219 protein-coding genes, 2 pseudogenes and 3 riboswitches (2 of these 224 only partly in view) are annotated in these 230,686 nt (G+C 37.4%); of the genes and pseudogenes, 59 read left to right on the forward strand and 162 right to left on the reverse strand.

Annotated elements, in window-relative coordinates:
• The 4 genes from AC5WOF_RS13655 to ligD form a co-directional block, all read right to left on the reverse strand.
• Positions 1-538 carry the 5' portion of a recombinase family protein gene (locus AC5WOF_RS13655; RefSeq protein WP_496050733.1) on the reverse strand. 14 nt of this gene lie to the left of the window's left edge, so the window shows 538 of its 552 coding nt (coding positions 1-538); it begins with the start codon at positions 536-538; its stop codon lies off the left edge, out of view.
• Between the two features lie 338 nt (positions 539-876).
• On the reverse strand, positions 877-2,169 hold the full coding sequence (locus AC5WOF_RS13660) for an amidohydrolase (protein ID WP_496050498.1): 1,293 nt from the start codon (positions 2,167-2,169) through the stop codon (positions 877-879).
• Between the two features lie 10 nt (positions 2,170-2,179).
• Positions 2,180-3,679: a DUF6056 family protein gene (locus AC5WOF_RS13665; protein ID WP_496050499.1), complete on the reverse strand. Its 1,500-nt coding sequence runs from the start codon at positions 3,677-3,679 to the stop codon at positions 2,180-2,182.
• Between the two features lie 84 nt (positions 3,680-3,763).
• On the reverse strand, positions 3,764-4,645 hold the full coding sequence (gene ligD / locus AC5WOF_RS13670; RefSeq protein WP_496050500.1) for a non-homologous end-joining DNA ligase: 882 nt from the start codon (positions 4,643-4,645) through the stop codon (positions 3,764-3,766).
• Between the two features lie 85 nt (positions 4,646-4,730).
• On the opposite strand from ligD, the gene AC5WOF_RS13675 reads away from it, so the two are divergent.
• Positions 4,731-4,925, forward strand: coding sequence for a hypothetical protein (locus AC5WOF_RS13675; protein ID WP_496050501.1), 195 nt, complete (start codon positions 4,731-4,733; stop codon positions 4,923-4,925).
• Positions 4,926-4,951: 26 nt separating this feature from the next.
• Here AC5WOF_RS13675 and AC5WOF_RS13680 read toward each other — a convergent pair whose 3' ends face one another.
• The 7 genes from AC5WOF_RS13680 to AC5WOF_RS13710 all read right to left on the reverse strand — a co-directional run bounded on the left by AC5WOF_RS13680 (position 4,952) and on the right by AC5WOF_RS13710 (position 14,604).
• Positions 4,952-5,860, reverse strand: a complete 909-nt coding sequence (locus tag AC5WOF_RS13680) for an ATP-dependent DNA ligase (protein ID WP_496050502.1) — start codon at positions 5,858-5,860, stop codon at positions 4,952-4,954.
• A 3-nt stretch (positions 5,861-5,863) separates the two neighbouring features.
• Positions 5,864-6,982 (reverse strand): GerAB/ArcD/ProY family transporter, encoded by a 1,119-nt coding sequence (locus tag AC5WOF_RS13685; RefSeq protein ID WP_496050503.1) that lies wholly within the window; start codon positions 6,980-6,982, stop codon positions 5,864-5,866.
• Positions 6,983-7,000: 18 nt separating this feature from the next.
• On the reverse strand, positions 7,001-8,107 hold the full coding sequence (locus AC5WOF_RS13690) for a GerAB/ArcD/ProY family transporter (protein WP_496050504.1): 1,107 nt from the start codon (positions 8,105-8,107) through the stop codon (positions 7,001-7,003).
• A 199-nt stretch (positions 8,108-8,306) separates the two neighbouring features.
• Entirely contained in the window at positions 8,307-9,500 is a 1,194-nt protein-coding gene (locus AC5WOF_RS13695; RefSeq protein WP_496050505.1) for a Ger(x)C family spore germination protein, read from the reverse strand.
• Positions 9,497-11,008 (reverse strand): spore germination protein, encoded by a 1,512-nt coding sequence (locus tag AC5WOF_RS13700; protein WP_496050734.1) that lies wholly within the window; start codon positions 11,006-11,008, stop codon positions 9,497-9,499. The genes AC5WOF_RS13695 and AC5WOF_RS13700 overlap by 4 nt, the downstream gene beginning before the upstream one ends.
• A 658-nt stretch (positions 11,009-11,666) precedes the next feature.
• Positions 11,667-12,872, reverse strand: a complete 1,206-nt coding sequence (locus tag AC5WOF_RS13705; protein ID WP_496050506.1) for an MFS transporter — start codon at positions 12,870-12,872, stop codon at positions 11,667-11,669.
• Between the two features lie 628 nt (positions 12,873-13,500).
• Complete coding sequence (locus AC5WOF_RS13710) at positions 13,501-14,604, reverse strand: GerAB/ArcD/ProY family transporter (protein ID WP_496050507.1); 1,104 nt, start codon at positions 14,602-14,604, stop codon at positions 13,501-13,503.
• A gap of 584 nt (positions 14,605-15,188) precedes the next feature.
• Here AC5WOF_RS13710 and AC5WOF_RS13715 point away from each other — a divergent pair.
• Both AC5WOF_RS13715 and AC5WOF_RS13720 read left to right on the forward strand, forming a co-directional pair.
• A complete protein-coding gene (locus tag AC5WOF_RS13715) occupies positions 15,189-16,703 on the forward strand; it encodes a spore germination protein (protein WP_496050508.1) in 1,515 nt (504 codons plus the stop codon).
• Between the two features lie 16 nt (positions 16,704-16,719).
• The gene (locus AC5WOF_RS13720) at positions 16,720-17,895 is read left to right on the forward strand and encodes a Ger(x)C family spore germination protein (RefSeq protein ID WP_496050509.1); all 1,176 of its coding nucleotides are present in this window, start codon (positions 16,720-16,722) and stop codon (positions 17,893-17,895) included.
• A 373-nt stretch (positions 17,896-18,268) separates the two neighbouring features.
• Here the strand turns inward: AC5WOF_RS13720 and AC5WOF_RS13725 are convergent, their stop codons facing one another.
• On the reverse strand, positions 18,269-18,460 hold the full coding sequence (locus AC5WOF_RS13725) for a hypothetical protein (protein ID WP_496050510.1): 192 nt from the start codon (positions 18,458-18,460) through the stop codon (positions 18,269-18,271).
• A gap of 261 nt (positions 18,461-18,721) precedes the next feature.
• Between AC5WOF_RS13725 and AC5WOF_RS13730 the strand changes: the two genes are divergently transcribed.
• Positions 18,722-18,895, forward strand: coding sequence for a hypothetical protein (locus tag AC5WOF_RS13730; protein WP_496050511.1), 174 nt, complete (start codon positions 18,722-18,724; stop codon positions 18,893-18,895).
• Between the two features lie 42 nt (positions 18,896-18,937).
• Here the strand turns inward: AC5WOF_RS13730 and AC5WOF_RS13735 are convergent, their stop codons facing one another.
• The 4 genes from AC5WOF_RS13735 to trxB all read right to left on the reverse strand — a co-directional run bounded on the left by AC5WOF_RS13735 (position 18,938) and on the right by trxB (position 23,880).
• Positions 18,938-19,312, reverse strand: a complete 375-nt coding sequence (locus AC5WOF_RS13735) for a group I truncated hemoglobin (RefSeq protein ID WP_496050512.1) — start codon at positions 19,310-19,312, stop codon at positions 18,938-18,940.
• A 122-nt stretch (positions 19,313-19,434) separates the two neighbouring features.
• Positions 19,435-20,469, reverse strand: a complete 1,035-nt coding sequence (locus AC5WOF_RS13740) for a ribonucleotide-diphosphate reductase subunit beta (RefSeq protein WP_496050513.1) — start codon at positions 20,467-20,469, stop codon at positions 19,435-19,437.
• A 16-nt stretch (positions 20,470-20,485) separates the two neighbouring features.
• Positions 20,486-22,690 (reverse strand): ribonucleoside-diphosphate reductase subunit alpha, encoded by a 2,205-nt coding sequence (locus AC5WOF_RS13745; RefSeq protein ID WP_496050514.1) that lies wholly within the window; start codon positions 22,688-22,690, stop codon positions 20,486-20,488.
• A 245-nt stretch (positions 22,691-22,935) separates the two neighbouring features.
• Complete coding sequence (trxB, locus tag AC5WOF_RS13750; protein WP_496050515.1) at positions 22,936-23,880, reverse strand: thioredoxin-disulfide reductase; 945 nt, start codon at positions 23,878-23,880, stop codon at positions 22,936-22,938.
• A gap of 279 nt (positions 23,881-24,159) precedes the next feature.
• Here trxB and AC5WOF_RS13755 point away from each other — a divergent pair, with 279 nt between their 5' ends.
• Together AC5WOF_RS13755 and AC5WOF_RS13760 are read left to right on the forward strand one after the other, a co-directional pair.
• Positions 24,160-24,930 (forward strand): alpha/beta fold hydrolase, encoded by a 771-nt coding sequence (locus AC5WOF_RS13755; RefSeq protein ID WP_496050516.1) that lies wholly within the window; start codon positions 24,160-24,162, stop codon positions 24,928-24,930.
• 27 nt (positions 24,931-24,957) lie between these two features.
• Complete coding sequence (locus tag AC5WOF_RS13760) at positions 24,958-25,155, forward strand: CDGSH iron-sulfur domain-containing protein (protein WP_496050517.1); 198 nt, start codon at positions 24,958-24,960, stop codon at positions 25,153-25,155.
• A gap of 38 nt (positions 25,156-25,193) precedes the next feature.
• Here the strand turns inward: AC5WOF_RS13760 and AC5WOF_RS13765 are convergent, their stop codons facing one another.
• Positions 25,194-25,598, reverse strand: coding sequence for a GNAT family N-acetyltransferase (locus tag AC5WOF_RS13765; RefSeq protein ID WP_496050518.1), 405 nt, complete (start codon positions 25,596-25,598; stop codon positions 25,194-25,196).
• A 105-nt stretch (positions 25,599-25,703) separates the two neighbouring features.
• Between AC5WOF_RS13765 and AC5WOF_RS13770 the strand changes: the two genes are divergently transcribed.
• Positions 25,704-26,036 carry a hypothetical protein gene (locus tag AC5WOF_RS13770; protein WP_496050519.1) on the forward strand — a complete coding sequence of 111 codons (333 nt, stop codon included), beginning with the start codon at positions 25,704-25,706 and terminating at the stop codon, positions 26,034-26,036.
• 220 nt (positions 26,037-26,256) lie between these two features.
• On the forward strand, positions 26,257-26,778 hold the full coding sequence (locus AC5WOF_RS13775) for a Pycsar system effector family protein (RefSeq protein WP_496050520.1): 522 nt from the start codon (positions 26,257-26,259) through the stop codon (positions 26,776-26,778).
• A 70-nt stretch (positions 26,779-26,848) separates the two neighbouring features.
• Here the strand turns inward: AC5WOF_RS13775 and ku are convergent, their stop codons facing one another.
• Together ku and AC5WOF_RS13785 are read right to left on the reverse strand one after the other, a co-directional pair.
• Entirely contained in the window at positions 26,849-27,652 is an 804-nt protein-coding gene (gene ku / locus AC5WOF_RS13780; RefSeq protein WP_496050521.1) for a non-homologous end joining protein Ku, read from the reverse strand.
• Positions 27,653-27,665: 13 nt separating this feature from the next.
• Positions 27,666-29,042, reverse strand: coding sequence for a tetratricopeptide repeat protein (locus AC5WOF_RS13785; protein ID WP_496050522.1), 1,377 nt, complete (start codon positions 29,040-29,042; stop codon positions 27,666-27,668).
• Positions 29,043-29,179: 137 nt separating this feature from the next.
• Between AC5WOF_RS13785 and AC5WOF_RS13790 the strand changes: the two genes are divergently transcribed.
• Entirely contained in the window at positions 29,180-30,142 is a 963-nt protein-coding gene (locus AC5WOF_RS13790; protein WP_496050523.1) for a helix-turn-helix transcriptional regulator, read from the forward strand.
• Positions 30,143-30,152: 10 nt separating this feature from the next.
• On the forward strand, positions 30,153-30,647 hold the full coding sequence (locus AC5WOF_RS13795) for a GNAT family N-acetyltransferase (protein ID WP_496050524.1): 495 nt from the start codon (positions 30,153-30,155) through the stop codon (positions 30,645-30,647).
• 39 nt (positions 30,648-30,686) lie between these two features.
• Here AC5WOF_RS13795 and AC5WOF_RS13800 read toward each other — a convergent pair whose 3' ends face one another.
• The 14 genes from AC5WOF_RS13800 to AC5WOF_RS13865 form a co-directional block, all read right to left on the reverse strand.
• Entirely contained in the window at positions 30,687-31,427 is a 741-nt protein-coding gene (locus tag AC5WOF_RS13800) for an SDR family oxidoreductase (RefSeq protein WP_496050525.1), read from the reverse strand.
• A gap of 143 nt (positions 31,428-31,570) precedes the next feature.
• Positions 31,571-32,182 (reverse strand): alpha/beta hydrolase, encoded by a 612-nt coding sequence (locus AC5WOF_RS13805; RefSeq protein WP_496050526.1) that lies wholly within the window; start codon positions 32,180-32,182, stop codon positions 31,571-31,573.
• Positions 32,179-33,129, reverse strand: a complete 951-nt coding sequence (locus tag AC5WOF_RS13810) for a ring-cleaving dioxygenase (RefSeq protein ID WP_496050527.1) — start codon at positions 33,127-33,129, stop codon at positions 32,179-32,181. The genes AC5WOF_RS13805 and AC5WOF_RS13810 overlap by 4 nt, the downstream gene beginning before the upstream one ends.
• A 108-nt stretch (positions 33,130-33,237) precedes the next feature.
• Positions 33,238-33,678, reverse strand: a complete 441-nt coding sequence (locus tag AC5WOF_RS13815) for a MarR family winged helix-turn-helix transcriptional regulator (protein WP_496050528.1) — start codon at positions 33,676-33,678, stop codon at positions 33,238-33,240.
• Positions 33,679-33,960: 282 nt separating this feature from the next.
• Positions 33,961-34,344, reverse strand: a complete 384-nt coding sequence (panD, locus tag AC5WOF_RS13820; protein ID WP_496050529.1) for an aspartate 1-decarboxylase — start codon at positions 34,342-34,344, stop codon at positions 33,961-33,963.
• The gene (gene panC, locus AC5WOF_RS13825; protein WP_496050530.1) at positions 34,289-35,203 is read right to left on the reverse strand and encodes a pantoate--beta-alanine ligase; all 915 of its coding nucleotides are present in this window, start codon (positions 35,201-35,203) and stop codon (positions 34,289-34,291) included. The genes panD and panC overlap by 56 nt, the downstream gene beginning before the upstream one ends.
• Positions 35,190-36,041: a 3-methyl-2-oxobutanoate hydroxymethyltransferase gene (gene panB / locus AC5WOF_RS13830; protein ID WP_496050531.1), complete on the reverse strand. Its 852-nt coding sequence runs from the start codon at positions 36,039-36,041 to the stop codon at positions 35,190-35,192. Before panB (AC5WOF_RS13830) ends, panC begins: the two co-directional genes overlap by 14 nt.
• 376 nt (positions 36,042-36,417) lie before the next feature.
• A complete protein-coding gene (locus AC5WOF_RS13835; protein ID WP_496050532.1) occupies positions 36,418-36,888 on the reverse strand; it encodes a hypothetical protein in 471 nt (156 codons plus the stop codon).
• A gap of 136 nt (positions 36,889-37,024) precedes the next feature.
• Positions 37,025-37,999 (reverse strand): biotin--[acetyl-CoA-carboxylase] ligase, encoded by a 975-nt coding sequence (locus AC5WOF_RS13840; protein ID WP_496050533.1) that lies wholly within the window; start codon positions 37,997-37,999, stop codon positions 37,025-37,027.
• Positions 37,977-39,218: a CCA tRNA nucleotidyltransferase gene (locus tag AC5WOF_RS13845; RefSeq protein ID WP_496050534.1), complete on the reverse strand. Its 1,242-nt coding sequence runs from the start codon at positions 39,216-39,218 to the stop codon at positions 37,977-37,979. The genes AC5WOF_RS13840 and AC5WOF_RS13845 overlap by 23 nt, the downstream gene beginning before the upstream one ends.
• A complete protein-coding gene (gene bshA, locus AC5WOF_RS13850) occupies positions 39,219-40,340 on the reverse strand; it encodes an N-acetyl-alpha-D-glucosaminyl L-malate synthase BshA (protein ID WP_496050535.1) in 1,122 nt (373 codons plus the stop codon).
• Between the two features lie 12 nt (positions 40,341-40,352).
• Complete coding sequence (gene bshB1 / locus AC5WOF_RS13855; RefSeq protein ID WP_496050536.1) at positions 40,353-41,051, reverse strand: bacillithiol biosynthesis deacetylase BshB1; 699 nt, start codon at positions 41,049-41,051, stop codon at positions 40,353-40,355.
• A gap of 10 nt (positions 41,052-41,061) precedes the next feature.
• Positions 41,062-41,841, reverse strand: coding sequence for a 4-hydroxy-tetrahydrodipicolinate reductase (gene dapB / locus AC5WOF_RS13860; protein ID WP_496050537.1), 780 nt, complete (start codon positions 41,839-41,841; stop codon positions 41,062-41,064).
• Positions 41,842-41,856: 15 nt separating this feature from the next.
• Positions 41,857-42,180 carry a nucleotide pyrophosphohydrolase gene (locus AC5WOF_RS13865; RefSeq protein ID WP_496050538.1) on the reverse strand — a complete coding sequence of 108 codons (324 nt, stop codon included), beginning with the start codon at positions 42,178-42,180 and terminating at the stop codon, positions 41,857-41,859.
• 123 nt (positions 42,181-42,303) lie between these two features.
• Here AC5WOF_RS13865 and AC5WOF_RS13870 point away from each other — a divergent pair, with 123 nt between their 5' ends.
• Entirely contained in the window at positions 42,304-43,155 is an 852-nt protein-coding gene (locus AC5WOF_RS13870) for a YitT family protein (RefSeq protein WP_496050539.1), read from the forward strand.
• 34 nt (positions 43,156-43,189) lie between these two features.
• On the opposite strand, the gene AC5WOF_RS13875 is transcribed toward AC5WOF_RS13870, so the two are convergent.
• The 13 genes from AC5WOF_RS13875 to AC5WOF_RS13935 form a co-directional block, all read right to left on the reverse strand.
• Positions 43,190-43,876: a sporulation protein YpjB gene (locus AC5WOF_RS13875; protein WP_496050540.1), complete on the reverse strand. Its 687-nt coding sequence runs from the start codon at positions 43,874-43,876 to the stop codon at positions 43,190-43,192.
• A gap of 129 nt (positions 43,877-44,005) precedes the next feature.
• Positions 44,006-44,632, reverse strand: a complete 627-nt coding sequence (locus AC5WOF_RS13880) for a DUF1405 domain-containing protein (protein WP_496050541.1) — start codon at positions 44,630-44,632, stop codon at positions 44,006-44,008.
• A 64-nt stretch (positions 44,633-44,696) separates the two neighbouring features.
• Complete coding sequence (locus AC5WOF_RS13885; RefSeq protein WP_496050542.1) at positions 44,697-45,491, reverse strand: c-type cytochrome; 795 nt, start codon at positions 45,489-45,491, stop codon at positions 44,697-44,699.
• 24 nt (positions 45,492-45,515) lie between these two features.
• Positions 45,516-46,187, reverse strand: a complete 672-nt coding sequence (gene qcrB, locus AC5WOF_RS13890) for a menaquinol-cytochrome c reductase cytochrome b subunit (protein ID WP_496050735.1) — start codon at positions 46,185-46,187, stop codon at positions 45,516-45,518.
• Positions 46,188-46,216: 29 nt separating this feature from the next.
• Positions 46,217-46,708, reverse strand: coding sequence for a QcrA and Rieske domain-containing protein (locus AC5WOF_RS13895; RefSeq protein ID WP_496050543.1), 492 nt, complete (start codon positions 46,706-46,708; stop codon positions 46,217-46,219).
• 173 nt (positions 46,709-46,881) lie between these two features.
• On the reverse strand, positions 46,882-47,304 hold the full coding sequence (locus tag AC5WOF_RS13900; protein ID WP_496050544.1) for a DUF2487 family protein: 423 nt from the start codon (positions 47,302-47,304) through the stop codon (positions 46,882-46,884).
• Between the two features lie 58 nt (positions 47,305-47,362).
• Positions 47,363-47,911 carry a ReoY family proteolytic degradation factor gene (locus tag AC5WOF_RS13905; protein WP_496050545.1) on the reverse strand — a complete coding sequence of 183 codons (549 nt, stop codon included), beginning with the start codon at positions 47,909-47,911 and terminating at the stop codon, positions 47,363-47,365.
• A 55-nt stretch (positions 47,912-47,966) separates the two neighbouring features.
• The gene (locus tag AC5WOF_RS13910; protein ID WP_496050546.1) at positions 47,967-49,091 is read right to left on the reverse strand and encodes a hypothetical protein; all 1,125 of its coding nucleotides are present in this window, start codon (positions 49,089-49,091) and stop codon (positions 47,967-47,969) included.
• Positions 49,092-49,374: 283 nt separating this feature from the next.
• Positions 49,375-50,244 (reverse strand): agmatinase family protein, encoded by an 870-nt coding sequence (locus AC5WOF_RS13915; RefSeq protein WP_496050547.1) that lies wholly within the window; start codon positions 50,242-50,244, stop codon positions 49,375-49,377.
• A 16-nt stretch (positions 50,245-50,260) separates the two neighbouring features.
• Entirely contained in the window at positions 50,261-51,049 is a 789-nt protein-coding gene (locus AC5WOF_RS13920) for an ABC transporter permease (protein WP_496050548.1), read from the reverse strand.
• Positions 51,039-51,869, reverse strand: a complete 831-nt coding sequence (locus AC5WOF_RS13925; RefSeq protein WP_496050549.1) for an ABC transporter permease — start codon at positions 51,867-51,869, stop codon at positions 51,039-51,041. Before AC5WOF_RS13925 ends, AC5WOF_RS13920 begins: the two co-directional genes overlap by 11 nt.
• Positions 51,866-52,978, reverse strand: a complete 1,113-nt coding sequence (locus AC5WOF_RS13930) for an ABC transporter ATP-binding protein (protein ID WP_496050550.1) — start codon at positions 52,976-52,978, stop codon at positions 51,866-51,868. The genes AC5WOF_RS13925 and AC5WOF_RS13930 overlap by 4 nt, the downstream gene beginning before the upstream one ends.
• On the reverse strand, positions 52,954-54,003 hold the full coding sequence (locus tag AC5WOF_RS13935; protein WP_496050551.1) for an ABC transporter substrate-binding protein: 1,050 nt from the start codon (positions 54,001-54,003) through the stop codon (positions 52,954-52,956). Before AC5WOF_RS13935 ends, AC5WOF_RS13930 begins: the two co-directional genes overlap by 25 nt.
• A 387-nt stretch (positions 54,004-54,390) precedes the next feature.
• Here AC5WOF_RS13935 and AC5WOF_RS13940 point away from each other — a divergent pair, with 387 nt between their 5' ends.
• Positions 54,391-55,131 carry an IclR family transcriptional regulator gene (locus tag AC5WOF_RS13940; RefSeq protein WP_496050552.1) on the forward strand — a complete coding sequence of 247 codons (741 nt, stop codon included), beginning with the start codon at positions 54,391-54,393 and terminating at the stop codon, positions 55,129-55,131.
• A gap of 55 nt (positions 55,132-55,186) precedes the next feature.
• The gene (locus AC5WOF_RS13945; RefSeq protein WP_496050553.1) at positions 55,187-56,815 is read left to right on the forward strand and encodes a M20/M25/M40 family metallo-hydrolase; all 1,629 of its coding nucleotides are present in this window, start codon (positions 55,187-55,189) and stop codon (positions 56,813-56,815) included.
• 38 nt (positions 56,816-56,853) lie between these two features.
• On the opposite strand, the gene aroA is transcribed toward AC5WOF_RS13945, so the two are convergent.
• From aroA to aroC, 12 genes are all read right to left on the reverse strand, one after another.
• Positions 56,854-58,137: a 3-phosphoshikimate 1-carboxyvinyltransferase gene (gene aroA / locus AC5WOF_RS13950; RefSeq protein ID WP_496050554.1), complete on the reverse strand. Its 1,284-nt coding sequence runs from the start codon at positions 58,135-58,137 to the stop codon at positions 56,854-56,856.
• Positions 58,118-59,254, reverse strand: a complete 1,137-nt coding sequence (locus tag AC5WOF_RS13955) for a prephenate dehydrogenase (protein ID WP_496050555.1) — start codon at positions 59,252-59,254, stop codon at positions 58,118-58,120. The genes aroA and AC5WOF_RS13955 overlap by 20 nt, the downstream gene beginning before the upstream one ends.
• Positions 59,251-60,357, reverse strand: a complete 1,107-nt coding sequence (hisC, locus tag AC5WOF_RS13960) for a histidinol-phosphate transaminase (RefSeq protein WP_496050736.1) — start codon at positions 60,355-60,357, stop codon at positions 59,251-59,253. The genes AC5WOF_RS13955 and hisC overlap by 4 nt, the downstream gene beginning before the upstream one ends.
• Before the next feature lie 313 nt (positions 60,358-60,670).
• On the reverse strand, positions 60,671-61,468 hold the full coding sequence (gene trpA, locus AC5WOF_RS13965) for a tryptophan synthase subunit alpha (RefSeq protein ID WP_496050556.1): 798 nt from the start codon (positions 61,466-61,468) through the stop codon (positions 60,671-60,673).
• Entirely contained in the window at positions 61,465-62,652 is a 1,188-nt protein-coding gene (trpB, locus tag AC5WOF_RS13970; RefSeq protein WP_496050557.1) for a tryptophan synthase subunit beta, read from the reverse strand. The genes trpA and trpB overlap by 4 nt, the downstream gene beginning before the upstream one ends.
• Positions 62,633-63,256: a phosphoribosylanthranilate isomerase gene (locus AC5WOF_RS13975; protein WP_496050558.1), complete on the reverse strand. Its 624-nt coding sequence runs from the start codon at positions 63,254-63,256 to the stop codon at positions 62,633-62,635. Before AC5WOF_RS13975 ends, trpB begins: the two co-directional genes overlap by 20 nt.
• Entirely contained in the window at positions 63,253-64,053 is an 801-nt protein-coding gene (gene trpC, locus AC5WOF_RS13980; RefSeq protein ID WP_496050559.1) for an indole-3-glycerol phosphate synthase TrpC, read from the reverse strand. Before trpC ends, AC5WOF_RS13975 begins: the two co-directional genes overlap by 4 nt.
• Positions 64,043-65,071: an anthranilate phosphoribosyltransferase gene (gene trpD / locus AC5WOF_RS13985; RefSeq protein WP_496050560.1), complete on the reverse strand. Its 1,029-nt coding sequence runs from the start codon at positions 65,069-65,071 to the stop codon at positions 64,043-64,045. The genes trpC and trpD overlap by 11 nt, the downstream gene beginning before the upstream one ends.
• A 21-nt stretch (positions 65,072-65,092) precedes the next feature.
• Positions 65,093-66,589, reverse strand: coding sequence for an anthranilate synthase component I (trpE, locus tag AC5WOF_RS13990; RefSeq protein ID WP_496050561.1), 1,497 nt, complete (start codon positions 66,587-66,589; stop codon positions 65,093-65,095).
• Between the two features lie 231 nt (positions 66,590-66,820).
• The gene (aroH, locus tag AC5WOF_RS13995) at positions 66,821-67,183 is read right to left on the reverse strand and encodes a chorismate mutase (protein WP_496050562.1); all 363 of its coding nucleotides are present in this window, start codon (positions 67,181-67,183) and stop codon (positions 66,821-66,823) included.
• A complete protein-coding gene (aroB, locus tag AC5WOF_RS14000; RefSeq protein ID WP_496050563.1) occupies positions 67,184-68,284 on the reverse strand; it encodes a 3-dehydroquinate synthase in 1,101 nt (366 codons plus the stop codon).
• Positions 68,285-68,287: 3 nt separating this feature from the next.
• Positions 68,288-69,448, reverse strand: a complete 1,161-nt coding sequence (gene aroC / locus AC5WOF_RS14005) for a chorismate synthase (RefSeq protein WP_496050564.1) — start codon at positions 69,446-69,448, stop codon at positions 68,288-68,290.
• Positions 69,449-69,833: 385 nt separating this feature from the next.
• On the opposite strand from aroC, the gene AC5WOF_RS14010 reads away from it, so the two are divergent.
• The 5 genes from AC5WOF_RS14010 to AC5WOF_RS14030 are packed head-to-tail and all read left to right on the forward strand — an operon-like array spanning position 69,834 to position 73,873.
• Positions 69,834-71,894: a carbon starvation CstA family protein gene (locus tag AC5WOF_RS14010; RefSeq protein ID WP_496050565.1), complete on the forward strand. Its 2,061-nt coding sequence runs from the start codon at positions 69,834-69,836 to the stop codon at positions 71,892-71,894.
• 2 nt (positions 71,895-71,896) lie between these two features.
• On the forward strand, positions 71,897-72,079 hold the full coding sequence (locus AC5WOF_RS14015) for a YbdD/YjiX family protein (RefSeq protein WP_496050566.1): 183 nt from the start codon (positions 71,897-71,899) through the stop codon (positions 72,077-72,079).
• A gap of 34 nt (positions 72,080-72,113) precedes the next feature.
• Entirely contained in the window at positions 72,114-72,497 is a 384-nt protein-coding gene (locus tag AC5WOF_RS14020; RefSeq protein ID WP_496050567.1) for a VOC family protein, read from the forward strand.
• 57 nt (positions 72,498-72,554) lie between these two features.
• Complete coding sequence (locus tag AC5WOF_RS14025) at positions 72,555-73,472, forward strand: L,D-transpeptidase family protein (RefSeq protein ID WP_496050568.1); 918 nt, start codon at positions 72,555-72,557, stop codon at positions 73,470-73,472.
• An 11-nt stretch (positions 73,473-73,483) separates the two neighbouring features.
• The gene (locus AC5WOF_RS14030) at positions 73,484-73,873 is read left to right on the forward strand and encodes a VOC family protein (RefSeq protein WP_496050569.1); all 390 of its coding nucleotides are present in this window, start codon (positions 73,484-73,486) and stop codon (positions 73,871-73,873) included.
• A gap of 48 nt (positions 73,874-73,921) precedes the next feature.
• On the opposite strand, the gene AC5WOF_RS14035 is transcribed toward AC5WOF_RS14030, so the two are convergent.
• Entirely contained in the window at positions 73,922-74,701 is a 780-nt protein-coding gene (locus AC5WOF_RS14035; protein WP_496050570.1) for an alpha/beta fold hydrolase, read from the reverse strand.
• A gap of 163 nt (positions 74,702-74,864) precedes the next feature.
• On the opposite strand from AC5WOF_RS14035, the gene panB (AC5WOF_RS14040) reads away from it, so the two are divergent.
• Positions 74,865-75,707: a 3-methyl-2-oxobutanoate hydroxymethyltransferase gene (gene panB, locus AC5WOF_RS14040; protein WP_496050571.1), complete on the forward strand. Its 843-nt coding sequence runs from the start codon at positions 74,865-74,867 to the stop codon at positions 75,705-75,707.
• A gap of 182 nt (positions 75,708-75,889) precedes the next feature.
• Here panB (AC5WOF_RS14040) and AC5WOF_RS14045 read toward each other — a convergent pair whose 3' ends face one another.
• Together AC5WOF_RS14045 and AC5WOF_RS14050 are read right to left on the reverse strand one after the other, a co-directional pair.
• Positions 75,890-76,411 (reverse strand): contact-dependent growth inhibition system immunity protein, encoded by a 522-nt coding sequence (locus AC5WOF_RS14045; RefSeq protein WP_496050572.1) that lies wholly within the window; start codon positions 76,409-76,411, stop codon positions 75,890-75,892.
• Between the two features lie 148 nt (positions 76,412-76,559).
• Positions 76,560-77,786, reverse strand: a complete 1,227-nt coding sequence (locus AC5WOF_RS14050; protein WP_496050573.1) for an MFS transporter — start codon at positions 77,784-77,786, stop codon at positions 76,560-76,562.
• Between the two features lie 275 nt (positions 77,787-78,061).
• On the opposite strand from AC5WOF_RS14050, the gene AC5WOF_RS14055 reads away from it, so the two are divergent.
• Complete coding sequence (locus tag AC5WOF_RS14055; protein ID WP_496050574.1) at positions 78,062-78,889, forward strand: squalene/phytoene synthase family protein; 828 nt, start codon at positions 78,062-78,064, stop codon at positions 78,887-78,889.
• 29 nt (positions 78,890-78,918) lie between these two features.
• Here AC5WOF_RS14055 and AC5WOF_RS14060 read toward each other — a convergent pair whose 3' ends face one another.
• The 3 genes from AC5WOF_RS14060 to AC5WOF_RS14070 all read right to left on the reverse strand — a co-directional run bounded on the left by AC5WOF_RS14060 (position 78,919) and on the right by AC5WOF_RS14070 (position 81,984).
• Positions 78,919-79,377, reverse strand: a complete 459-nt coding sequence (locus AC5WOF_RS14060; protein ID WP_496050575.1) for an SgcJ/EcaC family oxidoreductase — start codon at positions 79,375-79,377, stop codon at positions 78,919-78,921.
• 172 nt (positions 79,378-79,549) lie between these two features.
• The gene (locus AC5WOF_RS14065) at positions 79,550-80,680 is read right to left on the reverse strand and encodes a P-loop nucleotide/nucleoside kinase family protein (RefSeq protein ID WP_496050576.1); all 1,131 of its coding nucleotides are present in this window, start codon (positions 80,678-80,680) and stop codon (positions 79,550-79,552) included.
• A 143-nt stretch (positions 80,681-80,823) separates the two neighbouring features.
• Complete coding sequence (locus AC5WOF_RS14070) at positions 80,824-81,984, reverse strand: aminotransferase class I/II-fold pyridoxal phosphate-dependent enzyme (protein ID WP_496050577.1); 1,161 nt, start codon at positions 81,982-81,984, stop codon at positions 80,824-80,826.
• A 131-nt stretch (positions 81,985-82,115) separates the two neighbouring features.
• Positions 82,116-82,223: riboswitch (SAM riboswitch) on the reverse strand.
• Positions 82,224-82,562: 339 nt separating this feature from the next.
• Positions 82,563-82,673: riboswitch (SAM riboswitch) on the forward strand.
• Positions 82,674-82,748: 75 nt separating this feature from the next.
• Here AC5WOF_RS14070 and metH point away from each other — a divergent pair.
• Both metH and AC5WOF_RS14080 read left to right on the forward strand, forming a co-directional pair.
• Positions 82,749-86,201, forward strand: a complete 3,453-nt coding sequence (metH, locus tag AC5WOF_RS14075; protein ID WP_496050578.1) for a methionine synthase — start codon at positions 82,749-82,751, stop codon at positions 86,199-86,201.
• Between the two features lie 36 nt (positions 86,202-86,237).
• A complete protein-coding gene (locus tag AC5WOF_RS14080) occupies positions 86,238-88,070 on the forward strand; it encodes a bifunctional homocysteine S-methyltransferase/methylenetetrahydrofolate reductase (RefSeq protein ID WP_496050737.1) in 1,833 nt (610 codons plus the stop codon).
• 69 nt (positions 88,071-88,139) lie between these two features.
• On the opposite strand, the gene AC5WOF_RS14085 is transcribed toward AC5WOF_RS14080, so the two are convergent.
• From AC5WOF_RS14085 to AC5WOF_RS14105, 5 genes are all read right to left on the reverse strand, one after another.
• Positions 88,140-89,030: a L,D-transpeptidase family protein gene (locus AC5WOF_RS14085; RefSeq protein ID WP_496050579.1), complete on the reverse strand. Its 891-nt coding sequence runs from the start codon at positions 89,028-89,030 to the stop codon at positions 88,140-88,142.
• A gap of 165 nt (positions 89,031-89,195) precedes the next feature.
• The gene (locus AC5WOF_RS14090; RefSeq protein ID WP_496050580.1) at positions 89,196-89,705 is read right to left on the reverse strand and encodes a hypothetical protein; all 510 of its coding nucleotides are present in this window, start codon (positions 89,703-89,705) and stop codon (positions 89,196-89,198) included.
• Between the two features lie 110 nt (positions 89,706-89,815).
• Positions 89,816-90,646: an aldo/keto reductase gene (locus tag AC5WOF_RS14095; RefSeq protein WP_496050581.1), complete on the reverse strand. Its 831-nt coding sequence runs from the start codon at positions 90,644-90,646 to the stop codon at positions 89,816-89,818.
• 83 nt (positions 90,647-90,729) lie between these two features.
• Complete coding sequence (locus AC5WOF_RS14100; RefSeq protein WP_496050582.1) at positions 90,730-91,383, reverse strand: YdcF family protein; 654 nt, start codon at positions 91,381-91,383, stop codon at positions 90,730-90,732.
• A 125-nt stretch (positions 91,384-91,508) separates the two neighbouring features.
• The gene (locus AC5WOF_RS14105) at positions 91,509-91,781 is read right to left on the reverse strand and encodes a hypothetical protein (RefSeq protein WP_496050583.1); all 273 of its coding nucleotides are present in this window, start codon (positions 91,779-91,781) and stop codon (positions 91,509-91,511) included.
• A 160-nt stretch (positions 91,782-91,941) separates the two neighbouring features.
• Here AC5WOF_RS14105 and AC5WOF_RS14110 point away from each other — a divergent pair, with 160 nt between their 5' ends.
• Entirely contained in the window at positions 91,942-92,091 is a 150-nt protein-coding gene (locus AC5WOF_RS14110) for an SOS response-associated peptidase family protein (protein ID WP_496050584.1), read from the forward strand.
• A gap of 34 nt (positions 92,092-92,125) precedes the next feature.
• Here AC5WOF_RS14110 and AC5WOF_RS14115 read toward each other — a convergent pair whose 3' ends face one another.
• The gene (locus AC5WOF_RS14115) at positions 92,126-92,755 is read right to left on the reverse strand and encodes a YIP1 family protein (protein ID WP_496050585.1); all 630 of its coding nucleotides are present in this window, start codon (positions 92,753-92,755) and stop codon (positions 92,126-92,128) included.
• 145 nt (positions 92,756-92,900) lie between these two features.
• On the opposite strand from AC5WOF_RS14115, the gene AC5WOF_RS14120 reads away from it, so the two are divergent.
• Positions 92,901-93,395 carry a DinB family protein gene (locus tag AC5WOF_RS14120; protein WP_496050586.1) on the forward strand — a complete coding sequence of 165 codons (495 nt, stop codon included), beginning with the start codon at positions 92,901-92,903 and terminating at the stop codon, positions 93,393-93,395.
• Positions 93,396-93,435: 40 nt separating this feature from the next.
• Here the strand turns inward: AC5WOF_RS14120 and AC5WOF_RS14125 are convergent, their stop codons facing one another.
• The 8 genes from AC5WOF_RS14125 to AC5WOF_RS14160 all read right to left on the reverse strand — a co-directional run bounded on the left by AC5WOF_RS14125 (position 93,436) and on the right by AC5WOF_RS14160 (position 102,626).
• Positions 93,436-94,194, reverse strand: a complete 759-nt coding sequence (locus tag AC5WOF_RS14125; protein ID WP_496050587.1) for a MerR family transcriptional regulator — start codon at positions 94,192-94,194, stop codon at positions 93,436-93,438.
• A 125-nt stretch (positions 94,195-94,319) separates the two neighbouring features.
• Entirely contained in the window at positions 94,320-94,685 is a 366-nt protein-coding gene (locus AC5WOF_RS14130) for an MmcQ/YjbR family DNA-binding protein (protein WP_496050588.1), read from the reverse strand.
• A gap of 27 nt (positions 94,686-94,712) precedes the next feature.
• Positions 94,713-94,934: a YdbC family protein gene (locus AC5WOF_RS14135; RefSeq protein ID WP_496050589.1), complete on the reverse strand. Its 222-nt coding sequence runs from the start codon at positions 94,932-94,934 to the stop codon at positions 94,713-94,715.
• Between the two features lie 22 nt (positions 94,935-94,956).
• Positions 94,957-95,355, reverse strand: coding sequence for a GNAT family N-acetyltransferase (locus AC5WOF_RS14140; RefSeq protein WP_496050590.1), 399 nt, complete (start codon positions 95,353-95,355; stop codon positions 94,957-94,959).
• A gap of 121 nt (positions 95,356-95,476) precedes the next feature.
• The gene (locus AC5WOF_RS14145) at positions 95,477-97,636 is read right to left on the reverse strand and encodes a DNA gyrase subunit A (protein WP_496050591.1); all 2,160 of its coding nucleotides are present in this window, start codon (positions 97,634-97,636) and stop codon (positions 95,477-95,479) included.
• A gap of 23 nt (positions 97,637-97,659) precedes the next feature.
• The gene (locus AC5WOF_RS14150) at positions 97,660-99,615 is read right to left on the reverse strand and encodes a toprim domain-containing protein (RefSeq protein WP_496050592.1); all 1,956 of its coding nucleotides are present in this window, start codon (positions 99,613-99,615) and stop codon (positions 97,660-97,662) included.
• Positions 99,616-99,807: 192 nt separating this feature from the next.
• Positions 99,808-100,308, reverse strand: a complete 501-nt coding sequence (locus AC5WOF_RS14155) for an RrF2 family transcriptional regulator (RefSeq protein ID WP_496050738.1) — start codon at positions 100,306-100,308, stop codon at positions 99,808-99,810.
• 485 nt (positions 100,309-100,793) lie between these two features.
• Positions 100,794-102,626 (reverse strand): ankyrin repeat domain-containing protein, encoded by a 1,833-nt coding sequence (locus AC5WOF_RS14160; protein ID WP_496050593.1) that lies wholly within the window; start codon positions 102,624-102,626, stop codon positions 100,794-100,796.
• A 147-nt stretch (positions 102,627-102,773) separates the two neighbouring features.
• On the opposite strand from AC5WOF_RS14160, the gene AC5WOF_RS14165 reads away from it, so the two are divergent.
• Complete coding sequence (locus AC5WOF_RS14165) at positions 102,774-103,160, forward strand: VOC family protein (RefSeq protein ID WP_496050594.1); 387 nt, start codon at positions 102,774-102,776, stop codon at positions 103,158-103,160.
• Positions 103,161-103,200: 40 nt separating this feature from the next.
• On the opposite strand, the gene fabV is transcribed toward AC5WOF_RS14165, so the two are convergent.
• Entirely contained in the window at positions 103,201-104,391 is a 1,191-nt protein-coding gene (gene fabV, locus AC5WOF_RS14170) for an enoyl-ACP reductase FabV (RefSeq protein WP_496050595.1), read from the reverse strand.
• Positions 104,392-104,672: 281 nt separating this feature from the next.
• Here fabV and AC5WOF_RS14175 point away from each other — a divergent pair, with 281 nt between their 5' ends.
• The gene (locus AC5WOF_RS14175) at positions 104,673-105,830 is read left to right on the forward strand and encodes an MFS transporter (RefSeq protein WP_496050596.1); all 1,158 of its coding nucleotides are present in this window, start codon (positions 104,673-104,675) and stop codon (positions 105,828-105,830) included.
• Positions 105,831-105,959: 129 nt separating this feature from the next.
• Here AC5WOF_RS14175 and AC5WOF_RS14180 read toward each other — a convergent pair whose 3' ends face one another.
• Positions 105,960-106,640 carry a serine/threonine protein kinase gene (locus AC5WOF_RS14180; protein ID WP_496050597.1) on the reverse strand — a complete coding sequence of 227 codons (681 nt, stop codon included), beginning with the start codon at positions 106,638-106,640 and terminating at the stop codon, positions 105,960-105,962.
• A 121-nt stretch (positions 106,641-106,761) separates the two neighbouring features.
• Here AC5WOF_RS14180 and AC5WOF_RS14185 point away from each other — a divergent pair, with 121 nt between their 5' ends.
• Together AC5WOF_RS14185 and AC5WOF_RS14190 are read left to right on the forward strand one after the other, a co-directional pair.
• Entirely contained in the window at positions 106,762-107,301 is a 540-nt protein-coding gene (locus tag AC5WOF_RS14185) for a ribonuclease FAU-1 family protein (RefSeq protein ID WP_496050598.1), read from the forward strand.
• A gap of 24 nt (positions 107,302-107,325) precedes the next feature.
• Entirely contained in the window at positions 107,326-107,889 is a 564-nt protein-coding gene (locus AC5WOF_RS14190; RefSeq protein WP_496050599.1) for a class I SAM-dependent methyltransferase, read from the forward strand.
• On the opposite strand, the gene AC5WOF_RS14195 is transcribed toward AC5WOF_RS14190, so the two are convergent.
• The gene (locus tag AC5WOF_RS14195) at positions 107,879-108,640 is read right to left on the reverse strand and encodes an MBL fold metallo-hydrolase (protein WP_496050600.1); all 762 of its coding nucleotides are present in this window, start codon (positions 108,638-108,640) and stop codon (positions 107,879-107,881) included. The two genes, AC5WOF_RS14190 and AC5WOF_RS14195, sit on opposite strands and share 11 nt — an antisense overlap.
• A gap of 84 nt (positions 108,641-108,724) precedes the next feature.
• Between AC5WOF_RS14195 and AC5WOF_RS14200 the strand changes: the two genes are divergently transcribed.
• A complete protein-coding gene (locus tag AC5WOF_RS14200) occupies positions 108,725-108,919 on the forward strand; it encodes a helix-hairpin-helix domain-containing protein (RefSeq protein WP_496050601.1) in 195 nt (64 codons plus the stop codon).
• Here the strand turns inward: AC5WOF_RS14200 and AC5WOF_RS14205 are convergent.
• A complete protein-coding gene (locus AC5WOF_RS14205) occupies positions 108,916-109,443 on the reverse strand; it encodes an HAD-IIIA family hydrolase (RefSeq protein ID WP_496050602.1) in 528 nt (175 codons plus the stop codon). The genes AC5WOF_RS14200 and AC5WOF_RS14205 overlap by 4 nt on opposite strands.
• A 437-nt stretch (positions 109,444-109,880) precedes the next feature.
• Between AC5WOF_RS14205 and AC5WOF_RS14210 the strand changes: the two genes are divergently transcribed.
• On the forward strand, positions 109,881-110,096 hold the full coding sequence (locus tag AC5WOF_RS14210; protein WP_496050603.1) for a helix-turn-helix domain-containing protein: 216 nt from the start codon (positions 109,881-109,883) through the stop codon (positions 110,094-110,096).
• 589 nt (positions 110,097-110,685) lie between these two features.
• Here the strand turns inward: AC5WOF_RS14210 and AC5WOF_RS14215 are convergent.
• From AC5WOF_RS14215 to AC5WOF_RS14225, 3 genes are all read right to left on the reverse strand, one after another.
• Positions 110,686-111,156 (reverse strand): Cif family virulence factor, encoded by a 471-nt coding sequence (locus tag AC5WOF_RS14215; RefSeq protein WP_496050604.1) that lies wholly within the window; start codon positions 111,154-111,156, stop codon positions 110,686-110,688.
• Between the two features lie 134 nt (positions 111,157-111,290).
• Positions 111,291-112,667 carry an MFS transporter gene (locus AC5WOF_RS14220; protein WP_496050605.1) on the reverse strand — a complete coding sequence of 459 codons (1,377 nt, stop codon included), beginning with the start codon at positions 112,665-112,667 and terminating at the stop codon, positions 111,291-111,293.
• A gap of 172 nt (positions 112,668-112,839) precedes the next feature.
• The gene (locus AC5WOF_RS14225; RefSeq protein WP_496050606.1) at positions 112,840-113,271 is read right to left on the reverse strand and encodes a MarR family winged helix-turn-helix transcriptional regulator; all 432 of its coding nucleotides are present in this window, start codon (positions 113,269-113,271) and stop codon (positions 112,840-112,842) included.
• Between the two features lie 165 nt (positions 113,272-113,436).
• On the opposite strand from AC5WOF_RS14225, the gene AC5WOF_RS14230 reads away from it, so the two are divergent.
• Positions 113,437-114,765, forward strand: a complete 1,329-nt coding sequence (locus tag AC5WOF_RS14230) for a hemolysin family protein (protein WP_496050607.1) — start codon at positions 113,437-113,439, stop codon at positions 114,763-114,765.
• A 371-nt stretch (positions 114,766-115,136) separates the two neighbouring features.
• On the opposite strand, the gene AC5WOF_RS14235 is transcribed toward AC5WOF_RS14230, so the two are convergent.
• Together AC5WOF_RS14235 and AC5WOF_RS14240 are read right to left on the reverse strand one after the other, a co-directional pair.
• Positions 115,137-115,919, reverse strand: coding sequence for an SDR family NAD(P)-dependent oxidoreductase (locus AC5WOF_RS14235; protein ID WP_496050608.1), 783 nt, complete (start codon positions 115,917-115,919; stop codon positions 115,137-115,139).
• Between the two features lie 2 nt (positions 115,920-115,921).
• Positions 115,922-116,116 (reverse strand): ATP-binding protein, encoded by a 195-nt coding sequence (locus tag AC5WOF_RS14240; protein WP_496050609.1) that lies wholly within the window; start codon positions 116,114-116,116, stop codon positions 115,922-115,924.
• Between the two features lie 330 nt (positions 116,117-116,446).
• Between AC5WOF_RS14240 and AC5WOF_RS14245 the strand changes: the two genes are divergently transcribed.
• Together AC5WOF_RS14245 and sucB are read left to right on the forward strand one after the other, a co-directional pair.
• Positions 116,447-119,254, forward strand: a complete 2,808-nt coding sequence (locus AC5WOF_RS14245; protein WP_496050610.1) for a 2-oxoglutarate dehydrogenase E1 component — start codon at positions 116,447-116,449, stop codon at positions 119,252-119,254.
• A gap of 26 nt (positions 119,255-119,280) precedes the next feature.
• A complete protein-coding gene (gene sucB, locus AC5WOF_RS14250; protein WP_496050611.1) occupies positions 119,281-120,516 on the forward strand; it encodes a dihydrolipoyllysine-residue succinyltransferase in 1,236 nt (411 codons plus the stop codon).
• A gap of 63 nt (positions 120,517-120,579) precedes the next feature.
• Here sucB and fumC read toward each other — a convergent pair whose 3' ends face one another.
• A complete protein-coding gene (gene fumC / locus AC5WOF_RS14255; protein WP_496050612.1) occupies positions 120,580-122,037 on the reverse strand; it encodes a class II fumarate hydratase in 1,458 nt (485 codons plus the stop codon).
• A gap of 141 nt (positions 122,038-122,178) precedes the next feature.
• On the opposite strand from fumC, the gene AC5WOF_RS14260 reads away from it, so the two are divergent.
• Positions 122,179-122,532 (forward strand): L,D-transpeptidase, encoded by a 354-nt coding sequence (locus tag AC5WOF_RS14260; RefSeq protein WP_496050613.1) that lies wholly within the window; start codon positions 122,179-122,181, stop codon positions 122,530-122,532.
• Positions 122,533-122,634: 102 nt separating this feature from the next.
• Here the strand turns inward: AC5WOF_RS14260 and AC5WOF_RS14265 are convergent, their stop codons facing one another.
• On the reverse strand, positions 122,635-123,147 hold the full coding sequence (locus tag AC5WOF_RS14265; protein ID WP_496050614.1) for an NUDIX hydrolase: 513 nt from the start codon (positions 123,145-123,147) through the stop codon (positions 122,635-122,637).
• A gap of 211 nt (positions 123,148-123,358) precedes the next feature.
• On the reverse strand, positions 123,359-123,643 hold the full coding sequence (locus AC5WOF_RS14270) for a YbyB family protein (RefSeq protein WP_496050615.1): 285 nt from the start codon (positions 123,641-123,643) through the stop codon (positions 123,359-123,361).
• A 277-nt stretch (positions 123,644-123,920) separates the two neighbouring features.
• Here AC5WOF_RS14270 and AC5WOF_RS14275 point away from each other — a divergent pair, with 277 nt between their 5' ends.
• A complete protein-coding gene (locus AC5WOF_RS14275) occupies positions 123,921-125,180 on the forward strand; it encodes a 4-hydroxybenzoate 3-monooxygenase (protein WP_496050616.1) in 1,260 nt (419 codons plus the stop codon).
• A gap of 54 nt (positions 125,181-125,234) precedes the next feature.
• Positions 125,235-125,756, forward strand: coding sequence for a chorismate--pyruvate lyase family protein (locus AC5WOF_RS14280; RefSeq protein WP_496050617.1), 522 nt, complete (start codon positions 125,235-125,237; stop codon positions 125,754-125,756).
• Positions 125,757-125,882: 126 nt separating this feature from the next.
• Here the strand turns inward: AC5WOF_RS14280 and AC5WOF_RS14285 are convergent, their stop codons facing one another.
• Both AC5WOF_RS14285 and AC5WOF_RS14290 read right to left on the reverse strand, forming a co-directional pair.
• Positions 125,883-126,236, reverse strand: coding sequence for a hypothetical protein (locus AC5WOF_RS14285; RefSeq protein WP_496050618.1), 354 nt, complete (start codon positions 126,234-126,236; stop codon positions 125,883-125,885).
• A gap of 36 nt (positions 126,237-126,272) precedes the next feature.
• On the reverse strand, positions 126,273-127,430 hold the full coding sequence (locus AC5WOF_RS14290; protein WP_496050619.1) for a GNAT family N-acetyltransferase: 1,158 nt from the start codon (positions 127,428-127,430) through the stop codon (positions 126,273-126,275).
• 382 nt (positions 127,431-127,812) lie between these two features.
• Between AC5WOF_RS14290 and AC5WOF_RS14295 the strand changes: the two genes are divergently transcribed.
• Positions 127,813-128,907, forward strand: coding sequence for a peptidoglycan DD-metalloendopeptidase family protein (locus AC5WOF_RS14295; RefSeq protein WP_496050620.1), 1,095 nt, complete (start codon positions 127,813-127,815; stop codon positions 128,905-128,907).
• Between the two features lie 78 nt (positions 128,908-128,985).
• Here AC5WOF_RS14295 and AC5WOF_RS14300 read toward each other — a convergent pair whose 3' ends face one another.
• From AC5WOF_RS14300 to AC5WOF_RS14310, 3 genes are all read right to left on the reverse strand, one after another.
• Positions 128,986-130,662, reverse strand: coding sequence for an NAD-dependent malic enzyme (locus AC5WOF_RS14300; RefSeq protein WP_496050621.1), 1,677 nt, complete (start codon positions 130,660-130,662; stop codon positions 128,986-128,988).
• 252 nt (positions 130,663-130,914) lie between these two features.
• Entirely contained in the window at positions 130,915-132,006 is a 1,092-nt protein-coding gene (locus AC5WOF_RS14305) for an NAD(P)H-dependent flavin oxidoreductase (protein ID WP_496050622.1), read from the reverse strand.
• A 170-nt stretch (positions 132,007-132,176) separates the two neighbouring features.
• Positions 132,177-133,169: an NAD(P)/FAD-dependent oxidoreductase gene (locus AC5WOF_RS14310; RefSeq protein ID WP_496050623.1), complete on the reverse strand. Its 993-nt coding sequence runs from the start codon at positions 133,167-133,169 to the stop codon at positions 132,177-132,179.
• Between the two features lie 922 nt (positions 133,170-134,091).
• Here AC5WOF_RS14310 and AC5WOF_RS14315 point away from each other — a divergent pair.
• Positions 134,092-134,508, forward strand: a complete 417-nt coding sequence (locus AC5WOF_RS14315; protein ID WP_496050624.1) for a hypothetical protein — start codon at positions 134,092-134,094, stop codon at positions 134,506-134,508.
• 210 nt (positions 134,509-134,718) lie between these two features.
• Here AC5WOF_RS14315 and AC5WOF_RS14320 read toward each other — a convergent pair whose 3' ends face one another.
• The 3 genes from AC5WOF_RS14320 to AC5WOF_RS14330 all read right to left on the reverse strand — a co-directional run bounded on the left by AC5WOF_RS14320 (position 134,719) and on the right by AC5WOF_RS14330 (position 137,330).
• Complete coding sequence (locus AC5WOF_RS14320) at positions 134,719-135,381, reverse strand: TVP38/TMEM64 family protein (protein WP_496050625.1); 663 nt, start codon at positions 135,379-135,381, stop codon at positions 134,719-134,721.
• A gap of 30 nt (positions 135,382-135,411) precedes the next feature.
• A complete protein-coding gene (locus AC5WOF_RS14325) occupies positions 135,412-136,584 on the reverse strand; it encodes an MGDG synthase family glycosyltransferase (RefSeq protein WP_496050626.1) in 1,173 nt (390 codons plus the stop codon).
• 65 nt (positions 136,585-136,649) lie between these two features.
• Entirely contained in the window at positions 136,650-137,330 is a 681-nt protein-coding gene (locus AC5WOF_RS14330) for a phosphatase PAP2 family protein (protein ID WP_496050627.1), read from the reverse strand.
• A gap of 178 nt (positions 137,331-137,508) precedes the next feature.
• Here AC5WOF_RS14330 and AC5WOF_RS14335 point away from each other — a divergent pair, with 178 nt between their 5' ends.
• Genes AC5WOF_RS14335 through AC5WOF_RS14345 form a run of 3 tightly spaced genes read left to right on the forward strand, consistent with a single transcriptional unit; the run spans position 137,509 to position 140,463 of the window.
• Positions 137,509-138,225, forward strand: coding sequence for a response regulator transcription factor (locus AC5WOF_RS14335; RefSeq protein ID WP_496050628.1), 717 nt, complete (start codon positions 137,509-137,511; stop codon positions 138,223-138,225).
• A complete protein-coding gene (locus AC5WOF_RS14340) occupies positions 138,215-139,819 on the forward strand; it encodes a HAMP domain-containing sensor histidine kinase (RefSeq protein ID WP_496050629.1) in 1,605 nt (534 codons plus the stop codon). The genes AC5WOF_RS14335 and AC5WOF_RS14340 overlap by 11 nt, the downstream gene beginning before the upstream one ends.
• 32 nt (positions 139,820-139,851) lie before the next feature.
• A complete protein-coding gene (locus tag AC5WOF_RS14345; protein WP_496050630.1) occupies positions 139,852-140,463 on the forward strand; it encodes a hypothetical protein in 612 nt (203 codons plus the stop codon).
• A gap of 124 nt (positions 140,464-140,587) precedes the next feature.
• Here the strand turns inward: AC5WOF_RS14345 and AC5WOF_RS14350 are convergent, their stop codons facing one another.
• The 17 genes from AC5WOF_RS14350 to AC5WOF_RS14430 form a co-directional block, all read right to left on the reverse strand.
• Positions 140,588-141,139, reverse strand: a complete 552-nt coding sequence (locus tag AC5WOF_RS14350) for a hypothetical protein (protein ID WP_496050631.1) — start codon at positions 141,137-141,139, stop codon at positions 140,588-140,590.
• A 72-nt stretch (positions 141,140-141,211) separates the two neighbouring features.
• The gene (locus tag AC5WOF_RS14355) at positions 141,212-141,892 is read right to left on the reverse strand and encodes a hypothetical protein (protein WP_496050632.1); all 681 of its coding nucleotides are present in this window, start codon (positions 141,890-141,892) and stop codon (positions 141,212-141,214) included.
• A 329-nt stretch (positions 141,893-142,221) separates the two neighbouring features.
• Positions 142,222-143,163 (reverse strand): EamA family transporter, encoded by a 942-nt coding sequence (locus tag AC5WOF_RS14360; RefSeq protein ID WP_496050633.1) that lies wholly within the window; start codon positions 143,161-143,163, stop codon positions 142,222-142,224.
• Positions 143,164-143,456: 293 nt separating this feature from the next.
• Positions 143,457-143,657 (reverse strand): hypothetical protein, encoded by a 201-nt coding sequence (locus AC5WOF_RS14365; protein WP_496050634.1) that lies wholly within the window; start codon positions 143,655-143,657, stop codon positions 143,457-143,459.
• Between the two features lie 147 nt (positions 143,658-143,804).
• Positions 143,805-144,911 (reverse strand): M24 family metallopeptidase, encoded by a 1,107-nt coding sequence (locus AC5WOF_RS14370; RefSeq protein WP_496050635.1) that lies wholly within the window; start codon positions 144,909-144,911, stop codon positions 143,805-143,807.
• A 232-nt stretch (positions 144,912-145,143) separates the two neighbouring features.
• Positions 145,144-145,533, reverse strand: a complete 390-nt coding sequence (locus tag AC5WOF_RS14375) for a DUF1259 domain-containing protein (protein WP_496050636.1) — start codon at positions 145,531-145,533, stop codon at positions 145,144-145,146.
• A 258-nt stretch (positions 145,534-145,791) separates the two neighbouring features.
• Complete coding sequence (locus AC5WOF_RS14380) at positions 145,792-145,944, reverse strand: hypothetical protein (protein ID WP_496050637.1); 153 nt, start codon at positions 145,942-145,944, stop codon at positions 145,792-145,794.
• A gap of 339 nt (positions 145,945-146,283) precedes the next feature.
• Complete coding sequence (locus tag AC5WOF_RS14385) at positions 146,284-147,384, reverse strand: LCP family protein (RefSeq protein WP_496050638.1); 1,101 nt, start codon at positions 147,382-147,384, stop codon at positions 146,284-146,286.
• 297 nt (positions 147,385-147,681) lie between these two features.
• The gene (locus tag AC5WOF_RS14390; RefSeq protein WP_496050639.1) at positions 147,682-148,437 is read right to left on the reverse strand and encodes a GTP cyclohydrolase II; all 756 of its coding nucleotides are present in this window, start codon (positions 148,435-148,437) and stop codon (positions 147,682-147,684) included.
• Positions 148,438-148,699: 262 nt separating this feature from the next.
• Positions 148,700-150,166, reverse strand: coding sequence for a proline--tRNA ligase (proS, locus tag AC5WOF_RS14395; protein WP_496050640.1), 1,467 nt, complete (start codon positions 150,164-150,166; stop codon positions 148,700-148,702).
• Positions 150,167-150,439: 273 nt separating this feature from the next.
• Positions 150,440-150,925, reverse strand: a complete 486-nt coding sequence (locus AC5WOF_RS14400; RefSeq protein WP_496050641.1) for a hypothetical protein — start codon at positions 150,923-150,925, stop codon at positions 150,440-150,442.
• A 77-nt stretch (positions 150,926-151,002) separates the two neighbouring features.
• The gene (locus AC5WOF_RS14405) at positions 151,003-153,150 is read right to left on the reverse strand and encodes a collagen-like protein (RefSeq protein WP_496050642.1); all 2,148 of its coding nucleotides are present in this window, start codon (positions 153,148-153,150) and stop codon (positions 151,003-151,005) included.
• 249 nt (positions 153,151-153,399) lie between these two features.
• A complete protein-coding gene (locus AC5WOF_RS14410; RefSeq protein ID WP_496050643.1) occupies positions 153,400-153,801 on the reverse strand; it encodes a cytidine deaminase in 402 nt (133 codons plus the stop codon).
• A 107-nt stretch (positions 153,802-153,908) separates the two neighbouring features.
• Positions 153,909-155,210 carry a pyrimidine-nucleoside phosphorylase gene (locus AC5WOF_RS14415; protein ID WP_496050644.1) on the reverse strand — a complete coding sequence of 434 codons (1,302 nt, stop codon included), beginning with the start codon at positions 155,208-155,210 and terminating at the stop codon, positions 153,909-153,911.
• A 16-nt stretch (positions 155,211-155,226) separates the two neighbouring features.
• The gene (locus AC5WOF_RS14420) at positions 155,227-156,408 is read right to left on the reverse strand and encodes a NupC/NupG family nucleoside CNT transporter (RefSeq protein WP_496050645.1); all 1,182 of its coding nucleotides are present in this window, start codon (positions 156,406-156,408) and stop codon (positions 155,227-155,229) included.
• 220 nt (positions 156,409-156,628) lie between these two features.
• Positions 156,629-159,826, reverse strand: coding sequence for a bifunctional cytochrome P450/NADPH--P450 reductase (locus AC5WOF_RS14425; protein WP_496050739.1), 3,198 nt, complete (start codon positions 159,824-159,826; stop codon positions 156,629-156,631).
• 91 nt (positions 159,827-159,917) lie between these two features.
• A complete protein-coding gene (locus tag AC5WOF_RS14430) occupies positions 159,918-160,091 on the reverse strand; it encodes a hypothetical protein (protein WP_496050646.1) in 174 nt (57 codons plus the stop codon).
• 237 nt (positions 160,092-160,328) lie between these two features.
• Here AC5WOF_RS14430 and AC5WOF_RS14435 point away from each other — a divergent pair, with 237 nt between their 5' ends.
• Positions 160,329-160,895, forward strand: a complete 567-nt coding sequence (locus tag AC5WOF_RS14435) for a TetR/AcrR family transcriptional regulator (RefSeq protein WP_496050647.1) — start codon at positions 160,329-160,331, stop codon at positions 160,893-160,895.
• Positions 160,896-160,979: 84 nt separating this feature from the next.
• On the forward strand, positions 160,980-164,081 hold the full coding sequence (locus tag AC5WOF_RS14440; protein ID WP_496050648.1) for an MMPL family transporter: 3,102 nt from the start codon (positions 160,980-160,982) through the stop codon (positions 164,079-164,081).
• A 198-nt stretch (positions 164,082-164,279) separates the two neighbouring features.
• Here AC5WOF_RS14440 and pdxR read toward each other — a convergent pair whose 3' ends face one another.
• Positions 164,280-165,659, reverse strand: coding sequence for a MocR-like pyridoxine biosynthesis transcription factor PdxR (gene pdxR / locus AC5WOF_RS14445; RefSeq protein ID WP_496050649.1), 1,380 nt, complete (start codon positions 165,657-165,659; stop codon positions 164,280-164,282).
• 142 nt (positions 165,660-165,801) lie between these two features.
• Between pdxR and AC5WOF_RS14450 the strand changes: the two genes are divergently transcribed.
• Both AC5WOF_RS14450 and AC5WOF_RS14455 read left to right on the forward strand, forming a co-directional pair.
• Entirely contained in the window at positions 165,802-166,428 is a 627-nt protein-coding gene (locus AC5WOF_RS14450; RefSeq protein WP_496050650.1) for an FMN-binding negative transcriptional regulator, read from the forward strand.
• 142 nt (positions 166,429-166,570) lie between these two features.
• Positions 166,571-167,281, forward strand: a complete 711-nt coding sequence (locus AC5WOF_RS14455; RefSeq protein WP_496050740.1) for a B3/B4 domain-containing protein — start codon at positions 166,571-166,573, stop codon at positions 167,279-167,281.
• A 297-nt stretch (positions 167,282-167,578) separates the two neighbouring features.
• On the opposite strand, the gene AC5WOF_RS14460 is transcribed toward AC5WOF_RS14455, so the two are convergent.
• The 12 genes from AC5WOF_RS14460 to AC5WOF_RS14515 form a co-directional block, all read right to left on the reverse strand.
• On the reverse strand, positions 167,579-167,920 hold the full coding sequence (locus AC5WOF_RS14460) for a DUF1048 domain-containing protein (RefSeq protein ID WP_496050651.1): 342 nt from the start codon (positions 167,918-167,920) through the stop codon (positions 167,579-167,581).
• A gap of 70 nt (positions 167,921-167,990) precedes the next feature.
• Positions 167,991-168,311 carry a PadR family transcriptional regulator gene (locus tag AC5WOF_RS14465; protein WP_496050652.1) on the reverse strand — a complete coding sequence of 107 codons (321 nt, stop codon included), beginning with the start codon at positions 168,309-168,311 and terminating at the stop codon, positions 167,991-167,993.
• 453 nt (positions 168,312-168,764) lie between these two features.
• Positions 168,765-169,910, reverse strand: a complete 1,146-nt coding sequence (gene kdpDN / locus AC5WOF_RS14470; RefSeq protein WP_496050653.1) for a KdpD-like non-kinase potassium sensor — start codon at positions 169,908-169,910, stop codon at positions 168,765-168,767.
• A gap of 14 nt (positions 169,911-169,924) precedes the next feature.
• Positions 169,925-170,494 carry a potassium-transporting ATPase subunit KdpC gene (kdpC, locus tag AC5WOF_RS14475; RefSeq protein ID WP_496050654.1) on the reverse strand — a complete coding sequence of 190 codons (570 nt, stop codon included), beginning with the start codon at positions 170,492-170,494 and terminating at the stop codon, positions 169,925-169,927.
• Positions 170,495-170,510: 16 nt separating this feature from the next.
• A complete protein-coding gene (gene kdpB, locus AC5WOF_RS14480) occupies positions 170,511-172,547 on the reverse strand; it encodes a potassium-transporting ATPase subunit KdpB (protein ID WP_496050655.1) in 2,037 nt (678 codons plus the stop codon).
• 17 nt (positions 172,548-172,564) lie between these two features.
• The gene (gene kdpA / locus AC5WOF_RS14485; RefSeq protein ID WP_496050656.1) at positions 172,565-174,250 is read right to left on the reverse strand and encodes a potassium-transporting ATPase subunit KdpA; all 1,686 of its coding nucleotides are present in this window, start codon (positions 174,248-174,250) and stop codon (positions 172,565-172,567) included.
• Between the two features lie 30 nt (positions 174,251-174,280).
• Complete coding sequence (gene kdpF, locus AC5WOF_RS14490; RefSeq protein ID WP_496050741.1) at positions 174,281-174,361, reverse strand: K(+)-transporting ATPase subunit F; 81 nt, start codon at positions 174,359-174,361, stop codon at positions 174,281-174,283.
• 275 nt (positions 174,362-174,636) lie between these two features.
• A riboswitch (cyclic di-AMP (ydaO/yuaA leader) is annotated at positions 174,637-174,788 on the reverse strand.
• Between the two features lie 346 nt (positions 174,789-175,134).
• Positions 175,135-176,964, reverse strand: a complete 1,830-nt coding sequence (locus tag AC5WOF_RS14495; protein WP_496050657.1) for an APC family permease — start codon at positions 176,962-176,964, stop codon at positions 175,135-175,137.
• Between the two features lie 421 nt (positions 176,965-177,385).
• Positions 177,386-177,838 carry a MarR family winged helix-turn-helix transcriptional regulator gene (locus tag AC5WOF_RS14500; RefSeq protein ID WP_496050658.1) on the reverse strand — a complete coding sequence of 151 codons (453 nt, stop codon included), beginning with the start codon at positions 177,836-177,838 and terminating at the stop codon, positions 177,386-177,388.
• 53 nt (positions 177,839-177,891) lie between these two features.
• Complete coding sequence (locus AC5WOF_RS14505) at positions 177,892-178,245, reverse strand: DoxX family protein (RefSeq protein ID WP_496050659.1); 354 nt, start codon at positions 178,243-178,245, stop codon at positions 177,892-177,894.
• 310 nt (positions 178,246-178,555) lie between these two features.
• Positions 178,556-179,542: an ATP-grasp domain-containing protein gene (locus AC5WOF_RS14510; RefSeq protein ID WP_496050660.1), complete on the reverse strand. Its 987-nt coding sequence runs from the start codon at positions 179,540-179,542 to the stop codon at positions 178,556-178,558.
• 366 nt (positions 179,543-179,908) lie between these two features.
• Positions 179,909-180,532 (reverse strand): LysE family translocator, encoded by a 624-nt coding sequence (locus AC5WOF_RS14515; protein ID WP_496050661.1) that lies wholly within the window; start codon positions 180,530-180,532, stop codon positions 179,909-179,911.
• Positions 180,533-181,165: 633 nt separating this feature from the next.
• On the opposite strand from AC5WOF_RS14515, the gene AC5WOF_RS14520 reads away from it, so the two are divergent.
• The gene (locus AC5WOF_RS14520; RefSeq protein WP_496050662.1) at positions 181,166-182,254 is read left to right on the forward strand and encodes an AbrB family transcriptional regulator; all 1,089 of its coding nucleotides are present in this window, start codon (positions 181,166-181,168) and stop codon (positions 182,252-182,254) included.
• Positions 182,255-182,301: 47 nt separating this feature from the next.
• On the opposite strand, the pseudogene AC5WOF_RS14525 reads toward AC5WOF_RS14520, so the two are convergent.
• The 16 genes and pseudogenes from AC5WOF_RS14525 to AC5WOF_RS14600 all read right to left on the reverse strand — a co-directional run.
• A pseudogene (locus AC5WOF_RS14525) lies at positions 182,302-182,382 on the reverse strand (gamma-carboxymuconolactone decarboxylase); the annotation flags it as partial.
• Between the two features lie 14 nt (positions 182,383-182,396).
• On the reverse strand, positions 182,397-183,323 hold the full coding sequence (gene iolE / locus AC5WOF_RS14530) for a myo-inosose-2 dehydratase (protein WP_496050663.1): 927 nt from the start codon (positions 183,321-183,323) through the stop codon (positions 182,397-182,399).
• A gap of 17 nt (positions 183,324-183,340) precedes the next feature.
• Positions 183,341-184,231 (reverse strand): class II fructose-1,6-bisphosphate aldolase, encoded by an 891-nt coding sequence (gene fba / locus AC5WOF_RS14535; protein ID WP_496050664.1) that lies wholly within the window; start codon positions 184,229-184,231, stop codon positions 183,341-183,343.
• On the reverse strand, positions 184,225-185,676 hold the full coding sequence (locus AC5WOF_RS14540) for a CoA-acylating methylmalonate-semialdehyde dehydrogenase (RefSeq protein WP_496050665.1): 1,452 nt from the start codon (positions 185,674-185,676) through the stop codon (positions 184,225-184,227). The genes fba and AC5WOF_RS14540 overlap by 7 nt, the downstream gene beginning before the upstream one ends.
• Positions 185,673-186,680 carry a 5-dehydro-2-deoxygluconokinase gene (iolC, locus tag AC5WOF_RS14545; RefSeq protein ID WP_496050666.1) on the reverse strand — a complete coding sequence of 336 codons (1,008 nt, stop codon included), beginning with the start codon at positions 186,678-186,680 and terminating at the stop codon, positions 185,673-185,675. Before iolC ends, AC5WOF_RS14540 begins: the two co-directional genes overlap by 4 nt.
• Complete coding sequence (gene iolB, locus AC5WOF_RS14550; RefSeq protein WP_496050667.1) at positions 186,677-187,501, reverse strand: 5-deoxy-glucuronate isomerase; 825 nt, start codon at positions 187,499-187,501, stop codon at positions 186,677-186,679. The genes iolC and iolB overlap by 4 nt, the downstream gene beginning before the upstream one ends.
• A 40-nt stretch (positions 187,502-187,541) precedes the next feature.
• Complete coding sequence (gene iolD, locus AC5WOF_RS14555; protein WP_496050742.1) at positions 187,542-189,410, reverse strand: 3D-(3,5/4)-trihydroxycyclohexane-1,2-dione acylhydrolase (decyclizing); 1,869 nt, start codon at positions 189,408-189,410, stop codon at positions 187,542-187,544.
• Positions 189,411-189,435: 25 nt separating this feature from the next.
• Positions 189,436-190,443 (reverse strand): inositol 2-dehydrogenase, encoded by a 1,008-nt coding sequence (gene iolG / locus AC5WOF_RS14560; protein ID WP_496050668.1) that lies wholly within the window; start codon positions 190,441-190,443, stop codon positions 189,436-189,438.
• The gene (locus AC5WOF_RS14565; protein WP_496050669.1) at positions 190,440-193,121 is read right to left on the reverse strand and encodes a glycoside hydrolase family 38 N-terminal domain-containing protein; all 2,682 of its coding nucleotides are present in this window, start codon (positions 193,119-193,121) and stop codon (positions 190,440-190,442) included. Before AC5WOF_RS14565 ends, iolG begins: the two co-directional genes overlap by 4 nt.
• A 59-nt stretch (positions 193,122-193,180) precedes the next feature.
• Positions 193,181-194,296 (reverse strand): PTS fructose transporter subunit IIC, encoded by a 1,116-nt coding sequence (locus tag AC5WOF_RS14570; RefSeq protein ID WP_496050670.1) that lies wholly within the window; start codon positions 194,294-194,296, stop codon positions 193,181-193,183.
• A 27-nt stretch (positions 194,297-194,323) separates the two neighbouring features.
• Positions 194,324-194,638, reverse strand: a complete 315-nt coding sequence (locus AC5WOF_RS14575) for a PTS fructose transporter subunit IIB (RefSeq protein WP_496050671.1) — start codon at positions 194,636-194,638, stop codon at positions 194,324-194,326.
• Positions 194,631-195,119, reverse strand: coding sequence for a PTS sugar transporter subunit IIA (locus AC5WOF_RS14580; RefSeq protein WP_496050672.1), 489 nt, complete (start codon positions 195,117-195,119; stop codon positions 194,631-194,633). Before AC5WOF_RS14580 ends, AC5WOF_RS14575 begins: the two co-directional genes overlap by 8 nt.
• Positions 195,120-195,123: 4 nt before the next feature.
• Positions 195,124-197,061 (reverse strand): BglG family transcription antiterminator, encoded by a 1,938-nt coding sequence (locus AC5WOF_RS14585; protein WP_496050673.1) that lies wholly within the window; start codon positions 197,059-197,061, stop codon positions 195,124-195,126.
• Positions 197,062-197,183: 122 nt separating this feature from the next.
• Positions 197,184-198,146, reverse strand: a complete 963-nt coding sequence (gene manA / locus AC5WOF_RS14590; RefSeq protein WP_496050674.1) for a mannose-6-phosphate isomerase, class I — start codon at positions 198,144-198,146, stop codon at positions 197,184-197,186.
• Between the two features lie 319 nt (positions 198,147-198,465).
• On the reverse strand, positions 198,466-199,566 hold the full coding sequence (locus AC5WOF_RS14595) for an LCP family protein (protein WP_496050675.1): 1,101 nt from the start codon (positions 199,564-199,566) through the stop codon (positions 198,466-198,468).
• A gap of 474 nt (positions 199,567-200,040) precedes the next feature.
• Complete coding sequence (locus tag AC5WOF_RS14600) at positions 200,041-200,856, reverse strand: tyrosine-type recombinase/integrase (RefSeq protein WP_496050676.1); 816 nt, start codon at positions 200,854-200,856, stop codon at positions 200,041-200,043.
• A gap of 325 nt (positions 200,857-201,181) precedes the next feature.
• Here AC5WOF_RS14600 and AC5WOF_RS14605 point away from each other — a divergent pair, with 325 nt between their 5' ends.
• The gene (locus tag AC5WOF_RS14605; protein WP_496050677.1) at positions 201,182-201,916 is read left to right on the forward strand and encodes a thermonuclease family protein; all 735 of its coding nucleotides are present in this window, start codon (positions 201,182-201,184) and stop codon (positions 201,914-201,916) included.
• Positions 201,917-201,985: 69 nt separating this feature from the next.
• Complete coding sequence (locus tag AC5WOF_RS14610) at positions 201,986-202,933, forward strand: sporulation protein (protein WP_496050678.1); 948 nt, start codon at positions 201,986-201,988, stop codon at positions 202,931-202,933.
• Between the two features lie 91 nt (positions 202,934-203,024).
• Here the strand turns inward: AC5WOF_RS14610 and AC5WOF_RS14615 are convergent, their stop codons facing one another.
• Positions 203,025-203,705: a zinc metallopeptidase gene (locus tag AC5WOF_RS14615; RefSeq protein WP_496050679.1), complete on the reverse strand. Its 681-nt coding sequence runs from the start codon at positions 203,703-203,705 to the stop codon at positions 203,025-203,027.
• A gap of 323 nt (positions 203,706-204,028) precedes the next feature.
• On the opposite strand from AC5WOF_RS14615, the gene AC5WOF_RS14620 reads away from it, so the two are divergent.
• Complete coding sequence (locus tag AC5WOF_RS14620) at positions 204,029-205,189, forward strand: hypothetical protein (RefSeq protein ID WP_496050680.1); 1,161 nt, start codon at positions 204,029-204,031, stop codon at positions 205,187-205,189.
• Between the two features lie 381 nt (positions 205,190-205,570).
• A complete protein-coding gene (locus AC5WOF_RS14625) occupies positions 205,571-206,737 on the forward strand; it encodes a cytochrome P450 (protein WP_496050681.1) in 1,167 nt (388 codons plus the stop codon).
• Positions 206,738-206,892: 155 nt separating this feature from the next.
• Here AC5WOF_RS14625 and AC5WOF_RS14630 read toward each other — a convergent pair whose 3' ends face one another.
• The 6 genes from AC5WOF_RS14630 to AC5WOF_RS14655 all read right to left on the reverse strand — a co-directional run bounded on the left by AC5WOF_RS14630 (position 206,893) and on the right by AC5WOF_RS14655 (position 212,329).
• Positions 206,893-207,933, reverse strand: coding sequence for a hypothetical protein (locus AC5WOF_RS14630; RefSeq protein ID WP_496050682.1), 1,041 nt, complete (start codon positions 207,931-207,933; stop codon positions 206,893-206,895).
• Positions 207,934-207,985: 52 nt separating this feature from the next.
• Complete coding sequence (locus AC5WOF_RS14635; RefSeq protein ID WP_496050683.1) at positions 207,986-208,408, reverse strand: MarR family winged helix-turn-helix transcriptional regulator; 423 nt, start codon at positions 208,406-208,408, stop codon at positions 207,986-207,988.
• A 441-nt stretch (positions 208,409-208,849) separates the two neighbouring features.
• On the reverse strand, positions 208,850-209,629 hold the full coding sequence (locus AC5WOF_RS14640; protein ID WP_496050684.1) for a helix-turn-helix domain-containing protein: 780 nt from the start codon (positions 209,627-209,629) through the stop codon (positions 208,850-208,852).
• 25 nt (positions 209,630-209,654) lie between these two features.
• Complete coding sequence (locus AC5WOF_RS14645; RefSeq protein WP_496050685.1) at positions 209,655-210,230, reverse strand: LysE family translocator; 576 nt, start codon at positions 210,228-210,230, stop codon at positions 209,655-209,657.
• Between the two features lie 354 nt (positions 210,231-210,584).
• Complete coding sequence (locus tag AC5WOF_RS14650; RefSeq protein WP_496050686.1) at positions 210,585-211,136, reverse strand: undecaprenyl-diphosphatase; 552 nt, start codon at positions 211,134-211,136, stop codon at positions 210,585-210,587.
• Positions 211,137-211,693: 557 nt separating this feature from the next.
• Complete coding sequence (locus AC5WOF_RS14655) at positions 211,694-212,329, reverse strand: FMN-dependent NADH-azoreductase (protein WP_496050687.1); 636 nt, start codon at positions 212,327-212,329, stop codon at positions 211,694-211,696.
• Between the two features lie 200 nt (positions 212,330-212,529).
• Between AC5WOF_RS14655 and AC5WOF_RS14660 the strand changes: the two genes are divergently transcribed.
• The gene (locus AC5WOF_RS14660; RefSeq protein ID WP_496050688.1) at positions 212,530-213,114 is read left to right on the forward strand and encodes a TetR/AcrR family transcriptional regulator; all 585 of its coding nucleotides are present in this window, start codon (positions 212,530-212,532) and stop codon (positions 213,112-213,114) included.
• A gap of 101 nt (positions 213,115-213,215) precedes the next feature.
• Here AC5WOF_RS14660 and hisJ read toward each other — a convergent pair whose 3' ends face one another.
• Positions 213,216-214,034, reverse strand: coding sequence for a histidinol-phosphatase HisJ (hisJ, locus tag AC5WOF_RS14665; protein WP_496050689.1), 819 nt, complete (start codon positions 214,032-214,034; stop codon positions 213,216-213,218).
• 256 nt (positions 214,035-214,290) lie between these two features.
• Here hisJ and AC5WOF_RS14670 point away from each other — a divergent pair, with 256 nt between their 5' ends.
• Positions 214,291-215,022, forward strand: coding sequence for a hypothetical protein (locus tag AC5WOF_RS14670; protein ID WP_496050690.1), 732 nt, complete (start codon positions 214,291-214,293; stop codon positions 215,020-215,022).
• A 386-nt stretch (positions 215,023-215,408) separates the two neighbouring features.
• On the opposite strand, the gene AC5WOF_RS14675 is transcribed toward AC5WOF_RS14670, so the two are convergent.
• On the reverse strand, positions 215,409-216,785 hold the full coding sequence (locus tag AC5WOF_RS14675) for an aminotransferase-like domain-containing protein (RefSeq protein WP_496050691.1): 1,377 nt from the start codon (positions 216,783-216,785) through the stop codon (positions 215,409-215,411).
• A 161-nt stretch (positions 216,786-216,946) separates the two neighbouring features.
• Between AC5WOF_RS14675 and AC5WOF_RS14680 the strand changes: the two genes are divergently transcribed.
• The gene (locus tag AC5WOF_RS14680) at positions 216,947-217,849 is read left to right on the forward strand and encodes a DMT family transporter (protein ID WP_496050692.1); all 903 of its coding nucleotides are present in this window, start codon (positions 216,947-216,949) and stop codon (positions 217,847-217,849) included.
• Positions 217,850-218,160: 311 nt separating this feature from the next.
• On the opposite strand, the gene map is transcribed toward AC5WOF_RS14680, so the two are convergent.
• From map to AC5WOF_RS14705, 5 genes are all read right to left on the reverse strand, one after another.
• On the reverse strand, positions 218,161-218,907 hold the full coding sequence (gene map, locus AC5WOF_RS14685; protein WP_496050693.1) for a type I methionyl aminopeptidase: 747 nt from the start codon (positions 218,905-218,907) through the stop codon (positions 218,161-218,163).
• A 263-nt stretch (positions 218,908-219,170) separates the two neighbouring features.
• Positions 219,171-219,656: a MarR family winged helix-turn-helix transcriptional regulator gene (locus AC5WOF_RS14690; protein WP_496050694.1), complete on the reverse strand. Its 486-nt coding sequence runs from the start codon at positions 219,654-219,656 to the stop codon at positions 219,171-219,173.
• Between the two features lie 589 nt (positions 219,657-220,245).
• Positions 220,246-220,389 (reverse strand): hypothetical protein, encoded by a 144-nt coding sequence (locus tag AC5WOF_RS14695; RefSeq protein WP_496050695.1) that lies wholly within the window; start codon positions 220,387-220,389, stop codon positions 220,246-220,248.
• Positions 220,390-220,521: 132 nt separating this feature from the next.
• A complete protein-coding gene (locus AC5WOF_RS14700; RefSeq protein ID WP_496050696.1) occupies positions 220,522-220,722 on the reverse strand; it encodes an FAD binding domain-containing protein in 201 nt (66 codons plus the stop codon).
• Positions 220,723-220,797: 75 nt separating this feature from the next.
• Positions 220,798-222,186 (reverse strand): aminotransferase-like domain-containing protein, encoded by a 1,389-nt coding sequence (locus AC5WOF_RS14705; RefSeq protein ID WP_496050697.1) that lies wholly within the window; start codon positions 222,184-222,186, stop codon positions 220,798-220,800.
• A 229-nt stretch (positions 222,187-222,415) separates the two neighbouring features.
• On the opposite strand from AC5WOF_RS14705, the gene azlC reads away from it, so the two are divergent.
• The 4 genes from azlC (at position 222,416) to AC5WOF_RS14725 (ending at position 225,085) form a co-directional block, all read left to right on the forward strand.
• Positions 222,416-223,132 carry an azaleucine resistance protein AzlC gene (gene azlC / locus AC5WOF_RS14710; RefSeq protein ID WP_496050698.1) on the forward strand — a complete coding sequence of 239 codons (717 nt, stop codon included), beginning with the start codon at positions 222,416-222,418 and terminating at the stop codon, positions 223,130-223,132.
• On the forward strand, positions 223,129-223,455 hold the full coding sequence (locus AC5WOF_RS14715; protein WP_496050699.1) for a branched-chain amino acid transporter permease: 327 nt from the start codon (positions 223,129-223,131) through the stop codon (positions 223,453-223,455). Before azlC ends, AC5WOF_RS14715 begins: the two co-directional genes overlap by 4 nt.
• Before the next feature lie 161 nt (positions 223,456-223,616).
• Positions 223,617-224,522 carry a DMT family transporter gene (locus AC5WOF_RS14720; RefSeq protein WP_496050700.1) on the forward strand — a complete coding sequence of 302 codons (906 nt, stop codon included), beginning with the start codon at positions 223,617-223,619 and terminating at the stop codon, positions 224,520-224,522.
• 107 nt (positions 224,523-224,629) lie between these two features.
• Positions 224,630-225,085, forward strand: a complete 456-nt coding sequence (locus AC5WOF_RS14725; RefSeq protein WP_496050701.1) for a PaaI family thioesterase — start codon at positions 224,630-224,632, stop codon at positions 225,083-225,085.
• Between the two features lie 392 nt (positions 225,086-225,477).
• Here AC5WOF_RS14725 and AC5WOF_RS14730 read toward each other — a convergent pair whose 3' ends face one another.
• Positions 225,478-226,644: a cytochrome P450 gene (locus tag AC5WOF_RS14730; RefSeq protein WP_496050702.1), complete on the reverse strand. Its 1,167-nt coding sequence runs from the start codon at positions 226,642-226,644 to the stop codon at positions 225,478-225,480.
• Between the two features lie 349 nt (positions 226,645-226,993).
• Between AC5WOF_RS14730 and AC5WOF_RS14735 the strand changes: the two genes are divergently transcribed.
• Both AC5WOF_RS14735 and AC5WOF_RS14740 read left to right on the forward strand, forming a co-directional pair.
• A complete protein-coding gene (locus tag AC5WOF_RS14735) occupies positions 226,994-227,383 on the forward strand; it encodes a hypothetical protein (protein WP_496050703.1) in 390 nt (129 codons plus the stop codon).
• A 139-nt stretch (positions 227,384-227,522) separates the two neighbouring features.
• Positions 227,523-227,630 (forward strand): annotated as a pseudogene (locus tag AC5WOF_RS14740) (site-specific integrase); the annotation flags it as partial.
• Between the two features lie 1,199 nt (positions 227,631-228,829).
• On the opposite strand, the gene AC5WOF_RS14745 reads toward AC5WOF_RS14740, so the two are convergent.
• From AC5WOF_RS14745 to AC5WOF_RS14755, 3 genes are all read right to left on the reverse strand, one after another.
• Positions 228,830-230,122 carry a hypothetical protein gene (locus AC5WOF_RS14745; RefSeq protein ID WP_496050704.1) on the reverse strand — a complete coding sequence of 431 codons (1,293 nt, stop codon included), beginning with the start codon at positions 230,120-230,122 and terminating at the stop codon, positions 228,830-228,832.
• The gene (locus AC5WOF_RS14750) at positions 230,119-230,316 is read right to left on the reverse strand and encodes a topology modulation protein (RefSeq protein WP_496050705.1); all 198 of its coding nucleotides are present in this window, start codon (positions 230,314-230,316) and stop codon (positions 230,119-230,121) included. Before AC5WOF_RS14750 ends, AC5WOF_RS14745 begins: the two co-directional genes overlap by 4 nt.
• A gap of 145 nt (positions 230,317-230,461) precedes the next feature.
• Positions 230,462-230,686: the 3' end of an alpha/beta hydrolase gene (locus AC5WOF_RS14755; protein WP_496050706.1), read on the reverse strand. Its footprint extends 564 nt past the window's final position; only the last 225 of its 789 coding nucleotides appear in the window; its start codon lies off the right edge, out of view; the stop codon is at positions 230,462-230,464.

Raw genomic sequence — 230,686 nt, forward strand, 5'->3', positions numbered from 1 at the left:
CCTCTTGTTCATCTTTGGCTCTACGGTATAGCGTCATTCTTGAAATCCCAGCTTTTTCAGCGGCTTCTGTGATCGTAGATCCTTGATCAACCAGATATAATGCGTATTTAATTTTTTCTGGATCGACAGGAGGTCTACCCGGATTTTTTCCTCTTTGTCTAGCAGCAATAATTCCTTCTTTGGTTCTCTCTGCGATCAAATCTCGTTCAAATTGGGCCATTCCAGCAAAAAGGGTAAAGAGCATTTTTCCATGAGCAGAGGTGGTATCTAACCAAGACTCCTTTAAACTTTTGAGATTCGCTCCTTTCTTTGCGATCAGTTCCGCAATCTCCAACAAATCTTTCGTCGAACGGGAGAGACGGGTGAGATCTGTAACGATGACGGTATCTTCAGAACGAAGGAACTCTAAAAGTCGCTCTAGTTCAGGTCGATTCCGCTTTGTGCCCGTCACCTTCTCGAAAAAAATACGTTCACAGCCTACTTCTCTTAATTGTTTCTCTTGCCGATCCAAATGTTGATCCATGGTGGAAACTCGCATATAACCAAACTTGACTGAACTCAAAAAATCCCTCCTGATCATGGAAACGATGTTCCAATTGTACCAAAAAGGGAGTTTAGGAAGTATAGTGACAAAACAATATTGTTATATATTTTCGTGACAATCATTTTGCGGGTTTGAAGGTTTGAGTAGGATTCGTGCAACACAATTATAACCAGGAACGAATTCAGGAAAAATTAAACTACCTGTCTCCCTTTGAGTATAGGAAACAGGTAGGATAGGTGTTTTTTCTTTGTCCCAAAAATGGGGTTCAGATCAAGATATGGGGAGTTTTTCTATAAATAAAAGAGTAGGAAACCGTAATATTTGTAGATAGTTTAAATGGTAAGATCAAAGAAAGATTGATTAGCTTCTGCACTTACTTTTTCTTCATCAATTGTGGTCAACTCTTTATTTCTCATCAGTGCTTTACCGTCTACAAACACATCTACAATATCACTGCGAGAAGAAGCATACACAATATGTGATACGATATCATGAGCAGGCTGCATATGGGTACCCGTTATATCTATCGTGATAAAATCTGCTTTTTTTCCTTTACTTAAGGTTCCGGTTATGTTTTCTAAAAATAACGCTTCAGCTCCATATGCTGTTCCCATGAGTAGAGCCGTTCCTGCCGGAACAGCAAGTGGATTTTGGTTGACACCTTTATGGATAAGAGCTGCCAATTGGATTTCTTCCAATAAATCTAAATTGTTGTTACTAGCTGAACTATCCGTTCCAAGAGAAGGTCGTATACCCGCATCTAACATCTTGGTAATAGGTGCGATACCACTTCCTAATTTTAAATTGCTTCCTGGATTATGAGAAACCTTAACATTTTTGGAGACAAGTAGATCAATTTCTTCTTCAGTTAGATGGACTGCATGAGCAACCAAAGAAGGAAGATCGAAAAACCCGAGAGAATCCAAATGCTCCACTGGCCTTTTTCCGTAATCTTCAACATTTTGGGCTACTTCCCTTGCTGTTTCAGACATATGTGTATGGATAGGTACCCCGATCTCTAGTGCCTTTTCAATAAATTGAGCGATATAGTCTGGTGTACATGTGTAGGGAGCATGAGGAGACATCATGGTACTAATGCGTCCCCCTGCTGCTCCATTCCAATTTTTTGCAAAGTTTGTCGCTTCCATTAATTTGTTTTTTCGTAAGGCATCATCACCAAAACCAATACAACCTCGACAAAGCGATGCCCGAATTCCTGTTTGCTCTACCAATTCTGCCACTGCATCCATATGATCATACATGTCTAAAAAGCAAGTGGTGCCAGAACGAATCATTTCCGCAATAGACAATGCAGTACCAGCAGTGACTTGTTCCCGTTTGTATTTTGCTTCCAAGGGCCACATTTTTTCTTCTAGCCATTCTTGTAGTGGTAAGTCATCCGCATAACCGCGTAGTAAACTCATTGCAGTATGGCCATGAGTATTTATGAATCCAGGGAGTATAACTTTATTACCCATATCCACTGTATGATCAACAGCCATTGGAAATGATTTCCCTTCAAAAACCCCTAAAATCGTATCATTTTCAATAACAAGTGTTCCTAAAAAAGGAGAAAAATTAGGTTCCATTGTCAATATTATTGCATTCATATAAGCTGTTTTCATGTTACCTCCATTATTTCAAAAGAATGGTGACATTCTCGTTTATCCGATAATAATTTTTGAAACCTCGCATTACATATTCTTGGTCGTTTAGTTCATAACCTGCAGCAGATCGATTCTTCAATTTTGGTAATACTAGCTCCCCTGTTCTCATGTTTTGGTGTTGTTTTATAATAGAAAGTCTTTTTTCTTGGGTATTAGCATTATGACGATATTCATAGTATAAGTTATGATAATTGAGCATGGCAAAAAAAAGAAGTAGTATCATCAGTTGTTTTTTGATTCCCAAACTATGTATCGCTTGAAAAAGTAAAATAATACTTCCCATTGCAAGAGGGATTGCAGGAAAAGCAACTCTCCCACCTGTTAGACTTGGGGTAAATATAGTAGCTATGTTAATTAAAATAAACCCTGATGGAAATATCAAATACACATAATTTCGCAATCGGACAGTTACATAAATAGACATCGCAACTAGTGTACAAATTAGTATGATACCATATAAGCTCAAATAACCTTTATGCAAAAACCAATGATCAAATGGATTAGCTTGTCCAAAAAACGGTATGGACATTAAAAACGGGAGTAATATGATAGGAGCTGCTAGTAACCAATACCATTTTTTCGAAATTTGGTACCCGATTATGGCAAATAAGATTATGACAAAAACAGTAAAAATTGCTTGTTGATGAATAAAAGAATTGATCATAGCTGGAAAGGTTTGTTTTAATTTTACAATAACAGATAACTGATTGTAAGTAGCAATTGCTTTTGATTCACCACGTGCTTGTACGCCTGGAGATAAGTATAATCCAAAAAAACCAATTAAACTGGTGAAAAAAAACGCTGCATATAATAATTTTATTTTTCTGTTTATTATATACTCTTTGCAAATCCAAAAAATTATGAAACCTAAAGTCAATAAGGACACTTGCTCTTGTGACCAACCTAAAAGAAAAGCAAGGCATAAAAATAAAGTGATAATAGCCTTATGTTTAATAGGCTTGTGGTTATCAATGCGACGGAAAAAAGTAGCTAATAGCATCAATCCCAACATAGGATAAACATAATTAAATGATCCTACAGCATAAAATAAAGTTTGTCTTGCGATATAAATATGGACCAAAAAAAACAAGGACACCAAGGTCCACGCAACCATTTCATCTCCATTTCTAGGAAAGCGAACAAAAACAGCATAAAAAATAACATAAGCTAAAAGTGTAAGGAGAAATGGATTTACCCATCTCCAAAGTTCAATACCATGAACTAGCATATAGATGGTAGAAATATTAATAAAAAAACGACCATTTACATGGGTATAGTCATACATCTGGTTTTCAATGACTTGTGTAAATGAAAAAGTACTACCTCTAAAATGAGGAAACAAACTAAAGTAAGTAGCATATCGGTAATCGTCACCATACATGTATATAAAGCGGCTAATCATGAACATGCATATAAAAAGGAAAAAGAATGGAACATGAGGAAGAATCCGCTGGCAGTTTATTTTCATTTACACTCTCCTATCAATAAAACTGAGCTTTGAGAATAAACTTATCACAATAAGTAAAAAGTAATCAAAATCTAACAAATTTTTTTAAAGATGATCTTTCATTAAATGTAACATTGGGGAAAGATTGTATTTTGATCCATTATAGATAGAAGAAAATAAATCTCCTTTATTCTGCAAACGTTCGGCAATATTCATCAGAGTAAAATCAGTTGGTAAAATATCTGTCTCTAATTCGTTCCATTCAAGTGGTGTAGATACGGTAGCTTCTTTTCTAGATCTTGGTGAATAAGGGGCAATTAGTGTTTTTCCTCTCCAATGCTGTAAGTAATCGAAATATACTTTTGTTCCTCTGTCTTTTACTCGTCGTTCGATAGTAATTAAATTTGGATATTTCTCTGATAAGTAACGAGCCATGAACGAACTAACTTTGCGAGTCTCTTCAAATGTATGAATCGGCTCTAAAGGTATATAAATTTGTAAACCACTCGCTCCTGAAGTTTTCACTACCCCATCTAAACCCATTTCTTTCATCAATGATCTTGTATGTAATGCAACTTCTTTTACTTGTTCAAAAGGTGATCCTGTTGGATCAAGGTCAAAAACCAATTCAGTTGGTACATTTATATCACTATATAGGTGGAAAGAGGTATGAAACTCTAAACAAGCAAGATTAGCTAACCATATTAATGTTGGTACATTTTGTAACATTATATACTGCGTGTTTTCTGCCTTCGAAGTTGCTACAAAATCCGGCTTAGATGCGGGGACATTTTTTTGATAAAAGGATTCTCCGAAAACTCCATCTGGAAAACGGATGGTTGTCAATAAGCGATTATAACAGTATTTTAATAAGTAGGGACTTAAGATACCAAGATATTGGACATAATTCCATTTTGTTATGCCTGGAAAAAGTTCTTTATCTGGATTAGAGATTTTTACTTCTTCATCCTGTATTCGAACATACATATCGCCTAATTACCTGCTTTCCATGAGCAAATAGATATTTATCACATACACTGCTGTATATACCCAAACCAAGGAGGAGTTTCTTATGTTCAACAAAACAATCGACTATGATGCTTTATGGGACGAAATCGAAAATGAAGTAGACACAGACGTAACAATCGATGAATTTCAAGAACATCAAGACATCTATCCATCTCAATATGTACCAGGTTATTATCGTCCTGTTGCTTATGATCCTGTACCCTTTATCTTTTTCCCACATCGTCGTCGTTTCTTTTAAATAAATAGCACCTATAGGGGTGCTATTTATTTAGCCAACTGAAAACTTTCAATTACTGGATTTCTCAATGTCAAATCCGGTGTCCATTCTAAAAAACGAATTTTAACCTGCATATTTGGTGGAAACCAGCGGATTTCTTCTTCCCGAAAAGGGGGAATAGCTGTTATAGGATTAGGGATAGCTAAAGAACTACTGTACATGGTTAATATTCGTTTTTCTTCTGCACTCAATCCAGAAGACACTCTTCCTATATATTTCCAATTCCCTTCTTCTTTTATTCCTAATAGCAGGGAATACACACTTCCTGATTTTAAAGTTACTCCTAAGATAAATGCATTTATGTATTGAAAATGTTTTACTTTTTTCCACGTGCTATGTTTTTCTCCTATGTGATACTTTCCTTCCCTTTCTTTTATTACGATACCTTCTAATCCAAACTCTTTTGTAAACTTAAATAAGGCATTCCCATCATCTGTTGTAGGACATATTTGTATTTGCTCGGATGCATCTAGTATATTTTGCAAAATGGAGAGACGTTGATGTAGAGGCTTGTCTACTAGCCAATGATCATATTGCAGAACATCAAATATCACATAGTTGACTGGTATTTTTGAAATAGATCGTTCAATCTTATTCTCTGTTTTCATTCGATCTCTTTTTGCTACGAGAAAAAAGTTAGGTTTTCCATTTTGGAGAGCTATCATTTCTCCGTCTAAATAAATTGTTTGATTGGCAAACTTGTTTGCAAGTATAGATGCTATTTCAGGATATATTGCAGTACGGATATTGCCATGTCTCGTATGTAAATTTACTTTCCCGTTTTCTATTTTTGTTAAGATTCGTATGCCGTCCCATTTTATTTGATAAAGATAATCTGATTCTAACAAGAGTTCTTTAGACAAAATTGGTTCCATGGGTTTTATAAATACTGTCATTCCTTAATTCCTTCCACTCTTCTTTAAAAATCGTAAACGTATCCACCCTATCCCTATGATAAGTATAGGCAGAATCATAAAAATTAAGATTAAAAGTCCTATCAGATGTGTGACTGTAGTAAGGTAAGTTGCTACATTTGGAGTAAACCATAAAGATACAGGTATTAATAACATTCCAAAAGGAATAGAAACAATAGATCTATCTTTTAGATGAAATATTTGTTTTACACTGGTTGTTGTCACATGCATCAGAATCGACAATTTGAAGAAAATGGAGATAAACCATATTCCAGCCATAATGACTTCTACTCGTTGAAACACAGCAGCAAAATCAATTTTCTTTGCCAATGTATAGGCTGGATACGTTGTCCATATAGCTGCTCTAGGTCCAAGAATCAGAATAGAAAACAGCACAGTAATCAAGATGATTATCCCGCCCAATATTGCACCTGACATAAAGTAACGCTTTATTTTTTTATGTTGTTCTTTGCTCTTTTTGATATAAGGTATAATCATAAAAAAAACAAATAACTCACCAAATACAACGATCATATATTGTATACTCGATTCCCATACAGGATACATTCCAAATTCTAGTATTGGTTTTATATTATTTATTTCTATTTGTGGTAACAAACCAATAGTAAACAACCCAAATAAAATTAAAAATAAAGGTAATAGAGCTTCAGCTGCTCTTGCTAATACCTCTATTCCTAAAATATTCCCAAATACTACTAAAGCTACAAACATATACTCAATCGGAACAATTGGAGTATAAATCAATATTGTGCTACTAATGAAATGACCAATATTCATTAAAACCAAAGAAGATAAAATAACCAAAAAAACAACAAAACATAAAGAAATGATGGAACCAATCCACTTCCCCAAAACCAATTGCATCATTTCTACTAATGTTTTTTCCAAAAAGTGTTTTCCTAAAGTAGTATATATCCAGATAAGTACTGTACCCATTAGTAATCCTAAAATCGCTGAAATCCAACCATCTTGATATGCAATAAGTGTTGCTAATCGCGGGCCAACAATAATAGAGGTACCGATGGTAAAAAGAAGTACCAAAATAAAAAACTGCCTTATCCCTATTTGCTGATGGTTAAGCATATACTTCCTCCTTTCTATTTAGGTTTTTTTATTTTTTTCACTCCATTTTTTTCTAACAAAAAAAACTCCCAATGTAAGAAAAGGAATTGCCATAATAGAATAAGTAAAATACATCATCCAGCGTTCCGTGTGGATTTGAAAATCGGCTGCATTCGGGCTAAACCATTGCGATAGTGGGACAAGACTAAGTGCAATCGGGATGAACAAGCAGTTTATATCACGAAGACGAAATAATTGTTTTATACTAAGGGCAGTCGTATAAACACCTATCGATAATTTCGCAAAAATTGAAAACATCCATATTCCTGCCACTATGACCTCTATTCGCTGAATAACTCCCCCAATTTCGATATTCTTAGCGATAGTAAATGCTGGATAGGTGTTAATAGCTGTTCCTTCTCCACCTAAACTTAGAATGGATAAAATGATTACTAATATGAGGACTATCCCTGCCATGAAAGCACCTAATACATATCCTCTTACAATTTTTTGTCGTTTCACAATGAATGGAGTAAGCATAAGAAAAAGAACTAATTCGCCAAATGGAAGTGAAATAAATCCATAGCTCGCTTGAAAAATATCATAGAAACTATGTTCGAAAATTGGTCTTATATTATCAATCGAAATTTGAGGCAATACAGCGATGATAAGAAGAAAAAACAATATGCTAAAAATGGGAATCAAAGCTTCCGTTGATCGTGCTATTGTTTCAATTCCTAAACGCACACCAAACACAATTACAACAATAAAAATATATTCCACTGCATCTAGTGGAGTACCTACAAGCAATCGAGAATTGACAAAATTACCTATGTTGGAAAGAACCAGACTTGACAATACTATCCCAAAGCTAGTGAAAAAGAGTCCTATCACAAAACCTAAATATTTGCCAAAAGAAAAATTTATTGCTTGGATTAAAGTTTGATCCATAAAATATTTGCCTACAGCTCCAAAAGCCCATACAATAAACAAAGCAACCGCAAATCCGAAAAGACCAGAAATCCAACCATCTTGCTTCACAGAAGCTGCGAGCAGACTTGGAGAAATGATGATAGAAGGTCCAATCGTAAACAGAAAAACAAGTATGGCGAATTGTCGATGCTCAATTTTTTCTTTTCCTATCATATTCTATCCTCCATTTACTACCTAGCATTTAAAAATAAAGAAATTTCATCACATTTGCAGCTGTTGCTAGGAGGAGAAAAAAAGAGAAGAACCATATTTCTTTGATATATCCTAATTTCTTCAATCGTGGTACCTCAAACAAAGCCACTATTATAGCCACAAGAGAAACAAATACAGATTGCCACAATGCTCATCACCCCTATTCTAAACTAGGTGTAGTTTTATTTACCTTACCAAAGTTACGTATCTCCACTTTTACCTCTATCTTTACAGGCATGGTAGAGAACGTTTTGCCCCAATCTTTCTTTAGTTTTTTCCACTCTTTTGGATTAGATTGATGAATATTGTTCCCAAAACCAAAAATATCAGCATGGTATACTTTTTGGGCCTTTTGCAAAGCTTTGACTATCTGATGTTTAATTTCTTTTTCTGTTTTCGTTTCCAGAATATCAATCACATTTCGTTTCAATAAATCCGCTTGACATTGGAGCTCTGCAACATTTGCTTCTGTATGAACTTGTACTATGGCTGATGGTTTATGATTCTTTACTCGTGTTCGTATTGTCGTTTTAGAATGAATAATTTCGGTAACATCTTTGTGATATTTGCTGCAAGGCATATCAATCACAGTACTTTTCACTTTATTGATGACATATTTGTAGCCAGAAGCTTCTGTTTCCTCCAAAAAACCAACCAACTTATCCTTGCGAAGTACTCCTAAACTGGTATATTGCAAATAATTTTTTAATGCTATGTTCTCTACATTTTTCTTCTGTTCCCCTTCTTTTAAACTTCCTTTTACTTCGATTGCTGAGATAACAGCTTCTTTTCCATCACTTGCAATATCATTATCCAATTGATCAATTTTTTGCGTCGTGTACGCGGTCCAATATTTTTCTGCATGTTGAAGCATTGTATACATATAAGTCGATGGTACTTTCTCAAGAGGTGTGACCATCGTTAGTACATCTTGTGCTTTGCTATTTCTTGTCATGATGATAAAAAAATCATTTCTTAATTCATGATCCCTTGTTATAAAATCGAGTACAGGAGCTGTTCCATCTTTTACGACAGATTCCCCAATTACAAACATACGTAGATGGGATAAGTATAATTTTCGAGGTGTAGAGCTTGTCAGCTTTCGGACTGCACCTATTAAAGTACGTGCTCTTGTCTTGTAGGTGACTACAGGAACCCTTCCGCTGCCTCCTTTTGAAGCAATTTCACCTGGATCTACTACTTGGGTAGATAAAATATAGTCTTCTCCAACTTTATCTACACCTAAACCGATTACTAGAGCTATGTCATTTAGTTCCTTACGACTCCAACATCCAGTTACCATCACAGACACTATGAGAATTAGTATTAGAAGGAGATTTTTTATTCTCATCATTTACTCTTCCCTTTTGCTTTCTGTTTCGTAGGCGGTGAGTTATTTCCACGTATCACATCTTCGGAAACCAAGCTGGTTGGACGCTTATCCATCATCCAATGAGGCAGCCGTACGACACTATCTTTAAATTCAGAGGAAATATATGGTCCATAAGGTGTCATATATGGAATACCAAAAGAACGAATGCTGCATAAATGAAGTACAATCACAATAATTCCAAGCATCACACCATACAAACCAAATCCAGCCGCAATCATCATAAGAATAAAACGCAATATGCGTAATGCGATTGACATGTTATAGGCTGGAATAACAAAACTAGAAATCGCAGTAATCGCTACCACAATAACCATTCCTGCGGATACAATCCCTGCTTCTACTGCTGCTTGACCAACGACTATCGCACCTACAAATGAAACGGTTTGACCAACAGCTTTTGGTAATCGAACTCCTGCTTCCCTGAGAATCTCAAACATGAGCTCCATCATAAATGCCTCTACAAAAGCTGGGAAAGGAACTGCTTCCCTTTGCACCATTAAGTTTACAAGCAGTGGGGTTGGTAACATCTCTTGATGGAAAGTAGTTACTGCAATATAAACTGCTGGTGCCAGTAAAGAGATAAATAAACAAATAAAACGAAGAATCCGAATCAAACTAGAAATAAGTGATCGTTCATAATAATCTTCTGCAGCTTGAAAAAACTGGTTAAACAACGCTGGCACAACTAAAACAATTGGAGTACCATCCACAATGATTGCTACTCTACCTTCTAATAAAGCAGCAGCTACGACGTCTGGTTTTTCTGTGTTATGAATTGTCGGAAATGGAGAATATGCTTCGTCTTGGATCAATTCTTCTATGTATCCACTTTCTAAAATCCCATCAATCTCAATTCGATCAAGACGCTTATGTACTTCGTCTAAAACCTTATCATCTACTAGTCCATCGATAAACATAATGCTTATCTCTGTTTTTGTAATACCCCCAATGGTCTTCCCTTCTACTCGCAAACGCGGACTATTGATTTTCCTTCTGACTAAAGCAGTATTTGTTCGCATTGTTTCACTAAAACTTTCCCTAGGCCCACGAACAACACCTTCAACTTCTGGTACTCCTCGGTCTTTCCAGGATTTAAAGCATAATCGGTACCCTATTTTGCTTCCTTCCAAAAGGAAAATAATCTCTCCAGAAAGCATGGAAGTAAACAATTCATCAAAGTTTTCGACTTGTACTATCCCACCAACAGGCATTAGCGACCTTTGTATAAACGGAAACCATGATTCAGGAGAAACATCAAAGTTCTTCCAATCATTTTCTTTTAGATATATCATCAGAGGTTCTAAAACGAACTGGTTGAAAGCGTTGGAATCAGTCAAACCTTGAGTAAAAAAGAAACAAGCGCTTAATTTTTGTTTTTCTCCAAAATGAATCTCTCTAACAACAATATCCTGACTTCCCCCCGTTTCTTCCTTTATATACCGAATATTAGTACGTAACGAAGCGGATATAGGCTTTGATTTCTTTTTTTCTTCCTGTCCTTCTTCCTCTTTCTGAGATTTATCACTTGTTTCTGAACCCTCTTGGTTTGTATTCTCTTCATTTGGATCTTTTTCTTTGATTGATTGATCATCGGATGTGTCTTTGGTACTACTTTCTAGATTTTCTTGCTTCTCAGTGTCATTTTTCAATCCACTATCTTTGGTCAATTGCTCATCAGTTATATCTTCGCTGTTACTTTGTCCTTGCTCATGCTCTGGACTTATTTCACTTTGTTTGTTATCTTTGTCTATCTGCTCATTAAATTTATCATTTGAATAACTTCGTGCATCTTCTTCGGAATTTGATGGATTTTCCGTTTTATCTTGCATTTTCTTCCCTTTAAAAAGTGCCTTGGTTCTCTTATATAGGTTTTCATTATTACTTTTATCATTAATGGTTATATCTTGTGACGTTTTATGTGGTTTATAGGGTGATTTTAAACGTTTTTTCTCTCTTTTCTTGTTCTTGTCTCCATTTGATTTCATACCGATCCCTCATGTTCTATATTTTCATAAGAAGTTACATAAATTTTGCTCCAGATGAAGAAATTTCATGCATCGAATGATTATCGAATATATTCATGAAAACAAAAAAAGCCTGCTCCTTGTAAGGAAACAGGCTTTGCATCTAATTTAATTCCATCATATATTTTCGTCCAGAGTAAAGTACTAATAATCCAACCAATACAGCAAATGCTCCAAAATAAAATGGAATATGCGGATTAAACCATTCGGATAATTTTCCCGCTAACCAAGGTGCTATTGCCCCTCCAACAAATCGAACAAAACTATATGCAGAAGAAGCGACAGATCTTTCAACAGGAGAGACTTCCATCACAGCCGTTGTGATCAGCGTATTGTTTATTCCGAGTAATCCACCTGACAGAACAATACATATAATAAGTACTGGAACATATTTTATTGATAACCCCATTACTAAAAGAAGTATCGAAAATAGCAATAAGACCATGTACATAACTTTTTTCGTACCAAAACGTTCTTGAAGTTTTGGAGCAATCACTACAGACGATATCGCTAAGAAAACACCCCAAAAGAAAAAGACAAACCCAATTCCGTGTGCATCTAGACCAAGAACGAAAGGTGAGAAAGCGAGTAGAGTAAAGAAACCAAAATTATAAAACAACGCTGTAAGTCCGATCGATAATAATCCTCCATGTCCCAATGCACGGATAGGATCGAGAATAGAGCTTTTCTTTGCAGGCTTTGGTACTTTGTCCAATAAAATAAACACTGCCACAAAACCGATAACCATCAAAGCTGATACACCTATAAATGGACCTCTCCAACTAATACCTCCTAAAAGTCCTCCTAGTAATGGTCCTACTGACATACCTAAACCGAGTGCTGCCTCATATAAAATAATGGCACTTTCAGTCCCACCAGTTGCCACACTGACAATTACTGCTAATGCAGTAGAGATAAACAAAGCATTACCGAATCCCCATCCAGCACGGTAACCGACAATCTGTCCAACCGTCTCCGACAGACCACCAAGCAGAGAAAATAAAACAATTATAAAAAGCCCTACAAGTAGAGTAGCCTTTGGCCCAATACGACTGGACAGCCAACCAGTAATGAGCATCATCACACCGGTAACTAGCATGTAGCTAGTAAATAATAAGGATACTTGACTCGGAGTAGCATGAAGCTGCTTCCCAATTGCTGGTAAAATGGGATCTACCAAACCTAGACCCATAAAAGCAACCATACAAGCAAAAGCTACTGCCCATGCTGGTTTTGGTTGCTTAAAAATAGATTTGAGTGAATGTGGTGGCTCTTCCACCACTACCACTGTTTTTTCTGCTGCTTCCATATGACAAAAACCCTTTCTGTATACAAATATTTCGGTTTGCTAAATTAATTATAACATACATTTTTGTAGTTTATTATTACTTCATCACGTCTTTTTATTGGAAACAATTTTCCCAAAGAAAAAAGCAAACAACAAATTCATTGTCTTTATACCACAAAAAAAGAGCCCTGATAGGACTCTTTGGTTTTCCGATCCGCCCCTTGGACTGAAGTTCAAGGGGCGGGAGTCACCTTACCATGATCACTTCATTGTGTGATCCGTAGGGTGACACATGAGACACTTTCCACATCCTCTAACGCTACACACCCTGGCACTGTTGTTACAGCCAGAGCACCTGCCGAATTCGGCGAGCGTAATGATCCCTGGGTTCTGCAAGACAACTCCTATTGGAGTCGGAGAACCTGCACTGAGTAGAACCGGTATACCGGCTCCCTGTGACAGAGGTAGTGGAGTGTACAAGGTTGCGCCTTTCCTCGCATGGAAAGCGATTTGCTCTCCATCTTTTATTATATTCTGAAATTTCATTTTACAAAAGACCTTTTTACAATTTATTGTAAAAATAAAGAATACGCTATGAAATAGACTTATTGGGGTAATACCAGCGAACATAGTCTGTGACCGGTTACGGTCATGAATGTTTTGTTTTCTTAAATTTCTTGCACCAGAATCCAATTAAGTAAATCAAAGGAATCAGTTTGATAAATAATAAGAATCCTTGAAAATAAACAGAGATAACAAAGGCATGAAAAAACATAGCTTTATTCGAAAAAATAATGGCAAGTATGTCACTGAATATAACCAAGATAAATAGGAGATATTTGCTTCCTCTTTCTCGTATGTGAAAAGCATTTGCTAAGAGTTTTGTGGCAATATAAAGTAATAGGCATAATTTAATGAATATGGTAAATAACAAAACCGTCATGGGAAATTGATCGATATTTCTCAAAAAACCTCCTGTAGTAAGAAGTCGAAGCCATTCTATAAATGAAAATTGTAGACGTTTCCCCAAATGAATTCCAAACGATAGAAAAGTAAACAACCATATCATAGTAATAACAAAAAAACCTGAGGAAACGGCTATCGCTAAAGCTATGATCGGCGATTTTTTGGTTTTAAACTCCGGTGCCAAAAATAAAAACAGAATCACGTCTCCTGTCCAACTCAACATAAATAAGGAAGAGAGGTCGATCTTATTCCAATCAAAATGGAGAACCATTCTAAGCATCGAATAGTCAAGTTCAGGTATTTTCAAAATGAACACGATACTAACAATATTAGTTACACCAATAATAAGGAAAAGAATATCGAGTACGTAAATGACTGATTTTAACCCAGGAGATACAATAATTGCTACACAAATCATCAATGCGATCTCGAAAATGTAGTTGGGGATAGTCGGGAAATAAATTGAAGTAAAAAAGTCAATGCCCTGTTGCATAAGGACTGCGCTAAATGTAAGACAATATAGAACTACCATCAAAATAAAAAATCCATGTAACTGCCTACCGAGTAGATTCTTCCCGTAATCGATCCATTCTTGATTAGGATGTAGTTTCGCCAAACAAAATACAACGTAGGATAAAAAAACACTTCCAATAAATGCAAAAAAGATGGAAATCCAACCTTCATATCCAGCCATTCGAAACAAGTCCGGCAGGATGAATAATGAAGAAGAATGGATATACGTAAAAAATAGTCTACCTAATTGTCCTGAAGAGAATTTTATTTTCATGGAATCTCCGTATATTTTACTAATAATATTTATTTTCCCCCAAAAAGGTATACACCCTACTTAACAAAAGAAACTTTCCCACATAAATCTATTAGATCTGTTCAAAAAGCACTCTCTCCGTTTGAAGACAAATGAGAAATTCAAAGTTGGAAAAAAGGTAGAATAGAATCAAGAAATCCATTCTGGTTGGTGTATATTTCTTTTTTTCATACCGCACTTATGTACAACAGATGATGAAATAGATAGGAATCCTTCCCTACTGTATCTTATCTCCCAATTTACCATCGCAGCGTTTGACAGGTACGATGATCCCGAAACAGTATGTATTCTCTTACATTACTGAATCCTAGTTTCTCCCCATGCTGGTATTCTTAATCTTGAATAGTAGGATTTTTAATCTTTCGAATATCAAATGTGCTATTTCTACCGTAATATTGAAAAAACTCCCTCCATTTTGCTGCTAGAAAGATTTTCTCATGGTGGTTTGGTTTTCAGAGGTGGGGAGAGTTTGGCGCTTACGTATATTGTGACCTCTATATCCATAAGCTACCCATTAAATACTATTGTAAAGGAGCTGTGTTATTTTGAAATGGTCATTTAAAAACAATCATCCATCCATTAAGAATGATGGATCAGAAAAACCAAATGATCATCCTCCAAATACCCCTTTACTTGAGTATATACGCATAAAATTAAACTTTTGTTCTGACATTAATTACCATAGAATTCAAATAACAGATGAATTACATTGTACACTTGTTTATTTTGATACGATCATTGATGGGAAAGTCTTGAAAGAGTCTATCTTGACGCCTCTTGTAAATCAAGTACAGACCAATCAAGACATGTACTCACTAATTACCCAAATTAGAAATGGATCTATTTTTCCTCTTCAGTTAGAAATTATGGATGATCCAGATAAAGTAATCGCTGCTATTTTAGAAGGTAATGTAGCACTATTCTTTGAAAAACTCGATTTTGTTTTTCTCTTTCCAATAAAAGATTATAAAAAAAGGGCTATTACTGAGTCAAAAACTGAGTTGGTAGTAGAAGGGCCACAGGACGCCTTGATCGAAGATTTAGATTCCAATCTATCATTGCTTCGATCTCGATTGAAGCATCCTAATTTTAAAGTAAAAAATCATATTATAGGCGAATTTACCAAAACATCCATTTGTATTCTCTACATAGAAGGCTTATGCCAACAGGATCTCTTAGAACAAGTAGAAAATAAATTAAATCAGATTCAAATCCAAGGTGTATTAGGGGTAGGTTACTTAGCAGAATTTTTAAAAAACACTTCTTATTCCCCTTTCCCAGAGATTCAATATTCCGAACGTCCCGACACCATTGTAGCTGCATTGCTGGAAGGAAGAATTTCTATGCTTGTAGATGGTGTTCCCATTTCGATGATTGTTCCAGTTACTTTTGCCTCCTTGCTGCAAGCTGCTGAAGATTATCATCAACACTATATTATAGCCACATGGATTAGATGGATACGTTTCCTGTTTGTCACTGTTTCGTTTTTGACGCCTTCTGTTTATGTAGCCATTGTTACATTTCACCCTGAAATGATACCTCCAGATCTGCTTACTACAATCGCATCTGCGAGGGAAGCGATTCCATTCCCTACATTATTGGAAACATTGATCATGGAAATTACTTTTGAGGGCTTACGTGAAGCTGGCAGTCGTGTCCCGAAACCAATTGGTCAAACGATATCAATTCTTGGGGCAATCGTAATTGGCCAAACCGCTGTGCAGTCCGGAATCGTTTCTTCTCCAGTCGTAATCATTGTTTCCATCACGGGGGTTGCATCTTACATTATTCCTCATTATGAATTAGGCCTAGTCTTTCGCTTGCTCCGTTTTCCCATTTTACTATTAGGAGGATTCTTGGGGTTATTTGGAATCGTACTTGGTATACTTCTACTCTTGGGTCATTTAGTTAACCTTAGCTCTTTTGAGATTCCCTATATGAAACCTTTTGGCCCCTTTGATTGGCAAGGAATGAAGGATACATTAATACGATCTTCATGGAAGAAAATGAGACACGGAAATCAATTTTATACAGATAATAAACAGAGGCAGCGACCATAAAATGAGAGTAAGAAAAATGACCATTGTAATAGTTTTAGTTTTATTTACATTTTTTTTGTCAGGTTGTGGATGGGGTCAAGAACTCAATAATCGTACATTTGTCACAGGAATTTTTATCGATCAATCCGAATCACCTAACCAAGTGGAAATCACCATAAGTTCGCTTCTCCCGAATAGACTAGGTTCCACAATTCAATCAACAAGCAATCAGGGAAAATCCTATTCATCTGTTACTAAATCGGCTAAAACTATCCCAGAAGCAATCGATAAAATTCAAATAGATCTTAGCAGATCCCTTACTTGGGGTCATACGAAAGTTATTGTGATTGGAAAAAAATATGCAGAAAACAATGGAGTATCTCCTTTGTTTGATTGGGTTGCCCGAGACCCTTCCTTTTTTATCAAAACTCCTATTTTTGTGGCCTCAGGAAAAGCTAAGGATGTGATCAGTATGGCCCCTGTGTATGAAAACACCCCTTCAGAAGTACTTAGTAATGTAGCGAGACTGAATATGACTTTCACATCGACGATAAGGGATTTTCTAATCGGTACTATTCAAAACCAAGGAGCCACTACTACTTATCTCTCTTTGAGTAAAACACCTTTAGTAAGTGAAGAAAAACAGTTAAGTAAATGGACAGGAATACAAGGGGGCGCCCTGTTTTCTTCTAACAAAATGGTGGGAACAATCAATGAAACACAGGTGAAACTGCTTGCATGGGTTAGCAATAGGCTTAGAGAGAAAATTACGGCACCCGTTTTAGTGGTTTCAGTAGGGGAAGAGAATAAGTTTATTAATATTGGATTAAGAAAATTTAAAAGTTCAGTTCGTCCAATTTTGCAAAAAAATCGAATTCATTACCACTTCAACTTGGCTGCCGAGGCTGAAATTGTATCAGGAGATATTGATTTGCAGGATTTAAAAGAACCAGATTTCTCAAGAATAGAAAACCAAATCAAAAAAAAATTATCGAATGAGCTATTTAAAGCTTTAAAGAAAAGTCAAAGACTTCAGGCCGATGTACTCCAATTAGGAAATCGCTTGGAAATATACAATCCAAAAAAATGGGAAGAACTAGAGTCTAGATGGAAAAATATTTACCAAAATCACGTAGATTTTGCTATAGATATAAAAATACATCTGCAACGGATCGGGGCAATGTCTGCTCCACTTACTTCTAACGAAGAGTAAGCGTCCATAGCCCTCACCGAATACACAGGTGTGGGCTTGGATCTGATCCCCGTCTTCAGTTGTTACTGTCCATAAATGAATCAAATGATTCATGCAATTGATACTCGGTATACTCAGTTTGGAATAGGCAGATGCAAAAAACCTTTCTTCAAATGAATGAATAATGGAACGAAGAAAACAGATCATCATCCTCCTACAAAAGGAAAAAAAACAAAAGAACACATATTTCTAAAAATTAAAATAAATGGAATCTACTTTGCGGGTAATGACACGTTCACTGGTATTACCCCTTATTAACATTTGAATTTTTTGCTTTTGATACATAAAAAAGCAAGGGATTTATTTCCCTCACTTTGCATTCAACTAAAATCCTTTATTCACTCTTTTGGGCTTTCTTTTTTTCTTTGAGTTCTGCTAGTCTCTGTTCAAATTCAGGCCGATATGGATTTAGTTCCGGCCGATCACTATTGAGCAACTTTTCTAGTTTTCGTATCATTTGTTCTTCATCTTTACCTTCATAGTCTAATAAGTCAAAGAACTTTTTATCGTCCATTCTATCAGCCATTGATAACACCTGTCCTTCCCTGTGAAATCTCATACTCCTCAAAACCTTAATAGCCATTTTATCATAATGAGCAACTTTTTTTGTTCCATCAAACACATTTTAAAACGAATTTTATCTTTCTTATTCTTTATATGATTTCTCTTTTTCTTATGCCCGATCACTTTTGTAGAATATTTCATATTTTATAATGGGAGTATTTTGTTTCCCATTACTCATAATTCATCTGTAAATTGAATAAATTGCCTTAGGAGGTGAATGACAATGCCATTGCTCTTATTACAACTTTCTCTAATTGTCATCTTTATTCATGCTGTTTATCATGCTGTTCTTGATGTTCAAAATGGGTTAAAAACATTTTCTGATTGGATTGAATTCCTGTATCAACTTGCTATTGCGGTTGCAGCTGTTTGGTTTTATTATGCATATACGTTTTGACAGTAAAAAAATGCAATTCTCCTTTTCGGAGAATTGCATTTTTTATTGATGTACAATAAAATATTTCAGAGTTCGCATACGAGCAACAAAAGCTGCACGATCCTCAAGATCAAGGTTAAAATATCTGCAAGAATCATCTAAATGCTGAATAAATCGATTAAAATGATCTTCGGTTACACCTAAGTTAGTATGGGCAGATTTTAAATTCGCACCATTATATGATCTTTTTGAACCTAGTATGTAAGACATAAACAATACTTGGTGTTTCCGTAAAACATTCATATCTACGCCTACAAAATAAGACGCGAGTTCCGAGTCACTCAATATTCGATTGTAACAATCATTCACTATCGCAGTTATCGTTTGAACCCCATACTTATCATATAGAGTAGATGCAAAATTGCTTAAGGGTTGCAATAAACTTCCCTCCAGAGACTTGAAATACAGTTAGAAATAAATATTTATGAAAACAATACAATTATACTACTGGCCTACAAAAAAAGAAACGGATAAAGCGGTATCCGTTTCTTTTTTAGCTCTTACAGATCATTAAAATCTAAAGAACTCGCTTTTGTATAATTGGTCACTTTTTGTTCAAAGAAATCTGTTTTGGTTGCATTTAAGTTAGAGAAACTCTCTACCCAGCGCATCGGATGTGCAGTGATTTCTGGATATAAGATTGGAAGACCTAACCGACCTAATCTTTCGTTAGACAGGAATTTAATATATTTCTCAATTGTCTCATTGTTTAAACCAGCTATTTGATTTGCTGTAATATATTGACCCCATTTAATCTCGTGTTCCACTGCTGTTCGAGTCATTTCCCTTAGTTCTTCTTTAAAGTTGTCATCAAATAAATCTGGATTTTCATTTTGCAACTCTTTAATCATGTTTTGAAAAAGAACAACATGGGTTAGCTCATCCCTTTGGATATATTTGATGATTGTTGCAGTTGCAGTCATTCTACCCTGACGTGCTAGTGCATAGAAGAAGGAAAATCCACTATAAAAATACAAAGACTCTAAAAGGAAGTTAGCCATACAGGTACGAATAAATTGTTTATCATCTTTCTGGTGAACGAATTGCTCGTACAAATCGGCAATAAATCGGTTACGTTCTAATAAGTGTTCATCATTGCGCCACTCATCGTAAATATTTTCACGGGTTTCAGGAGAACAGACACTATCCAAAATATAACTGTATGATTGGGCATGTATCTCCTCTTGAAAAGCTTGAATATTCAATAAAGACGAAACTTCTGGTGCAGTTACATACTCATTGATGTTCGGCAAGTTTTCTCCTTGAATGGAATCCAAAAAATTAAGAAATGAAATCGTCTTATCAAAAGCGTGTCTTTCTGCTCCTGTTAATTGTTGAAATTCTTTAGCATCACTTGCTAAAGGGATTTCTTCTGGAATCCAAAAGTTGTTTAGCATGGTACGATATAACTTATGTGCCCAATCATATTTGATGCGATTCCATTCCCTAAGATTCGTTGTATTACCATTGATCAAGCGCTGTGTGCCACGTTGGCCTGATTCATTAAATATTTTTTTTCGATTTAGTTTTTCCATTTTTATGCTCCCTCTCTTATGACGAACAACTTACACATTCTTCAATTTCAACAGATTGGTTTCGAACATAGTAGACTGTTTTTAATCCTGCTTCCCATGCAGTGATATACAACTCTAAAAATTCTTTTGCATTAGTTTCTGGAGTGATATATAGGTTAAATGATTGAGATTGGTCAATATGCTTTTGTCTCTTTCCAGCTGCTTGTATGCTGTACCACTGATTGATTTTATGTGCTTCTTTGTAATACCAAGTGGTGCTTGGAGATAGATTCGGTGCTGTCTGGGGAATAGAAGCACCACGTTTTTCTTCTACAAAATACTTAGCATATACCGGATCAATCCCAGCGGTCGAACCTGCGATAAGTGAAGTGGAGCCAGTAGGTGCCACTGCAAAAACCCAAGCATTTCGCATGCCATTTTCTTTAATTTCATTTTCTAATTCTTGCCAACGTTTACTTGTATAGTTACGACGTTCAAAGTACTCTCCTGTTTCCCACTCACTACCCTCGAATACAGGATAACTTCCTTTTTCTTTTGCTATCTCCATAGAAGAACGAATGGCTTGATATGCCAGCTCTTCAAATAATTTGTCCGCTTCTTCTAGATGTTCTTCCGATTCCCATACGATCTGATGTTGAGCAAGATATTGATGGTATCCACTTGTTCCGAGTCCAACAGCCCGATATTTTTTATTAGTACGTTCTGCTTGTTTAACAGGATACATATTCAAATCAATGACATTATCCAACATTCTCATTTGAACAGGAACTACTCGGGCAATATCTTCATATGTACGAACCTTACCCAAGTTTATGGAGGAAAGATTACATACTACAAAGTCACCAGGTTTCTGCTTTGTAATAATTACTCCATCTTCTAACTCTTCACTTACTAATTCAGTAGGTGCCATGTTTTGGCAAATTTCTGTACATAAATTAGATGAATAGATCATACCTTGATGCTTATTTGGATTTGCTTTATTAACCGTATCACGGAAAAAGAGAAAAGGAGTTCCTGTTTCAAAGGCACTAACCATCACACGCTTCATGATATCAATTGCAGGAATTTCAATCTTTTCAATCCCTGGATGCTCCACACATGCCAAATAACGATCTTCCCACTCTTTCCCGAAATAATCTTCTATGGAAAAGCCCATTACTTCCCGAACTTCATGTGGATCTAATAAGTACCAATTCTCTCTTGTTCTCACCTTTTCCATAAATAAATCTGGAATACAGACACCTGGAAAGATATCATGTGCTTTTAAACGGTCATCTCCATTGTTCGTTTTTAAATTTAGAAAATCAAAAATATCCGCATGCCAAACATCTAAATAAATGGCAAATGCACCACGTCGAACACCTAATTGATCTACTGCTACCGCAGTATTGTTGTAGTTTCGAATCCATGGCACCACTCCACCTGATGCACCTTTGTGTCCACGAATTTTAGAACCTTTGGAACGCACTTTACCGAGATAAATTCCAACTCCACCACCGTACTTGGATACTTGGGCAGTAGATGAGTTTGTTTGGTAGATGGACCATAGAGAATCGTCCACTGTATCAATAAAACAAGAAGATAGTTGATGTAGAGGCTTTCCAGCATTAGCTAATGTTGGAGTTGCTACTGTTAGCTCTAAATTGGAAAGAACTTCATAAAATGCTTTTGCCCAGCGCACCCGATCTGCTTCTTTCAAAGCCAAATGCATGGCAATGACCATAAATCTCTCTTGTGGTAACTCCATTACTTGACTGCCAAATGTCCGAACCAAGTACCGATCAGCTAACACCTTAATACCAATATAGTTAAATAATTTATCTTTCTCTGGGAAAATCGAGCGCCCTAATTCTTCGATTTCTGCTTTTGTATAAGTATCCAATAAATAAGTGCCATATAACCCACTATTTGTTAAGGTATGTAACAAAGAATAAAAATCGCCATAAGAGCTTGTTTCCATATAATTTCGGTTTGCTGCAGCCTGTTTGTACAATTGATAATGAAAAAGACGAGCTGCTACAAACTGCCAATCTGGTTCATCTACACTTGTTTTTTCCACTGCTACTTGTGTCAAAACAGCAAGCATCTCATCATTTGATTTTTTATTCAATAATTGGAGTCTCGCTTCCTCGATTAACTCCTCCATCGACAAATGAGGAAAATCTGCACATGCTGCCCGAACTTGCTCTTCATATGTAACTTGGTCTCTAGCCTCAATCATCTCGTTCACGTCCGATCTATATATAGTTGCTATTAGAGTATAACTCATACCATATCTTGTGGAAAGACGAAAATTGAACGAGAAAAATCTCTTTTTGTGTGCAAAATCAGATTTACCGTTTAATATGTAACTCAATCTCTTTTGTTCATCTTTTTTTAATAGTTGACGAAAACACAGAACATAAGTTTCTACATATATAAAAGAAAGCCTACTTCTCACACAAGAGAGTAGGCTTTCTTTTTCACTTAAAGGGATTTGCTCCAGTCATGAACCGCACTACCTTCTAAAAACCTTTCGCAATCTAAAGCTGCCATACACCCTGTTCCAGCAGCGGTAATTGCTTGGCGGTAGACATGATCTTGCACATCACCACATGCAAATACCCCTGGAATATTGGTTTCAGTGGTACCAGCTTTCACGTCTATATATCCCAATTCATCTAATTTGATTTGTCCATCCAAAAACTCCGTGTTAGGCTTATGTCCGATAGCTACAAAAATACCTTCGGTCTCTATTAGCTCTTCTTGGCCAGTTTCATTGTTTTTTACTTTTAGTCCTGTTACCCCGTTTTTGTTACGAACAACTTCAAGAGGAGTTTTATTTATGCCCCAAGTTATTTTCTCATTTGCCCGAGCACGATCTTGCATAATTTTGGATGCACGCAATTCTTCCCGGCGATGGACAATATGAACTTCTGATGCAAAACGAGTTAAGAAGTTCGCTTCTTCCATTGCCGAATCACCGCCACCTACGACAATAATCTTTTTCCCACGGAAGAAAAATCCATCACAAGTTGCACAAGTACTTACACCAAGCCCAATGTTTTCACGCTCTCCTGGAATACCAAGCAATTTCGCTGTTGCGCCAGTAGAGAGAATCAAGGACTCTGTTTGGATTTTTTCTTCACCTAGAAATAAGGTAAAAGGCCTCTCCGATAATTCTACTTTTTTGACCCAGCCTCGACGAAAAGTTGCTCCAAAGCGTTCTGCTTGTTTTCTCATATTTTCCATAAGTTCTGGACCCATAATACCTTCTGGGAAACCAGGAAAATTTTCTACCTCTGTAGTGGTTGTAAGTTGGCCACCTGGCTCAGGACCTTCAATTACCAATGGTTCTAAATTAGCACGTGCTAGATAAATTGCTGCTGTAAGTCCTGCTGGTCCGGTACCCAAAACGATTGCTTTATACATAAGATGATTATCCTCCTAGACGAAAAATAAAAAATTTCCACTCCACATTTATACCCTATTTTATAGGTAGTAAACCAGCCCTACTTTTTAAGTAATTTCCACAATTCCTCCAGTAATCTGTTTCGAAGCCTGTAAGATTATCAACTAATTGAACAAGAGCATCATCCAAAGTTCGGATAAAATCTTTTCCTATTAACACTTCATGACCTAACAAAGGGATAAGTCGAGAAGAAAAACGATAAAATAATATTGCATAATATCCAACTAGGAGTTTTCAAAATGCCTACACTTGAAGTAAACAATACCAATTTATATTACGAAGTAATTGGAAATGGAGTACCGATTATTTTCATTCATCCTCCTTTGTTATCCAGTTCTAATTTTTACTATCAGCAGCTAGAACTAGGGGAACAGTTCAAAATTATCACCTTTGATATTCGTGGACATGGCAAAAGTTCTTCTGGTAGTAAAAATCTTACATACCCCCTAATTATCGAAGATATGGTGGGATTATTGGATACTTTGCAAATCGAACAAGCATATATAGCAGGTTATTCTACAGGTGGTTCTATCGCACTGGAAGCAATGCATACACATAGTAACCGGTTTTGTGGTGGAATCTTGATCAGTGCAATGGTAAAGCCATCAGGCTTTTATCTAAAAAGCATTATTCAATTGGCTGCAATTCTTTCTAATAAGGCAACCCTTTCAATATTAGCTAAAGCCATATGCAATAGTAATTCTGACTGTATACCTACCTATCAAAGGTTATATTATGAAGCGATAAAAGGAAATCCTAATCGAATACAAGAATACTACCACTATAGCCTTTCCTTTGATTACAGTGGAAAACTTTCAAATATTGAACAGCCTTCTCTTCTTTTATACGGTGGAAAAGATAAAAATTTTCAAGCAGACAAGCAATCGCTCCAAGAAAAACTGTCAGATCATACACTCGAAATGATAGAAAATGTTACCCATCAACTTCCTACAAAAGCAGCGAAAACAGTGAATGCATCTATTGCTAATTTTATCCACCATCATGCATAATAAAGGAACAGATATAGGAGGTAAAAGATGAGTAAAGCAAAAATCACCGTTCGTGACAATGGATCTTTGTTAATACAAGGAGATTTTGAATTAGTAGATGCACAAGGGAATGAATTTGAAACGAAACCAGCTATTTCCCTTTGTCGATGCGGTTTGTCTGACAATAAACCATTTTGCGATGGTAGTCACAAAGGAAATTTCGAAAGCGTTGTCAGGGCAAAATAGTACATACAAAAAAACACCTTTATGAAAAGGTGTTTTTTTCATCCTTTGCGCATTAACAAAGTGGTTGGTAAAGTCGCAAATCCTAACTTCTCATAAAAAGCTACTTTGTCCTCTTTACAATACAGTTCTACCCGCTCAATATGAGAAGTTTCATCTATAATATTATTCATTAATTTCTTTCCTACTCCAGAGCCTCGCAAATCTTCATCCACTATCACATCAAAAATGATAGCACGGTAGACATGATCGGTCAGCACTCTTGCAAATGCTGCTAATTTATCCACTTGCTTATCCCAATATGCAAATAGCAAATCACTAGAAGCAAGCATCTTTTTTATATCTGCTAGAGTCCGCTCGCTTGTCCACCATTGACGAGTATATAGTTCATGTAACTGGGGAATTTGTTCTTCTTCCAATTGACGAAGTAATTGATAACCGGACATGTCTAACCTCCTCTGCACATAATCATATTTAGTGTAGACGATATCCACATGATTCGAACAGAGCACAAAATCTGCCATCTTATCATTCATAAAAGGAGGAATGGTATGAAACATATAAAAGTTTCTCTTATTGGTACTTTTGTTTTTGTAAATCTTGTTTTAATCCTTTTCTTATGGGAAAGAAATGCAGTCCACATAGAAAGTGATGTACCTTCGATAGCAGAAGTAAACACACCTACAACTAGAAGTGAAATCCTATCCGAGAAGGTGAAGACTACAAAACAAGGAGATTACATTGTTGAGGATTACGAAGCAATCGAAGTTTGGTATGACCAAAAAGGAAAAGAAATAAAACGAAGTCCGACTGGGGATCACACTTATTTGCGTTATTGGAATTCCAAAAAAGGAAAAGTCATCGTAGATGATCAAGGAGAATAAGAAACCAGACCAATTTATATTGATTGGTCTGGTTTCATTATATGTATCCAAGCAAAACGTCTCAATCCACTTGAAAATAAAAAATCCAACGAACCAAAAATAAGGAAATATTGTAAATTAATAATTTATTTTGATATTTGGTTCTGAATTCATTATAATGAATATGGTATTTGTAATCACCCTTTGACAGCATGGGTGACGGACTCTCTCGGAGACAATCATGACTGATCGGAACGTCGACTTCTCCAGCCTGAACCTCCAGCAGATGCAGGAGTCGATCGAGAACGTGCAGAAGGCCGTCCAGAAGGAACTGGAAAACATCCGCGCAGCAGATTCGAAGGCAAACTTCCTGGGTACCGTAGGCGGTACCGTCGCTATCGCTGTTGCGACTCTGGTCGGCAGCTCTCCCGACAGCCTTTCGAACCTGATGAAGGGATTGCTGCTTGCATCTGCCTTGATCATGATGGTGGCTGTTGTAGCCACCCAGATCGCGGTTGACCCGCGAACGAAGGGGATGTCCAACAAGATCTCCAAGGAAGACCTCAGCAAGCAGATGCTCGCGAAGAACACGACTTCGCACCTCGAAAACAAGTACGACAACCTGCTGAATGAGTGCCTCTACCTCACGACGCATGTCTTCCCGACCAAGAACAAGTGGATCAGGATCAGCATCCGGATCGGCTGGATCGGAATGTCCGTTCTGGCAGTAGCCATCGTGATTTGGTGGACCGCCCTCGTGTGAGCCACCTCCCCCGATGCTGTCAGAGGGCCGCCGCGTATCGATCTCATCGGTATGCGGCGCCTGCTTTTTATTAGGAACTCGCTCGCTGTCCCTCATCAGATGGCTTCTTTTTTGCTGCTTCTAAGCTAGCTTTTAATGCTTCCATCAGATCCACCACTTTTTCATCCCGTACTTCTTTGACTTCTACTATCTCCTCCCCTTGGATTTTCTTCTCAATAACTTCTTCTAATGCAAGGCGATATTCATCTTGGTACTTACTCGGATCGAACTCAGTAGTCAATTGTTCAATTAACTGATTCGCCATCAAAACTTCTTTTTCATTGAGCTGTAAATCTTGTGGAACATCAGGGACTAACCCAACATCACGGACTTCATCTGGATAAAAAATAGTTTCCATGACCAAACAATCCCCATAGACCCGAACAACAGCTAATGTTTGTTTGGAGCGGATCGTTATTTGGGCAATAGCTATCTTCTGTGAATCTTGTAATGCTTTTCTCAGCAGAGCATACGCTTTACTTTTTGCATCTTGCGCACCTAGGTAATATGTTTTTTGATAATAAATCGGATCTATTTCTTTGAGGTCGACAAAATCTAATATTTCTATCGTTTTCCCTTGATCAGGTAATAATTTTTCTAACTCCTCTTTTTCCATTACCACAAATCGATCTTCTTGGTATTCATAGCCTTTGACCACTTCAGACCAAGGGACTTCTTTTTTACATTTTGGACAAGTGCGCTCCATTTTGATAGGAGTTTGACATTCTTTATGCAGCGATCGAAATCGCACAGGCTTCTCTTCCGTAGCAGCGTACATTTTCACAGGAATATTGACAAGACCAAAACTGATAGAACCTTTCCACATCGTATGCATTTTTGATCATTCCTTATGTTATATTGAGCTGTTCCCAGCATGCTAATGTTTGCTCTGGCCTGCCCTCTAGCAAATGACAAACCCCTTCGTAAAATAATGGTTCTTGCCACTTTGCTGCCCTTTGTCTCGCCAACTGAAAATGCTCCATCGCTTGAGGAATTTGGCCAATTTCTAGCATCGATCTTCCTTGATGATAATATCCCATCGCCTGAACCATCGGTTTCTCCTGATCAATTAACGATTGTGCCATCTCCTGCACTTCTTCATGCCTACCTGATTTAGTGGAAATACGCATTTTCATCGCTTGCCAAATGGGTTCTGTTTTCACTTCATCCGGTAACATCTCGTAAGCTTTTTCAGCTCGCTCTGTATTACCTTCGGCAAGTTTGATCCACATAAAAGTAAAGAGTAAATCAGGATCATTCGGATATAGAGTTAAACCTTTTTTTACCCATAACTCCGCTTCTGTCTTCTTTTTCATGGTCCAATAATTCCAACTCAATCCGTGATATGCTGCACGTTTATGCTCTGAATGAGCCAATAATTTTCGATACCAGATGATAGCTTGATCAGCTTGATCCATTTCTTCATAATCATGAGCTAAAGATAACATTACTAAAGGATGGTTCGTTTTCTCTAAAGAGGCTAATCTCCAATAAGTCACGCTCTTCCATTCTCCATAATGGCGATAACAACTAGATAAATAATACATCGATTCCCAATCATGCTCATTTAACGCTAAACAATGATAAAAAGCAGGGATTGCATCCGAATATAGTTTCAAACGAAAATATGCAGCACCTAAATTAAACCATGCATCGACATTTTCTTTATCCTGTTCAATTGCTTGTTGAAAGGAGCGGATCGCAGCCGTTTCATTCCCTTGTTTTACACGAATACATCCGATCATATGATGAGAAAATGCCGAGAAAGCTGCCTGCGTAGCTGTAGCTGAAACCAATTGAAAATGCTGTAATGCCATTTCCCATTCTTTTCGATGAAATTGACTTAATCCTAAATATACACGACCTAGCAGAAAATCAGGTTCTTCCTCTACCACTTCTGAAAAAAAGCCTTCTGCTTCTTGAAACATCGTTAAACCATAATAGCCTTGCCCCTGTCGGAATTGCCGAACAACAGACTCATCTAACCAAAATTCCTCTTCTAACTCTATCTCTTCTTCACCAGATAATTCAGGATGTTCAGCTGTAATCGCTGCCATTTTATCTTCTATTTTTGCCCATGTTTCCAATAACAAATGAGAAGCCTGTTTTAACTCAGAAAAACGTTTCCGCCATTTACATTTGTCGTCAGAAGAAGAATGAGGATATTTTTTCTTTATTTCGTCAATCTGATCTTCCATTTCTTGAAGCCAACTTTCATAAATCATTACTTACCCTCCCGTACAAACTACTGATTATAAGAAAGTATCTCCTTTATGAAGAAATGTATGCTGCTTGTTTGTTGTAGGGAGTATGAATGTTATGTATACTTACGGAAAGTAGACACATAGAACGAGGGAATATGATGGCAAAAGCAGATAACATGCTAGCAATTCTGTGGTTATTGATTTCCAGACATCGAATGACTGCATCTGAGCTCGCTGAACGCCTAGAAACAAGTGTACGTACTATTTATCGTTATATTGATTCTTTATGTGCTAGCGGAGTCCCCATCATTGCAGAATCTGGGCATGAAGGTGGGTATCGATTATTTAACAAGTTTATAGAAACTCCTTTGTTTTTTGATACAGACGAGCGAAAAGCCCTATATTACGCTTCCCTATTCGCCAAACAAGCTGGCTATCCGTATGAAGGCTCACTAGAAAACGCACTTCAAAAAATTAAATATCAAATGAGCGAAGACCAACAAAAAGAATTATCTAATTATACTCGTGGATTTGATGTCGTAACTTCAGCTATCATGAAGATAGATGATCAATTATTGCGTACGATAGAAGAAGCAATTGCGTCTTCCAACAAGCTAACACTCCATTATCAAAAGACAGGATCTAATTCTCTTGAAAATAGACAAATAGACCCTTATGGTATCATCCATTGGAACCGAAAATGGTATTTGGTTGGTTATTGTCACTTACGTGGCGAAAATAGAACCTTTCGATTAGATAGGATAGCAAACTTAGAAATAGAACCATCCACTTTTAACCGTCCAGCAAACTTTGTGGCAGCGGATTTTTTTTTAAGTTGGCTTGCCCCTAAACAAAATCAAGGAAATTTTGTACCATTGACAATTCATGGAAAAAAAGAAGCCATTGCGTACCTGCGCCATCATTGGCAACTGCAATATTATTTCGTCCATCAAACTGAAACAGAAATTCAATTTTTAGTAGAACGAGAAAGTTTGGAAACGTATATTCCTGATTTTTTATTCACCTATGGAACTTCTATAAAAGTAATAGAACCTGTTTCTTTAAAAAAATCATTAGTCGTACTCGCTCAAAAATTAACCAAACACTATCAACAGGATTAGGAGTAATGACATGGATAAACTTCAGCTAGAAACTTGGACCGAAGAGTGTCTTTCCCTGCTCTATCTCCAAAACACACCTAAAATGACAAAACACTTGGGAGGACCAGAAACAGAAGATCAGGTTATCTCTCGACATAATCGGTATTTGAATATGGATGATACTGGAACCTTCTATCGCATCATTTTCGAAAAAGAAACAATTGGTTCAGTTGGCTACTGGGAACATTCATGGAAGGGTCAGATGATTTATGAAATAGGTTGGGCCATACTTCCCGATTTTCAAGGAAAAGGTTTAGCAACACTTACAGTAGTCAAGGCTATCGAAAAAGCAAAACAAGAGAATAAACATAGCTTTATTCACGCTTTTCCCTCCATAAACAATCCAGCATCGAATGCTATATGTCGTAAACTACATTTCACACTTGTAGAGCAATGCGAATTTGAATATCCGATTGGCCAATTTATGCAGGCAAACAATTGGCAACTCCAAATATTGGGTAAATAATTATTGTTATTAGCCTCTTTGCAGAGGCTATACTTCTTATTATCTACGTAAAAACCCACCCTCTGAATGAATAACCTGTCCTGTTATCCAGCCAGCTTCTTCACTTGCTAGAAACGCTATTAGACGTGCTGCATCTTCTGGCTGTCCCAGCCTGCCCATAGGAAATTTTGTAGTGAGTTCCCCCTTTATTTCATCTGTCATCCAACCCGTATCTGTAGGACCAGGGTTGACTGCATTAACCGTAATACCAAGATGAGCTAACTCTGCCGATAAAGTTAAAGTAAAAGCCGTGATAGCACCTTTAGAAGCTACATAAGCCAATTCATTTAACATCGGTCCTTGTGCTTGTCCGGAGGTAAGGTTAATGATTCTGCCCTCCCTGATAGTTGATTTTTCTAATTGTTTCGCAAACTGAACACTAAGTAAACAAACCGCACGAATATTTACTTCATAATGCCGATCTAATGTATCTGCATTTAGCTTTTGATAACCATCTAAACTTGAGTAAGCAGCATTATTAACTAATATAGTAGGTGTTCCTAAGTGAAGGATGACTTGATCCATAATAGTATCAGCTGCCTGTTTATCTCCCAGATTGATTTCGAATGATTTACATCGAACACCTTTGTTTCTAATCTCATCAGTGAACATATTGGGCCAATTTTCATCTGCTTGCCAATAGGTAAAAAAGATATCAACACCATTTTCAGCGAGCCTTCGACAAATAGATGCCCCAATTCCTTTAAAATGACTGACACCTGTAACAATAGCTATATCCATTCCACGCCTCCATGCATAAATTAGTCGTCTAAATCAAACTTGTCTTATATTTAGTTCTATATTACAAAAAGTAAACAGAATAAAAATATAATCACTAAAAATGAAAATAAAAAACAGAGAGTACCATGTACCCTCCGTTAACATTACTTTGCAAAATGCTCTTTATACCATTTTGCAGCAGCAAGTACTTCTGATTGAGTTAACTGGTGTCCAAATGTCTCCCAATGAACACTGACAGAAGCTTTAGCTTCTAGTAATAATTTTTCTAATTCCTCTGTCTCTTGTGGAGCACAGATGGGATCATTCATTCCTGCACCAATGAAAATGTTGGTACCTGATAAATCAGGCAGCTTGAGTCCTCGAAGGGGAACCATAGGATGGTGTAAAATTGCTGCTTTTAAAGCGTTTTGATATTGAAAAAGTATACTAGCAGCGATATTTGCCCCATTAGAGTATCCTAAAGCAACCACATTGCTTCGATCAAAAGAGTATTGCTCTGCTGAAGTGTCAATAAACTCCTTTAGTTCTTTTGTTCGAAACTTCAAGTCTTCTTCATCGAATATTCCTTCAGCTATTCGTTTAAAAAAACGAGGCATACCATTTTCGAGCACATTACCTCGCACACTTAGTACGGAAGAAGTTGGCGAGATGATCTCAGCGAGAGGAAGCAAGTCCCTCTCTGTTCCCCCTGTACCATGTAAAAAGAGAAGTACAGGAGCCTGCTTATTTGAGCCTTCACGATAAATATGTTTCACTGAACATCCTCCTCTACTGTTCTAACTTCAATATCTGGCAAGTTGCTTTCGATTTCATGACGATATTTTTCAAACCAAGCTGGAAGCATCAATTTTTCACCCAAGTGTTCTGTCGTTTCATCGTTTGCAAATCCAGGAGGATCTGTTGCGATCTCAAACAAAATTTCTCCATGCTCACGGAAATAAATCGCATGAAAGTATTGTCTATCAATGATTTTCGTTGGATGATATCCACTATTTTCTACATGTGTTCTCCATAATGTGTGCTCTTCATCCGTTTGAGCTCTCCAAGCAATGTGGTGAACAGTACCAGCACCACCTATCCCAGCATAGGTCACTGATCGATCAATATCGATAATATTGCCAATATCTCCTGTAGCTTGATAACGGACGAATGAGCCTTCTTCGCCAATTCGTTCTAATCCCAGTACACTTTCCAAAGTTTCAGCTGTTTTTTCGGGAGCTTTGCTATAGAGAACGGCTCCTCCAAACCCTTTAATTGCTTTATCTGTTGTTACATTCCCAAATGACCAGTTGCTATTTTCACCACTTTCACGTTCTACTATCTCAAGGAGCAACCCTTCTTTATCTTGAAATTGAAGATATTTTTCTTGAAATCGCTCTACTTCCGTCACTTTTACGTTAAAACTCTCCAATCGCTGTTTCCAAAAATCCAAAGAATTTGGAGGAACTACATAAGTTGTAATACCAACCTGTCCCCCGCCAATCTGTCCTTTTCGTGACCCAGCCCATGGAAAGAAGGTAATAATTGTTCCAGGCTTGCCGTTTTCACTACCGAAATACAAATGATATACCTCAGGAGCATCAAAATTAATAGTTTTCTTCACTAATCTTAATCCCAAAACCCCCGAATAAAAATCTACTGTTCCTTGTGCGTCTTGTACGAATGCGGTGATATGGTGAATTCCTGCTGTTGGTTGTCTCATGTTAAACACTTCTCTCTTTTTATTTTTAGGATATCCAAAAGAAATCTCAAATATTTCATGTTTAAAAATCTTAAATTAAAGATATTAGACAATAAAAATATCCTAGTACTAATAATGCTCCTGTGCATATAAACCTAACTTTTTTAATAACTGACTTACAGTCTTTTGTTCTTCCTCTGTGAGTCCTTTTACTGCATTTTTAATCACTTCTGTATGATGAGGGAAAACTTCTTCGATAAATTTTGTTCCGTTATCAGTGATTTCTGCATAAATAAGACGACGGTCACTAGATGAAGACTTTCGACAAACTAAATTTTTCTTTTCTAACTTATCGACTACATAGGTGATATTTCCACTGCTCATTAACACTTTCGTACCAATTCTTTGCAAGGGTTGTGGACCTTTATGATACAATAATTCCAAAACTCCAAATTCAGTGCGGTTTAATCCTAACCTTTTAATATCCCGGTCAGCATGAGCATTTACCCACTGTTGAGCACGAGATAAAGCAATGTATAGGTTTAATGCGTTGTTTTTGGTTGTATCCATCAGAGTCACTCCCTTTCCTTACGACTTTGTTTATTTATCTTAAATTTAAGATATAACAATTGAGATTAATTGTCAAGCACTAAATTTCACTAAAATAAAAAGTTTCATCGTTGATATAGTATAACATAAACAAATAACACAATATATGTAATAACTGCGCTGACCATTTACACTAACATTTAACGATCTCAGATTGCCCTCTGGTTGTGTAAATATCTCAAGAATTCCACAAAAAATACAATCAAGATTTCATTCAAAATGGAAACCTTGATTGTATTTAGCTCAGCAACTGGTTCCTGCAATTTCTTGGCCTAGAATTTGTTCAATTTGATTATTCTCATTAAGAATTGCAACTTTTGGATGGTGTTTTCTCGCTTCTTCTTCACTCAACATAGCATAACCGATAATAATGACATTATCTCCAGGGTGAACGAGTCTAGCAGCTGCACCATTGAGACAAATAACGCCACTGCCTCTTTTCCCTTTAATCACATAAGTTTCAAATCGAGAACCATTATTGTTATTTACAATTTGAACTTTTTCATTAGGCAGCAAGTCCACTGCATCCATTAAGTCTTCATCTATGGTCACACTGCCTACATAGTGAAGATTAGCTTCTGTTACGGTGGCTCGATGCAATTTGGATTTCATCATCGTTCGAAACATGACTTTCACCTTCTGCTGAGAATAAAATATTGTCAATGAGTCTAGTTTTGCCAAAATAAATGGAAAGGGCTACTATAATTTGTTTGTCATACAAACTAGTTGGTATTTGTAAATTCGGATGTTCCAATGTCTCTATGTATTGTAGTTTTGCTAATGATTTCGTAGATATTCTACCTCTTACATATTGATTTATTTCATCTGGTGTATTCCATTTTCTTGATATTAATCCATCACGAACTTCAATTAGTGTTTGAGAAAGAATAGAAGCTTGCTCTCTTTCCTCTTCAGACAAATAAACGTTTCGCGAGCTTAATGCCAAACCATCTTCTTCTCTCACTGTCTCGCAAGGTACAACTGTTACCTGAAATGACAAATCTTTGACCATTTGTGTAATAATCGCCAGTTGTTGTGCATCTTTTTGACCAAAATAAGCACGATCTGGGTTTATTTGATTAAACAATTTAGCTACAACAGTTGTCACTCCATCAAAATGGCTCTCACGATATTTACCACACAATACATTGGAAATTTTATCCGAAACTTTTGTCGTGATCAGCGGTTCACTTGGATACATCTCTTTGACATTAGGATGATACAAAACATTTACACCAGCTTGACGAGCTAACTCAAAATCGCGCTCTAAATCTCTTGGATATCTATCTAAATCTTCGTTTGGACCGAATTGCAGCGGATTTACAAATATGGACATCACAATAAAGTCACATTCTTTTTTTGCTTTTTTAACTAAACTCAAATGCCCCTCATGCAGATATCCCATTGTTGGAACAAAGCCAATGATACTATTTCGGTGCATTCGTAAGGCATCATTTAATTCTTCTACTGTTTCAACTAGTTCCATCCACTCTTCCCCCGTATAAAGCTAATTTTACTTCTTCATTTAAATGGATAACGTGTTCTTCACTAGGAAATGTTTGGCCCTTTACTTCTTTTACATACTGATTCAACCCTGTTTGCATAGACTTACCCACAGAAGCAAACCGTTTTACAAATGACGGTGCCCAATCTCCTCCAATGCCTAAGAGATCATGTACCACTAACACTTGACCATCTGTATATCTCCCTGCCCCAATTCCGATAACTGGAATAGACAACATATGACTAATCTCTTCTGCAATTTCCTCAGGAACACACTCCAATACCAAAGCAAAAGCTCCTGCCGCTTCTACTGCTTTTGCATCTAATCTCAACTGTTTAATTGCAGGCTCTTCTCTTCCTTGTATGACATATCCACCTAGTTGATTTACCGATTGAGGAGTAAGCCCAAGATGTCCCATTACAGGTACACCTGCTTCCGTTAACACTTCAATCTTACCTATAACAGGCTGTCCTCCCTCCAGTTTCACACCATAAGCGAAACCTTCTTGCATCAGTTTACCAGCCGCTTTTAATACATCATCATTAGAAAGATGACCAGTAAGAAAAGGAAGATCTGTAATTACCATCGATTGTTTTGCTGCTCGTGTAACTGCTTTGGTATGATGCAACATGTCTTCTAATGTTACTGGAATAGTAGAATCATAACCAAGCACTACCATTCCAAGAGAATCTCCAACTAAAAGTATCTCCGCCCCTGCTTCTTCCGCAATCTTTGCAGTTGGAAAATCATAAGCAGTTACCATAGCTATTTTTTCACCTTGTAACTTCTTCTTATCTAACGTTCTTCTTGTTACACCCATCCGAAAAACCCTCCTAAGGCAATATGCGAACCTATGGGAAATAAAAAAAGCTCTTCCCTTTAAGGCGAGAGCTGGCTGGTGCAAGTAGCCGATACATACGGAACCTGTGTAGTAAAAACAGATTAAACCAGTAATGCATGTTTTGTGTATCGCTCCATTATTGGATGCAATCACCTGCTCTATGCTTAGAGTAGCCAAAATAGCATAAAAAAACAATAGGAAATTATTATTTAATTGGTTGAAATTATCATTTTTATAAATAAAAGTAATACCATCTCCTTTAGAAAGATGATAACACTTCTAAAAATAGATCTATATCTTCTATCATTGTAATCTTGCGACCACGAGGAGAGAAATCCTCGTGGTCGTGTGGCGATCAGGAACAGACAGGACACACTTCCCCATTCACATCATCGATCTCACGCCTCAAGTCGACATGATACGCCAATCCAGTGAAACTAAGCCATGCATTGGCCTGCTTGGCAAAGATTTGATCTGGATAGTGCGGAGGTGCCGTCCTACGAGAGCTCACTCGATAACCAGAGATGGAAGTGAAAACCTCTCTCACACAGTACTGGTTTTCTTCGCGATCTTTACCGTAGATGTGAAATCGTTTCCTGTGGAAAAAACACCCTTCCTCACCAGAAATAGCACATCGTGAGTAGACCTCAGTGAATCCAAGGAAGTATCGCAACGCTTCCGCCGGATTCTGGTAAGAACCCTTCTGCATCGGTTTTAAAGATGTGATCCTGTATTCGTGCTCAGGAGAGAAGATTTCCATAAGGCAGATCTTCTCTCCATTACTGTCTTCGCCACAAATGTGAAGTCGCTGTTTATGCTGCTTCATCAGAGTACCTCATCTTTCGATCAGCGGACTCTATCTTTTATATTATCAAAGAACTAATTTTATATTCAATTCAAATCATATATTCCCATTATATTGAAAAAGAGCACACTTTCGTTGTGTACTCGTTCATTTTTATCTACTTATCAATATCAGCAGAATATATCTTAATTAATTCTTCTCCAGATCTCACTAGGAGGGACCCATCCGAACTCAAACTTTCTGCTACTCCCACTACTTCTTTTTGAGGGGTTCTAGCTGTTATTTTTTTCCCGATTAAGTTTGATAAAGACTCCCACTTATTACGGATCGGTTCAAATCCTTTTTCTAAATAAAGATGATAATAATACTCTAACTCTTTCATCACTTCTGCAATGAGACTTGCCCTCGAAAAAATATGATTTCCTTCAACAGCCAAAGAAGTCGCTACTTCTCTTAACTCGGATGGAAAATGTTCTGCTTGTTGATTTACATTTATTCCCATTCCCAGAACGACATAATCAATTTTATCTTGATCCCCACGCAACTCTGTTAAAATGCCACAAACCTTTTTCCCATGTAAAAGGAGATCATTTGGCCATTTAATTTGGATCGGTAGATTGGTTTGATTCATAATTGCCCTACTTACACCAACAGATGCCAATAGAGTAAGATGAGAAGCCTGTTGAATCGGAATAGATGGACGGAGAACAAGACTCATCCAAACACCTGTCTTTGGTGGAGAATACCAAACACGGCCAAGTCTTCCTTTACCTTCTTTCTGCTCATCAGCAATGACGAGTGAACCTTCCAGTGCCCCAGCTCTAGCCCACTGATGAGCTAAGATTTGCGTTGATTTTGCTACTGGTTCATATCTTATTTGTTGTCCGAAAGCCAAAGTTTGTAATTCATTTTGAATCTCTTCTGCTGCTACCCGATCTGGTCGATAGATTAACTGATAGCCTTTTCTTGGTTTAGCATCTATCTGATATCCTTCATTTCTTAATTCTTCAATGTGCTTCCAGATCGCAGCCCTGCTAACTCCAACTCGTTTACTAATCTCTTCTCCAGACAAGAATGTAGTACTATCTTTCAGCAGGACGGATAAGATTTTATGACGTAATTCCTGCCCCATATTTTCCGCCTTCCTTTTCTAAAACCTGTTTCTGATTTTGAATATAACCAAATGCTACTTGATGAAATAAATACTGTAAAGTCTCTCTTATCCAAGGACCAGGAGTTCGTTCTGTAACTCGTAATAAATCATTTCCGTTAATAGCTAATTCGGAAAATTGATGGACAGGCATTTCCATCCACCATTTTTCCAACGGCAGAGATGATTTTCTCTTTGAAATAATTTGCCATAATTTTTCTGCTAATTGTACCCTTTTAAAGTAATGCTTTAATAATAGAAGTTTTCCTTCTTCCACTTTTATATACGGGTTCCATGATGCAATCAGGTTAATTGTGTTGAATATTGCTTTTTTCTCTGAATTGGAGAATTTGAATTTCGGCAAAATATCGATTATGTTTGTTTTGCAAACCTGTCTGCAATCTTTATTCTCGCGAAAAACAAGATAAAAAAAGTAAACCCATTTTTCCAAATTGGATTCAAATCTATCGAGATTTTTCCATTCTATCTGCTGAATATCTGGCAATATCGATGTGTCACAAAATGGTGGCAATTCGCCCAACAAACCTGTTTCCAATAAAGGGATTAAACTTTTAGATGGGTGATTTGTTTTCCAGATTTTCGTAAACTCTGCTACAATTCTTTCTACTGCTAAGTGATTTGCAAAACGTCTGCCAGTTTTTATGGCTACTTTTGTTGATTCTTCAATTTGAAAAGAAAGTTGTGCTGCAAAACGACATGCCCTCATCATTCGAAGCGCATCTTCCTCAAACCTCTCTGTTGCTTTTCCAACTGTTCGAATTAATCCCGTTTTCAAATCTTTACGACCATTAACATAATCGATCACATTTCCATCTCGATCCATCGCCAGCGCATTGATGGTAAAATCCCTTCGCATCAAGTCATCCTTCAGATTAGAAACGAACTTCACATCCTCTGGCCTGCGGTGATCTTCGTATATTCCATCTACTCGAAAAGTGGTAACCTCTACAACTGTTTTATTTTGTATCACACTTACTGTACCGTGTTGTAACCCTGTAGGAATAGTCCGTGGGAATATTTTTTGTACTTCCCTTGGAAGGGCATTAGTTGTGACATCATAGTCTGCTGGTTCTCTATTAAGCAAAGTATCACGCACACATCCTCCCACCAAATATGCTTCATACCCAGCTTTTTCTAAGGCTTCTAATACTTTTTGGGCAGCTATAAACTGCTCACTCATTTATTCTACTCCTAACACACGCTTGTATAGTGCTTCATATTGATCTACGATCCGATCTGCACGAAACTCTTGGTCTACTCGATGAAGACCATTTTGCACAAATAGCTTATGTTTGGACTCATCCTGTAAAAGATGAATAGCTTGTTTTGCCATATCATCTACATCTCCTAGTTCAGAAAGAAATCCTGTTTCTCCATGCACTACTACTTCCGGAATTCCACCAATACGTGCTCCTACAGTAGGCACGCCACAAGCCATTGCTTCCAACGCAACCAATCCAAAGCTTTCTTTTGCAGATGGTAATAGAAGTAAATCTGCTATAGACATAAACTGTGAAACATCATCTTGTCTTCCAAGAAAATTCACTTTATCTGTTAAATCGAGTGATTGCACTAACTGATGAATAGCCGACCATTCAGGACCTTGCCCAACAAGTAATAATCTTGCCGGCATTGCTTTTTGGATTTGATCAAACACACGTATGACATCTTGAGGTCGCTTTACAGCCCGGAAATTAGAAATATGAATGATTAATTTTTCATCAGGGCAAACATAATTATCTCGCAAGTATTGAACGTTTCGAGGATGATATATTCGTTGATCCACAAAGTTATAAATTCGTTCTATCTTTTGTTCAGCAGAAAATAGGTCTCTTGTTTGTTGTTTTAAACTTTCGGAGACAGCTGTGACAGCATCACTTTGTTTCATGCCAAAACAGATAATGTTGTGTAGTGTTGGATCTTCCCCCAGTACCGTAATATCCGTTCCGTGCAAAGTAGTGACTATCTTTAATTTTTCTCCAACCATTTGTTTAGCTAAGAAAGCAGACACCGAATGCGGAACAGCATAATGCACATGCAACAGATCCAACTCATATAATTTGGCTACTTGAGCCATTCGACTAGCCAAAGTTAAATCATATGGGGGATATTTAAATAACGAATATCGGCTTACCTCCACCTCATGGTAAAAAATATTTTGTTGAAAGCCTCCTAATCGAAAAGGCATATCGTACGTAATAAAATGAATATCATGGCCACGTTCTGCTAATAATTTTCCAAGTTCTGTCGCAATAACACCAGAGCCACCGTGGGTGGGATAGCAAGTAAAACCAATTTTCATGACGGATTCCCCTTATAAAAGGTAACTTAATGAAATAGGGCGTGCACTGACCAAGGCTTCACCATACATCACGCCGATTTGTTGTCCCCATAACCGATCTCGTCCTTCGATCATTCCAAAAAAGTTTGGTGTATTTAAAGGTGTTTTAGCATTGTTTCCCTGTTGTCCAAATTGGCTTTTATATGCTTGAAAAGCTGCAATTTTTTGTTGGTACACAGAACCAATGTCTACAATGACATCCGCATCACCGAGGTCATTGATGAAATAGTGATACACTTTTGTCACACGATGTATTTCTTCATCCCCAGGAGTAATAATTTTTTTAATAGCCGCATCAAAGATAGCTTCTTTTACTAATTGATTACATGCTACATGATCAGGATGGCGATCTTTAAAATAAGGTGAAAAGATTATTTTAGGTTGAAGCTGGCGTATAATCTGAGTTATCTTTAAAATCTGTTCTTTTGACCCAGTGAGACCTCTATCAGGGAAACCTAAACAATACCTTGCTGTCAAGCCAAGTGCATGCGCCGCTTTTTCTGCTTCCATTTGGCGATTCTCCACTGTACCATTGGAAGACAGATCTGCATAAGTAAGATCGCAGATTGCAGTTTTAAATCCTGCCCTTGCATGTTTTGCTAGAATTCCACCTGCGCCCAATTCCACATCATCAGGATGTGCTCCAAATGCTAATATATCAATTTTATTCATAATACTACCCCTATACTTCTAAAATATTTTCTAAACCATATATCAGTTCATTTAATTTTAATACTCTCTCTACAGCTAATTGTACCCCGGGCATAAAAGACTCACGATTCAAAGAATCATGACGAATTGTCAATAACTGCCCTGTTCCTCCAAATAATACTTCTTGGTGTGCAACCAATCCCGGTAAACGAACACTATGGATGCGAAATCCATGATACTCTGCTCCCCTCGCTCCTTGCCACATCTCCGTTTCGCTTGGATGACCTTGTTTTAATTGCTTTCGACTCTCCGTAATCAATTCAGCCGTTTTAAGTGCTGTCCCGGATGGTGCATCCAATTTACGATCATGATGAGATTCGATGATCTCTACATGAGGCAGATATTTTGCTGCTTGAGCAGCAAATTTCATCATGAGAATAGCACCTATGGCGAAGTTTGGCGCGATTATTCCACCCAACTTATTTTGTTTGAACTCTACCGTTAATGCATTAAGTTCATCCCCCGTAAGACCTGTAGTTCCTACTACAGGTCTTACCTGATAAGCACAACAAATTTGTAAATGTTTCATAATCGTTTCTGGGCTAGTAAAATCAACTACCACATCTACTTTAGTAGCTTCGATTCCTTCTTTTAAAGTCGCATAATACTTTGCATCTGAGGTTATTTCTTGTTCAGCGTATGTACGTGAAACAGCCCCAACTAACTGAAAATGTTCGGTTTGTTCAATCAGTTTAACAACCTCTTGACCCATTTTCCCTGAAGCGCCTGCCACGATGATGCGAATCGTCATGATGTATATCTCCTTCTATTTTCTCGTCCATCGATCTTTATCTCGAGTATTGTATTTTTGCATAACCTGTTCAAAAGAAGTCTCTAAATTAATTTCTAGTGAGTTGGCAAAACAGGAAATAATAAAAAGTAGATCTCCTAACTCTTGTTCAATCGTATTTTCATCTTCACTCGCTTTTTTTGGTTTTTCACCATATCGATGATTTACCTCTCGAGCGAGTTCTCCAACTTCTTCCGTCATTCTGGCTAACATGGACAATGGATGAAAATACCCTTCTTTGAACTGGCTTATATATAGGTCAACATCTTTTTGCATTTCATTTATTGTTTTCTGAGCCATACATTCTCCTCCTTACCCATCCATGTTAGACCACTAATTCCATCTCGGCAACCATATTGCGTGGAATTTTGGGGAATCTATAGTAAAGTAAATAGGTAACAGCATAAGGAAGGGGCGAAAACGTTGCAAAAATTTCTCATTCATCTACGTAATATATTAACCATTTTTGTTGGAGGTTTCATCTATTCTCTTGGAATCAATAGTTTTGCTCTTGCAAATAAGCTAGCAGAAGGTGGCTTTACAGGAATTGCTTTGATGCTTTACTATTTTTTTAAATGGTCTCCTGGTATAGTAGTATTCCTTTTGAACATTCCTTTGCTTATCGTTGGATACAAAGTTTTTGGCAAAAGAACATTTTGGTATACTGTCATAGGCATATCATCCGTATCGGTATGCTTGGAATTAACCAAAACTTGGCAAAAACCTACCGATGATCTCCTGCTTGCCGCTCTATTCACAGGTGTCTTAGTAGGTATAGGTGCTGGTATGATGTTCCGTGTTGGAGGTACTTCAGGTGGTGTTGATATAATTGCTCGTTTGATGGATCGATATTTTGGCTGGAACTTAGGTCGTACATTCTTGATGTTCGACTGTACGGTTATCCTCATATCTATATACTTAATTGGACTCGATAAAGCAATGTACACCTTAGTAGCCGTTTTTGTGGGCTCCAGGGTCATAGATTATGTGGTCGAAGGCGGGAAAACAGCAAAAGCTGCCTTTATTATATCCCATTCTCCTCAAACAGTAGCAGATCAAATTACAGAAAAAATGGATCGTGGTGTGACAATGTTAAAAGGAACTGGCGGTTACACCGGACATGAAAAAGAAGTACTATATGTAGTTGTATCCCTTAGGGAAATGCCGAAGCTAAAATCAATTGTACATAAAATCGATCCACAAGCGTTTATTGTTGTAAATGATGCCCGAGAAGTTCATGGTGAAGGTTTTTCCTTTGAGCGGACATCGATCTAAAAAGATAGGCTGAATTAGCCTATCTTTTTTAATATCAAGCAACAGTAGACTGCATTTTTTTTCGCCAAGAAACAAAAGTCAAAATCCCAATAATAATAACACTAATAATCGATAAGAAAGTAGAAACAGGTACTTTACCATCTGGATTTGTAACTGCTAATACATCTTGTTCAGAACCATAAAACAAAGGATACCAGAGCATACGGAGTTGATTTAATGCTGCCAATTGATGATCTTTATTTAAATCACGTTCTAAAAAAAGAAACAAAGAATCCACTTTCTGTACGGTAATAGGCGTTTTTGTTACAACTAATGCAGGTCGTAAAATCACATAATGATTATGCAAAATATTTCGTTCTTCTCTTATGTCTTTCCCTTGTTTAATATCCGAAATCATTTTATCAACTTGTCTTTTCAATATAGGATAATAAGATTTCCACATTGGTTGATAAGGATGACCTATTGCATCAAACGTCATTAATAATCGCTTTGCATAAAAGTTTAACTCACTTGGATTTGGTGTTATTCGATTTAATCTTCCTTCTAAATCGATGATAGAAGTTGATAAAGCTTGAATAGCTTGGACACTCAACTCTTTTTCTGCAAAATTCGAATGAGAAAAATGTTTTGCTAACTCCTCTAATTTTTGCCTTGCTTCTACATATCGACCAGCATCTACTTCTTTGGCAATTTGTGTAGCAGAGGACACCCACAACTGCATGTCGGATTCACTCCACATTTGCTTAGCCTGTACGAAATTTGGATAAAGAAACAAACTCATCATTACCATACAAAAAAAACGTACCAATAAGATCACCTTTTTCGGCCTTATTGATACAAATTTATGCTTCTATGTCTCGAAATTAGAAGTCATATTTGCTTTTCTTTTTTCTATAAAAATCGAAAACAGAAAAATAGTGGTGAAACTCAGTAATAATGTAAACCATCCGACTAAATGATCATAGACCTCTAATTCAGGAGTAAGCCAAGGATGTATATCTAAGCCATAGTCTAAAGCATCATTTAATAATGTCCAAATAGATGCAATCACTAACTGACGATACCCAAAACGAAAAATGGGAGCATAGAGTAATGCTTGTACAGCCATACCAAGGTGAGAAAACATCAACATATAATGTTCCCAAGTGAGAGAGGAAATAAAACCGTTTGAGTCTAAAGCTGCTCCCCATAAAATCATTACTACTGCCCAGATACCGTATTTGAATAACGTTATTGCTGCAAATGCCTCAAGTAGTTTGCTTTTCTTATTTAAAATATATAAGAATATAACCACAGTAAAAAATAAGCTAGCTGTAGGACTATCTGGAACAAAAATAAGTAGTTTCCAATCTGTCTGCTGCATTTGGTTTCCATACCAATAATATCCATAGATTGTACCTAAAAAATTAATAACAAAAAGCGTCCATAAAAACCAACGCTGCTGCCTCCAACTGAGAAATACCTGTAATGCATACATTTTATTCTCTCTCCTATTAGAAAGAAACCCCGGAAAATCCGGGGTTTTTGTCAAACATATTTTGTTACTTCTGTTTTTGTTTCATCAACCAATTTACTAATATCTGCTGTTGTTCAGGTGAGCCTTGGAACATTCCAGCTGGCATTACGCCACCTTTACCATCGTTGATATACTCGTTAATCTGTTCCGCAGTTCTACGATTACCTACTCCTAATAGAGGAGGTCCGTTTTTACCTTGGAGTTGGTCACCATGGCAGCGGATACATGCATTTTCTTGGTAAAGTTTATGTCCTTCCGAATCTGCATCTACAACCTGCTTATTTTTAGTAGGACTACCTACAGCAGATTCTAATTGTGTTTCATGCTCTGCTTCTGCTGCCCAAGTGAGAGCGCAAACAGAAACGATGCAAACAATCATCAAACCAATGGTGACTGGTCGTTTCGATGGACGACGCTCTTTACTTCGATCTAACCAAGGTGCGAGAATGAGCGATGTAAACAAAATTCCTGGTAGTACGAGTGTGCCAATTACTACAAATGGACCTGACGCCCATTTATATTTTAATAACTGATACATAAACAAGAAATACCAGTCTGGTACTGGTAAAAATCCAGTATTAGTTGGATCGGCAATATCACCAAGTGGCGGATCTTCAGCCATTACTAATGTCATAAAACCTACTAAAAATACAGCTGCTACCATCCACTCTTTCAGAAGAAAGTCGGGGAAAAATGCCTCCGATTTATGAGGAAACTCCGTATAGTCCGGGGGATACATCTTCTTCCGGTTAGCACGTACGCGAGAGTCTCCGACATAGTGGACTTGTTCTTTATGGTTTCCATCTTGATTATGTGCCAAGTGGATTCCCTCCTCCCGCGAAGTTTATAGTGGTCCGGAAATTCCTTGACGACGAATAAGTATAAAGTGTGCTCCAAGTAGCGCAAGAAGTGCTGCAGGGAAGAAAAATACATGTAGAGCGAAGAAACGAGCAATTGTCTGAGCACCTACAATGTCTCCACCTTGCAAAAATGTAGCAATGTAGGGTCCAAGATATGGAACTGATGCAGCAATCTGCACCCCTACTTTAGTTGCAAAATATGCTTTGTTATCCCATGGTAAAAGATAACCTGTAAAACCAAGCCCTAACATCACAAAGAAAATCAACATGCCTACTACCCAGTTAAATTCACGTGGGTGTTTGTATGAACCTGTAAAGAAAACTCGAAGTGTATGTAGGAATAACATCACTATGGCCACACTCGCTCCCCAGTGGTGCATACCTCTAACAATTGCGCCCATAGCTACTTCATTTTGTAAAAACTTAACACTCGCATGTGCATTAATAATATCAGGAACATAATACATTGCTAGAAACATTCCAGATAAAATCTGAATGACGACAACAAAAAAAGTCAGTCCGCCAAAACAATAAATAAACGCCGAAAAGTGATGGGCTGGGTTCACGTGTTCAGGAACCTCGTGATCTGCAACATCACGCCAGAGAGGCGTAATATCTAATCTCTCATCCACCCAGTCGTAAATGGCGCGTATCATAAGCATGTCACCTCCAATCAGAAGAACAATTATGTCTGCATTAATGGTCCAATCAAAAGTTTTCCATTAGCTTCTTTCGTTTCATAGCGGTCAAGTGGCTTCGGTGGTGGCGTTCCAGGAACGTTTGTACCATCTTTGGTATAACGACCAAAGTGACAAGGACAGAAAAAAGTATTAGGATACTGTGGATTTGCTTCCCAAGACACCGTACATCCAAGGTGCTTACAAATAGGAGAAAGAGCAATAATTTTACCTTTATCCCGTAAAACCCATGCTGTCAATACCTCGTCAAAAGAATACCAGCCATCTTTTTTGTGTACTTTAAACTGAACTGATTTTGGTTTATCTGTTACTTCTGATAGTGGTAAATTCACATCTATAAAATTACCACCTTGTCCCTTTTTTAGAGCAGGGTCAACAGCAAAACGCACCATAGGAAACAGCATTCCCGCACCTAGGAAACCCGCCGTACTGCCTAATGTATACGTTAAAAACTGCCGACGGGAAATTTTCTTGCTCACAACATATCTGACCTCCCTCTATAACAACATCACCGTCCAACGGACTGGAACCTTACTTTATTAGGACACGTAAATACTTTACTAGGACATATCCATGATAGCGAAACGATAAAACAAAATCAAGGAATCCGACAGGATGTTTTCAAAAATGAAAAATGATATTTTTTCTTTCTTTAAACAGATTGCCAGATATGTAAAATTTCTTCATACAATCGTCCCAGTTCCACTTCTTTGTCGACATCTTTTTGAACTGATAGCAGATGAAAAGATGTATCCAATTTATTTTTGCCCCAAGTTTCTTCTAGTATTACCAAGAACCTATAATGAAATCCACTATGTACCAATTCTTTATCAAAACTTGTAATAACAGATTGCAATAGCTTTTCATCTTGACCTATCAAACTATAAGCTGGTAATAACAGCATTCTTCCTATTAATTTTTTTTCTAATTCCTCTGTTATATACTCGATCAAATTCGCTTCTTCCAAATGTAACTTTTTTTGTATCATTTGATACTGATATACAGGCAGACAAACCGTATCCAAAAAAGGAGCGATAGATGTCCAGTTTGCCTCATTTTGTTCTAGTAGTCTCATGCAGTATCCTCCGAAAAAACAAGCAAAGCTCAGCTATGCTGAGCTACTTGTCGTTTGCTTACTTGCTCTCATCAAGCAGTTTATTTAATTCTGTGCTTAATTCTAGAAACGCATTTTTATCTTGATTTTTTAGTGATTCATCTATTCTAGCGTACAATTGGTTTTTTTGGAACCGGCGTACCGCTTGGTCGAGAAGCATCTCCGCAAACAGACTAAGCAATTGGTCTTGCACCAAGTCTTGTCTTTCCATGGGATTACCCTCCAATACGGCGGCAAATTTAGGACATGTCGTCCTATCCTGAAAATACAACCCAATGTATATCTCTTCATCCGGGAAAAGCTGTAGATCATAAAATACAGATTCTACATCTGTACCAACACGCTTTTTTCGAGAAAACTGAAAAGGTGGCATGTCTGAACATCTCGTTGAAATAACGATTGATTTTGGCAGTTGAGAAACATGTTCTACAAAATGAACTCTCTCAAGTAATTCATCCTTAGACGATAAATAACTTAGCAACCATGCAACTTCCCTTTTTCGGAGTTCATGATGCCCTAAAAACCAATGAATAAACTCCTTTTTCTCTGAAACGCTTATGATGCTCAATACCCACCCTCCCAAATGATAGTCACCAGTAGTTATTTATTCGACAATTAACGATTCAATCCCTACCTTGAATAAAAGCTACATCGATGACTTTTTCTTGGAAAGCGGATACATCTGAAAAGATCTTTATACCTGTAGGAGTGAGTGTTAAAAACCGTTCGCCTGTACTTTCCTCTCCGATTTTCAGTACGCCTAAATGAGCGAGCATCTTGAGAAGTCGAGTAAACAGCGATTCTTCTGTTTCATAATAAAAGGGGCGAATCCAAGGGTGAACTACCTTCTTGATTGTCTCTACAGGAAACCAACCTAAGTGTGCAAGTGACCCTATCCATTTCAATATAATTGGCAAGTTAGGAATGGGACGTTTATACAATCGAATCCAAAACCGGTAAAGGGATAAAATCAAATCTGCCTCATCGGTATTGGATATATTCCCGAAATTTTGTTCTGCTAAACACAAATATCCGCTGGGAGCCTCAACTAAATATTTTTCATAAAAAGCGAAATCATACAACAGAGAAAAACGATCTGGATATAGGTGATAACTTCTTCCGAATCCGAATCGAGGACCCCTGCCATTTAAAATCTCTTCTGATACAGAAAAAGTATCCATCATCTGCCGCAATTGATTCCTGTAAATCCCTCCCCCATCTGTTGTACGAACAATGTGCTTTCCTAGAAATTCTAAAAACATTTTTAAGTCATGTATCATTTGTTGTTCTTCATCTCGATAGTACAATGGAGGTCGAATCATTACTTCTTCATAAAAGGGACTGAGGAAACAATCAATCATTTGCTTTCTTGTATCGCTAGGAACATAATAAAGATATTGTGTATGATGGGAGTAACCTTGAAATAACCAACCTCTTTTGACTGCCTGTACCACAAGTGAACGTGGTTCTCCTTCTCCCTGACAAAGCGCAGCCCTTCCTTTGGCGAGCAATTCTTCCATCGTAAAGGAGGGGGAGGTGTCAAATACAAGTAACTGCAAAAAACGATACTCTATGTCCGATAGTATACTTAATTGTTCTTGATAGCTTCCTTTTCTTCCTAACTTAGGTAATAAAGAGCGAATCAGATCATACTTAGAATGTGTAATTAACTCTTCACCATGATAAGTTCTGCTAATTTGCCTAAGTTGTTCCATACTGGTATACGTTAACCATTCTGCGATACGCATATTGATACTCCCTTCCGACCAAAGCTTCACAGCACCAGTTTGGCCGAAAAAGCGGAAAACTAGACAAAAAAAGAACCGCTTCTTCCGAAAACGGTTACATTTATATGTATTATGGAAAGGAATAGAGAGAAACCATACTGTAGGGAAAATTATAATGGGTATATTGGGAAAAATCAAGATATTATTTTTAAAATTGGCGATCTCTGCCCTAAATAGGGCGAAGATCAGTAAGGTCATAATTAGTATGTGATATGAACACAGCCTAATGTAATTGAACACCCTATTATCTTTTGGTAAAGCAATCAAAGAGTAATTTAGCAGCAATACTAACCGTTATATCTTGATGATCATATAACGGATTTACTTCAGCGATATCCATCGCATGTATATGTTTGTACAGACCATCTAATATTTCGAAGCACTGCACTGGTGTTAGACCTCCAGGTTCATTTGCTCCTGAACCTGGAGCGAATGCAGGGTCTAATACATCAATGTCAAAGGTTAGATAAATGGCGTCTACACCTCTACAAGCATATAAAGCCTTAGCTATAACCTCCTGAGATGACATATGATGAACTTCTCTTGCCGTTATTTGTACAATTCCTTGATCTGCTAAATATTTAGCATACCAAGGGTAATTGTAACTTCTAACTCCAATTTGAACGATATTTTCAGGAGATATATTTGGCAGTTCAAGTGCCCGACGCATTTGGCTGCTTTGCGAGTATTTTCCTTGGATTGGAGAATCATCTACCAAATCAAGATGAGCATCAAACTGAATAATACCTACATTACCATTCGAATAATCATGCAAAGCTTTTATTCCAGGATAAGAAATAGAATGGTCTCCACCTAATATAAAAGGAAAAGCACCATCTCTTAATATTTGTTCCACTTTTTTTTCTGCATTTGCAAAGGTCGATTCGGTACTATATGCAACAATGTCAATATCCCCATAATCAATCATCTGCAAGTCTTTTAAATCAATTAATTTTCTGCTTTCCACATCATAAATTTGGTTATCGGTTATTCGATTATGTAGCCACTTTGCCGATTCTCGAATTGCTTTTGGTGCGTATCGGGCTCCTGGTCTCCCTAAAGAAGCACCTCCATCCCATGGAAAACCTAAAATCCCAAAGTTTTTCTGCAACATATTCTTGACCCTCCTATTATAGATACTTATGGATATTGAGCCTCTTTTCTAAGATAGTAATAAGTACAAAGGCAAGCACTACCATAACACTTGCAAGTGCAGTTACAACTGGATTAATATCTACAGATACAAATTGATATATTCGCAGAGGAAGAGTGATGGTGTCAGCTTGTGATAAAAATACCGTTACTGTATACTCATCTAACGAAACTAAAAAAGATAAGATTGCTCCTGAGAAAAGGGCAGGTGTTAACTGCGGCAGAACAACTGTTAAAAAAGTATACCAAGGTGTAGCACCATGTACGATTGCTGCTTCTTCTTGAATCGGATCAAATTGGCGCATTGAAGCGATTAAAATTCGTATCATATAAGGAGAAATAACAACAGAGTGTGCTAATATGATGGCCAAAGGAGTTCCCGCTATCCCTAATGGGACGAATATCAGTAAAAATCCAATACCTGTTGTAACCAATGGCACAATCAAAGGGCCTAGAAATAAAGTTTCGAATATATGCTTCCCTGGTAGTCTTCCTCGTACAATTCCAACTGCCGCACATAAGCCGATTAGGCTAGCAATTAAAGTGGCTACTATACCGATTAAGACACTCAGTCCAATAGAAGAAAGTATACGATCATCTTGGAAAAGCTGTGTGTAGTTATCCAAACGAAAATTATCTGGAGGAAATAAAAACATATTGGTCGGATTAAAAGAAACGAAGAGAATCATCAATAGAGGAGCTAAAATAAAAATAAGGATAAGACTTATATAAATAAAAGTAAAAGCCTTATTCATCTTAGTTAACATGTTGTCCCCTCCTCTCCAATGCACTCATCCCCATTAAAACGATCACAATGATGATCAGCAGTACAAAAGAAATAGCCGATCCTAATCCCATGTTTCCAACTGTTATTGTCGAATTGTAAGCAATATTGGACATAAGACTGTCTTTCGGCCCTCCCAGTACTGTTGGCACAAGAAAAGTGCTTGCTGCTAGTGAAAAAGATAAAGATGCACCAGCGTATACTCCTGGTAAAGAAAGTGGAAAGATCACTTTCCAAAAGGTGCGAAAAGCTGATGCGCCTAACATAATAGAAGCCTCAGAAAGTGTTGGATCTATTTTTTTTAGTGCTGTATATATATTCAGCACCACAAAAGGTAAGACAAAATGTACAATCCCAATTATTACAGCAGTTGGAGTAAACATTAGTTTCAGGTCAAATATATCTCCAAAGAAAAAATGAAATAGTTTTACTACAGGACCTTGTTCCCCAAGAACAATCATCCAACCAAATAATCGAACAGTTAAACTCATAAACATCGATGCAATAACGATCATCAGCCAAAATCCTTGTTGATTTGCAGGTCGTTTGGATATAAAGTTTGCTAAAGCATATCCAACTATAAGTGTAATGACAGTACTAATCATGGAGATCCAGAGTGTCTTTATTAACACTTGTGTATAAAGTGATGTAGCAAAAATCTCCTTGTAATTCGCTAAAGAAAATTGTCCATTTATCCATACACTTGTCATTACCACTTTTAGAACAGGATAAATAAACATTAGACACATATACAAAACAGCAATCCAACCTAGGATGGAATAGAATCTTAGCATTCGATTCATGATAAACTGTCTCCTTTATAGAAACAGATTGAATCTCTTAAAAATTGTACGTGTACGCGGTCTCCTTCTAAAGGCAGTGGAGTTAACATTTGTGTCAGTTTCACAGTCAATTCTTGTTGGATAGAGCCTAATATAAACAATCTAAGTTCCGTTTCATCACCTAAGTAACGACAATCGCGAATTTCTGCTTCCGTCCACAACTGATCAGTTGATGATTCACCTTGGAACTCTAAAATTCGAATAGAATTCAAACGCAATAACAAAAATCCTTGATCATTAGGCTTAACATTTCCCCCTAAATGTCCAATAGGAATCTTTACATCTCCAATTTGAGCAGTTTCCTCATTAACCAAAATCGCGTGATCCAGTCGGTTTGTGTATCCAAAAAAATCAGCAACAAATGCAGTAGCTGGATTTTTTAATATCTCTTCTGGAGAGGAGAATTGTTCGATCTTCCCTTTATTAAGTACTGCGATTTTATCTGACAAATATAGTGCTTCATTTTGATCATGGGTCACATAAATAGCCGTAAAGCCTAGTTCACGATGTAGATTGCGAATTTCCTTTAACATTTGTTCCTTTAAGCGAACATCTAGGTTTGAAAGAGGTTCATCAAACAATAACACTACTGGCTCTACCGATAGAGCACGCGCAAGACTCACTCTTTGTTGCTGACCTCCAGATAACTCTCGAGGTTTTCGTAAAGACAGATGTTGCAAATCAACGAGTTCCAAATATTTCAGTACTTTCTCTTTGATTTGCTTCTTTGGTAATTTCCGCGCTTTTAACCCATAAGCAACATTCTCTTCAACTGTCATATGCGGGAAGAGTGCATACTGTTGAAATACCATTCCCATATTTCGCTTATTAGGGGGAGTGAAACTAATGTCTTTCCCCCGAAGTATTACCTTACCTTTATCTGGAGTAATTAATCCCGCTACCATCCTCAAAAGAGTTGTCTTTCCTGATCCACTGGGACCTAATAAGGACAGAAATTCCCCTTCTTTTAACTCCAGATTGATATGATCAATAACCGTATTTTGTTGATATATTTTTGTAATGGAATCTAATGAAATAGAAGTACTTAACGAGATGTAACTTCCTGCCATTTTAGCAACCATTCCTCTCGTTTTGTAAAAATTTTGTTCCAATCAGGAGTAGTTAAAGCACTAATTTTATCTTTCCCATAAACAACATCTTTGGCCAAAGAATTGTCTAATTTAACAGTAGAATTCGTCGGACCATAGTAAAGCTCTTTTGCAAATCCCTGCTGAGCTTCTGGACTCATTGCAAAGTCAATCAGTTTTTTAGCCAATTCTTGCTTCGAACTACTTTTTAATACACTCATCCCACTTCGAATCAGGATGCCGCCTTCTTTTGGAAGAACAAAATCAATAGGAGTACCTGCTTTTTTCAAAGCTAATGCCCGACCATCAAACCATGAAGCCATCACTACTTGATTGGACTTAAATAAGGCTTCCGGAGCAGAAAAAGAGTTGTAATATTGGGCAATTGATGGGGTAATAGTACGATATGCACTCCATACAGGTTCCATATTCTCCATCGTTGCATTTGTTGCTTTTTGTGTCATTAGGATATCAGGAATCCATTGGCTCATCATGGCCACTTTGCCTTTCACATCTGATCTCCATAAATCATTCCACGAGGTAGGCTTTTTTGTTTTTTCTGGGTTGTAGGCAATCCCCCATGCTCCAAATACGTTCGTCAATCCAAATACCTTGTTTTCTTTACTATTTAAAAATGCTTGTGGATAAAGCTTGTCCCAATACGTAAAATCTTTTTTCTCTAAAGGAGATAGGAGACCTTTATTCGCAGCATCAATGATATCGAAATCATCTAGCTGTACAACATCAATGGAAGAACCTCCTCCCTGCGAAAGCTTAGCAATTCCTGTATAAGGAGCCAATTTCACCTTTACGCCGGGATTTTTCTCTTCAAATGGTTTTACCACATATTTGGTAAAAACTTCATCATACTTACCCCCGAAAGAAGTGACAACAATTTCTTGTGTATCAGAAGACCCGCAGGCTGTAAGCGTCAACATAATAGCCACCATAATTCCAAAAACCAAAGACCAGTGCTTCAGTTTCATTTTTTCTCGAATACGATGCATGCTTTTATCTCCTTTTTTATAAACAGTTTGTACAATTATTTTCTCTGAAGCCACTTTCTGATATGCGGAAAACCATTCTGATAGGTGGATAAAAAAACACTTCCTCTCTCCAGTGATCAAGAACCTAGTTAAAGTAACTAGATTCTTTTGAAATTATTGCTGTCTTATTTTTCTAACAAAAAATTTATATTCATTTCGTTAATAATATTATACAAAAAAGAGGTAGTCAATTCAAAAACCCTCGTAAATTTATCATCTTCTTTGTAGATTTATTATTTTTTTATAATTTATTAAATATTTTCACGATAAATACTTATATTGATTTTGAATATGAGTATGTGTTACAAAGAATAGGAGCAATACAATTTTATTCAAAGGGGTAACATAATGGTTCAATCCATTGATCGAGCGATGAAAATCATTCAACTCCTGATTTCTAATCCACATAAGCCTTCTTGGCAAATTTCTGAAATAGCTGACCATGCTGAACTTCCACTAAGCACTACTCATCGCCTGGTCAGCAGTTTGATTCGTTATGAATTAGTCACTCAACTTCCTGAAACAAAACAATATAAAATCGGGAACAAATGGATGGAAATAGGTCTAGGAATGTTGGAAAATCTAGATTTTCGTGTAGTTGCTCGGCCTTATATGGAGCAATTAGCACTCGAAGTAGAGGAAAGTATCTACTTGAATATCCCCAATCAAACCGACTCTATTATTATTGAACGAGTAGATAGTCCTCTAAAGGTAAGAATCATTGATAACTTAGGAGAACGCATCCCACTAAACGTCGGTGCAGCAAACAAAACCATTTTAGCCAACATGCCAAAAGATAGAGTAGTTGGAATTTTGAATCAATTGATCAAAGACTCTCTTACTCGTACAACATTTATTGATCAGCTGAACAAGATCCATGAATCAGGATATGCACTGAGCTATGGGGAAAAAACAGAAGGAACCGCATCTGTTGCAGCGCCGATCATCGGATATCATAATCAAATTATTGGTGCACTAAGTATTGGAATTTTGAGTTATACCATCACAGAAGAAAGACTATCTTACCTTATTTCACAAGTTCAAAAAACAGCAAGCGAGATATCTGTGCGGCTAGGGAAACAAAAATAATTTTTTTAGTCATATAACGGAAATTGTTTCCGATATTCGGAAAAGGAGAGAGAAAATGAGTAGATGGCAGACCAAAGAGCAGTTAATCGATCTTCTATGTGATTTAGTTGCAATTCCCAGTGTGACTGGAACCGAAGCAGAGATCGTATTTCCGAAATATGTACACCAACAATTGAACTCCTTATCTTATTTCCAGCAACATCCCGATCATCTACAGTTATATCCAACAGGTGATGGGCGGGAGTTTCTTGTCGCAATGGTTAAACCAAAACCAAATATCCAAAAAACCGTTATTCTCGTCAGTCATTTTGATGTAGTAGACGTTGATGATTATGGCCTTTGGAAAGAAAGCGCTTTCGACGCGAAACATCTCACCCAAATGTTTTATGAAGAGAAAGAGTCATTACCGGAAGATATTCAAAACGAAATGAATGCTAGTGAATTGCTTTTTGGTCGAGGCACAATGGATATGAAGTGTGGATTAGCCATTCATATGTCAATGATGGAACAAGCTATCGAAGGTGAATTCGATGGAAATCTTATTTTGTTAACAGTTCCAGATGAAGAAGTAAACTCAGTTGGCATGAGAGCTGCCGTCCCCTCTCTTTTGGAACTAGCTCAAACCTATCAATTAGATTATAAAGCAGTATTGAATTCTGAATCGATGTTCACCCGTTTCCCAGGAGACCAAAATAAATATATTTATACAGGAACAATAGGGAAAGTACTCCCAGGATTTTTGTGTTATGGAGATGAAACACACGTGGGAGAACCATTTTTAGGATTGAATGCCAATTTCATGGCATCTCAGCTCACCTGTGAATTAGAATTAAATACCGACTTCTGTGAAGTAGTAGAAGGAGAAGCATCTCCACCTCCAACTAATCTCATTCAGAAAGGGCTAAAAAAAGACTATTCCGTTAAAATCCCTCACCGGGCTGTTACTTTATTTAATCTTTTTGTCTTAGAGAAAAAAATGGATGAAATTGTCCATTCTTTATTAGAGAGCGCACAAAAAGTGGCAACAGACATTAAAAGAAACTATGAAAGACAAGCAAAAAGTTATGTGCAATATGAACCATATACGCCACAATCGGTTGAAATACGAACTCTTACTTATCAAGATTTGCTGCAATATGCGATCAACAATCATGGACTAGAGCAAGTCCAACAAATCGAAAAACGCGTAATGAACCAAAAAGTCCAAGAAAACGATGAGAGGGATTTAACAATTGAATTAGTAGACCAATTAGCTATTTTGTGCAAAGAACTAGCACCAATGATCGTACTTTTCTTTGCACCTCCCTATTACCCTGCCATTTGCTCACGTGATAATAGCTTAATAAAACAAGTTACATCTGAGATGATAACCTACGCAAGAGAAAAACATGATATCTCCTTGCAGAAAATTAATTATTTTGGTGGTATCTCGGACTTAAGTTATGTTGGTTTACAATATCCAATTACTTCTATACAACCCTTTGTTATCAATATGCCATTATGGGAAAAGGGATATTCCGTCCCACTTAAAGAATTAGAACAATTCAACGTTCCTGTCATTAATTTAGGTTCAGTCGGAAAAGATGCTCACCAACGAACAGAACGTCTTGATGTAACCTATACAGTAGAAATATTAACGGACCTACTTCCTACTTGTATTCGCAAGCTGTTAGCAGCCACGTAAATAAAACCCCCGAATTATAGGGGGTTTTTCTTGTATCATTATAGTTGTTTCAATAACTCATAAAAACCTGGGAAAGATACTTGAATCGCCTCAGCACCATCCACTACTACTGGTTCCTCGGCTGCAAGCCCAGAAATTGCCATTGCCATTCCAATACGATGATCTCCATGACTACTGCAAATAGCTCCATGAAGTGGAGTTTTTCCTTCAATGATCAAACCATCCTCGGTCTCCTCCACTTGAGCCCCTAGTTTCCGCAATTCATTTGCAGTAGTAGAAATTCGGTTAGTCTCTTTCACCTTTAATTCTGCTGCGTCTCGAATAATTGTTTTTCCTTTTGCTTGAGTTGCTACTACTGCAATAATTGGTATTTCATCAATTAACCGAGGAATAAGATCCCCGCCAATTTCAATACCTTTTAATTCCTCACAAGTTATGGTGATGGAACCGATTGGTTCACCAGAGGATTCTTGTTGTTCCTCCACTGTTACCTTTGCACCCATTGCTTTAAACACATCGATAATACCAGTACGTGTCGGATTTAATCCAACTTTCTCAATCGTTATCGTGCTTCCTGGTACCATTAAAGCAGCTGCAAGGAAAAAGGCAGCTGAAGATATATCTCCTGGTACGATAACCCTTGTAGCTGTAAGCCCTTGCCCACCTTCGATACTTGCACCATTATCGAAGCGATCTACTTTCACCCCAAAAGCACCTAACATTCTCTCGGTATGATCGCGGGAAGTCGCAGGTTCCAACACTGTTGTTTTTCCAGATGCTGATAAACCAGCTAACATAATTGCTGATTTTACTTGAGCACTAGAAACAGGGCTTTCATATGTAATTCCTTGGAGTGATGTACCTTCAATCGTCAGAGGCGTAAACTTTCCATTATCTTTTCCACTAATTTTTGCCCCCATCATACGCAATGGTTTGGCAACTCGATCCATTGGTCGTTTTCCAATCGAGGCATCCCCTTCAAGTGTGCTCGTAAAAGAGGTACCAGCTAATATCCCCATCATGAGACGGATCGTTGTACCAGAGTTACCAACATCGAGTGTAGATATTGGTGCTTGTAAACCATCGATTGATTTTCCTATGACTCTTACACTAGTAGCAGAAATTTTCTCTACCTGTACTCCTAGCTTTTTAAAACAAGCAATGGTTGAGAGGCAGTCTGCTCCAGGAAGAAAACCTTCGACTGTAGTAATACCTTTTGCTAATGAACCGAACATGATAGCCCGATGTGAAATAGACTTATCACCAGGAACGGTAATCACCTTTCGAAACGGTTTGATTCGATTACTTGTTAAGGTTGACATGCTGAGCCTCCTTTTCATTTTCCGTATACGTGGCATACCCTGCTTCATCTAAAACCGGAAGTGCTCGTTCATAGTCAGCCAAACGGCGAAAAGTCAACCGAAGAATACCGTGCACTTCTTCTCTATTTTCCATGATACTAATATTACTCAAATTTATTTGATGTGCTCCGAGTAATGTAGCTATTTTTCCAATCAATCCTGGTTCATCGGGAATATTAATATAACATTCATAGATCGGAGCAAGTAAACCACGTTTCTTTTCCGGAAGCCTTTGACGGAGGTCACGAGAGCGAGCAAAAATTTTTTCAATCCACTTTGCATCCTCTTTTTCGATCGCATGTTGAAAATCAGTCATTTGTTTAATCCAATCCTTTAACAGCATAGACATCTCTTTTCGATTGCTTAGAAGAATATCTCTCCACATGATGGGATGACTCGCGGCAATCCGTGTTAAATCGCGAAATCCACCTGCTGCTAAGCGATGAAACCAACCATTTTCATCATTATAATTTCCTACTTGAGCAACAAGTCCAGTTGCGATGACATGAGGCAAATGGCTGATAGCTCCAACGACTTTATCATGATATTCAGCGTCCATTATCACTAATTGCGCATGAGTTGCACGCTCGAGCAGATGACTCAATCGCTCTACATCTGTAAGTGATGTATCTGGTTCTGGAGTCAACACATAATAAGCATTTTCAAACAAAAGAGAATGTGCGGCTTGTACTCCGGATCGGTGCGACCCCGCCATTGGATGTCCACCGATAAAGGTGCAACCCTGTTCCTTAAGAATTTTGCCATATGTTGTGATCTCTGCTTTTGTACTGCCTACATCGCTAATAATTACCCCAGGTTTTAATTTCAAGTTTGCAAGCTGATTGATATAAATTCCGATCTGACCTACAGGCACAGCAATGAAAATATAATCTGCATTTATAACTGCATGAGAAAGTGTGGTAACTCCTTCATCGATAACTCCCAAGTTTAAAGCTTGTTGTACAATATCAATATGTGAATCAAAACCGATTACATGATGATTGGTTCTTTCTTTAAAAGACAAGGCGAGAGATCCTCCAATTAATCCGACGCCTAAGACAGCTACTTGCTTTCTCATTGTGACACCCTACTCTTTTTTTCCTGTAAAAAATTACTTAATCCAGAGAGAAATGCTTCATTTTCTTCCTTTTTTCCTATTGTAACTCGTAAATAAGTCGGAAAACCTAGTGCCCTTCCTGAACGAACAATAACTCCTTGCTTCAGCAAGTAAGAAAAGGCTTCATCTCCATCGAATCCAGTATCAATCAACAGAAAGTTGGCTTGAGATGGATAGTACGCAATCCCCCACTCGTCCAAACGTTCCATTATTTGCTTCATACCCATTCGATTTTGATTTCGACAATAAAGTACAAAAGTTTCATCCGAAACAGCAGCTAATGTAGCCGCTTGTGCTAGACGATTTAAATTAAATGGTTCACGAACTCGAGATAATTGCTGCACTATTTCTGGATGAGCAATTCCATATCCAGCACGAAAAGAAGCTAATCCATAAATCTTAGAAAAAGTACGTAGAACAATAATTCTTGGATTGTAATCTATCAGAGAAAGAGCATCTGGAAATGTATCGTCTGTTACATACTCTACATAAGCCTCATCCAAAACCACAAGGACATGTTCCGGTAACTGATCAAGGAAGTTGCTCAATGTCTCATGATCAACAAATGTTCCAGAAGGATTATTAGGATTGCAAACCCAAACCAATTTTGTATTTTCATTAACTGCTTCTAACATTGCATCTAAATCATGTTTCCCTTCTCGCAATGGAACCTCTACAGGAACTGCTCCTTCGATTTTCGTCGCCGTTTCATATCGGGGAAAAGTAGGAGTAGCCATCACAGATTCTGTACCTGGTTCTAAGTATGCACGTGCTATCATTTGGATGACTTCATCCGAGCCATTTCCAAATATTAATCTGCGCTCATCAACTTCTAATGACTCTGCTAATTTTTGACGTAATAAAGGAGCATCGTCCTCTGGGTATAAATGAAATTGATCTTTTATTTGAGTGAGAGATTCCCATACTTTAGGTGAACAACCAAATGGATTCTCATTCGATGCTAATTTGATAACTTGTCCTAATCCAAGCTCCCGTTTCACTGCTTCCAACGATTTACCTGGTTGATAAATTGGTAAGCCTTGGATAGATTTTTTGGCTGATATCATAATAATCCCCCAACATTTTTACTTTCTATCTTACAACAATTATCGGCTGAAAGCCCACAATTTAGACGATATTGCTCGAAAAACCCCAAAAAAAAAGGGTGGCAAATGGATACGCCTTCCACCGAATAAAACCTTTAGAGGTAGGAAAGAACTAGAACGCTGGTAAAAGGCGTTCGCCCATGTTCGTACACTTCTAACTGCATGGGACGGGGGTGATGGCACACCCCTTAACTTAAGCGTTATTCAAAACGGAAACGGATTTCGGACGCTAACGACTCAAGAATCCCACTGGCTTTAGCCTTGTGGAGTTTCAATAGCTCAATAGCCCCTTGATAAATATGCGGATCTGATCAAGTGATTTTTGTTTCTCTTCTTCCTTGCAAAGCCCTTGCTCCAACTCCATCACTTGTTTTACTAGTGCACTGCCAACGATGACGCCATCTGCTTTTTTCTGTAATTCTTGTACTTGAGATGCCTTGGAAACACCAAATCCAACCGCTGTTGGTACAGGGCTGTTCGATCGAACTTGCTGTAGAAATGAATCTAGATTTGAAGCAAACGACTGTCTAACTCCTGTTGTACCTAATGAGGATACGCAATATACAAATCCTTTTGCTGTAGCAGCAATCTTTGCTACCCTTTCTTCAGAAGTAGGTGCTACTAATGGTACTAGATCAATATTCAGTTGTTCCAATTGATTACGAAGTTCACCACTTTCTTCATAAGGCAAATCCGGGACAATAAATCCTGCAAAACCTGCTTTAGCTGCATCGCGAGCTACTTGATCCAATCCATAAGAAAGCAACGGGTTGTAATAAGAAAATAAGACTAGCGGAATATGATTTCCTTGCTCACGTACAGTTTGGGCAATCGAAAAAACATCTGTTAAAGTGACACCATTAGCCAAAGCTTTTTCGGCAGCTTGTTGGATGACAGGCCCATCTGCTACAGGGTCAGAAAATGGAACACCTAACTCAATAGCTGTAACACCTTCTTCGGAGAGAAGATGAATAAGATCAATAGTCGCTTGCTTTGATGGATATCCTGCGACTAAATAAGGAATTAAATTCGTTTTATTAGACTGAAAAGACTTTGCTAATGTAGTCACTCGGATACCCCCTGAAAATATTCTCGGATTGTGTCCATATCTTTATCTCCACGACCAGAAAGGCATACCAGTATTTTCTCTGCTGCGCTACCGTTTGAAGCTAAACGGATGGCTTCTGAAAGGGCATGTGCTGATTCAATAGCTGGAATAATTCCTTCTAATTCACATAGTTGCTTCACTGCTACCATCGCTTCTTCGTCCGTAACTGCGGTATACCGCACTCGTCCAATTTCTTTTAGATGAGCATGTTCGGGTCCCACACCTGGGTAATCCAGACCTGCTGAAATCGAGTGCGCAGGAATAATCTGACCATGCTCATCATGAAGAATATAACTATAAGATCCATGCAATACCCCAGGTCTTCCTAAACTAAGACTCGCAGCGTGTTCTTTCGTATCCAACCCTTTTCCTGCTGCTTCTACCCCATGAATTTTTACAGCTTGATCATCGATAAATGCAGTAAACATCCCTATTGCATTGCTTCCACCGCCGACACAAGCGACTACATCTGTTGGCAGACTACCTGTTCGTTCTAACATTTGCGCACGTGCTTCATCCCCGATGACACGTTGAAAATATTTAACCATTTGCGGATAGGGATGTGGTCCAACAGCAGATCCAATAAGATAAAAGGAGTCTTCCACAGCAGCAACCCATGCACGCATCGCTTCGTTTGTTGCATCTTTTAGTGTTCGAGAGCCAGATGTAACAGGAATAACCTCTGCTCCTAGTAATTCCATTCGAAAGACATTTGGTGCTTGTCGACGTACATCTTCTTCCCCCATATAAACTTTGCACTCCATACCAAGTAAAGCTGCAATCGTGGCAGAAGCGACACCATGCTGACCTGCGCCAGTCTCTGCAATCAATTTTCTTTTGCCCATTCGTTTTGCTAATAGAGCTTGACCAATCGTATTGTTAATTTTGTGTGCTCCAGTATGATTTAAATCTTCTCTTTTTAGATAAATCTCTGCTCCTCCAGCATACTCAGTCAATCTCTTTGCAAACGTAAGCGGTGTAGGTCTTCCTGAATAATTCACTAAAAGATCACGCATCTCTAGCTCAAAAGTGGGGTCATCTAAAATTGCTTCAAATCCTTTTTCCAGTTCCAGTACAGCATTCATCAACGTTTCTGGTACAAATCTACCACCAAAAGAACCAAATCTACCATTCGACTTTGTCATGCTTTTTCATCCTCTCTACTAAACTGATCATCTTCTGATTATCTTTTCTTCCATTACTTTCTATTCCCGAAGAGAGGTCCACTCCATCTAATTCATAATTACTGCACAGGCTATCAATATTGGACTCATTCAAGCCACCTGCGATCCACAAAGGAAGATGAAGAGATTCTGTTACCTGTTTTGCCTGAGGGATATAGCTCCAATCGATTGGCTCACCCATCCCACCAGCAGCATGGTCCAATAAAACGATATCTATTACATCTTTATAAGATGGTATCTCTCGTAACTGAGTTTCCGAAAATACTTTGATAATGGAGATCTGCCAACTTTCCTTTATTTGTTTGCAAAACGCTGGCGATTCATGTCCATGTAGTTGTACCATGGATAAACCTAGAGATACAGCATTACCTATTTCCTCCAGGCTAGGATTTTGAAAAACGCCAACCCGCCAAATAGAATCAGGAATAATAGGTAATAGGGATGCCAATTGCTCCAATGAAACTGTCCGCTTACGGTTCGGAACAAGAATAAAACCAATTGCTTGTATAGGTAAAGTAGAAGCGAACTTCACTTCTTCTATCGCTTTAAATCCACAAAATTTCATTGCGATTTGGTTAATTGTTGTTCACCTACCCTCTTTAATTCGGCGACTGCTTTCGCTGGTTCCGGATGACGCATGAGAAATTCACCCACTAACACACCATTGATGCTTGCATCTGCCATTACTTTCGCATCTTCTAAAGTGAGTATCCCACTTTCACCAATTACAGGAACAGGAGAGGTTATCATGGGCCTTAACTTGGCTGTAGTTTCTAAATCTACTGCTAAAGTGTGGAGGTTACGATTGTTTATTCCAATAACATCAGCATTTACCTGTAAAGCTACTTCCACCTCGGATTCTTCATGAACCTCAACCAAAACTTCCATCCCCAATTGGTGAGCTAAGTTGGAAAGTTGTGTACATCTTTCCTGATCCAGAAATGCAACAATAAGCAAAATTACATCAGCACCTAGAAATTTGCTTTCTAATACTTGTAGAGGATGTAAAATGAAATCTTTTCGCAAAACTGGGATAGACACTGCTTTTTTGACCTTTATGAGAGACTCAGGACTTCCATGAAAGTATTCTGTCTCCGTCAAAACCGATATGACATTTGCCCCGCCTTTTTCATAATTTAAACCTTGTTCGACCGGATTTACATTACTTGCAATAACACCTTTTGATGGGGAAGCCGGCTTTACTTCCGCTATCACAGCAAACGGTGATGATTCAACAGCAGCACGAAATGTACGACCTTTTGGCATAGAAGTAGCAGAATCCCAGTAAGAAACATTGTTGTACTTTTGTTCTAAAAGGGCAATTTCTTTTTCCTTAATAGCCTTCATCTTTTCAAGAAACATTTGCTTTCACCTCTTGGGAACTTTTCGCTACTTGTTCTAATTTTTGCAGTGCCAAACCAGTATCAATAACCTCTGAAGCTAGTTGAACTCCCTTTTGCAAGCTGTCTGTTTTTCCAGCAACATAGAGAACAGCTGCGGCATTTATTTCCACAATAGAACGTTTTGCACTTTTCTTCCCTTGTAAAATATCTCGAATAATAGCTGCATTTTCTTTTGGTGATCCACCTTCTAAATCTTCGATCGTGCAAGGGGATAATCCAAAATCTTGAGGAGAGATAGTGTAAGTATTGACCTGTCCAGCCTTTAGTTCGCTTACTTGTGTTGGTGAAGTGAGGGAGATTTCATCCAATCCATCTAGTCCAGAAACAATAAGTGCATGATTGCTACCTAGAGCCTGTAATACTTTTGCCATCTTCTCTGTGTACTTAGGTGAGAATACCCCTATCAATTGACGTTTTACACCTGCAGGGCTAGCCAATGGACCTAGTAAATTAAAACAAGTACGAAATCCTAAAGCTTTACGTGTTGGATTGACATATTTCATCGCAGGATGATACTGAGGGGCGAACAAAAAACAAACTCCTGTATCATGCAGCTGTTTGCTAGATTCATCTGGAGTTAAATCCAGGGTTATACCAAGTTCCTCTAATACATCCACACTCCCGCTTTTGCTAGATATAGCCCGATTTCCATGTTTGGCAACGGATACCCCCGCTGCTGCGGCAACAAAAGTCGTAGCAGTAGAGATATTAAATGTTTTCCCTCCATCTCCACCTGTTCCACACGTATCCACACTGTCCACTACTACATGAGGCAGAGGAGTTGCATGTGCTCTCATCCCCTCTACTAATCCAATCAATTCTTCCACTGTTTCTCCCTTAATACGCAGTGCCGTGAGTAGGGACGCAATCTGTACATCATTGAGTGAACCACTCATCATCTGTTCCATTAAATAAAAGGTGTCTTTTTGCGTCAGGTCTTTCCCCTCTAGTAATTGATTGAGTAAAGTTAAAAACATCTGTTTACTCCTCCCCTTCCCCTAATTCTTTTTCTGAGGTGATTTGGCTAATTGGATCGCAAGTAACATCGCACTTGCTTTATGACGTGTTTCTTCATATTCCTTATTCGGATCAGAATCATAGACAATCCCTGCGCCTGCTTGCACAAATGCCTTATTATCTCGAAAATAGATCGTTCGAATAGCAATACATGTATCTATGTTCCCAGCAAAATCAAAATAACCTACTGCTCCCGCATAAATCCCACGTGCTTCAGGCTCTAATTCTGCTATGATTTCCATCGCTCTAATTTTCGGTGAACCAGACACAGTTCCTGCTGGAAAACATGCTCGAAATGCATCCAATGGTGTATGTTCTTTTGATAATTCTCCCGTTACTTGCGAGACCAAATGCATGACATGGGAATATCGCTCAACGTGTTTAAATGCTGTTACTTGAACAGTCCCATAGGTAGATACACGACCAACATCGTTTCTTCCTAAATCCACCAACATGAGATGCTCGGCATTTTCTTTTGGATCTGCAAGCAATTCCTTTGCTAACTCCTCATCCTCTACAGCGTCTTGACTTCTCGGCCTAGAACCTGCTATCGGCCTTGTCTCAACTAAGCGATCTTGAACCCGAACCAGAATTTCCGGAGATGTACCAACAATCTGCTCTTCACCCATTTGTAAATAATACATATAAGGAGAAGGATTTAAATATCGTAAAATGCGATAAACCATCATGGGATCCGCAGTGCCCTCAACGGTATACTTTTGAGAAGGAACCACTTGAAAAATATCACCTGCACGGATATAATCCTTCGCATTTTCCACTGCCCTGCAAAAAGTATCACGTGTAAAATTAGAGGTAATATGGCTGAAATCCACTTCTTCACGAACTAAATTGGGCAATGGCTCAATGAGGGGATGTGTCTTTTGCAGACGATCCTTCCATTTATCCAATTGATCAACTACTTTATCGTAATCCATCACTTTCCCATTTTTTGCTTTCACATGCATAACCAAGTATAAGACTTGTTCTAGGTGATCAAATACGATCAGACGATCGTAAAAAGCAAGATGTGTATCATATGCTTTCGTCTTACCTGCCGAATTGACAAGTAAAGCGTTTGGTTCGAATGCTTGAACCAATTCATAACTAAAGTATCCTACAGCTCCCCCAAGAAAAGGTGGAAAACCATCATATTTAGGAGAAGTACTTTCATCCATTAAATCTTGTAGAAAAGGCAATGAATCATCTGCTGGGAAAACTTTAATTTTATCGGCAGCAGTGACGGTAAGCATACCTTCCTTACCAGTTAATATACGATAAGGCTGAGATCCCATAAAGGAATAACGAGAAAATTTTTGATTTCCTTCTACACTTTCCAATAAAAAAGAGTACTCATCTTTATCTAACGCATGGAATAACTGAATTGGTGTTACAGTATCTATTTGGATTTTTTTACAAATGGGAATATGGGAATATTGTTTGGCTAAAGCCTCTACTTCTATTTTGGTTGGATAGATCAATTGACTTTTTCCCTCCTAATGAGGTAGGAGAGAGAAGGATATAGAGGGATAATAAATATAAAAAACCAAAGCACCGGATGCTTTGGCTGTGGTTTGTCATCTGTAAACTCAGCTCTACTCCGCTAACTATATCCTTATCTCTACTCTACTCATCTACTCATTCTCAATCTCGCTAAAATAACTACTAATTCATACTCTATATGAGGACAATCTTCCCTGTCAATGATAACTTTATGATTCCAAATCTGGTCGTAACTTTACCGCTTCATTCAAATAAACATGTCGAATCTTATTTGCTGATTTATCGGTATTTACGAGGAGCATCATACGAATGCAAAGGGCTAATCCATTTGGGACATCTACTTCACTAGCCCCCATCAAAGGTACCAATTCCCAACCTTTCAGAGCACGTATGGCGGCAGCAGGAAAAGCAGCATTTAAGTCAGGCGTACTTGTTATCAAAATACTGGCAACATCATCTGCTTGTAAATCATTACGTTCGATAAGAGCTAAAGATAGCTCTTTTGTCGCTGCTAATATTTCCTCTTTTGTGTTTGTTGAAACTGTCGTAGCCCCACGAATCCCTCGAACCACTTAAGTACTCACCTCTTTAAGCTTTTTTATTACTTTTCTGATCTTTGCTTCTGGAATCTCATTTACTACTTCCACGTGTCCCAGTCCTCTACTCAATACAAAGGTGTAGTTCCCCTGTTTGGCCTTCTTATCTCGCTTCATTATTTGCAGCAAAGTTTCATCTGACCAAGACTCTTCTATTCGAATCGGCAAAGAAAAACTTTGCAGCAAAGACTCCGTATCTTGGATTAATTGAGCAGGAGCATCCAACATCTCTACACTTAGCATAGCTGCCCCCACCATACCAATCGATATCGCTTCTCCATGGGTATAATGGGTGTAATTCGAAATAGACTCTAGGGCATGGCCGATAGTATGACCATAATTTAAAATAGCACGCTTTCCTTTTTCCGTTTCATCCTCGGAAACCACATTAATTTTCACTTTACAACCACGGTAGATTGCTTCTTCCAAGATAGGAAGAGTTCTCGCTATTAATGCCTGATTATTTTCCACTAACCAAGAAACAAATGCTTTGTCCCAAATCAATGCATGTTTCACTACCTCAGCAAATCCAGAAGTAAGTTCTCTAACAGGCAAAGAAGATAAAAGACTGACATCAAATAAAACAAACAACGGCTGGTGGAAAGCACCCATATAATTTTTGCCCAATCTATGATTGATACCAACTTTCCCACCAATACTGCTATCATGAGCTAATAAAGTTGTTGGCAGTTGAATAAATGAGATGCCTCTCATGAAACTAGCAGCAAAAAAACCAGCTAGGTCTCCTACTACCCCTCCCCCGAGTGCTAGTACTACACTCGATCGATCTAAACCAGCTTTAATCCCTTCTTCATAAAGCTGATCAAGGGTCTCCAAAGATTTACTGCTCTCTCCAGCTGGAATGACCGCGAGTGTAACATCATATCCAGTCGAACGAAGCGATTCTAATAATGGCTTGGCATATAAGGCAAAGACATAGCTATCTGTTACGAGAAACAGCTTTTGAGTTGTTTCGATCTTATGTTGAATAAGTAACGATGGTAATTTTGTTAATAACTCAACTCCGACATAAACCGAATAAGTTCGAGTTTTCGTTTGAACTTGTAGCTCTCTCATTACTTAAAACCTCTTCGTTTTTTCTCTGTATTGAGTAACTTGTTCAATCAATTCGCCAATCGTATCAGCTGGAAACTTCTCCAGCAATGCTTGTGCTACTTCCCACGCTACTACATTTTCAGCTACTACGCTTGCAGCTGGCACCGCACAACTATCGGAACGTTCTATGCTTGCAGCAAAAGGTTCTTTGGTGTCTATATCCACACTCATCAATGGTTTGTACAATGTGGGAATTGGTTTCATCACTCCGCGAATAACAAGCGGTTGTCCTGTTGTCATCCCACCTTCAAAGCCACCTAAACGATTAGTTGCTCGACCGAACCCTTGTTTTTCGGACCAAGTAATTTCGTCATGTACCTGAGAACCGGGACGTTTGGCTGCTTCAAAACCGATTCCGAACTCTACACCTTTAAAAGCATTGATGCTGACTATCGCTCCAGCAATTCGCGAGTCTAACTTGCGATCCCAATGCACATAGCTTCCAAGTCCAATAGGAACGCCTTCGACAATTACCTCAACAATACCACCTAAAGAATCTCCTTCTTTCTTTGCTCGATCAATCAAATCTTTCATTGGCTGCTCTGCATTTGGATCAACACAGCGAACCGAAGATTGCTCTGAACGGGTTATTAATTCATCTAAACTGAGATCTATTCTCTCTGCTTCAACTTCTCCAATCCGAACCACATGACCACCAATACGAATTCCACATAGCTCTAAAATCTGCTTCGCTACTGCACCAACTGCTACCCGTGATGCTGTCTCTCTTGCACTCGAACGTTCCAAAACATCACGCATATCATGATGATTGTATTTGATTGCTCCATTTAAGTCTGCATGACCTGGACGTGGACGGGAAATCCGACGTTTACCGGCCTCCTCAGGATCAGCTAGTGGATTCATGATTTTTTGCCAATGAGTCCAGTCTTTGTTTTCAATTACTAGGGTAACTGGAGCTCCAGTTGTTTTGCCAAAACGAACACCAGCTAGGATTTGAGCTTGATCTGTCTCAATTTGCATCCTTCGGCCACGACCGTGTCCTAACTGCCTTCTATGTAATTCATTGTCCAATTTTTCTTTGGAAAATGGTAATTGACTTGGTAAGCCTTCAATAATAATTGTCAATTGGGGTCCATGTGACTCTCCCGCTGTTAAATACCTCATCCTATACTCTCCTCATCTATACATATAAAAAATCGTTACCTGTAAGTGTAACAAATAAACTGCTGTTTGGGCTAGAGCTGAAACAAAAAAGAGTTTCCTAACTTTTTAGTACAGAGGAAATCAATATTAATAAGAGGATTGGCGGCTTTTAATGCTCTTTCTTCTTATTCTTTCCCTTCTAAATCATTTTTTCTTTCTGTTTTTCCTCCCAATAATGTACTCATCATAGACATTACTATGAATGTAATGGATTGATATTACATCTCATGATAAGTGCAAAAAGCTTTTCCTCATTTGTATATGTATCCAAAAATGAATAATTTGTATTAGAATAGGATTTCATAAATAATTTTTTGAATAATGGTAATAAGAAAGGAATGAAATGATGAAAAAACACTGGAAATCTTATCTTATTTGGACTTTCATTTCTATACTCGGTGCAGGATGTTTTGCAGTCCTTGCCTTAAATCGAGGAGAAACCGTCAATTCCATCTGGCTTTTAACTGCTGCTGTATGTACATATGCAATCGCTTATCGATTTTATAGTCTGTATATAGCCAAAAGAGTACTACATCTTGATGATCAACGGAAAACACCTGCTGAAGTCTATAATGATGGAAAAGACTTTGTGCCTACTAATAAATGGGTTTTATTTGGTCACCATTTTGCTGCAATTGCCGGTGCAGGTCCTTTAGTTGGTCCAATCCTTGCCTCACAAATGGGGTATTTACCCGGAACACTCTGGATTATTATTGGAGTAGTGATTGGTGGAGCAGTCCAAGATTTTATTATCTTATTTGGCTCCATACGGAGAAACGGAAAATCGCTTGGTGATATCGCTCGTGAAGAAATAGGTCCTGTTGCGGGATTTACTTCTCTTATTGCAATTATTGGAATTATGACCATTTTACTTGCAGTTTTAGGATTAGTTGTAGTCAAGGCGCTCGCAGAAAGTCCTTGGGGAATGTTTACGATTGTATCGACTATTCCAATTGCTTTATTCATGGGAATCTATATGCGTTATCTTCGTCCCGGAAAAATACTCGAGTCATCTCTAATCGGATTTTTTCTTCTCTGTATCTGCCTTTGGAGCGGTTCATTCATTGCAAATCATCCAGCATTAGGTCCCTTGTTCACTTTTGAAGGAACATCCATCGCTTGGATGTTGATTTTATATGGATTTATTGCTTCCGTCATTCCTGTATGGCTACTCCTTGCTCCTCGCGATTATTTGAGTACTTTTCTTAAGATCGGTACTATTTTAGGATTAGCAATCGGGATTTTACTGGTAATGCCGGAACTGCAAATGCCTGCTCTAACCAAATTCATCAATGGGACAGGCCCAGTATTTTCAGGAAATCTATTTCCTTTTGTTTTTATTACTATCGCCTGCGGATCTATTTCTGGTTTCCATGCACTCGTATCTTCTGGAACAACCCCAAAAATGATCATGCGTGAGTCGCAAGCACGATTGATCGGTTATGGTGGTATGATTACAGAATCCTTCGTTGCCATCATGGCGCTGATCGCTGCCTGCATTATTACGCCCGGAACATACTTTGCCATCAACAGTCCTGCTGCCATAATTGGTACAGATGTGAACAGTGCAGCGAAAGTTGTGTCTGAGTTAGGCTTTTCCATAACTCCTCATGATCTATCGAATCTAGCAAATCAAATTGGTGAGAAATCCATTTTATCACGGACAGGTGGAGCACCAACTCTTGCAATTGGAATGGCTACTATATTTTCATCTGTCATAGGTGGAAAAACGTGGATGTCTTTATGGTATCACTTTGCCATCCTATTTGAAGCAGTCTTTATTTTAACAACAATCGATGCTGGAACAAGGGTGGGTCGATTTGTATTGCAAGGTTTACTTGGCAGAATATCTCCAAAACTAGGGAAAACAGATTGGTACCCTGCCAATATTTTAACAAGTGCAATTATAGTTGGAATGTGGGGCTATTTTCTCTATCAAGGGGTAGTAGACCCACTTGGGGGAATTAACACGCTATGGCCTTTGTTTGGAATTGCCAACCAAATGTTAGCGGTTATCGCTTTAGCTGTAGGAACAACGATATTGATCAAAATGGGAAAAGCCATTTATGCTTGGATTACTACTGTGCCTCTCATTTGGTTAACTATCATCACCATGACTGCAGGTTGGCAAAAAATATTTGATCCAAGCCCAGCAATTGGCTTTTTGGCAGCAGCCGACAAATATCAGACTGCCGTGTACAGCGGTAAACTTCTAGGCCTTGCCAAAAATATGGATCAAATGAAACAAATTGTTTTCAACAACAGAATTGATGCAGTGTTAACAGGCATCTTTATTCTCTTTATCTTGATTATTCTGTTTGATTCTCTACGTGTATGGTACATCGTACTAATCAAGCGAGAGTCCCTTCAGCTCCACGAATCAAAGTATATAAAAAATGAGGTGTAACCATGAAATGGCTGAAAGTAATTGCAAATTACCTAAATGAAATAGCGGGTGTACCGAATTATAAACGCTATCTGGTTCATTTTCAAAAACACCATCCTGATGGAACACCTCTTCCTGAAAAGAAATTTTACCAAAAAGCAATAGATGAAAAATATGGGAATGGTAGTATCCGGCGTTGTTGCTAGTCTATATCAATTCACTCAGAAAGGAAGGCATGAGATGAAAGGCTTTAATCACCTTACCTTACGTATTAGCGATCTTCAAAAAAGTCTTCCTTTTTATTGCGATGTACTCGGAATGACATTGATCCATCTAGCTCGTACCGATGCTTACCTTGAATGGGGAACGGCTTGGATATGTCTATTGGAAAAGAGAGATCAAAAATCCCCTAATGAAGGCTGGGGAATGGATCATGTCGCATTTACCGTAGAGGAACCTGATTTTCATCGATTAGTAGATCATATTAAAAATAAAGGAATCCCTATTATAAGAGAACCTATAAATCGCGGAGGTGGACTATCCTTTCAATTCCAAGATCCAGATGGTATTGTATTAGAAATTTTTACTGGCTCACTAAAAGAGCGAATGAAAAATTGGCAATAACAGTACTTTTCCCTTTTCCGTATGGATAATTCACATAATTAACTATATAGTGAATAAATGGAAAGGGGTGTTACTATTAAATTTTTACTTTCTTTATCTTTATTATTGACAACTTGGCTAACTTTGTTTTCGAACGACTCCTATGCAACTCAAGAAGAACCTATCTACTATCAAATTGAAATAAACAAAGAGACGAACAAACTTTATTTGTACGCTGATGGAAAAGTAAAAAAAACGTATCCCATTGCAACAGGACGATCAAATGATTTAACCCCAGAGGGAACTTTTCCTTTGGTAGTGAAAATAGTTGATCCTAAATGGAAGGATACTCCAGGCGGTGATCCAAAAAATCCCTTAGGACCAAGATGGCATGGCCTAGAAGTAAATGGAGATCGCGGACGCACCTATGGTATTCATGGAACTAACGATCCAGATTCCATCGGTAAACATGCATCGAGTGGATGTGTTCGTATGCATAATGAGGATGTCAAAGAACTCTATCAAATTGTGAACGAAGGCACTGCTGTATGGATACATAGCGGAAAAAGTGATAATCATTGGCGAGGCGATGCATCGGTGGGGTTACAAAAAGAAACAGGAACGGTGACCATACCTCGAACCAAAGTGAAGTTATGGACAGGTCCTAATATTGGTTCGTTTATCACTACGGCAAAAAACAAATCTACTACACTTGAAAAAACAGGAATATCCGGAGATTGGATGCAGGTAAAACTAGGGAATAACAAATACGCTTTTATTCAAAAAAACTTCCTTAGTCCAGCAGAGAAGTCTACTATTATTGTAGATGTTGACTTGGCAAACATCCGCACAGAACCAAATACCTCATCTACAGTTCTACAGAAAGTAAAATATGGGACTATTTTAACTTACAAAAGTCTGAAGGACGATTTCTATCAACTGCAATTAAAAGACCGAAAAACAGGATATATCAGTAAAACTACTGTACAAGAATAGGGGCAGATATAATGGCTATTCAAAAAATAGAACATGTAGGGATTATGGTTCGAGATCTAGAACACTCTATTGCATTTTATCGTGATGTGATCGGAATGGAACTTCGAGGCACATTGGTGCATACTGATCCAAGCATCACACTGGCATTCTTTTCTTTTCCAGGTTCTTTGGAAACAGAAGTAGAGCTTATACATGGCTTTAGAAGTGATCTCCCAAAAGAAGGAGTCGTAAATCATCTAGCATTTGCAGTTGACAACATAGAGAAAGAAATAGAGCGTTTAAAACAACTTAAAGTACCTTTTGCCGATGAAGAAATTACGATTCTACCTAATGGAGCAAAATATATCTTTTTTTATGGACCTGATAAGGAATCCCTTGAGTTATTCGAATCCCCTAAATAAAGTCGTATGCCCCCTTGATATATACAAGGGGGCAATTTTTAAACGAAATTATCCTAGAAATTCTTGTAACTCACGGATTAATTCCTCAGGAGCCTCATACATACTCATATGACCTACTGATGGAATAACTACTTGTTTAATATGATCTCCTTTTATTGCAAATGCTCGTTCAGCTGGAACCACTTTATCATCACTTCCAGCCACAATAAGAACAGGAACAGTTGCGGTTGCTAACACAGCTGATAAATCCGGTCTGTTGCGCATTGCTTCCAAAGCTACTATTGCACCTTCTGTTGAAGTTTGATAACCAATCTTTTTCGTAATTTGTTCGTGTTCCATAAGATGATTAGGAGCAAATAATTTAGGAACAAGACCATCGACAAATATTCGCAAACCATCTGATTTGATTTTTTCCATTCCAGCAAGTCTACCTGCTTTTGCTTCTTCCGTATCTGGAAGAGCAGTAGAATGAACAAGTGCAAAACGATCTAACAAAGAAGCATACTTTTTGGCAAAAGCCACAGTAATATACCCACCTAATGAGTGTCCAATTAACGATATTTTCGTAAGGTTCAGTTGCTGAACAAGGCTTGCAACCTCGTCGGCATAATCTTCTGTAGTAAAAGTTTCATCAGATAAAGAAGAACTCCCATGTCCGGGTAAATCTATTACGATTACTCGATAATGTTGTGAGAGTGGCTCTATCACATGATCCCAGTAATGCAGATCCCCTACAAAACCATGAATCAAAACTACTGGCTTTCCCTGTCCTTTATCTGTAAAGGAAATCGTTGTCTCTTTATTGGTTTTTATTGTTTTTATCGTCATATATATACCTCCCATTAATAGAATCAAACACTCTTAATAAAATACGCTATAATTAACTATAAGGGGATATCCAAAATGGAATCTCACTTATTTTTTGTTTCTCATAATGTAAGTACACCACAACACTTGGATCCTTTTAAGGACTGAGATGGAGGAATGAATTATGGTGAAGGATTTAAAATATTTACAAGCACAAAAATCAAAAAGAAAGATTTCAATGCTAACTTGTTACGACTATCCCACAGCAGTTTTGCTCGATCAAGCAGATATTGATGCTGTATTGATTGGGGACAGTGTAGGTACCAACGTGTTAGGATATCACAGTGAAAAAGAAGTTACGATTGAGGATATTCTTCATCATGTGAAAGCAGTCCGTCGTGGTATTTCCAAAGCATATGTTGTTGCTGACCTACCTTATCAAACCTACCAAAACCCAGAAATAGCACTTAAGAATGCAAAAAAATTGCAATCAGCAGGGGCTGATGGCATTAAATTAGAAGGAGCTCACGAAGAAATTATTCGCCATCTAACTTCAAATGGAGTAGAAGTATGGGCTCATCTTGGATATAATGCACAATTTCAGCCAAAAGCAGCAATTCAAGGAAAAATATTTTCCGAAGCTAAACAATTGATATTAGACTCCATACGAGTGCAACAAGCAGGTGCTAAAACATTAGTTTTGGAATTAGTTCCTGAAGAAGTTTCAACCGAAATAACGAAAAAACTAAGGATTCCTACTATTGGCATTGGTGCTGGACGTTATACGGATGGTCAAGTTTTGGTCGTACATGATTTATTGGGCATAACTCCGCACTCATTCCGACATGCAAAAAAATACGCCAATTTGCGAATAGATATATTCGGGTCCTTTCAACGATACATCCAAGATCTTCAGATTGAAAAATTTCCTACAGAAGCAAATTTTAAACATATGCATCCTGATGAGCTACAACAATTTAAGATGTGGCTTGAAGAAGGGATAGAGCTTGACCAATTTAAAAAATAACTAAGACTTGAAAACCTATTGAGACTCCACATGGCTCAGGTACTGGGATGACTATCGCTCATGCGTTCTAAGATGCAAAATATTTGTTGCTCTTTCAACACTTTTTTGGAGTTTCGAGCAATGCCACCTTTCAGCCCACGATTCAAATCGTGGGCTTTCAGTCAGCAAAAATCTGTAAACTATCACCTCCATAATCTCATCCGCAATCCTTTTTTCCTAGGCTCTTCCATGATCTTATTCCCTAGTTCCAATTCTTGAATCAAAGGATACAACGAATCCAATATGTATTTGTAATCATTTGAAGTTATTTTGTTAGATTTTAAAGCCTTTAAAAGGAGCTTTTTTTGAAAAGTTTTAGAAAGTAACTTCTTCACTTCTTCTTTTAATGCTAGATCTTGTTCCCAATGTTTTTGTAACAAACCAATCCCGGTTAATAACTCTCCATTTCGAAAATAACCTAACAAGATATCGTTATCCAATCGATAAAGTATTTCCCAGCCTATGTAGTCCAAAAAAATATCTTGTCTTAACCCTCTGGACAAGTCAGAAACCGTTAATTCAGCCAATGTTTTATTTCTAATTCGGTTATACCATTGTGGTAAAGGATATTTATTTGATTCTTCATTATTGAATTCATCATAGTTAAATCCTTTAATTTTTTCTATTTCTTCAAGTGTTAATCGACATATTTCTTCTCTTGTCATCTTTTCACCCCCTTGACCCATAAGAACATTTATATACTAATAGAAATTATACAAGAATCATCTTCTCATAGGTTATAAAAAGGGAATAAATATAATAATCTGATTTTTTAACCGTTCCATGTTAAAAAGGATGCTATGTGCATCCTTTTTAATGTTTGTGTACTTCCGCTAATTTTTTTTCAGAAGGTAGAAAGAATCCTAGAACACCTAATATAGGCAAAAATCCAACGATCGTTATGGTTTTCGTTATACCGATCAAGTCTGCTAGATTTCCAAATAAAACTGAACCGATTGCACCTAATCCAAAAATAAAACCAACTGTTAATCCTGACATGGTTCCAATCTTACTTGGAACTAATTCTTGTGCATAGACAACAGATACAGAAAAACTGGTCATCATAATAAATCCTATTAAAAGCAATAAAATAAAACTACTGATAGGTCCAGCATAAGGAAGTAAAACAGTAAAAGGCGTACTTCCTAAAAGAGAATACAAAATTACATTTTTCTTCCCAAAACGATCTCCAAGTGGTCCACCAAAAAATGTTCCTACTGCACCACTGATGAGAAACGCAAATAGATATGCTTGTGCAGTAGTAATGGAAAAGTGATACGTTTTTATAATATAAAAACTGTAATAATTGGTCATACAAACAATGTACAACGAACGAGCCAATAAAATAAACATCGTCAATATAAGGGCAATCCATACCGTTTTACTTAAATTAGTTGATCCTATTGTCACTTTTTTCTTTGTCATCACACGTACTTGAAGTTCTTTTCGATACCATCTTGCAATATATGCTAATAATAAGACAGCCAATGCAGCTGCAAAAGTAAACCAGATAGCACCAAACTGCCCAAATGGAACTAAAATAAGAGCTGTAATCAAAGGGGCTAAAGCTTGGCCTGAGTTTCCTCCCACTTGATATATGGATTGAGCCAGACCTTTTTTGGAACCAGCTGCTAAATGTGCTACTCGGGAACCTTCAGGATGGAATACAGCAGATCCCATGCCTACAAGTGCCACACTAAAAATAATCCAGCCATATTGGGGGATAAGTGCCAGCATCAACATTCCTAACAAAGAACACGCTAGTCCGAGCGGTAATGCATAGGGTCTTGGTTTCTTATCAGAAAACCAACCAATCACAGGTTGAAATAAGGAGGAAACGATATTTAAAACTGCTGCAATCACCCCTAATTGGGTAAAAGTAAGGCCCATCTCCTTTTCTAAAATAGGAAACATTGCTGGAACCACTGCTTGGAGGGTGTCATTTAAAAGATGACAAATACTAATGATAAACAATATTTTATAGGTAGTCAGTGCAATATTGTTAGATTCAGTTGTAGTTACTGAGACGGGAGAAGACATCATTTATACTTCCTTTCTTTCCTTCATCCATTTTGTATAATAACATTTATAAATAAAATTAGAAAGGTTTCAAAATAACATTTTTTGTTTTATTAACCTGAAGATGGTCAATACTAGCAAGAAGAAATTTCCACCAGATCGTTTTATATTATTTATGGGAATCTCCTTTCGTGTCTCGGTGAATAAAGTATAATGAAAGAAGTTATGCTTCTTTCTAAATAACTTGTATATAAAAGATGTTTGAAAATACAGATACAAAGGGTGACCATGGCATTATGATTAAACCAAGCGCAAGCGCTTTATATAAGGAAGCATTTGAAGTTTTAGAAAAAACAAGTCGAACATTTTCTATTCCCATTAGTTATTTAACAGACGGATTAAAAGAAGCTGTAGCATCTGCTTATTTATGTATGAGAGCTATTGACGAAATCGAAGACCATCCTGACCTTCCATCTGCTACAAAACATGATCTTCTAGTGAAAATTAGTAAATTATTACATGCTGGAGACATGGATATGTGCGCTTTGAACGACCTCTATAAGCCTTATGAATCGAGACTTCCTGAAGTAACCCTTCGATTGGCAGATTGGCTGAAAATATGTCCTCCAGCACTCCAAACACGCATTAAAGAAGCGACATCCATCATGGCTCAAGGGATGGCAGAATGGGTAATGAAAGATTGGCAGATCAAAACCGAAAAAGATTTAGATGACTATACATACTATGTTGCTGGGTTAGTTGGTGTCATGCTCTCAGACATATGGGAATGGCATGATGAAACGAAAACGGATAGAGATTTAGCCATTGCTTTTGGAAGAGGCTTACAATCGGTGAACATACTAAGAAATCGTTCAGAAGACAAAGATCGTGGAGTCAATTTTTTCCCAGATGGTTGGGGGGAAAAAGAAATGTTCGATTATGCAAAACGTAATCTCGAATTAGGAGATACATACATCGAAAGCTTAAATCCAGGATCGATCCTCCACTTTTGTGAAATTCCCCTAGCTCTTGCTCATGGTACATTGGATGGTCTGGCTCATGGAAGAGAAAAAATTAGTAGAGCTGAAGTAAAAGAAATTGTTAGCAGAGTAGTCACGGAATAAGAAAAATAAAAATAATAAAAGAGTGTCTCTCAATAGGCACTCTTTTCTATTCTCTGGTTCTCCAATTCTGCTGTCATCTGTTCTACTAACTCTGGTCTTCCATGAAATTGAGCAGGTGTATTTTGAAACAGGGCTACTTCCCACTGTCCTTTTGTCTGTTTCGCTACTAATGTCTGTACTGCATTTAATGCAGGATTTAACGTTGACTCTCCTTCTGGAACCATCCCTGCAATCGCCCGTAAAATTGCAATTTCGGATTGCAAAAAACGAATATTTTTGATGATACAAGTAAAAGGCGGGGTTGGATGATGAGCAAAAATCTCATCTAAGTGTACCAATATAAGTTGACGTCCAGAGATGCAGCTTCCATCAAAACCAATCATCTCACCTGCTGGTTCAAAGACAGATGACATCTGCTTCGCATCGCGATCGTTCCATGCTTGTATTAACTTTAGATAGAGTCCACTTACTGATTCTTCACTTTTCATTTAGATTGCTCCTCTCATGCTCGGATGAGCAAGAATAAAATATATCATGTATAATCTAATTTTCTGCAAAAAAGCTGTTTCTTTATTCATGTTTGGATATTTGTCCTAAAACAGCTGTGGCGACAACAGAAAGTAATGTTGCCGCCACTGATCTCCTCAGACACAGGGATATTTACTTCCATTCCCATCTACGCTTCGGAGAATGGTCAGAGCAGAGAAAGCCAAGATGAGACTGTTGATGAAAATAGTCCATCCGTGGCAAAGTCACTCTCTTACAACACTCTATCTCACGTGGAGTACATTGATGAGAGCAGCGAATCCCAAATGGAGAGACATAGGAACAGCGATATAGCTCGCTCTCTAGTCCTCGATACAAAGAAGAGCTAACATCTACAATCTCCCAAGTACCAGAAGGAGGAATTCCTTCGGTAGATTCATCTTCGTTCAAGCTCCTAACGTATCGAGACATCGACTGGAAGGTTTCTTCCACCTTGTTGGAGCATTCCAGCCAATTTTCAAGGGAGACTTTCCGCTTCCGAGTCTGGTTACGTGCAAGAGCTTCCAAAGGAGGACAATCGACTAGTGCATAATGGATATGACAAGTAGAACGAAGCTGACCAATTAGCCGAATCATCGCTTCACGTTGACCTCTGTTGTCACCAGCATCTGTAATGATGACCCAACCACGATTATTTAGAACCCTTCTAAGTTTATCAAGGGCTTGTCTCATCGTTGGATCGATCAACTCGATAGGGACTTCTCCAATCCATTCTCCCCCTTGGAGAAACTCATCAGGGTCAATTTCATAAATCTCAGCTAGAGGTTCATAGACAAGACCTGCTCTACTCGCCCTCAATAGTTGGTGCTCTGCCATAGCAGAACGAACTGCCTTGATCAGGGTACTTTTTCCTGCACCGCATCGACCTGTCAAGAAGACGACAATACTTTCACCAAAAAGATAAAACATCTTGTCTGGTGAGGAAAGTAGGTTGAGCTCCCATCCTTCTCTAGCTATTTCTTCTTTGGTTGTTAGAGCCCAAATGCGACGCTTCTCTGCAATAGCTACTGCTTCTTCACACATGTCAAGCATCTCTACTGAGTTCGGAAACTCAATCGATACCCTTAGTACCTCAGACATATAACGGTACGCGCTTTTAAAGGGAATCTCGCAATTGTTTCTGAGATCATCCGGAAAATAAGCGTTACTGTTAGGCCTAAGCTTCCCTAGTCGCTGATCCAACAGAAACCGAATGGCAGTCTGTCGTATTATCTTATGCTCTTCTAGGCTAGCTACTCTCGTCATCTCTCCCTCGCTTCATAGAAATGCTGTATAGTGTAATTATATTAATATATCTTAATAAAAAACAGCAGGTTTAAACGTTAAAATTTACTTATAGCGAAAAAGACCATTGTATATAATGGTCTTTCATGTCAACACTTTTCTTTTTATCTCACAGCAGCAAAAGAAATTCTCGAATCCAACGCTTGGGACAGATCGTCCATAAGGTCTTCTACGTTTTCCAAGCCTACGGAAAAACGGAGCAATCCATCTGTTATCCCATGTTTTAATCTAACTTCTTGTGGCATTGCCGCATGGGACATCAATGCAGGATAAGATAGAATACTTTCTACAGAACCTAAACTAACGGCAACGATAGGCAGTCGAATCTTTTGAAGTAGTTTCCTTACTTTTGTTCCACTTCCTACATCAAAAGATAATACTGCGCCATGACCACTAGCTTGTTTACATTGTATACGATGACCTTCATGTTCCTCTAAACCGGTATAATATACTTTCTCCACCTCTTTATGCTCTTGTAACCACACTGCTAACTTTTCTGCATTTTTGGAAGATATGTCCAACCTCGCTTGCAGGGTTTTCAATCCCCGTAGAATTAGCCATGAATCTTGCACTCCTAGTACTGCTCCAAACGCATTTTGAAGAGTCTTGATTTGATTTGCTAATTGTTCATCTCTTACCGCTACAAGTCCTGCCACCACATCACTATGTCCGCCCAAAAACTTCGTTGCGCTATGCACAACGATATCGAATCCAAATGCTAATGGACGCTGATAATAAGGTGTTAAAAATGTATTATCGACAATAGATAATAATTTATTTTCTTTTGCTACTTTTACTATCTCGCCTAGATCTGTTACTTTTAGGGTTGGATTGGAAGGAGTTTCGATATAGATTGCTTTCGTATTTGGACGAAGTGCTTGAGTGATAGCTTCTGTTCTGGTTGTATCGACAAAAGTACTGTCAATCCCAAATCGACTTAGCACTTGCGTTAAAATACGATACGTACCACCATAAACATCCTGCGAAACAATGATATGGTCTCCTTTGGACAATAACAGAAACACAGTAGATATTGCTGCCATTCCGGAAGCAAAAGCGAAGCCTCGACAACCACTCTCTAGCTTTGCAATGGTATCTTCCAATGCTTGGCGTGTTGGATTTCCACTTCGGGAATAATCGAATTGCCCCGGATTATCGATATCAAACTGATGAAAGGTAGAAGCTTGATAGATGGGAACACTTGAAGCCCCTGTCTGTGGATCTAACTCATTTCCATTATGCAATAACAATGTCTCTATTCTCATCCAAATCACTCCCCGTTTCGTTTTACTAGGCACGTATTCGTATAAACTACTGAAGTCCTTGTCCTATTTTTTTGCATCAAAAAACCTCTTCTCCTAAGAGAAGAGGCCAGTTTTATCCATCGTTTCCTCTTCCCTTATCTATCAGGAATATACTTCCTGCAGGAATTGGCACCTTATTGATTAAATCAATTGGTTGCCGGGCTTCATCGGGCCAGTCCCTCCGCCGCTCTCGATAAGAGAATTATCAAAATATTATTTTATTCAAGATTTGCACTAGTTATTTTTAGGTTATCCTACATCTGAATAGAAGTCAAACACGAAAACAAAATTATCCGATATTATTGTAAATTGGGGTTCTACACTGGTTGACACCAAATGTAAGTTAATATAACTCCTAAGCAAAAATAATTGCAACTTTTCATAGATTATTATATATTCATCCAAAAGAAAATCCTTAAATCCAAAAGCAAGTACTCGAAAATATCCTGTAACAAATAAACAATCTTCTTTTTCTCCTAACCTTGTAGTATAATCAATAATTGGGAGTAACAATATTAACCAAATACAAATGAATCTTTCTCTTATCAAGAGTGGTGGAGGGACTGGCCCGATGAAACCCGGCAACCAATTGATCTATGGATCAATATGGTGCCAATTCCTGCGGATTATTGGATTCCGCGAGATGAGAGTTGACGATACAATCGTTCACCTTTCATCTTACCCAGATGAAAGGTTTTTTTGATCTTACACAAAGGATGATAGCAATGAACAGAACACCCATTGAAGAGCGACTGAAAGAAAAAATACTTATCATTGATGGAGCGATGGGAACAATGCTTCAACGTGCTCAGTTAACCGCAAAAGATTTTGATGGTGAAGAATATGAAGGGTGTAATGAAATTTTAAATCTAACCCGTCCGGATGTAATTCTTAATATTCATAAATCATATTTAGATGCTGGTGCCGATATCATTGAAACCAATACATTTGGGGCAACTTCTGTTGTTTTAGCGGAGTATGATTTACAAAACCGAACAACAGAAATCAACCAAGCAGCAGCACGCATCGCTTGTACAGCGCGGGATCATTTTAGTACAACAAATCATCCTCGTTATGTAGCTGGCTCTATCGGTCCCACGACCAAAACCCTTACCGTGACAGGCGGAATTACTTTTCATGAGTTAGCCCACTCATACTACGAACAAGTTGAAGCACTTTTGATGGAAGACATTGATCTTCTTTTATTGGAAACCTCACAAGACACCTTGAATGTAAAGGCTGCTTGTATCGGAATGGAACGCGCTTTTAAAGCGAGTAAAAGAAGTGTTCCGATTATTATCTCTGGAACAATAGAACCAATGGGTACCATGCTGGCTGGTCAAAATATTGAGGCTTTTTATTTGTCGATCGAGCATCTAAATCCTCTTGCAATTGGATTAAACTGTGCAACAGGGCCAGAATTTATGAAAGATCATATCCGCACATTATCCACTCTTGCTACTTGTGCTGTCTCATGTTATCCAAATGCTGGTCTACCAGATGAAGACGGTAATTACTTGGAAACTCCATCGGCTCTGGCAAAAAAATTAAGCGAATTTGCTTCGGCTGGGTGGCTTAACCTAGTTGGTGGTTGTTGTGGCACGACACCTGAGCACATTCGTGCTATTGAACAAGCTGTTGCCGCCTTTCAGCCACGTACCCCTGCCCCCTCACACCTTCCTGCTGTTTCAGGTATAGAATCTGTCTATGTTGAGGAAGACAATCGACCCCTACTTGTTGGAGAACGCACCAATGTGATTGGATCACGTTTATTTAAATCATGGATTGCAGAAGAAAAATACGAGGATGCATCTGAAGTTGCTCGCAAACAAGTAAAAGGCGGGGCACAAATCATCGATATTTGCCTTGCAGATCCTGATCGTGATGAGCTAGAAGATATGGAACGATTTTTGAAATTTGTGACAAAAAAAGTGAAAGTACCACTGATGATAGATTCTACAGATCCAAAAGTTATCGAAATGGCTCTATCCTACTCCCAAGGTAAAGCGATTATTAATTCCATTAACCTTGAAGATGGAGAAGAACGTTTCGCAGAAGTTGTCCCATTGCTTCATCGTTTTGGAGCTTCTGTAGTAGTTGGTACCATTGACGAGGAAGGAATGGCTGTGTCAAGAGAACGAAAATTGGCAGTAGCCCAGCGATCCTTTCAGTTGTTAACAGAGAAATATGGAGTAAATCCCCAAGATATAATTTTTGATCCACTCGTTTTTCCTGTTGGTACTGGTGATGAACAATATATTGGCTCTGCTTTAGAAACAGTAGAAGGAATTCGCCTTATAAAAGAAAGCTTACCAACATGCACCACTATACTCGGAGTTTCTAATGTCTCATTTGGTTTACCTATTGCTGGTCGTGAAGTTTTAAATGCGGTTTACCTTTATGAATGCACCAAAGCCGGACTCGATTATGCCATTGTAAACTCCGAGCGCCTTGAACGATATGCTTCTATTCCTGACGAAGAAAAACAACTAGCAAAAAAATTGTTATTTGATACGAATGAAACGAACTATGGTGAAGTATTAGCTGCATTTACTGAATTTTATCGTGAGAAAAAAATAGAAAAGAAACAATCTGCTCAAACCTTAACCCTAGAAGAACGCTTGGCCAATTATGTTATAGAAGGTTTCAAAGATGGGTTAATTGCCGATCTCAATTTGGCTCTACAAAAAACCTCTCCATTAGATATCATCAATGGACCACTTATGACTGGAATGGATGAAGTTGGACGACTCTTTAATGATAACCAATTAATCGTAGCGGAAGTACTGCAAAGTGCAGAAGTCATGAAAGCCTCTGTTGCACATCTAGAACCTCATATGGATAAGGAAGAAACTACTTCTAAAGGGAAAATCATTTTAGCTACCGTAAAAGGAGATGTTCACGATATTGGAAAAAATCTAGTAGAAATCATTCTTTCCAATAATGGTTATAACATTGTAAATCTTGGAATCAAAGTAACTCCAGAACAATTAATTGCTGCTTGTCGTGAAGAACTACCAGATGCAATTGGTTTATCGGGACTTTTAGTAAAATCAGCACAACAGATGGTTATCACCGCCCAAGATCTACAATCAGTTGGAATCAACATCCCTCTATTAGTAGGCGGGGCTGCCTTATCTAGAAAATTTACCGAAAACCGAATCACTCCAGCTTATGAAGGACTTGTTCTTTATGCCAAAGATGCCATGCATGGCTTGGATTTAGCAAATCAACTAAGCTCTCCCATTAAAAGAAAGGCTATTGTTGAAGAAATGCAACAGAGAAAAGAACAGATAATAGCAAAACAAGAAACCATTGAATCAGCAGTTCCCATCACTCGAACACCTGTGACTCGTTCACCGATCGATCGAAAAGCAAAGTTATTTGCCGCTCCTGACTATGCACGTCACGTTTTACGAGATTATCCCCTTCACCATTTGAAAACCTATATCAATGAACAGATGCTATTAGGAAAACACTTAGGAATAAAAGGAAATGTAGCAAATTTATTAGAAAGTGGTGATCCAAAAACGGTTGAACTAAAAGGACAATTGGATCACCTTTGGAATGAAGTTATAACCAATTCTTATTTATCGCCTCAGGGCTTATATCAATTTTACCCAGCACAATCCGATGGAAACACTGTACTAATTTATGACCCTACCAATACATCGCAAATAGTAGAACAGTTCCATTTTCCAAGACAACAAGTAGAACCTCATTTATGTTTAGCTGACTTCCTTCGTCCAGTAACTTCAGGAGAGATGGATACCGTTGGATTTTTTGCAGTCACAGCTGGAAAAGGGGTGCGAGAGCTCGCGGAAAACTGGAAAAATAGTGGAGCCTATTTATATTCTCATATGATCCAAGCTTTAGCTTTAGAGTTAGCCGAGGCCTTTGCAGAACGGATACATCAAATCATGCGAAACGCATGGGGCTTCCCAGATCCTCTAGAAATGACCATGAAAGAACGGTTTGGAGCACGTTATCAAGGAATTCGAGTCTCTTTTGGTTATCCTGCTTGTCCTAACTTAGAAGATCAAAGTAAATTATTTCATCTCTTAAAACCAGAAGATATCGGAATAGAGCTGACAGAGGGATTTATGATGGAACCAGAAGCATCTGTCTCTGCAATGGTATTTGCCCACCCACAAGCTCGTTATTTCAACGCAAATTAGGAGGGATATAACTTGAAGATACCTTTTCGAACTTACATGAAAGACCATGTTCTATTAGGTGATGGAGCAATGGCGACTTACTTATTCCAACAAGGCATATCCGTTCACACCTGTCAAGAAGAACTAAATTTAAGCGAACCAACACTCATTGAAAGTGTGCATCGTGAATACGTAAAAGCAGGTTCCAAGATGATCGAGACTAACACTTATGGTGCAAATCGAGAACGTCTTTCACGTTATGGTTTGGAAAATAAAGTAGCAAAGATCAACCGAGAAGCCGTTTCTATCGCCAAAACAGCTGCTAGAGAGGAGGCATATGTCTTTGGATCTATTGGTTCCATACTAGCTGGACGAGTGATGGAGTATGATCCAGAGGAATATCTAGATTTGTTTGAAGAGCAAGCCACCGCCCTTTTATATGGGGGTGTAGATGGGATTTTGTTAGAAACTTTTTTAGATGTACACGAGTTAAAATTAGCTGTAAATGCTATTCGTAATCTCACAGATTTACCCTTATTCGCTCAATTTTCCTTGATTGAAGTTGGACGGACACGAGATGCTTATTCCTTATCAGAAGCTTTTAAAGAAATCGCAGAAAAAGTCGATGGAGTAGGATTAAATTGCCGACTTGGGCCTGTAGAAACCTTACGCAGTTTGGAAAAATCAATTGTACCAGATTCCCTTCTGCTCTCTGCCTTCCCAAATGCCGGTAGGTTAGGGATTACAGATGGAGAGGTTAAACATAAGTCTCATCCTGCTTACTTTTCTGAGATATCAAAGCTGCTGATCAACCAAGGTGTCAATCTCATCGGCGGCTGTTGTGGGACAGCGCCTGAACATATCGCACAAATGAAAGATATTGTGGAGAGTGTAAAACCTATCAAACGCATTAACCCATCAATTGATGAACTTTCCATTCATTCTACTCGACACGTGTTGGTTCATCGCCAGAATCAAGACTCCATTCTTTCCAAGGTCAACCAGAAACGAACGATCATCTGCGAGTTTGATACACCTAAAGATTTAGATACAACTGATTTTTTAGTCGGAGCGCAAAAATTGCACGAAGCTGGGGTCGATTCTATCACCATGGCTGATAATGCACTTGCAACAACACGAATGAGCAATTTAGCTCTTGGAGCAATCCTAAAATCTCAGCTCGGATTGAATCCGCTTCTTCATATCGCTTGTCGTGATCGTAATCTAATTGGTCAACAATCACATTTGATGGGGTTACATGCGTTAGGAATTGATCAAATACTTGTGATTACAGGTGATCCATCCAGAATCGGTGATTTACCTGGTGCTAGTTCCATCTATGATGTTACTTCTTTTGAATTAATCCGTATGGTAAAACAGTTAAATCAAGGGCTCTCTTTTTCAGGAAAACGATTGAATCAAACTGCCAATTTTATCGTAGGTACTGCTTTTAACCCACATGTACGGAAAATTGAAAAAGCAGTAGAACGATTAGAAAAAAAGGTAGAAGCTGGAGCCGATTTTGTGATGACACAACCGCTGTATGACCATCAAAGTATCCATCGTTTATATGAAGCGACCAAACACATTCCCATTCCCATTTTTATCGGGATAATGCCCATCACTAGTTATCGAAACGCTTTATTTTTGCACAATGAAATTCCAGGAATTAAAATTACAGATCACGTTTTAGCTCTAATGGAAAAAACAACAGAGCCAGAAAAAGCAAAACAACTAGGTATCGATATCACAAAAGATTTACTGGATGGTGCAATGGAGAAATTCCGAGGTATTTACTTAATTACACCATTTTCCTTTTGGCAGATGAGCGTAGAGCTCACTTATTATATCCGTGATCAAGACGAACAACTGAAAAAAGCGATTCCTTAAACCTAAACAGAAAATGTTATTATTAAGCACAAAAAAACAACTACCTTTTTATGGTAGTTGTTTTTCCAATTAGTTATTAGGAGTATTTACTTCTAAAATCTTACTTTGTTTGACAAGGCGATTCCACGTTTCTGGACCAGGATAACCATCCGCATCTTGTCCAGGTTTTGTACCTTTAAAGCCTTGAGATAATTGATATTCTTGTACATTCAGACGATCTGCTTCCGTAAATTGATTGGATGGGCCAACACGATAATGTTTCCCTTTCCCTACTCTTTGCAGCATAACGCCTAGCTGATAGACATATTTATTGTTTGCACCTTTTTTAAAATATTGCTTGCCAGGAAAGGATGCGCTATAGCTGTTTGCTGAAGTTTTTGCTCCTACTTTCGGATCACCTTTCCAAACACCTATACTAGGACCCGTATGAATCCAGACCGGGGTTCCGAGTGGAACGATGTTAAACAACTCTACTACATCTTTGTTTAGCATCCGAATACATCCGTGGGAAACATGTTTTCCAATTGAGCTAGGGTTATTGGTACCATGAATACCATAATATCTCCCCCCATCTCCATTTACATTCAACCCATTCCAGCGAACACCCAAAGGATTATTTGGATTTGGTTTACCGTTGATCGTACCAGGAACATTTTTCCATTGTGGATTAACTGTTTTCATCACAATCGGAAAAGTTCCTTCTGGTGTAGCAGAAGCTGGAATTACTTTGGAGCCAGCTGGAATTTTTGCCGTATTTGCCCCAGTTGCCACTGGATAAACCTTTATGACTTTTCCATTACGGTATAGATATAACTTGCTGGGTGTTTTATCAGTGGTTTTGCTGATCTCTATTTTATAAGAGACAGGAGCAGCATTTGTTTGAGTTGGAAGAGTAATTCCAACTAACATTGCAAACGCCAAAATAAAAGTAAAGAAAACATACCCCTTCAATTGTTGCATTTTTTCTCCTCTTTCTATTTAAATATCATACTCAGCATAACGAAAAATGCAACAATTGAAAAGAGAATATCTATGTCGATTATTTTAATTTTAAATAAGAAATATCCCTGAAGATCAGAGATATTTGGTGTTTCCAAACAACCTCGAATGAGATGGAGTACTATATTATGTTCGATTTATTTTCATATATTTTTCTATTTCTTCTAATACTTCCTCTATGTTGGCATCTAACATGTTTATAGGAACATTAGCTAAAGGAGTATCATCGATATCTTTAATGAACAAACTTTTTCGACGTCGCCCATAATGCCTCATATAAAAACGATATTCAATTTCTCCAATTTCGTCCCAAGATTTCACTATTTTATCATGAAAAGAATGATATATTTCTAATCCTCTATTCGTAACAGTCAAAATCGGTTCTTTTAACTTTAGAAAATTCCAATGCTTGCGAACGCTATAAAAAGAGAGTAACCCTGATAATCCAAATAAGAAAATCGGAGCAAGTAACACAAAATCATGGCGATTTATAATCGAATCCCTTACAAAATCTACTGCAATTGAGCCAAGGAAAATAAAAAAAAGAAAAAGGGTAATTGCTAAGAAAAGAACAAATAGGAAGATATTTATGCCTAACATCTGTAATCTTCTTTTTCGATTTTGATATATTTCCATCTGCCTATCTCCCTAAATCTCTTAAAAATTAATGTTTTTTGTATCGTACCACCTATCGGACATTTCCATCAAGCACCAAAAATACCATGTCGATTGACATGGTATTTTTATCAAAAGTTAAAGTTGTCTGGGTCTGGACCAAATCGATGATCTTTATTTAACTGATTTAGTACCAGAATATCTTCAGTTTCCAATTGAAAATCAAAGATGTTTGCATTTTCCTCGATCCGACTGGGGGTAATGGATTTTGGTATGGTCACTACTGCGTTTTCAATGTCCCAACGAAGAATAATCTGCGCTGGAGTTCGCTTATATTTTTGAGCCAATTGAAGGATTGTTTCATTCTCTAAAAAATGCCCTTGCATCAATGGACTCCATGCTTCTACTTGAATTTGGTGTTCATTGCAGTATGTTCTTATTTTCTCTTGTGTTAGATAGGGATGGAATTCAACCTGATTTACCATTGGAACTATTTCTGCATGCTCTAGTAATGTATCCAGATGATGAGAATGAAAATTACTAACTCCAATCGCTCTAACTTTTTTCTCTTTATATAGTTTTTCTAACGCCCGCCAAGTTTCAGTGTACTTACCAGTTACAGGCCAATGAATCAAATATAAATCAAGGTAATCGAGTTGTAACCGCTCAAGACTTGCTTCAAAAGCTGTAAGAGTAGATTCATAACCTTGATCGCCGTTCCAAACTTTTGTAGTAATAAAAAGTTCTTCCCTTTTTACATCACTTTGAACAATTCCTTTGCCCACACCTACTTCATTTTGATAAATCTTAGCTGTATCAATACTACGATAACCAGAACGGATCGCATACTCAACTGCTTGTTCTACCACTGAACCTTCAGGAGTCTTCCAAACACCTAGACCCAACAAAGGCATTTTAACACCATTATGTAGTTTAACAACTTGATTTACATTAGCAGTCATGCAAAGGCCTCCTTGTGTGATATCTCCAGCAACAAAATAAATCTACCACTGGTATAATGATAGATTTATCTTTTTCTATTTTATCACAGACCAGATATTTTTTTGGATAAAGGTGACAGGTGACCTTTCTGACCATAATGCAAAATACGCAAATATTCACCATAAACATAGGATCGGCCTTCTGGGGTATTCATCCAATTGAATCGAGAAATACGTCGATTTTCCCATGGGGAAGTATCAAATGGATAAGGAATGTAGGAAAGGTTTGCTGGCAACTGTTTCTGTAAAGTTCTCCATTGCCTTCCTGCTCCATAGCTTTTACAAACAAATCCTAGTGTTTGAATAGAGGTAAAGTCGAACAATGCCTTTGCAAATCTAATATTTTCAAGTGTATCAGTAGACCGGTCTTCGATCAGTACTATGTTGTCTGGAACTCCTAATCCTAGTAATTTTTCACGAATTACATGAGCTTCTGGACGATCCCCATATATCCAAGTTGAATGTCGAATTGCTCCAGGCTTAATCCCACCTGTCACAATTATTCGTTCTACTTTTTTTGCTTGATATAATTCAAATGCTGTTTCCCAACATCCTGGATGGGTTCCGCCAAAAACTAATAAAAGATCACAATTTTTATTTGTAGGGAAAACTTGATCTTCATCAAGAAAGACGATTTTGGTGAGAAGACCTATTTGTTTCTGTGTAAGAAGGGGCACATCTGGACACTTTGGAATCATTCCATCATACTCCTATCTTCAAACGAGGAGATTAAATCATTAACTTTTTAGATAACTTTTATTCTTAAATTTATTAAAGTAATTTGCCCTGCTGTACACTGGAAACTCCAGCGCACAGCGTGGTCTCACTCTTCAATAAAATCACCTTCGCCTTCCCAGATCCAGTAACTATACCAGGATCGGCAAAACACATCCAGTTCCGATGCTAGCAACGGATATTTTTTTGTGGACTCTACGAACACCTTCCCGCCATCCGCGCGTAACTTTGCGTTACGAATCTTCACAGATTGTGGGGATGTTTTACTACGCGGGTAGATGCGAATCAACACATGTCCATCCAGCTTGGGGAACTGGTAGGTGGTCTTGAGAGCATGACCATCTACGATCAGTGTCTCCATGACGGTCCAGCACCTTGCTGTCTCCTCAACAGAGGATTCCATTACGGACACAGCATACTCCCTCATCCTGAGATCGACGATCTTATGTTATATTATAAATATAATTTTATTTTCTGTCCTTTCATTTACATCATCATTACAATTACGAGGGGTGTATGAGATGTGTGGCAGATTTACCCTTTCTACAGAGGAAAATGATATCGAAGAAAGATTTCAAATTACACTAGATATACCTATTTCCAAGCATTATAACGTTTCCCCTACTCAATCTGTTCTTTCTCTAACACAAGAGACGACAGTCTCTATTTAAAAAGCTGACCCAACGTAAACAGGTCTGCTTTTATCTATCCTTGAGGAATCACAAAAAAACTGCTGATCCATACAGGTAAATACCACAACACAATGGTAAGGACAATAGCTATAAAGGATGGAAAGTCGGTAACTTTCCGAAGTCCGATTACTGTTATCACCCAATTCCAAATGATAAAAATAGTAACAAGGCCAAATACAAATGAAAAATGACCGGAAGTTAAATGTAACAGATCTTGAAGACTATAGCTAAAAATCTTTTCTCCCCATTCCAACATATGAGCAGCTGCTTGTAGGAGTAAGCCTAATGTAGGGATGACTTGTAGAAAGACAGATAAAGATAATACCTGTTTGAGGGTCACTGATTTGCGAAACGATTTTGCAATTCCAAAAACTAGGAGTGAAACGATACATATGGATAAAAGAAAGGTTATGAGATCATAGAGTAGAAGATCAATTGACATATACGAATACGTAATGGTTGGAGGTGTTTGCACAGAATTAAGTGGCCATTCTTCTGTTTTTACTCTCGTTATTCCTAACATACCTATAACATGTACGATAGAAATTACCGCTAATGGAAGCCAAACTACTGGATGTAACTCAACTCGTTCAAGCTCTACTTGAGGTCTCCAGATCATCCCCAAAATAGATGGTTTCTTCACTATTATCTACCTCCTTTGTTTAGTTAGACTAAAAAATGTAAAATAAATAATTAATATTCATTTAGGTATATTTTACACTTTGTCGAGTTCTATATTTTATGAAATAATAATACCATAATTCGAAGTTTATTTTGAGGTGTAGAAAATGGATCAAAACCATTATGAATGGGTGAAACAAACTAGAAATATTCTATTAGATTTTTGTGAGGAAATAGAGCCAAATGACTTTACTCGACAGATGACAGGATTTGGATTCTCATCCATTCGTAATTTACTTGTTCATGTTGCAGATTGTTACATAGCTTGGCTAGGATCATTTATACTCCTAAAAACAAAAAAACCACTTACTCCAAAAGAATTCCTCCAACAAATGGATGTCCAAGCAGTTCGGGAGAGATTTTTTTTAGCTGACAAATATGTATACGATTTTTATACAACATTATCTTCTGACAAAAGAAACATTACCATTGAAAGAGAAGCTCCATGGAGAAATAATGAAGAAGTTATTACTACAACACCAAACAAACTCCTCCTCCATGCCGTCACCCATGAATTCCATCATAAAGGACAAATCGTAACAATGGCTCGACAGATGGGATACGATGAAATCCCAAATACCGATATATCCGGCGTCGAGTAAAAACCTCAGCTATGTATGAAACCATAGCTGAGGTTTTGTTTTAATTGGTTGTAAATATTTGAACGGCATTTCTTAAAAATAATGCTAATCCAGGTTGATGTTTGTCGTAATAGGCAGCAAACCTTTCGTCATCTACATACATCTGAGCTAACCCCTTATGGGCTTCTAAACTGTAATCATGCCAATAATACATAAGCCATTGTTTATGCAAATCAGCCGCTTTTTGAGCAATTGGACTAGCAGGATCTCCACCATGAAAAGCTTCAACCAATGTTGCCATCATTTCTTTCTCCAAAAGTGTGATCGCCTCATAATCCGCTTGAGTCATGTTCTTTACTTTTTCATTGGATTGATTAACTGCTTCGTCACCATATTTTTTACGGATTTCTTTGCCATACTTTTTTTCGTTTTCATCTATCATATTTTGCTTAAATCCTTCAAACTTTTCCTTGGCTGACATTTTTATTCTCCCTTCCTGAGCAGCAATGGACTTTTCTACATTGAAAATCAATGCTTCCAATTGCCTCTTTTTGTCTAGGAGTTGAATACGATGTCTTATTAAAGCTTGGCTTTTATCAAATTCTGGAGCATGCACAATCTCTTTAATCTGATCTAAGGAAAATCCAAGCTCTCGGTAAAAGAGGATTTGTTGAAGCTCATCTACTTGATTTTCTCCATAAATTCGATAACCTGATGAGTTAATCCTAGCCGGCTTTAAAAGATCAATCTCATCGTAAAATCGTAAAGTTCTTGTGCTAATACCTGCTAAGTGTGCTAGTTTTTGCACCGTATATTCCATCTCATCTCCTCCTGACAATTTATACGGTACACCTTGACGTAACGGCAAGGTCAATACTTATTTTGGCCAAATATTTATAGCTATTTAAACAAAAAGAAATGATCCACGCCGAGGATCATTTTTCTTCAACCATCTTTCTGATGTAATTTTCTCCACTCTTGCCCTAAACGCTTTGGAGCTGCACGTAAATATGCTTCCTGAATCAAATCCGTCAGTCCAATCCAGTCTTTTTCTTGTGGATTTCGAATGGAAACCCAACCATGACGACCAATATACGGAGTTATGAAAAACTTCGTTTCTTGTATGAGTAGTTCTTGCATTTCTCGATTGGACTTAAAACAAAGACCTGCTCGATCCGTTATTTTTACAAATGATTTGCCATGAACTTGGAAAGTAACATAACCAAAACCATCTATATGCTCCATGACTTCTGAAAGCTCCGAACAAATTTTTCGTACATAATGGATGATATTTGTATTATGTGACTGCATATCTGTTACATCCTATCCTTTTAAATATCATAAATCCAAACTATTTAATAAATCTCGTAAAACCTTCAATTCTTCTGTTGTTAATGTAACACCTTTACCCATTTTTTCATGGTCTGGAGCCCATTCCCGAAGATCATATTTTTCTTTTTTTCCGTTCCAACTGATCAGATTTAATTCCTTTTTCCATCCTTTTGGTGATTCTGATAATTCACCTAAAGTTCTTTTAATTTCATATCGTATGTCCGCCATTTTTCTACTCCTTTGTGTAAAACTATCTTTCCACATAAATCAGCCCATCTGCAAAGGACTGAAAACCTAATCGCTGATAAAAGGAAATACAATCATTAATTGCTAAAAGCTGAATAGTCAAATAAGATTGATTACATTTTGCTATGAGCTTTTGCATTATATCCCTTCCTATTCCCCGGTTACGATAATCAGGATGAACAATTAAACCAGTGATATAGCCAATGATTATTCCGTCAGATACGACTCTACCTGTACCTATCAACTTATCGTCATGATATACACTAAGTATGTACCAACTATTTTTCATTGCTGTGTATAACTGATCTTTTGACAATTGAAGAAAATCATTCCAATGTTCGTATTCATAAAGGTTATATAGATCAGTGGAATTTGGAATTCTTTCTACAAAAGAAATCTTCATAGGATTCCTACTTTCGTTTTATCATCACCTTTATGTTGTGTAATTATATCAAAAAAACCATGGCCTTATCACAGACCATGATAGATTTCACATGATATACCGTACCATTGTGTTGTTAAAATTAAAACAATAAGCCCTGATCGAGAAGAAAAGCAAAATCGTTTCCTTTTAAATATTTGCCAATCCCTGCACCTTTGGTCAAATAATACGATTTTTCTTCAAATTCTCTACCACCGAGATCATAGTACCCTATTACCACACTATTTTTCTTTGATTTCATCGCTTGGACTCCAATAGTGGTTTTACTAGTTTTGGGGTTTATCATAGAAGTATGGAAGACAAGTGCTTTTTTGATCGTAGATACTGCCAAAATTTCTTTATCTTCAAAAATGTGATCCCAATAGAGAGCTTTCTTATTAGCATAAGCATTTTTCAACATGGAACGATTTTGTTTGGTATAGTAAGCAGACAATGCTATTTTTGCAACTTTACCGTCTTCATACCCAATAAGGAGATCTCCCTTGTAGTCATTGGTAACAGTCACAAAGAGAATGGTTTCATCTTGTAAATTCAGTAACGTTGGCAGATACTCTCCAAGACTTGATAATTTATGACCTTCTATCTCATACGTTTTATATTTGTAACAATTGTATTTGTCCGTGAAAATTAAGAGGTCAGAATTATTAGTAGTGCTGTACTGATGAATAATTTCATCTCCGTCTTTTACTTTCATCGCATTTCCACCTCGAAGTGAGGTCAAAGGCACTTTTTTCAAATACCCCTCTTTGGTAACACTGATTCGAACATTATAGTTATCAATAGTTATCTCTTCTGGTGCCACAACAGGTAAATCGTCAGCAAATATGATCTTTGATTTTCGTTCTATCCCATGTGTTTTTTTTACATTTTTCAATTGTTGGATCATCTTTTTATTCAATTTTGTTTTGTTATGAATGATATCATGCAAATCCGCGATTTCTTTTTCTAATGTTTCTATTTCTTCGATACGATGTAGAAGATATTCCTTATTCAAATGTCGCAACTTAATTTCCGCCACATACTCAGCTTGCAGTTCATCTATGTGAAACGCTTCCATCAAGTTTGCAACAACTTGGTTATTTTTGTTTGTTTCACGAATAATAGCGACTGCTTCATCGATATCAAGTAACACTTGCTTTAGAGCCAGTAAAAGATGTCTTTTTTGTTCCTTTTTTGTTTTCTCGTATTGAGCCCCTCTTTTGATAGCATTGCCTCGAAAAATAACCCATTCTTGAATGATTTGTTTTATTCCCAACGTTTGTGGTCTACCATTTACAATTAAATTAAAATTACAAGAAAAGGTATCTTGTAGCGGAGTCATCTTAAATAACTTTTCTACTAACAGTTCCTTATTAGTGCTATTTTTTACAGTAATCTCTATTCCTTTTGTATGAATCCCATATATATCATCAATATCTACAATATCTTTTATTTTTCCTTCTTTTACTAACGAACTTATCTTTTCAATAATCGCTTCAAAGGTAGTAGTATAAGGAATTTCCTCAAATATAATCGAATTCCCATCTATACGGTAAGAAGAACGAATTTTGAAAGAGCCTTTACCAGTGTGATAGATATGCTTCATCTCTTTGTCATGATAAATAATGTTTCCACCAGTAGGGAAATCAGGAGCCTGAATATATTCACCCACTTCTGTGTCCGAATTTTTAATACTAGCAATCGTATAATCAATCACTTCATTCAAATTAAATGGTGCGATGCTACTTGCCATCCCTACTGCTGTACCACTTGATGTATTTACTAAAATTGATGGAAAAGTCACTGGCAGAAGACGCGGCTCTTGGAGCGTACCATCATAGTTTTCAATCATATCTACTGTATCTTTATCGATATCTCGAAACAATTCTGCTGCAATGGCTGCCAACTTTACTTCCGTATAACGGGCTGATGCATACTTCATATCACGAGAATACTGTTTTCCAAAGTTACCTTTGGAATCAATATAGGGCAGGAGTAGCGATTCGTTGTCTTTGGTTAACCTCACCAAAGTCTCATAGATCGCCATATCACCATGAGGATGTAAAAACATGGTTTGCCCCACTACCCCTTGAGATTTTTTTCGACCACTTTTTAATAACCCCATTTGGAACATTGTATAAAGAATTCTCCGCTGACTGGGCTTTAAGCCATCAATTTCTGGTAGAGCCCGATGCATAATAACATGTGCGGTATAAGGCATGTAATTATCTTTCAAACTTTGCGTTATATTTTGTAAAATCATACGATAATACCCTCCTATTCACGCTAATCTAACGCGACATCGATATATTCATGTAAGTTTTTCTCGATATACTGTTTCCTTCCTTGTAGATCATCACCAAGAAATAATTCAAAATAACGCCCTGTCGATTCAACATCTTCTTTTACAATTTGGATCAGCTTACGAGTTATTGGGTTCATCGTAGTCTCCCACATCATTTCTGCAGTGTTCTCTCCCAATCCTTTGGATCGTTGGATCATTACTTTTCCTTTTAACTTCTTAACAATGGCATCTTTTTCTTTATCACTGTAGGCAAAATAAGATTTTTCTTTGTGTGTAATCTCATAAAGAGGAGACTCCGCTATGTATATTTTCCCTGATTCGATTAAAGTGGGCATCAATCGATAAATTACAGTTAACAATAAAGTACGAATATGGAAGCCATCGATATCTGCATCTGTTGTGATAATGATTTTAGACCAACGCAGGTTTTGGAGGTCAAACGTATGTAAGTCTTTATTATACTTAGATTTCACTTCGATTCCACAGCCTAAAAGTTTCACCATATCCACAATAATATCGTTCTTGAAAATCTTGTCATAGTCCGCCTTTAAGCAATTTAAAATTTTCCCTCGAAGTGCATAAATGGCTTGAAATTCAGCATCCCTTCCCTGCTTAGTTGAACCTAGAGCCGATTTTCCTTCCACGATATATAATTCCGTTTGATTTCTATCTTTTGATTTACAATTGATAAAACCATCAATACGATTGGTGATATTGTTTACAGAGGACTGGAGCTTCTTTTTCACATCTAACCGTGTCTTCTCTGCCTTTTCTCTACTGCGTTTATTGATGAGAATCTGATCAGCAATCTTTTGACCTTCCAATGGATTTTCAATAAAGTATACTTCTAATTTCTCACGCAAATATTGGGTCATATACTCTTGGACAAACTTAGACTCCATTTTTTTCTTTGTTTGATCCGTATATAACGAAACAGTAGAGTAAGAATTGCTTATAACAATTAGACTCTCTCTCACATCATCAAAACTGATCTTTTTCTCCCCTTTGGTATACTTATCTTTAAGAAGATTATCAACTGCTTTCGTAAATCCGTTTTTGATGTAATTTTCTGGGGTACCACCATGCTCTAATAAAGAAGAGTTGTGGAAATACTGCATTTTTTTTACCTCATTATGAAACACAAATGTAATTTCTGCTTTAAACTTAAACTCTGATTCCTCATTCTTCTCTTTTCCTTGTGTCTCTGTTCGAAATTGAACGATTTCCGTAAAGTTTTTCCCATCACTTAACTCTGCGATATAATCTTTCACACCGTTTTCATAAAGGAACACATCTGTTGTCCCATCCATCTCATTATGAAAGATAAACTTTAACCCACTATTGACAATGGATTGATTTTTTAGTGTTTCTTTAATAAAGTCGGTACACACTTCATTTTCACCACGAAACACTTCAGCAGAAGGCAGCCAGTGAATAAGCGTTCCGCGATAGTCAAGTTTGTGTTTTTCTTTGACCAAGTCTCCAACTTGTAAGCCTTTTTCAAAGCGAATGTAATACTTGTAACCATTTGGATTGATAGCAGTACATTCAAAAAAATCACTTGTATAGTTAGTTCCTGTAGCTCCAACCCCATTGGTTCCCAATGAAAATTGGTAGTTTCCAGTTGTATCATTGTTGTTATACTTTCCACCTGACCACAATTCATCAAAGACTTTTTTGTAAGCGTATTCTCCTTCTTTGTTTTTATCCATTGGAACAGAACGGCCAAAATCTTGGATCATAATAGACTTATCTAGATATTTGGTGATGATAATTTCTCTCCCAAATCCTTCTCGATATTCATCTATCGCGTTTGCTAATATTTCAATAAAAGTATGGTTATGATTTTCTAGTCCAATCGATGCTGGCTTAGCACGTACTCCACCTAGAATCCCTAGTGATTGAATAGAATCAGAATTATATGTATCTATACTCAACAGGTGAACCTCCTTTAAATTTGTGCATGATGAACTAATAATCTAAAAATAGATAATTATATATCACTAATTTTGTCAAGTTTAAGCGAACAAACCTACCCCTTACTATTTGAAAATAAGGGTAAGTTTGTTCGCTTATCTACTGATTTCTTACATTATTCAAAAGGTTCATTTCTGAAGTCCCTTTCAAATTTAATTTTGTGCTAATTTTTTTTGAAACCACTCCCTATTTTTCTCTTGAATATCCGATGATAATTCATTGTCTAATGTTTCTCTTAGCCACATCAACGTTTTTCCCTTTAAAAAGTTATACAACTCCTGTTCCGCTTCTAACATGGTGCGATTGATTAAACATGGGACTATATCCTCATTCTCTTCGACGTCAATTGCTTCATTTGTAACCGCTTTTGCGATGATATTTTTGCACTGAAAAATCGGTTGTGAACCTTCAATTGCAATTACGACATCATAAAATGTAATTTTTTTAGGAGATTTGGTTAACTCATATCCACCTTTTACTCCTGGTGTGGATTGCACAATTCCACCTTTAACTAATTTGGTGAAGATTTTGGATAGGTAAGATTCGGAAACACCTTGAAACTCTGCCAGATCTTTTATACCAATAGGTCGATTCAGAGGAATAATATTAACAAGACAATGCAATGCGTATTCAACACCTACACTAAAATTCATCATCCATCCCACCTCTATCAAAGATACTCATTATCTATAATATATGTGACAATCTATTAAAATACAATCAACCTATATATTTCATCCAACATCCCTTATAATGAAATTTATCTGACTCCAAAGAGAGGTACTCATGCCGCTTTATCTTCCCGAAACACGTAACCGGAAGAACTTTGAAGTCATCGGCACATTGGGTTCATATCAAGTGCAGGGAATATGTGCATCGCAGTCAAATAAGTGCGAACTCTACTTTCCGGACTTGATTTTTACCCATCTCACCTCAGGGGATGAATACCATCTCGTTCCAGCTAGTGGTCTCCGAAGCTTTTTGATAATCGACCCCACCAGAAAGGAACATTGTACCCTTCGAGGCATGACTTTCTGTACCTGTTCAAAGGAGCACATCGTAGGACAGTATTAATAAGCTGTCATACGCAACGACCGTGGCCAGTAATTGGTCACGGTCGCCCACTCTTTTCGACTACTTATTTTCTTTCCATTAAGATGGTATGTGATTCAACTAATTGTTTATCTGCTTCTATCCGTTTTTTGCTCATTTCTGAAATCTCATTTCCATCATCCTGACGAGATTTATAAATTATCTTTTCTCCAGCTTCTTCAGAATCAAACATCTGATGGACTGCTTCCTCTACCTTTTTTACATCGTTTGGATGACAACGAACATAAAAATCGTAAGAATAAGCATAATTGAATTCATCATAATACATTGCTATCAAAATAAAATATCTCGGATCGTGAGAATCAAAAGCGACATCAAAAGACGTCAGAGGAGGTTTATAAGTCTCTTCGTCAAAATCTTCTTCATAATCTACTTCATTTGAAGTATACATTTGTCTGGGCAATACACGGGCGGAATATCCTAATTTCTTCATTATTGCTATTATCCATTTATCCGCATCATAAGTACCGGCAGAATGATACCAAGTTAACTGTACAACTTCATTATACCCTTCCTGTAAAATCTCTTTTATTGAAGGAATTTCTTCATAAGTTGGCAATGGTTTATTATTTTCTTTACAAAATTCAGTAATATGGATGATAGCACGATTATTTCCTCTTATCAGAGCAAATTCATAAGGACGATATCCTTGGTCATTCCTTATATCCAAATCCGCACCGTAATGAAGAAGAAAAGGAATGAGATCTGATTTATCATACGAGATTACTTTAAATAAAACAGAAGGATCGAATTGCAATGGTAAGTTGACATCTAAACCTGCTTCTAAAAATACTTTGCATATCTTATAGCTATTTCTACCACTAATAACCATATCCCATAAATGCCCCGAATCAATCGGCACTCCTATTTCGATAAACCTTTCTACAACCTCCACCAATCCACGATCAACAGGCCATGTAAAAAAACTAAAGTTCCCCATTAATTCTGGATTTACTTCTGCTCCATACCGTATCAGTAAATCAACTGCTTCTTTGGATTGTGCCTCCCGAAGCGGCGGATGATAGAAATAATGACCTCTCACCTGGGCTTCCGTATCAGCACCTGCTTTTAAAAGAAGTTCCATGATTTCTAGCTGATTATTTTTAGTCGCTTTATGTAATAAACTTAGTGAGCCCCTATATTGGTTTGGGTCTGCACCGTATTCGAGTAACAACTCCACAATCTCTGTATGCCCCAGGGCTAGTTCTAAAAAATTATTAGAATAAGACAGATCAGCCCCATATTCTAGTAACAGTTTTACAATCTGTCTATTTCCAATTTCAATTGCATCATGTAATGGTAATTTATATTCCAATTGATACCCCTTGTAATTCAGCATATCAGGATGTACTCCCATTTCTAGCAAATCTATTACAATTGAGACATTTTGTTCGCGGATTGCTTCTTGTAAGGAATAGGGAGGTATGAACTTAACACTTTGCTTTGTTTCTTGATCTATTAACAGCTTTAATAGCTCTCCTGAAACAGCAACTTGCCATGGCATCTGCTCCAAAGCATTTTGATTGAACTTATTTGCCCCTTTTTTTAGTAAGAAGTCTACTGCTTTTTTATTACCTGATAATGCAGCAAAATGCAAAGGGGTATTCCCCAAAAAATCCGTATTATCTACAGCTATTCCTTTTTCCTTTATAAGATACTTCAGTACTTCTGGTTCTGCCGTTGTTGCTGCCATATGAAGTATGGATACTTTTGTAGATGGATCAACCGTATCACTACCCGAATCAAATTCGACTTGAAGTAACGTTACATTTTCCTTCATGGCTACTTCACATAAATGATAAAAAAGCATGTTTTCTCGATGAAAATAATTTACTAGTACTTGAAATGGATAGGACATGTATTTCCTTCCTTTCTATTTCCAGCTGAAGTGCCATTTCAAACTGCCTGACAGGAATTGTCAAGATGAAAAAATAAATCAGTGACAATAGTTGACACTATCAGATATTAAACTATAGTTGTAGAACAAACAGAGGAGATGAAAGATATGAGTTTAGAAATGATCCCTTTTATTATGTTAAATGGAAATGCAAAAGGAGCGATTTCTTTTTATCAAAAAACGTTAGATGCAGAAGTTCTTTTTATTCAAGCAGATGAAAATAGAGTAGATCATTCCGTTTTAAAAATCGGGGATAGCAAAGTGATGATATCAGATCGTATTCCTCAAATCCCACATCAAACAGGTACACAAGTCAATATTTGTATTACCATTCCAGATAAAAAAAGAGCAGAAAAAATATATGCCTCACTAATAGAAGAAGGTGTAGAACATCTGCCGATGGGGGAAATGCCCTTTAGCCCAGCTTATGGAATTGTGACAGATAAATATGGTGTTTGTTTTCAGGTGTTTACGCAACGAAATAAATCGGTTTAAAATTCAAAGACTCCCTATTTACGGGAGTCTTTTGGCATAATCACTCAGCAATACTTGGAATACTTTTCACAACATCTATTTCAGCTTCATAGTCAACTTCGGGTTGATCAAAACCGAACAACTGGAAAAATTCTTTGCGATATCCTTCAATATCAGAGATTTCCTTAAGCTTATCTGTCGTCAGTTGACCCCATAGCTTGGAAATTTGTTCTTGCACAGAATCTTTCATTTCCCAATCATCCAAACGAATACGACCTTCTTCATCTACCGGTATCTCACCAGTAAATAAGCGATCATCAAAGAGTCGATACATCTGCTCAATACACCCTTCATGCAAATGCTGATCCTTCATCACTTTATAGAGCAAGGAAATATATAGTGGTACCACAGGAATTGCAGAACTAGATTGGGTTACTAGCGCTTTATTAATTGATACATAAGCATGTCCACCAATCTGATTTAATTCTTCTTGAATCGTCTTTGCAGTTGCTTCCAAATCATTCTTAGCCTGCCCGATTGTACCTTCTCGATAAATTGCTTGCGTTACTTTCGGTCCGATGTAAGAATAAGCGACTGTTTTCGCACCAGAGGCCAATACTCCAGCTTCTTGCAAAGCCTGCATCCAAAAATGCCAATCTTCTCCACCCATCACAGTAATCGTATGATTAATTTCCTCTTCTGTAGCTGGATCGATTGTGATTTCAGATACTTCCCCGTTATGGAAATCAACTGTTTTGTTTGTAAATGGCTCTCCAATTGGTTTGATAACAGAATTAAACTTTTCCCCTGTTTTTGGGTGTACTCGTACTGGGGAAGCAAGACTGTATACAACTAAATCTACTTGCCCCAAATCCCGTTTAATCAGGTCGATGGTTTGTTGCTTGATCTCATCAGAAAAAGCATCTCCATTAATACTTTTTGCATAAATTCCAGCTTCATTTGCTGCTTCTTCAAATGCAATCGTATTGTACCAACCCGCGGTTGCAGTACGTTTCCCTGATGCTGGACGCTCAAAAAATACTCCTATTGTACTTGCACCTGTGCCAAAAGCAGCAGTGATACGGGATGCTAAACCGTAGCCTGTAGAAGCGCCAATTACCAGTACATTTTTGGGGCCTTCTATTTTATTTTGTTTTTTCACATAGCTAATTTGTTCTTGCACATTTCTTGCGCACCCTTCAGGATGTGCAGTGGTACAAATAAACCCACGAAATTTTGGTTTTACGATCATCTTATTTAATCCTCTCTCATTTAATTTTGATATGTAGATAAAATTAAGACCTAGTACTAATTCTACTATAGTATACCGAAAAACCATCAAGTTGACAGCAAAAACATCGTACCTTGAATTCATAATAGATTCAAGTTTCCACCAAATGATAGGATGAACATAGTACGAAAGGAGAAAAACATGAGTAACATACGTCCACCCAACTAAAAATTAATCCCTTATCTACCACGTCCTCCTCCCTTTTGAATGGTTTATCCATCATTTAAAAGGAGGGTAAAGGAATGCAAAATGTTTGGAAACTAAGATTTTTTTGTTTTTTTCAATCATTAATACCAGCTTATGTTATCGAACGGTTGTTTTGGGAGCAAAGAGGAGTAACTGTTCAACAAGTCATCTATACAGAAATTCTCTATGCTCTAACTATTTTAATCTTGGAAATACCAACAGGAGTTTTAGCAGACCTGTGGGGTCGAAAAAAGATGCTTGTGGTTGGTGCTCTATTATATAGCTTTGAATTTTTTCTCTTCATTTATGCTACACAGTTTTGGCATTTTGTTATTGTCATAATATTAGCAGGAGTTAGTTACTCTTTTCAAAGTGGATCGGAAAATGCGCTTTTATATGAATCCCTACAAGAGAGCAAACAAGAACACTCATTCGAAAAAGAAATAGGTATGATAGAAGTGTGTCAGCTTATAGGGGCAATTTTAGGGGCCTTGAGTGGTAGTTGGTTAGCAGACACCCATCCTCTGGAGATAAATTACTGGATTTCTCTCGTAAGTAGCCTATTTGCTTTTGGATTATCTTGCTTGCTAATCGAACCAGAGAGGAAACAACCCGCTTCTCTACCACCATCTGTATGGGTTTATACAAAAACAGCTTTGCTCTTTCTTCGAAATAAACCACATGTGATCGTGATTACATCTGCTGGCATGGTATTGGGAGCAAGCATCAATTTTATTCATGAATTTTGGCAACTTTATCTGCCTGAATTACAAATTCCAATCACTTATTTCGGTTTATTCTCCGCTAGTTGCATGCTTTTACAAATACCAGGATATTTATTTGTTCCTCTGATACAAAAACATTTTCATCCAACATCCTTCTTAATCTTTATTCAATCCGTATTTATTTTGGGATTATCCTATATTTCACTTGTCCATCATGTCTCAAGTCTATTCGTTTTTGGCTTCTTATTCCTAGTTTCCAGCATGGTCATCCCACTTGTTTCTGGATATCTCCATCATCGTATAGATGGTAATATGCGAGCCACACTTGATTCATTTCAATCATTAGGTTCAAATATTGCAGTGATGGGAATAGGACTAGGATTTGGTCATTTCACTTCTACTTCAAATATTTTTGGTGGATTTGGCTTTATGGCTTATTTTTGTTTGCTTTTTCTATTTGTTTTTTCGTTTGTCACCCTAAAAAAATAGAAGAAAAAGCATCAATTTATCATCGATCCCAGATGCAAGAAGAGCCATTCTGACCTATAATAAAGTTAATTCAGCATGAATCCAACACTAAAAACCGAAGCTGCCCGATAATGAGCAACTTCGGTTTTCTTAGAAAGGTGAAAGATCTTTTAATTTTGCAAAAAACTTAAGAAGGTCTTCTTCTTGCTTGTACAACTTTTTCACGGTTTCTATTAAAAACGTTGGAATTTGTCGTCCTTCTATTAAGGAATAGAATAGATGGTATCCTTCGACCAAGTGTTCCCACCGATAGTCATTTCCAGATTTCCGATATTCAGCAACATCAATTATTTTCGCATGACCTTCTTGAAATATCACATTTTCTAAATGAATATCTCTTGGATTTAACCCTTGTTTCCTTGCATATTCACGGGCTTGTTCCACTTCTTCAATAACTTTTGGACTTATCACAATGCCTTGTTCTAAACATTGGTAAAGGGTAAGTCCTTCTTCATAAGATAGTTTTAAAAAATTTGATCCCATTTCATAGCAGGTTGCATATGTCGAACAACCTTTTAATTGCTCATAAATCGAAAACTCAACTTCACACTTCCACTCTGCCTCTTCTACATAAATCTTGTAAACTGTATTTGAATCCGATTCATGCTGTACTACAGCCGCATCTGTACCTGTTCCTATCACCTTGAAGGATTCAGGGATCTGTAGAATATTTATTTTTGGTGAATCGACCTTCTTTTCTAATTGTATTTCATAAATTTCTTTGATGAGTATATCTCCCTCTATTGGGTCAGATTCCATACTAATTTTCATTCTCCCTTTTGGTTTAAAATAGGTATGGATCTTTCCAAACCTATTGTCCACTTTTTATTGCTATACTTATCATAACATTAATCGAATAATTACTTAAAGCGTTAGAAAGGAAGACATTTTATTGGTCAAAAGAAAATACGCAAATAGACCTAACTGGTATCGAATAAAAGAAAAAATATATTTCTCAAAGTCATCCAATGAATTTGAAGGTACAATTGCCTATTTAGGTTTCAAACAAGTAACCCCTCCATTGTGGAAACAATATTCCAATACATGGGTAAAGATATTAGACAAAAAATATTGGTGGATTCAATTTTTCCCAATTGATCAAAGATATACTGTAACGGTAATGATAGATGAAAAGAAATCTATCATACAATGGTACCTTGATATTTGCAAAGCACATGGAATCGGCAATAATGGTATCCCTTGGTACGATGATCTTTATTTGGATATCGTCGTGCTGCCAAATAAAAAAATAGAACTCCTTGATCATGATGAGCTTATCGCCGCTCAGAAAGATGGCTACGTATCTGAATCAGAGTATCAGATGGCTTTACATACTTCCACTAGACTATTAAAAAATATCGACGAACACCTCTTATCCTACCAAAAGCTATTAATGGAAGTACGAGAAGTAATAGATACTATTCCCCTCTGAAAATCTTCCCATGAGGTGAGGAAAATGAAATCTTCTTTTATCCGTATTGTTATCGGAGCTAATACTTACCAAAATAATCCTGATTGGATGCATACTCAAAAAAACGATTTAAATCTACTCAATCGAAGTCATTGGCTGGAACAGTTTGAAAAAAATAGTATTTCAGCTATTTTAGCAGAACATGTATGGGAGCATCTAACATATGAACAAGGAATACAAGCAGCTACTACTTGTTTGGAGTTTTTAAAACCTGGCGGCTACATCCGATGTGCTGTTCCCGATGGGAATTTTCCGGATCAAATGTATCAACAACTTGTCCAAATAGGTGGACCTGGACCAGCAGACCACCCTGCTGCTACGCACCAAATCGTATATACCTATCGAACATTACAAAAAATGTTTCATACAGTTGGATTCCAAACTAAATTATTGGAGTATTGCGACGAAAATGGTCAATTTCATCATCACCCTTGGAATCCGAACGATGGAGTTATCTATCGGTCTTTTCCATTTGATCACCGGAATCGAAAGGGTAGATTGGGTTTTGTATCCTTAATCTTAGACGCCATAAAGCCACTTAGATCGTAATACACATTCCATCTTTCCCAAACCAAACACCTTCTGGCAAAATATTTTTTGTTATATCTATATTGTGTGACATATGTGTGAATATCAATTTCTTCGGTTGTAGCTTCTCTCTTAGTAACAAAGCCTCTCTTACATCATAAATAGAACGTTTATGTTGAAATGGATAATTAGATTCATCTAGGTAGGAAGCACCTAAAATTAATAGGGAGAGGTGGTAGAATGGCTCCATTTGCTCAGAAGTCATGTGTATAACATCAGACACATATGCCCAACTACTTGCTTGATGGGAGAATCTTATGCCATAGGAGTAACCATTATTCCCATGATTCACACGATGAAAAGAAATATACACCTCATCTACATCCATTTGATGAAGAGGGGTAAAAAAAATATTTCTTTTTGGAGTAAGATAAGGGTATCGCTGTTTCAAAATATTTATGACATCAGGTGGACTGATAACTGTCAACTTTGATTCGTGCCAAAAACATAAATCCGCTAGATCACCTAACCCAGCTATGTGATCATTATGTGCATGGGTTATACAAAGGATATCGGGAATAAAGAGATCACCATCAATAAATTGCTGGCGAAAATCTGGTGAAACATCAACTAATATTTTTTTGCTCGCATGAATAAAAACACTAGGCCTGCTTCTTGTATTGGCTATGCTTTTGCATACATCACAACTACACAACATTCTCGGTACTCCTTGAGAATCACTAGTTCCTAAAAATTGTATCTTGGTTTCCATAGTTCTCCCCTTAGTTAAGGTGCACTGGTCAGCACTGCGACATCAATTATCCCCTTTAATAGAAAAAATGGAAGGAAAAAATACATGATACACGATGACATTAAATTAGCAAAACCAGCACAACGCGCACTTATAAACGCTGGATACACACATCTTGAACAACTCACAGAAGTTACAGAATCGAAGCTTAGCCAACTACATGGGATGGGGCCAAAAGCGATAACTAGGCTGCGCCAAGCATTAACAGCAAAAGGAATGTTCTTTGCAAAAGAGGATTAATCTTGTTCTAAAATCCATTGCACAGCATCTTTTAAACTATCAGCTATATAATCAGGTTCTATTTCCACCCATTTAAATCGATATTCCCTTAATGCCTCCATTCCAGCACCAGTCCTTACAAAAATACAACGACACCCCATTCGATTCCCTGCTACCATATCTGACCAACGATCTCCAATAACAAAAGATTCATCCCAGTTCAATTGGTGATCTTTCGCTGCCCGCTCTAATAACCCTATACCTGGTTTCCGACATGTACATCCTTCTTCTGGTTTATGCGGGCAAATATATACGGCATCAAATCCAAATGATAATAATTCTTTCTCAAACATCTCAGGCTGTGCCTCACCTCTTGCAATTCCAGGTTGATTTGTAAAAGTAAAGACAAAGAAACCTGCTTGTTTAAGAGAATGTATACACTTGAGAGTATGTGGAAATAAGATAAACTCACCTGGATATTGAACAGTTTTTCCTCCTCCTATTGTCCCATCACGATCCAAGAAGACTGCCTTATGACCTTTCATATCATCACTTCTCTTCATTTTTTGTCACAAAGCAGAAAAACTACTCTTTCTGAGTAGTTTTTCTGCTTTCATTCATTACGGATTAACCATTCAACTCGTGAAAAATCGAATTTCTGTTCCATTACTGAGAAGAGTTATTTTTATACCTATGAGAACATATAACAAACATGTATAATCAATTTTAATTCGCAAAGATGCAAGTAAAACTATATCTAGAAGGGAGTTGAATAACAGCATATCATTAGCCATCCGTAGTCAGTCACTCTTACTTTGGGTAGATTAAGTTCCCCATGGCTCAATGTCTTTCAAAATATTCTCATCCTTTCGTTGATTCTGATCTCAGATTATACTATATATTATGCAATAATCAACGCTCCAGCACTTATTTTTTGCACTATTACACAAAAAAATGTTCTTCAGAACAAAGGAGAGTACATATGATTTCATTTAAACCCCTTCGTATGTGGATGGCAGGTGAAGGGAAAGAAAAAACAGACCTAGCAAAAGATTTAGGCCTCAACGCCCGCACATACCAACGTATCTGGAAAGACGGGAATGTAACTACGGAAACAATCGATCGCATTTGTGAACACTATAACTTACCCATTGAAAAAGTTGTTATCCGAATTCCAAATAAAAAAAATGAACAATAAAAATGAGCGAATACCCTTAAGAATCTGATCAGCTAGAGGTTACATAGCCATATATTGGTATATTATCTTCTAGATATAGAATTCATACTTACCACACTTCTCTATTATACCTAAAATATGGATGCTAGTAAAATCTCTTTTATTATAATACATAAAAGAGATTGGAGGCTGACTTTCCACTCTGAAAAAGCCTTAGGATTGGAGGATTCCCACCAATGGATAGGATTTCTTTCAGGTTTCACCACATCCAATGCCGCAATCACTCTCACCCCTTCCAGCAAAATGTTTTTCAGAGCATCGCTGTCTCAATCCTAGTATTCCTCACAGATTTTTCTCATCTAAAAAATTTGCTAACAAAAGACAATCCCATAACAACGGCAATGATCATACAAGTCCAGAATAATATTTTATCTTGTTTGTCGAATTGCTTTTTATCCAATTTCATTCACCTATTTCTTATCAAGCCGAATGTATTGCTAATACCTATAGTATAAAATATATCACTAATCGAATAAGATAATCAGGACAGTATTTCATTTTCAAACCAAAAAACTGACCTTACTCAGAATAGAGAGGTCAATTTTTGTTTTTATTGTAATTCTCCAATTACTTCTCCAGATTTATCAATCTGTTTTGCTGATCGTATAACGGTAGATTTAAATTTCCATTGACCATCTTCTTTTTTAAGCGTATGTTCTGCAATGATGCGATTATTTTTAAACCGGGGATCATCATTGCTATTAATTGTATCTTGTTCCACTTCAATAACAGCAGTATCGCCATCAATTGAAATAACTTTAAACCTTTTCAGAGTTGCATGAAGATCAAAATTTTCAAACGCATTTTTCATCGTATTTTCGGTCTGAGTAATGACATTTGGATCAGCCTCTTTCGACAACATGCTCATATACTTCGTAAGATCCTTGTCATTCATAGCTTGAAAATTATCTTCAACCGTTTGCTTTAATGTTGTCTCTTCAGAAGGCTTTCCACAAGCAGTAGATAGAAATAATAACATCAAAATGAGTACGATACTTAGTCTTCTAATCTGTTTTGTCATGATGACATCCTTTCTTGTTCATAAAAAAATCATTTTTGATCGTATTCATTTTATATTATAAAATATTATTTTTATATACTAGATTGTGAATTGTCATCTATTTCAACCTCTATTTTATCCTATGCCTTTTTTATTCAACCTCTCACATATAATTTTCCCCTTACTTTTCCAAACATAAAATAGTAAAAGAGGAAGATAACGAAATGTAAAATAGCGAGTGCTAAATAAATATTACTAAATACAATTCCTTTAGAACTCGTGAACACTAGATTCCAATGTGTGTAAGACCCTGCATCCAACACTTTACTATAAATAGCAACACCAACAGATTGGGAAATGAAACTTAACATTTGTAGAATACCCATCCCTACACCTCCCTGTTCTTTTGGTAGTGTTTGTGAGGTTGAATTTTGTAATACAATAAGCATAAATGACTGGCCAATATAACCAAAAACCAAAAAAATTGCGATTACCCACATTGGACTCCCAACAAATGTTGATAGCAAAATAAAACAGATGAATAATAAACTAAAAGACAAAAAATATAAATTAGAGTTCCCTTTTAAATCTGCTAATTTTCCTCCTTTTCTTCCGAAATAAGCTGAAGCTGTTGCTGCCGGAACCATTGCAAGTCCAATCCATGATGTAGGTAGCTTCTGTACTTGGGATAATAAAAGAGGAGTTAAAAAATATAAACTTGTTCCAATACCATTAATAACAAAGGAAAGCCCTAAATAAACCACATAATTTCTATTTGAAAATAATCGAGTTGGAAAGAAAGGATTTTTTACTGACTTAATCCGAATGACAAAAAAACAAATTGCAACACATGCACATATAAATAACCATCCTATTCCATTCGTAACACCTAATAAGACTGATATCACTGTTATTGCAAATAGCATTGCACCAATTCCATCAAATGTCCCTGTAGCCGCCTGCCGTTCTTCATCTAAGTATTTACGATAAATAGGCAATGTTGCCAATATAAGTACAGGAACAGCAAACAACCACCTCCAATTCACAATACTTGCTATAAGAGCTGAAACAACTGGCCCAAGTGCACTTCCTAAAGCCAAACCTGTAGCCATCATTCCTAGTGCCTTTCCTCTATTCTCTGGAGGAAAGTACCGCACTGGGATTAAGGTTGCTACTGCTGGTATCACAGATGCCCCGATGGCTTGCAAACACCTTGCAAAAAGAGCTACCCAAAACGTATGGGAAGATAAACCTACAAAAGAACCTATTGTTAGAATAATCAATCCAAAAGTGAGTAGATTTTTTAATTTATACTGATCGGCAAGTTTTCCGTAGGTAACAGTGCCAATTGCATAAATAATTACATATGAAGTGGAAAGCCAACTTACTTGAGAAAAAGAAAGTTTAAATTCCTTACTGATTTCAGGTAGAACATAATTAAATATGAGCACACTTATCGACGATAGAGTTAAGGTGAACATTACAATACGCATTAATATTTCACCTTTTTGTTGAGAATATTCCGAATTCATCGGTAGTAACCTCCGCTCCTAGTTTTTATCATTATGAAACAAAAGAAAATAGTAAAGATATCCTTCCTACCCTATCTACTGTTTTGAAATTAGTGAGAGGTTCGTAGGTTATTTCCCATCACATTATCCCTAGTCTTTGAATAACGTGATGGGAAACTACATTCATACAGTTTTACTTGCATTTCGTTTCTTCTAACGCATTTCTAGACATCTGTTTAATCAACTGAAGAAATAAATCCGTCTGCTCCTCTGTAAATCCTTTGGAAAGTGTTTTCGACCAGTAAGCCAGTTTTGTTTTGATAAAGTTTTGCATCTTTAATCCTTTGTCGGTTAAAGTCACTAAATATGCTCTGCTGTCTACAGGTGAACGTGTTCTTTTTACATACCCTAATTTCTCCAAACGACTAATCGCACGAGCAGTAGCCGCCTTATTGATAAAGAGATTCGCAGACAATTGCTCTTGTGATATCCCATCTTCTTCATACAAATTAACCAAAAAAATGTACTCAGAGGAATTGATATCATACTCTTTTAATTCTCGATTGAGATAAATTTGAAATTGGCGATGGATTACGGAAATCCATCTTGCTATGCTTTCATTCAATACAATCTTCTCCTTTTCTATGGTTGACTAATCAACTATAGAAAATATATACCATTTAAGTTGATTAGTCAACCATTGATTTTAACTAATTTTATTTTCTACCATTCTTGTGTAAGATAGAGATAAATGTAAATGAAATAAACCGAGGAGAGACAAACTCAGAAAATGGACACAGTCACATCTACCATCATTAATTTCGTTTTAGTTTTAGTACTGGTGCTACTAAATGGCTTTTTTGTCGCAGCAGAATTTGCATTGGTAAAAGTACGAACAACCCGTATTGCACAAATCATGACCAAACGTGGAAAAATGGCCCAAACTGTTTTGAAAAACTTAGATGCTTATCTCTCTGCTACTCAACTAGGTATCACGCTCGCATCACTCGGATTAGGTTGGGTTGGAGAACCCACACTTGCAAAAATATTGGAACCTATCCTTCACTATTTTCATCTACCCGAATGGTTAAACCACACCATATCTTTCGTCATAGCCTTTTCAGTCATTACATTTTTGCATATTGTTATAGGAGAAATGGCTCCAAAATCATTAGCTATTCGACGTTCTGAAACAACAACTTTATGGACAGTTACCCCATTACATTGGTTTTATATTGTATTTAAACCTTTCATTATCGCTTTAAATAGCTCAGCCAACTTTGTTCTTAAATGGCTTGGAATAGAACTACAAGATGATCATCAACAAGTACATACAGAAGAAGAAATTCGAATGGTAATCAAAGAGAGCCATAAAAGCGGTATTATTGATAAAGCAGAACTCACCCTTTTTGATAATGTCTTTGAATTTACGGACCGCGTCGTACGTGAGATCATGGTACCTCGCATCAAAATAGTTGGATTAGATATACAGGATTCCTCCGAAAAACATTTAGAAACCATACTTAATACCAAATTAACGCGGTTCCCTATTTATGACAGAAATAAAGACCAAATTTTAGGGGTTATTCTTCTTAGAGATTTCTTTGAAACAATAGTCAAAGAGAAAAAAAATATCCCAATCCAGTCACTTATGCGCTCTATACACTTCATTCCAGAAACAATTGAAATAAAAGATGCCTTTATACAAATGCAAAAAGCAAAAAGTCACATGGCAATTGTAGTAGATGAATATGGTGGTATATCTGGATTAATAACGATAGAGGATATCATCGAAGAAATATTTGGAGAAATTCAAGATGAATTCGATAACGAACGCCCTTTCTTTCAAGATACGGAAAAGGGAGTTTCCATTGAGGCTCGATTATTAATTGAAGATGTGAACAAATACTTTCACCTTCAGATAAACGATGAGGAAAATGATACTATTGGAGGCTGGCTATTCTCTCAATTTGAAAGGATACCCAATGTTGGCGAAGAATTAAACTGGAGAGATACGACATTTATCATCGAGAAAGTAAACAAACAGAGCATCGAACGTATTTTGGTGAAAAAAACAGAGGAAAAAATAAAAAGCAAAACTCTTGAAGAAAGAAGCTAGCAATTGCTAGCTTCTTTCTATATTTATATAGAGCTACAAAGAGCTAATTCTCTGCGGCCAAACTCTACACGAGTTGGCCTGGCTTCTAACTCGGAAGGGTAAAAAAGAAGTAAATAAACCCCACCGAAAAGAAACCCGCGAAGATGTATCCCCAAATTCGAGACACATTGGCGCGCTCCAAGAGCACAGCCAGTGCCAAAAGCACCAAAAGCACACCTATTTTAAAAATCATCATGGCACCATTCTCAATGTGGACAGCATCTCGTATTGTTATATTACAATAAAAAACTTCAAAAAATGAAGTTTTTTAATAAAAATATAATGCATCTTTTTCTTTATGATCTGCTCTCCCATATTTAATTTATTGAAAATTATAAAATCCCTGAAACACCACCATCAATATTTATCGATGTACCCGTTACATAAGAAGCTGCATCTGATGCTAGGAAAGCAATCACTTTAGCAGCTTCCTCTGTCTCCCCAATACGACCTAGTGGAATTTGATGTTCGGCTTTGGTTGAAAATTGTTCCCAGTTTTGTTCTGGTGCTTGTTGTTTCCATCGTTTTTCGATTTGATCACTGCGGATCAATCCAATACAAACGGTATTGACTCGAATGTTATCATGCCCTAAATCTTTGCTCATTGCTTTCGTCAAAGCCAATCCTGCTGCCCTACTAACAGTTGTAGGTAAAGAAGATGCTGGAGGTGTTTTGGCAAGAACTGCTGTTACATTCACAATCGCTCCTCCTCCTGCTTGACGCATAAAAGGAATGGCATATTGTGAACAATGGATAGCCCCAAATAACTTTAAATCAAGATCCTGCTGCCAAAGTTCTGTTTCTACTTGTTCGAAGGGATTTGCAGAAGAGGTACCAGCATTATTAATTAAGATATCAAAGCGACCAAAATGTTCTGCTGTTTGCAATACGATTTTTTCACAGTCCTCTTTTTTCGTTATATCTGCTAGCGAATAATATAATTCACTACCTGTTCGCTGGAAAACTTGCTCTGCCGCTTTCTCTAGTGACTCTGGGTTCCTAGCACATATTGCTACATTTGCTCCCTCCTTAACAAGTTGTATAGCTGTATGTAAACCGATTCCCTTGCTGCCACCTGTAATTAATGCAACTTTACCATTCAATCCTAGATCCATTTTCATACTCCTTTACCCATTTCATTGTGATTGTAGATAAGATAATTTCGTTTCACTGTAGGAATAGAAACCACAACACTTGCTCCCTCACCTACTTTGCTATCTATCCAGATTATACCCTTATGTGCTTCCACTAATTGCTTTACAATGGCTAAGTCGATTCCATTTTTACCAAATACCATTAAATACCAAATCAACTGGCAAACATTCCTTAAAAAGGAAGTGTACACTAGAAATGAAGCTAAATTATTCGTGATTGTACAATATGTCTCTTCTCAGAATAAAGCTTTTTAAAAAAATAAAAATCAAACAGTACAATTGGCTAGGAATTTTGTTAGAATTCTAGTTGAAAGGAAACGAAAAGTACATCTTCATGTCAATCCAAAGCTATAATAATATGATGTGATAGCATTACTGAAAAAATTTCCTTCCCCTTCCACCAAAATACGGATTAGCAGAAAGATTTCTGAGCTTTATTTTGGTAAATAATAGTTTTGAGAAATGTATAAATAGGAGGAGCTATCCAAATGCCAAATGATCAAGCTAAAAAGGAGACACCATGGAAAGATTTGCATGGACCTAACTTGGCTTACATCTTGGGCCAGTATGAACAATATAACAATGATCCTGAATCTGTAGACTCCACCTTAAAAGTTCTTTTTGAACAATGGGGTTCTCCAGTTATGGTGGAGAACAACCAACCAACGTTAGAGATGGAAACAGACGTAAAAAAGGTCATTTCAGCAGAAAAATTAGTGCAATATATCCGCACTTATGGTCATTTATCTGCAAATATTAACCCATTAGTAAAACAAGAACATGCACTCCCTAGCCATAATGAATATGGATTGAGTGAAGAAGATTTAAGTAAAATTTCAGCAGAATTAATTTGGACGGGTTCCACTAACCATGTATCCACAGCATTAGATGTCATTCAACATCTACAAAATGTTTATACAAAGTCGCTGGCGTATGAATTTAGCCATGTTCATAATCAAGAGGAACGAGAATGGCTTTATTCGAATGTAGAAACGAAAAAATTCCACCCTGACTTTTCTACCGAAATACGATCAGAACTAATGAAAAGACTGATGGAAGTAGATGAATTCGAGAAGTTCTTGCAACGTACATTCACTGGTCAAAAGCGTTTTTCCATAGAAGGTGTAGACATGTTAGTACCCATGATTGATGAACTGATTCGAACCAGTTCTCAAATGGGCGTTCGCCATGTCATGATGGGAATGGCACACCGTGGTCGCTTAAACGTACTAGCTCATATTCTTGGAAAACCATATGAAAAAATATTTTCTGAATTTCATCACTCTACCAACAAAGATATTGTTCCTTCGGAAGGATCCATGGGAATTAATTTTGGTTGGACCGGAGATGTGAAATACCATCTTGGTGGAGATCGAAATATTGATGGCAAGGACAGTTTTCATATTCGTTTGACCTTAGCCAATAACCCAAGCCATTTGGAATTTGTAAATCCTGTAGTGGAAGGATTTACCCGTGCAGCTCAAGAAGACCGAAGCAAACCAGGCTATCCTGTGCAAGATACAAGCAAAGCAATTGCGTTATTGATTCATGGAGATGCTGCATTTCCTGGAGAAGGAGTAGTACCAGAAACCCTAAACTTAAGCCAATTGACAGGATATCGCACGGGTGGAACCATCCATATTATCGCAAATAACCAGTTGGGCTTTACTACAGATACAAGAGATTCACGATCAACTGTTTATTCAAGTGATCTTGCCAAAGGTTTTGAAATCCCAATTGTCCATGTAAATGCAGATGATCCTGAAGCATGTCTAGCTGCGATTCGCCTTGCTTTCGAATATCGGACACGTTTTCAAAAAGATTTCCTAATTGATCTAATAGGATATCGTCGATTTGGACACAACGAAATGGATGATCCAACAGTTACTCAACCACTCATGTATGAAATTATCCATAATCATCCAACTATCAGTACACAATATGCTGAAAAACTTAGTTCTTCAAAGGTGATCAAAGAAACGGAAATCAAACAATGGCTAGACAACATAAGAGGAAAATTACAAACTGCACATGAAACAATGAAACAAGGTACTGATGAAGAAGCAGATCACTACCCTAAATCAGTGTTAGAACCAGCAACGAAAATAAAAACTGGTGTTTCGATGGAATTGCTCAAAGAAATCAATCATTCTTTGCTAAAGAGACCTGAATCTTTTACCTCCTATCCAAAATTAGAACGTACATTATCGAGACGAATTAACTTATTAGAGGATGAAGAGAAAGTGGATTGGGCATTGGCGGAGACATTAGCATTTGCTACGATCCTAAAGGAAGGTACAGCAATTCGATTTACCGGTCAGGATACCGAAAGAGGAACATTTGCTCACCGCCATCTTGTATTGCATGATAGCAAAACGGGAAAAACATTTAGTCCATTGCATACCATTCCACACGTGAATGCAGCTTTTGGAATCCATAATAGTCCGCTATCGGAGGCTTCCGTACTCGGATTTGAATATGGTTATAACTTTTTCGCACCAAAAACTCTCACTCTGTGGGAAGCACAGTACGGGGATTTTGCCAATGCTGCACAAGTGATCATTGATCAGTTCCTGTCAGCTGGACGTGCAAAATGGAGGCAAGATTCTAGTTTGGTCATGTTATTACCACATGGTTATGAAGGACAAGGTCCTGAACATTCAAGTGCACGCTTGGAACGCTATTTACAATTAGCAGCTGAAAATAATGTTGTCATCGCGAATTTAACAAGTGCAGCTCAATATTTTCATCTTTTACGTCGTCAAGCTTCTATGATTGGAAAAGAAGAAGCTCGCCCATTAATTTTAATGGCTCCTAAAAGCCTTATTCGGAGCAAACGAACAATTTCACCTAGTATCGAATTAGAAAATAACTCCTTCCAAGCCATCAAAGAAGAAATTGACTTAGGAGAAAAAGCAAATCAGATAAAACGATTGATTTTATGTAGTGGAAAAATTGCAATTGACCTATCAGCGGAACTAGAGGCTTCTCCAGCTCAAAAAGACTGGCTACATATTATCCGTGTGGAACAACTATATCCGTATCCTAAAAAAGAAATTCAAGCGGTAATAAAACGGTTTAAAAATCTACAAGAAGTTGTGTGGGTGCAAGAAGAACCGAAAAACATGGGTGCATGGACATATATGGAACCTAAAATTCGCGAAACAATATCTAATCATGTTTCCACCCGCTATATCGGACGTCCAGACCGTTCAAGCCCAGCTACAGGAAAAGCAAATGTACATGATATTGAACAACAACAAATTCTCACAGAAGCTTTGCATGTTGAACCATAATTGCTTAATTTCAGGAGGGATCAAACATGATTGAGGTAAAAGTACCAAATCTCGCAGAATCAATTACAGAAGGAACTATTTCAAATTGGGTTGTAAAAGAAGGAGATCATGTCAAACAAGGCGATATCCTACTAGAACTTGAAACAGATAAAGTAAATATGGAAGTTTCTGCTGAACAAGCTGGGGTTGTAAAAAAAATCATCAAACAAGTAGGTGAAAATGTAGAAGTTGGAGAAGTAATCGCCCACCTTGATGAGAACGCTAGTACAGAAGCTACTTCTGAAACAAAAACTAACGAAAGTTCAGAGACCAATACTCCCGCTTCCCAGACTAAGGAAGAAACAAAATCAACCCAATCTATTCCAGATAAACAAGATTCCAGCAGAAAGAAAACAAACGCATCACCAGCAATGAGAAAATTGGCCAGAGAAAAAGGCGTAGATGTGGATGACCTTCAAGCTGAACTGTACAAAAAAGACAATGGAAACGAACAGAAAAACGTACAGCAAGTCTCACAACCAATCTCTCCTGCACAAGAAGAAGTTAATACAAAACCTGTAGAACGCAAAAAAATGACTCGCAGACAACAAACGATTGCAACTAATTTGGTGCAATCCCAGCATAATGCAGCTATGCTCACTACCTTCAATGAAGTAGATATGACCAAGGTAATGGACATACGCAAAAGAAGAAAACAAGCGTTTATCGAAAAACACGATATTAATTTAGGGTTTATGTCATTTTTCAGCAAAGCAGTTGTCGGTGCCCTAAAAGCATTTCCAATTATTAACTCCGAAATTGATGGGCAAGATATTCTTTACAAAAAGTACTACGACATAGGAATAGCTGTAGCTAATGATGCGGGTCTAGTGGTTCCAGTTGTGAGAAATGTCGATTCTCTTACTTTCGTAGAAATAGAACGACAAATTGGCTCTTTAGCAAATAAAGCACGTACCAATAAATTAACATTAGATGACTTAAAAGGTGGTACGTTTACTATTACCAATGGGGGAGTATTTGGATCATTATTCTCTACCCCGATCCTCAATGCACCACAAGTAGGAATTTTAGGTATGCATACGATACAAAAAAGACCAGTCACCATAACTACCGCAGATGGTGATAAATTGGAGCATCGTCCTATGATGTACATTGCTCTTTCTTATGATCACCGTATTGTAGATGGTAGAGAAGCTGTTGGCTTCTTAGCTACCGTTAAAAAACTGATTGAAGATCCAGAGTTGTTGTTATTAGAAGGATAAAAAACCGAACTAAAGGGTCACCCTGTCGCTGGCGACAGGGTGACCCTTCTTTTAAATTTCTTTTCATTCTTCCAATCCTAAGTCTTTTCGAGGATTTCCGACCATTTTTGACGGATTGATATGTTTATCAAATTCCTGTGCTGTAATGAAGCCGCTAGCAATAGCTGCCTCACGCAGCGTTATATCTTCTGAAAATGCTTTGTGGGCAATGGCAGAAGCCTTATCATAACCAATAAGCGGACTAAGAGAAGTAACCAACATGAGCGATTGATTTACATATTTTTCAATTCCTTGCTCGTTAAGGTATATCCCTTCTATACTATATTTTTGCCATTTTTCACATGCATCAGCGAGAATCCGACTGGAATGCAGCACATTTTTGGTAATAATTGGTCTCATCGTACTTAGTTCAAAATTTCCTTGTGAACCCGCAATAGCAACTGCATTGTCGTTACCAATAACTTGTATACATACCATTATCATGGCTTCTTCTTGGGTCGGATTCACCTTTCCAGGCATAATCGATGACCCAGGTTCATTTGCAGGTAGTCTTAGTTCATTAATCCCAGCTCTTGGCCCAGAACCAAGCCAACGGATATCATTGGCAATCTTCATGAGCGCTACTGCTAGTGCACGCACAGCTGAACTAGCATTTACCATTGCATCCAAAGATGCTTGAGCTGCAAATTTATTTGGTGCTGTAATAAATGGATGATGAGTAAGCTGGGCGATCTCTTCCGCTATATTCACCCCAAAATCAGGAAGTGTATTGATTCCCGTTCCTACTGCTGTGCCTCCAGCAGCAAGCTTATATAGTCCTGACATAGAGCCTTTAACGAGCTGGAGAGCATCTCTTAATTGAGTAACATAACCAGACCACTCCTGTCCGACCGTTAGGGGAGTGGCATCTTGTAAATGTGTTCGACCTATCTTAACAACATCCACCCACTGAACTGCTTTCTTCCATATCTCTTTTATCAATGCTTCTACACTAGGAATCAGACGATTGGAAAACTCTAATACAGTAGCAATATGCATGGCAGTTTGAAACGTATCATTGGAAGACTGAGACATATTAACATGATCATTCGGATGGATGGGATCTTTCGTGCCCAAAATCCCTCCTACCTTCTGGATAGATCGATTGGAAATGACTTCATTTACATTCATATTGGTTTGCGTGCCAGAACCTGTCTGCCAAACATACAATGGAAATTCTTCATCCAACTGACCTGCAATCACTTCATCGGCTACCTCCATAATTATCTCAGCTTTTTCTTTTGACAGAACACCAGCTTTTCCATTCACTTTTGCTGCAGCTTTCTTCACATACCCATATGCATGATAAATTCCCAGAGGCATATGGTCATCTCCAATGGAGAAATGAATCAATGATCGCTGTGTCTGTGCTCCCCACAATTGAGCTGCCGGTACTTTTACTTCTCCTATCGAATCGGTTTCAATGCGAAATTTCCCACCTTCAACCATATCACCTGCTGAATACGTGTTATTCTCTTTCACAAAAATTCCTCCTAAACGACATTGTAGGTCCTCCGGAATAAAAACAAGAATAGTTATTTCTACTATAACTTTTCCATTTGATCGTAATTTCACCTTCGGGCCCTCTGATCCATACATTAAGGTAAAAGGAGTGTGTTGGATATGCCGAACATAGATATTTCCCTATCCAAAAGAAGGCTGTATTTATACAAAGGAAATAAACTCATCAAAAGTTATCCCATTGGAATTGGTAAAATACTTACCAAAACTCCCATTGGCAATTACGTCATTATCAATAAAGTCACTTATCCCTACAGCAGACCCGGTGGTCGCCTTAGCCCTTATGGAACCTTATGGATGGGACTATCCCGCAAAGGTTACGGAATACATGGTACAAATCGCCCCTCTTCTATTGGTAAAATGGTGTCAAAAGGATGCATCCGAATGTACAATAAAGACGTAGAAGACCTCAGTCGAAAAGTTGGAATTGGTACACCTGTAACAATCCATAAATGAGAGCTCTATCTTTACAGGAACAAATTCCTAGTTTTCAAAGAAATAACAACTTCAAAAATGGACAAACTTATTCTACTGCAATCCACATACTAATCATTCACACTATTTGATTGGAAACTGGTTTGATGTTATTGGTATGGAAGTACACCCTCGCAGTCGTCCCTCTTGAAAAACGCTAAAATACTCAAATAATTCTACTTTGTGCAAAACAGTAGGCAAGTACTCCGGCAGCGTATCCACTACTCCTCTATTATCCGAGTGAAGTATCCACGAAACTTCTTTCCAATCTAGGATTCCTTCTCGATTTTTAATCGGTGTTTCCAATAAATATTCAGGATGCAGTTCTACAAAAAATAGATACATTCCTCCTCTTGTATTTTCCTCTTCTGGCCATGTAACTATGCCTTTAAAATTAACTTGAGAGACTTGTATTCCCGTTTCTTCTTGAACCTCTCGAATAATACACTCTTCAGGTGTTTCTTCTTTTTTTATTTTCCCACCGACTCCATTCCATCTACCCATCCAAACTTTTGCTTCTTTATTTATCAAAAGAATCTTATCTGCTCTTTTTATGATGCAAATGGTATATGGCAATTTATAATAGATGTTGTTCAAATAAATACCACCTTTCAACTAATACACATATTTTATAAGATAAAAACATCCATTTGTTATGATTTAACCTTTAATGTATTATGAAAATACATAATACATTAAATTCCAACACTTTTCCAATAAAACTGTACTGTTTGGGTATTTCTTATCTAGTAAACTTTTGAAGTAACATAAAAAAGCCCTCCAACTACAGAAGGCTTTGGCTAAAAAATCATTGAACATGACTTTCTTTTTCCTCGTTATAATATTTGACAGAATACATAGATCCTTCCCATACCATATTGTTATCCCGTTCATCACAAGGTTCTGGATTACCTATTTTTCTTTTTAGTTCTTTGTTATGTTCTCGGTACGATGTAGATGTATTCTGTTCAAATAAATGTTTAAGTTTGTAAAATAGTTTACGTCTATTCCTTTTGTCTGCTAGTAAAAAGGTGGCAAAACCAACTGTGGACAAGGTGAAACCAGTTAAAAATGCTCTTCTTCGTTTGGACATCCATTCCCCTCCTCTTACTTACTCTACCCATACTGATTATTATCCATCCTATTATTTAAGATTCGAAAAAAGCTACTATGATAAGTAGCTTTTTTAATCGTCAAGTATTGATTCCATTTTTAACGGGTTATACTTAAGTTGTAATCTAATAATAAAAATATTTCCAAATAAAATAACAAAAGATATAATAGATATGGCACACTTCATCTAATAAAAAGAAGCAAATTATTTTTTGGAATATTGGAATAATTTTCAAGTCCTCTGGGAGGTTTGATTCATGATAGTGTCTCTTCCTTACCATACTGAAGATGGGAAACACAATCATACTGATGTAAGGCGGATAAGTACAAAAGTTGCTATTTTAGGAGCCGGTCCAGCTGGACTGGTATTAGGTCTGCTGCTTCAAAAAGAAGGAATAGATTGTATTATAGTCGAACGCCAATCCCAAGATTATGTAGAATCTAGAGCTCGAGCAGGATTTATTGAACATCATATTGTAGAATTCATGAGAAAAAATGGATTTTCAGACGGATTAGATAGCAAAGGTATCCCCCACACCATCTGTGAATTTCGACATAATGGACATCGTTATACCATCCCATATGGTGAAGTCGTTAATGGCTTCCATTGGGTATACCCCCAACAATTTGTTGTACAAGACTTAATTCGGTTATTCATCTCTCGCGGAGGGCAAGTACTATTTACTCATTCAGCCGTAGAAATAAAAGGGTTGGAAAGTAGTCGCCCAGTAGTAACTTGTTCTTCCCAAAAATCTACTGATACACTTTTGGAAATAGAATGTGATTACATAGCTGGCTGTGATGGATTTCATGGCATCAGCCGATCATCGATTCCGCAAAACGAAGCCGAAATATTTTCCAAACAATATGGAATTGGATGGTTAGCCATTCTGGCAGAAGTACCCTCTTCAATGGAAAAAATCATATATGCATTGCATGAATCTGGATTTGCTGGGCAAATGCCACGAACATCTAAAATCACTCGATTTTACTTAGAATGTCCCCCAAATGACACTGCTTCTAATTGGTCTGATGATCGAATATGGGGAGAACTCAATAAACGCTTATTTGGTGAAGTGGATGAGAACCTAGTCAGAGGACCATTGATTGAAAAGCGCGTTCTTAACATGCGCAGTGTTGTGATGGAGCCCATGCAATTTGGGAAACTCTTTCTCGCTGGTGATGCTGCTCACATTATTACTCCTGTAGGAGCAAAAGGAATGAACCTAGCAATTGCAGATTCTGATGTCCTAGCAAAAGCCCTCATCCACTATTATCACAATAAAGACGAGACACTATTGAACCAATACTCAACTATGCGATTGCCACACATATGGAAAACGCAAGAGTTTTCAGATTGGATGATTCGGTTGATTCACAATACGGTCGACTCAAACGAAAATAAATATTTAGCCTTTTCGGATCGCTTGCGTCAAGCCAGACTTAAGAGATTACAGAAAGGAGGCTCATTTGCAACATTATTTGCCGAAGACTATGTCGGCTATTTTAAACCATAATCTATGTCATTTGAAAAGATAATTATAAATTTAAGTGAAGGGTAGAAGCATCAAATGAAAGTGAATCAATTTCACTTAAATACGCTTGGAAAATTCATCGTTCAAACAACATCTTCCATCACAAAGTTAATTGAGATATTTTTCGAGGTGCAACTAAAAGTAAAACTGATCTATCAACATGAAATGGTCGAATGCCCAAAACATCTTAAAAAGCACCATCAGATACAATCGGATAGGCCAATTTTGCGTGAAATTTGTTTAATTGATTCCGCTGACCGCCCCTTTATCTATGCGGAGACACTTTTTTATAAAGAAAATATGAATGTTAATATCGTGAATGAACTATATGATACAAATACACCAATTGGCAAAATTATCGAAAAGAATAAACTAGAATTTTATCGGGAAATTTTAGAATATGGATTCATTCAAGATTCAAGAATAGCCAGACATCTTGGATTGGACAAGAATGATTGGATGATTTACAAAGTTTGCAGTACCCTCCATCAGACAAAAAACGTATTTTTAATTTGTGAATATTTCCCGATAAATCGTTTAAATCTTTTGCAACGATAAAATGAAAAAAATGATTTCAAATCCTCATCTATCTATTGATGAGGATTTATTTTCTGCAATGTAAAACCACCCCAAGTGGGTGGCTCTCATAAACTACATAAATGTAGATGGTTACATTATATTTTTTTAGAATCTGCTCCTATCTAAACCCATTTGAATTGGTGGGTCTGAAAGGAGACTTGAATCCAAAATATCATACCATTTCTCTTGTTCCGTGCGTCGTGCCTCCCAATTAGTATCTTGGCTTTTCTGTCTTACTTTATTACGATATGCACCCCAAGCCGCTTCATTTTCAAACATCACAATATGCTCCACGCTGTGTACGTCCACACCAATTGTTCTAACATACCACTCTGTTTTCAATACCATCTCAAGTCCGTCATAAAACCATTGCTCACGGTCCTGCATCCATTTCCAAAATTCACTAAGGTTTGCACGAGCATATGCAGTAGGTTTAAATCTGTAAGTTAAATATAACATTGATATCATCCCCGCTGATGTTTTTGAGCTTTATTACTAACTTGACCATGAAAGATCAAGTGCTTCAGGTCTAGTAGCGAATTGATTCTTCCAATGCTCCGCAACAGATATATTGTGTTCAAATGCTACCTGATTACTTACCAATTCCGGTTTGTTCTGTATAGGAAGGATAACCATAGCTAAAGGATAGAGCATGGCTCCTCTTCTGACCTTGGATTCCCAAGCAGAAATAGAGAGATGTATATTCCGAATACCATGTTGTGAAGCCCAATCTAAAGCTGCATACTGGGTAAGAACATAATAAGAATAAGGTGGATTGTCTTTTTCAGAACCCCAATATCTTCCATACAACCAATCTCGATGTCGATAAAAAATAGCAATTGCTTTAACTGTACTATCGACACGACACAGTGCTACCACTGCTTTTTCTGCAACCCTACTTTCGAATTGAGCAGAAAAAGTGCGAGCCATCCATTCTAATCCTCCACTAGACCCATACTTTCCACGATTTGCTGCAATGAGTCTAGCTGCTAATTGCAGTATTTCAATGTCTAAAGGTTTCCACTCAACCGTTGCGCCATAGGACTGAAAGCTTTTGATTTCCTTTAACCATTTTTTTCGATCACTTCGCTTAGCAGATTTTGTTAATTCAAGAAATCCACCTGTCGGAACATGCAGGATTGGGTCTGCTGAATGTAAAATAACTCTGGCATCTGGACAATATGCAGCAATTTTATTTGCATCATGTAAAGACAAAAAAGGCCAGATTATCCCCGAGTAATTTTTCTTTCCTGCATACACTCGTGCGGATTGAATCAATTGTTTCATAACAAACTTTTCCTGTCTTCCATTTATACAAATTAGGGAATTCGCTGTAACCCTATGTCCTCCCAACCATAAATACTGCTTGTCCCAAACACCAGGTAACTCACCAACCAATTGGGAAAGAGAGAATAGATTATCTCCAGCAGATGGACCTTTCCAAGTAGGAATAGCACCTAAAATTTTATCTTCGTTTTTTTCAACAAAAATTGGATTTTGACCATGTGCTAATTCTAAAGATTGTATCCATTCATAAGTAGAATAAAAACCACCTGACCCAACTAAGGAATTCCAACTATCCGGGGAAATCTGATGAATGGTAGGTATAATATCGATTGATATCTCCCCTTTGATGCAACTATTTCGATGCATCTCATCTCAAGTTATTTTTAATCCCATTTAAAAATTATTTTATTTTCTTTTTATATAAATATAGGAGTATTTAATATAAAAGTAAAGAAAGAGCGATCTATACGAAATTTTCTGATCAATAATTTATATTTTAAAATGCGTGAGGACTCCATCCAACGATGAAAACACACACTTTCTTCATATATACCTTCTACTCTAAAGCTCAATTTTCATATAACCTAATATTAAGTAATCGAATAAGAATAAAATTGTACAGATTTTAACTGTCAGAGGAGGATTTACAAGGTAAGGTAAAATAGACATAGTTCCATTATAAGTTCACTTATTTTTTACAACCCCTTACATAATGATAAAAGCTTTCAAGAGATTGGATTGATTTGATATGCGAATATTGCGAAAAAAACTTGTATCTTCTCTACTTATTACAATACTTATTTCCCCGATACTCCCTTTTTCTGATGCTGATGCAGAAGAAGTATCACGTGAAAAAATTCAACAACATCTACAAAACAAAGAAAATGTATTGAATGAATTAGCAGAACAAGATCAAGAATTACAACGCTTTGTAGAGGAGATAAACCAAACCAATACAAAAATCAATAAAATCCAACAACAAGCTGCTCCTATTGAGTTAAGACTTACCAATGCAGAGAAAGAAATGGAAAAATACGATCAGATCCTAAAAAAGCGAATTCGTTTGTTTTATGAACAAGGCCAATTCAACTATACATCTCAACTTCTGGAATCTCAAAGTTTCGGTCAATTTCTAAATAAACTGGAAACAATTCGGATTATTATCAAACAGGACACTGCCTTAATTGAAGAAAGAAAAAAAGTAGTAGAAAAAATCAAAAAAGAAAAAAGTAAATTTGATGTCTTAGTCTCAGAACAAAACGAACAAATAAAAAAATCGAAAGTTGCATATGACGCATTAGTGAAGGAAATTCAAAAGAGCCAAAAGGATCTTCATAATTTGGAGGCTTTTGAAGAACTACATGAGGATGAATTCAGTCAAATCAATTTAGAAGATTGGAAAAACGGAAAACTTCGCTTTCCATACAATGGTAAAATGCAACGTCCTTCCAATGGACCCACTAACTCACAATGGGGATATCGAAATCATCCCATTTACAAACGACCTATCCTGCACCAAGGTGCAGATTATGGTGGTGGAACAGGGACTCCCATCTATGCCGCAGGAGATGGGGTTGTAGTATCAAGTGCCCCAGCTTCTGGATATGGCTGGTTAATTACCATCTATCATGGTGAAAAAAATGGAAAACATGTCTTCACTCGATATGCACATAGTTATCCTAATCAAGTAAAAGTACATGCGGGAGAAAGAGTCAAGGCTGGCGAAAGAATTTCTTCGGTCGGAGCAAATGGTAACGTTACTGGGCCCCACCTACATTTTGAAGTAAGATATGGCAACGGAGAAAAACCTCCTTCATCCGACCCTAGAAAATGGATTTCGTGATATATAGAAAGACACCTAGTAATAGAAAAAAGAGATTGATGTTTCAACATCAATCTCTTTTTTCTCCGAACATCCTTTTTAAATCCCTTTAAGAGGACGATAAGCCGGTTGCCACATAGCATCTTGGACTGCTTTTTCAACATCTTCTGGAATCTTTCGCGCTACACCATCCTTAATCGCAGCTTGCACCACATGAGTAGCCACTTTTATGGATACTTCTCTTAATTTTTCCACTGGCGGTAATAGAGAAGCTCCCGGTTTGGTTATTTCTACTAATTCTGCAACTGCAACGGCTGCCACTGCCAACATGTTATCTGTCACCCTCTCTGCTTGTGAGACGATTGTACCTAAGCCAATACCAGGAAAAACAAATGCATTATTGGCCTGACCAATTTCGTATGTATCACCATTATAGGTCACAGGTTTAAAAGGACTACCAGTGGCTATGAGAGCTCTGCCTTCTGTCCAGTATATTAAGTCACTGGGAATTGCTTCTGACGAACTAGTCGGATTAGACATAGGTAAGATAATAGGGTGATCGACATTAGCTGCCATCTCACGAACGATTTCCTCTGTAAATGCACCACCAACTGTTGAAGTTCCAATCAAAATCGTTGGATGTACTTGGCGAACCGCTTCTTGAAAACTGATAGTTCTATCCGTCGTAAAACTCCAATCGGTTACTTCACCTAAAGACCTAGCATAAGGACGTTGAAAATTAGCAAGGTTTTCCATATTTTCTACTAACAATCCAAATCTATCGATACACCAGAACTTACGATTGGCTTCCTCTTTTGATAACCCGCCACGGATCATCTCATCACGAATCTGCTCTACAATGCCAATACCAGCTGAACCAGCACCAAAAACCACAATCCGATGTTGTTCCAATGGGATTTTAGAAGCTCGAACAGCTGCCAGTACCACAGCTAAGGAAACAGCACCTGTACCTTGAATATCATCATTAAATGTACAATATTTGTTTTGATATCTCTCTAAGATTGGTCTAGCATTAAGCTGTGCAAAATCTTCCCAATGCAGCAGAGCATTTGGAAACATACGGTTAGCATTTTTTACAAAGGCATCAATAAAAACATCATATCTTTCTCCACGTACTCTTGGATGACGTCTCCCAATATACAATGGATTTTCCAATAGACTTTCGCGATTCGTTCCAACATCTAAAATAACTGGAAGTACTCTACTGGGGTTTATTCCTCCAGCTGCTGTGTATACGGTGAGTTTTCCAATAGCAATATCGATTCCCCCTATTCCCCAGTCTCCAATTCCTAAAATTCTCTCCCCATCTGTAGCAACAATTAAATCAATGTCGTCTGAATGGACCCTTAAATTTTGGAATGCCTCTTCCATTCCATCTTGGTCATCAATAGAAAGATATAAGCCATTTGGCCCACGATATACTTGACTATACCGCTGGATTGCTAAACCAATAGTTGGTGTATATACAATCGGCAGCATTTCACTTATATGATCGGTCACCAAACGATAAAACAAAATCTCATTACGCGATCGTAATAGACTCAAATAAACATATTTACTAAGTTCATCAGGTTGTTCTATAAATTGTTCGTATGAACGTGATACTTGTTCTTCAAGGGTTAACACAGCAGGTGGAAGTAATCCATTTAAGCCAAGTTCCTGCCGTTCTTCCATAGGAAAAGCTACCCCTTTATTTAACTTAGAAGATTTTAAAATACTGCGACCTCGTAGTGTTGTTTCTTGTTGATCCTGCATAAGATTCCCTCCAATCAGTTCCATTTAGATAAAAATTTTCTTTGAATAAAAATAAAAAAATAGAAGCGTTTTTTCTTTCCTTCCAAATAACACTCAAATACTTACCTTTTTTACTACTACATTAGTGCTATCTTATGAAATGAATCGCCAATTTTCAAGAAAACATATTCTACCTATTTATTCAAATCCGCTTATACAACAAATATACTCATATGCAAAATATATATAAAAGTATCCCAAACACAGCACAGCTTATTTCATGTAGGATATGTTCCTTGAAGCTATTTCTTTCAGAATCGTATTTGCTTGATCAACAGTTCGTTGAACTATTGTCTTCGCAGAGCTGTCAGTGACTAAACGAAGACCTTGTCCAGCCCAGAGAGACATATACTCTGGATTATTCGCATTTGCAGCTGCTTGGCGAATATCTTTTGTCATTGCATTTTGAATGGGATATGCAGGTATAGTGTTAGGAAAATGTTGCATTTCACTCATAAAGGTTGTTCGAATCCCACGCGCATCTTTGCCTGAAAATGCACGTGTTATTTCGGTAGCATCTTCATGTTCCAACAAAACTTTTTGTTTATAAACATGATGAGCACCGCTTTCTGGGCAAGCCAAAAACGCAGTACCCATTTGTACAGCAGATGCACCTAATACAAGGCTTGAGACAAGCCCTCTTCCATCCATAATCCCACCTGATGCGATAACTGGGATCGACGCTTGATCTACTATCTGCGGTACGAGAGCCATCGTTCCTATTAGAGAATTAGAACTATTTTCTAGAAATGTACCTCGATGTCCTCCCGCTTCACTTCCTTGAGCTACAATAGCATCTACTCCTGCTTGTTCCAATAGTCTAGCTTCATCAACTGTAGTCGCAGTACCAATTACAACGATTTTTCTGGATTTCATTTCCTCTATTAGAGATCGTGATGGTATGCCAAAGGTAAAACTAAATACAGAGATATTTTCTTCCAATAGTACTTGAACTTGTTCCTGAAACGACCCTTGATACTTTAAAATGGCTGGATTACGGGAGATGCCCAGTTCTGTACGATATTTATTGAGATAATCTGTCATTTTACTTATAGTTTCGTTCGATTCTTTGGGATTCTCTGGGACAAATAGATTGACTCCAAATGGACGGTTTGTCAATTGCCTGATCTTATGAATTTCACTACGAAGATGTTCAGGTGCTAAATATGCTGCTCCCAAACTTCCTAATCCACCTGCGTTTGAAACTGCGGCTACTAAGGCAGGAGTAGTTGGACCACCTGCCATCGGAGCTTGTATAAGTGGAAAGCGAATATGAAGAAGACGGGTTAAGTCTGTCTCAAGCATTTTTTTCAACCTCCATAAAATGATTTTTAATCAATCAAATTTATTCTAATACAAAAATGCAAATCTTAATGAGACAATATCTTTCATTAGATTAGGAATTATTAATAAATTGCACGCACCCATTAATATTTATAATCAGATATGCTTTCAAAAACAATAACCGAAAAAATTTAAGAGAACAAAGTTGTACTGTGTATGGGTTGAACTTTCGATTCTGGGTTCATGTAAGCCTTTGCATTATTAACAGCTGTAGACCCCTCTCCAAAACCAGTCACAATAAGTTTGACTTTTCCATCATAGGTACATATATCTCCTGCTGCATAAATACCAGGTATATTTGTTTCTTGTCTTGAATTGACGACAATTGCATTTTTCTCTAGCTTTAGACCCCATGATTTAATTGGACCGAGAGAGGACACAAAACCATAAAAAACAAGAACATCATCTACATCAATCAGTTCTTTTGTTCCATTTTTACTATGTTCAATAACTACTTGCGAAATGCTTTGGTTTCCAATCAACTCGATCGGAACATAAGGTGTTTTTATTTGCACAGCAGAATTTATGAGTAATTCCATACTATGCTCATGTGCACGAAATTTATCACGACGGTGAATCAATGTCACTTGTTCTGCAATTGACTCTAACATCAGTGCCCAGTCAACAGCCGAATCTCCACCCCCAAAAAGAACCACTTTCTTTCCTGCAAATTCATTTAAATCTTTAACAAAGTAATGCAGGTTTGCAGATTCATACATCTTTGCGTTATTTAATACAATCTTTCTTGGTTGAAATGCACCGTTTCCAGCTGTAATTATAATGGTTTTTGTATAATGAACTGTTTGATTGGTTGTTAGTTTAAAAATATCATCAGATTGTTTTTCCACTTGTTCAACTGCTTCATCCAAACAAACAGTAGGTTGAAATGGCTCCATTTGTTTCTTTAAATTATCCACTAGTTCTTGCGCCCTTACCTTTGGAAAACCAGCCACATCATAAATATATTTATCTGGATACAATGCAGTTAGTTGTCCTCCTAACTGCGGTAGACTTTCTATTATTTTAACCTTTGCTTTCCTCATTCCTGCATAGAAAGCTGTGAATAGCCCTACAGGTCCTCCTCCAATAATGGTAACATCATAGATTTCATTTTCTGATGACATTTTACTCACCTCTTTATATTACTTACTCTACTTGAGCAAAAATAGATACAAAAAATCCCAAGCGAAGATATGCACCTCAGACAAGGGCACAAGTCTCGCTACGTCACTTCGTTCCTAGTCTCGCTTTGCACGGCTGTAGCGTCCTTTGTTGCTCTTTACAACAGATGCGGAAGACGTGCATATCAAGCGGATTTCCCATAAAATGTTAGTGAATTTACTCATCTGGAGTTACTTATATATCATCCATGAATTTGTACTTTATATGTTTATATACCCTTTTATTCCAAAGCCAATTCCAATTTAAGATCCTTCTCTCACTTCTATCGATTCTTTGCGGACTTTCAAACGAATTTCGTTCTGTTCGCTAAAGCTTATTTTTGTTTTTGATTGCGAAGAACAAATATTACATAACATACTCCTACATCCGTTAATAAGATAACAGCCCCATGGTAACATCCATAATTGTCCCCATGCTAACCCCAATAAACAAGAGTTAAACTTAATTGGGTCAAAGACTCATTTGCATATAGTTCCTTCGCTAAAATTGGTTGCGAAAGTGGACCGATTACAGTCATAAATCCAAGCACCATTGCTATCCATAAGCTTTTAGAACGAGAAAAACGAAATGTAATTTATATTTTTATCCATAAACTCGAATTTCCTCAGCTAAGCTAACTGCTCCTATTTATTTAAGTTTTTAACAAATTTACTATTATATTTGTTGGACTTTGTATCTATTATCAGTATAATTAATTTATTATTACATTTATTCATTTACCAGAATATATTCTTATTATTTAACAACCACTCTATATATATTGAAAAATTGACTTCTAGAATAGAAACACCACATTTTCTTCTTTCGAAATGATAGATGTATGCAATAAATAAGAGCCAAGCTCCAAGAAGGGAAACTAAAATCATGTATAAAACAATGACTTTCTTCCGAAATATTGAAGAGGAAAAATTTAGAGAGCTTTATCTAGAAGAACTGTTACCCATTTTTTACAACTTACCAGGTTTCGTTTGCACAGATGTAACTTCTATTTCTTATAATAAACCAGGTATGTCCGAGAAAGCTGCGAATGTTCAATATATAATTGAAGCTCACTTTGAAACGTTAGAAACAATGAACAATGTATTAACCTCTCAAGAAATTGTTCAAATGATGGAGACAGCTTTAACAGAAAATGCTGGAGATATCTTCTTTTATACAGGTAAGACTGCACGTATTTATTCAGATGAATCCAAAGAAAAGTATCATAAACTTGAAACAAAGGGATCTATAATTGATGATTACTCAGGAGGAACACTCAAAACCTATCAATACAATAAATAAAAACAAATACATATTATAATTAACAGCAAATTCATCTCTAATTACATTCAAAGTACAATAATGCAAAATTCCCCAGCTATGAGTTCGATATTATATCGGACTCATTCTTTTTATTTTCTTTTATTCCAATTGTTTAAAAATGCAATAATCTTTTTTTACATATCCAATCCTCTTAAATGCATCTATCTTTATGTTACTCCACATAAGTTTTTATGATCTATCATCCTTTTTTTTTCGCATAATAATACTTAGAAAAGATGATACGACAAATATAGTACTACCAAGGAACAATGGAATAAAATGACCATAACGAAATCCGGCAAATATACTGCTTATCGATATGATAAAAGGAAGGATTCCCAATGCTGTTGTCCAAACAAACGCTTTTTTGTTTATTTGTAATAGACCAGCCCCATAGTTTATTAAATGATAAGGAACTAATGGTACAAATCGTATCCACAAAAGTCCGAAATCTCCCCGTTTTTTAACCCATTCATCTACTTTTCCTAGGTATGGTTTAGTAAAAGGTTCAATGATGGGACGAGCGATCCAAGTTGATAGATAATAAGAAAGAACTGCTCCTAATACCCCACCAACCCATGTGTAAAATCCGCCTTCCACCACACCATATATTTCGATAAGAAAAATAGAAACAAATTCACCTGGCACAGGTATCGCATTTACAATCGTTTGAATGACAATGCCTAAGATAATGCCAAAAACACCTAAATTACGAATGGATAACAACCATTCTTTTGCAATTCCAGTATGAACAAAGTAAACATATAGTGCTGTAAGAAGTAAGAAAAGAATCAAGCTTCCAACAAAAAGGTATCTAAGTGCTGGCGAAACACGTTGATATCGAAACTCCAATTTCGTTCTCCTCCTATTCTGTTTTCTGACTTAACCAATTGTATATTTTAATTTTCGAGTTTTCTTATGATTATGTTTTGTTTTAAAAATAACTTCTAATGATGAAAACAAAGATTCTTTTGGATAAAATTGTTTGGAGTTATCTCTCATCTTTTTAAGTAGTGTGATATCTGTCAACAATTCTGATAGATGAACCGTTAAATCCCAAGGGGTTTTGGCATAGATTGCCACACCTGAACGAACGAGAAATTCAGCATTATCTTGTTCCTGACCAGGAATTGGTTTGTATAGGAGCATAGGTAACTCCATAGCAATTGCCTCAAAAGTGGTAACTCCTCCCGGTTTAGTAATAACCAAATCTGAGATTGCCATGAGTTCATGAACATAATCAATGTAACCTGTAAAATGAATGAAATGCTTGGTTCCCTTCAGTTTCTCACTCAATTGAGTTCGGAGTTTTTCATTATGTCCACAAACAATGATGAATTGTACTGGTTGTGGTAGGGTAAGAAAGTCCAAAATAGTATTATTTCCATCACCAATCATCCCACAACCTCCTCCCATCACTAGTACTGTAGGCATATTTGAATTTAAACCATACTTTCTTATAAGTTCCCCGCGTTTAAAAGACTGTGTAAATTGTGGTCGAAGGGGTATCCCTGTGGCCGCAATTCGCTCTTTTTCCACTCCTAATGCGATCAATGCATCGCGAACACTTCTCGAACCGACAATATATTGATCTGTATAAGGATAAATCCAAGAACTATGGTCGGTGTGATCCGTAATAGTCGTCACTGTAGGGATATCTACCAACCCGTATGATTTCAATTTTGACATCAAAGCTGCTGCCAATGGAAACGTACTAATTACAATCGATGGTTTCACTTCTTTGATCCATCTCATTATTCGTCCGATCCCTGTCGAAAAAACCTTTTTCATTATATTGGAGAGTGGGTTTTCTCTCCTAGTCTTTTGATATAAATAACCATACACATGAGGAAAGATTTTCACTCCTTGGAGATAAAAAAAACGACTCAGATGATTCACATAAGGGTGGACGAACTCCATCGTATCAATAATTATTGGGTCCCAATGTGGAAATCGAATTTTCATTGCATCTTGAAGTGCGTTTGCTACTTGAATATGTCCGTCACCGAAACTTCCTGTTAGAATCAATATCTTTTCTTTGTTTCCAGTTTTCATAAATTTTCTCCTTCAAATGTAATCTTTATCATCATTTGTTTTTCATTTGATTTGCCAAGCACCTTTCATCCTTCACTATAAACAGAATACGAACTTGTTTTTTTGGCAACTGCTTTTTCTGTTCTATGATCTAAGGACAACCATTCATACATAAATTCCACTCCTTTGAACAAGCATTCAACTAGTAAAATAGCAGCAATTACATCTATAATGACGTGTTGTTTGATGAACAAAGTTGAAAGAATAATGCTAGTGGAGCAACATCTGATAATCCATTTCATCCATAAATTTTTCACTAAGCTGTTACGCATGGCTCGGATCATTAAATAACTGCTCATGACGTGAATACTTGGAAAACTATTGTATGGATGATCGATTTGATATACAGACTGAAGAATTCGAGATAGAAAATCATGCCCTGTGATATCTGGACGAACCGGACTTTGCGTTTGAAAAAAATAATAAATAAAAAAGCAAACCAGCAAACCTAAGTCAAAAACGAGTATTATTTGAAATGCAAGTTTTCGATCAGAAACACAAAAATAAACCAATGTTATTAATAAATAACCAAACCAAGCAACGTACGGAATTACAAAAATTTTTACAACAGGAATGGAATTATCTATAGTCGTTACTAGCGTATGGACACCACGATCAGGTGTATTTAAATAAGGATAAATTGTCATGATTGCTGGTATACTGAGCAGAAAACAAAGAATACCAACTAATTTCCATTTTTCATTCATTTTCTTAGTCCTCCTCGTCTGTATGCCATACTACAAAAAAGTTCTTAAGGAAAAATAATATTCCATCTGAAGAACATCTGAAAAAACAAGAAGGAAATTCAGAAATAATTAAGAAATACCTTGTGTTTTCCTTAAGATTATTAGCGTAAATTGTAAGGCAGAGAAAGGAGTTCTTCTCGTGGCGCAAGAAACGATTCTCATCATTGATGATGAGAAAGAAATCCGTGATTTAATAGGGATTTATCTTACAAATGAAGGGTTTAACGTCCTGAAAGCAGTAGATGGATTGGAAGGATTACATTATTTAGAAAACGAAACCATCCATTTGGTGATATTAGATATCATGATGCCTCATATGGATGGAATTCAAGCGTGTATGAAAATAAGGGAAAATAGAAATGTGCCAATTATCATGTTATCTGCCAAATCACAGGATATGGACAAGATCATGGGATTGACCACTGGTGCCGATGATTATGTAACAAAACCGTTTCAACCACTAGAATTAGTGGCTAGAGTAAAGTCACAACTTCGCCGCTATCTGCGCTTAAACCAATCAGATGGAAATGCTCATAGTAATAGTGCACAGCAGATGGACGTTATTTCTATAGATGAGCTTTTGATCAATGTTACTTCCCATGAAGTCACAGTAGCAGATAGGAAAATCAAACTGACACCAAGAGAATTTGCTATTTTAGAGCTTTTGGCTCGCAATCCTGGTATGGTGTTCAATACAGAAAAAATCTATGAACGCGTTTGGAATGAATCTTTCTATGAATCAGAAAATACTGTCATGGTCCATATTCGTAATTTGCGTGAGAAGATCGAGGAGAATCCAAGAGCACCTCGGTATATAAAGACAGTATGGGGGGTTGGCTATAAAATTGAAGAATAACAAGCGGTTTTTCCCCATCCGCCTCTTTAATAGCAAATATATAGATAGTCTTGTCCAACAAGTGAGGAGAAGCGTACGAATTCAACTTATATTGGCTTTTACGTTTTGCATTCTAGTTTCAATGTTAATCGGTTTCGTATCAAGCCCTTTATTCGTAAATAACGAACGCAGACTCGATTATACTGAAGGAATAATAACGATTGATGAAAGTGCACGAAACTTAGTTCAACAATTTGATCAGATCGATAATGATATAAATGGATTTATAAAAGAAATAGGAAAAAACGACCCTATTTTCAAAAAAAGGTTTCTAAATCGGTCACTACCAACGAAAAAGACGAATGAAGAGTGGTTATCTGTACAGAATAATGAGAAATCGGTTTATCGCTTAACAAAACATGAATTAATTCTTTATGTAATCAACAAATCAAAACAACAAAATAATTTTCAAGCCTTCATTGCCAATACAAATGGAGAAGTTCTATATCAATCACAAGGAGTGAATGAGACAAAGGTAGATATTCGACATATGATTGCCAAATCCCAAAAGCCTCTAGATGGTCATGAGAAACACCCAATTGTAACAAGAATGTATCCTATGAACCTAAGTGGAACAAAAACCTATTTAATTGTCAGTGGCGTTCCTAAAGCAAAAGTTGTATACGGAAAAGAGACAGGATTTACTCCTTATTTACTAGGACTTATATCTTTTCTTATTTGTTTCTATCTTATAACCAAACGTAAAATGAATGAAATTGAGGAGATTGCTCTTGGATTAATAGAAATAGCAAAAGGAAATTTAAAATTTCGTATTCCAGAAAAAAGTAGAGATGAACTAGGTTCACTCGCAATCAACATTAATTATATGGCTTCGGAATTAGATCAGATGATTGAAAAAGAAAGACAAACAGAAAAATTAAAAGATGAACTCATTACCAATGTCTCACATGATTTGCGTACTCCACTCACTTCGATCATGGGGTATATAAGGTTAGTGAAAGATCATCAATATAAAAACCAAATCCAACTTGATGAATATGTCGATATTGCTTATGGGAAATCGGAACAATTAAAAAAATTGATAGAAGATTTATTCGATTTTACTCGTTTAAATGGAGAAGGTGTACAACTAAAAAAAGAAAAAGTGAGTCTCAATCAATTGTTAAAACAATTGATTGACGAACTAGACCCCATTGCCAAGGAAAACAACGTCACATTTATTAAAAATCTCCCTAGTGAACCAGTCATGCTGGAAGTTGATTCGAATCTAATGGTAAGAGCTTTCGAAAACATCCTTACCAATGCGATCAAATATAGTACGTACCCTGGAAAGATTCAAATAGAAATGGTTAAGACTAAACAATACATTCAAATCACTACTTCAAATCCATGTGAAGAGATGTCACAAGAAGAGGTCAATCGATTATTTGATCGATTTTATCGGGTTGATAAGTCCCGCTCTTCAAGTAAGTCTGGTGCAGGACTCGGATTGGCAATTACCAAAAGTATTATCGACTTACATCATGGAAAGATTCATGTAGATTATAAAAATCAAGTTATTCGACTTACTATAAACTTACCATTCTTTCATTAAAATCTTCACGATTATGTAAAGGAGATTCTATTTTGAAAAAAGATAAACGAGTATTTATACCAGTTATATTGGTCACTCTTATTTTTCTTTTCTTTGTTGGATATTCAGCCTATAAAACTTCCCTTCAGCCACCAGGAAATCCTCAGGGTGTACCGCCAAATGGTATACAAAATGTAAAAGAACAAAAAGGATTTGACTTTACTATCTTTGGAAACGCAGCAATTGCACTCGGTGCAATCAGCTATTGGTGGTTACTATTCAAGAAAAAACTAGCTTCTCCTTTCAAACCCTTAAAATTATGGGGAAAAAGACTATATGCTATTCATACTTTTACAGGATGGATCGCATTAATCCTTGTGGTTATCCATGGTACCTACTACTTATTTACCAAACTTGATGATCCCAAACTATTAACCGGCATTGCGGCTTTACTAATCCTACTTACCATTGCCATCTATGGTTGGTTATATCAGCGTGTAAAGAATAAGTTTATCCGTACCTCTCATTTTATCTTAAGCCACATTTGGTTCATTGCTTTACTCATCCATGCTGGAGGATTTTTCTTCTTCATGGTCGCAGTTACCATTGTATTATGGGCAGCCATAACATGGATAGATAAGCGAAATAAACAAGCAGTCTCTTAACTATATTTTAGAAAAAAAATAGCGACTATACTTGAATAAGTCTCGATTTTGACAACAAAAACAAGGGATCACATGGAGAATACAGAGATCCCTTGTTTTGTAATACATCTTGTGCCCTAAAAATCTATTCCATCAATTCATTTACTATTCTTACAACTATTACATATCCATACGGTAATTTTGCAGAAAAATCCGTTTGTAATAATGAAGCTACTCTCTTTTTTATTAGATCTTTTGCATGATCGATACTAGAGCAAACTGCAAGTAAACTTAAGTTATTTTGCTGATGTTTTGGATATTCCCAGAGAAGACATATCTCTTCTTCCTTTTCTTCTAAAATCCCTGAGCTACATTCAACTTCTATTTTTCTATCATATAAGAAAATAGCTTCTGTCCAATGGCCCCATGTTTCAGCGGAGTTTCCCATATATACAGGTTTACTCAAAGTAAATACCCACCGTTCAAACGGTACTTCGTTTTCTTCAAAAGGCCACACTTTATGTTCATCGCGATAGATAGGTGAATGGTACAGCTCTTCAACAACGGCCACATCATCATAGGAAAAGTTTTCTCCATGAAATCGTTGAACCTCTAGATAGTTAATCGCTTCCTTTTCATTTTGTGCAACAATCCATTCTCGGAAATAATTTTTATGTTCTACTCTGAAATATTTCACAAGTATCCTCACTCTTATTTTTTCAGTGTTATCTTTACTTTTACCACTTCAAACATTCCAAAAGAAAATGAATTATGATAGCCTACTTAAAATAATGGTCCATTTTTGTGCTTCCAGTTCAAATGGATCGTTTTTAGGCAGTACATCTTCTGGGAGTGGTATCTCTTGATAACTTGGCCATAATATACACATATTTTTATGGAAAGATGTTTCCCGATCAAGATTCTTACCATTTAAGCTGATCCACTGTGTATAGAAAGAATTGTCTTTTATTCCTTTTGCAGTTGTAAATTCATTTATATACTCTCTCATAATTCCTTTTCCAACTATTTCATCTAATTCTAAAAAATAAACCATATTATCTATTGAATTTTGATAAGAGGGAAACTGGATACTTTCAAGGGAACAATAGGCTGTATAATCATGGCGAACAGCTACAATACGGTGTTTTTTCATTCTAGCTACATGAATTAACTGATTTAAATTAACAGTAAGTTGTTCCTGGACTTCTTTATGACTTTTAACCCTTTCCTCTAGATGTTTTGCAAGATATCTTTTTTTCGATAAGGGAATGTTTTCATTTAATAAATCACAGATCGTCTTAATGGCACCAAAATACAAATTTTCATACTTCTCTTGATAAGATTCGATTTTAAAAACTTGCTCATCAACCTGAATAGGTTCCATGATTTCTCTTAAATCCATGTACTTTACAATATAATCTGTCATCAATTCTAAATTTTTTCGTTTCATTTGATTCTCTCCATTAGGTTCTGCAACATACACTCACTCTTCCATAATACAGGATGATGATTTCATAAAAAATTTTTAATTGCTATAATCTTTTTGAAACAAAACACATGAAACTACACCGCCTAGTAATATTTTATTCTACTATTGATATATCAAACAATACTTCTTTTGCATTATTACACATAAATAAAGCAATATTATCTTATAATTGGCATTCTCTTTTTAAGCTCAAGTATACAGTGTTATTAACATACATAAGTAAAAAACTCTTTTGCAATGAAAAGAGTTTTTTACTTATGTAACAAAATATTAAGTTGACAGTACAAGTGTTAATTATTTTCATCTTTGAACATTACTAAAAAACCAAAAATAGTGGTTATCACAACACCTATTAAGGTAGAATATGATATTTGTATTCGTGGATCTAATAATTGAAATAAAAAGGTAAAACAAGGTGCTAATGAACTTATGATGAGAACAGAAAACGGGCTACTGTACTTCATGCTAGATTGCATAAGATACATAGGTAAAACAGTTCCTGTAAATGTTATAAAAATAACCCCTATCATATCCATCAAAGGAATAGCTTGATAATATTGATTGAACCAGACAACGATGCCAGAAATGATAATGATCAAATAAAAACGATGAGCTAATATTTTAGAAGAATTCCATCCTTGATTACTCACTTTTTTCAAGAAAAAAGTGAGAGCAACATTACCAATACCAGCAAGAAAAGTGAAAAGCAGACCAAGAAAAAGAATAGAAGTTGATTGAACGATGATACCCGATTGCCCTTTCATAGAAGCCCAAGCAAGAAATAAACCACCTACTAATATACCTGTTCCTGCTATCAATTGTAGGAATGGAGTTTTTTTCATTGGAAGAGTCAATTTGGTAATCAGAAGTGCCACAACAGGACCAATTCCCCACATGATAGAACTTACAACTGCTGGCTCAACATATTTTAGAGCACCATAGTAAAAAATGAATGTCATTGCAGTGATGAGATTGATAAAAAAAACATCCATCCAATCCTTCGAAGATACTGGAACTTTGACATTTGTGTTTTTAAGTGTTGTTAATTCAATAAATAAAAAAAACAGAAATGTAATAGTAAAGCTCACGAATACAAAAAAATAAGGGTTAAAATTCTGAACAAACATACCATAGTAAACTTGGCTACTTGAAATGCAGAGAGTTGCACATAATAGCAAAATAGTGCCTATAATTTGTTTCGGTATTCGATGTATTATGCTTTTCATGTCCATCCTTCTTATCTATAAAATAATTTAAAAAATAAATTTTAACACTATTTATAAACTTGCTATTTTATTTTACAGCACAACTATCATAACTTTATTACAGATAAATGAATATCTTTTAAAAAAAGAAACAAGCTTGATGGTTAGCTTGTTTCTTTTTCATATATATAAATTTGTTTTCTTCTGTTCTGACTTACTCCCAGAAAGAACTCTTTTAAATTACTGACTAAAATATACAAGTTGACTTTTTCTACCTATATTTTGAACCGTTATCCTCTTTTCGAATAACGGTTCCTATGTCAACTTATACCACAACAGGAACAGCGTGTTTTTACTTTTTGTTCTGTCCCGAGAACTGCTTTAATCCAGAAGAGGAAATAAGCGACGCTTTCGATAGCGTATACATACTCCACTCCGTTTTCTGTGACAGTAAATTGACCATCAGAATCTTCTCTAAAGCAAATGGGTTTGTTGTCCTTAGACAAAGCAACTGTATGCATGACTAACTCCTAAATTGCTTACAATATATTGTATATATTTCTTTTTTTGTTATAAATAGCACTAATTAGTCATTTCAAGAAAGTTTATTATTTTGGCACTAGGAACATGTGTTCATTCTTTTATCAACAGTCTTTTTCAATCATATTTCATTTTCTGATCAATATATCCGGGCGTAAATAAGTCATTCCATCTTTTTCAATCGGTATATAGACCCAATTCCCAGTGTGAGTTAAGAACTGATTTTCTGATTCCAAAACAATTAAGGTATCTTCTGATTTAATTCCTTGAATAGCAGGATTCCAAGCAAATGCCTGATTTAACTGAACAGTGTCCTTTGTATCAGGAACTGCTAGAAACTCACGAGAAGCATATCCAGTTGGACCGCCTTGATGTAAGAGACGCCAATCGTCTGGATACCCAACTTCTTCATATGTATCAATACCAATTTGTAAAACATCCTTTATTGGTACATTTGGCCTTGTAGCCGTATTCATTGCAATATCAATTTGCGCCAATTTTTGTTTGTTCTCTTGTAATTGATTTGGTAGCTCTCCAAAATGAACAAAGCGTGTTACATTTCCTACCAATCCCCACATTTCTGCACATAAAACAATCATTGCGTAGCGTTGAATTTTTTTATTGGTAGGAATTGGATGTCGATATTTGAAAATCCTCTCATCGGTAGCTATTAATACAACTTGCGGCTTTATTCCATCTTTTATCACTTTAGCTGATAGATGTGCTGCGATTTCATATTCCGTCCAACCAGGTTCCAATTCGCGACAAGTTGATTCAGTAGCAATAGCTGCTTTCTGACATAACCAGCGGTAACGTTCGATTTCATCATTTGTTAAAGTGTATCGAAGTTTGGAGATTTCCTCACTCATCTCCAGTAATGTGTCAAAAGAAACATCAGTGGCAACTCTTTTTCCTTCACATAATTGTTTAATCTTCGTCTCTGTTCCTTCCACCCAATCGGCTATGATCCATTCAAAATCCATCCCCTGTAATTCTTCGTCTTGAATACGAGCTGATTCCATCTTTGTAGTAATACAGTACTTTTTATCTCGAAAGATGAGAAGGTCAGCTACACCCACTTCACTGGTATGTAAGATATGATTATTCTTTCCACCTGTTATCCAAGAAAAATTTGCCCGTTTCCTTAACAGTACACCATCTAACTCTTTTTCCTCCATGAAGGTTAATAATTTTTCTAAAGGTGTTTGAATTCGCATCAGCTTGTTATCCTCCATAAAGCTTCAACTCTCCTATCATTTAATTGAATACATATAATGAACGTATCAAATCTTTGCATACCGGTTCATCAAAACAGTACAACATTTCATCCATCATTAAAGAATTTGACAGTATCCCTTACGGGAGTGGGGGCAAGCTGGCTGACGATTCACCATCCTAGCTTGCCCCCTAATTTATAACAAATGAATGTAACCCACTCATCTTTATTCTACTAAGTTAAAAACATAATTATCGAGTAGTGTTTAGCGCTTTCCTGACCTTCCTTGCAAAAATCAATGGTTTTGCAATAGATTCGATATTGACATAGATCAAACGTGGTCGATCAAATAACCATTCGTTGTGGATCGACGAAACTTTTATCTTTTGATTACGTATTACAGAGGTAAATCGCTCTACTTCAGTCTGTAGTAATGCGACTCTGCCTAAACATAGAGCTCTACCGCTTCTTTTGTCTCTTGACTCAAACGAGAAAGAAGAAGTCACTCCAAATCTTTTCCCCAAAATGGTTGTATGGATTTGATTCCTTGATATGGTTGCTACACATTTCCCACCCGCAAATCCAGGTTGCCCACCTACAATTTTTGCAAACTTCCGACAAAGCGTTCTATTATTGTTCATCGTAAACCGATACCTCCTGTTCCCTATACGATATGAGATAGCGAACAGGTTCGAATCAACATGCGTCTACTTAAAATGGTTTTGAACTACTGACACTGGTTAATTCAAGCAAAGAATCCATTTTTTCTGTTTCTTTTCTCAAATGTGGTACTATTCATCTATGAACGAGGATAATCTGCAAAACCTAATCGTCTCCACAATTGCAATCCCCACAATCACAGTCTCCCAAATCGCTACAATCGCCGCATGCTTCCCCACTTAGAAAACCACAGCTCCCACAGACAAAATAATTTCCGCAGTTACTGCCGCCATCATGATCGTGGTGATGGTGTCCATGATGATGATGGTGCCTTCTCCGCCAAAAAAACATAGGTATTGCCCCAGATAAAAGGACAATGGAAGCTCCTTCAAGTATTACGCCTCCAAATAGAAAATGTACTCCACTTATCATCAAAATGAAAAAAGTTATTAAAGAGAGAAAAAACAATCTTTATTCTCCTTTCTCATCCTATAAATTTAGTTTATTTTTTAATTATACTATACTATGAACAAAACAAAGATAGTGGTAGCAAGACATATTACATAAAGACAATAAATAAATACTTCGACTATAATAGTTAAAGAATATCAAAATAAAATTTATTCATGATGTGAAATTGAGATAAAACCTCTCTTGAAGTAAGAGAGGTTTTATCAAATACCACAATATCCATGAAATCTCGTGTTTTTTTAATTCATCTTGTTATTAAATTACTTTCCTTTGGAAGGATGTGAATAAGTTACAAAGTCAGGTTCGGAACCATGAGGAATCCCCATTTCAACTAACGCATTATATAATTTCCGTTTATCCGATGCATGAATGACGACATAATCTGCCCCATTAATAGAAACACCATTGCTAGCACTCGTCCCTCCTAAAACACCGCCTTCGAACTGCTCGATATTTTTCTTAGGAATAGATTTATACAGATTTGCTAAAGGCAGAAAATTTGATGGTGAGATATCATAAGTCAGATTATCACCTATTGCGTTAGCAATTCCAGAAACATCTGTAAGAGAACTAAAGCTACTTAGTTTTGCTATGACTTGCTCCATTACTTGTTGCTGGCGAAGATTTCGACCATGATCTCCATTTGGATCATTGTGCCGTTGGCGAACATAAGGAAGAGCACATTCCCCATTTAAATGCATAGGACCAGTTTTAAATCTACAAACGCGATCGAACGTACTGATATGGAAGCTGTAAGGAACATATACATCTACCCCTCCAACAGCATTTACAAGATCAATAAATCCTTTAAAATTGATATGTGCGTAATAATCAATGGATACTCCACCTAAGAAATTAGAAACAGTATCAAGCACATTCTGTGTAGGGTCTACCTTCTTATTGGTAAGCCCTCCGTAAGCATAATTATAAGCAGCATTAATTTTTGTACGCACACCATTTGTATTCGCGATCGGTACGATCGTATCACGTGGAATGTTAACAATTAGTGCTTTTTTCTTTTCTGGATTTACTGCAAGTAACATTAATACATCCGTACGTTCCCCAAAAGCATCTGGGTTATTTAATTTTTTCTCATCAGAATTGTAGTTATCCGTTCCCATAAAAAGAATCGTAAATGGCTTATCCATTGTTACAGGAGCTGAGCGATATTGGGATACAGGAGCTTGTTTGTATCCTTTACCAAGAGCATTCCAAAACGTAAAGAAGATATAACCGACGATACCGATAACAATGATGAATAAAATCAAGAGGCTCCACATCAGCCATTTCCTCTTCTTTTTTTTCTTTATCTTCTTTACTCTGGAAGGTGTTTTTTTCGGTTTATATTGGTTTTCTTCCATGATGTTTTCCTCCTTGTTGTTCATACACCTTTCGAAAAGGGAACAATTGTTGTCAAGTCAATTTGTCATCAGCTTCCAAAACCATTACTCCATTGAAACAGTTTAACAATCAAACCTAATTCAGATTGCTCCATGATTAAAAGACCGTTTTTCGAAAGAAAAGTTCATTTTTATGTCTGTTAATTTATGGATTCATGTAATTATTATAAGATTGGTTAAATCACATAACTCGTTACTCATTAACAATCATAGTCTGTCTATGTACTTGATAAGGCTAAGTCCATATTGAATTCGGATTCAGTCATTATAGCAAGTCTTTTCATCCTCGATATGACCTGAACGATTTATTTTTGTCTTCAGGTATTTTTCATTATACTCTGATATGTCTCCCCATAATGGTACTCTTCCTGATACAGGTAAACCAGCACTTTTTAAAGCCCCTAACTTTTTGGGGTTATTAGTAATGAGGGTAACCGTTTTACTTCTCAACACTTTTAAAACCTGTATAGCGTCACTATAGCTTCTTGAATCATCGACAAAACCAAGTGCTTGATTTGCTTCGACCGTATCATAACCGTTTTCTTGAAGGATATAAGCCATTGCTTTACTAAATAAGCCAATGCCTCTTCCTTCATGATTTGCTAAATAAAATATAGCACCAGTGCCATGTTCAACAATCATTTTCATCGATTGTTTTAGTTGGAATCCACAGTCACATCTTTTACTACCAAAAATATCTCCTGTATGACAAATCGAATGCATACGAATAACTGCCTCGTCTCCATTTTCAAAATCGCCATAAATGAGGACACTTGATTGTTGAAATTCAGCTAAGTTAATAGAAGATAATTTCTGAACGATTCTTTCAAAGTCCTTTGTTACCTCATCACAATTTAGCCAACAATACCATTTGAACTCAACCGTTTCTCCATATAAATTTACAGGAAGCTGAATAGGTCCAACTAAATAAATAGCCCCTTTTGTAGTTCTAATGAGTTGAATTTTGTTTTCTAAAACAGAAAGAACTTTGGAATTAAGCTTAATTTCTACCACCATATCACCCCTTTGTTTTTATTCTGCGCTATTTAGAGTTTCTTATTAATATTGCGTATATAAATTACTCAAAATTACAAATTCATACATTTGGTGAGGACAGATCTGTTTAAGACATTTTCATATATCTAAACTTAGCATAGTAGCTTTAGTTCCGTTAAATTTGAACATAAAAAAGCACTTGTACGATTTATTGTCAACGAAACATTTTCATCGATTTACAAGTGCTGTTTATTTACAAATTTTTAGTAGCATAGTATTGTTAGTAAGCTCGGGAAAACCAAACTGTATGTTTTGCCTTTTGACCACAAGTGATACAAGTTTCCTTCTTTAATGGTGGTTCAAATGGGATATTCCGACTTGTGAAACTAGTCTCTTCTTTTACTTTCGCCTCACAGGCTTCCTTACCACACCATCCAGCCAAAACCCAACCAGCAATAACATGATCCTTCTCCGATTTTATAATGTGTTTTATAAGTTCATCGAGAGTATCAATATGCAAGTGAGAATGTGTAGATTTAAATTGAACTGCCTTGTTGAACATATTGGTTTGGATTTCATCTAAGAGACTTTTTACCCTTTCTACCAAGTGATCAATCGGAATCGTTAATTTCTCTCCTGTGTCACGACGAGCAAGAATAACTTGATCATTTTCCAAATCGCGAGGTCCTATTTCAACGCGTATCGGTACACCTCGCATTTCCCATTCATTAAATTTCCAACCTGGTGTCTCCTCACGTATGTCTGTTTTTACTCTTATTTCTTCTCTTTTTAACTCAGTTACAAGATGATCTACTTTATCCAAAACCAATTCACGTTTCTTACCAGATCCAATTGGAATAATAATTACTTGTGTTGGAGCTACTCGAGGTGGTAACACTAACCCTTTATCATCACCATGAACCATAATCATAGAACCAATCAATCGAGTTGAAGTTCCCCAAGAAGTTGTATGGACAAATTTTAATTTATTGTCACGATCAAGGAACTTGATATCAAATCCCTTGGCAAAGTTTTCTCCCATATAGTGTGAGGTTCCAGCTTGAACTGCTTTTCCGTCCTTCATCATTGCTTCCACTGAATATGTATCAACTGCTCCAGCAAATTTTTCGCAAGGTGTTTTTTGTCCCATCCAAACAGGAATAGCAAGTTCTTGCTCAATTACCTCTTGGTATATCTCTAACATTTGCAAAGTTTCGTGGCGAGCCTCTTCTTCATTCGCATGCGCTGTATGCCCTTCCTGCCAAAGAAATTCGGATGTACGAAGAAACGGCATTGTCCTTTTTTCCCAACGAAAAACGTTCGCCCACTGGTTGATCAAGACAGGGAGATCCCGATAACTTTGTATCCATTGACTGTACATATGTCCAATCATCGTTTCAGAAGTAGGACGAAGTGCTAATTTCTCTTCTAATTTCTCTCCTGCAGCTTCTGTAACCCAAGGTAATTCTGGACTAAAGCCTTCTACATGCTCTTTTTCTTTCTCAAAAAATGACTCTGGTATGAGCATTGGAAAATAAGCATTTCGATGACCTGTCTCTTTAAATCTTTTATCCATTGCCTGTTGAATCCGTTCCCAAAGTTCATACCCATCTGGTTTAAATACAATACAGCCCCGTACAGGTGTATAATCCATTAAATCCGCTTTTCGAATGGTATCAATATACCAACGTGAAAAGTCTTCCGATTGTGGAGTTATTTCTTTTAACAAACCCTTTTTCACTGACACAAATAACACACTCCCAAGTGCAAAAAATAATGGTCTATCCTCTTTGATTGTTGTTATGTTTTATGTAGTTACAATATTTAAAAACAAATGTATTATTAATATGAATTTTATTATAGACTAATTTGGCTAAAAAAAGAAATTTGGCGGGGGTTTCTTATCACAAAAAGCAGAGAATCTGTTTGATCTAACAAATCGGATTTTGAGAAGTTGAATATTTGTTTATTTCACATTGGTATTCTTTTTCTTTGCTAATTTCTAAAGTAGTGTAAGTATTTAATCACTTTGCTTATTGTTTTCACCATTCATCGATTGATGCTGCTGTAGGTCTGCTTTAATCGATTGCACTGATTTCAGATCATTCATCGTGAATGGATTTTGACTATATGGATTCCGATGATTTTGTGGCCATGTTGCATAATAGTTAACAGTAAAGTTGGTTACCATTGTCCTCAGTTGTGGGATTTGAGATAATTTATAGATTTGTTCTGCCTTCTGCTCAATACTCTGGTTCCTATCCAATAAATGCACGTAGATAGATGTATGCGAAAGAATCTTCTTCAGTTTATTTTGGTAATCTTTTACTGATCCTGTATAAGTTACAAGATTATTCTCAGTACTATGAAACGATACATTCACTTGCAAAATCATATTTTTGATCTTTAAACGCGATTGTACAAGACGCTGGAGATCGTAGGCCATATATTGCTCCAAATAATCATTGTCAAATTTATTGGAAGGAAAAAGCAATGGAAAATTCACACGAAACCGTGAAGCCTTCTGCTAAGAACAAAAAGAACAGTGATATGTTGGACCACTGTTCGTGTTCAAGATATAAACTAAACTAATTTTAGTATGGTGATAGCTGCAGAATCTCCTATTAGAGTCCCCCCTTCAGTTGGATCAAGAGTAATAGTTCCAGGTGATAAAGAACTGTTATTTACTAAGGTCAAAATACTTGGTGCAATCGAAACATTAAAAATGGTTATTCCCGAATTAATATTATCGTTCGCCATTTGACCGAACCTACCACCAGGAATTGGTGATCCATTTAAAAAGAAAGAAAATTGATTGTTCTGACGGGTAGAAAGGCGAAATTCAGCCTGATAAACACCTGTTGTACTAATAATAATTGTCGGTGTTCCTGCAATATGAGTAAATGACGAAGTAATTGGACCATTTGTGTTAAAAGAAACACTTCCACCAATAGGAACTGATTGAGTAGTTGTATCATAAACAAATAGATATCCAGGAACTCCTGTTCCAGTAGCTCCGGTCGCTCCAGTGGCTCCAGCACTTCCAGCAGTTCCAGTAGTACCCGTGAATCCGGTACTTCCTGTTGCCCCCGTAGCTCCAGTGACTCCGGCGCTTCCAGCAGTTCCGGTGGCTCCGGTCGCTCCAGTGAATCCGGTACTTCCTGTTGCCCCCGTAGCTCCAGTGACTCCGGCGCTTCCAGCAGTTCCAGTGGCTCCGGTCGCTCCAGTGAATCCGGTACTTCCTGTTGCCCCCGTAGCTCCAGTGACTCCGGCGCTTCCAGCAGTTCCGGTGGCTCCGGTCGCTCCAGTGAATCCGGTACTTCCTGTTGCCCCCGTAGCTCCAGTAACTCCGGCACTTCCAGCAGTTCCGGTGGCTCCGGTCGCTCCGGTGAATCCGGTACTTCCTGTTGCTCCAGTGACTCCCGCGTTTCCAGCAGTTCCGGTAGCTCCAGTGAATCCAGTACTTCCAGTCGCTCCAGTAGCTCCGGTCTCTCCAGTAGCTCCGGTCTCTCCAGTTTCTCCGGTCTCTCCAGTGGCTCCGGTCTCTCCAGTTTCTCCCGTTTCTCCGGTAACTCCAGTCTCTCCGGTGGCTCCGGTGACTCCGGTCTCTCCGGTAGCTCCGGTTTCTCCCGTAGCTCCGGTCTCTCCCATAGCTCCGGTCTCTCCGATGACTCCAGTCTCTCCGGTGGCTCCGGTCTCTCCGGTAGCTCCGGTGGCTCCGGTCTCTCCGGTGGCTCCGGTGACTCCAGTAGCTCCGGTGGCTCCGGTCTCTCCGGTAGCTCCGGTGGCTCCGGTCTCTCCGGTAGCTCCGGTGGCTCCGGTCTCTCCGGTAGCTCCGGTCTCTCCGGTGGCTCCGGTGGCTCCGGTCTCTCCGGTAGCTCCGGTGGCTCCGGTCTCTCCGGTAGCTCCGGTCTCTCCGGTAGCTCCGGTGGCTCCAGTAGCTCCGGTCTCTCCGGTGGCTCCGGTGACTCCAGTAGCTCCGGTGGCTCCGGTCTCTCCGGTAGCTCCGGTGGCTCCGGTCTCTCCGGTAGCTCCGGTGGCTCCGGTCTCTCCGGTAGCTCCGGTGGCTCCGGTCTCTCCGGTAGCTCCGGTGGCTCCGGTCTCTCCAGTAGCTCCGGTAGCTCCGGTGGCTCCGGTGGCTCCGATGGCTCCGGTCTCTCCAGTGGCTCCAGTCTCTCCCGTTTCTCCAGTGGCTCCGGTCTCTCCGGTAGCTCCGGTGGCTCCGGTCTCTCCGGTAGCTCCGGTGGCTCCGGTCTCTCCAGTAGCTCCGGTAGCTCCGGTGGCTCCGATGGCTCCGGTCTCTCCAGTGGCTCCAGTCTCTCCCGTTTCTCCAGTGGCTCCAGTGGCTCCGGTCTCTCCCGTTTCTCCAGTGGCTCCGGTCTCTCCGGTGACTCCAGTAGCTCCGGTGGCTCCGGTCTCTCCGGTGGCTCCGGTGACTCCAGTAGCTCCGGTGACTCCAGTAGCTCCGGTGACCCCAGTAGCTCCGGTCTCTCCCGTTCCAATGGCTCCAGTAGCTCCGATGTTTCCTGTGACTCCCGTGACCCCAGTGCTTCCAGTTGCCCCGGTCGCGCCTGGCGGACAATTCGTACAATCTCCAGTTGGACCTGTCGAACCCTGCGGTCCCGTAGCCCCTGTTGGTCCAGGCGGGCATATACATTGAACACCTGGAAAAATCGATGGACATCCCTGAGGAAAAATTATCTTGTTACACGTAGTACATTTTCTCATCATAAGTCAAACCTCTGCATGAAAATTGGATAGTTCAACATATGACGTTACGGAATAAATTGGGAACGTTTTATCAAAAAAATATATAATTATCTTTTAGAAAAAGCAGATGTAATCGACAAAAGATTTCACATCGCTTATATCTCTTTCAATTTATACGAAGTTAAGAATAGAAGAAATCTTTGGGACTCAAATGATGACAAGTAATACTATGATTCTCAATAAGTATATGGAAAGATATCTCATAATTATCTAATTCTTTTGTAAGTCTTTTTCTGAAAAATGCCCTGGAAGCAATTCATTGATCGTTGTTAGAATAAAATCTCCTTTTAAATTTGCCAAAATGATTTGTGTGTCATCTCCACAAAATTCAGCGATAACTTGTCTACATGCACCACAGGGTGAAATTGGTCCGTCTGTATTTCCTACAACCGCTATCGCTTGGATTTTTTTGACACCCTCTGAAACAGCCTTAAATACTGCCGTTCTTTCCGCACAATTTGTCAAACCATATGAGGCATTTTCAATATTGCATCCACGATATATCAAATTGTCAGCTGTCAACAGTGCTGCACCTACTTTGAAATTTGAATATGGGACATAAGCTTGTTTACTCGCCGATATCGCTTCATCAATAAGTTGTTTCCATTCCATAAAGAACCACCCTTTTATGTTTTTTGGAGCAAAAAAGCAATGATATACTTTCTTGCTCCAACCCTAATAACATCATTGTAAACCAGTGTTTTTCAGAATGTACCCCATTATTCAGTTATAATCGTATGAATTAATTTAGGAGTGTCAGCTTTGTTTGATATAGAAATATTTTCATAAATTTTAGCTTTTACATCTTCAACATTTTCGCGATTTGCATGAATAGTAACTAATGATTCACCCGCTTTTACATTTTCACCAACCTTTTTATGCAACACTAAGCCAACAGCTAAATCAATCTCATCTTCTTTTGTTGCTCGACCTGCTCCTAAAAGCATTGCAGCGATGCCAATTTCATCTGCCACAATGTTAGAAACAACACCTGAAGTTTTAGCTGGTATATCAATTACATATTCAGCTTGTGGTAATTTTTCCGGATGATCTACGATAGAGCTGTCCCCACCTTGATTACGCAAGAACTCTTTAAATTTTTCAATTGCCTTTCCGTTCTTCATCGCTTCTTTTAACCTTTCACGTGCTTCTTCTAACGTATCCGCTTTTTTAGCGAGCACAACCATCTGACTTCCTAATACAAGAACCAATTCAGTTAAGTCTTCTGGACCTTCTCCTCTTAATGTATCGATGGCTTCCTTCACTTCAAGAGCATTACCAATCGCAAAGCCTAGAGGTTGTGACATATCTGAAATAACAGCCATTGTTTGACGACCAACATTATTACCGATCCGCACCATTGCATATGCTAATTTTCTCGCGTCTTCTTCTGTTTTCATAAATGCGCCAGCACCTGTCTTCACATCGAGGACAATTGCATCAGCACCAGCCGCAATTTTTTTACTCATAACAGAACTTGCGATTAAGGGAATGGAATTCACCGTTCCCGTCACATCACGCAATGCATATAACTTTTTGTCAGCAGGCGTTAAATTTCCAGATTGTCCAATAACTGCAACTTTATTACGGTTTACGATATCAATAAACTGCTCTTTCGTAATTTCAACATGAAATCCTTCTACGGCTTCTAATTTATCAATTGTACCACCCGTATGTCCTAAACCTCGTCCAGACATTTTCGCAACCGGCACATCTAAGGCAGCTACCAATGGTCCTAAAACTAATGTTGTTGTATCCCCAACTCCACCAGTAGAATGTTTATCTACTTTAATTCCTTCAATCGCGGATAAATCAATCGTATCTCCAGATTCAACCATCGCCATCGTTAAGTCAGCACGTTCCTGATCAGACATATCCTGGAAATAAATAGCCATTGCAAGGGCGCTTACTTGATAATCAGGAATAGTTCCGTCTGTATACCCTTTTATAAAAAATTGAATTTCCTCTGCTGTTAGTTCTTTCCCATCACGTTTTTTTCCAATAATATCTACCATTCTCATGCGCTGAGTCCTCCTTTTAAACTATTAAGCCAACAATCGTTGCGGATAAAAAGCTTACTAAAGTTGCTCCAAAAACCAATTTCAATCCAAACCTCGCTACTACATTCCCTTGTTTTTCATTTAAGCTTTTAACCGCACCAGCAATAATCCCAATGGAAGAAAAGTTTGCGAATGAAACAAGGAACACCGATATAATAGCAGTTGTTCTTTCCGTGAAGTGAAAATTTCCTTGTGTTAAATTTGTCATAGCCACAAACTCGTTTGATACCAGTTTTGTCGCCATAATGTTACCGGCGTTTACCGTTTCATGCCAAGGAATTCCAATAATAAAGGCAAAAGGAGCAAATACATAACCTAGAAGTTCTTGGAATGAGATACCAATTATCCCCTTGAACAGGGCATTTATTAGAGCAATTAAAGCGATAAAGCCGATCAGCATTGCCGCTACCGTAATAGCAACTTTAAAACCATCTATTATATACTCTCCTAATACTTCAAAGAAGCTCCTTTTCTCTTCCTCTCGTACTTCTAACATATCTTCTTCTTCTGTTACTTCATAAGGATTAATGATGGAAGCAATAATAAATCCGCCAAACAAGTTAAGCACTAAAGCGGTTACAACATATTGCGGTTTTAATAATACCATGTATGAACCAACGATAGACATCGAAACGGTTGACATTGCAGATGCACATAATGTGTATAATCTTCTTTCAGATAATAAACCTAACTGCCTCTTTACAGAAATAAACACTTCTGATTGTCCTAAAATTGCTGAAGCCACAGCATTGTAGGATTCCAATTTCCCCATACCATTTATTTTATTTAAAGCTAGCCCAATATACTTTACAATAAATGGTAATACTTTTATGTACTGTAAAATACCAATTAGAGCTGAAATAAACACAATCGGCATTAATACACCTAAAAAGAAGGAGAATTCTTTCTGGTTTAATAAACCGCCAAATACAAAATTAATCCCTTCTCCAGCATACTTTAACAACTGTCCAAAACCATTTGCAATTCCAGCGATGAGCACATTTCCTAGGCTTGTATTTAATAGTACAAAACCTAGAACAAACTGCAATACAAGCATAATGATAAGAGGACGATATTTCACTTTTTTTCTATTATTACTTGCAAGCCATGTGATACCTAAAATAATGACGAGACCTATGATACCTATTATATACTTCACAAAACACACTCTCCTTTTCATGTATCCGCTTTCATATTTTCAAAAAGTAAACAACCTATTCTTCAGTCATTTATAAATCTATTATTCCAATGTTTTGATGGATTAGTAGTTAACTGTAGCACTTTCTTTATCATGTAAGACAATCACAAGACATGCACTTGCACCAATTCTAAAAGATGACCTATCCTCTGGTTTTGGAGTGAGAGTCTGAAAATATACTTTATAATCCAGCCCAAACATCTTTGGCGTATCGTCCTTCTTTCTGAAGTTTTTCTAACCATTGGTCGGCTTCTTGTTCCTCAACTCCATGAACCTCCTGATAAGATTTTTTCAGTGCAGCTTCTACATCAGGTGCCATTCTGCTTCCATCTCCACATATATAAAGCCGGCCGCTTTGATCGAGAATACGAATTAACGCTTCCGCATTCAATGCCATTACGTGCTGCACGTATGTTCTCGGAACTCCTTCTTTCCGTGAAAAGGCTGTATGAAGGGTCATCACTCCGTTCTTCTCATATTGTTGTAGTTCTTCTCTGTAAATAAAGTCTGCCTCATTACGGCATCCAAAGTAAAGATGTGCCTCACCCAACGATTTCCCCTCTTGTTTCATGGCATCTCGAGCTTGCAGGAAACCCCGGAAAGGAGCCAATCCTGTACCAGGACCTACCATAATAATTGGTGTTTCAGCTTCTTCTGGCAGCTGGAAGTGAGACTCTGGAGTTCTGATAAACATCATGACATCTTCGCCCGGTTTACGGTCAGCCAAATAATTAGAAGCTACCCCGCGATATTCTCCTAAACCGCTCCAGGCAGGATCTTGAACCACTGCCACTGTAATACTCACTCGCTCCGGGTTTACTCGTGGTGAACTGGAGATGGAGTAATATCTTGGTTTCAAAGGACGTAAAAGTTCTAAAAACCGCTCAAACGGCATTTCACAAGCTTTATATTTTTCTAGCAAATCTAACATAGAAATACGTTTTTTTAATACCTGCTCGTGATAAACCCCTTCTTCGAGTAATGATTCCAGTTCACGTTTATGCGGAGGGCAGACGGTGAAAGCAGCAAGTTCCCGTATTTGTGCTCGGGTGGCAGCATCCTGTACTTCCACACTGTATAGGAGAAGATCACGAAGACTCACTTCCCGATCCAGAGGCAAATGAGCCACACTGCGTCCACTTGCTGTAAGTACTACTTGGTCATTTTCGTTTAATTTATACCTTTGAAGAACACGATTGACGTTTTCCTGGCTGTTCGCAGGCAATACTCCAAGATGGTCTCCTTCTTGATAGGTCAAACCATTGGGCAAAATAATTTCAATATGCCGGGTGCTTCTGCCGCTGCCAACTGACTGTAATTCCTGGTTTTCCACCACCTTGGCATAAACCGCTTCGTAGGATCGCGCTAGGGGAGATCCTCCTGTTCCTTTTACAAACTGGAGACTTAGTGTGTTCCGATCCTTTTCCACATCGTCACTAATCTTCAGACCAAAAGCTTCGATAGCGTCCGACCACATTTTTTCTTTCCATTGATCAAGCTGTTCTTCAAAGTCTCCGCTTGCATCACCTTCTCCCCTGGTGGAGAACCGAATTGCTCCTTTTTCAGAAAGCTGTTTATCAATAAATCTTGGAACATCCTGATAAGTACTAGCCCAATTGTGGTCTCCACAGCCAAATACAGCATACTGAACTCCAGAAAGTTCGTCTGGTTGAACAGCTTCTAGCCATTGTACGAACTGGCCAGCATTACTTGGCGGCTTTCCATTATAGGAAGAAGTCACGATTAAGACTGCTCCTTCTTTTGGAAGCGACCCTATTCGATCATTAAGAACAGCCACTTCTGTACGGACACCATGAAGAGTAGCGGTATCAGCGAGTTCACGTGCTACCCCTTCAGCAGTCCCGGTATCCGATCCATAAAGAACAAGCAATGGTCGGTTATTAAGTCCTTGAATGGTCGATTTGGGATCAAGATTATCCTTCTCCGTCTCTATTTTACTGTCGGCTAGCACTTCTTCTGTCACCAAAACAGACTGTTGAAAAGCAGACTGATTGCGCGGTTGAACTTGTATGGTAAAATTCCCTGGCTTTAATGTTAAAGTTTGTTTAATATCAAGTTGATAGTCCTTATAATCGATAAATTCAAAATGCCTCAGAAGCATCCCCAAAACAAGTGTTGCTTCGTGAAGAGCAAACTGCATACCAATACATGCCCGTTGGCCGTTTCCAAATGGCTTATAGGCTTGGTGAGGTATTTGTTTTTGATCCTCAAACCGTTCCGGACGAAACTGCTCTGCGTCTTCTCCCCATGCATCCTTATCTCGGTGCAGTTGAGGGATCAGCACTGTTACCCTTTCCTGTTCTTTCTTAATGGGATACTTTCCACCAATAATCGTATCTTCTTTTGCATAGAGACTGAATGCGGGTGCTGTCGGCCACAAACGCAGTGATTCATTTAAAATCATTCGGACATATTTAAGCTGCAAAACCTGCTTGTATGTCGGAGGGGAGCCTGTTAGGACTTGATCTACTTCTTCGTAGGCTTTTTTCAGCTTATCAGGTTTTTTTAACAGAAAGTAAAGTGCAAACGACAATAATCCACTTGTTGTTTCATGTCCCGCGATGAGAAACGTAATAATCTGAAATCGGATATTTTCATCATCCAATTTCTCTCCTGTTTCGGGATCACTTACATTCAACATACGAGAAAGCAAGTCGTTTTCCTTTTGATTTCTACTAGATTTGCGTTCAGCAATAATACTGTCTACCAAACTAAACATCACTTGAATGTCATGTTGGAACTGGCGTTTTGTTCGGATCATCAACTTATCTTGCAAATCCAATCGTTGAATTTGATGCATGGCTTCATCAAGAGCACGAACCATGCTTGTAATAAAAGGATGTGGTGTTTCTCTATAGTAACTGTTAAAACGGTAGTTAAAAGCACATAATCCGATGGTGTCTAGAGTGAGACGTGTCATATCACCTGGTACATCAACGGTATCATTTGGATTAAGCCGTGCCCACTTTTGAACAAGCTGAATAGCAATATCCACCATCATCGCATGGTAATCCTTCATCGCACGTTGGCTGAACGTAGGCATAAGAATATTATGAGCTTTTCTCCAATTCGGTTCATCAGTCCAACTGGTGAATAATCCATCTCCTCCAAAAGCACGGACTTTTTCCAAGGCACCTTCTACACTTTTAGTAAAACGAGATTCATCACAGACTTCTGCGACCAGTTCATGTCCTGAAACAATAATGGCGGAATCCCCTGGAGTTTGCAGCCGAAAAATAGGACCATATTCCTCGGCTAGTTTCATAAAGGATAGAATTGGTTTATCTTTATCAATTAAAGGTACATTACCAAGCGGTCCAAAGGTTTTAGGCTGAAGAATCATACTATTCCCGTCCATTTCATTACATCCTTTCTCTAATCTGCTAAATGCCCGATTCATTACCATCCTGCCCCTCTTCCAAAAATTCCAATCATCGAATGAGTTTCCTTTATGCTGACAACATAAGATGAAAAGCATTATTTTTTTCAACTTCCCTCTTCATTTTTAAACGACGAACTACTCTATCGAGCTGACCGACAAAAGTAAGAATTTCTTCCTTTGAAAATTCAGACCCTATTAACTCATTCAGCTTTCCATAGATCGCTTTCTCAGCTGTTTCCATCAACTGCATTCCTTTCAAGGTAAGTGATACAATATTTTCCTCATGTCTTTGTATTATTACAGGATAAATGAAAATAATTAACAGCTCATGTCTTGAACTTATATTTTCCTCAAACCCCAACAGTTTTAAGATGAATCAAAGAAAAAGGACATGTTTCTCATACACTTGACTTTTATCCTAAATACAGTAAAATAGATTCGGAATGAACATTCATTCCTATAAATGAGGTGAAAATAGATGTCTAAAAATAAACAAGAGGATATTTTTGAAGCAGCAATGATCTTATTTGCGAATCGTGGCTACGATGGTACTACCATACCAATGATCGCTGAAAAAGCCAAAGTGGGTGCTGGAACAATTTATCGTTATTTTGATAATAAAGAATCACTTGTCAATTCTTTATTTGTGAAATGTGTAGTTCAGTTTTCGGATGGATTAAAAAATAATTTTCCTTTTCATTCTACTATTCGTGAACAGTTCACTCATATTTATTATCGAATGTTCGAGTTTGCAAAAGAAAACGACCAAGCGTTTCTTTTTATAAATTCCCATCATGATGGTTATTACCTAAATGAGAAAAGCAAGACAACATTTCAAGGTTTTTTAGATTTTATTATCCGAATCATAGAAGATGGAAAGCAGAAGGAAATGATTCGACCATTACCTTCACCTGCTTTAATCGCCATTGTTTACGGATCTTGTGTGATGTTATTTAAGCTTTTCCAATGTGGAGAAATTACAGATACCCCAGAGTTACTAAAAGAACTGGAAGAAAGCTCCTGGGATGCTATTCGGGTCATATGATTCAATAGCTTTGGAACGAACGGAATGAATATTCATTCCGTTGAGCGTTATAATACGAATTTCAACAAGAACAAGGTGATGTCATTGAAAAAGTTAAAAAGTTGGAGAAGTCTTTCCTTTGTCTTATGGATCATAGTTACTACTCTCCTATTATCAACAATGCCTAATCTAGATCATCTAGTAAAAGAAAAAGGACAAGTGACAACTCCAAAAACGGAACAAAGTTACATTGCTAACGAGATGCTCAAACAAATGGATAAAAAAGGAGGTGAAAAATATGACGTGATAGCGGTCTTTACCAGTGGAAACAATAATGCTTTGACTAGCAAACAAAAAGCACAGATAGCCTCTACTATCAATAAGTTAAAAGCCAAACAAAAACAACTGGGAATTAATGAAATTGTTTCACACTTAGATAGTAAAGAAATCGAAAAGCAATTAGTTTCAAAAGATAATACTACAATATTGACGCAAATCTCCATCGACAAAAAGCATGGAGACATATCAAAAGTCACTCAAAAGCTTAACGATATTGTGAAAACAAAAGATGTGAAATCGTATTTAACGGGAAGCGACTTGATCAATGATGATTTTACAAAATCCACACAAGAAGGAGTAAAAAAGACAGAAGTCATTGCAATTATTTTCATTGTCGCTGTGCTAATACTTGTATTCCGTTCTCCAATTGTGCCTATTATTTCTCTTCTTACAGTTGGAGTTTCCTATTTGGTTTCACTGGGCGCAATTGCTCAACTGGTAGATAAGTTGAATTTTCCTTTTTCTAATTTCACACAAGTATTTTTAGTCGTAGTACTGTTTGGAGTTGGCACAGACTATAACATATTATTGTTTACCCGATTTAAAGAAGAACTTAGCAAACAAAGTGATGTACATTTAGCTGTAAAAGCTACACTTCAAGCAGCAGGAAAAACCATATTGTACAGTGGATTAGCCGTTTTTATCGGTTTTGCTTCTCTCCTTTTGGCCAATTTCAAATTGTATCAAGCTACTTCGGGAGTAGCGATTGGAGTTGCGGTTCTACTTCTTGTATTAATAACGTTGAATCCATTTTTTATGGTATTGCTGGGAAAAGGGATGTTCTATCCCATTAAAAAATTTGAAGGACATGGAGAAAGTAAATTATGGGGATTTTTAGCGAAAAATTCAGTGACTAGACCGTTTATTTCCGTCGTTCTCGTTTTTACTTTAGCCATTTCGGTTATTTTTAGTTACTCTCGAGTGCTTAACTACAATGACTTGTGGGAAGTTGACAATAAATTTGAATCCAAACAAGGCATTAACACCATAGAAGATCATTTTCCATCCGGGTTTTCCTCTCCAGCAACATTGGTCATTCAATCCAATAAAAAGTTAGACCAAGCAAGTCGTTTACAAACATTAGATGAACTAGCGGATGAAATCTCAAAGGTCAAAGGTGTTGCAGAAGTTTACTCCCCTACTCGTCCAACTGGGGATAAAATTAAAGAATTGTATATAAAAAAGCAGGCAAGTGAACTGAATAAAGGATTAAGTTCTTCCAACACAGGAATTGGAAAAATTAACAAAGGATTAACTTCTGCAAAGGACCAAATGGGCAGCAGTGATACAAGTAGTCTTTCCAATGTACAGAAATTGATTGATGGAACAGATGCTACAAAAAGTGGTGTGTCTAAATTAGAAAATGCCATCAATAAACTTTCAACTGGGATCAATGGTGGTGCAGCAGGAGCACAACAAATCGAAGCTGGTTTAGCTTCATTAAGCCAAAATATCAATACACTTTCTACTGCCACTTCCCAACTTTACTCGGCATACAATCAATTAGCAAATGGATTAAGTTCTTATAGCCAATATTTCAATAGCATCTCTCAAGCAATCGAGAGTGCAGAAAATGGTTACCAACAAATTGAAGCTTCTATGAATAACTTAATCAAAACAAGACCAGACTTAGCAAATGACCCTAACGTGCAACAGACACTAAGAGTTGCTCGATCTGCACAAATCCAATTGAATCAGTTATCCAACCAAGTGAATCAACTTGCTGTCCAACATCAATCGGCCATGGCTTCGTTTAGAAAAGCCAATAATTCTTTGTCGAGAGTTAATGCTGGTTTGAATCAAATGAAAACCGGTGTTGTCCAGTTACGCAAAGGTGCAACTGATTTGAAAACAGGATTGAACCAAGGTGCTACTGGTTCACGTCAAATTGCTAATAAAACAGGCGAACTTCAATCTGGATTAACTCAAATAAATCATGGTCAAGTCCAATTGTTACATGGGCTGAAAGATTTACAAGCAAATATGGGGCAATTGCAGTCCGGTCTTTCTTCCAGCACCAAGGGACTGAATAAAGTAAGCAATGGTCTAAACGATGCGCAAAAGTATTTAAATGGTTTAAGTGAATCTCAGAGTTCTGAACAATTCTACATTCCAACTAAGGTACTAAAAAGTAAGGATTTCCAAAAGTCCTTGAATACTTATATGTCAAATGATAGGAAAATCGCTAAAATGACAATCATTTTAGACGTAAACCCTTATTCACAAGAGGCTATGCCCATTATAAAAGAGATAAATAAACAAGTGGATGCTAAATTAAGTGGAACCGATTTAAAAGATGCAAAAGTGGCAATTGGAGGGACAACAGCTAAAAATGTGGATCTAAAGGATGTAACACAAAGCGACTTCTTGCGTACCGCAACGATTATGTTAATTGGTATTGCACTTGTCCTTCTGGTCATCACACGCTCTGTATCGAATTCCATATCTATTATTGTTTCCTTAATACTAGTGTACTTTGCCTCTCTTGGTATTGGGGAATGGATTAGCTCCCATATTTTAAATGTAGAAATAATGAGTTGGAATGTTCCATTCTTTAGTTTTATTATGATCGTTGCTTTAGGCGTTGATTATAGCATCTTTTGGATAATGCGGTATAACGAACTAGAAGGAGATCGGGCAACACGAATGGTAGATGCTTCCCGTCACATTGGCGGAGTAGTATTATCTGCTGCTATTATTTTAGGGGGTACCTTTGCGGCTTTGATTCCTTCAGGTGTGTTAACACTTATTCAAGTAGCATCTGTTGTTGTCGTTGGTCTTTTCTTACTGAGTGTCATAGGTATTCCCATACTATTACCTGCTTTAATGGGCTTAAAGCAAAAGCTTGATCGTTTTATCAAGAAATAAATGAAAGACTCTAGTTGAGCAAAACTAAATACAAAAAACCCCAATCGAAGTTATGCACCTCAGATAAGGACACAAGTCAATTAGCGGACGAAAATAAATAAATGAAACTAGACGGCTTTATTCCTTTATTTTAAAGGAATTAAAGCCGTTTCGTCTTTTTTGTATTATAAAACTGTAGACCATATTAACTTCCTTTTATCACATCCATGCCTTTTTTAAGAGCTTGACACCGAGTTCCATTTCTTCACAAGAAAGATTACTAAAACCGAGTTTAATTATTGGTTCGTCCGAATTATTTATAATGAAGTAGATAGAGGTAGGATACACTTTCACCCCCTGACAAGAAGCACGATTTATTAACCATTCTTCTGAATGCTTTAAGTGTACTTTGATTAATACGTACAAACCAGACTGCTCGCCAATGATAGAAATATTTTGCCCGAATTCTTTTCTTAATACAGATACGACGTGCTGCATTTTTCGTTTATAGACAAGACGCATGCGTTTTATGTGACGACTCCATTCCCCCTCCTCCATAAATTTAGCCATTGTGAGTTGACTAAGAATAGAAGTAGTACTTTCGAAATGAAGAAATTGATTTTTGTAAAGAATTAATAGAGGCTGTGGCAACACCATATAACTTAAACGGATTCCTGGAAGAAAGGACTTGGAGAAATTTCCTAAATATATCACTCTTGCTGAATCAATGGATGCTAGAGCTGGGAATGGTTGTTGTGTATAGCGAAATTCACTATCATAATCGTCTTCAATAATGTACCCAAGCCTCTTGTTAGCCCAATGAATAAGCGCATGACGCTGCTGAATGGGCATACTCACCCCATATGGACTATGATGGGAAGGCGCGACGTAGATGAGGCGTGATTTCATTTGTTCCAATGATGAAAAATCAGCACCTGTTTCATAAACGGGTAAAGTTTCAAGTGTAAAATCATTTAATTGAAAAGCCTCTCTAGCACCATCATATCCAGGATCCTCTATGATAACACTAGAAACATCATCCTTCAGAATATGACCAAGATAGAGAAGTAACTGCTGAGTACTACTACCAATAATAATGGCAGCTGCATCTGTTTTCACCCCGCGGGATTGAAGCAAATATGCAGCTATTTGTTGGCGCAGATTCACTTCCCCCAAAGGTTCCCCATAAAAAAAGCTCTCTTTCAAAGTTAGTACTTGATTGGATATTTTTCTCCAAGTTTTCAGAGGGAAATGCGTTTGATCTACCGTACCCGCACGAAAATCAACAATATAAGGTTTCTCTGATGGTGTTTGCTTTTTGTTAGGAGACGTTGACGATTCTCGGAAAATATAAGGCTCTAATTCATTTACAAAATATCCTTTCTTTCCTTCTCCACGAATATAACCTTCTGCTACAAGCTGCTCATATGCCATTAATGTTGTATTTCGGCTTACCTGAAGGGAGTCTGCAAGTTGACGAATGGAAGGCAATTGCTCGTCTGCCAGTAAGTCGCCTTGTTCAATAAATAATTTAAATTGCTCATATATTTGTTTGTATTTAGGAGCATCATCTTTAAAAGTAAAAATGGTATTTTTCATTTGAATTCTCCTCTGACATGTACTATTAATTCATGTTGTACCTTTTTATATGTCAGTTTATATCTTATTATTTTTTATGAATCATTAACTTATACTGTTTTATCATTTGACTTACGAGGTTATAAGAAGGAGGAGTTTAATCATGTATATTCCTAAGTATTTTAAAGTGACTTCCATTGATGAAATAGAGGAATTTATTTCGAAAAATTCATTTGGAACACTTGTTACAACAAAGAAAAACAGGCCAATCGCTACTCACTTACCTTTATATCTAGAAAAGAATGTTGATGGTCATTACCATATTACAGGGCATATGGCTTATGGAAATCCTCAATGGAGAACATTTAAAGAATCAGAAGAAGTTTTGGTTATGTTTCAAGGACCTCATGCTTATATATCCTCTTCTTGTTACAACCACGAAAATGTTCCTACATGGAATTATCAAGCTGTCCATATCTATGGAAAAGCAGAAATAGTAACAAAAGAAGAGTTAATAGACGGACTTAGCAAACTGTTATATAAATATGAAGGGCATCGTGAAAACCCGATCTTATGGGATAAACTTTCTTCTGATTTGTTAGAGACTGAATTAAAGGGAATTATCGGTTTTAAAATCAAAGTGCAAGAGGCTCAAGCAGCATATAAGTTAAGTCAAAATCGCGATGAAGAGAACAAAAATAATATTGTTCGCAAACTATATGAAGAGAATGATGTGAATTCACATCAGTTGGCAGATGCAATGAAGAAAAGTTGGGAAAAAAATGATTAGAGTTTTTTTATCCTTCTAAACAACAAGTATGGTTTGTAAAAAGAGTTCAAAGTTACATTCTTTATTGTTTTAGGAGTATTTTCCGCTTTTGCGAGCCCCTCTAAAACATAATCGTTAGAAAATGAAATGGAGAGATATTTTGATGCCTAGATTTATCATTGAAGAAGATTTTTGGTCGTTATTCCCTTGTGCAAAAATAGGAACTGTTATTTGTCAGGGAATTGATAACTCAATACAGGACATTGAAACTTACGAGAAGATGCTGCAAGAGGCAGAGAAAGAAACACATAAATTTCTCAATCAGGAGGAATTCAGTAGGAATTCAGTCATATCTGTTTGGCGAGAAGCTTTTCAGAAATTCAAGACTAAAAAAGGCGCGAGGTCTTCCATTGAAGCTTTATTAAAAAGAGTGAAAAAAGGCAACCATATCGGAACAATAAACCCGCTTGTTGATATCTATAATTCCATTTCATTGCGCTATGCGCTTCCATGTGGTGGAGAAGATATCGACAATTTTGCAGGTGATATTCGGCTAACGCAAGCAAATGGAAACGAACCATTTATCCCATTAGGAAATGATGAAAATGCACCTCCATATGAAAGTGAAATTGTTTATAAGGATGATGAAGGTGCAATATGCAGATGCTGGAATTGGCGTGAAGCTCAGAGAACGATGCTAACAGAGAATACAAAAAATGCATTCCTCTGTGTTGAATTGATAGATGAAACAAGAAACGATGAGTTTCATTTGGCACTTAAAGAATTGTCTGAGTTAGTTTCACATCATCTTGGTGGTATTGTGAAGATCGATGTGTTAGATAGGAATAATCGGGAAATTACCATCTTCGGTTAGTCAAATTGCATTTATAGATGGTCTTTGTTCTGGAAATGGTATACCCCTCTTCCCTTGTCGTCGAAGATATCGACGAACTGGGGGATTTTACCCGAACAAGCGAGCTCCTGGTATGGGGCTCGCTCTCTATTTACATATCCTCAACTAAATGGCAACGCTTTTATAGATTGCCTATATCCTCTAATAAGTCTTACTAATAATCTGTATCACTTATTACTAGGTTGAAAATATAACTGAATAGCGAATGCAGCAATTCACGTTTGTATCCAGCTAATCAGTCGGTATTATCTATTGAATTTATTTTTTTCCCAATCGCTTCCTGATACTCTGATTCAAATCTTCCCGATACTTGGCGACATAGGTTTTAGCGTTTGTCACTAGTTCATCGGCAAAGGACGCCACGTCGTCCCCGGTGATTTCCAGCACTTGTCTGCCATCCGCCGCACCTGCTTCGAACAACTCGATTAATTCATACTGAATGCGCAGCATATCCATCCCGCTGCCCGCCGAGAAATTCCACATGTAGTTTTGAATTTTCTTAAATACAAACTGGTAGTCCTCTGGCAAGGCCTCAACTCGTGCCATCATCATCTTATACTCTTTTTTATCACTAATCATTTTTTTGAATATTTCCATCATGCGATTTTTCCTCCTTATTTATAAAGCTGAACAAGACACTACAAAAATATCGGACGAAATATCTTATAAGCTAGATAGACTTCAAGGCGTTGATTTTCGATGAAACAAAATCCCATTTCTTCCAAAACAATTCAAGTTCCTTGCGGCCAGCCTCATTAAGTGAGTAAAACTTGCGTGGCGGCCCCATATCGGACGGTTTCTTTTCTATGTTCACAAGTTTTTTCTTTTCTAATCTCATGAGGATGGTGTAAACCGTTCCTTCCACGACTTCGGTAAACCCTAACACATTCAGTCGGTGGGTAATCTCATAGCCATAGGTTTCATGACGGCTGATGAGTTCCAGTACGCAGCCTTCCAGCGAACCCTTCAGCATTTCAGTTAAATTTTCCATGTTCTTGAGCCTCCTTTATTTCGTCCCTCCTCTATATTACCTGACTTACTTTCAGTATAACGTAGTACCAAGGGGCATTTTTGCCTAATAGCATTTGGAAAATCACGCTATTAAGTATTACTCATTACACGTACATAGTAACACCAAGTAGCAGAAGATGTCAACTTTTTTCCTTAAAATATTTTTGCACCCTACTAAGTACTTCTGTTCCTAAGTTTTTTTACAAAAGAAATCATATTATGAATAACACGATGAATTACAGAAATCAGGACAATCGAAACAATACGATTCGAGTCAGGTTGAAATCCGTTTCAACTCGATTTTTAATTCCTCTGTCACACTTGAAGGTAATGTTTTGATTCTCACTTCTTTTCAAATCTATCTAATTAATACAAGTGAACTCCCACTTCTAGGGTGGTGGGAGTATTCATTTATTGTTCGTTACAAAAATGATCACCTATCCGATACAATTAATACATCTACATATTGCAAACGTTGCATAATCACATTAATAATCGAACCTTTCCAAATCTCATCCCACCGAGTGCGAGCAGACATCCCCATGATGATTTGAGTAATTTGATATTCCTCACACACTTCTACAATCTGTTCCGCTACTTTTCTCGACTTTGCTTCTTGCAGAATAAAGGCCGCTTCAAATTGTTCTGCTAATTTTTTCATCTTCTCTAATTCTTTTTTCTGCCCGTCGTTCATATTACGTGGATGAATGTGTAGAATGGATATCTCCGCATTTAAGCGATCCGCAATTCTCCATCCTCGACGAATCAATTTTTCCGCATTTGGTCCATAGTGGATACAGACAAGTATTTTCTCGTGTGCTCCGGTCGGTTGCTCAATCCCAAGTTCTGTCCGTTCTTTTTCCAGCCTCATATCAATATCATCTGCTACTTCTCGCAACGCTAACTCCCGTAAGGCGACTAAATTTCCTCGACGAAAAAACTGGTTTAAGGCTCGCTCAATCTTATCTTTGCTGTATACTTTCCCTTCCTGAATGCGGTCACGAAGAGTCTCTGGGCTTACATCGATGACTTCTACCTCATCCGCTTCTCGTAACATGGCATCTGGAACTCGTTCGTTTACTTGAATCCCTGTAATGCGTTCCACAATATCGCGAACACTCTCAAGATGTTGGATGTTTACTGCGGTCCATACATGAATCCCGGCTTTTAATATCTCTCCAATATCTTCATAGCGCTTCTTGTTTTTAGAACCAGGGACATTGTTATGAGCAAGTTCATCGACAATTACTACTTCTGGATTTCGTTGTAGTATACCTTCTACATCTAAATCTTGGAGTTCTTTGCCTTTGTAATGGATCATTATCTTTGGGATGATCTCTAAATCTTTGATTTCAGCCGCAGTTGTTTCCCGCCCATGTGTTTCAATTAGTCCAACTACAACATCGATGCCTTTCTCTTTTAAATCGTGGGCATCTCGCAGCATATGAAAGGTTTTTCCAACACCTGGGGCCGCCCCAATGTATATTTTCAGACGGCCTCTTTGCATTTTTTCGATCTTTGCTATAATCTCTCCTGGACTTAATCGTTTATAATTGGTCTCACTTTGTAAACTGCTCATCTTTTCCAAACCCTTTATTTTGCCTGAGATGGCATCCATTTTTGCAAATCCATGTTTAATGCTAATACATTGACATGCGGGTCACCAAAAATTCCAAGCATTCTACCTTCTATATGTTTCTTCACTAACTGCTCCAATTGCTGTGTTGTTATTCCTGTTGCTTTTGACACAGCAGGAATTTGAAATCGGGCAGCAGCAGGGCTGATATCGGGATCAAGACCAGAGCCTGAATTTGTGATGAGATCCAGTGGGATATCAGCAATAGATTTGCCCGGATTTTTTGCTAACCATTCTTTTGCTGCTTGCTCTGTCCGTTTGATCATCTCTTGATTAGATGGTGCATAGTTTGGTGTTCCGGAAGCAGCTGCATCATAGTGGATGGAAGAAACACGTCCATGAAAATACTTTGGATCTGCAAAAGATTGTCCTATTAAATCAGAGCCAATCGCTTGGTGATGGTTATTGTACACGATACTTCCATTTGCCTGCTTTGGGAAAAGAACTTGGGAGATTCCCGTCATGACAAGGGGATAACCAAGTCCAAACAATACAATCATCACTATTGCTAAACGAATTGCTTTCATCTTACCTGTTCCTCCTTTAGAGAAATAACCCGATTAACAGGTCAATCAGCTTAATCCCAACAAATGGGGCAATTACACCACCAAGTCCATAGATTAGCAAATTACGCCGTAATAGCTGGACAGCGGGCATTGGTTTATAGGCGATTCCCTTCATGGCAAGCGGGATCAATATCGGAATAATGATCGCATTAAAGATCAATGCCGATAAAATAGCACTGGTTGGTGATGCAAGATGCATAAAGTTTAGAGCACTCATTTGCGGAATGGTTACCATAAACATCGCTGGTAAAATCGCAAAGTATTTCGCAATATCATTCGCAATACTAAATGTCGTCAATGCTCCACGAGTCATCAACAATTGTTTCCCAATCGATACGACTTCTATAATCTTCGTTGGATCAGAATCGAGATCAACCATATTTGCAGCTTCTTTCGCAGCAATGGTTCCACTATTCATGGCTAATCCAACATCTGCTTGAGCAAGTGCAGGAGCATCATTTGTACCATCGCCAGTCATAGCAACGAGTTTCCCTTGGGCTTGCTCTTCACGAATTACTCGGATTTTGTCTTCTGGTTTACTTTCGGCTATAAAATCATCTACTCCCGCTTCTTTAGCAATGGTAGCTGCTGTTAAAGGATTATCCCCTGTACACATAATGGTTTTGATTCCCATTTTCCTCAGTTCCGCAAATCGCTCTTGCATCCCAGGTTTTACGGTATCTTTTAAGTAGATAAGACCTACGATTTTGTTTCCAATGGAAACCGCAAGAGGAGTACCACCCTTTCCTGCAATCTCATCACTTTTTGCTTTTAAATCATTTGGAACCTGTCCACCCTGCTCCTGTACAAGTTTTTGAACCGCATCTACAGCACCTTTGCGATAAGAAATCCCACTTCCATCCATACCGCTGATTCTTGTTTCCGCAGCAAAAGAAATAAAAGTCGCTTGCTCATAGGGGGCTGGATCTACTATTAAACCTTGTTCTTTAGCAAGTTCCAAGACCGAACGCCCTTCTGGAGTCTCATCTTTTAAAGAAGCAAGTACAGCGCCTTCCCTCGCTTCTGCTTCGGTTGCTGTCCCCACTGGGATAAACTGTGCTGCCATCCGATTTCCAAAAGTGATCGTCCCTGTTTTATCCAATATCATCGTATTGATGTCCCCTGCTGCTTCGACCGCCTTTCCCGACATCGCCAATACATTAAACCGAGTCACCCGATCCATTCCTGCTATACCTATCGCGGATAGCAAACCTCCAATGGTTGTTGGGATTAAACAAACCAATAAAGCAATTAACGTGGCAATTTGTAACTTCACATTGACATAACCTGCAATCGGTAAAAGGGTAACCACCACCATCAAGAAAATGAGTGTTAAGGTAATGAGCAAGGTGTTTAAGGCTAGTTCATTGGGGGTTTTTTGCCTAGATGCCCCTTCCACCAAGGTGATCATTTTATCTAAGAAAGATTCACCAGGATCAGCAGTGATTTTTACTTGAATGGAGTCACTCACGACTTTCGTTCCACCTGTTACAGAACTAAAATCTCCTCCCGCTTCTTTGATAACAGGTGCAGATTCACCGGTAATTGCCGATTCGTCGATAGAAGCTAATCCCTCGATGATCTCCCCGTCTCCTGGAATCAAATCCCCTGTTTCTACTAAAACCACATCTCCTTTGCGTAAATCAGTTGAGGAAACTTGTTCGATCTCCCCTTTGCTATTCAACCGCTTAGCAATGGTATCTGACTTGGTCTTTTTCAAAGAATCTGCCTGTGCTTTTCCACGTCCTTCTGCAAGCGCTTCAGCAAAGTTGGCAAATAGGGTCGTGAATAACAAAATGAAAAATACAGCGATGGTATAACCAAGTTGATGTTGCACACCAAAAAAAGCAGGCATTAAAATCATGAGCAAGGTAATAACAGTCCCGATTTCTACCACAAACATCACAGGGTTCCGCATCATGATCAATGGATGTAATTTTTTCACACTGTCCACGAGTGCTTGTCTGATAATAGAGCCTTGAAACAGAGATTGTTTTTTTGTTTGGGTTGCCATCATTGTTCTCTCCCTTTCTATCGGATTGTTAAGAACTCTGCAATTGGTCCTAATACGAGTACTGGAAAAAAGGTCAGTGCTCCGACAATCAATACCGTTCCGGTTAAAATCACTCCAAAAGTCACATTGTCTGTACGAAAAGTACCAATCGTTTCTGGCACAGGCTGCTTTTTCATCAACGAACTAGCAACCGCTAACATGGCAATGATAGATAGATATCGACCAAGTAACATCACAATCCCAGCGGAGATATTCCAAAAAGGCGTATTGTCTCCTAATCCTTCAAATCCAGAACCGTTATTCGCGGCAGATGATGTATATTGATAAATAACCTGTGTAATTCCATGAAAACCGGGATTGCTAATGGCGTCTGTTCCAAGATGAGTCAGAAATGCAATAGCCGATGGGCCCAAGATCAATAAGGGATGAATCAGAAGTGCAATAACAATGAGCTTCATCTCTTTTGGTTCAATTTTTCGTCCTAAAAATTCTGGTGTTCTCCCTACCATGAGTCCAGCTAAGAAAACCGCAAGAATCGCATACATCAGCATGTTGACAAAACCAATCCCTTTCCCGCCAAATACGTTATTTAACATCATTAACGAGAGAGGAACTAATCCTCCGATTGGAGTCAAAGTATCATGCATGTTATTTACTGTACCTGTCGTAGCAGCAGTCGTTACAGCAGTAAACAAGCTAGTTTGAGCAATCCCAAACCGTACTTCTTTTCCTTCCATACTGCCTTCTGTATGAGAAAACCCCAATTTGTTAAGTGCAGGATTTCCTGCTTGTTCCGCTTGATAAGCTATTCCTAACATCACAATGAAAATAGCAAACATTGTCCCAAAAATAACTCTGCCTTGTTTTTTGTTTTTTACCATACGACCATACATCAGTGGGAGTGCTGCCGAAACAACCCACATCGATAAGATCTCAATTACATTAGTAAGTGCATTGGGATTTTCAAAAGGATGTGCAGAGTTTACTCCAAAAAAACCGCCACCATTGGTTCCAATATGTTTGATTGATTCCAGAGACGCAACGGGACCTAAAGCGATGTTTTGTACTTTTCCTGCTAATGTCGTAACTGTTGTGCTAGCATCTAATGTTTGTGGAACTCCAAGAGCCACTAAGAGCAAGGTTACAATTACCGATAGTGGTAAAAGCACCCGTACATTTGCCCGAACAAAGTCTTGATAAAAGTTTCCAATCAACTTCCCTTTGGTAGATAAGGCACGCATAATGGCAATCCCAACAGCCAAACCAGTTGCCGCTGAGGTAAACATCATCATCGTGACGAAAATCATCTGCGATAAAATAGAAAGTCCTGTCTCTCCGCTATAATCTTGTAAGTTAGTATTGGTCATAAAACTTATAACCGTATTAAAAGTAAGGGTTTGCTCCATATTGCCAATCTTGGCTGGATTCAGCGGTAAAAACTGCTGAAATCGCAAAATCAAATAGGAAATTCCGAGCAGAGCTATATTTGATACAATCAAAGTCAACACATATTTTTTCCAATTTGTTTCTTCTACATTTTTTATCCCAGCTATTCGATAAATAATTTTTTCAAATGGCAAAAAGAACTTATCCAGCTTTGTTTTTTCTTTTGCAAAAACTAGGTAAAGGTATTTGCTTAAAGGTATAGCGATGTTAATGAGTAAAAAGATTATAATGAGAAACTGTAGGAAAGCATTACCCATTTTTCAAAACCTCCATCATTCTTGTTTCCCTTAAAATTTTTCAGGATAAAGTAAAGCATAGATAAGATATACAAAAACAAGGAAAGTAACTGCACCAATAAACCAAATCATGAGGATTCCCCTCCATCTTCTATCTTGCTGCACCAGTGAGTAAATCCAATCAATAGAGCAAAACCTATGATCAATAATAAAATCATCGTGATATCTAGCATGTTCACCCTCCTAATCAAAAGCATTATTTCTCCCAGTGGAATGGAATCGAATAGATCACTCTAATAGGTTTTTCAAATGGACCAAAAATCAACCAAAAAATAAAGAAAGAGCTTTTTTTGAACGCAAAAAACCAACAGATGGTTATCCTGCTGGTTTTTAGGCACAACAAATAACCCTCCTCTCTGAACGCTTACGAGGTTAGCTGTCGGATTCGGATGCTGAGAGTCACCCTACTCTTTTAAAGTTTTATATACGATAAAAGAGATTCACCCCAATTAACACTTAGTGGTTCCCCCGTTCCCTAAGGATTCAGCGACTATAGGGAAAAGATTGTTTTTATGAAATTGAAGTAATCATACTCCTGAGGTATGGGAGTGTAAACATGCATTTAAGACATAAAACTGGCAAAAAGGAATGGTCTCACCTGATGTAAGCGCTTTAAACAGGGGATCTCTCTTCCGTGCTTTCGTTTTTGAATTTTTACTGTTTGTAATTAAATTATATTATATAGGAAGAAGCACAGGGAAATGGAACTGCATCGAGTTGGAAATTTTTTTATTTGGGATTTGCGCGATGTAATATTGAAATACAATATATGAAGAAAAAAAATCTAAGCCAAATAGAAAATGACTTAGGATCACAAGGACACCTAAGCCATTTGGTTTCATTTTTTAATCTTCCAGCTGATAAGGGACAATAGTAATGATAATTTTTTTTACTCGAAGCAAATTTGCCAAGATAAGAAATCCTGTTTGACCATGTAAGAAACTTTGCCACCACTTTTTCGCTATAAATTGAGGCATCATCACCGTTACTTGTGAATGAGATTTGTCTGCTTTCTTTTTCACCTTATCAATAAATCGAGTAAGCGGCAGTAAGACAGTTCGGTAAGGCGAATGAATCGTTACTAACTCTACATCTGTCTCCCATTCAACCCAATTCTTTTCCAGCGTATTGATGGACTCCTGACTTGAGCCTACATACACCGCTATTACATGATTAGAAATTGATTTAGCATAAACAAGCGATTGTTTCACTACTTTCGTTATATCCGCAACTGGAACAATAACCACGTTGTCAGCGCTGTTGATTTCTCTTAATTTAAGTGACAAATTAATTTGTAACTGGTCTGCTACTCGATCATAATGGCGGTGTATTCGATAGAAAATAAAAACGGACAAAGGGAGAAAAATAAGACTCATCCAAATTTGTTCAAACTTGGTGATAAAAAAGATGATTACAATCAAATAACAGATCAAGGCTCCTATAAGATTTATAGAAAACTTAATCACCCAATCTTTCGGCTTGGATCTTATCCACTTCACAACCATTCCCGTTTGAGACAACGAAAATGGAATAAACACTCCGATTGCATAGAGGGGAATTAGGTTTTCTGTGTTTCCTTTGAAAAGAATAATTAAGATAATAGATGCCAACCCAAGTGTCAAAATTCCATTGGAGTACCCTAGTCGATCCCCTCTTACCTTAAATGCTTTTGGCATATATTTATCTCTAGCGAGATTAAACGCAAGTAAAGGAAATGCCGCGAAGCCTGTATTTGCAGCTAACACCAAAATCAGGGCAGTTGTGGCCTGAATAAAATAATATAATATATCCCGTCCAAAGATAGATGAACTCAGTTTGGACAAAACAGTCTCTTTGTCCATCGGAGCAATCCCATACCAATAGGACAAGAAAACTATCCCTGAAAAAAGTATTCCTAAAATAACACCCATAATCCCTAACGTGAACGCTGCATTTTTGGAAGTAGGATCTTTGAAATTTGGTATCGCATTGGAAATCGCTTCTACTCCAGTAAGGGCTGAACAACCTGAGGAAAAAGCTTTTAATATAAGAAACAAACCAACTCCCATCACTGGTGTTCCAATTGAAGATTGGGCTTGTAAATTCACTTGGCCACTTACTATTTGATAGACACCAGCACCAATAAGCAAGATAAGCGCAATGACAAAGGCATAAACTGGATATGCGAGAATAGAAGCAGATTCGGTAAGACCTCTTAAGTTTAGCAAGGTTATTAAAGCTACGAGACATACAGCAATCGTTATTTGATATGGATGAAGAAAAGGAAAAGCAGAAGTAATGGCATCCGTACCCGCTGAGACACTCACAGCAACGGTTAAAATGTAATCAATTAATAATGATCCGCCAGCTATCAAACCAAAAGGTGTCCCTAGATTTTCTTTGGACACCATATAAGCTCCTCCGCCATTGGGATAAGCATGGATAATTTGCCGATAGGACAAAACCAAAGCCGTTAATAATACAAGTACACCTACTGCAATAGGCAAAGAATACCAAAATGCCAAGAACCCAACTGTAGCCAAGACGATAAGAATTTGTTCTGGACCATATGCAACCGAAGATAATGCATCCGAGGACAGAATGGCTAAGGCTTTTACATTGTTCAATCTTTCGTTTTGAGCTTCATTGGATTTCATCGGTCTTCCAATCAAAATTCGCTTCAATTTACGAAACATGAATGTAATTTCCCCTTTATCATAATGATGAAATTCAAATAACTTCCACAAGAAATTTCCAACCATGTTTCCTCAAACTCACCACATAAAAATATCACCTAGGAGATACATATAAAAAATTTATAAATGTATTTAATAACCCCTCTCCCTTATTAAAATTCTATCAATTTCAAAACTCCAATTGTATTAAGTTACTATTAAGATTCTATTTATTTAGACTAATTAAATAAAATTGGGGATTCATACTAATGAATAAAGGAAATAAACGCTCAAGGAAGAAGAACCTGCACAGCACCCTAGAAAATCCAAAACGCTGCAAACCATAAAATGTAATGGTTACAGCGCTTTTTTTAGTAGGAACATTAATTATTCCTCTTAATTATTTTCTTAAGGTTTTAATGCAAATTGTTTCTTTCTCCTGTTAGTCTTTTAAATTCTCTAAACTCTGTGCACCCATTCCAATTCTCTTTAATAAATCAATGAGCTGCTCTTTTTCATCATTTGAGATAAAGGATAAATTATGAGAAATGGTTGCAACGTGTTTGGGGAAAATCTCGTCAAATAGTAATCTTCCTTGTTTTGTCAGGACGACATTAGAAGTCCTTCTGTCATTGGGGTTTGGCCGTCTTTCTACAAACTCTTTTTTTTCTAACTTATCGACAACATATGTGATGCTCCCACTAGGAATTAAAAGTATCTCACTAATTTTTTGGACTGGCTGAGGTCCTTTACTATAAAGAAATTCAAGAATCATAAAATTTTCATCACTAATGTTATGACTTTCAATATCTTTCCGGATATTTTCAGCAACAGCTTTGGAAGCCTTCATCCAAACACGAAACAACCTCAAATCCAGATTACTTTGATCTTGCATTCACCCAGCCTCCATTCTATTTCCATTTTAATCCTTCCTTCATGTTCATAAACTTAAAGCAATGACCCAAAATTGATAAGGAATACAATTAACCCAAGAATCAATAAAACAATCGGCATCATCATTTTGCTAACAGGATCTTTCACTTTGAAATGTGTAAAAATTGCCCCAAGCATTGTCCCAACAATAAATAAACCACCCCATGCCGCTAATTTATCATTCCAAATACCCGAGATAACGAATACTGCTGCAATAACTTCGACCAGACCTGTAAATATTCTAAAGCCTTTTGGATATCCATAACGCTCAAATTCATCCGCCATTTGCTTGGAACTGAACTTCATAAATCCAAACATTAGGAATCCTAATCCTAATAAAATTTGCAGAATAATGGATAAAATGCCCATTAATAATCTCTCCCTTTTATCCTAATGATAGTTATCTTAAAAAAACATATCCTAATATAAGGATAAATATACCCTAACATTAGGATATGTGTTATGTCAACAAAAAAACAACCCAATTTAGGTTTTGGATTGTTGTGTATTATCTACTATCCTTCAGATGCTCTCTCCAATAATTACTTCCACCAATCCTAAAACTTCAGATGAGTAGAACGGATAAATGGAGCGAGTAAATCTTATGTAGTCAAATGTGGGATCAAACAAAATAGAAAGACAAAATTCCTTATATTAAGGAATTTTGTCTTTTGTTACTCTACTCTTTAAAAAGATATTGTAAGTATGCTCGAATTACATCCTTAGATTTCCCTTGAAAAGGAAGTACATGGTCTATCATATCTGGTAAAACATTGATCTCAAGAATTCCTTCATATATTTTATTTATTGGAACACTTATATCCTGACATCTAATATCAACTCCTGCAATATCAATTCGTAATGCTTTTGCTGCCTCTATTGCAATATTAGCGTTAGCAGTACAAATATCGTCAGTGCGATCTATACTTACACCTCCATTCAAAACATTACCACTTAGAGATAAATATACCTGTTCTCCTTTTTCTGGGATATCTTTAAGCGTTTTACCCTGTTTTTCTAAGTGAAAGAGCAAGTTATTTGACTCGATATTTATCTTTTTTAATGGTTTAAATTCTTCAGTGTTACTGCGTCGAAATGGATCTTCATTCAATTTAGCAATGAGCTGCTCTATCGTTGAATAACTATCGCCTTCAATAAATCCAGGTTGATGTTCTAACACACCTACTACTTTTCCATCTATCACTAATACTCGATAATCATAGCCTTCAATATATCTTTGAATAATTATTTTTTCACTATAAGAACTTGCTAACTTAATGGCATGATCGAGTTCATCTTCGTTTTCAATACCTAGTGTAATTCCAATACTACGATTAGTATCGAGTGGTTTTACAACTACTTTTTTATATTTGTTTAAAAAATCAACTGCTTCTTCACTTATTTTAGATACCAATATATAATCTGGTATAGGCAATCCAGCTCTTTTCAAGATAAGATTAGAAGCATCTTTATTTTTAGATATAAACCCTGCCATAAATGGTAGCTTGTGCGACCTTGTCTTGTTTATTATAATTTTTTTATTTTTATAAGATAACTCTAAGAAGTCTTCACAATCTGGTATTAACTGCTCACATTTTATTCCCATTTCTCTTGCCTTATCCATTATTAGTTTATTATGTAAATTTTGAACGTTATTTCGGCTCATACAAATCTCTCACTCCTGATTAAAAATCCTACAATTGTCCAGAATTGCGATCAGAAATACCTCGTCATGGCTGAGCACGAGACACTTGATCTGAAGTCTGGTTTGATTCGTCTGGGGATCAGTCAGCGCAGTCTCCATTGAGAAAGTGGCTATGTCTTTTCCTCTATCGTACAAAACACCTATAAAAATAGCAAAATCCTGATTAATTCAAATTATTCTCTCCAATGTCCGCTCTAAAACAATCACATCCTATAAACTTGCTGTTAACTCTTCTGCTAACTCTTTTCCGATGATGGATTCTAAATCATGTACCATTACTGCAAAAGAAATGAGTAGCTCCAACCTACTCATGATACAAATAAACTATTATTTTTGGCTAAAGGCAATTTTTAATCCTATAAGTACGAACAGAAACCCTTGAATAAAGCTAATTTTTTTAGAAAATGTCGGATTTTCACGTAGAAAATAACCTACTTTTCCAGCAAAAAAACTTATTAAAGTGAAAATTACTAGAGCTTGGATTAGAAATAGAAAGCCATAGACGAGCATTTGAAAGGAGACATTACCATTCTCATAGTTAATAAACTGTGGGAAGAAGGCTAAGAAAAACAAAGAAACTTTTGGATTTAATAAGTTCATTATGACCCCTTTTTTGTATAAAGATTTATAGTCTAAAGAGTCCTCGGTTTCTAGGTTTAAACTTGAACCTTTTTCTTTAAATGACTTATATGCTAAGAATAACAAGTATGCTGCTCCTGCATATTTTACTATGGTGAAAGCTAAAGCTGAATGATAAATTACTGCTGATATTCCGATAGTCGCAGCTGTAATATGTACTAATATTCCTGTACAAAGCCCAAGCGTAGTATAGATACCTGCATTTTTTCCTTTTGTTATACTCTGTGCCAAAGTAAATAAGTTATCTGGTCCTGGCATAAGGGTAAGAACTATTGCTGCACCTAGAAAAGATATTACAGATAGAAAATCCACGTTTATCCCTCCAATTTATTTAACATAACCTCTTTGGACTAATTCTTCCGCTTTCTCTGGATTTCGAATGGTATACAAAAATATTCTTCTCGCGAAAAAGGGCTGGAATTCTCCGACTCTTTTTTTGTATATACCATCGCCTTTCATCTTTGTTACCACGCGATTTTACAAAATGTTGGTGGAATCCCTATTCGATAATGACAGATTGTTCTCATCCTATCACGGATGATCAAAAGACAAAAAATATTAATCAATGAAAATGAACTTTTTCACATGCCGTTAGTCCTTCTTATATGTAACACATGAACGAAACTTTAAAACAGCAAGAAGGAAGATTTTAATTAGATTATCAACTTTTTCAGTAGATCAATCATTTTACAGGACAATATTTTTGGTAGGATCATTTTTTTGAAAGTTTAACTTCTTTTGGTCCTTATCTATATATTGTGGTTCTTCTTATTCTAGCATATCGCTCATCTAGCAGATTAGTGCTATAAATGGTTTTTTAACAGCGTCTTTAGCCATAGGAGTATAGATGAGTTTCTAAATAGTTATCTGCTTATATGGAGATGCTGATAAATAAAAGGTTTTTCTTTACTATTTTCATTTTCACTCAAAGAAGGGATAGAAATTATGATCATGCTCTTTCGTAAATCTTCTATACTTTTGCTCTTATCGGGGTTAATCGGAGGGTATCTAGGATCATGTAGCGGGCTATCCATTGGTTGGCTTATTGGGGCTTTTTCTTGTACCATGGCATTATCTTTATGGAATCCAAAATGGTCTGATATTGAAAATAAAAAAACGATGTCTCCAGATTTTCGAAAAATGGGACAATTTTTATTAGGTGTGCAATTGGGACAGCAAGTTACTTTTGCTATATTAGATACAATTGAAGATAATTCCTATGTTATTGCCCCCATGTTTCTTTTCTCTATTTTTCTAGCTTTGTTATCTGGTTGGGTTTTAAAACGATACAGTAACGTTAATTTAATAACTAGTTTGTTTGCAACAACTCCAGGAGGTACAACTGCAATGTCGTCGATAGCAGATGAAGCTGGTGCTAACATCATGATTGTAAGTATCATCCAACTTATGCGTATGCTATGTGTCATTGTTGTTATCCCTGTTGTACTGCATTTTGTCCATCCAGCCAAATCCATCATTTCTCATCCTGAAACAAGCACTTTGTCCTATCTATCACTATCTTTCAGCATATTTCTATTTGGATGTGCTTGGTTTGGAGGGAAATTAGGAAAATACCTTCGTTTTCCTGCACCGTGGCTGTTTGGAAGCATGTTAATTGTCGCAATAATAGTTTCCTTGAGTTCACTTATTCATTTTCATGTACATATCTGGTTTCCTTTATGGTTTCCTATTCTTGCCCAAGTTTTAATTGGAATCAGTATAGGATCAAAAATAAGAAAAAATATGTTCCATGGAGTTCGAAAACCGGCAATGATAGGAACCATTTTATCTTTTTGCTTTGTTTGTATCATGTGTTTTTGTTCCATTATTCTGTCTAATCTCACTGGAATACCATTTACTACTACTCTTCTAGCTTTTGCACCAGGAGGTGTTGCTGAAATGGCTACTACATCTCTAGCAGTAAATGCTAATGTTGCATTTGTAGTTGCTGTTCAACTTATGCGTCTTATTATTTCTCTCTTGCTCTTACCACTAGTATTTAAAATATTAGTCAAGACATATATGAAAGGATGAACGCATCGAAGCCATTGACTCGATGCGTTCGTTTTATAATTTTTATATCATTCATCATCGACAGGTTCTAACCAATCTGTTTCTACTGTTGTAATGGCTAAATGTACAAACCAACTATCTTTTGTCGACAGACTGATAGATATTAAACTTCGTTCAAACATCTCGAAAACAGATTTTCCAAGTATGCTAACGACTGTTGTGCATATTTAACAGGTGGATAAACAAGTGGATCCTGTTCTCCTTCAATCATCAACCAACCTGAATACTTATCTGCGATCAATTGTCGCATCAGTGGTTCAAAATCAAATGCTCCTGTTCCTGGTACCGTGAACACTCCACGACGAATACTTGTAAGGAAATCAGCTTCATCTTGTTGGGATTGCAACCATAATTCATGACGGATATCTTTCAAATGAATATAAGTGATCCTATCATGGTATTTTTGATATAAACCCATCGGATCTATTCCACCGTAAATAGCATGTCCGGTATCAAAGAGAAGCGTAACAAGCTCTGGATCGGTCAGCTCCATTAACTGATCTACTTCTGCTTCCTTCTCTATGACAGTACCACCATGATGATGATAAGCTAACTGTAATCCAAATTCTCGTGCAATCTCTCCAGCTTGATTTAATCCTGTTGCCAGTGCTTCCCATTTTTCTTCTGTAAGAGTTTCTACTTCCTTCTCTTGTTTACTGCGAGTTGGGTCCCAATGAAGAGATCCGCCTATTTCTGCTGTACTGATCACTTTGCTTCCCATTTGTTGCAGAAACTGAGCATGTTCCCGATAAGCTTGGAGCTCTTGTTTACGAACTTCTGGATCAGGATTGGAGAACCATACTGATTTCCATTGACTGACCAATTGTATATTACGCTTCTGCAATTCTTTACGGAGTAAAAGCGGATCTACTGGAAATTTGCGACTCATTTCCGTGCCTTTTAAGCCCAAAGCGTTCATCTCATCTAGTACTTGTTCATAGAGATAATGATCTCCATGTTCACGAACATCCTCGCCAATCCAATTGATAGGATGTATCCCAATCTGAAAAGGATATTCTTGTTGTCCCATGTTTTCACCTTCAGTTGTTAGACTCTATCTGCACACCCAAATTGACGCATTTTCTGCATCACATTATGCTGGATTGCTTCACGAGCTGGAATGAGATATTTTCTTGGGTCATAAACTTCTGTATTATTTTGTAACGTTTTTCGAATGGAGTTTGTCCACGCAATTTGATTATCAGCATTTACATTTATTTTTGCGGTTCCATAGGAAATGGCTCTTTGTATATCTGAATCTGGTATCCCCGTACCTCCATGCAAAACCAATGGGATTCCTGTTAATTGCTGGATTTTCTGCATCTGAGTAAATCCTAGTTTTGGCGCCCCTTTGTAAGGACCATGAACCGAACCTAATGCAGGGGCAAGGCAATCGATGTTCGTTGCCTGTACCAATTGTTCACAATGAGTGGGAATTGCATAGGATGCCTCTGCTTCTGAAAGGACGGTATCATCTTCTTGACCACCGATTCTTCCAAGTTCTGCCTCTACTGTCACTCCTACTGCATGAGCAGCTTTCACTACTTGAGACGTAATCGTTATATTTTCTTCTAGTGAATGCGAGGAAGCATCAATCATGACAGAAGTAAAACCAGCTTGAATCGCTTGTATACACGCATCATATGATGTCCCATGATCCAAGTGTAAAGCTACTGGGACGGTTATTTTCAGCTCCGTAACCAATGTAGAAATAAGGGATGAAATTACTCGATAACCGCCGAAATAAGGAATATAAGGCTCACTTACCCCTAGAATAACAGGAGCTCGTTCTTCCTCAGCAGCTCGAAGAATAGCCTGTGTAAATTCCAAATTAGTCAAATTAAAATGACCAACTGCATACTGATGGCTTTTTGCATCTTCCAGCATTTCTTTCATCGAAGTTAGTAATCCATTATGTTGTGATATATGAATTACCATCTGGCTGTCACCATCTTTTTCCTTGTATAAAACTCTACACCATCGGTTCCATTTGCATGGAGATCTCCATAAAACGAATCTTTCCAACCTGAGAACGGGAAGAATGCCATTGGTGCAGGGACACCTAAGTTTACTCCAAGCATTCCAGCATCGATGGTGTCTCGAAATTGGCGAACTGCTTGTCCGCTATCAGTGAAAATACAAGCACCATTTGCGAATGGCGACTTATTTGCTAAGGAAATCGCTTCCTCCAATGTATCTACTTCTATTACAGAAAGAACAGGCGCAAAGATTTCCTCTTTCCAGATTGTCATCTCTGGCGTCACATCGGTAAAAATCGTTGGACCTACAAAATAACCGTCTAAATCCGATGCAGCATCTTTTCTGCCATCGCGTAATAGAAAAGCACCTTCTTTTTCTCCTGATTCGATATAAGAAATGGTTCTTTCTTTGTGTGCATCACGAATTACAGGACCTAAGAAAACATGTTCATCTAAACCATTTCCAATCTCTATTTTCCCTGTTGCTTCTACTAGTTTTTCTTTGAAAGCAGAACCAATCCCGCCAACTGTAACGACAACAGCACATGCCATACAACGCTCTCCAGCAGAACCAAATGCAGCACCTATAATCTGTGAAACAGCTCGCTCCAAATCAGCATCTGGCATTACGATTGTATGATTTTTTGCCCCTGCGAGTGCTTGCACTCGTTTTCCATGCATGGTACCTGTTTGGTAAACATATTTGGCAACCGGTTGCGAACCAACAAAGGAAATCGCCGTTATATGTGGATGCTCGAGCAGCCCATTTACGACATCATGGGCACCATGCACCACATTCAAGACCCCTGCTGGCAGCCCTGCTTCGTGAAACAATTCAGCTAAGCGATTTGCCAGCAATGGAGTTCTCTCGGATGGTTTGAGTACAAATGTGTTCCCACAAGCAATCGCCAAAGGAAACATCCAACAAGGGACCATCATTGGAAAGTTAAACGGAGTGATTCCACCAACTACTCCAACGGGATATCGATACATCCCCGACTCTATACCTGTTGCAATATCGGGCAATTGTTTCCCCATCATCAACGAAGGAGCACCTGCTGCAAACTCGACACACTCCATACCACGTTGTACTTCTCCATAAGCTTCTTTGTAACTTTTTCCATTTTCTTGAGTAATCAATCGTGCTAATTCATCCCAATGATCAATCAACAACTGTTGATAGCGAAATAAAATCCGAGCTCGTCTTGGAACTGGTACCTGGCTCCAACTCACAAAAGCCTGTTTGGCAGCAGCTACAGCAACATCTAAGTCTTGGCGATTTGACAAAGGAACATAGGCGATTGTCTCTCCCGTAGCTGGATTGGAAACTACTTCCGATTGATCGGAGGTAGATGCTTGCCATTTTCCGTCAATCCAATTTTTTAATTTTTCCACCGTAGTCATTTGCTCATCTCCTCTGCTGCATACTTTTGGATATAATTTTCTACTTGTTTCTCGGTTGGCATTGCATCGGAAGAACTATGACTCGAAACGACGATCGCTGCTGCGGCACTCCCAAAATTCATACTAGCAGTCAACTCCCAGCCGGAAAGGAGTCCAAATAGAAGTCCAGCTGCATATGAATCACCAGCACCAAAGGTTTTGATCACCTTAGCAGGAAAGGATCTCCCTTGATGTTTGACACCATCAGATGTATAAGCTATAGATCCTGATTTTCCATGTTTGATGATCACTATTTTTGCCTGATGTTCAAACCAATGAGATGCTGTCTGTTCATCTGTTGGTAACGTTTGATTCACATGTGCCTCCATCTGATCAAACTCTTCTCGTGTTCCCAAAATCAAATCGCTTTTTTCCGCAACCAAACGATAATAAATTCCTGTTTCGATCGTTGATTTCCATGTATATGGACGATAATCCAGATCAAAAACGACCACTGTATGATGTTTTTTAGCATACTCTAATGCCAGAAACACTGCTTCTCGAGAAGGACTTGCAGCGAGTGCTGTTCCCGAAATAAGCAAGATTTTCGCTTGTTTGATATAGTTCTCATCTACTTCAGACGGTGTTAATTGCAAATCTGCCACGTTATCTCGATACATCAAAATGCTACAATCTTCTGGGCTTTTGATCTCGGTAAAAGCAAGTCCTGTAACAGCACCAGTATGATCCGTCACCACTCTAGAGTGATCAATGTGATTATGGTTTAAATACTCATGAATGAAACTTCCCATTTGATCATCAGCGATTTTTCCAATAAAACCTGTTTTCACTCCCAAGCGAGACAAACCGATCGTAATATTTGCAGGGGAGCCACCAACATATTTGGTAAACGTGATTGTTTTTTCCATTGGGCGATTGATTTCATTTGCATTTAAATCAATTGCCAATCTACCTAATCCAATAAAATCTAAAGCTGTATCTTCTTTAAATGTCAAATAGTTCACGAGTGATCCACCTCTTTCCCTCGCTCTAACAACCACTGATGATCGAGATCATTTTTAAACTTCCATGTTCGAACAGGCCCTGCCATTACATTCAAATAATAAAGATCATATCCTGGAGGAGCAGACACAGGATGATAGCCTCTTGGAACAAGTACAACATCTCGATCAGAAACAGTTAATGTCTCATTAAGTGATCGATCATCCGAATATACGCGTTGGATAGCAAACCCATTTTTGGATGAGATGCGATGATAATAGGTTTCTTCCAAATAAGACTCTTCTGGTAAATTATCCTCATCATGTTTATGAGGCGGATAGCTTGACCAGTTCCCTTCTGGTGTAAATACCTCAACTACTAATAAAGAATCTGCTTTTTCACCTTCAGGTAAAATATTATGAATCAATCGCTCTGTATTCCCAGATCCCCGCACTTCTATGCCAACTTCCTCTGGAAGAATTAATCGAGTAGCATAGGTTCCTTTTCCTGGCGCATAACAAACCGCAACTTCAAGCGGAGTAATCGCCTCTATTTCAATTTGATCATTGGTAGTTAAATAAATAGAAAAAGGAGGTATTCTTTCAAAAGGAGTAGCCCTCTTCCCTAGATTCTTCCAATGAAATGTACGAGTTGACACATTGGCTTGACCACTGAGAAGAACAAAGCAAAACTCTTGATTTCCTGATGTCTGTTGTACTTTTTCACCAGGTTGCAGCGTATACACTTCAAAACCTATATATTTCCAATTTGCTAAAGCTGGGGAAACGGCTACGGTTTTCCCACTCCCATCAGGAGACGTACTAGGAATAATCAAATTCGACATGTTTCTCCCTCACTTTTTCCTAACTGTCTCTGTTTTTATCTTACAGCTTTCTCGCTTGTTGAATTGCCGCTTCTGTTTCTACATATGATTGCTGCACTTTAACATTATTTGATACTTCCGCTACCCCTACTTGCCACCAAGCATCATACCCATCTGAATTTGTTCCAGGTAAAACCTTTACTTCTATCAGTGTAGAACGCTCTTCTTTTCGTGCTTCCTGCATTGCTTGATGTAATTCCTCCAGACTTTGAACCCGAAATGTTCGAGCTCCTAGTGCTGCTGCATATTGAGCAAAATTCACATCCAATATTTCTCCGGTCAGTTGTTTTGTCACTGTTGATCGTTTTCGAAACTCGTTGCCGAATCCTGCACTTCCGTGTTCCCTTTGTAAATTATGAATACATTGAAAGCCATGGTTATCCAAAAGGATGATATTTATCTTTTTATTTTCTTGGATACTTGTCAAAAGTTCGGAATGGAGCATCAAAAAACTGCCATCCCCTACTACAGCAAATACTTCTCGTGAAGGTTCTGCTAATTTCACACCAAAAGCACCGCTGACCTCATAACCCATGCAAGAAAAACCATATTCCAAATGATATGATTTTGGTTCATAGCTCCTCCAGAGACGATGAAAATCGCCAGGGAGACTCCCTGCTGCACAAACAACTACATCCTTAGGGGATAATGAGCGATTTAATTCACCTAAGACACGTGTCTGAGATAATCCCTCAGGTACCTCCATGGAATACAATCGATCTACTTCCTGATTCCATTGTCGTTGTAACTCTTGGATTTCTTGATCCTCATAGGCAGTTCGATAGCCTAATTCATCTAGTTTTTGATGCAAATAAATCAATGATTCTTTTATATCTGCCACAATTGGTTTCCCATTTAATTTCAAAGCATCTGCTCGGTTGATATTTATGTTGAGAAACTCCACATCTGGGTTAGCAAATGCAGTTTTGGAGGCAGTAGTAAAGTCGGAATAACGTGTTCCGATTCCGATAATGAGATCTGCTTTTTTAGCAAGTTGATTAGCTGCTGAAGAACCAGTTACCCCCATTGCACCCACATAAAAAGGATGATCAGCGGCTAATGCACTTTTCCCTGCCTGTGTCTCTGCTACCGGTATGCCAAAATGTGCTGCAAACTGGCTTAATTCACTAGTTGCCAGCGAATAGTGAACGCCGCCACCTGCAATAATCAGCGGGCGTTTTTTGTGGCGAAATAAATCCAATGCATTTTCCGTTGCAGTAGGTGTCATCGATCTTCGTTCCATCACATGAACTTGTTTTTGAAAAAAAGATAATGGGTAGTCATATGCTTCACCTTGGACATCTTGTGGCAAAGCCAAGGTCACTGCCCCTGTATTTTCCATATCTGTAAGAACCCTTATCGCTTGCTGAGCTGCACGAATTAATTGCTCCGGTCGTTCGATGCGATCCCAATATCGGCTAACAGGACGAAACGCATCCGTTGCTGCTATCGTATAATTCGTAGGATCTTCTACTTGCTGTAGCACAGGATCTGGTTGCCGTGAAGCAAAGTGATCACCTGGCAGCAACAATACAGGTATCCGATTCACTGTTGCAGTTGCTGCTCCTGTTACCATGTTTAAGGCACCTGGTCCAATCGAAGATGTACAAGCATAAATCCCTAAGCGATTCAATTGTTTCGCAAATGCAGTTGCAGCATGAACCATTCCTTGTTCATTTTTCCCTTGGATAAAAGGCAAGTTATGGGAGTCATTCTCCAATGCCTCGCCGATCCCTGTCACATTTCCATGCCCAAAAATCCCCATTACACCGTGTACAAATTTATACTCCACACCGTCTAATGAAACATATTGCTGATCTAAAAAACGAAGCAGTGCTTGTGCCATTGTTAAGCGTATTGTCTCTTGCATATCTTCCTCTCCGATCCAAAAAGCCTTATTTACTACCGATGGATACAGGTTTTCCTTCTCGTAACGATTGTTTCGCAGCATGAGCGATTACCTCTGCATGCCATGCATCAGAGCCATCAACTAATACGGATCGATTTTCTTGGATAGCTTTAATAAATTGGCGTAATTCTTCGATGTAAGCTTCACGATAGCGTTCTAAAAAGAAAAATTTTGGTTTATCTTGATAAACACCTGCTGTTGTGAAAAGCTGAGCGGTATTGGAATAATCATTTTCAATCCGAATACATCCGTCTGAACCAAAAATTTCTACTCGTTGATCATATCCGTATACTGCTTTGCGACTATTATCGATCACTCCAAGCGCACCATTGGCAAATTTGAGTGAAATGATAGCAGTATCTACGTCATCATACTTAGCAAAAACAGAATCTATCAGCGTTGCTCCTTGGACATAGACTTCTACTACTTCACTTCCAGCAAGAAAGCGAGCCATATCAAAGTCATGGATCGACATATCCATAAACATCCCGCCAGAATGTGCGATATAATCACTGGAAGGCGGCTCAGGATCACGAGATGTAATTTTGATGAGATGAGGTGCTCCAATTTCATTTGCCTCTACCATGGCACGAGCACGCTGAAAATTGTGATCAAAGCGTCGATTAAATCCAACTTGTAATTTAATTCCTAACTCAGAAGCTCTTTGCAGCGCTCTTTCTGATTCAATCAAGGAAAAGCTCACTGGTTTTTCACAAAAGATATGTTTGCCAGCTTCCGCTGCTTCCATCAATATTTGTGGATGGGTATTCGTCGGAGAGCAAATCAGCACAGCATCAATATGTGGGTCTGCTAGTATTTGATGATAGTCGTCAGTAACCATAGAAATCCCTACTCCATCTGCCCATTCCTGCACACTTGTAGCAAATAAGTCCGATACACTCTTCACTTCTACATCCGAAAAAGTCTTGAGATTCTCAGCATGCAAACGGCCGATACGACCTGCACCTATCACTCCAATCGTCACTTTTTTCACTTGGATGACCCCTTTCTTTCCACATGAACTTTAAGTGTAAGAAACTCCGAAGCATGTAAACGAGGTAGCAAAAATTGATCCTCTTGTTTTTCTAATACTTGGCCTGTCTCTTCTTCGCGAAGATTGACGACCGTTACCTTAGTTGCATCAACCGTCAAACGGCCAGGTTGGCTGGGTTGTCGTCCGCTGTTGTATATTCGAATAATGATATCCTCATCTTTGTCTGCCTTCTTTAAAGCACTCAACACGAGATTATCTCCATCTACTTTTATAAAAGACTGCGTGAATGGTAGTTTTCCACCTTCGGTTGGTTCCATCATTTGCTCGGAAATAGCTGGATTAATAAATTGATGCGCTTGTGCAACAACATGCCCCTCATCATAGTTTCCTTGATGAGGATAAATGGCATAGGAACAAGTAAAACTCCCTTTCATTTGCGCGGCAGGTGCTGACAATTCAATTCCACTTACCCTGCCGGGACGGATTGCTAAATCTGGTTTTCCCACATGTCCCACAGAGCGCAGCAAGGTGAGGGCGATGGTAGAATCATTGATAATTTCGTATTCTGGTAAACCATTATTAAAAATAGCTAATCCCGTTTGTCCATCATTTAGATCCACAAATGATTGTTGCGGGTAAATGGGAAGTGGTTTTTCATTATAGCCTTCTTCTTTCCATGTATTTGGAAAGTCTAATTGGTTGGAACGGGAGAGAACGCCAAAATGATCTTCCGCATGCGATTGGGATGCTACCACTCCCGTTGGAAAATGAACTCGCAGTCGGTGGTTTTCAGACTGATTTAGAATCGTAGTCTTAACGTCTACTTGTTTCATCCCCTCTTTCAGGGAAACAAAGGAACGAATCGTAAAGGGAAGTTTTTCTTCACTTCGAGTATTCCTATTCGTAAGATGTGCGGGCAAATCCAGTTGATGATCAATTTGATATACAATCTCTAATTTACCTTCGCGAATTAATTGGATAGATGCTTGATTATTTGCTGTTGTGATTACTTGGTCTTGATCAAGTGGAGAAAAATTATATTCATCCCCAGCATCCCCATGATCTTCAAACAACAATAGGCCAGAGACGGTTTTTTCTGTTTGCTTATCTATAATGACAAGAGTGCCATTATCTGCAATCGAAACAGCAAGAAATTCATTTTCCATTCCCTTTTCTAAACGTTTTAAATGACTGTTTATGGATAAATGAGATGCCTGACCTTCGACTGCTTGCAAAACTACATATCCACCAGCTGGTAGGATCTTAGCTGAAATTAGAATAACACTCTCTTTCACCCAAATACGCGAGCCTTTCATCGCCATATTGATACTTAAAGAGGCCAAATCAAAGTCCCGTACGCTCACTACTTCGAACGGTATCTCATTACCCGATGGATCGTATAACTGAAACTCTCCCTTTTCGGTGTAAACACGCAGCTCAACCGTATCCGTTCTCTTTGCAGGAAGTGTGTTGTATACGAGAATCGGTTTTCCTTTTAAGTGGGAAGCATCCAAATTGGCTTCCATGAATTTTGTTGTCGTCCGTAATAACGCTTTGCTAATTTGATCGATCTTGTCAAAACGAGATAGGATATCCTGATGAACACCATCTATACAACAAGAACAGATACTATCGTGCGAATGATTTTGTAATAGATATTTCCAAGCCTGCTGAATTTGTCCATTCGCATCCCGTCCACCGAACAAGTATTGATTTGGATATTGATTTGCCAATAAGTATTCAAATGTTTTAATTGGCTCTACTACTTTCTCTAGTTTTACTTCTGTCTGTTTATTTTTGGATTTAATATCCATACGTGATGAAGTAATACCTGCATGGATTCTCATATCTTTGGGATTTCGTAATTCACCCTTGAGCAAATCATATTTTTTTGGTTCTTGTTCAATTTCCTCAAACGCTTTTTCAGGATGACTAAACTCTACTCGAAACTCTTTCTTTTCTCTTTCCCATTTCGCATTTAACTCTTTTATCAGCTCTGTCATCATTGGATGAGGGGCTGCATGATCCGAACCACTCATCAGCATAATATGCTCACCTGGGAAACGTTCTGCTATTTTTTCTGTCGTTTCTAACAGATGTGTTTCCGCTTGATCCATATCGAAGGGAAGATATCGATTATAGCCATATCCCAGTGGTAGATGCAGAGTCAATATTTTTGTGCCATTTGGTGATTCCCACATAAATATCGTATCTGGTGTATCCTCCCATGAAACCCCACGCCAAATAATCACTTTCTCTAATCCCATTTGCGTCAAGATTTGTGGGATCTGAGCAGCTTGTCCAAAGGAATCTGGCAAATAGCCTAATTTCATCGAATACCCAAATCGTTCAGCCATTTCTGTTCCAATCTGCAAGTTACGGATAATGGATTCGCCACTGACTAAAAATTCATCTGGTTGTGTATACCAAGGACCAACAAAGATTCTTTTATCTGCAATTAATTTTTTCAATCTAGCTTCGTTTTCTGGACGAACTTGCAAATAATCTTCTAAAATGACCGTTTGTCCATCAAAAGTAAAAAATAAAAAGTCTTCGTTTGTTTCCAAGAGATCCAGTAATTGATCCATCACATATACAAGACGTACACGAAATTCTTCAAAGGTTTTGTGCCATTCCCGATCCCAATGGGTATGATTAATCAAGTGTAACCGTTTCAAGCTGATCGCCTCACTTCAAAAGAGAACAGTGCATAGAATCCCATGCACCGTTTATATTTTTAAGCTTTTGCATTAACTTCTTCATCCCATGCAGCATCTAGATCATCATCAAAATTTTCATCTGACTGTACTTGTTCTTTTCGCAGCAAGGCAGTTGTTACACCAATAAAGAAGGCTCCTACCGCAATGGAGAGAACATATAATGGCCAGTGATGTACTGTAAGCCATCCATAAAATCCACTAATAGGTGCTTCGTTTACCGTACCAATTCCTACTGCAAGTGCAGCAGCTAATGCAGAACCGATCACGTTGATTGGTATGACCTTCCCAGGTGATTCTACTGCAAAAGGGATTGCTCCTTCACTGATACCGACAAGACCCATAATGAGCGAAGAACGACCTGCTTCTCGTAACTCTCGATTGTACTTTCGTTTTGCAATAAGGGTGGCAATTCCCATTCCAAGCGGAGGAACGATAATCGCTACTTGAGCTGCTGTGTTTGGTTCAAATACTCCAGATGTCAGTAATGCCATTGCAGTGGTAACAGCAGCTTTGTTTACTGGTCCACCTAAGTCAAACCCAACCATAGCTCCAACAACCAATGCCATTAAGATTTTATTTCCTCCAGACATCCCTTTGAGCCAAGCTTCTAGCCAGTGATTTAGATCAGCAAGCGGGATACCTACAACATAATTAATCAATAATACCGAAATCAAAGTCCCAAAGACGGGGATAAGAAAAACCGGAACAATCGATGAAGCAACAGCTGGTAATTTTACATATTTTTTGATCAGGAGACAGGCATAACCAGCAATTAAACCTGCGACTAGTGCTCCTAGAAATCCTGATCCTAGATCTCTAGCAAGCAGTCCTGCAACTAAACCTGGAGCAATACCAAGCTTGTCCGAAATTGAAAACGCGATGAACGCTGCAATTGTCGGAAGCATCATACTGAGTGCTGATCCACCAAAACCATCCAAACTGTGGAGAAGTTTGATGAAACCGTTTGCATTTTGTGCATATGAAGCATCCCATATATCTTTTATTCCGTAAAAACTAGCACCTACACGAGCAAAAGCCATGATCACTGCTCCGGCGATTACAAGTGGAATCATATAAGATACACCTGTTAGTAAATGACGCTTCAATTCAGAACCTAGTGTTTTGATAGACATGGTAAACCCTCCCATTTATCTAGGTGATTATGATATTAGATTCAAAGCATCTTCAATTACTTTTTTTGCATCTTTAATTGGAGCACTAACAGCAACGTGATGTACTGTTTTCCCTTCAAAACGTTGATCTTCTCTTACTTTTGTATCCACTGCCATGATGACCACATCTGCAATTTCTAAATCTTTGGAAGTAATCTTATTCTCAATCCCAAGTGCGCCTTGTGTTTCCACTTTTATCAGATGCCCTAATGCTTTAGCACCCTTTTTCAATGCGGTTGCAGCCATAAATGTATGAGCAACTCCAGTAGCACAAGCAGTCACTGCAACAATTTTTTTACGCATCTGAACTCTCCACCTTTTGTTGTTTGGTCAATAATGAGATTAATTCTTCCATTGATTCAGAACGAATTAATTCTTTCACAAAACGTTCTTCCATTAGTAGCTCTGCTAGTTGTGCTAACATTCGCAAGTGCACATCGTTTTGATCTTCTTCTTTTACTGCTAACAAGAAAATCAAATCAACCGGTCTCTCATCCAGCGATTCCCATTCGACAGATGTCTCACATTTTCCAACAACCAGACATGTTTCCTTTACAGCAGCGGATTTTCCATGTGGAATAGCTACACCGTTTCCCACTCCCGTTGTTCCATCTGTTTCACGCTCTAACACAGCTGATTGATAAGCTTGCTTGTTTAATAATTTTCCATTTTTGTCTAGCAAATCAACCAGTTGACTTATAGCTTCTTGTTTTGTTTGTGCTCTCAAATGCATTTTTATGAGGTTTTTTTTAAATAACCGTTCTATATTCATAGCTGCTCTCATCCATTCACCTGAGATTTGATCTAGTCAGACCTGAAAGAAATTGTTCTAAGTTGTCTTCGTCTTGTGTGAGATCATAAAAAGCATCAAAAATGGTAGGTAATTGCTCCATTATTTCGGAACCCATAGCTAACAAAAAAACTGTCTTTACCTCTTGTCCATCCCAATCTACTGTTTTCTTTAACTTTGCTACTGCAATGACAGAACGCTTCACATAAAGAGGATCACCGTGTGGTGTTGCAAAACTCCCTATTGCAGTAGAAGCTACTGCTTCTCTTTTTAAAGCGCTTTCTATATATTCAGCAGTGGTATATCCTTGATGAACCAAAAAATTCCCCATTTGATGAATCACTTCTTCTTTCGTTGAGGCATCTAATTCCTCCCAAATGGCCTTAGGATCTATCAAGGCAAGAAACTTTTGCATCGCTTGTTTTCTCTCTGAATTTACTTGAATACTTTTAGCCGTTTTCTCAATCTGTTGAAACTCATCTTCCGTAAGTAAAGGTGAAATCTGCACGATTGGAATAGAATCTAATTCAATTGGAATAGTTGAAATGACAAGATCTACTTGATGATGTTCTTGTAAAGCTTTTGGCAAATCTGACATAGATACAATGGCAATAATTTTTAGAGCGGGTTGGAAATGCCTCCGTAATTTTGCTGCTAAAAATTGCGAACTCCCCACACCAGAACTACAGACTACAATTACTTGTAAAACGGGGTCCTTCTCTTTTAAACGCTCTAATGAAGCACCAAAATGCATAGCGATATAAGCAATTTCATTGCGGTCTACTGTTAAATTCCATTTCTTTTCTAAGATGGAACAAGCTGCGACGGCTGCTTCAAAGGAAATACGATATTGCTCATAAATTTTTCTGGTATAAGGATTATGAATCGGCATTTGATGCCTCAAACGATTAATTGCAGAGCGCATGTGGATTAACAATCCATTCAACAAAGATGGATCATCTGAAAAATTAATCTGAATCCGCTCGGAAGCAGCTTCAATCATCTCCATTACAATCGAGTGATAAGGTGAAATGGATGAATTAATGAAAACATCAGCTTGAATTTTAGCTCCTAATAAATGTATGGTCACATAATCTACTTCGGCTTCTGGAAAATGAATCGCATAATCGCTGGACAACTTCTTGATTAATTGAATCGCTATTTCATATTCTCGCTCTTGTTTTAACTCGGCTGACTCGCTTTGTTCAATAACGACTTGATTTCCTTCGCGAATACGACTGATTGCAATGGCAAGGTGAATGAGAAGAGCATGAAAAGCAAAATCTGAAAACCGATAGCCAAGTTCATTTTCACATTCTCGAATACGATTCTCTAAAATATCTAAATTAATATTTTGAAACAAATTTTTCATATTGGTATGACTATATGCCGTTTTCTCCCCTAACAATGAATCTTCTTCATCATGACCAGTTATAAGGGCAGAAAACAATTCTCGACGCATTTTTTCTGTACCTAAAAGATGCAAACCACGATTTGGCCGTTTCTCTAACTGTAGCCCATATAACTTGAGTTTTTTTTCTACTTCTGGGATGTCTCTCTCAATCGTTGCACGGCTTACAAAAAGTTCATCTGCAAACCAATTCATCGTTAGGTATTCGTTCGTTTCCAGCAGTCGCAGTATAATAAAATTTTGCCGTTCTTGTGCACTATTTGGAATCGAACTCCATGTTACAGGAAGCTCTCGCTGAATATTTAATTTGGCTTTATCATCTCCCTCGATCCATATGCCAACTTTGGGCTTACGCTTTAAAGTTAGACCATAATCTTGAATATAATCAGCAATAATGTCCAACTCTTTGGAGATGGTTCTTTCAGAAACCTTCACCTGTTTGGTTAATTCTTTCACTGTAGTATGGGGTCTGGATTGTAACAAACAATAAATAATTTGTTTGCCTCTATCAGAAAGTGTGTTCATGTATAACACCATCTTTGATTATATTGTAACGAACATTCTCCATTGGAAATACCACATGATGTATGGGATTCATTCCTGCAAAACAAGGTCATACTCTATAAGTATTATCCATATAAAAAAGATTAGTAACACGCTGGAGGAGTTGCGGCAATAATATCTAATTTTCCTTCCAAAATGAATTCTCCAAAGTCATAGGGGAGAATAAAATGATCTCCTTTTTTAACTGGATACCGTTCTTGCCCTTGTCTGAGCATCCCTTCACCCTTCACCACACTTGCTAATATATACTGATTATGTGCGGAAAGTTTTAGAGAATGATGTACCCCCCACTTATAAACAGAAAAAAAATCACCTTGTAACAAAGTCTGTACTCGTCCACCTGATTCGAAATTTGTTGTAATTGATGATTTTACATCTGGATTTGGAACTGTAATAACATCTAGCGCTTTTTGGAGGTGCAGCTCTCTAGTATGACCGTTTTGATCCATACGATCATAGTCATACAGCCGGTATGTCACATCTGAACTCTGCTGTACTTCTAATACAATTGTTCCAGCACATAATGCATGTATCGTCCCACTGGGCACATAGAAAAAGTCTCCAGGTTGAATGGGAATTTCTCGAATTAAACCTTTCCATTCTTTATTATTTATCATCTGCAATAAGTCAAACTTCGTTTTCGCATGGTGTCCATAAACCAACTTAGCATCATCTTCACAATCAATTACATACCAACACTCTGTTTTTCCTAAATCATTTTCTATTTTTTGAGCATATTCATTATCAGGATGCACTTGAATCGAAAGATCCTCATGTGCATCTAATATTTTCACTAAAAGCGGAAAATCTTTTATTTTTGGTGAACCAAATATTTCTTGATGGTTATCCCAGAGTTCGCGTAATGTTATTCCGCTAAATATCCCATTTCTCACTACATTACTCCCATGCAGATGAGCTGAAATTCCCCAGCATTCTCCTACCTTTGATGACTTTAGGGGATAATCAAAAAGTTTTGCTAACCTATGACCACCCCAAATCCTCTCTTGAAAAATCGGCTCTAGAAATATTGGTCGTAGACTCAACATACTCCCTTCTTCCTATTGGTGTGATAGTATCCTATATTTTGAAGTATAAAAGAGTTGATATAGGAGATTGTCAGCAAGAATAAAGGGATTAAAAACTGCAAATTGTTTTCTTTACATTTACCCCTCCTAATATTCGTTCTATAATCAAATGGGATTAAACAAAAACAGAAAGCCAAAACCCCTTGTATATCAAGGGAAATTGGCTTTTGTTTAGTAAGTGTCGATTCTACTTCCATAACTAATCCAGTATGATCATAGATTCAAGAAAAGGATAAAGGAGACTACTATTCCTGTAGCCTCCTTTATCCTTTTTACTAAATTACTTTCCTGATGATGGATGTTTATAGGTTACAAAGTTAGGTTCAGATCCATGGGGGATTCCCATATCCACTAACTTCTCATATAATTTACGTTTATCCGATGCCTGAATCACTACATAATCAGACTTTCCAACCGCAACTCCATTACTTGCACTTGTTCCTCCCAATACACCACCTTGAAACTGTTCTATATTTTTCTTAGGGATAGATTTATATAAGCTTGCTAGCGGTAAGAAGTTAGACGGCGGGATATCATAAGATAAATTATCCCCTATTGCGTTAGCAATTCCCGATACATCTGTAAGAGAACTGAAACTTCCTAATTTGGCTACAAGTTTTTCAATCACTTGTTGTTGACGAATATTTCGGCCATGGTCTCCATTTGGATCACTATGACGCTGACGTACATATGGAAGAGCACACTCCCCATTTAAGTGCATGGGACCTGTTTTAAACCTACAAACCCGATCAAAAGTACTTATATGAAAACTATAAGGAACATACACATCTACTCCACCAACTGCATTTACAAGATCAATAAATCCTTTAAAGTTGATATGAGCATAATAGTCAATAGCAACTCCTCCTAGAAAATTGGAAACGGTATCGAGCACATTCTGGGTGGGATCTACTTTTTTATTTGTAAGACCACCATAAGCATAGTTATAAGCAGCATTGATTTTCGTACGTACTCCGTTTGTATTTGCAATCGGTACAATCGTATCACGTGGAATATTTACGATAAGTGCTTTCTTCTTTTCTGGATTAACCACAAGCAGCATTAACACATCTGTACGTTCTCCAAATGCATCCGGGTTGTTCAGTTTCTTTTTATCTGAATCATAGTTATCTGTTCCCATAAGTAATAAAGTAAATGGCTTGTCCAACGTTACCGGAGCTGAACGATATTGTGATATAGGAGCATCTTTATATCCTTTTCCTAATGCATTCCAGAAAGTAAAAAAGATATAACAACCAATTCCAATTATAATAATCAAGAAGATAATCAGACTTCTAATGATCCATTTCTTTTTATTTTTCTTGTGCAATTTCTTCATACGGGAAGGTGTTCTTTTTTCAGTGGATGTACTTGCATACATGGGCTAGCCTTCTTTCGTTGTTTTCGAAATAAAGTGGATGTTAATCCTACTATTTTTATAATTTTTCTTTCAAAAATAGATACCTTTTGTATCTTGGTAAGAAATTGTAGAAATACGTTTGAACAAGATTCCTATTATTCATAATAAAGTTCCTTCAAAGAATCGTCTATCTATCACCATTTGAATATTTTGCGAATACTCTCCAGCACATCATCGCTGGTTTGGGAGCAAACGATTGTTCATGTGTTTAAATGAAAACACTAGACTATATTATAATAGAAAAAAAGAACGATTGATTAGCAAAATATTGGATTTGTTTTACAGAAAGGTAGATTAGTAATTAGTGACGATGTAAATTACATAGAAGCACTTTAGTAATTTCCTGCCATTAAAAAATGGCTGATGTATCGATATGATCATCAGCCATTTTCATTGTACCAAACACAAAAAACTTTCCAGTTGTTATTCATTCCTCTATTGATACTTCTGAAGACTTTCTGTTGTTTTTAAACCAAGTAATTTCGATATGCTGGGAAGATCCATACCATCATTTAAACATCGTTTGATAAATGTATTTCGTAAAGATTGGGCACTATGTTGAGCTTTTCCAAAGGCTTGAAAATACTTTTTCACAATGTAATGAAATGCTTGACGAGTCAACTGCTTGCCCTCTAAACCAGAAGGAAAAAGAAAGGAGGAAGGATTAGAAAGAGATATCCAATCTGACAATAAGTTAGTAAGAAAAGGAGTGAGTGAAAGATCCCTTACATCCCCATTGTCATCTTGTACTTTTAAAATTTGCGGTTTGGCTAAAAAATCATTTCTTTTTAATTGAATGACTTCTGATACTCGTAATCCTAAACACAGCATCACATATACCATGCAGATATTTCTCATTCTTTTCCATTCATTTTTTTCTTTCTCCACTTCTACTATCAAACATCGTTCTTCTTCGTCAGATAAAGATAAGACTGATTTGGACGAAGATAAAGTACGTGGTAAACCAATGGCTTTCATCGGATTGGTTTTGGAGTATCCTTCCAGTTCAATAAAACTCCAATACGTTTTCAACGCTGCTAATTTTTTATGGATGGTAGTAGGAGCTAGATTAAAACTTCCTAAATACGCTAACCACTTAATAATATGCACCATGGTAATTTGGCTTGGGCATACTAAATCATCGTACTCTTCTTGTATCCATAGCAAAAAGGAATTGACAACATGAAGATATTCATAAATTGTCCGTGATTTCTTATTTCGAAATAGCAACCATTCCGTAAATTCATTCATTAATACTTGATAGTTAATCCCATATGATCATACCTTTCTCTCCATGCTCGAATTCGTACCTTACTAATTATTACATATTCCCATTGGAAATGGGATTACCAAGTATCTTACATACACCCTGATTTATCCATCATTTTTTGTTTATTTGTTTAATAGAGAAAAAAATGACTACAAGATGCTTACAAATAGATTGCTTTTCTGTTACGAAATATAATGTTTTGTATGAATACATAAAATCTATTGATATTTTTTACCGAACTCGTATACTGGTGATTAGTATGATCAAAAGTTAGACACATCTTATTTCATTGGAAAGGTGAACAAATTGAAACCAAAAACACGCTTTATCCCGATTGCTACCGTATTTCTTGCATCTCTTCTTCTAGCTGCTTGTGGAAACCAAGATACAGCAGATAACAACAAAGTAGAGATTCCTACGTCTGATGTTTCCATTGTAGATGGAGATACCATCAAAGTGAAAATGAAGAAGAAAACGGAAACGGTTCGTCTATTATTAGTGGATGCACCAGAAATGAATGATCCAAAAGATGGAAAACAACCTTTCGCTGATGAAGCAACCACCTTTCTCACCCATTTGATTCAGTCATCCAAAACATTGACATTAGAAAAGGACACCTCTTCTCGAGATCCATATAAACGATTTTTAGCTTATGCTTATGTTGATGGAAAAAGCGTAGAGCAAACTCTATTAGAAAATGGATTGGTTCGTGTTTATCAAGATCCAAAAAACCACAAATACTTAGACACCTATAAACAAACAGAAACAAAGGCAAAGCAAAAGAAAATCGGAATCTGGTCATTGGATAACTATGTACAGTCCGATGGATTTCATCCAGAGTCTGTAAAATCCGACAAAATAAAAATTACAACTAACAAAAATGGATTTGTAGCAAGCTCAAACAGTGATGTTTATCATCCTGCTAGTTGTAAACAAGTAGTAGATACCATCAAGGAAGAAAATCGAATCTATTTTAAAACAGAAGAGGATGCTAAAACCAGTGGTCGTCACCGCAGTCAAGTACAAGATTGTTGGAACTAGAAATTCTTATTTTTTCTAGCAGCGGTGTCTCTACCATTAGGACAGATCAAAAATCGGGAGGAAATCGAATTGTTTAAAAAATTTATGGCTAGTCTCGGACAAGGTGGGGCGAAGGTAGATCTTGTACTTTATGAAGACCATTTTGCCCCCGGTGAAGAAGTAAAAGGAGAACTACACATCTATGGAGGAACAGTGGAGCAATCCATTGATAAAATTGACGTAAAGTTGGAGCTAGAAATACATGACCACGAGCATCATTTTCATCAAACGATAAGTAGAGTTCCATTTCATACGACTTTTGTGATTCACCCTAACGAACAAAAAACTTTTCCATTTGATTTCCGTCTTCCAAGCAATTTACCGATATCTGGGCATACTGTTTCTTACTTTTTTCAAACAGAATTAGATATCATAGGTGGGAAAGATCATACGGATCGTGATTTTATTTCTATCGTCCCTCCTCATGAATTGCAAAATGTGCTTACTGCACTACAAAATCTCGGTTTTCATGAGAAACATGAATCGCGCTCCTTTAATGGACAAGTTCAAGAATTCGAGCTTTATCCAACCAGTTATTTTCGAGGAGAAATCGAAGAAGTGGAATTTACGGTTGCCATTTTGCCAGATGGATTAGATTTACGGCTAGAAGTTGACCTATTATCCTATGGACATGAAAAAGAAGTCAAACATCGCGTATTTTTAGATCATCATTTACTCCACGACGCCTACCGATTGGAATCGTATTTTAAAGATTTGTTAGAAGAATTGGTTCATGCCTATGGATCTGGTTCTCATTCCAGTCATCATGACTACTATGAACATCACGAACATCATTATTACGATGATCATGAACATGGTCATCGCCATCATGGAAGCGGAGTTGGAGCCGCTGTAAGTGGGTTTGCTGCTGGAGCCATCGGTGGATATGTTCTATCTGAAATGTTAGACAATGACGATGATGATGACGTTGACGACGATAATGATATTGAAGATTTCTTCGAAGATGAAGAAGACTAAAAAAACGCCTACTAGGCGTTTTTGTCTTTTTCATTTGTTTTATAAATCTGTGTCCATTTTTGCTGACACTTCATACATAAGCGATTTCCTTTTAATCATCATCAGATTGAAAGAAAAGAAATACAAACTGTAACAATTCAGTCACAACGTATAATGCGGCCGCAACATAAGTAAGTGCTGCTGCACTTAGTACTTTATTCATTCCATGCTCTTCTTCTCTATGAATGAAACCATTACGGACAAGGATTTGTTTTGCTCGACTACTCGCATTAAATTCAACTGGTAATGTAATCGATTGAAAGGCAACAGCCACGGAGAAGAAAAGAATCCCTACAAGAAGTAAGCCAGACATTTTAAGGAAAATGCCTGCCAAAAGCAGGATAGGTGCAATTCCGGAAGTTATGTTCACTAATGGAAACATTCGATGTCTTATGGCTAGAGCTCCATAAGACTCTTTATGTTGAATCGCATGACCGCATTCATGTGCTGCTATTGAAATGGATGCGATGGAAGAACCTGCATATACACTTTCCGATAAGCGAACAGTACGAGCCGTTGGATCATAGTGATCTGTTAGCTGGCCATGAACCATCTCAACAGGAACTCCATGTAAACCGTTTTGATCTAGAATCCTTCTTGCAACTTCAGCTCCTGTTATTCCTGAATGCGTTAGATAGTTAGACCACTTGTTGAAATTCCCCTTCACCTTGAATTGTGCCCATATTGTAAGACCAAATGCTAGGATAGAAACGATATATAGAAGAATTGACATGTCAAACCTCCTGAAAGAAAAGCATCGATTTTGATCTTTTTAGGCAAAAAACCTTTTATTGTAAATCTATTATACGATACAGCATTGTTTTATTTATTGATAAAATGTTACTGAATTGTGAATGAACAAATCTATAAACTCACACAGTCAACAAGTATACCCATTACAGGAAGTGAAGGAGTTACTTTGAGTTATTTAAAATTAGATTGGATATTTTTGTTAATAAAAGAGTTATAATTATTATTTAATTTATTATTATAATCGTTTATAATTATCTACACAGTTTTTCATTCAGTTCACTACAACAAGATAGGTGATAGCGAATGAACATTCATCGCAATATTGAGAAAAATAAGACTGAATATACTCTAAATCAAGATCAACTCCACTATCCAAAAGAGATTGAAAACGACCTATTGAATTGCGGCCTCACAGAGAAAGAGCGGGTCGAAGTTCTCGCTACTGCTTGGGAATATGTCCGTTGCGGTGTCCCTGAGTTTACTAACTGGGAAAAGTACATCGCATTCGTCCGCTTAACAGCGCTGACAACTGTGGCAGAGTATCGGGGAGAGCTGGTAGATGTTGATCGGCTTCTTACACCTGGTGAATATGTACTAGGCTATCCAGTTCGCGAGTTGCTGGACACTCTATTCGCTGGAACTTCCGTATATGACACCATGTTACAAGAGTATGCCTCGTGTCTGCTTTTCATGGCGGAAAAGACGTTGGATCAGCAATCTGATCTCTGCAAGAAGTATATAGAAGCCATTGCCTCCTCTCCCTCTAGATACTTCAGGCTTCGAGACTGTGATGCCCAGGTAAGATTATTTATCGCTGCAGCCGTGGCCTGTAATGATCTAGATCCGGACTTCCAAGAAGTTGAATATCAAACAATGGCAGAAATCGGAATTACGCTGTACGATGCCGTCGCCTTCTATAAGCATAGAGCTGAGGCAGAAGTATCCAATCTATATGCTTATTGCGGACAAGACCTAGAATTTCGGCAAGAGGTCTACAAAATTGCACGCTCTACTCTATGGGCACTAGAGACTATGTGGTGCAAGACTGTCCAAGGAAGATGTGCGATTAATCTTCTAAAAAATCTCCCGCTCATTCACATGTCCATGCGTCGCTATCGATTTGTAGAGGATGGACTTACTATTGGCAAACCAGAAACTAGTGCTGTTGTTCGAGCTGCCCGAGATCATGTCAAGCTTTGGTACCGCAACGATGTAGATTTCAGCTCGCAAGGATTAACCAAACGCAGTATTGAGTCGGTAGATTACATGCTGTATCCAGAGTTGAAGGAAGCTCTTCAGATTCCGAGTAAAGAGATGTGTCAGAAGTGTACTCGACGTGAGATCTATGGAGGGATGTCAGAAGGTCAATTCGGAGGAGTCATTCTCTGTAATGACTGCCAGGAAGAATGGAGACAATACGTCCGTTCATCTAAACCGCGTCATATGAGTTGGTTAGGTTTTTAAGAGATTGTACCGACTACTTGTTCTACACCTCTCAAAGCAGTTATAGAAAAAATGGATATAACGAGCACCGCCATTTCCTAAATACTGTACTAAGCAATAAAAGGTCAACCCATGCAACAAAATTCAATAGTGCATAATTCCTCACATGGAGAGAAACAATTTTTGAATATGAGGCCGCTCGGATGAATCAAAAACCGGGTCCCCTCAATTAATGAACTAGTCTCCTTAAATAGCGACCTGAGATTCCTAATATACTTGCTAAGTTCCTTTTCTTAGCATTAGGGTATGTATCTAAATTAACACCTATAATATAATTTTCACAAAAATTATATTATGTTAAAATAAAATATTATCCATTCTAGAAATAGTAGGGGGAATTTGATGAAACGGTCTTATCTCAATCCATACCCTTTTTACAAAAAAATGCGTGACGATCGCCCTGTTTTCTACGATCCTGATTTTATGAGTGTAGTAGATATCAAAGGAGCTTGGCAGATTTTTCGCTATGATGATGTAAAAGAAGTAGCGAGAAATTATCGTACGTTTACCGTGGAATATATGCCAAAACAGGAAGATAATCCAATGAGTTATGGGATTAACTTTTCAGATCCTCCCTACCATAGCAAACTTCGTGCGCTGGTCTCTGATTCCTTTCATCCCAAAGCGATCGAGCGAATGCAGCCGTGGATCGAAAAACTGGTAGATTCCTTTTTAGATGAAGTCGCAGATCGAGGAAAAATGGAGACGCTTGAAGATTTAGCGATATCCGTTCCCATTCAAGTAATTGCAGAAATTTTAGGAGTTCCTTTTGAAGACAAAGAAAAATTTAAAGTTTGGTCCATCAATATCACCCAGAATCCCAATGAAGTAGAGGGAGGATTGGAGAAGTTTGTAGCGATTCAACAAGAGATGAGCGCTTACTTTTTAAATTTGATCGAACAGCGAAAACAAGATCCAAAGGAAGATCTGATCAGCACCTCCTTGTTCGCCGAAGTGGATGGAGAGAAATTGTCTATCCCAGAAGTGTTGGGTTTCTGTTTCTTCCTTTTAATCGCTGGCAACGAATCTACAACCAACTTGATTGCCAATACGTTATATGCTTTGACCCAGTTTCCAGATGTCCAAGCTCACTTGGACGCACATCCAGAAGATATTCCCAAGGCGATTGAGGAGTCGCTTCGCTACCGCTCTCCGCTTCAATCCACATACCGGATGGCCGCAGTGGATGTTGAGTTTCGGGGACAACAGATGAAGAAAGGGGACTTGGTCAACTTTTGGGTAGGCTCTGCCAATCACGATGAGACCGTTTTCCCCAATCCAGAAGTATTTGATATTCATCGTCCAAACCTAAATCATATCAGTTTTGGATATGGGATTCACCATTGTATTGGCGCACCTTTAGCACGGATGGAGGCAAAGGTCGTATTTGAAAAATTGCTAGGCAGGTTCAAAAATATTCGTCTCCAACCAGGAATCGAGTTACAGGCACAACCCAGTGATATGATGTATGCATTCCAAACATTGCCTGTGTTGTTTGATAAGAAATAAAACAATGTGGAAAACGTTGTTCTAGAAGTCGCCCTTTTAATATTGGGCGGCTTTTTTGGATTGACAAGTTAAAGCCTATAGTTGAACAATGAATTTCACTTGTTTCAATCTCTATAAAAATACAATATTGACAGACTTTATTTCTATCTTCGGTCTTATTGGACTGCTGTGTCTTGTTCCTTTAGACGTTTCAGTAGTTCTTGTAACGATGTCATCAAGCGACCCTGACGTTGACCTTCAGCAAGGGATAGACGCAAAGATTCCATGTTCTGTGCACGTACCTTACCGCCATGATGAAAGTGGTTGAATGCCTGATAATCTAATGGAAGCGCGTTCTTTTCCATAGTGAGGTGTACCCTTGCCATCATGCGTGGTCCCATGATCAAGGCCATCAACTTACCCAACAAGCCATTTTGCGGGAGTGCCAAAATTTCGCTTTGAGCGCGGATGGCTAGCTGCCAAAGTTCTTTATTCGCTACAACAGTCGAAACTTTAGACCAACCCGAAATATCAAATGCTGCATATGCAGGATAGGCCATACTGGAGTATAGATTCATCAACGACGGTCTTATCCAACCGCACCGCGAAACCTCGCAGCGATTGTAAATCTCAATAAACTGCTTTGCAACAACTTTGTTGTTGGATTCGATTTTGAAACCGATATTTTTCGAGGAATGCTTATAACAGATGTCAGCTTCAGCTATCTTAGTCGGATTCGTTGGTGGATTGATAGGCAAATCAGCCTTGGATTGATGGGTTAACCAGCCAGAAACCCCCCTATGTAGTCGGTCTTCTGGAATTTGCATGACCTTAAGGTAATACTCGCGAAGGCCAATCGCACTACCACACATAATAACAGAAGCCTTGGAAGCACGTGCTATATCACCGAGTTTACGAAGTGTAGCTGTACCTTCTGTTGTGCGGCTGCTATGTCCGTCAAGTGTGACGATGATAAACTGGAATTGTTTACCTGCCAGTTCAGCGACATTATCGATGACGCTGAACTCAGAAAAACTTTTCAGTGTAGCATCATCATAGCAATAAAGCTGTTGAGGAGAATGTAATATAGCTTTGCGTCCTTCTCGAACAAGGTAGGTAATAGCTACACCAGACAAATGGAGATGGTATCCGAGAGAAACTCCTACTGCACTTGCACCTACAATTAGGATATTAGGTTTGTTCATATTAGTTGTCATTTTTGAAACACACTCCTTGATAGATAAATTCATTTAATAAATAATAACAAAATTACGAAGAACTTAAATTTTGAATAATTCGCTGTAACATTGCTGATAACAGGGACATTTCCTGTTCGCTAAATCCTGACATCATCTGTTTCAGAAACTGTTCACTCGATTCTCTTAGGATTCCAACCTGTTGACAGCCTTTCTTTGTGATTTTAACAAGCGTGATTCGATTGTCCTTCGGACTGGTTCGGCGAATTACCATATTATCAGCTTCAAGCTGTTTTAGATGACGAGTAACGGCTGCATGGTTTATACCCATCAGTTTTTGCAGTTCAGTTTGGTTGACTTCTTGAGACTGATACACATGAAATAACAGTTGCATTCGGGACATGCTTACCCCAGAGCATTGAGCAAATGAATAATCCAACAGACGCTGAAGTTCTTGAATTTGTAGATAAGTTTTTTCAAAAGAAAATATGTCCATCATATAACTCCTTTTTGTATTTATATGAAAATCAATATGTGATGCATCAATATGTGATGCATCAATATTATACATATCAATATTTGATACGTCACAAATAATAACATAATTATAATTTTAATGCAATCTGATTCCAATCTGTGACTTTATTCTCTTCTGTGAGTATTAAACAAAACAAGTGAAATTAGTTGCATCTCTCGAAATGGCTGGATTCACACCCGTTCTGAGTTTTTTCTGTTCTACATTAAACAACGTCCCTACATAATATAAAATAGCAAGAATGACTAGGCTTCTATCCCTAATCACCCCTGCTATACCAAGGAGAAACATTAAATTTGCTAGATACCATCATTACCCTCTAGCTAAATATGTAAAATGTCAAAAGAGTATTACTGGATTTTTTCTCTTTACATTCATGACTAACCAAATCAAACAAGCTCCTCATCCATTTAAATGTGAGATATATTCAAATGCTGTTGTTCCATAAACGCTTTTGAAGTGCTTATTTAAATGGGTTAAATCAACAAAACCACATTCTGTTACTGCTGAATATATATCTCTATTTTTTTCTATTAACTGCTTTGCATATTCTATCTTGCAGTTAAGAAAGTATTGGTAGGGGGAAATTCCAGTATGAGCCTTGAATAAACGGATAAATTGGAATTTCGATAAATCAAGTTCTTTACATATCTCGTCAAGCTTAAGTACATTTTCTAAGTTGGTATGAAGCATATCCTTAGCTTTTCTAATTAGAACGTTATCTTTCTTATAATCTGTAGAAAAATTCGTTTGAATAAGGCTATCTGTAAGAGATAAAAGTAATTCACTGCACAAAGCCTCATCTTTTCCGCTTAATATTGCATTAGCAAGACTTAAAATTGTTTGTGCAAGTCTATCATTATACACAACAGGGGTTGAAAAACGCACGATATCTTTTTTCTCCATAACCTCTAAAAGCAATTCCGGTGCAATATATAACATAACATAATCTAGTCCAGACTCATCATGTGCCATTCCGTCGTGTGCCTGTTCTGGATTAAAAAACATAACTCCATTTCGATAGGATAATTGTAAACAGCCATCCAAGTTATAGTGTTGAATACCACGTAATGTTACACCTATTGCATATTCCTTATGAGAATGCTTTTTATACGTAAAACTAGTAATATTTGCTGATAAAGCAGTAATACCCGCTGATTTTTTATAGATAAATTTGTCCACATCATTCACCTCTTCATCAGCTTACTTACATCCATATCATAATTGCAGCATAAACTAAAAATAATGCCATTACAATATTAACCGTTTTTTTATGTTTCTGTAAAAAATTCTTGAAGATGGTACCGAAAAGCACCCAAGTTAGAAAGGCGGAAAATCCAATAAGAGTGATAGCTATTACACTTATTGTCACCGCAGGCATTGCGGAATAGTGGGGCATAATGAAGCTAGGAATGACAGTCATTGTAAACAGTACCACCTTTGGATTTAAAAACTGCATAAGAAAGCCTGACAGAAAGGTAGCCGTTTGATTTACGGCTGGTTTTGATGTATCCATTTTGTAAACCTGATAAGCGAGATAGAACATATATAAGCTTCCGATTATCTGCATAACCACTAAAATTTTAGGTATGATTGTTATAAGCATCGTATTTAATAAAACAGAAATAACAAGTAATAAACCAAAAGCGATAGTGGCTCCATACGTATATTTCATCGCTTTTTTTGTCCCAGAGCTATGAACGGTTGCTAATATGACAATATTAGTAGGCCCTGGTGTAAATGTAACAATAAAACAATATATGAAAAGAGATGTAATATCCATGACGAAAACTCCTTTTAAAGGTAATCTCATGGAAGTATACATCTTAAAATGAAATGGCATATAGTATATTATTGCAAGCTTATGCTTTGAGGTTAACTCTACAATTTTTGGATACTGATTGGTCATAACCCTGATTTCCTTACGCTAAGCGGGAAACCAAAGTTTTTTTCCATACTAATGGACCTTGTTCACCTTCATGATGAGGTCTTAAAGCTCCTGATCGACCCCCTTCTCACACACCTACTTTCACTTCGATATTTGGTATATATAGAAGATCAGCAATCGAGATAAAAAAGTTCAAAGGATTTAATGAAATGCAAAGATCCTTGAAATGAACCTCAAGGATCTTTGTCATTACAACGATTGGGAAACATTCTGTTCTTTTTGTCCAAAAGGAATTTTTGTAAGTATTTTGTTTCCTAGTTGTAATCTATATACAAGGAACGCAGAAACTGTCCCCACTAAAATGCCTCCTACTACATCGGTCGGATAATGATGCCCTACATAAATACGAGAAAAACCAATTAGTAAAGCAAGCATCACAAGTGGAGTACCTAATTTGCGGTTATAGTTCCAAAGTGCTAGAGCAATTGCTACTGCTCCAGTAGTGTGATCACTTGGAAATGATGAATCCGCTACATGTGATAGTAATAAATGCACATGATGAGTTACAAAAGGACGCGGGTGAAAGTAGACCAAACCAATCAAAAAATTAATCCCCATCGCCAACGAAGCTGTTATAAATCCATCCACAGCCGCTAATCTGCTAGATGAGCGAAATGCCAGTATTAGCAGAATCATCATATATAAATAAGGACCATAGGAAGTTAATGCTTCAAAAAAATGATCCCACCAAGCATGTTGTCCCGCAAAACCGTTAATCCATTGAAAAAGTTGATAATCCAAGGTGTTTCCTCCTTCTTTTCATTACTACATGAATAAAAGACTGTTTCTAGAAACGAAAGTTCATTTTTTATCCTGTTAAATTACGGATCATCAAAAAAAAGACTATCAGCATATTTTGGATCATGTTGGTAGTCAGTAGAAACACCTATTATCGCTTAGGTCATTACAATATTTGCTATTGATCGAGCAAGAAAGGGTATTAGAAACTGTTGACCTAATAGTTGGAGCTGATTGTGTTCTTTGACAACCCTTCTTATTTTTATTGTGTGCAATAATCTAACTTTGTTTTATGCTTGTTCAGCGATAATAACTGCATCCAAGATCTAACACTTATACGGCTATATCTGTTTCTATGATAGGTTTAGTGATTTGCATATAAAAAGAATCAAAGTCCTGAAACAACCCATGCATGTGTTCATCATATCCTGCTGTGACCGTCGAAAACAAAAATGGACTTCTGTTGGAATGTAACAGAAATCCATCTTAATTACCCGATTAAAATACAATTGTTTCAGGAGAAACACCCTTGGCTTTTGATACATATTTAAAAATTGATATTAAAAAGTTTGTGCCAGATCTTTTGCTCGTTTCACAGCATTATCTTTAATTTCTTCAGCTTTGTATGGAGCTGCCATATGTCCTTCTATAAATAAGCCTTCTACTGACGAAATTCCAAAGAAATTCATCATGAGATTAAGATAACGATGCCCCATTTCTAAGTCAGCTGCTGGTCCTTCTGCATAGACACCACCGCGAGCTTGGATATGAAGAACTTTTTTATCTGTTAAAAGTCCAATAGGTCCCTGTTCTGTGTACTTAAATGTCTTACCTGCAACAGCGAGAGCATCTACATAGGCTTTCAATACTGGAGGAAATGATAAGTTCCATAAAGGGGTAACAAATACATATTTATCAGCTTTTAAAAATTGGTCATTCAATTCGGCAAGACGACTTACTTTTGCTTCCTCTTCAACTGAAAGCTCTTCAAAGTTGGTTCTGGATCGAAGTTTTTCCCAGCCATTGAGTACATCTGCATCGATTTGCGGTATATTTTCTTTAAATAGATCGACATGAACAACTTCATCATGAGGATTTACTTCTCTATATGAATCAATAAATGTTTTTCCAACTGCCATACTATAAGACTGTATTTCGTCATAAGGATGTGCAGTAATATATAATATTTTTGTCATTATTAATTAACTCCTTTTATAAAACGAATGATATTAGATCCATCCAAAAACATTTGCCATCTAAACAACGCGCGTTGTTTATTTATGATAAGATAGAGAAGAACTACTAGCAACCATCAAAATAGCTAATTTGTGGTTTACACAACACTTCTATTGTGTTGTCGTTTTTATTATGTATCCTGAAAAGGAGAAAAAAGATTATGACAAAAATAGATCCGCGAATACTTCGAACAAGACAATTGATTGTAGACGCTTTTGTTTTGTTAGCTGGTGAAAAAGATTTCAACCAGATAACCGTACGTGATATCACGGAAAAAGCTACAATTAATCGAGCCACATTTTATGCACATTTTACGGATAAATTTGATCTGCTGGATTCTACCATTACCAATCCATTCATTGACAAATTGAAATTAAGACTACATCCTCACCATGTTTTCAATGAGGATGTGATTAGAAATATCTTTCTATCCATGTGTGAATATCACACAGAGTTAAGCTATCTGTGTCCAAGAGGTTATCAATCACTGGGGGTTTTGATAGAAAGGAAAATAAAAGAGGAGTTACAAAAACTGATATTTGATCTTTTGCTTAAAGGATCTAGTTTGGTTGATGATAGGGAAATATTAAAAACGATATCAATCATGATAAGTTGGAGTATATATGGAGCTGCGTACACTTGGAATAACGATGGACGGATTATTTCAGCGGAAGAGTTAGTTACCAAGACGATTCCTGTACTTACAAATGGAATAAGAAAATACTTTGATAACATACTCAGCTAAATTCTCCGCATTACCGCTATTTGTGACACGGTTCACCATATCATCTCTGAGGCGCAATTTTTAGGGATTAACATTTTTCAAACCCTTCCTATTTAGAATTACTATTTTAAAATAGATTCATATCGGTTATAATGCCGTCCTACTTCTTTTACAGCATGTGCATCGGAACCAAAAACAAAAGGAATCCCTAGCTTTTGAGCTCTCTTTACAATCCATTCGGATGGATAAGGTTCCAAGCAATATTTCTTATCTAATCCAGTTGCATTGAAATCCAGTGCTATATCTTTCTGTTTTAGTAATAATAAAATTCCTTGTATCTCTTTCTCTGTTTCTTCTGTAACTGATGTTCGACCTTGGATATAGTGTTGGAATTTTTGACACAGGGAGAGGTGACCTATTTGGGAAGGTTGGATCTGAAGGATAGCCTCTTTGATCGTTTCATAGTAAACCTGCTGTACGGATTGAAAATCCCCATGGTGTAAAACAACATTTTTTTCCAATTCCTCAGGAGTATAATCTACACAGCGCCATCCACCTACTCCTTTGAGGAAATGTACAGATAGAACAGTCTCTTCTATATAACCTTGATATTCGTGGAGTAGATTTCGCGTCCAATCGATATATTCAGGTAAATAATCGAGTTCAAACCCTACTCGTATCTCAATCTGGTCTTTATATTTTCGTTTTAACTGATGCATTTCTTTTATATAGTCATCAAGCTCTGTTTCTTGCATGGCAAAATATTGAACCAATTCTTTCTCATATGGCAAAACTTCACAGAAAGGACGAGGCAGTGGAGCGTGTTCCGTTAAAACGTATCGATCAAATCCTAATTCAATTGCTTTTTCAATAAATTTTGCTGTCTCTTCTCCAGAACCATGTGGACAAAAGTGAGTATGGGTATGCCCGTCTACTTTCATCTTCATCCCTCCCATTTATTTTCTCTTTTCTTAGCAATCATGAAATCACTTATCTCGGACGACCCCTTCTAGCAATAACTGCGTTTCTTCTTACCATGCTGACTATCATCATGACAGCTGAATGAATTACTTAATATTAACATGATAAAATATCCTGATTATGAAAATTGCTACTATATACAAAATGTCATTGTATTTTACGCTTGATTTATATATTATGGTCACGTTAATCCTGATAAAAGGACAAGGTGATATTATGAAAAAACTTGGAATTATATTCACATCTCTCGCACTTATTTTCCTGATCATCACTGGGTGTTCCCCCACAAAATCAAACAATGATACCCATAAGAAATCAGTGAAAATCGAAAAAGAAACGCCTCTTACAGTATTGAAAAAAAACCAAAAAGTATTGAAAACCATTAAAGGATTTAAGTATAGCAGTACAACACAAGAAAAAACCATGGATAGCTCTTATAACAATACAGAAATTGGAGAAGAACAATTCAATCCTGAAACCTCTCATTTTACAAACTCTGCAAAAGATGAATATTATTATGACAAACAAACTATCTATACAAAGAAAGCTGATCAATGGTCCAAAAAGCAAAACACGGATGGAAGAGTACTAGTAAGTAATATCTTTCCAACTCAAGTCGATTTCCTTGTCAAATATTTAGGAACCAAAGATCAAGCACCTGGTATTACTCTTAGCAAAACAGGCAACGAGTATGTTGTTACACTGGATATGATGACTGTTAAGAATCTTGATATGACTGATGCAGAATTCACCGAATTTAAGAAGAGAAACCTCTCTGGTAAAACAGAATTAACGATTGATGCAGATACATTTAAACCAAAAAAATATGTATACCAATTGAATACGAGAAATGGGGAAAAACGGAATGTAGAAATGACGCTTACTCCTTATAACACACCTGTTACGATTCCTGCAAATATCGTAAAAAGTGCTCATTCTGTTCAATAATAAAGAGTTTGATACGATCCCCAAATCGTAGACAGTAAAAATTTGTATAATCAGATTAAGGAAATAACGTTTATCCAGCGTTTTTCTTTTTATATTCACATCAATAGATGACCTAGTCTTTTAATGGGACAACAGATAATACTCGGATAAAGCTATCACAAGAAAAACAATTTACAGCTCAGAAGCCTCAAGCAAAAGATTAAGTCTAGAAAATAACGATAATATAGGAATTGGCAATAGAATTTTTTAATGATAGTACAAGTCTATGATTTACGAATGGTTGCCATCCCCAGTGTGGAACTGTATGGTTTCCTCACTCCGTTTAAATAAACAACAACATAGAAACCACATGACCTCTATGCACTTAGAGATCATGTGGTTTTTTACTAGAGGAGTAAAAAGTTATTTGGAGTAATATGATATTTTCTACTGTTAATAAAAGTAATACAATGAGCCAATCGCTCTACCCCTAGTTTAATTTGACTTTCGTTTACTTGAGAAATGCTTAATCGAAGGAGATTTTCCTTTTTATATTCTGGTAAAAACATTCTAGAGGCATCATCAATATATACATGCTGCTCGTTCAGCATATGAACTACCTGTTTTGCTGTCATATTCTCGGGCAGACTGATGGATAGAAAAAATCCTGAAGTCGGTTTAGAAATATGAGTGTTAGCCGGTAGTAATAATTCACATGCTTCTTGAATGATTTGCATTTTAGTGCGATATACCTCTTTTATTTTTTTAAGATGACTATTAAACATACCACTTTTTAAATAGATTTCTAGTGCGCCTTGTGAGAGTGCTGAACTATTAAAGTCCGAACTAAATTTATATCGTAAAAAATTGTTAATCATGATTGCAGGAAGAACGAGTGTAGCAATCCTTAATCCTGGTAGAAAAATTTTCGAAAAGCTTTTAATATAAATCACTCTCCCAGAAGGGGCAAATGAAAATAAAGGATCTGATTTTGAATTTGGATCAAGGTCTCCTAAAAAATCATCTTCCACTATATATACATCGTATTTTTCAGCTAACTCAACGATTTTTTTCTTTTCACTATTTGTATAGGAATGACCAAGTGGATTGTGAAATCTCGGGATAATATAGAAAAATTTTATATCATTATTTCGAAAAATGTATTCCAGACGATCAAGATCAATGCCTTCCATCGATAACTCAATTCCAAAAGTATTAACTTGTTGTAATTTGATGGATTCAAGAAATCCAAAATAAGTGGGCTGCTCCATTAGAATATTGTTTTTTCCATTTGGAAAGGGCATAGAAACTAATAAATGGAGGGCTTGTTGAGAGCCTGAAACAATAACTACTCTTTCAAGTTGAGTGAATACCTGTAAATTTTGCAAATATTTCACTAGTTGTACTCGTAATGAGTACAGTCCTTGTTGATCAGAGTATGTAAAAAGCTCTTCTTTATATTGTTCAATTGCTTGATTTATACAATGTTGAAATTCAACATAAGGCATAACATTTTTATCTGGACCAGCAGACAAGAAATCAATCACGTCATTTTCATTTGTCGGATTTTGAAATTCATTCACTACAAAGTAACCACTTTTAGGAACAGAATAAATGAAATGCTCTTTTTCTAATTCTTCGTATGCTTTAATGACTGTATTTTTGCTACATGAAAAATGCTCAGATAGCTGACGAACAGAAGGAAGTTTACTTCCTGCAATAAGTGTCCTATCTTCTAGCCGATGCTTAATCTCTTCCATTATCTCTATATATTTGGTGCTCATACATTTATCCCCCTTTAACTGTCATGGTACAGACAACTAAAAGAATGGTTTATTTTTTTATATGTACCTTTTAATATTTTAATTATAACAGAACTGTACTTTAATAAAAATCAAAAATGGTACAGATGTGATACAAAAAGAAAAGATAGGGGCAGGATGGGATGAAGAGAGAAACCAGAGAGAAATACGGATTATTGTTGGGATTACTTGGTGTTATGTGTTTTAGCTTAACACTCCCAGCTACAAGTATTGCAATAGAGTATTTTGGGACTACGGTCGTCGGTTTAGGAAGAACAGTTGTTGCTGCTATTTTCGTGGCAGTGGTATTGATTGTTCGAAAAGAAAAGCTGCCTTCTCCCCGCCATTTTAAAAGTTTGTTTCTTGTTGCAGTTGGTGCAGTTTTAGGATTTCCTCTTCTTACTTCTTGGGCAATGGAATCCTTGCCTGTTTCTCATGGAGCTGTGGAAGTGGCGCTGTTGCCATTAGCAACAGCCGGATTTGCTATGTTTAGAGCAAAAGAAATTCCTTCTCTCAAATTTTGGATCTCAAGTTTAATTGGCTCTGTAGCTGTTATTATTTATGCCCTTCACCTTGGATTCGGTCAACTGCAATTTGCTGATATAGCTATACTAGCAGCAGTGATTATACTTGGACTGAGTTATGCAGAAGGCGGGAGACTATCGAAAGAAATAGGCAGCTGGCAAGTGATTGCTTGGGCCATTTTAATCGGTGCGCCATTTTTCATTATTCCAGTTGGGCTAAACCTTACAACTGAAATGTTCCATGCCCCAATACATGCTTGGGTTAGTTTTATTTATCTCGCAGTGATTAGTCAATTTTTAGCATATGTTGCTTGGTACAGTGGAATGTCTATGGGGGGAATAGCAAGAGTTAGTCAGATTCAATACTTACAACCATTTTTAATGATTCTATTTGCAACAGTATTTCTAAATGAATCCATCACATTGTTCACTCTTGTAATTGCAGTGATTGTAGTCTTTTCTGTTATATTAGGCAAAAATGCTCCCATATCAAAAAAAGGATCTGTGTCAGAGAAAAACTAACTGTATGTTCAAAGGATTGTGAAGGAACCTAGCGACTGTTCACTTTAATAAGGTCTCTAAGACAATCTTCCAGAACAGTTCAAGGGCATTCTATTTCCTCTGAAAACTTCTGAGTAAATTACTGTCCCAAAAGCAATTCATAACATCTACGGAAACGGGTGTGCTTGAAGTCGTGATGTTCATGTTTCTCCTCGTTTAGACAATCCCATTATCGTTATCAAGTGGTTCCTCTACTCTGAATTCACACGAAAAACGGCTTCCATCGAATTGAGGGCAGCCGTTTTTTCAAATGATTAAGATCCTAGCTGACATTACACTGCTGTTAAAATGAGCGGCTTATCTTTGGTAATGACAATCGTATGCTCAAACTGTGCGGAGTAGTGATTGTCCGGCAGCAGCAGCCCCCAACCGTCAGCGCTCTCTTCTACAAATTCAGCTCCATCCGATACAAAGGTTTCCACAGCGAGCACCAGTCCGTTCGTGAGCAGCCTGTTGTCTCGCGGATCATAGTAATTCAGAATGCTGTCCGGCATCTCATGCAGTTCGCGGCCAATTCCATGTCCGGACAAATTGCGGATCACGGTGAATCCGTCCTTGTGAGCTTCGTTTTGAATCGCCCGTCCGATACCGCTGATCTTTGCACCCGCCCTGGCCTTCTGAAGCCCCCGATGCAGCGCGCGGAGCGAGCTCTGACACAGCTTTTCCTTATGCCGCGAACAGGTTCCTACCACTATCGTTGCCCCGGTGTCAGCATAATATCCCCCCAGTTCCGCCGACACATCAATATTAACGACGTCCCCTTCCTCTAGTACCCGAGGACCTGGAATGCCATGCGCAGCCACCTCATTTACGGAGATGCAGGTTGTTCCCGGAAAACCGTAGGTGATAGCAGGCGCGGAGATTGCTCCATGCTCATCCAGCACCCTTTTTCCGATATGGTCGAGCTCTGCCGTTGTGACTCCCGCCCGGACAAAGGACAGCATCTCTTCGCGAGCCATTGCAACAATACGGCCGATCCTCTGCAGAGCGATAAGATCATGTTCTGATTCGATGGTCAAGTTTTAAACCTCCAGTATTTGCAATACAACACACTTTTAATTCCAGTATACTCGAAAAAGAAATGCGTGATCAAAGATGTGACCAAACATTAATAGTCTAGGTTACAATCATATATATTCTTATTAACTCTTATTTTCTTTCTTCCCTATCTCACCTTGTACCATAACAATTAAGATTTCATCACCCATAATGATATAGGTATACATATGATACTTGTCCTATAGCTTTTTCATTGAAATTTAAATTGTGTACAAATAACAATCTAATGTTCAATTGAAGAATCAACTTTGTACACAATTTTTCTTACCAAATTTAGGAATAACTCTTTTTCTTGTTCTGTAAGTCCATCAGTAGTAATTGTTTCAATTTTGCTCCAGGTATTTAAAACATCCTCTTTCAGATTATGGCCAGCTTGTGTAAGGGAAATGATCGTGACACGTTTATCTATCTGTGATCGGCGCTTGGTGATAAGACCCGAATCCTCTAATCGTCGAACGGATTTAGCAACAGTGGAATGGTCAAGACATAATGTTCTCCCTAAGGAATTCTGAGACTGGTTGTCTTGCTGCCATAACTGCATTAACAAAAGTTCTTGTCCAGGAAACAGTCCTATCTCTCGAAGCAAATTAGCTGCTAAGGTGCGATGAAACCGTACAAGAGCAAGGATAGAAAAGCTGACAGGAAATTCAGGAGAATTAAAGATCCCCTGAAGTTCCTGTGTATCTTTCATATCTTTGTTTTTTTTCATTCATTCACTCAACTTTCACACTTCATTATTGATCTCAATATTACAATCGGTCTCCTCGAACCTTCACATTAGTACATCCGATTAAATACGACACAAATATCTACTCGGCCCAAGTTATGGAAAATTTCTTCACTTATTTTTGTTTCATTTTAAACTAGAGTTCTGATGAAAAGTTAGGAAACAAAATCTATTTATTATCAAAAATAAGGTGAGTATCATGATATGACACCAATGTTGTCGCTATCTTGCAAAAAGAATAGATATTGTAATCTAAAATTTAATTAGTTAGGAACATTTATACTCTATTATTTTTAGTTCTCATTTTTTAAGTTTACACGTTTCTTACTATGATGCAAATGCAACCAGACTGAGAGTGCAGCAAAACATCTGAGTGGAAATTTAGTCGAATTATTATTAATTACAGATGAACCTACACATCTTAAATCACCATTATTCCCCGTTTCCGCATAGAGAAACGACTCTATACTCTAATGAGGTGTTGGATTTTTCGTATCCACTTCCACTAACACTTTGAGAAAAATGCACGTAAGATCTTTCTATGCATATAGAACTTATTTGGGATAATATTTCAACTCTTCGGTTGAATGTTTGTGCTTTCGCTTCTACTAAACTGGAAGATGAACATTAATACACTCATGGATGAAAGCGTAACTGTGAACATTACAATCCGCATCAATGTTTCCCCTGTTTGTTCTGTCACTTTCGTTTTCATTAGAATCTTATACCTCCTTGCTATTTTTAGTATGAAGACGGTTTCATCCCATGATATCCATGACTCTTGCTGCCATAACTGCATCAAGATTATTTCTTGACTAGGAAACAATTTCTCGAAGCAGATTAGACGCTAAAGTGTAATGAGCACTTTAAATTGGCTTGGAAGTTTAGCTTTTACAACTGATTTCATTCTATCAATATATTCTTGACGAACTCTCCCAGGAGACATAAAAAACTCCATTTGCCTGCCAGTCTTATCCGTTAATAAACTCTTCAATTCTTCCTGCTTTACATTCACATACCAGACCCAATTGAAAGAAAAAGATACCAATAACTTGTGGTTCCCAAATTTTCAAATTCCCTTTTACATGATCATTCATATCTTCAAACCGCAATATACATACTATTAGTCAAGATACTGTTTTAGTATTTCTAACCCCATTTTCAACTCATCCACTGAGCTTGTGGAAGATAGCGCTATTCGTAAATATTTATCTGGCGTTGTCTGCCCACTAAGAAAGCGATCAGAATGAAAAACTCGAATTCCTTGTCTCTTTAAATCGGTTTCCAACTGTAAGATATCATGATCTTTTTGAATAGCATGCCAACGATAAAAACTAAGAGGATGCCCCATCGACTCTTGGAGAGGAAAATATTCGGTATAAATATCATTTGCAGACTGTGCTAGCTGTTTTTTTTGAACAACAATTTCATACGCCTTGCCCGATAAAATAAGCTCCGTAATAACCTCTGCATCGAAAGAAGACGTTTTTACATTGATGTTGAAAATACTCTGCAAAATATTCTTCCGAAAAGTATCCCCATAAACCATATAAGCGACTCTTAACCCAGAACAAATCGACTTAGCAGTGCCGCAAATATATACGCTCTGTTCTGGAAGCATCTGAAACATAGGCTGCCTATAGTCAGAGATAATACCTGCCGTCAGAAATGCATGGATATCATCCTCAATCAAAATTAAATGATGCTTGCGGATGACCGACGCTAATTCATGTTTTCGAAAATCTGAAATCATGACAGTAGTAGGATTACAGCAAGATGGCATTAGAAAAATGCCGTGAATCTTTGTTTGACAACACTGCTTTTCTAGTTCGCCAGGTAGCATTCCAAACTGATCTCCAAGAATGGGCACTAACTGAATATGGAGTATTTTTGCCAACTCGATAAAATTGGAATACGTGTATAAATCAGTTGCAATGCGATTACCGGGTTCAAATAATGCAGTCAATGCAATTGCCAATGCATTTTGAGCACCAGAAACAATCGCGACATGTTCTTGATCTGCATGAACACCAAAAGATTCCATCCAGTTTAACCCTGCTGTTTTCTGATGGGGGATACCAGTTGGATCACTGTAATTCAGTAGCTGTTCCAAATAACTTTTATTCACAACCTTTTGCATAGCCTCTGCTACCATATCATTAGTTTGCTCAAAAGAAGCAACAAAACCAAGATCAATACAGTTTGTGATTTGATCTGTGGAAATGGTGATCGAACGAGTAGCATTCGGAGCGACAAAGGTCCCACTTCCCGTGACAGCATAAATCAGTCCTTTGAACTCACATAGTTTGTAAGCACGAGTAATCGTAGTAAAGTTTAAGTCCAGAAAGTCAGCTAATTCTCGTTGCGGGGGTAATTTTGTTCCTGGTGCTAAAAAACCATTTATAATATCCTGTTCAAGAAGTGACGCAATGGAGTAATAAAATGGACGTTTTAGTACTTTCTTATCAGGTTTCCAAGACATGGGATAATGTTCAAATGAATTTACTGGCATACTACACCTCTACTTTTTTATTGCATCCATTACATACAGAATGAAATTTACGTAAACGTAAAAAGAATACGTTCCCATAAAGATATAACACTTCTGATTTCTATTTTGATGACAAGATAGAGGAGTCAATCTAGATAATTGTAATCCATACAATTCTTCTATCCGTTGTATGGATTTTATGTGTTACATTTGTATGGAATAAAGTTTAGTACTCAAGGAAGGTAAGCATATGAACAAAAGTGATCAAATAAGAACCGCCTTTCGTACTGCTTTTCCATACACCGTCCCCATTTTTGCAGGCTTTTTATTTTTGGGAATCGCTTATGGAATCTTTATGAATTCATTAGGGTTCCATGCCATCTACCCTATTTTAATGAGTCTCACCATATTTGCAGGATCAATGGAGTTTGTAGCAGCGAATTTAATGCTTAGTGCATTCCATCCACTTAGCACCCTTTTCCTCACTTTCATGGTAAATGCACGACATTTATTTTATGGCATTTCGATGCTGGATAAATATAAGGGAATCGGAATGAAAAAGTTTTATCTGATTTATGGACTATGTGATGAATCTTTTTCTATTAATTATACAGCCAACATCCCAAAAAATGTAGAAAAAGGATGGTTTATGTTCTTCGTGACCCTGCTCAATCATTCTTATTGGGTCATAGGAGCAGCAATTGGTGGCATTTTTGGATCTCTTTTGAAGTTCAACACCGAAGGACTCAACTTTGTTTTGACAGCTCTCTTTGTCGTGATCTTCATGGAGCAGTGGATGAAAGAGAAAAAGCACCATAATTCTCTCATAGGGCTTGGTCTTTCAACCATTAGCCTTATTATTTTTGGTGGAAACCATTTTATTATCCCTGCTATGCTTCTGATTCTGGGTTTGCTCACGATTCTTAGAAAACCCTTAAAGAAAGTGGAGGTAAGCACAGGACAATGAGTTTAACGCAACAGATTATTACAATTGCTATGGTTGTTTTAGGAACCATGCTTACGAGGTTTATTCCATTTCTCGTTTTTCCGGCGGGTAAGCCTACACCGGAGTATGTTCAATACCTTGGCAGAGTGCTACCCTCGGCAGTTTTAGGACTTTTGATAATTTATTGTTTTAAGGATGTGAGTTTTCTATCTGGTAATCATGGCATCCCTGAACTAATTGGGGTTACAGTGGTTGTAATACTTCACTCTTGGAAGAAAAAGATGCTCCTCTCGATAGCAGGAGGAACAATTGTTTACATGATATTGGTACAATTGGTTTTCTGATTACATGAATTAGTTTTGCCATCTTCTTATCTCAAGTTGAACAAATATCATGAGTCTCAGCTCATGTTAACTATGAAAAGAATCAGTTTCACTCATTATACATTATATATCTACCAGTATTCTTGACCAAGAACATTACATTTAGTTGGAGGTGTTACTTCTTGAAACCAAAAGACATCGGTATATTACTTCTACTAGCAGCCTTATGGGGAACATCCTTTCTTTTCATCCGAGTGTCAGCTCCTGTCTTTGGACCGATTGTACTCATGGATCTCAGAGTTTTGATGGCTGGTTGCGCTCTTATCCTATATTCCGTAGTTTTACGACAACGTCCTCGTTTGCGCCATAAGTGGAAGGAGTATCTACTTCTTGGTGCTTCGAATTCAGCGATCCCATTTTGCCTAATAGCAGCAGCAGAACTTAACCTTGATGCTTCACTGGCTGCAATTTTAAACGCAATGACTCCATTATTCTCCGTTATCATCTCATATTTATGGATAAAAGATCCTTTTACGAAGAAAAAACTGGTTGGTCTTATGTTAGGGATCGTTGGTGTTATTGTACTTGTTGGATGGAATCCTCATCACATGAGTGGACATATGATTATTTCGGTAATTCTCTCCCTTGCAGCAGCGTTTTTCTATGGAATCGGTGGTGTATTTTCGTCAAGAGGATTCAAGGATGAGAAGCCGCTCAACCTGGCGATTGGCCAACAACTGTCCACAGGCATTATTTTGGCTCCTGTGGCCGTGTTTTTTCTACCAGATCGAATGCCTAGTAGTTCTTCGGTTATATTTTCAGTCCTTGGACTGGCTTTGCTCTCCACATCATTGGCGTATCTCCTTTACTTCTATTTGATAAAGAACATCGGACCAGTCAAGACCCTTAGTGTTAACTTTCTGGTGCCAGTGTTCGGAGTTTTATGGGGTTGGCTATTTCTACATGAATCCCTATCTGTAGGAACTTATCTTGGCTTACTATTGATTCTTATGAGTATCGGGCTGATTTCTAATATCCCACTCAGATTTCGTCGATTTCGTCGCAAACAAACTCCCACTCAGTGCTAAAAAGCTATCGCCGCCTTACGGATTATGAATTAGTACCAACATTGCCCTACACCATTAATAAAAAAATAGTGTCGGACATATTCAAAAAACCAAAGGGAGAGTTAGTAGTGAAGAAGAAAATGGATGAGATAAAAATTCATGAAAAATACTATGAACAGATTTATAAACAAGTAAAAAACGATCCGTACGCTCAGTCGTTAGGAATTCAGTTAACAAAATTTGAGGTTGGTTTTGCAGAAGCAATGCTAAAAGTACAAAGTCATATGGTTAATGCTTATGGAACCGTTCACGGAGCAATTATTTATGCGTTAGCCGATCACGCTTTTTCAGTAGCCTGTAATGCATATGGGAAAACTTCACTTGGACTCACCACAACCATTCAGTTTATGGAATCAGCTAAAAGCGGAGATAAGATGGTTGCCCGCGCAACAGAGATAAAACGAAACTATCGTACAGGATTCTATCGAATAGATGTCTTACATGAGCAAAATCTGATAGCAACCATGGATGCAGTTTCTTATCGCAAGGATCATTATTTTATCGAGCTTGATGAACAAATTTAAGTATTTCATCCCATTTGAACTAGCGAAGATTGTAGCACAAAGGACAGATCCCATGAGTATACTTGTCTGTTCTGTTTATCCATACCTAATGATATAAAATCCAATAAAATCATGCCGGTTACAATCACCATGCGGGTAAATCCTGCTGTGATGAAATGCATCAAGAGTTTAGTCACCATATCCAAAATTTATTAGATTTGACGGCAAAAAGCCCCCATCCAGCCATCAATGGGGGCAACCTAATTAAAATATACATATGGATCTTTTGGAGCAGTAATCATTTGTATCTTACTTTGGAAATATGAACGTTACATTCAACAATATAAAGATTTTGTCTGATTTCTCTAATTCTTTTATATGTCAGTCGACTTTCAAAATAGCTTCTATTATTATTACCGTTTTTGGAAAACTACTGGCAACTCCTTGATCGAGAACATGAGAGCAGTTTGATTCATCATTATTGGACCATTAAACTTTAACTGGAATTGTTTGAACCGTTCAAACAAAATTCTTAGTACAATGTTTGCTTCTAGACGAGCCAAAGGGGCTCCTATACAAAAATGAACTCCATGTCCAAAAGTGGTATGTTTCAAATTGGTTCGATGAAGATCAAACTGATCAGCATTTTCAAACACAGAATCATCCCGATTGGCAGAGCCCATCCAAGTATTGACGAGATCACCTTTTTTAATAAGTTGTCCTCTTAGTTGAACATCTTTAGTAGCGATTCGGGTGGTATATAGAATAGGTGGACGATATCGCAATACTTCCTCAATTGCTTTTCCAATATCTTTTGGATGTTGGTATAGATGTTCTTGCACTTTGGGATTTTCGGTAAAGGTAAGCAGGGAATTACTAATCAGGTTGGTAGTGGTTTCATTTCCAGCTATTAATAAAGTAATACAAAAAGCTAATAACTCTTTGGTCGACAACTTTTCACCATCTATTTCTGCTTGTACGAGTTGAGAGATCAGATCATTCGTGGGATTCTCCTGACGTGTTGTAATCATTTCTATAAAATATTGACCCATCTCTTGCTGAGCTAGGAAATAACCTTCGATTCCACCTTCTACTTCCGACGGTTGTTTGATGAGGATAGTAGACCAATATTTAAATTTTTCTCGATCTTTATAGGGAACGCCTAACATTTTCGCAATAACTTGGATGGGTACCGGGGTTGCTAAATCCTTTGCGATATCCATTTCACCTTGGTCGGCGACTTGATCTAGTAGTTCATTGGTGATCTCTTCAATCCAAGGTTTCATATCTTCAATTGCTTTTGGTGTAAAAGCTCTGGACACTAATGAACGAAGTTTTGTATGGTAAGGCGGATCATTAGCTTGCAATGCTTCCGTTAACGGACTTTCTTCCACTTTAGGAAGATATTCCGCGGAAAAGTTTTCATAATCGCCTAATACGCTTTGTACATCATCATAGCGAAAAACATGCCATGCACCTTTTGAACCAAAAAAGTGTACAAAATCCGCATCGTAGATGACTGGGCTTTCAGCAGTCATTTTTTTAAACCATGGAAAGGGATTAGCAATGGAATGTTTCAAATTAGCTCCTCCAAATTTTCAAAATTTTCATCTCTATATTTTAGTATAAATTAATTTTCTAAAAAAATAAATAAAAAATACTATATCAGAAATAAAAGTAATAGAAAACAACAATTGCATTATTACTAAATTTGTTAATAAAAATAATCTTACTATTTGAGCGTAAATTTGATAAACTAAACCATACAGCAGATGAAGCATACTCTTAAACTATTTTTCAAGAAAGAATTTTATAATAAGTGTTATTTTCTAAAAAATATATTAATTTAATTATTGATTCATCTGTATTTATGTGGATATTGTATACAAATCTTACAATTTTGAGGTGTATAAGGGGAGAACTGAACGTATGATTAAATTAATTACAATCTACAAAAATATTGGAGATTTGAATGCTCTACTAAAATTTTATACCGAAGAAGTTTATCCTATCATTCATAACATGCCTGGGATTATTTGTACAGATGTAACTAATATCTCTCATATTAGTCCTGATATTTCAAAAGAACTAAATGGTTTTGAACTTATTATGGAAACATATTTTGAATCCGAAGAAGTTATGCAAGGGCTTGTTTTTTCCGATCTAGGTGGTGAGCTTATGGTAAAGGTAAGAGAAGTTACCCCCTGTGATGTGTCGATATTTACTGGAAAAGTAAAAAGGTTTTCTGGTGAATTGACAGATAACTTACGCCAGACTATAGCGCGGATTGGCTATGAAGGGAATGATTTAACGGAATAGGTTATCCAAAAAAATACATATCCTCATAAAAAGAGCAGACTCTTCCGACCATTGAATCTGCTCTTATTATTTATGAATTTTTAATTCAGTTACTTTTCATTTTTCAAGCTACAACCTTGCTATTACTTGGTGAGAATCGAAAGTCGTTTCTGAACGATTGAGACATGTCAATGTAGGGATTACATTAGATACATATAGCCATGTACTCCCTCATAAGCAAAAAGATCTTGCTAAAAAATTTAACTAGATATGAAAAAATTAGATTCTAAAAGAGAGAGTTTTAAAAGCGTCTAAATCTTATGTCGTCAAATGAGGTTTTAAAAGCCAAAAGTCCTATAACTCAAGGAAAATCGGCTCTCGTTTAGTGAGTGTCGATTTTCCTTCCATATTAAATATGGGTATATCCTTGGGTTTCCTCTATGTTACGTAGGTGCATGAAGTCCGGTATATCAAGGGTTTGTATTCACTTATGTGTATGTAGGGAAGCCCAAGGATTTTTAGTGTGTGGGCAAAATGTGGTCAGGTGGGTTGGTTGTGTTTTTGGAATATGATTCAACTGTTATCGATTTTAATAAAACTTTAAATTATGGATATCTATTCGCTTGTATGTGTTTGGTTAAACTCTTGAACTCTTCTGTGTCAAATAAAGTCGGATGGGTAATTAAATGAAATAAGAGTGAATGGAGCTAGCGTTATCAAGGTGTTTTGAAATGTGATGCAATAGGAAGAAACGAGAGAAAATATGGTTCATTTGCAATTATGATTGCTGTTTGGTTTACAACTCCTTCTCCTTAATTCTAGAAATGACATGTAACTATTCAACTGTATACACTTTAAGATGTAATTTGAGTTTTTCGTTCCTTAAAACTATTTATAATACAAACTCTATAGAATAAAATAAGCTATATATGGAGAGGGGAAATACATTTTGAAATCAGTATTAAAAAGAAAATTAAAAATCTCATTTATCATGTGTTTTTGCATCCCTATATATGTCGTTCTTACATCTTTACTATACTCAGGCTATTCTCAGGATGTACCGCCTTTAGGTCTGCTTTATGCTACATTTCTAATCTCTACACCTATTGTTTTTGTATATTTATTTCCAGTATCCCTATTAGCAGAATACATTTCTAGTCGATATAAATACCAACCAATTCTGTCGCTATTAATTTACATTTTTTTTACTGTTCTCTTTCTTAATATAGTACCTCTACTAATAGATGGTATAGGTAAAGGGATACTTTTTCTCAATCCCGGTTATTTAATAGCAGTCATCTACTGGTCAATAGATGAAACATATCGAAAAAAACAAAACAAGAGTCTAACTAACACATAAGCTCTTAGTACATTAGATAATTATCATTTATCACAGATCTTGATGTAACAAAAAATTGAAATAAAAAGTTTTCATTTGAAGAAGAAGAGGATTATACCCTCTTCTTCTTAATAAGGATCTACATAGACTTCATGATAAGCTTGAGGTGTTCCGGGCATAAGGGCAAAAAAACCCATTATGCTGGAAATTTTATCACGCATAATCACTTTCGATGAATCACCTGGATAAGTATAAAGGTACATTTCATGGTTTGGGGCTTGATCATGGTTAATCTTAAAATATCCTGATCCGTTTTCTTTTACATCTGCGTAATAATGAGCGTCTATATTTGGGGCTGGTACTAATGGATTCCCTGAACTATGAAAACCATCATGTTTCCATCCTGTAGAGGAATTTTGTACATATTTTATTGTTAGCCCTTTACTAGAAGCTCTTCCTACACTTACTGTCTTTCCACGCTTATCGTATCCTATAGTATGTCCGATACTACGGACTCCAAGCTTTGTAGTTTTATGGCCATTTTGCTCAGTTATATAAACTTTAGTTAGCGTTTTATAACTTTCAGCCTGAGAATTCCATTCCCTAAATCCACGATTATTACCATTAAAATGGTGAATCTTACAATTAGAAAGAGGTACACTACACCAAGGATTGGGTGCGGATTTCATAGAAATAAAAGTCTCGTACCTTATCATGTAACCACTACCTGATGGCAATGCTAGAGGACTTACTATGCCTTTTTGTGTCTTTGTAGGAGCGTTTGTTGTAGTGGTTTTAATAACTGCTGATAAAGTCTTTGGCTCTTGGAAAACCCTTTGATCATCTTTTGAGAGATTTTTCTTTTTTGCCTTTGGAAGAGATTTTTTTATTTTTTCAATTTGGTCTTGTGGAATCATTTTATATGCTTTTATCTCATATCGATACCATTTATCTTTTTCTACATTGTTATCAATAAAATAAGATTCATCAACTGTTGTTATATATTTACCATCTCTGTATATTTCGTATTTCTGATCATCATCAGGTAAGTTAGACCAAACTAGCTTTACCTCATCATCCTTTATGTAAGTTTCCAATCTTGCAGTGTCTGCTGAATAATATATTTTTGGTTCATTTTTTTTAGTGTTCTCGATAGCTAATTTATCTTTTTGAGATTCACTAGTAGATGTTTTAAATCTAACCCTATCGATAATCTCATTATTTTCATCATAGGCTATTAATTTTAAATCAACTAAATCATTTGACTTTAGGTTCTTTATTTCGTGTTTTAAATCTTTCCCTGACCAAACTTTTTTCCCATCCAAAGTATAAATATCATAGTGGTCTCCTATGGACTTCCAACTAATTGTTATGGAATTCTCTGTAACAGAATCAATTTTCTGTTTTGCAAAAACTTTCAAACTAAAAAATCCTTCGATGAATCTGTCCAATTAGGTTTCCAAAATAAAGTATCCATATAGATTGCCTCTATGTCTAAAAATTTACCTAATTGCTTGGCAAGAGTGGATTTTTCAGAACCAGGTGAACCAATGATACAGATTCGTTGCATAAGTTGCTGGATTAATTTTTTTGTTGGTATCACTTGTATGTTCATTTCATTAGCTCCTATTTAGGGCATAAAAAATAGTAAGTATGGTGATTGCCGTTAAACAGCGGCGGACCACCGATCACCTGTTGCTTGATGTGATCAGTGGTCCGTTTTCGACCCACGTCAATGTGCATTTGGGATCAATATTGCCTCAGCTGATGACCTGCTTGACCACCTGCTGAAGCTTTTCCCATGCATCTCCTTCCGGGAAGCCATGGGTTGCTTCTTCGATTCTGACCACCTCTCCTCCAATCAGCCCGTGGAGGACTTCCACACTGGCTGGATCGACGACCTTATCAGGGAATGCCTGAACCAGCACCAGCTTCCTGACTACTTCCGCAAGAGGTGCTGGAGCCAATGATAGCAAGTCTAGCAA

This window comes from Shimazuella sp. NTD250, from assembly GCF_059510375.1.

Bases quoted from the DNA above. Each gene is read 5' to 3' on its own strand.
- AC5WOF_RS13660 (WP_496050498.1), bottom strand. From the start codon at position 2,169: ATGAAAACAGCTTATATGAATGCAATAATATTGACAATGGAACCTAAT.
- AC5WOF_RS13665 (WP_496050499.1), bottom strand. From the start codon at position 3,679: ATGAAAATAAACTGCCAGCGGATTCTTCCTCATGTTCCATTCTTTTTC.
- ligD (WP_496050500.1), bottom strand. From the start codon at position 4,645: ATGTATGTTCGAATACAGGATGAAGAAGTAAAAATCTCTAATCCAGAT.
- AC5WOF_RS13675 (WP_496050501.1), top strand. From the start codon at position 4,731: ATGTTCAACAAAACAATCGACTATGATGCTTTATGGGACGAAATCGAA.
- AC5WOF_RS13680 (WP_496050502.1), bottom strand. From the start codon at position 5,860: ATGACAGTATTTATAAAACCCATGGAACCAATTTTGTCTAAAGAACTC.
- AC5WOF_RS13685 (WP_496050503.1), bottom strand. From the start codon at position 6,982: ATGCTTAACCATCAGCAAATAGGGATAAGGCAGTTTTTTATTTTGGTA.
- AC5WOF_RS13690 (WP_496050504.1), bottom strand. From the start codon at position 8,107: ATGATAGGAAAAGAAAAAATTGAGCATCGACAATTCGCCATACTTGTT.
- AC5WOF_RS13695 (WP_496050505.1), bottom strand. From the start codon at position 9,500: ATGATGAGAATAAAAAATCTCCTTCTAATACTAATTCTCATAGTGTCT.
- AC5WOF_RS13705 (WP_496050506.1), bottom strand. From the start codon at position 12,872: ATGGAAGCAGCAGAAAAAACAGTGGTAGTGGTGGAAGAGCCACCACAT.
- AC5WOF_RS13710 (WP_496050507.1), bottom strand. From the start codon at position 14,604: ATGAAAATAAAATTCTCTTCAGGACAATTAGGTAGACTATTTTTTACG.
- AC5WOF_RS13720 (WP_496050509.1), top strand. From the start codon at position 16,720: ATGACCATTGTAATAGTTTTAGTTTTATTTACATTTTTTTTGTCAGGT.
- AC5WOF_RS13725 (WP_496050510.1), bottom strand. From the start codon at position 18,460: ATGGCTGATAGAATGGACGATAAAAAGTTCTTTGACTTATTAGACTAT.
- AC5WOF_RS13730 (WP_496050511.1), top strand. From the start codon at position 18,722: ATGCCATTGCTCTTATTACAACTTTCTCTAATTGTCATCTTTATTCAT.
- AC5WOF_RS13740 (WP_496050513.1), bottom strand. From the start codon at position 20,469: ATGGAAAAACTAAATCGAAAAAAAATATTTAATGAATCAGGCCAACGT.
- AC5WOF_RS13745 (WP_496050514.1), bottom strand. From the start codon at position 22,690: ATGATTGAGGCTAGAGACCAAGTTACATATGAAGAGCAAGTTCGGGCA.
- trxB (WP_496050515.1), bottom strand. From the start codon at position 23,880: ATGTATAAAGCAATCGTTTTGGGTACCGGACCAGCAGGACTTACAGCA.
- AC5WOF_RS13755 (WP_496050516.1), top strand. From the start codon at position 24,160: ATGCCTACACTTGAAGTAAACAATACCAATTTATATTACGAAGTAATT.
- AC5WOF_RS13760 (WP_496050517.1), top strand. From the start codon at position 24,958: ATGAGTAAAGCAAAAATCACCGTTCGTGACAATGGATCTTTGTTAATA.
- AC5WOF_RS13765 (WP_496050518.1), bottom strand. From the start codon at position 25,598: ATGTCCGGTTATCAATTACTTCGTCAATTGGAAGAAGAACAAATTCCC.
- AC5WOF_RS13770 (WP_496050519.1), top strand. From the start codon at position 25,704: ATGAAACATATAAAAGTTTCTCTTATTGGTACTTTTGTTTTTGTAAAT.
- AC5WOF_RS13775 (WP_496050520.1), top strand. From the start codon at position 26,257: ATGACTGATCGGAACGTCGACTTCTCCAGCCTGAACCTCCAGCAGATG.
- ku (WP_496050521.1), bottom strand. From the start codon at position 27,652: ATGCATACGATGTGGAAAGGTTCTATCAGTTTTGGTCTTGTCAATATT.
- AC5WOF_RS13785 (WP_496050522.1), bottom strand. From the start codon at position 29,042: ATGATTTATGAAAGTTGGCTTCAAGAAATGGAAGATCAGATTGACGAA.
- AC5WOF_RS13790 (WP_496050523.1), top strand. From the start codon at position 29,180: ATGGCAAAAGCAGATAACATGCTAGCAATTCTGTGGTTATTGATTTCC.
- AC5WOF_RS13795 (WP_496050524.1), top strand. From the start codon at position 30,153: ATGGATAAACTTCAGCTAGAAACTTGGACCGAAGAGTGTCTTTCCCTG.
- AC5WOF_RS13800 (WP_496050525.1), bottom strand. From the start codon at position 31,427: ATGGATATAGCTATTGTTACAGGTGTCAGTCATTTTAAAGGAATTGGG.
- AC5WOF_RS13810 (WP_496050527.1), bottom strand. From the start codon at position 33,129: ATGAGACAACCAACAGCAGGAATTCACCATATCACCGCATTCGTACAA.
- AC5WOF_RS13815 (WP_496050528.1), bottom strand. From the start codon at position 33,678: ATGGATACAACCAAAAACAACGCATTAAACCTATACATTGCTTTATCT.
- panD (WP_496050529.1), bottom strand. From the start codon at position 34,344: ATGTTTCGAACGATGATGAAATCCAAATTGCATCGAGCCACCGTAACA.
- panC (WP_496050530.1), bottom strand. From the start codon at position 35,203: ATGGAACTAGTTGAAACAGTAGAAGAATTAAATGATGCCTTACGAATG.
- panB (WP_496050531.1), bottom strand. From the start codon at position 36,041: ATGGGTGTAACAAGAAGAACGTTAGATAAGAAGAAGTTACAAGGTGAA.
- AC5WOF_RS13835 (WP_496050532.1), bottom strand. From the start codon at position 36,888: ATGAAGCAGCATAAACAGCGACTTCACATTTGTGGCGAAGACAGTAAT.
- AC5WOF_RS13840 (WP_496050533.1), bottom strand. From the start codon at position 37,999: ATGGGGCAGGAATTACGTCATAAAATCTTATCCGTCCTGCTGAAAGAT.
- AC5WOF_RS13845 (WP_496050534.1), bottom strand. From the start codon at position 39,218: ATGAGTGAGCAGTTTATAGCTGCCCAAAAAGTATTAGAAGCCTTAGAA.
- bshA (WP_496050535.1), bottom strand. From the start codon at position 40,340: ATGAAAATTGGTTTTACTTGCTATCCCACCCACGGTGGCTCTGGTGTT.
- bshB1 (WP_496050536.1), bottom strand. From the start codon at position 41,051: ATGAATAAAATTGATATATTAGCATTTGGAGCACATCCTGATGATGTG.
- dapB (WP_496050537.1), bottom strand. From the start codon at position 41,841: ATGACGATTCGCATCATCGTGGCAGGCGCTTCAGGGAAAATGGGTCAA.
- AC5WOF_RS13865 (WP_496050538.1), bottom strand. From the start codon at position 42,180: ATGGCTCAGAAAACAATAAATGAAATGCAAAAAGATGTTGACCTATAT.
- AC5WOF_RS13875 (WP_496050540.1), bottom strand. From the start codon at position 43,876: ATGCAGTTGTGGGTGTCCTCTGCTACACAAATTGCCAAAGAAGTAGAT.
- AC5WOF_RS13880 (WP_496050541.1), bottom strand. From the start codon at position 44,632: ATGTATGCATTACAGGTATTTCTCAGTTGGAGGCAGCAGCGTTGGTTT.
- qcrB (WP_496050735.1), bottom strand. From the start codon at position 46,187: ATGATACGCGCCATTTACGACTGGGTGGATGAGAGATTAGATATTACG.
- AC5WOF_RS13900 (WP_496050544.1), bottom strand. From the start codon at position 47,304: ATGAGACTACTAGAACAAAATGAGGCAAACTGGACATCTATCGCTCCT.
- AC5WOF_RS13910 (WP_496050546.1), bottom strand. From the start codon at position 49,091: ATGCGTATCGCAGAATGGTTAACGTATACCAGTATGGAACAACTTAGG.
- AC5WOF_RS13915 (WP_496050547.1), bottom strand. From the start codon at position 50,244: ATGTTGCAGAAAAACTTTGGGATTTTAGGTTTTCCATGGGATGGAGGT.
- AC5WOF_RS13920 (WP_496050548.1), bottom strand. From the start codon at position 51,049: ATGTTAACTAAGATGAATAAGGCTTTTACTTTTATTTATATAAGTCTT.
- AC5WOF_RS13925 (WP_496050549.1), bottom strand. From the start codon at position 51,869: ATGAATCGAATGCTAAGATTCTATTCCATCCTAGGTTGGATTGCTGTT.
- AC5WOF_RS13930 (WP_496050550.1), bottom strand. From the start codon at position 52,978: ATGGCAGGAAGTTACATCTCGTTAAGTACTTCTATTTCATTAGATTCC.
- AC5WOF_RS13935 (WP_496050551.1), bottom strand. From the start codon at position 54,003: ATGCATCGTATTCGAGAAAAAATGAAACTGAAGCACTGGTCTTTGGTT.
- AC5WOF_RS13940 (WP_496050552.1), top strand. From the start codon at position 54,391: ATGGTTCAATCCATTGATCGAGCGATGAAAATCATTCAACTCCTGATT.
- AC5WOF_RS13945 (WP_496050553.1), top strand. From the start codon at position 55,187: ATGAGTAGATGGCAGACCAAAGAGCAGTTAATCGATCTTCTATGTGAT.
- aroA (WP_496050554.1), bottom strand. From the start codon at position 58,137: ATGTCAACCTTAACAAGTAATCGAATCAAACCGTTTCGAAAGGTGATT.
- AC5WOF_RS13955 (WP_496050555.1), bottom strand. From the start codon at position 59,254: ATGAGAAAGCAAGTAGCTGTCTTAGGCGTCGGATTAATTGGAGGATCT.
- trpB (WP_496050557.1), bottom strand. From the start codon at position 62,652: ATGACAAAGTCGAATGGTAGATTTGGTTCTTTTGGTGGTAGATTTGTA.
- AC5WOF_RS13975 (WP_496050558.1), bottom strand. From the start codon at position 63,256: ATGAAATTTTGTGGATTTAAAGCGATAGAAGAAGTGAAGTTCGCTTCT.
- trpC (WP_496050559.1), bottom strand. From the start codon at position 64,053: ATGTTTCTTGAAAAGATGAAGGCTATTAAGGAAAAAGAAATTGCCCTT.
- trpD (WP_496050560.1), bottom strand. From the start codon at position 65,071: ATGTTTTTAACTTTACTCAATCAATTACTAGAGGGGAAAGACCTGACG.
- aroB (WP_496050563.1), bottom strand. From the start codon at position 68,284: ATGAGAGAGCTACAAGTTCAAACGAAAACTCGAACTTATTCGGTTTAT.
- aroC (WP_496050564.1), bottom strand. From the start codon at position 69,448: ATGAGGTATTTAACAGCGGGAGAGTCACATGGACCCCAATTGACAATT.
- AC5WOF_RS14010 (WP_496050565.1), top strand. From the start codon at position 69,834: ATGAAAAAACACTGGAAATCTTATCTTATTTGGACTTTCATTTCTATA.
- AC5WOF_RS14015 (WP_496050566.1), top strand. From the start codon at position 71,897: ATGAAATGGCTGAAAGTAATTGCAAATTACCTAAATGAAATAGCGGGT.
- AC5WOF_RS14020 (WP_496050567.1), top strand. From the start codon at position 72,114: ATGAAAGGCTTTAATCACCTTACCTTACGTATTAGCGATCTTCAAAAA.
- AC5WOF_RS14025 (WP_496050568.1), top strand. From the start codon at position 72,555: ATGGAAAGGGGTGTTACTATTAAATTTTTACTTTCTTTATCTTTATTA.
- AC5WOF_RS14030 (WP_496050569.1), top strand. From the start codon at position 73,484: ATGGCTATTCAAAAAATAGAACATGTAGGGATTATGGTTCGAGATCTA.
- AC5WOF_RS14035 (WP_496050570.1), bottom strand. From the start codon at position 74,701: ATGACGATAAAAACAATAAAAACCAATAAAGAGACAACGATTTCCTTT.
- panB (WP_496050571.1), top strand. From the start codon at position 74,865: ATGGTGAAGGATTTAAAATATTTACAAGCACAAAAATCAAAAAGAAAG.
- AC5WOF_RS14045 (WP_496050572.1), bottom strand. From the start codon at position 76,411: ATGACAAGAGAAGAAATATGTCGATTAACACTTGAAGAAATAGAAAAA.
- AC5WOF_RS14050 (WP_496050573.1), bottom strand. From the start codon at position 77,786: ATGTCTTCTCCCGTCTCAGTAACTACAACTGAATCTAACAATATTGCA.
- AC5WOF_RS14055 (WP_496050574.1), top strand. From the start codon at position 78,062: ATGATTAAACCAAGCGCAAGCGCTTTATATAAGGAAGCATTTGAAGTT.
- AC5WOF_RS14060 (WP_496050575.1), bottom strand. From the start codon at position 79,377: ATGAAAAGTGAAGAATCAGTAAGTGGACTCTATCTAAAGTTAATACAA.
- AC5WOF_RS14065 (WP_496050576.1), bottom strand. From the start codon at position 80,680: ATGACGAGAGTAGCTAGCCTAGAAGAGCATAAGATAATACGACAGACT.
- AC5WOF_RS14070 (WP_496050577.1), bottom strand. From the start codon at position 81,984: ATGAGAATAGAGACATTGTTATTGCATAATGGAAATGAGTTAGATCCA.
- metH (WP_496050578.1), top strand. From the start codon at position 82,749: ATGAACAGAACACCCATTGAAGAGCGACTGAAAGAAAAAATACTTATC.
- AC5WOF_RS14080 (WP_496050737.1), top strand. From the start codon at position 86,238: ATGAAAGACCATGTTCTATTAGGTGATGGAGCAATGGCGACTTACTTA.
- AC5WOF_RS14085 (WP_496050579.1), bottom strand. From the start codon at position 89,030: ATGCAACAATTGAAGGGGTATGTTTTCTTTACTTTTATTTTGGCGTTT.
- AC5WOF_RS14090 (WP_496050580.1), bottom strand. From the start codon at position 89,705: ATGGAAATATATCAAAATCGAAAAAGAAGATTACAGATGTTAGGCATA.
- AC5WOF_RS14095 (WP_496050581.1), bottom strand. From the start codon at position 90,646: ATGACTGCTAATGTAAATCAAGTTGTTAAACTACATAATGGTGTTAAA.
- AC5WOF_RS14100 (WP_496050582.1), bottom strand. From the start codon at position 91,383: ATGATTCCAAAGTGTCCAGATGTGCCCCTTCTTACACAGAAACAAATA.
- AC5WOF_RS14105 (WP_496050583.1), bottom strand. From the start codon at position 91,781: ATGGAGACACTGATCGTAGATGGTCATGCTCTCAAGACCACCTACCAG.
- AC5WOF_RS14110 (WP_496050584.1), top strand. From the start codon at position 91,942: ATGTGTGGCAGATTTACCCTTTCTACAGAGGAAAATGATATCGAAGAA.
- AC5WOF_RS14120 (WP_496050586.1), top strand. From the start codon at position 92,901: ATGGATCAAAACCATTATGAATGGGTGAAACAAACTAGAAATATTCTA.
- AC5WOF_RS14125 (WP_496050587.1), bottom strand. From the start codon at position 94,194: ATGGAATATACGGTGCAAAAACTAGCACACTTAGCAGGTATTAGCACA.
- AC5WOF_RS14130 (WP_496050588.1), bottom strand. From the start codon at position 94,685: ATGCAGTCACATAATACAAATATCATCCATTATGTACGAAAAATTTGT.
- AC5WOF_RS14135 (WP_496050589.1), bottom strand. From the start codon at position 94,934: ATGGCGGACATACGATATGAAATTAAAAGAACTTTAGGTGAATTATCA.
- AC5WOF_RS14140 (WP_496050590.1), bottom strand. From the start codon at position 95,355: ATGAAGATTTCTTTTGTAGAAAGAATTCCAAATTCCACTGATCTATAT.
- AC5WOF_RS14145 (WP_496050591.1), bottom strand. From the start codon at position 97,636: ATGATTTTACAAAATATAACGCAAAGTTTGAAAGATAATTACATGCCT.
- AC5WOF_RS14155 (WP_496050738.1), bottom strand. From the start codon at position 100,308: ATGAATTTTAGTGTAGGTGTTGAATACGCATTGCATTGTCTTGTTAAT.
- AC5WOF_RS14160 (WP_496050593.1), bottom strand. From the start codon at position 102,626: ATGTCCTATCCATTTCAAGTACTAGTAAATTATTTTCATCGAGAAAAC.
- AC5WOF_RS14165 (WP_496050594.1), top strand. From the start codon at position 102,774: ATGAGTTTAGAAATGATCCCTTTTATTATGTTAAATGGAAATGCAAAA.
- fabV (WP_496050595.1), bottom strand. From the start codon at position 104,391: ATGATCGTAAAACCAAAATTTCGTGGGTTTATTTGTACCACTGCACAT.
- AC5WOF_RS14175 (WP_496050596.1), top strand. From the start codon at position 104,673: ATGCAAAATGTTTGGAAACTAAGATTTTTTTGTTTTTTTCAATCATTA.
- AC5WOF_RS14180 (WP_496050597.1), bottom strand. From the start codon at position 106,640: ATGAAAATTAGTATGGAATCTGACCCAATAGAGGGAGATATACTCATC.
- AC5WOF_RS14190 (WP_496050599.1), top strand. From the start codon at position 107,326: ATGAAATCTTCTTTTATCCGTATTGTTATCGGAGCTAATACTTACCAA.
- AC5WOF_RS14195 (WP_496050600.1), bottom strand. From the start codon at position 108,640: ATGGAAACCAAGATACAATTTTTAGGAACTAGTGATTCTCAAGGAGTA.
- AC5WOF_RS14200 (WP_496050601.1), top strand. From the start codon at position 108,725: ATGATACACGATGACATTAAATTAGCAAAACCAGCACAACGCGCACTT.
- AC5WOF_RS14205 (WP_496050602.1), bottom strand. From the start codon at position 109,443: ATGAAAGGTCATAAGGCAGTCTTCTTGGATCGTGATGGGACAATAGGA.
- AC5WOF_RS14210 (WP_496050603.1), top strand. From the start codon at position 109,881: ATGATTTCATTTAAACCCCTTCGTATGTGGATGGCAGGTGAAGGGAAA.
- AC5WOF_RS14215 (WP_496050604.1), bottom strand. From the start codon at position 111,156: ATGACAAAACAGATTAGAAGACTAAGTATCGTACTCATTTTGATGTTA.
- AC5WOF_RS14220 (WP_496050605.1), bottom strand. From the start codon at position 112,667: ATGAATTCGGAATATTCTCAACAAAAAGGTGAAATATTAATGCGTATT.
- AC5WOF_RS14230 (WP_496050607.1), top strand. From the start codon at position 113,437: ATGGACACAGTCACATCTACCATCATTAATTTCGTTTTAGTTTTAGTA.
- AC5WOF_RS14235 (WP_496050608.1), bottom strand. From the start codon at position 115,919: ATGGATCTAGGATTGAATGGTAAAGTTGCATTAATTACAGGTGGCAGC.
- AC5WOF_RS14245 (WP_496050610.1), top strand. From the start codon at position 116,447: ATGCCAAATGATCAAGCTAAAAAGGAGACACCATGGAAAGATTTGCAT.
- sucB (WP_496050611.1), top strand. From the start codon at position 119,281: ATGATTGAGGTAAAAGTACCAAATCTCGCAGAATCAATTACAGAAGGA.
- AC5WOF_RS14260 (WP_496050613.1), top strand. From the start codon at position 122,179: ATGCCGAACATAGATATTTCCCTATCCAAAAGAAGGCTGTATTTATAC.
- AC5WOF_RS14270 (WP_496050615.1), bottom strand. From the start codon at position 123,643: ATGTCCAAACGAAGAAGAGCATTTTTAACTGGTTTCACCTTGTCCACA.
- AC5WOF_RS14275 (WP_496050616.1), top strand. From the start codon at position 123,921: ATGATAGTGTCTCTTCCTTACCATACTGAAGATGGGAAACACAATCAT.
- AC5WOF_RS14280 (WP_496050617.1), top strand. From the start codon at position 125,235: ATGAAAGTGAATCAATTTCACTTAAATACGCTTGGAAAATTCATCGTT.
- AC5WOF_RS14285 (WP_496050618.1), bottom strand. From the start codon at position 126,236: ATGTTATATTTAACTTACAGATTTAAACCTACTGCATATGCTCGTGCA.
- AC5WOF_RS14290 (WP_496050619.1), bottom strand. From the start codon at position 127,430: ATGCATCGAAATAGTTGCATCAAAGGGGAGATATCAATCGATATTATA.
- AC5WOF_RS14295 (WP_496050620.1), top strand. From the start codon at position 127,813: ATGCGAATATTGCGAAAAAAACTTGTATCTTCTCTACTTATTACAATA.
- AC5WOF_RS14300 (WP_496050621.1), bottom strand. From the start codon at position 130,662: ATGCAGGATCAACAAGAAACAACACTACGAGGTCGCAGTATTTTAAAA.
- AC5WOF_RS14305 (WP_496050622.1), bottom strand. From the start codon at position 132,006: ATGCTTGAGACAGACTTAACCCGTCTTCTTCATATTCGCTTTCCACTT.
- AC5WOF_RS14310 (WP_496050623.1), bottom strand. From the start codon at position 133,169: ATGTCATCAGAAAATGAAATCTATGATGTTACCATTATTGGAGGAGGA.
- AC5WOF_RS14315 (WP_496050624.1), top strand. From the start codon at position 134,092: ATGTATAAAACAATGACTTTCTTCCGAAATATTGAAGAGGAAAAATTT.
- AC5WOF_RS14325 (WP_496050626.1), bottom strand. From the start codon at position 136,584: ATGAAAACTGGAAACAAAGAAAAGATATTGATTCTAACAGGAAGTTTC.
- AC5WOF_RS14330 (WP_496050627.1), bottom strand. From the start codon at position 137,330: ATGAATGAAAAATGGAAATTAGTTGGTATTCTTTGTTTTCTGCTCAGT.
- AC5WOF_RS14355 (WP_496050632.1), bottom strand. From the start codon at position 141,892: ATGAAACGAAAAAATTTAGAATTGATGACAGATTATATTGTAAAGTAC.
- AC5WOF_RS14360 (WP_496050633.1), bottom strand. From the start codon at position 143,163: ATGGACATGAAAAGCATAATACATCGAATACCGAAACAAATTATAGGC.
- AC5WOF_RS14365 (WP_496050634.1), bottom strand. From the start codon at position 143,657: ATGCATACAGTTGCTTTGTCTAAGGACAACAAACCCATTTGCTTTAGA.
- AC5WOF_RS14370 (WP_496050635.1), bottom strand. From the start codon at position 144,911: ATGGAGGATAACAAGCTGATGCGAATTCAAACACCTTTAGAAAAATTA.
- AC5WOF_RS14375 (WP_496050636.1), bottom strand. From the start codon at position 145,533: ATGAACAATAATAGAACGCTTTGTCGGAAGTTTGCAAAAATTGTAGGT.
- AC5WOF_RS14385 (WP_496050638.1), bottom strand. From the start codon at position 147,384: ATGGAAGAAAACCAATATAAACCGAAAAAAACACCTTCCAGAGTAAAG.
- AC5WOF_RS14405 (WP_496050642.1), bottom strand. From the start codon at position 153,150: ATGATGAGAAAATGTACTACGTGTAACAAGATAATTTTTCCTCAGGGA.
- AC5WOF_RS14410 (WP_496050643.1), bottom strand. From the start codon at position 153,801: ATGGAATGGAAACAACTTATTGATGAAGCGATATCGGCGAGTAAACAA.
- AC5WOF_RS14415 (WP_496050644.1), bottom strand. From the start codon at position 155,210: ATGAGAATGGTAGATATTATTGGAAAAAAACGTGATGGGAAAGAACTA.
- AC5WOF_RS14425 (WP_496050739.1), bottom strand. From the start codon at position 159,826: ATGGACGGGAATAGTATGATTCTTCAGCCTAAAACCTTTGGACCGCTT.
- AC5WOF_RS14430 (WP_496050646.1), bottom strand. From the start codon at position 160,091: ATGGAAACAGCTGAGAAAGCGATCTATGGAAAGCTGAATGAGTTAATA.
- AC5WOF_RS14435 (WP_496050647.1), top strand. From the start codon at position 160,329: ATGTCTAAAAATAAACAAGAGGATATTTTTGAAGCAGCAATGATCTTA.
- pdxR (WP_496050649.1), bottom strand. From the start codon at position 165,659: ATGAAAAATACCATTTTTACTTTTAAAGATGATGCTCCTAAATACAAA.
- AC5WOF_RS14450 (WP_496050650.1), top strand. From the start codon at position 165,802: ATGTATATTCCTAAGTATTTTAAAGTGACTTCCATTGATGAAATAGAG.
- AC5WOF_RS14455 (WP_496050740.1), top strand. From the start codon at position 166,571: ATGCCTAGATTTATCATTGAAGAAGATTTTTGGTCGTTATTCCCTTGT.
- AC5WOF_RS14460 (WP_496050651.1), bottom strand. From the start codon at position 167,920: ATGATGGAAATATTCAAAAAAATGATTAGTGATAAAAAAGAGTATAAG.
- AC5WOF_RS14465 (WP_496050652.1), bottom strand. From the start codon at position 168,311: ATGGAAAATTTAACTGAAATGCTGAAGGGTTCGCTGGAAGGCTGCGTA.
- kdpDN (WP_496050653.1), bottom strand. From the start codon at position 169,910: ATGAGCAGTTTACAAAGTGAGACCAATTATAAACGATTAAGTCCAGGA.
- kdpC (WP_496050654.1), bottom strand. From the start codon at position 170,494: ATGAAAGCAATTCGTTTAGCAATAGTGATGATTGTATTGTTTGGACTT.
- kdpB (WP_496050655.1), bottom strand. From the start codon at position 172,547: ATGGCAACCCAAACAAAAAAACAATCTCTGTTTCAAGGCTCTATTATC.
- kdpA (WP_496050656.1), bottom strand. From the start codon at position 174,250: ATGGGTAATGCTTTCCTACAGTTTCTCATTATAATCTTTTTACTCATT.
- kdpF (WP_496050741.1), bottom strand. From the start codon at position 174,361: ATGATTTGGTTTATTGGTGCAGTTACTTTCCTTGTTTTTGTATATCTT.
- AC5WOF_RS14495 (WP_496050657.1), bottom strand. From the start codon at position 176,964: ATGTTTCGTAAATTGAAGCGAATTTTGATTGGAAGACCGATGAAATCC.
- AC5WOF_RS14500 (WP_496050658.1), bottom strand. From the start codon at position 177,838: ATGCAAGATCAAAGTAATCTGGATTTGAGGTTGTTTCGTGTTTGGATG.
- AC5WOF_RS14505 (WP_496050659.1), bottom strand. From the start codon at position 178,245: ATGGGCATTTTATCCATTATTCTGCAAATTTTATTAGGATTAGGATTC.
- AC5WOF_RS14510 (WP_496050660.1), bottom strand. From the start codon at position 179,542: ATGAGCCGAAATAACGTTCAAAATTTACATAATAAACTAATAATGGAT.
- AC5WOF_RS14520 (WP_496050662.1), top strand. From the start codon at position 181,166: ATGATCATGCTCTTTCGTAAATCTTCTATACTTTTGCTCTTATCGGGG.
- iolE (WP_496050663.1), bottom strand. From the start codon at position 183,323: ATGGGACAACAAGAATATCCTTTTCAGATTGGGATACATCCTATCAAT.
- fba (WP_496050664.1), bottom strand. From the start codon at position 184,231: ATGGTAATTCATATATCACAACATAATGGATTACTAACTTCGATGAAA.
- AC5WOF_RS14540 (WP_496050665.1), bottom strand. From the start codon at position 185,676: ATGACTACGGTGGAAAAATTAAAAAATTGGATTGACGGAAAATGGCAA.
- iolB (WP_496050667.1), bottom strand. From the start codon at position 187,501: ATGTCGAATTTGATTATTCCTAGTACGTCTCCTGATGGGAGTGGGAAA.
- iolD (WP_496050742.1), bottom strand. From the start codon at position 189,410: ATGCAAGAGACAATACGCTTAACAATGGCACAAGCACTGCTTCGTTTT.
- AC5WOF_RS14570 (WP_496050670.1), bottom strand. From the start codon at position 194,296: ATGTCTATCAAAACACTAGGTTCTGAATTGAAGCGTCATTTACTAACA.
- AC5WOF_RS14575 (WP_496050671.1), bottom strand. From the start codon at position 194,638: ATGCGTAAAAAAATTGTTGCAGTGACTGCTTGTGCTACTGGAGTTGCT.
- AC5WOF_RS14580 (WP_496050672.1), bottom strand. From the start codon at position 195,119: ATGAGAGCAGCTATGAATATAGAACGGTTATTTAAAAAAAACCTCATA.
- AC5WOF_RS14585 (WP_496050673.1), bottom strand. From the start codon at position 197,061: ATGAACACACTTTCTGATAGAGGCAAACAAATTATTTATTGTTTGTTA.
- manA (WP_496050674.1), bottom strand. From the start codon at position 198,146: ATGTTGAGTCTACGACCAATATTTCTAGAGCCGATTTTTCAAGAGAGG.
- AC5WOF_RS14595 (WP_496050675.1), bottom strand. From the start codon at position 199,566: ATGTATGCAAGTACATCCACTGAAAAAAGAACACCTTCCCGTATGAAG.
- AC5WOF_RS14600 (WP_496050676.1), bottom strand. From the start codon at position 200,856: ATGAATGAATTTACGGAATGGTTGCTATTTCGAAATAAGAAATCACGG.
- AC5WOF_RS14615 (WP_496050679.1), bottom strand. From the start codon at position 203,705: ATGTCAATTCTTCTATATATCGTTTCTATCCTAGCATTTGGTCTTACA.
- AC5WOF_RS14620 (WP_496050680.1), top strand. From the start codon at position 204,029: ATGAACATTCATCGCAATATTGAGAAAAATAAGACTGAATATACTCTA.
- AC5WOF_RS14625 (WP_496050681.1), top strand. From the start codon at position 205,571: ATGAAACGGTCTTATCTCAATCCATACCCTTTTTACAAAAAAATGCGT.
- AC5WOF_RS14630 (WP_496050682.1), bottom strand. From the start codon at position 207,933: ATGACAACTAATATGAACAAACCTAATATCCTAATTGTAGGTGCAAGT.
- AC5WOF_RS14635 (WP_496050683.1), bottom strand. From the start codon at position 208,408: ATGGACATATTTTCTTTTGAAAAAACTTATCTACAAATTCAAGAACTT.
- AC5WOF_RS14645 (WP_496050685.1), bottom strand. From the start codon at position 210,230: ATGGATATTACATCTCTTTTCATATATTGTTTTATTGTTACATTTACA.
- AC5WOF_RS14655 (WP_496050687.1), bottom strand. From the start codon at position 212,329: ATGACAAAAATATTATATATTACTGCACATCCTTATGACGAAATACAG.
- AC5WOF_RS14660 (WP_496050688.1), top strand. From the start codon at position 212,530: ATGACAAAAATAGATCCGCGAATACTTCGAACAAGACAATTGATTGTA.
- hisJ (WP_496050689.1), bottom strand. From the start codon at position 214,034: ATGAAAGTAGACGGGCATACCCATACTCACTTTTGTCCACATGGTTCT.
- AC5WOF_RS14670 (WP_496050690.1), top strand. From the start codon at position 214,291: ATGAAAAAACTTGGAATTATATTCACATCTCTCGCACTTATTTTCCTG.
- AC5WOF_RS14675 (WP_496050691.1), bottom strand. From the start codon at position 216,785: ATGAGCACCAAATATATAGAGATAATGGAAGAGATTAAGCATCGGCTA.
- AC5WOF_RS14680 (WP_496050692.1), top strand. From the start codon at position 216,947: ATGAAGAGAGAAACCAGAGAGAAATACGGATTATTGTTGGGATTACTT.
- AC5WOF_RS14690 (WP_496050694.1), bottom strand. From the start codon at position 219,656: ATGAAAAAAAACAAAGATATGAAAGATACACAGGAACTTCAGGGGATC.
- AC5WOF_RS14695 (WP_496050695.1), bottom strand. From the start codon at position 220,389: ATGAAAACGAAAGTGACAGAACAAACAGGGGAAACATTGATGCGGATT.
- AC5WOF_RS14705 (WP_496050697.1), bottom strand. From the start codon at position 222,186: ATGCCAGTAAATTCATTTGAACATTATCCCATGTCTTGGAAACCTGAT.
- azlC (WP_496050698.1), top strand. From the start codon at position 222,416: ATGAACAAAAGTGATCAAATAAGAACCGCCTTTCGTACTGCTTTTCCA.
- AC5WOF_RS14715 (WP_496050699.1), top strand. From the start codon at position 223,129: ATGAGTTTAACGCAACAGATTATTACAATTGCTATGGTTGTTTTAGGA.
- AC5WOF_RS14735 (WP_496050703.1), top strand. From the start codon at position 226,994: ATGATTAAATTAATTACAATCTACAAAAATATTGGAGATTTGAATGCT.
- AC5WOF_RS14750 (WP_496050705.1), bottom strand. From the start codon at position 230,316: ATGAACATACAAGTGATACCAACAAAAAAATTAATCCAGCAACTTATG.